The sequence below is a fragment of the Candidatus Poriferisocius sp. genome (assembly GCF_965204145.1).
GTDB lineage: Bacteria > Actinomycetota > Acidimicrobiia > Acidimicrobiales > Bin134 > Poriferisocius.
Window position 1 is genome coordinate 633147 of sequence record NZ_OZ241977.1, and the last position, 229639, is coordinate 862785.

Here is a 229639-nt window from a genome sequence, read left to right on the forward strand (position 1 = left end):
AGCTCCGGTCGTCGCAGATCGCGGGCGGCCCCGGCATTGCCGGGATCGTGGTGTCGCTCGGCGGCCAGACGCCGCTCAAGCTGGCCGGTATGCTGCCCGACGGACTGGTGGTGGGCACGAGCCCCGAGAGCATCGATCTGGCCGAGGACCGGGAGCGGTGGAATGCCCTGTGTGCCCGCCTCGACATCCCCCAGCCGGCCGGGGGCATCGCGGCCACCACCGACGAGGCCCTGGCGGTGGCCGACCGCATCGGCTACCCCGTGCTGGTGCGGCCCTCCTATGTGCTGGGGGGCCGGGCCATGGTGATCGTCTACACCGACGACGATCTGCGAGACGCCATGGCCGAGATGGCCGCCTCCGGCTCGTTGGGCCGGGAGGGAGGGCTGTCGGCTGAGCGGCCGGTGCTGATCGACCGCTTCTTGGAGGACGCCACCGAGGTGGACGTGGACGCCATCCGAGACATGTACGGAGAGGTGCTCATCGGCGGGGTGATGGAGCACGTGGAGGAGGCCGGCGTCCACTCGGGCGATAGCGCCTGCATGCTGCCGCCGGTCCACCTCTCCGAGGCCACCGTGGCCCTGCTGGAGCGCCACGTGAAGGACATCGCCCGCGCGTTGGACGTGGTCGGGCTCATCAACGTGCAGTTCGCGGTCAAGCAATACGGCATCGGCGCGGCCGACCAGGTGTTCGTGCTGGAGGCCAACCCCCGGGCGTCTCGTACCGTGCCGTTTGTGGCCAAGGCCACCGGGGTTCCCTTGGTGAAGGTGGCCACCCGGGTCATGATGGGCGCCAGCCTGGCCGACCTGCGCCAAGAGGGGCTGCTGAGGCGTCGGGCCAGCGGCGACCACATCTCGGTGAAGGAGGCGGTCCTGCCGTTCAGCCGATTCCCCGAGGCCGACGCCATCTTGGGGCCGGAGATGAAGTCCACCGGCGAGGTCATGGGCATCGACCTGCGCCCCGGCCTGGCCTTCGCCAAAAGCCAGATCGCCGCGGGGGCCCCGCTGCCCAGCTATGGCACGGTGCTGATGTCGATGGCCGACCGGGACAAACCGGCCGGGGTGGAGATGGCCCAGGTGTTCACCAGCCTGGGCCTGACCGTGGCGGCCACGTCGGGCACTGCGGCGGCGCTGTCCGACGCCGGCGTTCCGGTGTCGGAGGTGGTGGCCAAAGTGGGCGAGGCAGGCACCGACGTGGTGGAGCTGATCGACAGCGGTCGGGTGAGCCTGGTGGTCAACACCCCGAGGGGCCGGGGATCGCGGGCCGATGGCGACCACATCCGCCGGGCGGCCAGCCGCAACCGGGTGCCGCTTTTGACCACCGCCTCAGCCGGTTTGGCCGCTGCCGACGGCATGGCCGACTGGGCCCGCCACCAGCTGCGAGTCCGGACCCTTCAGGAGTACCACCGCGGGGTGACCAGCGATCAGCTGGCTCTCGATCTGTGAGCTCAACTCGATGAGACGGGGCGAACCGAAGCCGGCGTTAGAAACTGCTATCGGCTCGGTTCGGTTGTCCAACCCGGTGATGACCGCCTCGGGCACGGTGGGCCACGGAACCGAGTTGGCCCGCTATCTGGATCTCTCCGAACTGGGCGCGGTGGTGGTCAAGTCTCTCGCCCCCTATGAGTGGCCCGGCAACCCCCCGCCTCGGGTCCACCCGATTCCCGCGGGGATGATCAACAGCGTGGGCCTGCAAGGCCCCGGCCTGCCCCGATGGCTGGCCGAGGAGCTGCCGGTGCTGGCCGAAGCCGGCGCCCGGGTAGTGGCATCGATCTGGGGGCGCACCCTGGACGACTACGCGGCCGCCGCCGACCTGCTGGCGACCGCCGGCAGCCCGGCGATGGAGGCGGTGGTGGCAGTGGAGGTCAACGTCTCCTGTCCCAACCTGGAGGATCGAGGGCGCATGTTCTCGCACTCCGCGGCCATGACCCGGGCCGCGCTGACGGCTACCGAAGCCTGTGGCCTTCCCCGGTGGGCCAAGCTCAGCGCCACCGGCGACCTGGTGGAGATTGCCGGCGCTGCGGTGGACGGCGGTGCCTCGGCCCTCACCCTGATCAACACCCTGCTGGGCATGGTGATCGACACCGAGGCCCGCAAACCCCTGCTCGGAGCCGGCGGGGGAGGAGTGTCGGGCCGGGCTATGGGCCCGGTGGCGGTGAGATCGGTCTTCGATGTGTACGCCGCCCTGCCCGACGTGCCCATCATCGGAGTGGGGGGCATCGCCTCGGGCGCCGATGCGGTGGAGATGATTATGGCCGGCGCCTGTGCGGTGCAGGTGGGCACCGCCACGTTCGCCGACCCCCGGGCCCCGGCCAAGGTCCTGAGGGAACTGGCCCGCTGGTGCACTGCCCACGGCATCAGTCGATTGGACGATCTGATTGGAGCAGCCCATGAGTAAGACAACGCGCGATCCCCGCTTGGCCATCGTGTTAGACGTGGACGATCTGAATTTCGCCTGTTTGATGGCCGATGCCGTTCACCCCTGGATGGGAGTGGCCAAAGTTGGGCTCGAGCTGTTCGCCGCTGCCGGACCAGACGTGGTTCGGGCGATGAGCGATCGGGGCTACGAGGTATTCGCCGACCTCAAGTTCCATGACATTCCCACCACAGTGGGCCGGGCCGCGGCGAAGGTGGGCCGAACCGGAGCCCGCTGGCTCACCGTCCACACCGTCGGCGGGGCCGACATGCTGCGGGCCGGGGTGGAGGGTCTGGCCGAAGGCAGCGACGGTGCCGCCCAAGTTTTGGGAGTGACCATTCTGACCAGCGACGCCGACCGGTCCCGGGGTGTGCTTGAAGAGCGGGTGGCGCTAGCCCAAGATGCCGGTTGCGGTGGCGTCATCTGCTCAGCCGCCGATATCGGAGTGGTCAATGAAGTCGCGCCTGAGCTGAAGCGCGTGGTGCCCGGCATCCGGCTCCCCGACTCGAGTCACGACGATCAGGCCAGTGTGGCTACGCCTGCGGCGGCCATCGCCGCGGGGGCCTCGATCCTGGTTGTCGGCCGGACAGTGACCGCCGACGTTCAAGGATTGACCATTCACTCAGATCATCTGGCCAAGGCGCTGGCCGAAATGGCCGACAGAGCCCGGCTGGTCGCGACCGGCATCAGCCATCTGTAGCCACAACTTCCCCAATATCCCCAACAAGACTTGCAGGTCAAACTACAATGGTGTAATGGCAGGACCCCCACAACTGACAGCAGAACAGCGCCAAGCGGCGTTGGCCAAGGCTGGCGAGGTGCGCCGCAAGCGGGCCGAAGTCAAAGCCATGCTCAAGATGAGGTCAATTTCGCTTTCCGACCTGCTCGAACAGGCGGAAACCGATGAGGTGGTCGCCGGAACCAAAGTGCTCGCCGTCCTGGAATCCCTTCCAGGCATGGGCAAGGTTCGGGCCCGCAGGATGATGGACGAGATCGGCATTGCCGACAGCCGTCGCATTCGCGGGCTGGGCGACCAGCAACGGGCCTCGTTGCTGGCGCGCTGCGGCGACTAGATCAACCTCTGATAATCGTGCTGTCCGGCCCCGGTGGGGTCGGTAAAGGGACAATCGCGGCTGCTCTTGTGGCCGCAGATCCCAAATTATGGCTGAGTCGCTCGTGGACCACGCGTGCCCGTCGTCCCGGCGAGCCGGAAACGGCCTATGTGTTTGCCGACGAGGCTGAGTTTCGGGCCAAGGCCGCCGAGGGGGGCTTTGTAGAATGGGCGGAGATCGCCGGCAACCTCTACGGAACCCCTCAGCCTGATGCCCCGGCCGGTTGCGACGTGTTGTTGGAGATCGATGTCCAAGGCGCGGCCCAGGTGCGGGAGAACCGTCCCGAAGCCCTGTGCATTTTCGTCGAGGCGCCTTCGGCCGCCGAGCAGGAATCCCGTCTGCGGGGCCGGGGCGATCCCGAGAGCCACATCGCCAAGCGGCTGGCCCTGGCCGACTCCGAGCGAATCCTGGCGTATGAGCTCAATGCGGTTCACGTCGTCAACGACAGCCTCGCTGAGGCGGTGGCCGCAATCGGCGCTCTTATCGAAGAAGCCCGCCAAGAGCGGTGTGACAATGACGATTAAGTCAGCCCGTCCTGATATCATTTACCCGCTCTCCCCAGACTCTTGGGAAGAAGGCTGCACGCAATAGATGGCTCGCCAGAAAAGGGCTGCACAGATGTCTGAACAGCACGACACCATGATGTATCCGACCATCGAGGAGCTCTTGGGCCGTACCGACTCCAAGTTCCGCCTGGTGACTCTGGGAGCACTGCGGGCCTGTCAGATCAACTCCTATTTCGGCCAGCTTGGCGAGGGATTGGGCGCCATGGTCCCACCCCAGGTGCTGACCATGTCGCGCAAGCCCCTGTCCATCGCCTTCGAGGAGATCGCGTCCGACAAGATCATCGCCACCGATCCTCCAGAGGTCACCGAAGAGGAGGCTTTGGCCGACTCTATGATCCCCACCGGCGAAGCCAATCTCGAGCAGGCCGATCTGGACGACGCTGGTGCAGACGGGGCCGATCTGGACTCAGCGTCCTGACAAACCCATGAATTCGCTCGCCGGCAAGCGAATCGTGCTGGGCGTGAGCGGGGGGATCGCGGCGTACAAGGCAGTAGAGGTCTGCCGTCGGCTGATGGACGCCGGTGCTCACGTGGCTCCGGTGCTCACCAAGGGTGCCACCCGGTTCGTGGGCCGGGCCACCTTCGACGCGCTGGCCTCCGAGCGCACCCAGATGAGCCTGTTCGACGAGGACGACCCCATTCCCCACACCACTTTGGGCCAGACGGCCGACTGCGTGGTCGTCGCCCCGGCCACCGCCCGGGTGATCGGCGCCTATGCCGCGGGCATAAGCTCCGACCTGCTGACCGCCACCCTCATCGCCACCCGGGCCCCCGTGGTTATCTGCCCGGCCATGCACACCGAGATGTGGGAGCACCCGGCCGTGGCCGACAACATCGCCACCCTGGTCGAGCGGGGTGTCCACATAGTGGGGCCGGAATCGGGTCGCCTGGCGGGAGGCGACGAGGGCGCTGGAAGGCTCAGCTCGCCGGAAGACATTGTGGCCGGCGTGACCCAAGTGCTAGGTGCCGGCCGCGGACTTCAAGACATGGCTGGCCTGTCGGTGGTGGTCACCGCGGGAGGCACTAGGGAGCCCATCGACCCGGTGCGCTTTATCGGCAACCGTTCCTCGGGCAAGCAGGGGTATGCCTTTGCCGACGAGGCCGCCGGCCGAGGGGCCGAGGTGACCATCGTCTCCACCGTGGACCGCCCTGGACCATCGGGCGCGACCGTGGTGAGAGTTGACACCGCAGAGGAGATGGCCGTGGCTACCACGAAGGCGGCGGCAAACGCCGATGTGGTGATCATGGCGGCGGCGGTGGCCGATTTCCGCCCGGTCGACCCGGCCGGAGTGAAGCTCAAAAAGCGCGACGGGGTTCCGGCTATCGAACTGGAGCCCACCGCCGACATCTTGGCCGCGCTGGGGGCGTCCAAGCCCAGGGGCCAGATACTGGTGGGATTCGCCGCTGAAACCTGCGATGTGGCCGACAACGCCGCGGCAAAGCTCAATGGCAAGGCCGCCGACTACATCGTGGCCAATGACGTGACGGCCGACAACGCCGGCTTCGCCCATGACACCAACGAGGTGCTGGTGCTAGCTTCAGACGGCCGAATTCACCCGGTCGGCCTGCGCTCCAAGCGCCAGGTGGCCCAAGCAGTGCTCGACCTCGTGGTGGCCGATCGAGACGCCCGAGCAGGCAAGCAGGAGAACCAATGAGCCAATGGTCAAACACCCGTTACCGGTTCACGTCTGAGTCGGTCACCGGTGGCCACCCCGACAAGATCGCCGATCAGATTTCCGACGGGGTGCTGGATGCCCTGCTCAAGGTGGACACCGGCTGCCGGGTGGCGTGTGAGACCCTGGTGACCACCGGTCTGGTGGTGGTGGCCGGGGAGATATCCACCGAGGGCTACATCGACATCCCCCGCGTGGTGCGCGACACCATCACCGGGATCGGTTACGACCGGGAGGACTACGGGTTCGACGGCAACACCTGCGGCGTGATGGTGTCCATCGACGACCAGTCGCCCGACATTGCCCAGGGAGTGGACCGGCTCGACCCGCTGGAGCAGGGCGCCGGCGACCAGGGGATGATGTTCGGCTTCGCCTGCGATGAGACCCCCGAGCTGATGCCCCTGCCCATCCACATCGCCCACCGGATGGTGGAGCGCCTGACCGAGGTTCGCCGCTCGGGGTGTGTGCCCTACCTGCGGCCCGACGGCAAGAGCCAGGTGACCTTCGAGTACGAGGGCACCAGGGCAGTGGGCCTGACCACCGTGCTGATGTCGGCCCACCACCGCGACGGGACCGATCTGGCGGAGATGAAAGACGATCTCAAAGAGCAGGTCATCGACCCGGCGGTTCCCGAGCAGTTCCGCGACGACGACTACGAGGTGCTGGTCAACCCCACCGGCAAGTTCGTGAGGGGCGGTCCGGTGGCCGACGCCGGGCTGACCGGGCGCAAGATCATCGTGGACACCTACGGGGGCATGGCCCGCCACGGCGGGGGTGCCTTCTCCGGCAAGGATCCCAGCAAGGTGGACCGCTCCGCGGCCTACGCCGCCCGCTGGGTGGCCAAGAACGTGGTGGCCGCCGGCGCGGCCTCCCGCTGCGAGGTGCAGGTGTCCTACGCCATCGGCATCGCCCGCCCGGTGTCGGTGATGGTGGAGACCTTCGGCACCGAGACGGTGGACCCGGCCAAAATCAGCCACGAGGTGAACGAGATCTTCGATTTGCGGCCCGCAGCCATCACCCGAGACTTGGAGCTGCTCCGGCCCATCTACGCCCAGACCGCAGCCTATGGCCATTTCGGGCGCAGCCCCGACAGCACGTTCACCTGGGAGCGCACCGACCGGGTAGACGACCTCCGCTCCGCCCTGGGCCTCTAGCAGCCTTGGCCTTTTGAACGTTCGGGTTCTGACCGACGTTGTTGCCGTAGACCGCGAGTTCACGTATTCGGTTCCCGAGGGCTGGGCCGACGACCCCCGGTTCGGGGTGGGGGCCATGGTTCGAGTGGTGCTGCACGGTCGCCGGGTGGGGGGCTGGATCACCGAGGTGGGCGTGGAGTCCCCCGAAGGGGTGAAGCTCACCCCGCTGGCCAAACTCAGCAGTTTGGGACCCGACCGCAGTCTCATCGACTTGAGCGAATGGGCGGCCTGGCGCTGGTCTGGTCGGCGGGCCCACTTCTTGCGGACCGCTTCGCCTCCCCGAGTGGTGGCTGAGCTTCCCCGGCCGTCGCGCTCCCGCATGGTGTCTTCGGGCGATCATGCCGATCTGTTCGAGGGGGAGGGTGCCACCCTGCGCCAAGGGCCCGCAGACGACCCGCTGCCCATCGCACTGGCCGCCGCGTCCCGAGGCCAGGCGCTGATCTTGATGCCCGACCACAACCGGGCTGATGAGCTGACCAGGCAGTTGACCAGGGAAGGGGCATGGGCGGTTAGATACCCGGATGGCTGGGCCGCGGCCGCCGCGGGGGCCACTGTCATCGGCACAGTGTCGGCCGCGTGGGCGCCGGCGCCGGATTTGGCCGCGGTGTTGGTGATCGATGAGCACGACGAGTCGTACCGCTCGGAGTCGGCCCCCACATGGAGCGGTCGGGATGTTGCCATCGAGCGGGCCCGACGAGCGGGCGTGCCCTGCGTGCTGATGTCGGCGGTGCCCAGCCTGGAGGCGCTGCGGTCCCGGCCGGTGATGCGCCCATCGCGGGATGTCGAGCGGGCCAGTTGGCCGCTGGTAGAGGTGGTGGACCGCCGCGGTGAGGACCCGGGGCGGGCCGGCCTCTATTCCCCGAAGCTGGTTCAGGCACTGCGCGACGGCAACCAGGCGGCCTGCGTGTTGAACCGTCGGGGCCGGGCCCTGCTGCTGGCCTGTCACCTGTGCGGCGAGTTGGCCGTCTGCACCGAATGCGGTTCGTCGATGCGCCAGACCGACGACAAGCAGTTGGTGTGCCGTGCTGCCGGCCATGTCCGCCCCATCGTGTGCCCGGAGTGCGGCAGCACCAAGATGCGCAACCTGCGAGTCGGGGTCAAGCGGGTCCGCGAGGAGGTGGAGGCGCTGGTTCGCACGCCGGTGGCCGAGGTCACCAGCAGCGGGTATCTCGGCCCGCCCACCGCCCGAGTGGTGGTCGGCACCGAGGCGGTGCTGCACCTAGGCCGCCCGTTCGACGTGGTCTCCTTCTTGGAATTCGACCAAGAGCTGCTGGCCCCCCGATTCCGAGCTCGGGAGCAGGCCCTGGCCCTCATCGCCCGAGCTGCCCGAATCGCCGGCCCCCGCGACGATGGGGGAAAGATCGTGCTGCAAACCCGTCTGCCCGACGACCCCGTCGTGCAGGCTGCGCTCCGGGCCGATCCGGCGCTGTTGGCCCGCGCCGAGCGAGATCGCCGCCATGAGCTGAGCCTGCCTCCCTACGGGGCCATTGCCGTGGTCTCCGGCCCGATGGCCGGGGAGTTCATGGAGCGCTTCGGCACCCCGCTGGGCGTCCAGATCGCCCCTGACCTCGGTGGGCAATTCTTCCTGCGGGCCCCCGACTACGACACCCTCTGCAACGCTCTCGCCTCAGTGGAGCGCCCCTCTGGCCGCCTCCGCATCGACGTCGACCCCATCAGAGCGATCTAGTCGCGGTTGCGACCCTCCAAGGTCGAAATCCGCTCCCCATCGTCCTTTAGCCTGTCATTGGTGCGCTCGGTGGAGCGATTCAATCTGGCCTCAAGGCTGTCGAGGCGATGCTCGATGCGTCGCAGATAGAAGCCGAGGATGCTGACAATGCTCGCCCCATAAACGCTCAGCATGACAGTTGTGGTGACATCCATATTCGTTTGTCTTTCCTGCTGGATGCGCCTCGGGGGAAGCCTTCTCACTGTAGCCCAGGGACACGAAAATTTGTCTCAGGTTTGCGGCCGAATCTCCAGGATTCGGTAGCCCCGGCGGGAGCTGAGCCGGGTGGTGGGCCAGCCCTTTTGGTTGAGCCACCGGGCCAGCGAGTCGGAGCCCAGGTTCTTGTTCACCACGAGGTAGGCCCGCCCGTCCTCAGTCAGCCGGCCCAGCCAGGTCCCCAATACCTTGTGGAGAGCGGCCTTGCCGATGCGGATGGGCGGGTTGGAGTAGATGGCGGTAAGGCGCACGCCGGAGGCCACGTCGTCGGGAAGGCACACCGTGGCATCGGATCGGCCGCAGCGGTCGAGATTGGCCCGGCACAGCTCCAGCGCCCGGGGGTTCACATCGATGGCCCACAGCGGTGCTTGCGGCGCCCATTGGCCCAGCGCCACCGCAATCGGTCCGTATCCGCAGCCCAGGTCCAGCAGCGGGCCCTGTTGGGGGGGTCGGGGCGCCTCGGCTAAGAGATATCGGGTGCCGAAGTCCACCTCGTCAGCCGCGAACACCCCCCGGTCGGTGGCCAGCTCCACATCCAGGTCTCCCACCCGCAAACGGGCACTTCCCGGCCGGCGCTTTCCGCCCGGCGAGGCGCTGTAGTAGTGCGAGTCGCCCACGGTTTGACGGTAACCTGCTTTCATGGCCCCACTGCGGATACGGGTGTATGGCGACCCGGTTTTGCGGCGCGTGGCCGAGGAAGTGACCGACATCGACGGGGCCATGGCCGACTTGTGCCAGGAGATGCTCACCGCTATGTACGAGGCGCCCGGCATCGGTTTGGCCGCTCCGCAGGTGGGGGTGTCGCAGCGGTTCTTCGTGTACGACTTCGGCGACGGTCCCGGCGTTTTGGTCAACCCCGAGGTCACCGAGAGCGACGGTGAGTGGACCTACAACGAGGGCTGCCTGTCGGTGCCTGAGCTGTCGTGGGAGATCGTCCGCCCCCGCAGCATCCACCTGAAGGCCTATGACCTGGACGGCAACGAGGTCACCCTCGAGGCCGAGGATCTCGAGGCCCGCCTGTTCCAGCACGAACTGGACCACCTGGAGGGCAAGATCCTGCTCGACTACCTGGACGAGGAGCAGCGCCGGGAGGCCAAGGGCATCCTGCGCCAGCGGGCGATGGGCGGGACGAACCCTTCCCCCGGCACCGGCGACGGGCTGTCGCTGCCGTGATCGGTATCTTGCTGCTGACGGGCCGGGATTGCCGTGATCGACCCGCCGGCTGACATTCGCCGGCTCGTCTACCTCGGCACTCCTCACGAGTCGGTGCCCTTTCTGGAAGCACTGGCTACGGCAGGATTCGATGTGGCCTTGGCCGTGACCCGGCCCGACAAGCGCCGGGGGCGGCGGGCGGAACCCACCCCCAGCCCGGTGAAGGCCGCTGCCCAGGAGCTGGGCATCCCGGTCTTCTCCGATGTGGACGATGTGCTGGACGCCGATGCCGATCTGGGCGTGGTGGTGGCCTTCGGGCAGATCATCAAGCCCCACGTGCTGAACCGGCTGGCCATGGTCAACGTCCATTTCTCGCTGCTGCCCCGCTGGCGGGGAGCGGCCCCGGTGGAGCGGGCCATCCTGGCCGGGGACCAGACCACCGGGGTGTGCCTGATGGAGGTGGCCGAGGGCCTGGATACCGGCCGGGTCTACCGCCGAGTCGAGATGCCCATCGCGCCCGACATCACGGCGGCGGCGCTGCGAGCTGAATTGGTGGACATCGCGGTTCCCATGCTCGTGGATGCCCTGAACGAGGGCCTTGGCGTGCCGGAGCCCCAACAGGGCGAGCCGGCCTATGCCGCCAAGATCACCCGAGACGAGCTCCGCCTCGACTGGGGGCAGTCTGCGGAGTCCTTGCATCGACAAGTCCGGGTGGGCGGGGCGTGGACGACGTGGAGGGGCAAGACCCTCAAGGTCTGGGCGGCTCACCCCGTGGAGGGATCGCAGCCGCCCGGCGAGCTCGACGGTGTCTTGGCGGGCACCGGCCAGGGACTGCTCAAGTTGGTGGAAGTGCAGGCCGAGGGCAAGTCCCGGCAAGCCGCCGAGGACTGGCTCCGGGGGGCCCGTCCCACTCTTGGCGACCGCCTCGGATCGTGAGCCGCTCCCAATCGGGGTCAGCGTCGAAGAACGCCCGGGCCGTTGCCGCCCACCTCCTCGACCGGATTGAGAGGGACAGCGCCTACGCCAACCTGGTGCTGGCCTCGGCCGACTTGCCCGACCGCGATGCCGGGCTGATCACCGAGCTGGTCTACGGGGTCACCCGCATGCGCCGGGCACTGGACCACCTCGTCGACGGGTTCGTGTCCGACCCGCCCGACCTCGCCACCCGCAACCTGCTGCGGATCGGGGCCTACCAGCTTCACATGATGGACACCCCAGCCTATGCCGCGGTGAGCGAGACCGTTGAAGCCGCGTCCCGCCGCCAACGGGGGTTCGTCAACGCGGTGCTGCGCCGGGTGGCTGATGTGGAGCCGTCCTGGCCCACAGACGCGGTTCGGTTGAGCTATCCGGATTGGATGGTGGAGCGACTGGAGGCCGATCTCGGCGGGTCAGAGGCCCATGCTGCACTGGAGCGAATGAACCAGCCCGCGCCGGTCACGGCCCGCGCCGACGGCTATGTGCAGGACCTCGCCTCCCAGTGGGTGGCTGAGCTGGTCGACCCCCAGCCGGGGGAGCGGGTGTTGGACATGTGCGCCGGCCCCGGGGGCAAGGCCACCGCGCTGGCCGGCAGATCGGCTGCGGTGGTGGCGGCTGATCATCGCCTGCATCGGGCCTCGTTGGTGGTGGCCAATGCCGCCAAGACAGGTGCGTTCCTGGCCGGAGTGGTGGCCGCTGACGGATGCCATCCGCCGTTTCGGCCCCACTCCTTCGACCGGGTGTTGGTGGACGCCCCGTGCTCCGGCTTGGGCGTGCTGGGGCGGCGGGCCGACGCCCGCTGGCGGGTGGGCCCCGATGACGTGGAGGAGCTGGCTCGCCTCCAAGCAGAGCTGGTCCGATCCGCCTTCGATCTGGCCCGCCCGGGGGGAGTGGTGGTCTACAGCGTTTGCACGATGACCGAGGCCGAGACTGCGGGAATCGACCACTTGGTGAGCCAAGAGCACCCCGATGCCGTCGCGGCCCCTATTTCTGACCGCGATCCTCGCTGGCGCTCCCATTCCCGCGGCGGCCTCATCCTTCCCCAAGACCACAACACCGACGGAATGTTCGCTGTCAAGTACCAAACCCCGGACAGATAGTCTCCCGACGATGGCCGACCAAGAAACCGCCGGGCTGGCCGACCAGCCCACCGAGCATTGACAGTCCCTCAAGGCGACCAGGCAATCCGCAGCGGTCGCATGATGGATCTGGCCTTGGAGGCGGCCCGTTCCTGTCGGCTGGTTGCCTCGCCCAATCCGTGGGTGGGCTGCGTGATCGACGCCGGTGAGGATCAGTACTTGGGGGCCACGTCGCCGCCGGGCGGAAACCACGCCGAAATCAACGCGCTGGAGGCTGCTGGCCCGCGTGCCGAAGGGGCCGACCTCTACACGACGTTGGAGCCGTGCGACCACCAGGGCCGCACCGGGCCGTGTACCGACTCCATCATCGCCGCGGGGATCGCTCGGGTCTTCGTAGCGGTGGAGGATCCCGACCCAGCGGTGTCGGGCAGGGGCATCGCGGCGCTCCAACAGGCTGGGATAGTCGTGGAAGCGGGCGTGCGGGCCGCTGAGGCTGCTGAGCTGCTCGCTCCCTATCTCAAACATCGCCGCACTGGGCGCCCCTGGGTGGTGCTGAAGCTGGCCGCAACCCTGGACGGCCGCCTGGCCGCCCCCGATGCCACCAGCCGCTGGATCACTGGGCCGGAGGCCCGATCCGACGTCCACCGGCTCCGGGCCGAGAGCGACGCAGTGCTTGTGGGGGTGGGCACTGTTCGGGCTGATGATCCTGCGCTGACAGTGCGCGACTGGCAGCCACCCACCGGAGTGACCCCTCGCCCCAGCCAGCCACAGCGAGTGGTCTTGGGCACCGCGCCGCCTGACGCCCGGGTCCACCCTGCGCTGGAGATGGAAGGACCGCTGGAGCAAGTGCTGTGCGAGCTGGGGGAGCGGGGCGTGGTCCAGCTCCTAATCGAGGGGGGCGCGGCTACCGCGGCGGCCTTCCATCAGGCCGGCTTGGTGGACCACTACGCCGTGTATCTGGCCCCAGCGTTTTTTGGCGGCGACGACGGCCATCCGATGTTCGCTGGTCCCGGGGCGCCCACCATCTCTGATTTGTGGCGAGGCGAGATCACCGGGGTTGTTCGGCTCGGTCCGGACCTGCGCATCGATCTGCGGCCCGAACTTCAGCCGGAATAGCCGGTATTGATCGCAGACCGGCAGCCGGCGGCCGGTAGCGTTGTTGCCATGCTCTCGTTGGTTCTGCCCAAGGGATCGCTGGAAAAGGCCACGTTGGAGCTCTTCGACGCGGCCGACATCCCCGTGAACCGCAGCTCGGATGTTGCCTACAGGGCCACGATCAACGACCCGCGTGTCAATGAGGTCCGCATCCTGCGGCCCCAGGAGATTCCCCGGTATGTGGCCGACGGGCTGTTCGATATGGGCATCACTGGGCGCGACTGGGTGGCCGAGACCGACAGCGAGGTGGTGTCGCTGGGTGAGCTCCACTACTCCAAGAACACCACGCGGCCGATCCGGATGGTGCTGGCGGTGCCTGATGACTCGCCCTGGAACGCGGCGGAGGACCTTCCTCAGGGCGTGAAGATCTCCAGCGAGTATCCCGCCCTTACCCAGCGGTTCTTCGACGATCTGGGCATCGAGGCCGACATCGCCCTGTCGTATGGGGCCACCGAGGCCAAGGCCCCCGACATCGTGGACGCGGTAGTGGAGATCACCGAGACCGGGCGGGCGCTGCGGGCGGCCGGTCTCAAGATCATCCACACCATCCTCACGTCCTACACCGAGCTGATCGCCAACCCGGCCAGCTACGCCGACCCCGAGCGCCGTCATGCCATGGAGCAGATCCACACCCTGCTGGGCGGGGTGCTGGAGGCCCGGGGCAAGGTGCTGGTCAAGATGAACGTGCCGTCGGCCAGCCTGGACAAGGTGATCGACCTGCTGCCGTCCATGAAGGCGCCCACGGTCAACGAGCTGTTCGGGGGCCACGGCTATGCGGTGGAGACGGTGGTGCCCAAGGCCGACATCAACGTGTTGATTCCCGATCTGCGCGACGCCGGGGCCAGCGACATCATCGAGCTCCCGTTGGCCAAGATCGTCCATTGAGCTTGGTCGGTCGCGGCGTCGCTAACCCTCGGCGGCCTCTTCTTCTGAGCCTTCCGCGTCTTCGGCGCCACCCTCCATCGCCCGGGACACCTGCACGAACGCCATGCGGATCTGGTGGAGGGCTTCTTTGAGGGTGGCCTCGTGCTCGCCGAGGCGGTCCTCCAGCCCCTCGACCAGCGTCCCAAGGGCGTCGATGGCCAAACGGGCCTCTTCCAGGTTGGGCGGCTGCTGGCTGAGGTGGATGGCCCCCAGCTCATACAGGCCCATGGCGTGGTTCCCCACCACCACTGCCGCCGGGGTGTTGGCGATCTGCTCTCGGGCTTCGGCCAGCTGCTGGGCCAGCTCCTCGGCCTGAGCCCGCTCCTCGTCGCTCAGCCCGGCCAGCGGGTCGTCGGCCTGATCTGGTGTGCCCTGCGGTGGAGGGCTTGCCGACTGCCCCCGGCCGTCGTCAACCGGCACCTCTCCACCTGGGGTCCATAGAGTGCTCATTGTCTTTCTTCGGCTCCTTTTCGCCTCGTCTGGCGTGATTGTCCCTCAACGCTGATACTGTTACCCCGCAACTTCGGCACGCAAGCGGGGTGCAATGAATCCCAGCGTGTCGGTCCCAATAGTCGAGAGAGAGGAACATGCGCATTGCAGAGCGGTGATCGGCCATAGCTTCGGCAGATGCTGAGCCCCGGATCAACGACCGGATCAGAGCAAGAGAGGTGCGGCTCGTTGGTGAGGATGGCCAGCAGATAGGCATTCGCCTTTTGCCTGAGGCATTGGACATGGCCCGTGACGCCGGCTTGGACCTGGTGGAGGTCGCTGAGAAAGCGAACCCCCCGGTGTGCCGGATCATGGACTACGGCAAGTACAAGTACGAGGCCGCCCAGCGGGCCAAGGAGTCTCGACGCAACAGCACCAACATCATCGTCAAGGAGATGAAGTACCGGCCCAAGATCGGGCCTGGCGACTTTGAAACCAAGACACGCAAGGTGCGGGGTTTTTTGGAAGAAGGCTCCAAAGTCAAGGTCACGATCATGTTCCGCGGCCGCGAGGTGCAGCATCCCGAGTTGGGGAGGCGCATTCTCGATGACATTGCCGACGAGGTAGAAGACGTGGCCAAGGTCGAGGTGTATCCAAGGCTGGACGGTCGCAACATGGTCATGGTGCTGGGGCCGGCGAAGAGAAAGTCCCGCAAACAGGCCGCCCGGTCGGCTGGCCAACCGGCCGAACAGACGGCGGCAACCGACACTGCTCAATAGATCAAATCAATCGATTGAAATGATCTCCAGCCCCCTACAGCGCAGATAACAGCTATGCCCAAGATGAAGACCCACCGAGGCGCGGCCAAGCGGTTCAAGACCACCGGCACCGGCAAGCTTCGCCGCCGCAGCGCCTACAAGAACCACATCCTCGAGAAGAAGGCCCCCAAGCGCAAGCGCCAGCTGCGCGGCCCGGCCGAGGTGTCGTCCGCCGACGCCCCGGCCGTGAAGCGCCAATTGGGCTTGTAGGGCCTGAAGCGACCAGCACGAGTCCAAGGAGAAACACACGATGGCCAGAGTCAAGCGCGCCGTCACCGCCCGCAAGCGCCGCCGGGCGGTGGTGAAGCGGGCCAAGGGGTATTACGGCAACAAGAGCCGCACCTTCCGGGGCGCCAACGAGCAGTTGATGCACAGCGGCCAGTACGCCTACCGGGATCGCCGGGCCCGCAAGGGCGAGTTCCGCCGCCTGTGGATCCAGCGCATCAACGCCGCCTGCCGCCAGAACGGCACCACCTACAGCCGGTTCATCAACGGATTGAAGCTGGCCGACGTCGAGGTCGACCGCAAGATCCTGGCCGAGCTGGCTGTGAATGATCCGGCGGCGTTCGCCGCGTTGGTGGAGGTTGCCAAGGCTGCGGCAGAGGCGGAGCAAGACACCGCCTCGGTGGGGTAGCGCTGCCCGTCAGCAAACCGCTCAGCGCCCGCAACCCTCGGGTGGCGGAACTGCGCCGCTTGGTCAATCGACGCCGAGAACGCGCCTCGGCCGGCAAGTTCGTCATCGACGGGCCGCAACTGCTGGTCGAGGCGGTTGCGGCCGATTTGGAGATCGTCGACGTGTTCACAGAGTCGGTGATCGACCTGTGGGCCGACCTGGGAGTCTCCATCGACGCTCCCACCTGGACAGTCGGCGACGGCGTGCTGGCCAGAGTCGGCTCGGTGGTCACCCCCCAAGGGGTCATGGCCACCGCCAGAATTCCCGAGATCGCCCCCATGGCCGACGGCGATTTCGCCGTCGAGCTGGCCGGAGTCGCCGACCCCGGCAACGCCGGGACCATTGTGCGCACCGCGGTGGCCGCCGGTGCCCAGGCCGTGGTGTTCAGCCCAGAATCAGTTGACCCCTGGAACCCCAAAACCGTGCGGGCCTCGGCCGGCGCGCTGTTCCGAGTGCCCCTGGCCGAAATGGGACCGAAGGGGGAGCGAGTGGGCGCCGACCCCCACCGAGGCGACCCCTACGACCAAGCCGACCTCACCGGCCCCCTCACCCTGGTGGTGGGCAACGAGGCCCACGGCCTGGACCAACTCGACCAAACCGCGTCCATAGACCGCTGGGTGTCCATCCCCATGGCCGAGTCAGTCGAATCCCTCAACGTCGCCTCCGCCACCGCCATCCTCTGCTTCGAGATCGCCCGCCAACGCCGCTGCATAGAGTAATGATCTAATACGTTAATCAACTAACGTACTAGTACACTAATATACTAGTTGACTAACGTATTAGACCACTATAGGATCGCCGCATGGCACCCGCCGCCCTGATTGACCGCGAAGCGGAGTCGGCCAAGTTGCGAGCTCTGGCTGACGGCGAGCGGCCCGCGCTGGCCCTGGTTCACGGACGCAGGCGGGTGGGCAAGACCTTTTTGCTCTCGAACCTCTGGCCCGCTGAGCGGGTGCTGTACTACTCGGCATCGGCGACGACCCCGGCCATCAATCGGCAGACCCTGTTGGATGAGGCGGCTCGTTGGTCGGGGGAGGAACTCCGGATCGAAGACCACCCCACCTGGCGCACCGTCTTCCGCACCCTGTTCGGGCTTCGTTCCGACCATCCGATCGTCATCGTCTTGGACGAGTTCCAATACCTGGCCGATGGAGAACGGGGGATGCGCGAGGTTGCTTCAGAGCTGAACGCGGTGTGGGAATCAGGGCTGTCGCGTGCCGCAGGCCTGCTGGTGGTGCTGTCGGGGTCGGCGGTGCACACGCTGGAGGCACTGGCTGCCGGTGGATCGCCGCTTTATGGGCGACTCGACGCCGTGCTTCCCCTCAGACCGTTCGACTACTACGACGCGGGCCAGATGGTCTCTCGCTACGCGCTCCGCGACCGGGTCCGGGCCTACGCCGCTTTCGGCGGGCTTCCGGCCAACCTAGCGGTGGTGGACGATGGCCGCCCGCTGAAGGAGAACATCGCCGAGTTGCTGCTGTCGCCCCACGGGGTGGTCCGGGTTCGAGTGCAAACCGAGCTTGATCAAGAGGAGGGTCTTCGCAGCACGGCGCGCTACCGAGCGGTGCTGGCCAGCATCGGGCTCGGGGCCCGTACTGCTGGCGAGATCGCGTCGGCCATGGGCCAGCAGTCCGACACGGCGCTGAAGCGGATGATCGAGCAGCTTGAGGATCTGTCGTATCTGGTGCGGGAAGTGAACTTCGGCGCCTCCCCTCAGCGGGGGGTGCGGTATCGATTGGCCGACCCGGCGACCCGGTTCCACCACGGGATCGGGCTGTGGGCAGAGTCGGCGGTGGCCGCGCTGGGACCAGAGGCGGCCTGGCGGGTGCGGATCGAGCCCGAGGCGTTTCCCAGCTATGTCGGCCGACATGTATTCGAAGACGTGGCCCGACAGGCCTGTCGGCGCTGGGGTCCCAGCCGGGGACTGCCGGCAGTGGCCGAGTGGGGCAGGTGGGCCGGTCATGACCGTTCGCGCCGAGAAGTGGAGGTGGATCTGGCTGGCCGCACTCTCGACGACACGATGGTCACCGGCTCAATCAAGTTCCGCACCCGCCCCGCCGGAGTCCGCACCTACCTGGACCATGTAGTCGCCCTGGAGCGCCTAGCCGACAGCGGCCACGGCTGGGCTCAAGAAGCCCTAGACCCGAACTCCCCCTTCTGGTTCATCTCCGCCGCCGGCTTCGCCCCCTCATTCCAAGAAACCGCCGACCCCGCCCGCGAGGTCATCTGCTGGACCATTGACGACTTGTACCCTTGAACCGAGTATTCCGATCAGCCGACGACGGGGCCGATGGCGGGTGGCTGGGCTCTGAGGGCTTGTATTTCGGCTACCGCCTCGTCGGAGAGCTCGCTGATGCCGATGAACTCCTCGAGGTTGTAGTGGAGGTTGATGATTCGCATCTCCTCGCGGCTCAACACGATGTGGTCGAGGCCGGGTTGGTGCAGGCCTCGTTGGGCTCGCTGGAGGTTGGAGAGGTCTTGGTCGAACACCAGGTTCATGGAGGCCTCCTCGGCGGGGATCACGGCTTGCACGGGCTGGGTGCGCTCGGTGCCGGGCGGTCGGCGGTCGAGGTGCAGCAGGTCCATGTAGGCGTCGTCGGGGGTGTCGCCGGGACGGGACCTGAGCACAGTGATGCTGTCGCACATCACGATCACCGTGATGTTGGGGAACAGGTTGAACTGGAACAAATCCAGCATCTGCGACTGGTCGAAGCTGTCGAGATCGAGGCCCTTTTGCCTGGTCTGAGCCCGCACTAGATCCTCCAGCACGTCGCGCACGCTGCCGCCTTCGGGAACCGGCGGACACGTTCCCGGGTTCTCGGAGTCCTGGCCGTAGCGGGCGCCCTGGGTGACGATGATGGAGTCCCAGATCTCCTGGTTCGTGGCCCCGTCGCGCAGCCGGGGGCTGGGCACCCCGTAGGGCTGGTGCAGCGAGCCGTGGCGGCCGTAGAGCCGGTTCACGGAGTTGACGTCGTCGCAGCTGGGCAGCATCTCCCGGTGGATGCCCTGCACGTGGTAGGTCTCGCTGAACGCCTCGATGAGCGTCTTCCAGTTGCACGGCAGCGGCACGGTGAGGTCGTAGGCGCAGGCGTACTCCTCCATGCGGGCCCACTCCAATAGGCCGGGGATGGCCTCCAGATAGTCGTCCAGCGGCTCGGCATCCATGTCCAGGTTCACGAACACCAGCGGCCCCCATGTGCCCACCTGCACCGGGAACAGCGGGTAGTCGTCGTTGCGCAGCGCCCCGAACCCCCGGCGCGACGGCACCTCCCGCAGCTTGCCGTCCAGCGTCCAGCTCCAGCGGTGGTAAATACAGCGCAACTCGGTCAGCCCCGACCCCGAGCCGGTGCACAGCACGTTGCCCCGGTGGCGGCACACGTTCTGGAATCCCCGCAGCACCCCGTCGTCGCCCCGCACGATGAGCACCGACAGGTTGCCCACCGAGTACTCGAACCAGTCGCCCACCGACGGCACATGATCGACCGTGCAGGCCAGCTGCCAGGCCCGGGGCCACACATGGGCCATCTCCAATTCGGCCCACTCCGGGGAGATATACCGATGGGTGGGCACCTCCACCGGTGAGCGCCGGGGCGGGACCGCCCCGATGGCCGTTCCCACCGGGGCGTCGTTGGTGAGCTCAGGGCCGATCTGGATTTTCGCCATAGCTGAACAGTAGTCAGGCCGGGCAGTCGGCCTGGCGGGCTGGTGTGGTAGTTGAGCTAGCCAGCCACGGCAGTCCCGTAGTCTTTATCCCGTATGAGTCCGGTCGAAGCCATTGTGTTCACGATCGGGGCGCTGGTCGCATTGGGCACGCTCCTCGCGGCCATCCAGACCGTGGTGGTGCCCCGAGCCGAGCGCAGCTTGTTGATCCGCTTCGTCTACGTGGGCATGGGGATCCTGTTCTCGGTGCTCGCCCGCCGCCGAAAGACCTATGAGGCCAAGGATGCGCTTCTGGCCCGCTACGCCCCGACCACGCTCATGTTCCTGCCGGTGGTTTGGGCCACCGGGGTGATCTACGGGTTCTCGCTGATGTTCTGGGCGCTGGATGTGCGCCCCTATCGCGAGGCCCTGACACTGAGCGGATGGTCGCTCACCACCCTGGGCTATCGGGTGACCACCGACTTCTTCACCTTGACGCTGGCCGGGTTCGAAGCGCTCATCGGCTTGGGCATCGTGGCGTTTTTGATCAGCTTTCTGCCCACCATGTACAGCGCGTTCAGCTCCCGGGAGGCGGCCGTGGCCCGCCTGGAGATCAGAGCCGGAACCCCGCCCACGCCCGAGGCCATGATCATCCTGGCCCACGAGACCGGCGGCCTCGAAGATATGGGGGACACCTGGACCGAGTGGGAGCACTGGTTCATCCAAATAGAAGAAACCCACCAGACCTATCCCGCATTGGCCTACTTCCGGTCGGTGCGTCCCGACCGGTCGTGGGTGACCGCGGCCGGCTGCATCCTGGACAGCGCCGCCATCATGTTGTCGACGGTGGCGGTGCCCCACGCGCCCGCTGCCCCGTTCATGATCCGGGCCGGGTACGTGGCGCTGCGCAACATCGCCGAGTTCTTCGCCATCGAATACGACCCCGACCCGCTGCCCACGGCCCCCATCACGGTGCTCCGCCACGAGTTCCACGAGACCTACGAGACCCTCCAGCGAGCCGGAGTGCCCGTGGTGGAGGACCGCGACCAGGCGTGGCGCGACTACGCCGGGTGGCGGGTGAACTACGACGACTGCCTGGTGGGGCTGGCTTCCATCACCTCGGCCCCGCCGGGCAAGTGGAGCACGGATCGGCCCTCTACCTATCACCGGCTGCCGCTGTTCTATCGCCCGCTGCGTCGTCCGCTGCCGCCCCTGTTGCGCGAGATCAGGCGCCGGGGTTTCGGCCCGGGGCGGCGGCGGTGATTTCTCTGCCGACGCCGCTGGCAGTGAGGCTGGCACCATGAAGACCCGCATCACCGAGCTTCTGAACATCGACATCCCCGTGGTGCAGGCCCCGATGGGCTACATCGCCCGGGCCCAGCTGGCCTCGGCGGTGTCCAACGCCGGAGCCATGGGCATCATCGAGACCTCCTCGGGCCAGCTCGACGACATCAAGGTGGAGATCGCCAAGATGCGCGACCTCACCGACCGCCCCTGGGGGGTGAACATCGCCCAGCTTCTGGTGCCCGACGCCACGGTCATTGATTTTGTCATTGAGCACGAAGTGGGGTTCGTGACCACCTCGGCGGGCGACCCCAATCGGTTCACCGCGATGCTGAAAGACGCTGGCATCACTGTCTTCCACGTCGTGCCCACCCTGCGAGGCGCCCTCAAGGCGGTGGACGCCGGAGTGGACGGTCTCATCGTGGAGGGGGTGGAGGGCGGCGGCTTCAAGAACCCCCACGGCTCGTCCACCATGGTGCTCACGCCGCTGGTGCGGGCCGAAGTGGACGTGCCGGTCATCGCTGCGGGGGGCATCTGCGACGGGGTGTCCATGGCGGCGGCGCTGGCCTTGGGGGCCGACGGGGTGCAGATGGGCACCAGGATGCTGTCGTCGGCCGAGTCGCCGGTTCACGACAACTGGAAGCAGGCGGTGGTGGCCGCGGCCGAGACCGACACGGTGCTGTTGAACCGGTTCGGCCGGCCCGGCATGCGGGCGCTGCGCACCGAGCTCACCGCCGAGATGGAGCACCACGACCAGGTGCAGATGCCCGGCCTCGACCGGCTTATGGACCAGTATTTCGGCGGGCAGATGGACGTGGCCGTCCCCTTCGGCGGCCAGGTGATGGGCCGCATAAACGAGGTGCGCCCGGTGGCCGACATCCTGTCGGAGGCCTGGGACCACTGCCAGGCCCGTTTGCGCCAACTCGGCCAGGCTGCTGCGGGGTAGCCGGGCGGGAGGTCGTCCTCATGCGCTCCCGCACAGTGCTCACGCTCCTGCGGCGGTCGGGCAGCCGGCTGCAACTGGTCCGCCTGCTGGGACCCGACCCCCGCGGCGTGCGCCAGTCGCTGGGGGCGCTGTGCATCCTGGCGGTGACCAGCGTGATCGCCGGGTTGGTGCTGGGACGCAGCCACGAGCGGCTGGCCGAGCTGCCCGGCCTGCTGCTCTTGGTGCCGGCGGCCATCGCGCTTCCGGGGAAGATCTTCGGAGCGCTGGGCAGTCGGCTGGGCACCGCCATCCACACCGGCACGTTCCGGCTGTCGCTGCGGTCGTCCAGCGTGGTGGGCCAAAACGTGTGGGCCTCGCTGGTCTTGACGCTCCTCATGACGCTGGTGCTGGCCCTTTTGGCCTCGGCAATGGCGTCGAACCTCGGGGTGGAGAACGCCATCGGCGTGGCCGACTACGTGGTCATCTCGGTGGTGGGCGGGATGCTGGCCTCGGTGTTCGTGCTGCTGGTGACGCTAGGCATGGCCACCGGATCGGTGCGCTGGGGCCTCGACCCCGACAACGTGACCGCCCCCATGGTGACCGCAGCCGGCGACGTGCTGGCACTGCCCGCACTCATCTTGGCCTCCTACCTGGTGCGGATCGACACCGTCACCCCGGTGATCGCCGGGCTGTTGGCGGTTGTCGCGGTTGTGTCGTCGGCCGCCGCGCTCCGCTCCAAGGCCCCCGAGCTGCGGACCGTTCTGCGGGAGTCGATCCCGGTGCTGGTGCTGGCCGGGTTCTTGTCGCTGATGGCGGGGGTGACGGTGGAGAATCGGTTCGAGGTGTTCTCCGAGCGCCCCGTGCTGCTGGTTCTGATTCCCGGCTTTCTGGCCACCGCCGGCGCCCTGGGCGGCATCTTGACCAATCGGCTGTCCAGCAAGCTTCACCTCGGCTTGATCGGCCCCTCGGTCGTGCCCCATCGGGGGGCCCGCACCGATGTGGGGGTGACCATCGGTCTGGCATTGCCGGTATTCGTGATCGTGGCCCTGGTGTCTCAGGGAGCGGGTTCGCTGGTGCATCTGGCCGGGCCGGGGGTGGAGCGGCTGGTGGGGGTGGCGCTGATCGGCGGAATCCTGGCCGTAGTCGTGGTGGTGGCCGTGGCCTACTACGGGACCATTGCCGCCGTCCGCTTCGGAATCGACCCCGACAGCGTGGGCATCCCGACGGTCACAGCGGTGCTCGACTTGGTGGGCGCCCTCACCCTGGTGTTCGCCATCGAGGCCGTTGGGGCGGGGTGAAAGGCAAATGACTGATTCCAGTGCTGATGGCTATCTTGGAGAGACCTGACAATGGACGATAAACCCCGCAACCTTCGGGCCATGCTCGCCGAGGCCAAAGACCTCTCCGAGCTGATGGTCGATTTGGCCTACGCCGCCCTGTACTTCGGCGACCCGGACATGGCCACCGAGGTGGACGAGCTCGAGGTGCAGATGACCGAGCTGGTCAAAGACATGCGGGCGGTGTGCATCATGGCGGTTCGCCATCCCCGCGAGGCCGACGGCATGTCGTCGGTGCTCCAGGTGATCAGCGCCATCGAGCGGATCGCCAACGATGCGGTGGACATCTCCCGCATCGTGACCCGCCGCCTGGGCATTCCCGCCGAGCTGGTGGCCGACTTGTCCAGCGCCGAGGAGATATCCCACCGGCTGGTGGTACACGAGGGATCCCACATGGTGCGCCGCCCCCTGGGCGATTTGGAGCTGCCCGTGGTGGCCGGAATGCGGGTCATGGCCATCCGGCGAGAACGCAGCTGGATCACCGACGTGCGCGGCGACCAGCTCTTGATGCCCGGCGACGTGCTGTTTTTGCGGGGCTCGCCCGATGGCATCATGCGCCTGCACCAGCTGGCCGCCGCGCCCATGTGGGAGGAGCCGGTGGCCCCCGAAGATCCCTGGATCTCGGATCTGGATCGGGCGGTGGACGTGCTGGTGGAGATGAAGGACCTGTCGGAGGCCGCGGTGGGGCTGGCCTATTCGGCGCTGGTCCTCAAGGATCGGGGCTTGGCCGCTCAGGTGCGGCTTCTGGAGGGACGCCTTGACGAGATGAACCACCAGTTGGAGCTGTGGGTGCTGCGGGCCGCGTCCAACAACATCGACCCCTCGCCGCTGCGGGGCCTGCTGCATCTCGGCCAAGCCGCCGAGGACATAGGTGATCAGGCCCGCCAGATGATCTCGCTGGTGGAACTCGGCGAAGAGGTCCACCCCATCTTGGAGATCGCCCTCGGCGACTCCGACGAGGTGGTGGTCGAGCTGCCCGTGGCCCGCCTCAGCGGCGCCGACGGGACCTCGCTCAAGGAGCTGGCCCTCAACATCGAGCCCGGCTTCACCGTGCTGGCCATCCGCCGAGCCGGCCGCTACATCTACCGCCCCCGAGGCAGCGCCGCCCTCTATGCCGGCGACGAGATCATCGCCAGCGGCCCCGACGAAGGCCGCGAAGCCCTAGCCGAACGCTTCGGCTGGAACCTGGTGCGAGAAGAAGAAGGCGTAGAAGACGAACTCCAGCCCATGGGTTCGTAAACCGCCCCGCGGCCCATCACTGGTCCCGCCAGCCCAATAGCGATTGCCGATACTGCAACAGCGAGGATTCCAACTTCTCGGCCGACAAGCCCTCCTCGTCGGCCAGCCGCTTCAGCTCCACCATCTTCCCCACGGTCTTCCGCCAAACCCGCTCATTGTGCTCACTGCGCAGCTGCCAACGGCCGGCATACCACCGCTCATCCTGCTGCACCATCACCCAGCCCCGCCCACCGCGTCCGCATACATACCGTTCCCCACATTCCCGCAGGTCACAGCCCTAGGTTCCATACCACAACCCTACCGACGCCTATGACAGCTTCTTGCCAGCATCCCGCACTGGTAGGTTGCGAAACTGATATTGTCTGAAAATTCATAAAAGACTCTTGACCGAACCGGTCTTGATGTGGGCATACTTGCTGGGTGATGACACCGGTTTTGGTGCGGTTCAGCAAGAAGCAAGTCGAGGCGATTGACCTCTTGGTGGCCGAAGGAGTGGGGGAGTCCCGCCCCGAAGTGATCCGCCTGGCGGTGGAGAGCCTGGACGAGGCCATTTGCCGGACGCGGACCAATCTGGAGATCGAACACCAGCGCTCCGAGCGTGGGCCCGAGGAGATCGCGGCCATGGCTGTGGAAATCGCCCTAGCCGGACGCGAGCGATGGGTGTGGGCTGAGGATGGTCGGTGCATCCCTGAGCAGGCAGCCGAAGAGCAGGGAATCCCCATTGGCCAATGCCCTCCCCGCCCCAGCCTGGTTCAAGACAAGGCCACCGACAGAATCCGGCTGAAGTTCAGCAAAGGGCAGCATGAGGCGATCGACCGCCTGGCAGCCGAGGAGGTCGGAGTCACTCGCCCCGAAGCAATCCGCCGAGCAGTAGAGCGCTTGGCCCATATCGTCCACCGATCCCGCTGCATCGACGAGGAGATAGCCGAGTTTGAACGCCAGCCGCCCGAGACAGAAGCCGAGATTGCAGCAGGATTCGCCGCCACAAGGGCCGTCATCCAAGCTGAGCCGTGGGTGTGGACTGAGGACAACGAGCTAGTCCCGAAGGATGTGGCCATTGAACAGGGAATTCCCATCGGCACAGGCCCTCCCCGCCCTCGACCAGATTGGGGAGACCACTGGCCAGGGGAATGATGCAGCAAGGTCAGATATGGCTCATGGAGCAGCCCGACCAGGAAGGTCGGCCAGCAATATTGGTTTCTCGAGATTGGGCCATTTTCAACCTGAACAAGGTGATGGTGGCTCCGGTGACCAGGACGCCTCACACAGCTCCAACGTGCATGCCGGTCGGGCCCAGCGCAGGCCTCAGATACGACAGCGTGGCCACGTTTGACAACCTCACCTCAGTGTCAAGATCGGTCTTGACACAACAACTCGGGGAACTTGACTTCGAGGGCCGAAGACAGATGTGCGACGCCCTCCGCGCCATAGCTGAATGCTGAACCTGCACAGGTCTACATCCGCAGGGGTGTAGGGACTACCGCCGAAGGCTTGGGAGGCTCTTGCCAAGGGGGCCGCAAGTAATTTCGCTCGGTGTCGGGGTGTTTTTCGACTTTCCAGTTTCGGTGGTGGACTTTTTGGTGGCAGTCGTGGCAGACCAGTACGAGGTTGTCGGGTTGGGTGGGGCCTCCGTGTTGCCATTCCACGATGTGGTGGGCCACGCACCATTCGGGTTCTTTGCGGCAGCCGATGCAGCCTTGGTCTCGGGCTTCGAGGGCGGCTCGCAGGGCGAAGTTGGGGTGGCGGCTGGTCGAGCCCATCCAGATGGGCTCGGTGTTCGCTTCTTTGAACAGGCCGCACAAGATGTCGGCGTCGCAGGCCAGGCGGTGGAACTCGCTTGGCGGAAGCGGGGTTCCGTCAGCCAGCCGGGGGCGGCCCAGCTTGTCGTCCACCAGGTCGTAGTCGGCCATCAACAACAGCGTGGTGCCCTGGGGCTGCTCGCTGCCGTCGGCGGAGATCGTGCGGGTGATGAGCCGTTCCAGAGCATCGGCCCGACGGTGCCGATCGGCGGTGTGCTCGCGGCGGTTGTCGGTACGCCAGTCGTCGGTCGCCTTGTTCAGCGACTTGCGGATCCGCGCCGCCGCGACCGGGTCGAACAGGGCGAAAAGCTGCCACATCCCGTCATCGCGCTCTGAGAACCTGGCCGTGCGAGCCTTGCGCTGGCGCTCAAAACGCTTGGCCCCGTCATCGCCGGCCATTTCGTTTTGATGGTCGCGCACCGTCTTGCGCAACTGCTCCGGCGTCTGCGTCTCAGCCGCAGCCAGCATCTTGGCCTCATCCAGCGGCCCATTCTGAGCCGCGGTCCCCAAGATCCGGGCGTGCTCTGTGTTGATCCGGCTGTCGACCAAGGCGTCTCGGGTGGCTGCCAGCTTGTCCAACTGCTCGGCATCGCGCATCGTGCGGTCAGCCTGATGCCTCGACTGGCGCAACTCCGCCTTCAAAGAGTTCGCAGCGTCAAAGGAACTGCTGCGCCGAGTCTTCTCAGCCACCACCTCGGCCAAGAACCCCTCCAACCGATTACGGGCCTGCCCAATCCGCCGCAGCCGCAAATCCAAAGCAGCATCGTCCAACCCGGACACGTCCACCGCATCAACATGCACGCCATTCCCGGCATTCCCGCAGGTCACAGCCCCAAAATCCATGCAACAATCCTACCGACGCCTGTGACAGCTTCTCTTTGCGAAGTGTCTCATTCCTCCCGCTTGGGCCAGCATCTAGCACGCGAAGTAGAAGGCCTAGACCACGACCTCAACCCCCTTGGCTCGGGAATTGTAAAAATAACTGAAAATATCTGAAAGTTCCTTGACCTAACTGGTTCCTGTATGGGCATACTGGCCAGGTGCAATCTCCGTATCGGTGTAGGCTGGCTTGGTGCCCCGTAAGGAAAAGACGGTGAAAGAACTAGCGGCCACGCCTGTTCAGCGCCCTGAAGATGTGCTTTCTCAAGATGCGCTCGATGAGGTAGACCGCAAGTTCGCACAGGCAGAAGCCGATGCCGAGGAGCGCCTGGCCGATGAGTCGGCTTGGGAGAACGCCCTGACGGTTGACGAGGTGCGCGAATTGGCTCGCCGAGCCGGGCGAGGCGAGAAGGTCAGTTTCGAAAAGCCTCAATAATGTCATGGCGGGTGATGGACCCACACGGGTGTGTGGATATGTGGGCCATCGGCAAAAGCGACCAGGAGCGTCTCCGTTTGCTAAATGGCATTGCCGATTTGGCTGATCGGCCATTGTCCCAGCTTCCCGGCCTGCGGGCTATAGGCCAGTCACCGATGAGCAGGTGGACAATCATTAGTTCGACGGTGGTGTTTATTCGCGTATATGAGAACGCTGGGGTGTTCGACCTGATGGACCTGCAAGATTTCTAGTCTCCAGCAAGCAATGTGCGACGCCCTCCGCGCCATGGCTGAATGCTGAATCTGGCCAGCGCTTTCTGACTGACATCCAGCGCCGCTGAGCCGACAGCAACCCTCTCGGCAGAATGGGCTCAATTTGCTGAGGCCCGTTATCTTCTCCCGCCTTAGACTTGCCCCGGCAAAACGATTCCCGCCCATCCCCTCACCGATCTGCACCCGGGAGATGACATGACCAACCCGATCATGGAAGTCACCGTCACCGGCGTACTCCTCCGCAAGACTGGAGGGAGAGAGCTCCCGCTGAGTCAAGACGAATACCAGGCGATCTTCGACAAGGTGTCCGACAGCTTGCACGCCCAAGTCTCTGATGCCGGCGTGTCCGGTCAGGCCGAGACCGGCGAGTTGAGCATCTGGTTTCTCATTACAGATGCCGACGCGTTCGACGCCGCCCTAAAGAAGATGACAACGACCATCAGCAAGGTATTCCGCGCCGCCGACATCGTGGCCGAGCCAGTTCGCAAGCGGACGCCGCTGAGCCTGCCCCGAAGCCGCGATATTTACGAGTTTTTCGAAGGGTTCGAACTTGTTTCCTCCCGAGATTTCTCGGAGAAAGCCCTGTAGGCGATCTCTGCTCTTCTTATCATCCTTGAAGGGAAAGGAGAGTGTCTCTCCAGGATAGAAAAAGAACCTTGCAAGTCCTTGTGGAAGGAGTCTTTCGATCACATCTTTTGCCTGCTGATTTTCAAAGGTCTCGGAATGTGAATCGGGATGGTCAAAGGCAGTACTGATGTCATCGGCGATTGTATAACCACTGTAAGGCGATACTCTGTCCAAGGTAACGCCGTCTGGTTCTTCGTAGCGGGTACCGTTACGTTCGTATGCTCTATGGTTGCGTCGAATTCGATAAAGCCACGTGTCGCCTTCTCTTGTTTGTGAGGCATACAGTGTAACGGTGGCCTTCACTGGGTTGGACTTCGTAGCGTTGCCTAATTGGACGGCGTGATCGTTAACGTAATGCTGTTTGCCTTTACCTTCTTCAAGGTCCATTTTGCCATATAGACACCAGTAGATGGCGCTGAGTAGGGATGTCTTTCCTCCCCCGTTCTTGCCAAATATTAAAGTGATCGGCTGGTTATCAGAGGCAGCGATATCCATAAAGGACTCCCCTCTAAAGGGTCGCCAATTGTCTACCTCAAGACGTAGGAACTTCACGAGGATCCTCCTTCGCCGGCATTGGCATCATCGAGAGTCGTAATCCTCCCATCGATGTCACTGGTCCACTCCTCTCGTAACGGCTCTGCTCTCGCTAAAGCTGCTGCCGTGACAATGCTGGCCTCCAGATCGCTGGCTTGTTTAAATTCATCTTGGAGCAATCGGATCACCAGTCTTATGACCTCGGGACGCCTGTGTGACATTACGGGTTCATAGAATTCTGCGACAGTTACTTCTGACTCTGACACCATTATCATTCTCCTAGTGTGTCCCATAGGTTGTAGCGGTCCAGCAGAGGGCGGAGCATGGCGACGGCCTGATTTTTGTTGTCGGCTGCCTCGGCCATCTCCTTGGCCCGCAGGATCTCCTGGGCCACCAGCTTGCGTTCCATATTGAAGTTCTCGGCAAACTCTGGATAGGCGATGTAGTCGAAAGCGCTGGCGACCTTAGTGGAACCATCTTGTGGCTGTCGAAGAATCCGCCCGCGACGCTGGATGTACTGGCGGGGGTTCTTGGTGGAGGCGAGGAAGTGGGCGGTGCGAGCTGTCGGGACATCGATGCCTTGGTCGAGACACTTCATCGCTACTAGGCCGTCTATGGCTCCCGACCCCAGTTCTGTCAGCAGGTGTGAGCGAACGCCCAAGGGCGTGTCACCCATAAAGTTGTGGAAGCGTAGTCCGAGGCTGGATGCAGCCTCGTGGACCAAGGGTCCTTGGCGTTCTCCCGTGAGCGGCGACTCTCCTTCCGCCGTGTACACGAGGGAATAGTTTCGCTGGGTTTCGGGTAGCGATTCCACTGCTTCGCGAAACGCGCCTACTTTGCCTTCAGCGTGCCAGAGAAGACGGGCCCTCTCGAGCATGAACATCTTTGCGGAGTCATCGAAATCCTGGATGCTCAACCCGCTAGACATTCGGATTCGTTTGCCGATCTCGTGGCTTAGCCGGGCGTACTCGTCCATCTCCTCACTGCCAAGAGGGACGAGCACCGGAGTATAGACGTAATGACACAGCGCCCCGAGACGGACCGCTTCGCCGATACCGATGTCCAGCAGCACTTCACCGAAGTAGTCCTTGATGATGTCTGTCCCGTCTGGGTCAAGGTGCCGGTCGATAGTGGCCGAGAGCCCGAGTCTGTAGTGAAACTGCTCAGTCAACAGCTGTTGATTGCCGGCTGAGCCGAGGGCATGGCATTCGTCTGCAACCAAGAGCCGAGGGCTCGGGTAATCGTTAAGCGTCGACTGGAATCTCTTGTTGGCAGCAGACTGAGCTGTCCAAACCGCAACCGACGTACCGCCCTTCACTCGCTGAGTTCTCAAGGCGTTCCCAAGTCGGGTGAGGGCACCGGGATGAGTCGAGCAAACAGGGGCCATGGCCCACTTCCGCAGTTCACCTTCCCACATCTCCACCAGGCTGTTATCGGGCACCAAGACCAGGACCGACAGCCCAGGGGGCTCTTGGTAGATGCGCGCGAGGCGCTCAATCATGCCGAGGGCGGTGATGGTCTTTCCCGTCCCGGTCGCCATGGCCAGCAGGCCGCGACCCTCGGCATTGAACCAGGCCCTGATGGCAGTGCTCTGGTACGGGCGGAACTCGATTTCGTCGGGCACCTCGGGGAGGTTCAACACGTCAGCATCATCCGTCCTTTGCGTGCGGTTTGCCATCTTTTGAGGCCTCTTTGAAGCACGGGTGCGGGGCCGTCGCGGCGAGTACGTGTTCACCAGCCCCTCCTCCAGCGCCTTGGGGAAGGGCTCGACCCTCAATGTGCGTAGTCCCGCGGGATTGAACAGATCATCGACGGCTGCTTTGGCATCGGCAGCGTGCGGAGCCTCGGCCGCCACCCAGGAACGGTGTACCGGGAATGACTCAATATTCCCTCCGAGTCCAGAAAAGGTCTCATTCGGAGATCCTTCAAAGGTCAGATAATTGCCTTCCTCATCCTCGATCACTCCGATTTTCTCGTGGTAAAGGCACTCGGTCCCGTCGGCGTAGCCCGAGATAAGCCAAAACTCCATCAGCTCATGTTCGATCATCCAGGTTATTGCTCTCAGCGCATCGTCGAATTCGGGCCGGTGGTGGGTGCATTCCTGTTCAATGGAGCGTCTTTGGTATCCGAGGTCCATGTGTCGCAGGTCAATCTCCGGCAGGTTGGGGGAGGCGACGACTCGGATCGGGGCACTGGACTCATCGGCCCTGGCCAAGAATGCCTCCAATGCGGGGGCAAGCCGAGCAAGGGCTCCAGCTGTGAAATAGCCGACGGCGCGGTCGTACCTGACAGCCCGGCTTAGTGCGGGGACAAAGAAGTCATGAATTAAGTCATCGGCATCGCTGCTGTACCGGCGCTTGAAACTGGAGTAATCGGTCAGCCTGGCCGGTGGGACCAGGGGCTTGAGCTGGATTGCAGTCACAGATCTTCCATCATTGCTGCTATGTCAGGATCAATCGGGGGGGCTACGGGACGGGCGGCTTGTATTTCCTCTTCGCCGACGTGGACAGCCACTCCGGTGGGGGTTGGGCAAAGAAGAAGGCATACCCCAGGACCAATTTGGCGCTCTTCCAGCCACGGGCGAAGACGTCCGACGTCGACTTTTCCATTGAGATTAGTGATTCTCCAGATAACGCTGGCTTCATGCAGTGAGGAATCATTCACGCTGACGACTAGACTGTCTGATGGCCGCAATCCGTTCGCCCAGGCAACATGCGGGTTGATGCCGAAGGAATAGCCTCGCATGTGGTCTTCAGTAACTGTGTGCCGCTCCCCCCAACCCTCTCTTGTTTGAATAACCCCTGCCACTGTCGATGGAGGTATCGGGTCAAAGCTGAATGAGTCTGCGAACCTAACCGAGTCACCAACGACATTGAATATCGGGAGACCAAGATTCATGTTGATAGATGTGACACTGTTGCCAAAATCATTCGTAAATTCTTCGATTATTGCTGCTTTGCTGGCAACACCTCTTCCGCGTTCAATTCTCTGGGTTATCTCCGTAATGATGCCCTCATATTCCTCAAGTTCCCAGTCCCGTGGCGCAAGCCGAAACGCCATGTCTACACGCATCAGGTTTGAGCCCTGTCTGTTCTTGAGTGAACCGGCAGAACCATGGCCGATGGCCTCAATGAGTTCTACTGGTGTCATGGGCCTACAAGTTAGCCTGAGGACGCGCTCGGCCTTGTCGTGAATTGTGCCACCCCACTTGACCAACCATCCATCACCAATATTGCGCCAACCGCCGGAATCCACCAAAGTGTTCTGCGCTACATCGGAGAGAATAGGGATTCCAAGATCGCTAAGCACATCTTCAATATTGACCAACCATCCGTCCCCTATGGTGTCAGCTATTAGCGCCAATAGTTCCGACCGCGCATTGACACCCTTCTGGAGTAGGTGGTCTTTGTAAACATATCCAGCAATCCATCGTAAAATTTCAAATCGATAATCACCCAACCTGGTCTTCCATTGTTTGACGGCGTGATGGTCAGCGGGAATGACTAGACCAAATTCAGCGCTCAATCGCTCAGCCCCCCATTGAACAGTCTGGAATCGCTCGCTCGCAGATGCTTCTCGAATATAACCGGCATCTTTAGCAACAATTTGTCTGATTCGTTCACGGGTCAGGCCACGACTATCTCCAAGCTCTTCTAAGGTTGGCCTTTGTCGCGAGCATTCTCTGGCGAGAAATAGCTCAGGTTCGTGTACCTCGGCAATCAGTTCATCAATCTGGTCTCCCAGCAGGGGAACTTGGTGCCCCGTAAGTTGTGATATTGGGGTAGCATGTATGACTGCTATTGCTTTAGCGACCTCTGGGGGAATGTCAATCCCATTTTCGTGCGCCTTGAGAAGGCCACCTAAAGTGTCATCATCCGTGAATGCTCTTGCCCATTCAATTGCAACATATGTATTTGGATCAGGGAGAGTTGTTTTGGTTTCGCTGTCTCGTTGCAGAGCAATATTGTCTGCCCATATGTCTCTCGAGATGGTGGGCTTGTGGCTTTCGAGCGCCTTGTTGATCCGCTCAACTGTAAGAGTTCCAATATTCTGCATTCGGTACAATGCTTCGTCGGTCAAAGTTCCCAAATGTCCCCAAGTCAAGTAGTCATTGCGTTTAAACACGTTTTGGGCTCTAACGTCGAAAATTTCGTACTCAATCGGTTCATTGGCAACGTAAGCCATCCAGGTAAACTTGTCGCGAAATTGCGTTTCAGAATTGCTTGAGTGAGAAACTGACTTCAGTTGTCCGGACCCTACAACTGGATGTCGGTTGTTGTCGGAGGGTCCAAAGGCAGGAGAACTCTTATCAGGCGGCTGTTGCATCTGTTCTTTTGTTCCTCGCGTCTTGTTGGTGAAGCCGCTTCTTGGGTGCGTATGGGCACCCAGTTGCATCCCTCCGGTACGACCTAATGTCCCAACGGCCTATCGCTTAGGCAAAAAATGCTATGCACGGCTCCTGACGGTGTGCAACTCTGCGTACCCTCGTTCGTCATGCGCGGCTGCCATTCACCGAGACTTTGTAGCCAGCGTTGTCAGGTGAGATATGCGATGGGCTGCTGATTGGCTTGCCAGCTACTGACACGGCTGGGTCTCCCAGGGCTGGCATCTCCGGTTTCTTGATTGGCTTGATGAATTGGGGTAGCCACCCAGCAACGGCCTGCCCGCTATGGCCAGGGATGTATGTGTGGGGCTTTGTGGCCGAGGTGGGAGGTGAGGGCGGAGAAGTCGGGGGTGTCGGCGGTGATGATGCTGTCGTCGAGGCGGAGGGCGAGGGCCACGATATGGGCGTCGACGACGTCTGAGGTTTGGGATCGGCGGAGCAGGCCTCCCACCACTGGGGCATCGGCAAGGGTGAAATCGGGAATCTCTACTGATTCGAGGAACTTGGCGAGCTTGGCCTGTCGGCTTCCGTCGCGCCACACCTGGGCGACAACCGGAGCGGTCGTGCGCAGCGCGGCGCCCTCCTGCAATGCGGCGGTTAGGAAGGAGTGAGCGGTGGACTCGCCGCGGTCGATCGCTGCAAGGAGTCCTGCGTCGGGGATCACTGAGTGAAGTAGCGGCGGCGCATTGCGGCGACCTCATTGGGGTCGGGCAGGCCTGTTTCTTCGGACCATTCGTGCAACAACTCGCGCAAGGCGTCGTGGCCGTGGTTCTGTTCGGCCAGCAAATGAGCGCCTTGCCGGACCTCGCGGACAGCCTGATTGGCGCGGGACTGGGGTCCGATGGTCATACAAGGACTACCTATCACAACTTATGACAAGTTGTGATAAGTCTTCTCGCAGGTTGCGAAGACTTGTTAACGGTGTGACAAGTGCGGCAAGACGTGGGCCGAAGCAGCAGCCTGCTTTCCGCTGAGGCTCAGTTGAGCTTGCTGCTGGCAGCTAGACACCTGCATTGTATGTTTTTGAAGTTAGCACCCCATCTGGGTATTCTGGTTTGGTGACGGGAGCACAGTCGGAGCTGGTAGGAGAGCTGTTTGACGACCTCGGGGCTGAGCTGCTCATCGCCGGTTTGCGTTGGCCGGACGGTCCGGAATGTTCACTCTGCGGTTCGAGGGATGTCGCGGTGCGGTCGGCGGTTTCGCCTCTTAGGTGGCGGTGTCGTAGATGCCGCGGCGACTTCACCGTCACCACCGGTACGGCCATGCACGGATCGAGGATTGGGGTTGGTGGGTGGGTCACGGCGGCAATGCGTTGGCAGGGCCGTCGCTCTGAGTTGGCTCGCATGCTCGGGGTGTCATCGGCGACGGCTGGCCGGGTGTTGGCCGCTTTGGAGGCGACGGGGAAACCGCCTGGCGAGGAACGACTCCGGGCGCTGCTCGGTCAGCACCCCGATCCCGCCGAGGCGAAGCGGTCACGGCTGCCCGGCTACCTCGCCGCAGAACACGATCCGACCGCCGACATGACTGCGTCTGAGCGGGCGTGTTTGGCGGTGCTCCGTGACAGGCCTCGGGGCGTTCGGGCAGAAGAGGTGGCTATTGCGGCGCACATCTCCAAGAGGCATGCCCAGAGGTGCTTGGGGCGTCTCGCCGAGAACAAATTCGCCCGCAAGGAGGCCGCCAGCATTCCCTGGGGGTACAGGTCCCTCGACGTCGACTTGTGGTACTTGGACTTGACGGAGGAATGCGTGGCGGCATTGGCCCATCTGCCACGGCTGTCGAGAAGCGAGGACGGGGAGTGCCCCAAGCGGGTTCCGCCTGAGTTCTGGTGGGTGTTCTGGTCTGGAACCGAAGCGGCTGAGCTCAAGCTCCCCGAACATGCGGACTACGTCGCCAGCGTGGTACTCGACAGCCCCGACAGAGCGGCAAGAGAATGGGCGCTTAAGTCGCTGCCGGTGAGCGCCCTGTCCAAGTGCAGACAAATGCGCGGGTACGACACTGGCCGTCTCGCCGCCTACATAGACGCCGCCATCGACAGGAGGAGCGGCCGTGCCTGAGATTGGCGACTACAACGATGTGCTCCCCGCCGAGATGATCGGAGTGTGGCCGGTGCTGGCACAGGCAGTCCGTGGAATCGACGGGTCGCTGATGGGGGGAACGGCGCTGACGATTCATCTGAAGCACAGGACTTCGTTCGACTTGGACTTCATGACTGACGGGTCTTTCTCCGGTGAGGCCCTCGTCGGCGAACTCGTCCAGCTCGCGCCGGAAAGGCGGGTCGAAACACTCAGCGCGGGCACAGATGCACTTGATACCCGGATTGACGGTGTTGCCGTGCAAGTGTTCCGGCCGCAACCCCGACCAGAGGTGGGGCACCTGACGGTGTTGAGTGCCCCGATTCAAGTCAGTGGAATGCGAGTGGGATCGCTGCCCGACCTGCTGGCAGCCAAGTTGGATGTCATTCTGCTGCGACCGAAACTGCGCGACTACATCGACATCAAGGCCATTGATGAGCTGTCGCCCTACTCGCTCGAGGACGGCATCTTGTTCCATATGCGGCGATACGGAACAACCACTGCCAGCCGCGACCTCTCCAGGATCGTGGACCTGCTAGAGGATCCCGGTCCGCTCCAGCCCGATCGGGTATTCGACGATGATGACGACACGCTCGACTACCTCAGCGCTAGGGCACAAGACCTGCGCAAGTATCTCCACCACGAGATTATCGCCAGTCCGACAGTCCCCGCTCCTGACCTTCCCGATAGACCCAAACCCGCCGGAGGAGCGGCTAGCTGAGATTGGGCTAGTCGCTCCTGAACGGGGGGTTGGGTTGGGGCCTGGGGATTAGACGGTGAGGCGCTTGCGGCGGTGGGTGGCGGTGGTGAGGTGGGAGGCGGCGGCCAGTAGGAGGCCGGCGATGATTAGGGCGGCGGCGATTAGGAAGAGCAGGCGGCTTTCTGTGCCGGTGGCGGGGAGTTCTTCGCCGGTCATGTCATCCATGCCGTCGTTCATGTCGTCCATCTCGGCAGCCACGGTGGTGATGCGGCCCTCGCCGCTTTCGGGGTATTGGGCGGCGGGGATGGTGCCGTTTAGGCCGTCGCTGATGTAGGAGGCCAGGGACTGCTGGTCGGTGAGGCCCAGGTGGGTTCGGGTGCCGTCGCCGAAGAGGTATTGGTCGCCGCCGTTGGCCAGGAAGTTGAGGGTGACCAGGGCGATTGAGGGGGCACCGTCCACCACGGCGCCGTCGCTCACCAGCGCGGTGCCATCGTCGAGGGTGATCGACTGCACTCGGGTGCCCTCGGTGGTGACGGTGTTGTCGTCGCCGATCTCCTGGGGGGTGCCGGCCGGGTCGTAGACGAAGCTCAGTCCGGCCACCTGGGCGAAGCGTCCGCTGGAGCTCTCCACTCGGGATACGGCGTTCTCCAGCAGCACCTTTACCTGAGCGGGCGACACGTCTTCGATCACGGTCACGAGGTTGCCGAACGGGGAGATGTTGAAGGTCTCCAGCAGGCTGATCGGCCCGACTGGGATCACCGAGTCGTTGCGGATCCCGCCGCCGTTCTGGAGGGCCACGGCCGGTTCGGGCACACCGAAGTCGGCGGCCAGCCGTTGGCTGTTCCACAGCAGGGCGTCGGCCAGCAGGTTGCCCTGGTTGGTCTCGTGGGTGCGGATGCCTGGAGAGCGGCGCCCGTCCAGGGGCACCTCGGTGGTGCCCACTGGGGTGGCGGCCAGCTCGGCCAACGCTGCGGCCACGGGTTCAGTCACCTGGGCCTGCACGTCGGGGTGGGGTTCCACTGCATCGGATTCCTCGCCGCCGATCACTCGGCGCAAGCCGCTGGTCTCGTCGATGGCGGTCACGTTCCCGTCGGCGTCGATGGTCAGAACTAGTCGACCCACGTAGGTGTAGTCGCCTGGCGTGGTCACGATGGGAACGCTGGTCCCGTCGGATAGTGGGACAGAGTACGGGTAGGGGCCGTAGCGGTGGGGATCGGGGTCGTCGGGCAGCAGCAGAACGCCGTAGTCGGCCAACAGGACATCACTGCCGCCGGCCACGATGGCATCTACGCCAGTCAGGTGGGAGGCCAGGTCGACCTCGCTGCTCAGGGCCTGCAAGTGGGTGGACAGCACGATTATGTCCACCCCGTCGCCGGTCAGCCGGTCGATCTCGGCCTGCACGACCTCGGCCACGTTGGACATCACCTGCACGTTGCGGGGGCTGGAGATGTAGGTCAGCTCAGGGGTGGTGGCACCGATGATGCCGATGCTCCGGCCCTGCTTCTCCACCACTGTCGACTTGGCGATCCGGCCCTGCTCCACCAGCGCGGCCAGAGCGGGCTCGCCGGAGAAGTCCAGGTTGGCGCTGATGAACGGGGCGGTCGTGGTCTCGGAGATGAACCGAGCCAGAAGATCGGGCCCAAGGTCGAACTCATGGTTGCCGATGGTCAAGGCGTCGTAGCCGATCAAGTTGAGAGCCAGCGCGTCATAGAACGGGCTGTCGTCGCCGAGGCTCACCGACAGTTCGGGGCCGCTCAAGAAGTTGTCGCCCGAGCTGATGGTGATCACGGCAGCGCCATCGTCGGCGGCCTGGGACCGCAGTTGGTGTACTAGCGAGGCGAAGCGGGCCACGCCGCCATGATCAGGGGCGGACGACGACGCCTGCACCAACTGCGATTCGCCGTCGTTGTGGTGCAGGATCACCAGTTGGAGGTCGCCACTGCTCTCGCTGGTGGTCTCGACTTCTTGGGCGCCAGCGGTGACCGAGCCCAGCAGGGCGGCGGCCAGCCCCAAGGCGATCAGTGCCCACGCGATACGGCGGATCTTCATCAGTCGGCTCCCTTGTGTTGATGAACTCTCAGTGAGGGGCGTATCACCTCGGGAGCCCAGTTCGACTCGAAACCGATGCCCGACAGCCAGGTCTCCACCAGCTTGCCGTTCTCGGCCCGAAAGGCCTGCACCCAGTCCCATTGGTTGCCGTCCACCTTCCAGGTGCCGATGGCCACCACGTGGTCGTCCTCGGCGATGAGCCGGTAGCGCAGGTCGGTGAACTCGGCCTGGCTGCACAGCGCGGCCACCTGCTGCTGGTACTCCTCGGCGGTCACCGAGCGGGTGCCGCCCATCTCGTGGCGCACATAGACCGGCCCGGCCAACTCCGGCACCAAGTCCGGATTCTGCGCCCCCCACATCTCGTCATACCACCGGCGCAGCACGGCCTTGGTCTCCTCCGCTGTTCCTCGATCACCCATGGCCTGAAACTACGACAGCCGGTCGCCAAGTGCCGCGTCGAATGCCGATGGCCGGTACCGTCGCAGTGTGAGCGATGTGAGCCCTGGTTCCACCACCGGGATGTTCGCGTCGCTGTCCAACCGGGCTTATGCCCTGTTGTGGTGGTCGGGGCTGGTGGCGTTTCTGGCCGTGGGCATGCAGATATTGGCTCGGGGCTGGCTGGCCATCGAGCTCACCGACAGCAACTCCAGCTTTGCTTTAGTGCTGGGTGCCTTCGGCATCGGCATGGTTACCGTCACCCCGTTCGGGGGCGTGGCCGCCGACCGCTTCCCCCGTCGGGCGCTGATCCTCGGCTCCCATGTCTCTCTCACCTTGAGCGCCTTGTGGCTGGGAATCATGGTGGTGCTGGGCCTGGAGGAGTTCTGGATGCTGCTGGTGGCGTCGGTGATCCAGGGGTCGTCGTTCGCGTTCATGGGACCGGCCCGGATCGCCATGACCGGCGAGGTGGTGGAGCGCGAGCTGCTGTCCAACGCCATATCGCTCACCCAGCTCACCGTGGCCAGCACCCAGTCGGTGGGGCCGTTCGTCGCCGGGGTTCTGGCCGATACGCCCAATTTCGGCTTGGCCGGGGTTTACCTGCTGAGCGCCGGTCTCACCACGGTGGGGGCCATTCCGGTGCTCATGCTGCCGTCGTCGCGGCCCCAGCAGCGCGAAGCCCACAGCCCCCTGGAGGAGATTGCCGAGGGGGTGGGCTATGTCGCTCGGAATCCCTATCTGCGGGTGGTGGTGATCTCCACTGCGCTCATGCTGCTGGTTGCCATGCCCTATCAGGCGTTTCTGCCCAAATACACCGAGAGCGTGTTCGGGGTGGGAGTGCTGTGGCTGGGCGTTCTCCAGGGGGCCAACGCGCTGGGCGGCACCGTCACCGCGCTGCAAGTGGCCCGGATGCGCGACAACACACAGCTCTGGCGACTGCGGGTGATCAGCTTGACCGTGGTGGCCGCCGGGGTGGCCGTGTTGGCCATCACTCCCAACCAGTGGGCCGCGCTGCCGGTGCTGTTCGTGCTGGGCGGCGCGGCCACCACATTCCAGACCGCCAACATGTCGATGTCGCTGCTTCTGGCCGAGCCGGTGTACCACGGGCGGGTGCAGAGCCTGGTGATGATCGCGTTCAGCGCCCAGAGCCTGGTGGCGTTCCCGATGGGGGCTTTGGCCGACCAGATCGGGCTGCGGGAGATGCACGGCTACATGGCCGCGGCCACCGTGCTGGTGGTGGTGTGGTCGGTGCTCGCCGGACGCCAGGCCCGCCGCCAAACGCAGGCGAGTGCCGGCCAGAGGGTTGCTCGTTGACATCTGAAAATCGGATGTCTAAATTGGGTCGATGGACAGGACTCCCGGGCGGGGATGCGCTTTGTTGAACATCGGCGATTTCAAGCGTGACTCCCACGCCGCTAAGTACGTCGTCGAGCTCGATGCCCGACCCCAGGCTTCTGATCGGCTCTTCTGGCTGCTCAACGACCCGGCCAATGAGCAGCGGTTGGTTGATGCCGAGTTGAACGGGATGCCCGCGCTGGCCGGAGTGGCCCGGATACTGGAAGACGACCCTGAAATCGGCGATGTGCTCGAATCCGACCCCATCTCGCTCCGCTTCCGACAGGCCGTCGGAGTGGCCATCAAGCTGAAGATGGCCAAGCTCGGCTGGGAGTCAACCGGCAAGAAGGGCGCGGTCAAAGGCGCCCGCCACTTCACCAAGGCTGAGCGTTACGAAGAACAGCCGTGGGACGCCGAGGCATACAAGAAACGCGCCCTGGCTGCTTTGGATCGGGTGGCCCAGATGGGTGACGCCGCTGAGCATGAGGAGACCGGTCGCTTCCTCATGGAGGCCCTAGCGGAGACCCGCCGCGCGGAGGGCCGCCCGTTTTGAGATGCTGCTGATCCTGGACAGCGGCCCGTTGGGCATGCTGTGCAATTCCAAGGCCACCGAATCATTCCAACAGGTCTACCGGTGGGCCCGGAAACATCTAGGAGGCGGTAATGAGCTTGCCGTTCCCGAGATTGCCGACTACGAAGTCCGACGCGAGCTGTTGCGCGGTGGCAGACAAGCCAGTGTGGCCCGGCTCGATGAGCTCCGGGTGGGCCACACGTACCTGCCGCTGACCACCGAGGTGATGCATGACGCGGCATTGCTTTGGGCCGATGCCCGCAACGCCGGCCGGCCCACCGCCCACCAGGCCGCCCTCGACGGGGATGTCATCCTGGCCGCGCAGGCCAGAAGCGCTCAGGCTGCCCATGGCCGCGGCGCCGTCGTGGTGGCCACCACCAACGTCGACCATCTCGCCCGCTATACCCGCGCCCAACAGTGGTTTGAAATCTGACGTCGACCGCCGCGGCCAATAGAGCTGCGAGCGCTAGGCCCGGGCGCTGACCAGCCAGGCGGCGGCGCCCATGGTGATGCCGTCGGCGGTGCGCCGGCGGTCGACCATGGCCCCGAGGGCGGCCTTGACCCGGTCGATCACATGCTCGTCGGCGTTCTCGGGGATGGCCGCGCCGGGCAGCAGGTCCACGTAGTAGCGCACCAGCTCATCGGTGGTGCCGCCGCCGATGTTCACCGGCAGGTCGTGGGGGGTGATGTCGATGTCTACCAGCCCGGCTCCGGTGAGGACCGAGCTGATCCGATCGGCCGAGGCCAGCGAGAACGGGCCGGGCGCGTCGGGATCCATCGGATCGGGCGGGCCCAGCACCTCGGCCACGGCCTGTCCGGGCTCGGTGACCCAGGAGTTCTCCGCGGGGGAGCGCCAGCACACAAAGGTAAGTCGGCCCCCGGGCCGCAGCGCCCGCCGGAGGTTGGTGAATCCGGCCACCGGCTCGGCGAAGAACATGATCCCCATTCGCGAGAAGGCAGCGTCGAAGTGCCGGGGCTCGAACTGGTGGGCGCCGGCATCGGCCACCACAAACTCGGTGTTGCCCAAACCGGCGTCGACGGCCCGTCGGCGGGCCTCGTCCAGCATGGGTGCCGACACGTCCACCCCGGTCACATGCCCTGCCTCGCCCACCAGGCGGGCCAGCTCCAGGCTGGTGGTGCCGGTGCCGCAGCCGATGTCCAGCACATGCTCGCCGGGGTCGGGGTGCAGCCGGGCGATGGCAGCCTCTCCCAGGGGGGCGAGCATGGCGTCCAGCCTCTCCCGATACTCCACCCACACCGGTCCCCGGTCGTTCCAATAGGTGCGGAGCGCCTCGGCTACGTCGGCCATCGCCCAAGTCTGCCAGAACGCTCGGGCATGGGGGCAGGCCAAGCGCTGGTGCGACGCGCCCGCTACGAGGGAAGCCAAGCCGCTGTGGCCGGTTGGCCTGCACCCATGCGGCCCAGTCGGGCTACAGTCCCCGGCGGTGAAACCTGCTCCTTTTGAATACCACGCTCCCGAGACGGTGGCCGACGTGGTGGGCCTGCTGGCCGAGCACGGAGACGACGCCAAGCCCCTGGCCGGCGGCCAGAGTTTGGTGCCCCTGCTGGCCATGCGCCTTACTCGCTTCGAGCACATCGTGGACTTGAACCGGGTGGACGAGCTGTTCGGCGTGACCGCCGACAACGGCAGCGTCCGCATCGCGGCCATGACCCGCCAGGCGGCCGTCGAGACCGACGCCACGGTGGCCGAAAGCGTGCCGCTGCTGCACCTGGCCACCCCCCACATCGGCCATTTCCAGATCCGCAACCGGGGCACCATCGGCGGCTCGGTGGCCCACGCCGACCCGGCGTCGGAATACCCCGCGGTGATGCTGGCCCTCGACGGCACCGCCGAGATCGCCTCGGCATCGGGCACCCGAGAGGTGCCGGCCGCCGAGTTCTTCGAGTCCACGTTCATGACCGCAGTGGCCCCCGATGAGCTGCTCACCGCCCTGCGGTTCTCGGCCTGGGACCAGCCCGCCGCGTTCGCCTTCGATGAGATCGCCCGGCGCAGCGGCGACTTCGCGCTGGCCGGCGCTGCTGTGGGCATCGGCACCGACGCTGCCGGGCGCATCAACCGGGCCGCGGTGGGCATGCTGGGCGTGGGCCCCATTCCCCTGCGGGCCTCGTCGGTGGAGGCGGCGCTGATGGGGCTGGCCGCAGCCGACGCCGACCCCGCCGAGATCGGGCGTCTGGCGGCCGACGACATGGACCCGATCGGCGATGTCCACGCCAGCGCCGACTACCGCCGCCGGGCCGGCTCCACCCTGGTGGGGCGGGTGCTGGCCGACGCCCTAGCCCAGGTGACCGAGGAGGCTGGCAATGGCTGATCAGATCCCCCTTTCGATGACGGTCAACGGCCGGGCCAGGCGAGGAGCGGCTGAGCCTCGGCTGACCCTGGCCGACTTCCTTCGGGAACAGGCCCTGTGTACCGGCGTCCACTTGGGCTGCGAGCACGGGGTATGCGGCTCGTGCACCGTGCTGATGGACGGCGAGGCTGTGCGCTCCTGCCTTCTGTTCGCGGTGCAGGCCGACGGCGCACACATCACCACTGTGGAGGGGCTCGCCCCCGACGATGAGACGCTCCACCCCGTGCAGGAGGCGTTCCGCGACTGCCACGGGCTTCAGTGCGGGTTCTGCACCCCCGGCTTCGTGGTGTCGGTGGCCGCCTTCCTTGAAGCCAACCCCGATCCGTCCGACGACGAGATCCGCCACGGCATCGCCGGCAACCTCTGCCGCTGCACCGGATACCAGGGCATCGTGGCCGCCACCCGCCAAGCCGCCGCCGCTCTACGAGGAGGCAATGATGAGTAACACGGCTGCCGCCGCCCGCTACGTCGGCCAGTCGGTCAAGCGGCTGGAAGACCCCCGCCTGGTCACCGGGCACGGGCGCTACGTGGACGACATCGTTCTGCCCGGCATGCTCCACGCCGCCTTCGGGCGCAGCGACCTGGCCCGGGCCACCATCACCCGTCTCGACACCTCGGCAGCCGAGGCCCTCGAAGGGGTTCACGCCGTTTTCACCGGCGCCGACCTCAACTCCCACAACGATTCGCTGCGGGCGTCGCTTCATCCGCCCGAGTCGCCCGCGCCCCCCGCCAACATGCTGGCCAACGGAGACGTGCGCTTCGTGGGCGACCCCTACGTGATGGTGGTGGCCGAGAGCCGCTACATCGCCGAGGACGCCCTCGAGTTGGTCGACGTCGAGTTCGAGCCGCTCGACCCGGTGGTCAACTACGAGACCGCGGCCGAATCCGACGATCTCGTCCATCCCGAGCTGGGCAGCAATCTGGCCCACGACCTGCCCGTGCCCAACCCGGCCCAGCAGGAGGCCTTCGAGACCGCGGCCCACATCATCACCGAAACCTGGCACCAGCACCGCCAGACCAACGTGCCCATGGAGACCCGGGGCATCGTGGCCTCCTGGCAGCCCCACGCCGGGGTGATGGAGGTGTGGGCCTCCACCCAGAGCCCCCACGAGATGCAGCTCGTCGGCGCCCGGGTGCTGGGCATCGGCGAGCACAAGATCGTGGTCCACTTCGGCGATGTGGGCGGCGGATTCGGCCAGAAGATGTTCTTGGGCCGCGAGGACATGGCGGTGCTGGTGGCCGCCAAGCTCCTGGCCAGCCCGGTGAAGTGGATCGAGGACCGCCGCGAGAACCTGCTGGCCTCCAACCACGCCCGCATCGAGCAGATGACCGTCACCATGGCGGTGGACGAAAACGGCAACTTCTTGGCCGCCGACCTCGACCAGCTGGAAGACGACGGCGCCTACCCGCTGGGCGGCCCGGCCACGCCCGGCGCCATGGCCACCATGCTCTATCCCGGCCCCTACCGGATGGGGCCGGTGAGCTGGCGGGCCCGCACCGTCTATACCAACACCTGCGGCCGGGGGGCCTATCGAGGCCCGTGGCAGATGGAAAGTGTGGCCCGAGAGCAGATGATCGACCGGGTGGCCCGGGAGATCGGCATGGACCCCCTTGAGCTGCGCCGCCAAAACGTGCTGAACCCCGACGACCTTCCCTATCAGGTGTCCACCGGCCTGTTCTTCGAGACCACCATCTCCCCGGAGCAGACCCTGGAGCAGGCCGCCGAGATGATCGGCTACGACGACTTCCGGGCCGAGCAGGCCAAGGCCCGCGAAGAGGGGCGCTACCTGGGCCTGGGCATGGCCCTCTACATAGAGCCCACGTCGATGGGCATGGGGCCGCTGGGCACCGAGTCGGCCATGCTCCGGGTGGAGGTAGACGGCCACGTAAACGTGTTCATGGGCACCGGCTCGCACGGCCAAAGCCTGGAGACCACCATCGCCCAGCTGGTGGCCGACGAGCTCGGGGTTCGCCCCGAAGACGTCACCCTGCACCAGGGCCACGGCTCCGGCTACGGGTTCGGCACCGGCGGCAGCCGCTCGGCGGTCATCGCCGGCAGCGCGGCCCGGGCCGCGGCCTCTGGCGTGCGAGACAAGGTGGTGGCCATCGCCGCCCACCTGATGGAAGCCTCCGCCGACGACCTGGAGGTGGCCGACGGGGTTGTCTCGGTCAAGGGCACGCCGGCGGCGTCGATGACGATGGCCCAGGTGGCGGCCACCGCCTACCAGAACTCCGATGCGCTGCCCCCCGGCACCGAGGCCGGCCTGGAGCACACCGCCCGCTACAAGGCCCCGCCCTCCACCCACTCCAACGCCTGCCACATCTGCACCTGCGAGCTCGATCCGGGCACCGGCAAGGTCACGCTCTTGCGCTATGTGGTGAGCGAGGACTGCGGGGTGCTGATCAACCCCATGGTGGTCGACGGCCAGATCGCCGGGGGAGTGGTGCAGGGCATCGGCGGGGTGCTCTATGAGCACTGCGTGTACGACGAGAGCGGCAATCCTCTGGCGTCCACCTTCCTCGACTATCTGGTTCCCACCGCGGCCGAGGTGCCCGATCTGGAGACCGGCCACGTGGTGGTGCCCTCCGACACCCCCGGCGGGCACAAGGGAACCGGCGAGGGCGGGGCCATCGGAGCGCCCCCCGCGGTGTTCAACGCGGTGGCCGACGCCCTGGCCCCCTTCGGGGTGTATCCCAACCGCCAGCCCCTCGACCCCAACGCGGTGCTCGGCCTGATCGCCTCGGCTTTCGACTCCTAGGAGTGTCCAACCAATGAGGTTCGCCCTGTTCTACGAGATCCCCGTGCCCCGCCCCTGGGACGAGGACAGCGAGCGCCGCGCCTACGCCGAGGTGCTGGAACAGGCCATCTTGGCCGACAAGCTGGGCTTCGACAGCGTGTGGACGGTGGAGCACCACTTCTTGGAGGAGTACTCCCACTGCTCCAACCCCGAGGTGCTCTACGGCGCCATCGCGGCCCGCACCGAGAACATACGCATCGGCTACGGGGTGCGGCTCGCTCCCAAGCCCTACAACCATCCGGTGCGCTCGGCCGAGTCGGCCGCCACCTTGGATGTGATCAGCGGGGGCCGGGTGGAGTTCGGCACCGGCCGATCCAACAGCCGGGCCGAGTTGGAGGGCTTCGGCATCGACCCCAACGAGACCCGGGCCATGTGGACCGAGGCCGTGGAGCACATCGCCGGCTGCTGGATGAACGACGAGCACAGCTTCGAGGGCGAGTACTGGTCGATGCCCCGGCGCCGGGTGATCCCCAAGCCCCTCCAGAAGCCGTGCCCGCCCATGTGGGCTGCGGCGGGCAGCGACGAAACCCACCACATCGTGGGCTCCATGGGCATGGGGCTGCTGTCGTTCAGCGTGTTCGTGCCCATGCCCGACCTGAAGAACAAGATCGACATCTACCGCAGTGCCATCGCCGACTGCGCCAACCCGGTGGGCGGGCGCATCAACAACCGGGTGGCCAGCTTCACCATGGTGCACTGCGCGCCCACCACCGAGGAGGCCTACGAGGTGGGGCGGCAATCGTTCGAGTGGTACCCCATCGCCGGGTTGCAGCTCTCGGCCTCGATGCCCGCCTGGCAGGCCGACCGCAACCTCGAGTTCAACGACTTCCAGTACCTCGGCGCGATCACCGAGTTGCTCGACAGCGGCATGGCCGAGCAGGCCATGAACCTGGAGGGGCTGGTGGAGATGGGCACCGCGCTGATCGGCGATCCCGACCAGGTGATCCGCCTGGCCAAGGGCTATGAGGAGATCGGCACCGACCTGCTGTTCTGCGCGGTGCAGCCCTACAACATCCCCCACGACAAGGTCATGGCGTCCATCGAGCTCCTCGGCCGCCACGTGTTGCCGGCGTTCGACCATTAGCTCTTCGCCACCCGCCTCGGGACCGGGAACCGCCGGTGCCCCTACGTCCAAGTCCGGCATGGGCTTGGGGATGTGGGCCGCGGCCACCGGCGTCTTCTTATTCAGCTGGGGTCCGGTCTTCGTTCGCGACAACGAGTTCGGGGCCCTGCCGTTCGCGTTCTGGCGGCTGATCGGGGCCGCGGCCTGGGCGGTGGCTGCGCTGCACTTGCGGGGCGGCCGGCTAGACCGCCGGGTGCTGCGCCACTCGTTGGCCGGCGGGGTGGTGTTCACCGTCAACGGGGCCACGTTCTTCACCGCCATCAAGACCACGTCGGTGGCCAACGCCATGGTCATCGGCGCCACCGCCCCCATCTTCTTGCTGTGGGCCGCCAGCCGGATCTTCAAGGAGCAGATCAGCTACCGGGTGATCGTGGCCACCCCGGTGGCCATCGCCGGGATGGTGATGATGCTGCTGGGCCGCTCAGGGAGCAGCGGGGGCGGATCGCTCACCGGCGATGTGCTGGCGGTGGTGGCCGTGATGTCCTTCTCCGGCTACCTGGTGGCTTCCCGCATCGCCCGCAATCACCTGACCGCGCTGGAGTATCAGGCGGGCTGGTCCACCATCGCCGCCGCCCTCATGCTGCCCATCGCGCTGTTGTCGTTCGACCCCCTGTTCATAAGCGACACCTGGAGCTGGGGGGTGGCCGCCGCCATGGCGGTGACCGCCGGAGTGGCCCACCTAACGTTCAACTACAGCCACCGGTACGTGTCTTTGCGCACCATCTCGCTTTTGAACATGACCGCCCCGGGCCTGGCCGTGATGTGGGCCTGGTTCTTGTTCGACGAGCAGCTCGGCGGATTGCAGTGGCTAGGTGTCCCCTTGGTGGCGATTTCGGTGCTCGCCGTCATATTGGATGAGTGAGCCAGCCGGTGGGCAGGGTAAAATCACAGGCTGATCCGGGGTAGCTCAACCGGCAGAGCAAGCGGCTGTTAACCGCTAGGTTGTGAGTTCGAGTCTCACCCCCGGAGCCAAACCAGCACCAGATGGGGAAGCCCGCCCAATAGGCTGGCGGCGGGCCCGTAGCTCAGTGGTCAGAGCAGGCGACTCATAATCGCTCGGTCGCGGGTTCGATCCCCGCCGGGCCCACCTCTTCTTCCTCGCTCGGCTCCTGCCAGCGGCGGGTGAGCCAGCCCAGGCGGTGGGCGACGTACAGGCCGATCATGGCCAGCGCAATGCCAACGAAGCCGTCGATCACCCAGTGGTTGCCGGTGAGCACCACGGCGACCGACATCAGCAGCGGGGAGGCCACCGCGAAGATCCGGACCGGGATCGACCGGACAGTGCGGAACAAGATCACCCCGGCCAGCACGTTCCATCCCACGTGAAAGCTGGGCAAAGCGGCGTACTTGTTCACCACCGACGGGGGCTGGAGGTACTTGTAGGAGGTGGACAGCTCGGTGACCGTGTCGGTGAACCCGTCGAAGAACCGGGGCGGGGCCACCGGGAAGAAGGCGAAGAACACCAGGCCCAGCGCGCCGGAGACGATCATGGCGTTGCGCATCAGGGTGTAGCGGCTCCGGTTGTAGTGGTAGAGCAGCAGGAGGGCTCCGATGATCACCGGCCAGTGCAGCCAGATGTACACCCAGTTGAAAAAGGTGACCAGCCAGTGGTAGTCGAGCACAGCCGACTGAGACCAGGCCTCGAAGTCCAGCCCCAGCGTGGACTCGAAGGTCAGCAGGTCGTAGGCGTTCTTGAACGCGGCGACTTCCGCCCCTTTGGTGATCATCCGCACACCGAAGTAAATGAGCGCGGCCACCGTCACAATCAGGACTTGACCTGGGAAATTGCGCCAGCTCCGCGCGCCGCCGGCGATTTCCGGCGCGACGATGATCTTAAGCTGGCGAACCATGGGACCTTAATGTTACCGATTCGTTACCGGGGGTTTCCACCACATCTACCGGCGGTCATTGCCGGCGGCAGCGGGGATCCGGATGCGCTCAGATATCGCCCAGCCAGGCGGGCGCCCGGTCGAGCAGGAACTCGCTGATCTCAGCCACTTTGGGCATCACGCCGCCGAGGCACTCCTGGCCGGTGAACATGCCGCTGATCGACACCTCCACCCGGGCCGTGATGGAGATGCTCCGCTCGGGAGCATCGGTGACCGCGGCGTAGGCGTCGATGGCCGACACGTCCAGGGGCAATTCCATGCCGCCGATACCGGCCAGGTCGGTGGCCAATAGCAGCAGGTCGGGGCCGTCGGGCAGCGGCGGCAGGCTCCACGACACCACCATGGGCAGCTTGAAGTCCTCGGTGGGCTCCACTCCCTCGGGCAGCTCCATCACATGGTCCTCGAAGCTCAGCATCACCCGGGGGTCAACCTCCAGCGCGATGTGTACGTCGAGCGGACCGCCGCAGGCAGCCGCGGGGTGCAGGTCAACCTCCCAGGCCTGGCGCATGGAGTAGGTCTCCACGAAATGGCGATCATCGTGGACATGGAAGCCGTGATCAACGGCATGGTCCTTGAGATCGGCGATGAAGGTGGCGATATCGACGACAGCCAAGAACCCCACACTGCCACGAAATTGACCGTGCTGGCTATCCAATAGCGGTTAGTTTCACCCCGGTGGACGGCGACCGGATTCTGGCAGTCTTCGACCGGGCCGCGGCCCGGGTGGCCGAGGCAGTAGCCCGGATCGACGGTGGCCAGCTCACCGGCAACCGGGAAGGCCAGTACAGCTTCGACGTGGCCGCCGATGAAGCGGCCCGAGAGGTGCTGGCCGAGGCCGGCTTCGGGGTGTACAGCGAGGAATCGGGACTGCACGACGCCGACCGGGAGCTCGTGGTGGTGCTCGACCCGGTGGATGGCTCCACCAATGCGGCCCGTGGCCTGCCGTGGTACTCCACCAGCTTTTGCGCGGTCGACTCCGATGGGCTGCGGGCCGCACTGGTGCTCAACCTGGCGAACGGCAAGGCCTATCGCGCCGTGCGGGGCCGAGGGGCCACCGTCGACGGCCGCCCGCTGGCCCCGCCGCTCGACGATGACCCCCATCGGGGATCAGGGCCGTCGGGACAGGAGTCTCTGGGGGCGGCGACGGTGGGGCTGACCTACATTCCCCCCCGGCATCTGGGCTGGAGGCAATACCGGGTGCTGGGGTCGATTGCCCTGGATATGACCGCGGTGGCCGAGGGGGTTCTCGACGCCTACATCGATTGCACCAACGAAGGGCACTCCACCTGGGACTACCTGGGTGCCGCATTGGTGTGCGCCGAGGCCGGAGTGGCCATGGGCGAGGCCTGGGGGCGAGAGTTGCTTCCCATCGATCTGGCCGAGCGGCGCTACCCGGTGGCGGCTGCCACCCTGCCGCTGCTGGACGAAGTGCTGGCCCAACGGCGCACATTCGGCGCCGACGACCCTGCCGCTATTGGTGCGGGAGAGGCCGCAGAACACCACTAGCCTGGCCGTTGCACCGGGCGCGTAGCTCAGATGGCAAGAGCGCTTCCCTTACAAGGAAGAGGCCGGGGGTTCAAGTCCCTCCGCGCCCACTCACGGTCTCGGAATCGAATTTCTGAGCATTTGGGAGAAGGTGGCGGGATGGGTAACAATGGCACCCGGTCATATCACCGGCCGCGGTATGGGAGCGCGCCGGTCCTTTGAAGGGGGAAACGTGAAGCACTTCCGCTGGCTCATTTGTCTGTTGGCTGTATTCGCCCTTGTCGCCGCGTCGTGCGGTGGCAACGACGACGATGATTCGGGTGCTCCCGCGCCCACCGAGGCGCCAGACGACATGGGTGATGACTCCATGGACGACGACATGGGTGACGATTCCATGGACGACGACATGGGTGACGATTCCATGGACGACGACATGGGTGACGATTCCATGGACGACGACATGGGTGATGACTCCATGGACGATGACATGGGTGATGACTCCATGGACGATGACATGGGTGATGACTCCATGGACGACTCCGATGCTGAGCCGGTTGCGACTGAGGAACCCGAAGTCGACCCGTGTGAGGCCGTGGACCTCGAAGCCACCGATATCGGTATCACTGAAGACACCATCACCGTGCTGGTCATGGCCGATGTCGGCTCCCCGCTGGCGCCCGGCCTGTTCCAGGGCTCCATCGACGGTGTCAAAGCATGGGCCAACCATGTGAACGCCGAGGGCGGCTTGGCCTGCCGCCAGGTCGAGGTGATCGAGCACGACTCAGCTATCAACCCCACCGAGACCACCAACGGCTTCCTGGTGGCCTGCGAAGACGCGTTCGCACTGGTGGGTACCACCGCTCTGTTCGCCCTTGACACCACCGATCTCCAGTCCTGCCCCGATGCCCAGGGCAACGAAATCGGTGTGCCCGACTTCGCCTACATCACCACGGAGCCGCCCCACCAGTGCTCGGTGGTGACGTTTGCCACCAGCCGGCCCAACAGCGAGTGCCCCTACGCCGGCACCGGCGACCGGGCCGTGCAGAGCCAGGTGGGCCACGTGCAGTGGCTTCTGGAGAACATTGAGCCCAATATCAACGGGGTGTACCTGATCCCCTCCGACCTGCCCTCCACCATCGCCACGTCGATGCCCCAGGTGCGGGCCTTCCAGGAGATCGGCGTTGTCATCGACGGCGAGCCTGGCGTGAGCGGGTTCACCACCCAGTCGGAGTACGGCGCCTACATCCAGATCATGCGGGACAACGACTCCAATTTCGCCTACTCCGGCTCCGACGATCAGTCCATGATCAAGTGGCGCAGCGAGGCCGAAGCTCAGGGCTTGGATACCGACAGTGTGATTTGGATGTGCCAGTTGGCCTGCTATACCCCCAGCTTCCTGGAAGCCGGTGATGTGGTGGAAAACACCTACATGTGGATCTGGTTCCTGCCGTTCGATGAGACCGACACCAACCAAGAGCTGGCCGACTTCATGGAGGCCATTGATGACCCGTTCCCGCCGGCATGGGCCGCGGGCTCATGGGCCGATGGCGTGCTGTTCGAGCAGGTCGTAAACGGCATCGTGGCTGAGAGTGGTCCCAACGGCCTCACCCGCCAGGCGGTGCTTGACGGTGCTCGCAATCTGACGTCGTTCGACGCGAACGGTTGGTGGAGCCCGGCGGACTACTCCACCACCGAGAACATCATGCCCTGCTTCATGCTGATGCAGGTGCAGAACAACGAATTCGTCCGGGTACACCCGCAAGAGCGGGGCGAACTGGACTGCAACCCCGACAACGTGGTCGGCCTGACCCGAGACTGGGGAGCTGAGTTCGGCGGCTAGCCAGGACAGAAGTGAGGAGGCCAGGAAGGTCTGAGTTCTTGTGATCTTCGGGGTGCGTCGATCGGTTGCGGTTGCCGCCTCACTGGGGACGTTGGCGGCGGTGATCATCGCTGTCTTCACCTGGAAAGGTGCCCCGGTCACCAGCGAGACCTTCCTGGTCACCACCTACATCGGGCTCTTCCTCGGTGCCCTGTGGGCCATGTACGCCACCGGTTTGGTGGTGGTGTACACCACCACCGGGGTCTTCAACTTCGCCCAGGGTGCCATCGGCGTGTTCGCGGCATTCTTTTATTGGGAACTCCACGTAAATCGGGGCTGGCACTCCATCCTCGCCCTGTTCGTGGTGGTGGGCCTGTTCGCACCTGCGCTGGGCGTGGTGCTGGACATAGTGATCATGAGGCGCCTGCGCACCGCGTCGCTGGTAGTGCAGCTCATGGTCACCGTGGCAATCATGGTGCTGCTGCTGTCGGTGGTGGGCGACATCTGGGAGGCCGATACTGCCCGCCGGGTGCCGTATTTGTTCGGCATCAACAACGGCATTGACTTGGGACCGTCTCAGCTTCCCTGGCACCGGCTCATCGTGTTTGTGGTGGCTATCGCCATTGCCGTGGCCATGCGATATTTGCTTCGCCGCACCCGCATCGGCACGGCCATGCGTGCGGTGGTGGACAACAGGGAGCTGGCTGCTCTCAACGGGGCTCGTCCCAACGTGGTGTCGTCTACCTCCTGGGCACTGGGCTCCATGCTGGGTGCGCTGGGGGGCATCCTCATCGCTCCGGAGCTCGGCCTCGATCCGGCAACTCTTAACAGCGTGGTCATCATCGCTTTTGCCGCGGCGGCCTTTGGAGCACTGAGGAACCTGCCCTTGGCGGTGATCGGCGCCATGTTGATCGGACTGCTGCGAGCCCACACAGTGGCCTGGCTGGACTTCGGATCCGATTTCCGCTTCGCCCACCTCGCTGTTGCCCCGCTGTTGCTGCTGTTCGTGGTCATAGCCTTGCCCCAGGCCCGCCTGGAAGTAGGACGGCTGGCTCATCATCTCCGTCGCCACGAGCGCTTCACCAAGTGGTGGGAGGGACTCATCGGCTGCGGGGTGATCATTCTGCTGGCGGTGGCGTTCTCCGGCGGCTGGTTGAACTTCGGAATCTGGGATCCTGGTGCCTGGGACAGCCGAGGGCTGAACTCGGCCAATGAAGCCATGGCCCTGGCTCTCATCGGCTTATCGCTGGTTCCCTTGATCGGCTGGGCCGGTCAGATCAACTTCGCGCCGTTGGCCTTTGCCGGATTCGGCGCCTTTGTGTACCTGAAGGTGATAGGTGGAGGGTGGGTCACGTTCCTGGGGTTGGATCGACTGGGCTTGGATCCCCAGGACATCAGAGATATCGACAACGGCTACTGGATCCTCCTGGTAGGGCTACTATGCGCGCCCTTGGGTGCCTTGGTAGCCCTTCCCGCCGCCCGTCTCAGGGGGCTGTATCTGGCTCTCATGACTATGGCCTTCGCCCAGGCGATGTCGCTTATCTTCTTCCCCAACCCGTGGGTTATGCCCATCATCGGGACCGGTCGGCAGTTTCCCCACATTGAGCTGTTCGGCGTTACCTTCGACGACCGCCGGGGCTTCTTCCTGTTGCTGATGTGCGTATTCGCTGTCGTTGTCTACGCGCTGGTACTGCTGCGACGGTCTCGGTATGGGCGAAGATGGATGGCCATCAATGACTCGCAGGCCGCGGCAGCCACCCTCGGGGTACCAGTGGTGTGGACCAAGGTTGTGGTGTATGCCCTTTCAGCGGTCATAGCCGGCATTGCAGGGGTGTTCTGGGCCACTGTTTCGGGCAACGTCGACAGCGTGCAGGGATTTGACTTGCTAATCGGGTTCAATATCGTGCTGTTGGTGGCGGCCGCCGGAGTGTCCATACCGGTGGCTGGCATCTTCTTGATCTTCATTCCGCTGTTCACCGGGCTGGGACACCGGCTGGAAGATTCTGGGAATGTGGATTTTCTGGTCACGCTGCTCGACATCATGACTACTTATGGACCGGGGTTGCTGGTGCTCGGCATGGTGTTCAATCCTCGGGGGGCAATTTTCGAGATGGGCCGGGGGTTTTCGCCCATCCTGCCGTGGCGCAGCGACGCCCGGGCCGAGATCGCGGCCGAGAATGCCCAAAAGCGCGAGCCGGAGATCGGCGAACTGGGCATAGAGCGGCCTTTCACCCCCGAAGAGGTGATCGCCATCGACCGACGGCTGGGGATCCTGGACGAAGTGGTACCGAAGGAGGGTTATGGCACTTCTCGAAGCTGAGCAAGTGGTCATGCGCTTCGGCGGCGTGGTGGCCCTCGACAATGCCTCGGTGGACGTCGACCCCGGTCTGGTCACCGGCCTCATCGGCCCCAATGGCGCGGGCAAGACCACCCTGTTCAACGTGGTCACCGGCCTTTTGCCCCCCACCAGCGGCACGGTGAAGTTCGACGGCGTCGACATCACCCGAGCCGGGGTGGCCAAGCGCTCGCAGATGGGCATCGCCCGCACGTTCCAGAAGCTGGAGGCGTTCAACACGCTGAGCGCGTTCGACAACGTGAGGGTCGCGGTGGAGAAGAACCACCGCACCAAGTGGAAGCACCGGCGGGTCAACGATGTGGCCCACGAGATGCTGGGCAAAGTGGGCCTCGACGACGTAGCCGACGTGACCGTGGGCACGCTTCCCACTGGCAGCGCCCGCCTGGTCGAGCTGGCCCGGGCTTTGGCCTGTCGCCCCCGTGCGCTGTTGTTGGACGAGCCGTCGTCTGGGCTGAACGAAGAGGAGACCTCCTCCATCGGCCAACTCCTGCTTGAGCTGGTGGCCGACAAAGACAACGATCTCGCGGTGCTGCTGGTGGAGCACGACATGAGCTTCGTGATGGGGGTGTGCGCCCGCATCCACGTGCTGGACTTCGGCAAGATCATCGCGGTGGGCACCCCCATGGAGGTACAGGCTGACTCTGCTGTTCGGGCCGCATATCTGGGCGGCGACGAATTTCGAGGGGCTTACGCGGAGCTCGACGGATGAGCGACGAGACGGCAACCCCGCTGTTGGAGCTGGTCGGCATCCGGGCCGGCTATGGCACCATCGACGTGCTGCACGGGGTGGACCTCCGGGTTATGCCCGGCACGGTATACGCCCTGTTGGGGCCCAATGGGGCGGGCAAGACCACCACCCTGGCCGTGGCCAGCGGCCAGATCCAGCCCCATGCCGGCTCGGTGCTGCTCGACGGCCACGAGGTGAACGGGGTCTCCCCCGACAGCTTGGCCCGGGCCGGGGTGTGCTTGATCCCCGAGGGCCGGGGCATCTTCCCCAACCTGACCGTGGCCGAAAACCTGCGGATGTGTACCTATGCCGGTGTTTCCTACAAAGACGTACAGGAGCGGGCCTTCGCCCAGTTCCCCCGTTTGCAGGAGCGCCGCAGCCAGATGGCGGGCACGCTGTCGGGCGGCGAGCAGCAGATGCTGGCCATGTCCCGGGCGCTGTCCACCGACCCGGCCCTGCTGATGCTCGACGAGCTTTCCATGGGGCTGGCGCCCATCATCGTGGAGGAGCTGTACGAGCAGGTGGCCACCCTGGCTGAAGCCGGACTGTCCATCCTGATTGTGGAGCAGTTCGCCCAAGCGGTTCTGGGTGTGGCCAATGAGGCCGCCATCATGCTTCACGGCCGAATCCAGCGCACCGGGCCGCCCGAAGAGATCGCTGAAGAATTGACCGCCGCCTATCTAGGCATGTCCTGAGGAGACACCATGAGTGACACAACCGACGCCACTGGCGACAGCAGCCGGCTCGACGAGTTCCACGACGAGGTATCCAAGCTCCGCGCTTCCGGCGGCCGGGCCAACCCCGACCGGTGGGTGTTCCGCATCGGCTTGATCCTTACCTTGGCCGGCCTGGCCTTCACGGTGGTCTCCTTCGTCTTGACGGGCAAGGCCTACGACACCGAGGGCACCACCCTCCATCAGTCCAACCACCTTGACTTGATTGTCTCGGCCATATTTGGCCTTAGCCTGACGCTTATCGGCCTGGTGATGATCACGATCAGCTCATTCAAGCGCTTTATGCGCTATTGGCTGGTCCGGCTCGTGTACGAATACCGCGAGCAGACCGACCGGGTGGTGGGCAGCTAGCGCAAAGGGCGCCGGGCTCAGAGCTCGTCGAGCAGGGCCCGCAGACAGTCGCTGGAGGGGTTCTCCAGCCAGAACGGGTTGTCGGCGGGCATATCGCCCCGCAGCACGGTGCGGTTCATCACCCGCACCACGATGGCGGTGTAGCGGGCCGCGGCGAACACCTCATACCAAGTGGTGTCGCCCGGATCACTCCCGGCGTGAGCGGCGTACAGATCCCGCTGCTCGGCCCGAGAGGGCTCGCCTTCCAGGCGGGGCTGGTCGCCCATGTGCTCGTGCGACCACCGGTCGAACATGAGCCACCATCCCAAGTCCACCAGCGGTGAGGCGATGCAGGCGGCCTCGAAGTCGGTGACGCAGGCGGGCTCGAAATCCTGCCAGATGATGTTGCCGGGCCGCCCGTCGCCCCAGTTCAGACACAGTCCGTCGTCGGCGGGCATGTTCTCGTAGAGGTACTCGAACCCGGCCTCGAGGATCGGGTGGTCTCGGCCGTCGAGCTCCCGGTCGGAGTAGTCCCGCCAGATCCGCACCTGGGTGGCGGTGCCCGGCCGGTCGCCGGTGGCCACCAGCCAGTCGAGACCGGCGGCCTGCCAGTCGATGGCGTGGATCTGGGCCATGGTTCGCAACCCACGGTCCACCAGTTGGCGGCGCTGGTCGGGCTGGGCGTCGAAGAAGAAGCCGGCGCTGGTGTAGATGGGATCCTCTCGGGGGATGTCGCCGCCCACATACCCCATGGCAAAAAACGGCCCGCCAAGGACGGACTCATCGGCCTCATAACCCATCAGCGGGGCGATGGGGGCATCGCTGTGGGCGGCCACTGCCGACATGACCCGGTACTGGATGTCCACCTCGACGTCGAGCTCGCCCGGCGCCTGCTGGGGGTACACCGGTGGCTCGGGCAGCTCCCGGCGCAGCACATAGCGCTCGGTCCCCGGGCCGCTGCCCCGGTCCACGGTGGCGTCGAACAGCAGGGTCTCCGCCGAGTAGCCCCCCGACGGCACCTCGAACGGGCCGATGTCCACGCTCCGAGCGCCGAGCCGCTCGGCCAGCCACCCAGCCAGTGGTTCCCTCAGCTCGGATCGGTCGCTTCTCGCCCCCAGGATGTCGGGTCCCTGGTCGCTCATGGAACCGTTAATTGTATTCCTCGGCCCTGGGCACCTCATACAGCGGATCGGGCGTCATCTCCAGCGGACCGCCGTGCTCGATCCGCTGGCGGGTGCTGCGATGCAGCGGGTCTTTGTCCAGCTTGGGGATCACGTGGGTGCCGAACAGCCGGATGGTCTCCAGGCAGACCTCGTGGTCGAGCTGGATGGGGAGGCCGAACGACACCTGGTCGCAGCCGATCTCGTCGTAGCGCTTCACCTGCTCCAGCACCTCGTCGGGGTCGCCGCACAGCAGGAACCCCGCCGCGATGCGCTCCTCCACGTCCTGGATGGTGGGCTCGGGCACCAGCTCGGGGTACACCGGCAGGCCCTCGGGCTTGGGGAAGGTGTCGTGGTACTTGAACACCAGCGACTGGAGATAGCTGAGCTGCATCTGCTCGCACACCACCCGGCGGGCCTCCTGGCCGTCTTCCAAGCACACCAGGCCGTTGGCGATCATCACGTTGTCGTTCACGTACTCGCCAGCGGGCTCGGCATGGGGGATGGCGTTCTTGTAGGCCTCCACGTGGGGGGCCATGTCGTAGATGGCCGACACGTTGAACCCCAGCACGCCCAACCCGTGGCGGGCGGCCTTCTCATAGGTGGGGGTGTTGCCCGCGGCCACCCACATGGGCGGATGCGAGTGGCAATAGGGCTTGGGCAGCACGTTGAACGTGCCCCAGGTGCCGGTCTCGGGGGTCTGGAAGGCGGTGCCGTCGGGATGGGAGTAGGCGGTGCTGCCCCAGATCTTCTTGAACTCCCAGATCACCTCGTCCCAGTTGGCCTTGGTATCCGACGGGTCGAGGCCGAAGCCGCCGATCTCGTGGCTGCCCGCCCCCCGGCCGGTGCCGAACTCGAACCGGCCCTTGCTCATGTGGTCGAGCATGGCCACCCGCTCAGCCAGCTTGAGGGGGTGGTTCACGATGGGGTTCAGGTTGAAGATGCCCGATCCCATGTGGATCTGGGAGGTCTGGGCGAAGGAGTAGGCCATGAACACCTCGCTGGCCGAGGTGTGGGAGTAGTCCTCCAAGAAGTGGTGCTCGCTCACCCAGATGTACTTCCAGTTGTGCTGGTCGGCCACCCGAACCATCTCCAGCTCGTTCTCAAAGGCCTGATGCTCCCAATAGGGGCTGCGGGCCCCGCCCCGGCGAGGCGACCCCTGCAAGAAAATGGCGAACTCCACGATGCTCCTCCCTCTGTCGTTGCGCCCGCAGACTACTCGCCGGTTTCTTGGCAGGCTCAGCCCGACGAGAGGTCCAAAACCACCCGGCCGATCACCTCACGGGATTCCAAAGCGTTCATCGCCTCGGGAAGTTCTTCAAACGGGTAATTGGCGGTGACCACCGAGGCGATGCTGCCCGCGTCCCACAGCGCGCTGAGCTCGCGGTGGTCGGCCAGCCGCTCCTCCCGGCTGTAGCGGGAGGGGATGGCCCCCACCACCGAGTAGTTGCGCTGCACCATGTGGCGGACGTTCACCGGCGCCCACTCGCCGCTGGCGAACCCGATGATCACCAGCCGGGCGTCGCGGGCCGCGCACCGCGACGCGGCGGTGTAGGCGTCGCCCCCCACCGGGTCGTACACCACGTCCACCCCGCGTCCATCGGTCAACTCCATGACCGCAGCGGCGATGTCGCCCTCCCGGTGGTCCACGGTCTGGTGGGCCCCGAAGCCTGCCGCGGTCTCGCAGCGCTCCGGTCCGCCGGCCACCCCGATCACCCGGGCTCCCAGCGCGGCGCCCAGCGAGCAGGCCGCCGCCCCGGTGCCGCCGGCGGCGCCCAGCACCAGCAGGGTTTCGGCCGCCTTCAGCCCGCCCCGGCGCACCAGGCCGATCCAGGCGGTGTGATAGGGGATCAAGAATCCGGCCGCGGCGGCGTCGTCCATGGAGTCGGGCACGGTGAACGCCGAGCTCCCCAGCCCCAGGCACAGCTCGGCGAATCCGCCGTCGCCGGTCTGAAACGAGGTAACGGCCATCACCCGCTGGCCGGGGGCCAAGTCCACGCCCTCGCCGGCCTCTACCACCGTCCCGCACACCTCCTGGCCGGGGGTGAACGACCCCTCCGACGGCCCCAGCGGATACACCCCCCGGCACATGAACACGTCGGGCAGGCCGACGCCCACCGCGCCCACCTTCATCTGGAACGTTCCCTCCCGGGGATCGGGCGCGGCCCTGTCAGCCAACCGCAGCACCTCACCCGGCGCCCCCGACCCTTCGACCACCCAAGCTCGCATCCGCCTAGCTTCGCCCACCTGGACCACCAAGTGCGAAGCTAGCGCCATGGCTGACCGGTACGGATTGGAAACCATCGCCACCGAGCTCGATTCCTCCGGAGTGCTCACCGCCACGCTGAACCGGCCCGACCGGGGCAACGGCCTCAACAAGCAGATGCACCTCGACCTGCGGGACCTGTACCGCCGCATCGCTGAAGACGCCGAGGTGCGGGCGGTGGTGCTCACCGGCGCGGGACGCTCGTTCTGCGTGGGGGCCGACTTCGCGGTGATGGAGGAGAACCTGGAAACCGGGTATCCCGAGGGGCGTCCCGACCTGCTCGACGACGGGATCGACATCGCCCGGGGGGCGTTGCGGGTCCGCCAGCCGATGGTGGCCGCGGTCAACGGCCATGCCATCGGGCTGGGGGCGTCGCTGGCCCTGTTCTGCGACATCGTCTATCTGAGCGACGCCGCCCGCATCGGCGACCCTCACGTGAACGCCGGGCTGGTGGCCGGCGACGGGGGAGCGGTGCTGTGGCCGCTGTTGGTGGGGCTCAACCGGGCCAAGGAGCTGCTGATGACCGGCGACCTCCTCGACGCCGCCCAAGCCGAGCGCTTCGGCCTGGTGAACCACGTGGTGCCCGCGGAGGAGGTGCTGGCCTCCGCCACCGCCATGGCCCAGCGGCTGGCCTCTGGTCCCCGCCACGCCGTCGAGTTCAACAAGCGGCTGTGCAACAAGGAGCTGGAAGACCGGGTCAACCGCCTCTACGACCTGGCCTTCGCCCTGGAGGCCATCACCTTCGACACCGACGATCATCGGGAGGCGGTGGACGCCTTCTTGAACAAGCGCACGCCGAACTTCGACCGCGGTGACAAGGATTGATCGTGGCCAACCACAAGCTCTACATCCACGAGTTCATCGACATCATCGGCCACAACCGGGCCAACTACATGCACCACATGACGGCCAACTGGTCGCCCATCGCCCAAGACGAGCGCGACCAGCTCTGCTACGGGGTGTGGGCCATCGTGGGAACCACCAGGGGCTGGCCCCAGGTGCTGAACCTGTGGGAGGAGGACGGCTGGGACGGCATGGCCACCTCATTCCGCCTCGAGTGCCAGGGTGCCGGTGCCCAAGACCCCAAGCTGGCCAAGTGGTGGGCCCAGGCGGCCAACTACCGCCAAGGCGGCACCGACAGGCTGCTGGTGCCCGCCCCCTGGACCCGGACCATCGAGGAGCTGTGCGCCGACGGCGTCACCGGCGAGTGCTACGCCCACGAGCAGGTGAGCCTCAAGCGGGGAACGTCAGCCGAGTTCTTGGAGCGGGTGCGTACCGACGCCATGCCCGCCTATGAACCCTACGGCTGGGAGCTGGCCGGCGCGTGGCAAACGGCCATGGTGGCCGACGACGAGGCCTTCCTGCTGTGGGCCATCCCCACCTGGGAGGCATGGGCCGACTTCGAGAAGGCCCAGCGCACCGACCCAGGCCTGGCCCGATGGCAGGCCGCTGTCCACGACCTAGTGGAAGGCTGGCACCGATTCCTGCTGGTAGACGCCCCGCTGTGCCCGTTCAAAACGGGCCGCCAACCGGCGCGCAGCGACCGGATCGACTACGAGGATCTCTAGGCGAGCTGCCCGCCGCTAGACCGCGATCTTGTAGAGGGCGGCGGCGTTGTCTTGGAGCACTTTGCGGGCCACGTCGTCGTCTACATCACCTAGGGCGTTGGAGGCTTCTTCGAGGCCGAAGGGATACAGACAGGTGGGATGGGGGAAGTCGGTCTCGAACAGCACGTTTTCGGGTCCGACTTGGTTGATGAGTTTGTCGGGGGACAGGTCCTCGAACCAGTAGCAGCCGTACATCTGTCGGCGGAAGTACTCGGTTGGGCTCAGGCTGAACTGGGACTGGACCTCGATAGTGAGCTGGTCCATCTGATAGTCCAGCGACTCCAGCACGAACGGGATCCAGCCGACTCCCGACTCCACCGACACGATCTTGAGCGTCGGATGGCGTTCCAGCACACCGGAGAAGATCAGGTTGGCCAGCACCCGGGCGTTGGTCAGGTACATCATGGCCGAGCCGATGGCCAGCTTTTCGTCGTCGCCCTGCGACGGCCACGGCGAGGTGCCGAACCAGCCCATCGAGCTCTCGCTGGCCCCGATGTGGAAGTTCACCGGCAGCTCGTGGTCGCAGCAGAACTCCCACAGCGGCCGCCAGTCCTCCTCGCCCAGATCGGGCAGCCCCCGCAGTTGGGGATCGCTGCACATCACAATGCCCCGCAGGCCCAGACCCACGATGCGCTCGGCCTCGGCCAGCGAGCCCTCGATGTCCCACCACGGGATCAGCCCCATGGGGAACAGTCGCTCGCTGGAGTTCTCCTGAATCTCGGCCATGGCGTCGTTGTACACCGACACGCACAGCCGCTTGAGCTCCACGTCTTCGATCTGGCCGAACTTCTGGCTGCCGAAGCCGGCCAGGTTGGGGTAGAGGATCTGGGCGTGGACGCCGATCTGGTCCATGACCTCCACTCGGGCGTCCATGTCGTAGGCCCCGGGATGGACGTCGTCGATGGTCCAGCCGAAGAACTCGGTGCCCAGGGCCTTGGAGCCGTCGGGGCGCACCACGCCGCTGGCGGTGGCGAAGCCCAGGGGCTCCCCGTCGAGGACCCAGTGAGGCCGTCCGTCCACATCGGCCACCTTCGGGAGCCGGTCGACATAGTCCGCCGGCGCCCGGCTGCTCCACAGGTCGTGGGGCTCGGTCAAATGCGTATCGACGTCGATGACTCGGATCTGATCTCGCGTTGCGGTCATACCCAAGTTTGGCACGTTTTCCGTGGCTGCTTCTTTGTCGGACTCAGGTAGGCGCCCCGTCGGAGAGGTAGGCGCGGGCAACCGTCAGAACCGCGTCGGCGAGAGGGCCGTGGGTGACGAGGTCGGAGTCGGCGGCAGCCATGCGACGGGTGGCGACCCGGCACCAGTGGGATGCGGTGCCGGTGATGCTCTGGGGGGCGCCATCCTCCCCGTAGGTCCAGGCCTGGCCTGACGGTGAGACCAGCTCCAGTCGTAGTTCTGACAGCGGGGCTGGCTGCTCCACTTCTTGGCTCCGGAAGGCGTAGGGGAGGGCCCGGTAGCCGATGTGGGCCACGTGGCGGATGCGGTCGGTGTCCACCGGTTCGACCCCGGCGGTGGTGAAGCAGTCCAGCCCGTGGGCCCAGGTTTCCATCAGCCGGGCGGTGGCAAACGAGCGGCAAGTCATGGGGCCGTCGCCCCAGATCACCGGGTCTTTGGCGTCCAGGGCGAACATGGCCTCCAGGCTGGCGGCCCGAGACGCCCGCCAGTTCTCCAGCACTTCGGCCGGGTCGGCGGGCAGGGGAGGGCCGGGCCAGTACCCGGAAGAAAATATCTGATCGCTGCGACCGGTCAGGGCCAACAGCGCCGCGCCCTCGCTCACGTCGAGATGGTGGATCTGGTGGGCCAGCGTCCACCCCGGCGACGGCGACGGCGTGGCCCACACCTCCGCAGACAGTGGGGCTACCAGATCGTCCAACACCTGGTGTTCGGCGGCGAGGTCGCCCAATAGCACGTCGTCCATGCAACAAATGTACTGATCGGGGCGGGCCACTAGAGTGGCGCAGGTCGAATAGTCCAGGGGGAAATAATCGGGTGGGCGAGTTCATCCAATTGCTCGTGAGCGGGGCCATCGCCGGCTCCATCTACTCGCTGATCGCTGCCGGGCTCACGCTGAGCTACACCTCCACCGGCATCTTCAACCTGGCCTACGGGGGGATCGCCTACACCTCGGCGATGCTCTACTTCCAGCTCATCAACGCCCTGGGCATCGAAAGCCTGGGCATGAGGCTGCTGTCGTTCTTCCTGGTGGTGCTGGTGTTCTGCCCGCTGCTCGGCCAGCTCCTGAACGTGGCGGTGTTCCGCCCCCTGGCCCGGGCCAACGACGCGGCCAAAGTCATGGCCACCATCGGAATTTTGGTGGCGTTGCCTGCGCTCACCGATTTGCTGGTCGACTTGGGCACCAAGACGTGGGATTGGGGCCTCAAGTCCACCGACCGCGCGCACCTCACCCCCGGGGTGTGGAAGGTGCCCAGTAAAACTTGGCCCTACGACCTGGATGTTATCGGCCTTGATGACATCAGACTGCGCATTAGCAGCAACCAGTGGACGGTGCTGGTGGTAGCGGCAGTCGTCGCCGTTGCCCTGTGGGCGCTGATGCGCCATACCCGTCTAGGGCTCCAGATGCGGGCGGTGGTGGACCGCCCCGACTTGGCCGGTTTGCGAGGGGTCAACGAGTCGTTCACATCTTCGGCCGCCTGGATCATCGGCACCATGCTGGCCGGGCTGGCCGGAGTGGTCGGCGCACCGGTGTTCAACTCCCTCGAGTCCAATCAGTACAACGTGTTCATGTTCATCGCTACCGCCGCCGCGGTGGTGGGCGGTTTGCGCTCCATCCCGCTGGCCTTCGCTGGGGGGGTGGCCCTGGGCGTGGTCACCAGCTTGGTGGGCCGGTACGCCACGTTCGCCCAGGACATCCGGGGATTCCACAACTCGGTGCCGTTTGTCGTGCTGCTAGTGGGGCTGCTGTTCATGGCCCGGGAGCGAACTCGTCGCAGCGGCGTGGTGGCCGACGCTCCTCCGGCCACCGAGTACACAGACGATTTGCGGGACTGGCGCATATCCCTGTCTCGGCTGGGAAGATTGCGCTTGCCTTGGATTCAAGGAGACGCGCTCGTTCTGCCCCAACCGCGAAAACACCTGCCCTGGTTGCTGGGAGCGGCGTTTATCGTGCTTCAGGTCACTATATTCGCCGACAAGTTCTGGTTGGGACTGTGGATTACGGGCTTGGCATTCGCCCTGGTGTTCATGTCCTGGGTGCTGCTCACCGGCCTCGGGGGCATGGTGAGCTTGGCCCAAGCCGCGTTCGTGACCATGGCAGCTATGACCGCGGGGTTGATACTGGACAAGACGGGGCTGCCGTTTATTCCTGCGCTGATTGTGGGCACGGTCATCGCCGGGGTGCTCGGAGTTATTGTGGCCTTGCCCGCATTGCGGCTGGGCGGTTTGCCGTTGGCCCTGGCCACCCTGGCGCTGGCCTTCATGAGCGAGCGGGTGCTGTTCGAGTGGAGCTGGTTCAAAAACGGCCAAGGCACCAAGGGGTGGGACATCCCCCGCCCCCAACTGGGGCCGTTCGACTTCCAAGACGCGAAGTCCCTGGCGGTGCTGTTGGTGATTCTGGTGTTGGCTGCGGGCTGGTTGGTGCGCAACCTCCAGCGCTCCGTTACCGGCCGGGCCATCATCGCGGTACGCAACTCCGAACCCGCCGCGGCCACTTCAGGACATTCAATCGTGCGCACCAAGCTGGCGGTGTTCGCCCTGTCGGCGCTGTTGGCCGGGTTCGGCGGGGTGTTCTTTGCCACGTTCGTTGGCAACGTGACCCCGTTCACCGCCACCACCCAAAACGGGCTGTTCTGGCTGGCGGTAGTGATCTTGGTCGGCATCCGCCGACCTGGCGCCGCGGTGATGGCCGGCATCATGGTGGCGGCCAGCGGCCACACATTCGGAACTGGCTGGCACTGGGATTGGATGGAGTCGTGGCACGTGGTGCTGGTGGCCTCGGTGTTCGGGGCGGTGGCGCTGGCCACCGCCGTCCGCGACCGTCAGGTGGGACTGCCGTTCTCGCCGCCCATTCTCGGCGTGCTGGCGGTTTTGGCTTTCATCTGCCTGGCCCGGGTGTACTCCTGGTATCCCATCGATTGGGACGGGTTCGACCAATACGACAAGGCCGGCAACATCACCGCCTTCATGTTCGGCCTCGGCGCCATGCAACTCGCCCGCGAGCCCGATGGGATCCTTGCGTTCACCGCCGCTCAGAACCGAGCCCGCCGCGACGCCTGGCGCCGGCGGCTCGCTGCCTGGCGGGGAGAGGCTGAAGCTGTTGAGCCGAGTCCGGCCACTGAATCGATCCCGGCTCCGGTCATGACTGCTCCGCTTCCATCCGAAGGGCCGGAACCAGCCGAGGAGATGGGCGATCAGTACGTCGGCGATCACCCGCCGGCGCTGGAGCTGGTCAACGTGCGGGCCAGTTATGGGTTGGTGGAGGCCCTTCACGGCATCGACCTGTCGGTGCCCCGGGGCGAGATCACCGCGCTGCTGGGACCCAACGGCGCGGGCAAGTCCACCACCTGCGCGGTGGCTTCCGGCCTTCTGCCCGCCACCCACGGCACCGTCCGGCTCGACGGGGAGGACATCACGGCGCTGCGCAGCCACCGCCGGGCCCGCCGGGGCGTGGTGCTGGCCCCCGAGGCTCGGGGAATCTTCAGCGGCCTCACCGTCCGAGAGAACATGCAGCTCTGGCTGCCCAGCCCTGAGGACCGCGATCTGTGCTGTGAGCGGTTCCCCATTTTGGGGGAGCGCCAGAACCAGCTGGCTGGCAACCTCTCCGGGGGCGAGCAGCAGATCCTCACCCTGGCGCCGCTGCTGGCCCATCCTCCCGAAGTGCTGATCGCCGACGAGCCGTCGCTGGGTTTGGCGCCCCTCATCGTGAACCAGATTCTGGAGCTGTTCAGCGAGTTCAAAGAGCGGGGCGTGGCCCTGCTGTTGGTGGAGGAGAAAGCCCGCGACGTACTGGAGATCGCCGACTCGGTAGCGTTCATCAGCCTGGGCCACATCACCTGGCACGGCCCCCGCTCTGAGGTGGACCACGACCAGCTCGACGCCGCCTACCTCGGAGAAGCCACCTCCACATAAGGCCGACTATCTCGAGGATGACAGTGCGCGGTCGCTGCCCTACTATGTCGGCAGCCCAAATCTCGGAGGGGGACATGAAGAAATCACTGCTGTACAAGCTTCTCGCGCTCTTGGCCGCGTTGACGCTGGTGGCTGGCGCCTGCGGTAACGATGACGATGACGACGGAGGGGCCGCGCCTGCGCCTGAGGCCACCGAGGCTCCCATGGACGAAGACGACGCCGAGCCCATGGATGACGCCGAGCCTATGGACGACGAGGAGCCGATGGATGACGCCGAGCCTATGGACGACGAGGAGCCCATGGACGATGCCGAGCCTATGGACGACGAGGAGATGGCCACCTCCCGCACGTGGGGAGCGTTCACCTACGAGATTGATTTCGAGCCTTCCACCCGGGGCGTGAGCGACGACACCGTGCGCCTCGGCGCCATGACCCAGGATGCGCTGTACGGCGGATTCACCGACGGCATCAACGCCCGCCTCGGGCGGGCCAACCGCGACGGCGAGCTGCCCGGCGGACGCTCTGTGGAGCTGGTCCAGTATGTGGACGATGGCAGCGATCCGCAGGCCAACTTCGAGGGTGCCCGGAGCATGGTGGAGAACGACGAGGTCTTCGGCATCATGGTCACCTCGGCGGTCTCGCTTCCCCAGACCACCGACTACCTGGCCGAGAACCAGGTGCCGTTCACCGGCTGGGGATTCATGCCCGGCTTCTGCGCTCCCAACGACTGGGGCTTCGGGTTCAACGGCTGCCTCAGCGGCTTTGCCTTCGGAGTCGAAGGCGCTGATCCCCTCGTGTCGGTCCAGAACATCTGGTACGACTTCTTCGGCACAGAGGACATCGTGGTCGGCATCTTCAACAGCGATGACGACGCCGGTCGCGCCGGCCATGCGCTGTACGAGAATCTGTGGGCTGGCAAGCTGGCGTTCAACGACTTCGTGCCCACCCAAACCGCAGGGGGTATCACCGATCCCACCCGGTTCGTGAACACGGTGCTGGAGCACGAGCCCGACCTGGTGATCCTGTCCACCGACTTTGCCGGTGCCATCACCCTCAAGGCCTCCATCGCTGCTTCGGGATATGAGGGCCCGGTGGCCGACTACCTGACCTACGTGCCCGGCCTTCCCGGGTCCAGCCCCGACTTGGGCCAGGCCCTGGAAGGCGGCTACGCCGTGACCCAGGTACCTCCGCTGGACGACTCTGAGCCGGCCATCCAGCAGCTTCTGGAGGACTACGCGGCAGTCGACGCCTTCCCCGGCTTCGGCAGCCTGGTGGGCTATTGGTCGGCTGATCTGCTGATCCAGCTCATCGCCGCCGCCGGTGAGGATCTGAACACCGCCAGCTTCTACCAGGCGGTCAACATCGACGGCTTCACCACTACCCAGCAGTCCGGCGCTCTCGGCCCGGTGAAGTGGCCAGCCGACCACGTCATCGCCCCCGACTGCACCGGCATGGTGCAGGTGGTGGACGCCGACTACGTGGTGGCCCACCCGTTCGTCTGCTACGGCGATCCCAACCGGTAAGCCAACTGAATCAATAGTTACTGTGCCGTGCCCGATCGGCTGCCGTGTCGGCGGCGGGTCGGGCACGGCCGCGTTCTCTGCCGCTGATCGGCAATGACCAAGGGGCCGCTAGACGGCATCCGGGTGGTGGACCTCACCCGGATCTTCTCCGGACCGATCTGCGGGCGGGTGCTGGCCGACTTGGGGGCCGATGTGGTCAAGGTCGAGCCTCCGGCCGGCGATCTCACCCGGCCGGTTCCTCCCTTGGACGACGACGGCATCGGCCCAACGTTCAGCCACATGAACGCGGGCAAGCGCAACATCTGCGTCGACCTCAAAGCCGACGGCGGCCCTGGGGTAGTGGCCGCGTTGGCTGACCGGGCCGACGTGCTGCTGGAGAACTACCGTCCCGGCGTGATGGCCCGCTACGGGCTCTCGTATGAGGAGCTGTCGGCGCGCAACCCCCGGCTCGTCTTCTGCTCGATCACCGGGTTCGGCCAGACCGGTCCATGGTCGGATCGCAAGGCCCATGCCCCGCTGATGCACGCCGAGGCCGGCACCATCGAACTGGCGGCCCGCCTCCGGGGTGGCGAGCCCCTCCAGGAGATCCATCAACACGGCGATCTCTATGCCGGGTTCTTGTCGGTTTCGGCCGTGCTCGCCGCCCTCTACCAGCGCGAGCACACCGGCACCGGCCAGCAGCTCGACATCGCCATGGCTGAGACCCTCATCTACGCCAACGACCAAGCCGGCAACGACTTGTCGGGCTACGACGGTCCTCGCGAGTTCGACACTTGGAACTACGCCGTGGTTCACGCCGCTGACGGTCAGGCGGTGTCGCTGGTGGGCAACCCCCAGCGCCTGTTGCCCCGGTGGGTGGCCGCCCTCGGCGGCGACCCGGCAGCATGTCCCGAGAACCCCACCCAAGAGGAGGCTGTCGCCATCCTGCGGGAGCTGGCCGCTGGTTTTGCCACCCACGCCGACTTGGCCACAGCAGTCGAAGGCCTGCGGCTGCCCGCGGTCCGCATCGGCTCGGTGGCCGAGCTGGCCGCCACCGACTGGGCTCAAGATCGGGGCTTGATCGCCGAGATCCGCCCCGGCGTGCCCGTGCCGGCCAAGCCGTTCGCCATGGGCGGCGCCTCCATCGGCGTCACCCCCCGATCCGCCCGCCTCGGCGAGGACACCCGCTCTATCCTGTCCGACGACCTCGGGCTCAGCACCTACGAGATCGCCGAGCTCATCCAACACGGCGCCGTCCAAACCGCCGACTAGTCGGCCAACTCCGTTGCGTCGAAAGCCGTGAATTAGGGTTCGCAGCCATGGCCGAGCCTCCGTGGAGCACTATCTGCGAGTTGGTTGACGACGCGGCCCGCCGGTATCCCGATCTAGAGGCCCTGGTGGACGGCGACGTGCGCTGGACCTTCCCCGAGCTGCGCGACCGCGTCCGGGGCTCGGCCCGGGCGCTGATGGCCTCGGGCATTGAGCCCGGCGACCGGGTGGCGGTGTGGGCCCCCAACATCTGGGAGTGGGTGGTGGCCGGTCTGGGAGTCCATCTGGCCGGGGGCGTGCTAGTGCCGGTGAACACCCGGTTCAAGGGCCGCGAGGCCGACTTCATCCTCCAGAAGTCGGGAGCCCGCATCCTGTTCACCGTCACCGACTTCTTGGACACCGACTACGTGGGGCTGCTGCGCGATGCCGATGGCGGCCACGGCCTCGACGAGATCGTGGTGCTGCGGGGGGCCGTCCCCGAGGGCACCACCGGCTTTGGCGAGTTCCTCGATCGGGCCGACCAAATCGCCGAGGCCGACGGCGACGCCCGGGCCGCCTCAGTGAAGGGCGACGACCTCTGCCACATCATGTTCACCTCGGGTACCACCGGCCTGCCCAAGGGGGCCATGCTCATCCACTCCGCCATCTGCCGGGGCTTCCAGTCGTGGTGCGAGGTGATCGGCCTGCAAGCCGGCGACCGCTACCTGATCGTCAATCCCTATTTCCATGCCTTCGGCCTCAACTCGGGCATCTTGGCCTGCCTCATGACCGGAGCGACCAATATCCCCCACGCGGTGTTCGACGTCCCCTCGGTGATGGCCCGAGTGCCCGAAGAGCGCATCACCATGCTCCCCGGCCCACCGGCCATCTACCAGACCATCCTCAACCACCCCGACCTGGACAGCTTCGACATGTCCACCCTCCGGCTGGCAGTCACCGGGGCAGCCGCCATCCCCGTGGAGATGATCCTCCAGATGCGGGCCCGACTGGGGTTCGAGACCATCGTCACCGGCTACGGCCTGACCGAGGGGTCGGGCATCGCCACCATGTGCCGCCACGACGACGACCCCGAGACCATCGCCAACACCTCGGGCCGGGCCATCCCCGACGTGGAGGTGCGAATTGTGGACGACGGCGGCAACGAGATGCCCCGGGGCGAGCCCGGCGAGATCGTGGTCCGGGGCTACAACGTGATGCTGGGCTACCTGGACGACCCCGAGCAGACCGCCGAGACCATCGACGCCGACGGCTGGCTCCACACCGGCGACATCGGGGTGATGGACGAACAGGGCAACATCGACATCACCGACCGCAAAAAGGACATGTTCATCGTCGGCGGGTTCAACGCCTATCCGGCCGAGATCGAGAACATCATGCTGGCCCACCCCCAGGTCGGGCAGGTGGCGGTGATCGGGATGCCCGACGACCGATTGGGCGAGGTGGCGGTGGCCACCGTGGTGCCCGCCCCCGGGGCCGACCTCACCGAGGCCGACGTCATCGCCTGGTGCCGGGGCGAGATGGCCAACTACAAGGTGCCCCGCCGGGTGCGGTTCACCGACGCCCTCCCGCTCAACGCCTCGGGCAAGGTGCTGAAGTACGTGCTCCGCGAGCAGGCCGCCTCCGAGTGACCAGCGCGAAGTGGGGGCCTGTCGGGGTCGGGGTGGCCACCGGCTTCTTGTCCGGGCTGTTCGGAGTGGGCGGCGGAATCCTCATGGTGCCGTGCCTGGTTCTGCTGTTGGGCATGGAGCAGCGTCGGGCCCACGGGACATCGCTGGGGGCCATGGTGCTGATCTCTGCGTCCGCGCTGGGCGGATTCCTGCTCGAGGGCTCGGTGGCCTGGCTGCCCGGCCTGCTGATCTTCGCCGGTTCCTCGGTGGGGGTCACCGTCGGCACGTCGTTGCTCGACCAGGTTCCCATCCGGTCGCTCCGGGTTGGATTCGCCCTGCTGCTTCTGGCCACCGCAGCGCGCTTTTTGGCGTTCGCCCCCGACACCGACGGCCATAGCGACATCACGGTAGCCCTGGCCTTTGCCTACGTGGCCTGCGGCCTGGCCACCGGGCTGCTGTCGGGCACCATGGGCGTGGGCGGGGGCGTGATCATGATTCCGGCGCTGATCCTGCTGTTCGGCTTCGTCGACCCCACCGCCAAGGGCACCTCGCTGCTGGTGATCCTTCCCACTGCCATCATCGGCACCCTGCGGAATCGCCGCTCCGGCAACATCGACCCCAAATCGGCGCTGGCCGTGGGCGCGTCCGGGGTGGCCTCGGCGTTCGTCGGCGCTCTGGGAGCCAGCGCCCTCAGCCCCCGTCTGTCGGGCATCCTGTTCGCCATCTTGCTCATCGTGAGCGCGGTGCAAATGCTACGCCACGCCAACGACCCCCCGCCTCCGAGCGAAGCGGTTTGAGAGTCCCTGAAAGTCAATATTCACCGCTGTTGGAGACGAGCAAAGAGTTTGCCAAGTTTTTAGGGTGCGAAGGCAGGGGAACGGAGTAGAGTGTGGGGAGATGAGCGACGCCCAGATTGAATGGCTGAACACCGAGACTGCAGCAAAGCGGCTGGGTATCACCACACGCACGCTGTACCGGTTCATCAATGAGGGGGGACTGCCCGCCTATCGGATGGGCCGGGTGATCCGGGTCAAACAGGCTGATGTGGATGACTTCATCGAGCGCAGCAAGATCGAGCCCGGCACGCTCGGTCATTTGTACCCCGATCCCGTCCCCGTCCGAGTCGACGATGAAGGCGACGACGGGGGCGATGGCAGCGACGCAGATTCCGACTCCTGAATGACCACCGCAGCGCCGGTCACCATAGACATTCCGCGCAACGGGCTCATGGCCGCCCTCTTGGGTGAGCGCGACCAGCACCTCCGCCAGATCGAGCAGTCGTTCCCCGATGCCGACATCTTCGTGCGGGGCAACCGGATCACGGTGTCAGGCCAAAGCGCTGGCCGGGTCGCCGGCCTGTTCGACGAGATGATCCTGCTGGTGCAGGGCGGACACCTGCTGGATTCCCGCACGCTGGGCCGGGCGATCCAAATGGTGGAGGCAGACGAGAGCCCCTCGGGAGTGATGGACACCGACGTGCTGCGGTCGGGAAGAGGCCGGGTAATCCGCCCCCAATCGGCTGGCCAGCGCCGCTATGTCGACGCCATGCGGAGCAACATCATCACGTTCAGCATCGGACCGGCCGGCACCGGCAAGAGCTGGCTGGCGGTGGCCACCGCAGTCCGTGAGCTGAAGGCCCACAGCGTGGAGCGGATCATTCTGACCCGGCCCGCGGTGGAGGCGGGAGAGCGCCTGGGATTCCTGCCCGGCGACATGATCGCCAAGGTCGACCCCTACCTGCGTCCGCTCTACGACGCCCTCTACGACATGCTCGACGCCGAAGAGGTGCAGTCGTTGATCGACCGGGGGGTCATCGAGATCGCCCCGCTGGCCTACATGCGGGGACGCACTCTCAACGACAGCTTCATCATCTTGGACGAGGCCCAGAACACAACCCCCGAGCAGATGAAGATGTTCTTGACCCGCATCGGGTTCGGCTCCAAAGCGGTGGTGAACGGCGACGTGACCCAGGTGGATGTCGAAGGCGGTCGCAGCGGGCTGGTCTCCCTGGAGAAGATCCTGGCGGGCATCGACGGTCTGTCGTTTATCCATCTGAGTTCTCGCGACGTGGTTCGCCACCCCATCGTGGCCGACATTGTGAACGCCTACGAGCGGGCCCAGCAGTGATGGGCGACAGCGACGGGGGCCCTAGTCCCGCCGAATCCGACTCTGCCGGAGAGGTGGTCGTGGTGTCCGACCGCCAACGCGACCTGCTGGTGGCCCAAGAGCGCTGGGCCGGGCTGCTCCATCGGGTGTTGGCCGAAGAACAGGTGGCCGCCCCCTGGGAGGCGGGGCTGTCGTTCGTGGCTGCCGATGAGATGGCCTCGCTGAACGCCGAGCACCGGGGCATCGACAAGCCCACCGACGTGCTCGCTTTCGGCGCGGACGACGGCAGCGCCCCCCGAGCAGCCGACGAGCCCCGGCTGGTGGGCGACGTGGTGATCTGCCCCTCTGTGGCCGCGTCCAATGCTGCGGCCCACGGCAAGGCGGTCGATGATGAGCTGGCCCTGCTGGTGGTACACGGCACCCTGCACCTGCTGGGCTACGACCATGTCGACGACAATGACGCCCGGTTGATGGAGGGGCGAGAGCAGGAGCTGCTGACGCTGGCATCGGCTGGAGACGCGCTGGCCGGGTCACGGGCGGGGGCGCCATGAGCGTTCTGGGCCGATTCAATCTGCTGCGGCGGCTGGTGCAGGCCAGTTGGCGCCGGGAGGCGCCGCAAGTCTCGGAGGAGGAGCTTCTGGCCATGGCCGAAGCGGCCGAGGCGTCTGATGCCATCGAGCCCGAGGAGCGGGAGCTGATCGGCCATATCATCGAGTTCGGAGACACGGTGGTCCGAGAGGTGATGGTGCCCCGCACCGACACGGTGGCGGTGAGCGACCGGCACACGGTGGGGGAGGCCATCGGCACCGTCATCGCCCACGGCTACAGCCGGGTGCCGGTGTTTGGCGACGGCATCGACGACGTGGTGGGCGTGGTCCACGCCAAAGACCTGATGCGGGCCGAGCGGGAGCAGGGCACCGACTCCCCGGCGGTGGCGGTGGCTCGCACTCCCCGCTTCGTCCCCGAGACCAAGCGCATCTCCCTTCTGCTGCGGGAGATGCAGGCCGAGAAATTCCACATCGCCATCGTGGTGGACGAGTACGGCGGAACCGCCGGCGTGGTCACGCTGGAAGATCTCATCGAGGAGCTGGTGGGCGAGATCGTCGACGAGTTCGACGTGGAGGAGCCCATGATCGAGCGGGTCGCGCCGGGCACGGTGCGGGTCAACGGGCGGGTTCCCATCGACGAGCTGAGCGAGGTGCTCCACGCGCCGCTGCCCAACGGCGACTGGGACACCGTGGGCGGCCTGATCTTCAACACGCTGGGCCATGTGCCCGAAGAGGGGGAGACGCTGGTGGTGGACGGTTGGGAGCTGTTGGTGGAGCGGGTGACCGGGCGGCGCATTGCCCGGGTGATCGTGAAGCCGGTTCCCGACCCTGCTCAGACCTGACCTGCCCGAAGCATCGCGGGAGCGGGTAGTGGCCACAGTGAGCTTGACCGAGGCCAGCCATGCCCTGAGCCAGACCTCAGAGGTGATCGCCGGGCTCATGCAGCGGTTCGGCCCAGCCCGATTCGGCCCCAAGCCCCCAGTGGGGGAGCGGTTCGAAGTGCTGAGCCGCGAGATCGCCTACCAGCAGCTGGCCGGCAAGGCGGCCAGCGCAATCTGGGGGCGAGTGCGGGAGCAGACGCCGGAGTGGGCGCCGGGTGCGGTGCTGTCGCTGGGGGAGGAGCCGCTGCGGGGCGCCGGGCTGTCGGGGGCCAAAACCCGGGCGATGCTCGATTTGGCTGCCCACTGCGAGCAGGGCTCGCTGGATCTGGCCAAGCTGGGGCGGCTGTCCGACCATGAGGTGATCGACCAGCTCAGCCAGGTGTGGGGCATCGGCACTTGGACCGCGCAGATGTTCTTGATCTTCTCGCTCCGGCGCCTCGATGTGTGGCCGGTGGGCGACTTCGGGGTGCGCAAGGGCTACGGCTTGGCCCACGGCTGGACCGAGCCCCCCACCGCCGACGAGCTGGAGCCCCTCGGCGACCCCTTCCGCCCCTACCGAAGCGTCGCCGCCTGGTACTGCTGGCGAGCCACCGAGGTCTGATCGAGGCGCCCCGTACTTGGGTGAGTATGAGTTGGTGCGAACCTGCCCTATTCCACGGTGATCTGGGAAGTGGTCCAGTCGCTATTGCCCCACTCATTTCGGGCGCGCACACTTACCTGGTATGTCTCGCCGCGTTCTAGGTTGCGGTAGACGGCTTTGAATTTGTTGGCGCCGGTCCGCTTGGTTTTCTTCACCTTCTGCCCGTCGCTGTCTTGCAGCTTCACCTGGTAGCCGGAGGGCGCGCCGCCGCTGGCCGGAGCATTCCACGTCGCGATGATGCGATTGTCCTTGACCGTGAGCTCGAGGTCCTGCACCGGACCTGGCGGCGTTTCGGAGTCATCGCTCTCAGAGGCGTAAAAGGACGGAGTCTCCTCCTCTTGGGGGCATCGGAGGGTATCGGTATATTGGGAGCAGTACACCTCCAGCCTGGTGCCGCGCAGCACGTCCAAGAAGTAGAGGTGAACCCCTCCGTCGACATGGACACCGAGCCAGATCTCAGTCCTCTGGGCAAGGCTCGCGAGGGGGATGGCCGTGCTGGTCTGACCGGACGCATCGACCCTGGTGGTGGCCAGTCTGTTGTGGCGGGTCGGATGTTCGAAGTCGGTGGCTGCCCGTACCTCTATCCAATAGTCCGAGCCTGCATCCCAAGTGGGCGTGACCGTCACTGTTTCCACATCGGACGGCACCCATAGCCAATATGTGGAGATCCAGGAGTAGAAGTCGGGTACCCGATGGAGGGCGAAGTGGGGCACGTGGCTTGCGGACGGCACCATCGGCACCTGGTTGCCGTTGCCGTCGGTCACCGTCAGGCCGGTCAGGTCGCCGCGCAGCAACGGGTATGGCGTCTGTGTCACCGTCACCGTATAGGTCTTGGTGGTCACCGCGTCCTGCGCGGTCACCACGACGGCGATGACGTTCTCGCCGGCAGACAGGCTCACCGGTTCGGTGGGATCGCCGCCGTTCACGGTCACAGTGGCGTTGGAGTCGCTGAGGGCGGGGGTCACGAGCACCTGGCGGACGTGATCTCGCACACTCACCGTGTATGCGGTGGTCTCAGAGGAGAAGGCCTCGTTAAGCGACACCGCCAGCGGAGGCTGCACCGCCTTTTGGCGCATCAGCCTGTCGGTGGCGTCATCGCTCAGCAGGCTGTGCAGGGTAGAGGGCCTGACCAGAGTCAGCCCGGCGAGGTCGGCGTCGTCGGACGTGCCCTGCGCGGCGGCGGAGGGAATGGCCGCCCCAACTGCCAGTAGGGCGGCGGCCAACAGCAGGGCCAGCCAAGAGCGGGCTCCCTTCACTGGAGAGGGGAGCCCGTGCTTGGATGAGGTCGAAGCCATGTATCGCATGGAGGGCATTCTATATATGAGAAATGGCTAATCGGCATAGCATTGATGTGATTAATAGATGGGTAGTAAGCTGCGCCATGTTAAAAGGCGGATAGCTGGCTAGCGGGATCCGGGCGGGGTCTGGGCAGCGGTGGTTCCGGAACAAGCCGGGCCATCCTGGCCCCGCCGCATTGGATGAAACAGTTGAACCCCTCTCGCAAGTTCTCCTTGTTTGCAGTTGCCGCGATCGTGTCCACTCTGCTGGTGACGACCCAACTGCCTCTCGCAGCTCAAAATCCTGTGCTGGATCCGAGCATGACCAGGCTGTCGGTAAACTTGATGCACCGAATACACAACGGGTTTCAGGTGTACTGGTACGCGCCGCGGTACAACAGCGATGACGTGACCGACTACGACCTCCAGTATCGGGAATACAACACCACTACTTCAATGTGGGGTACCTGGATGGACAAAGCCCATACCGGCACAAGCCGCATGACGCTGATCACCGGCTTGACGGCGGGAAAAAAGTACCAAACGCGAATTCGCTGGTGGATTGGAAACCGATACAGCCGCTGGTCAATCCCCCAAGACGACCCATCCGACACAAGAGAAGCGAGAAATCTTCAATCTGCTCGCCAGCCTGACCCACCGACTCTGCCGACAGTTGCCGTGAGTGCTGGAAAGTTCACAGTGACTTGGACCAATCCGGGCACCAGCAACAACTCAGTGGCCACCACCGGCTACCAAGTGAGGTGGCGGAGGTCGGGCTCATCAGAACAGGGGCCACTGCTGGCTTCAACCGTCACCTCATATGATGTGACCGGACTCGTCGACGGCGGGGAATACGAAGTGTGGGTGAGAGCTTACGCCGGCAGCAAATACACCGGCTCTCCCATCGCGGGCACATTCACATTCCAGGCCGTTCCCCCGGACCCGTCCACGCTGACCCTGACCGCTAACCCTGACCAGGTCACCGAGAGCGCCAGCGCTACCACCGTCACCGTCACCGCCACACTCGACAATCCCGCCAAGACCGGTGGCGTGCCCGTCACCCTCACCGCCGCCACTGGCACCACCGCCACCGCCCGTGACGACTACACCCTGCCCGCCGTGTTCACCATCTCAGAGGGGAGTTCCTCGGCCTCTGCCAGAGTCACCATCGTCAACGACAACCTCGTCGAGGACCAGGAAACCCTCAAGCTCAGCGCGACCACTACCACCTCCGGTATCACCGTCACCGGCACCACGGTCACCATCAACGACGACGATGCCGCCGCCAGCAACGCCAAGATCGCGTTTGGCAACAACGCCGCGTCCACGTCCGAGTACACCGCATCGGTCAACGAAAACGCGGGCACGGTCAACGTGCCGGTCACCATCAGCCGTCTGCCCGCCGCCTCCACCACCTTCGCCATAGAGGTGCGCAACTCCAGCACCGCCGGCAGCGGCGACTACTCCATATCGATGAAGTCGGTCACGTTCGCCTCCAACTCGTCTACAACCCAGTACCTGCAGATCAGCATCACCGACGACTCGATCGATGACGACTCAGAGACCATCAAGCTCAAAATCGCCGCCGCCGACGCCGTGGCCAACGACCTGGGCGACCACTACACCCGCCACTCCGCCGGCGCCACAGCCACCGTCACCATCGCCGACGACGACGCGCCGGGGATCACGCTGTCGAGGACGTCGGTGGGCTTGACCGAGGCCGCGGGGACGAACAATTCAGCCACCTACACGGTGAAGCTCAACACCCGGCCCTCTCACAGTGTGACCATTTCTGCGTCGAGCGAGGACGACGGCGCCGCCGCGGTGTCTCCGTCATCGCGCACCTTCACCCCTGACAATTGGAGCACCGCTCAGACCTTCACCGTCACCGCCCAAAGCGATACCGACGCTGACGACGAGACCGACTTCTTCATCACCCACTCCGCGGCCAGCACCGACACCAGCTACGCCGTCAACGAATACACCGACAACACCGACAAAGTCGCCGTCACCGTCACCGACGACGACGCGCCGGGGATCACGCTGTCGAAGACGCGGGTGGAGTTGACCGAGGCCGCGGGGACGGGCAATTCAGACACTTACACGGTCAGGCTCAACACCCGGCCCTCTCACAGTGTGACCATTTCTGCGTCGAGCGAGGACGACGGCGCCGCTGCGGTGTCTCCGTCATCGCGCACCTTCACCCCTGACAATTGGAGCACCGCTCAGACCTTCACCGTCACCGCCCAAAGCGATACCGACGCTGACGACGAGACCGACTTCTTCATCACCCACTCCGCGGCCAGCACCGACACCAGCTACGCCGTCAACGAATACACCGACAACACCGACAAAGTCGCCGTCACCGTCACCGACGATGACACGACCGACGACGACAACAACAACAACGACAACAACAACAACAACGACAACAACGACGACGACGACGACAACGATCCGCCCGGCGGCGACGACTTTACCTGGCAGCCCTCACTGCGGGAATTAGAGATCTCCAGCGGTGGCCTCCACTTCGACCCTGACACTTTCTCCTACCAAGTGGACGTCCCCCGCAGCACCTCGGTCGTGACGGTCACCGCCACCCCCAGGAGCTTGCAGGCCTCAATCACCGTCAACGGCCGATCTACCCCCCGAAGCCGGCCCAGCCACGAAATTGTCCTGAGTGACGACCCGACCCTCATCTCCGTCATCATTCGCGCCAAAAGCGGCACTACCAGGGCCTACACAATCACCGTCCACCGGGTCGATTCCTGATATCGCGCCCCACTGGGGCGAGTTTGATCAGTGTTTTTGTATGTGTGTGTACTGCATTTATGTGGTTTGTGAATGTTGATCTGTCTTGAAATATGAAATACCGAAAAATCGGGGGGGGGGGGGGGGTAAAATCACATCCCTGTGGTTTTTGCTCGGCGGCGCTTCCCACTTCTCGCGGCTACCGTGGTGGTGGGAGTTGCTGGGCTGGGTCTGATCGTCGGCCCCAACGAGCGGGCGGCTACGCAACCGCCACCTGCTGCTGCGCATTGCTCTGAGCAGCTCAACATAATGGCCGAGCCGGTGGATGTGGCCAAGACGGCTGATGGGGCTGTGGTGCTGGCCCAGGTTCGGTGGGGCTATCGGGCCGAGATCAACTTGTGCTATCTGGTTTTGGATGACGCGGCGGTGGAGGTGTTGAGGGCGAACCCGCCGCAGACAGGTCCCATGTGGTCGGGCGACGAGGTGGATGACGCCGCGGCCCAGCGGTGCTCGCGCCATCATGGTTTCGGCGCTGAGCCGGTGGATGTGGCCAAGACGGCTGATGGGGCTGTGGTGCTGGCTCAGGTGCGGTGGGGCTACCGGGCCGACATCAACTTGTGCTATCTGGTCCTCAACGACATGGCCCTGGAAGCCCTCCGGGCGGCTGCGCAGCCGCGTACTGCGGCCCAGCGGTGCTCGCGCCATCATGGTTTCGGTGCTGAGCCGGTGGATGTGGCCAAGACGGCTGATGGGGCTGTGGTGCTGGCTCAGGTTCGGTGGGGCTATCGGGCTGAGATCAACTTGTGCTATCTGGTTTTGGACGACGCGGCGGTGGAGGTGTTGAGGGCGAACCCGCCGCAGACAGCTTTCATGTGGTCGGGCGACGAGGTGAACGACGCGGCGGCCCAGCGGTGCTCGCGCCATCATGGTTTCGGTGCTGAGCCGGTGGATGTGGCCAAGACGGCTGATGGGGCTGTGGTGCTGGCCCAGGTGCGGTGGGGCTATCGGGCCGATATCAACCTGTGCTACCTCGTCCTCAACGACATGGCCCTGGAAGCCCTCCGGATGCCCCAGCGCCCTCCCCGGTTCATGATCCTTCGTGAGAATTATGGGTGCGGGATGCGGGTCGACGCCACCATTGCCTGCTGGGGCGACAACCGCGCCGGGCAAGCCAGCGCCCCCCAAGGCCGCTTCTCACGCCTCTACTCCGGCGGCGATTCTTCGGCGGAGCCGGGCTATTGGTGCGGGCTGCGAGCCGATCGTGCCGCGGTGTGCTGGGGCGACAACCGCGCCGGGCGGGCTTCGCCGCCCGAGGGGCAGTTCTCCCAGCTCTACCTGCGCGACAGCTTCGCCTGCGGGTTGAGAACCAACGGTGCTATCTCTTGCTGGGGCGACAACCGGGGCGAGGCTTGGCAGCCTGCCCAAGGCCAGTTCACCCATGTCAGCATCGCCGACTCCCGCGGGTGCGGGCTGAGAACCGACCAGTCCGTCGCCTGCTGGGGCGATATCGCTTCGCCGCCGGAGGGGCAGTTCTCCCAGCTCTACTTGCGGGACAGCTTCGCCTGCGGGCTGAGAACCGACCAGGCCGTCGCCTGCTGGGGCGATATCGCTTCGCCGCCGGAGGGGCAGTTCTCCCAGCTCTACTTGCGGGACAGCTTCGCCTGCGGGCTGAGAACCGATCAGACGGTCGTCTGCTGGGGCGACAACAGCCTCGGGCAGACCGACGCTCCCGCAGGCCGGTTCAACAGCGTTATCCTGGCCGACGACTACGGCTGCGGGCTGAGAATCGACCGCGTTGTCCTCTGCTGGGGCGACAACAGCCACGGCCAGACCAACGTTTTCCGAAACCAGCAGTTCATCCGCATCTTCCTCAAAGACGACTTCGTCTGCGGCCTGCGGGTGGCTGGGATCATCGCCTGCTGGGGCGACATCGCATCGACGCCCGGCGGTTTCTTCACCCGCATGTACCTGGCCGACGACTACGGCTGCGGGCTGCGGAGGAGTCAGTCAATCGCCTGCTGGGGCCAAGTTACAGCATCCCCACCGGGGCAGTTCACCCGCATTTATCTCGACCCTTGGGAGGAGAAGTACAGGTGCGGGCTGCGAACCGACCAGACCATTGCCTGCTGGGGCGACAACACCCACGGCCAAACCAACACCCCCAACGGGCAATTCACCGACCTCTTCCTCACCGCCAAGTACGGGTGCGGGCTGCGAACCGACCAGACCATTGCCTGCTGGGGCGACAACACCCACGGCCAAACCAACACCCCCACAGGACAATTCGTCTAACGCGTCCGCTCCCTCACGTCCATAGATCCCCCCCACTCCCACAAACCAAGACCAAAAAAGAAGGACACATCACCTGGGCCAAACCAAGGGGGTCACGCCAAGGCCAGGGTCTGTCAGGAATTTTGTGTATCGGGCGTGGTCTGAGGGTCCGCGGCAGGGTGCTGTGGGCCGGGGAGGATCATGTCTGTGACTGATCAGGGTATGCCGGCTGTGCCGGCGGAAGAGGCTGCCGGTGAGGCGGCGATGCAGGACTGGGCGGAGCTCTTGGTCGAGCGTGCCCGGGCCGAGGGGGTGGAGCTGACCGGCGAGGGCGGCTTGTTGACCGGGTTGGTGCGCCAGGTCCTCCAGACGGGCTTGGAGGTCGAGATGACCGACCACCTGGGCTATGAGCGCCACGCCCCGGAGGGCCGCGGGTCGGGGAACTCTCGTAACGGCTCGTCGCCGAAGCGGGTCACCACCGAGATCGGCGAGATCGACCTGGCGGTGCCCCGCGACCGGGCGGGGACCTTCGAGCCCGTCACGGTGCCCAAGCACCGGCGCCGCTTAGACGGGCTGTCGGGCAATGTGATCAGCCTCTATGCGAAGGGGCTCACGACCGGAGAGATCCAGGCGCATTTGGCCGAGATCTATGACACGTCGGTGAGCCGGGAGACGATCTCGAAGATCACCGACGAGATCGTCGCCGACATGGCCGTGTGGCAGAACCGGCCCTTAGAGGCGGTCTATGCGGTGGTGTTGATCGACGCGATCGTCGTCAAGGCCCACCGATGCCCAGGTCGCCAACCGGCCCGTCTATGTCGCTATCGGCGTCGACCTGGCCGGCGAGCGCGACGTTTTGGGACTGTGGCTGGGCCCAACGGGCGGCGAGGGCGCCAAGCAGTGGGCGGCGATGCTGGGCGAGCTCCGCAACCGGGGCCTGGCCGACGCTTTGATCGTGTGCTGCGACGGGCTGAGGGGCCTGCCGGAGTCGATCCGCGCCACCTGGCCCGACGCGGTGGTGCAGACCTGCGTGGTGCACATGGTCCGCAACAGCCTCAGATACGCCTCCAAGAAGCACTGGGGGCAGATAACCAAGGCCATGCGCGAGATCTACACATCTCCCACCACAGGCGCCGCTGAGGCCCTCTTCGAAGCCTTTGCCGAGAACTGGGAGGGCACCTACCCGGCGATGATCCGCTCATGGCGACAGTCCTGGGACGAGTTCACACCGTTTCTGGAGTTCCCCGCCGAGTTGCGCCGGGTCGTCTACACCACCAACGCCGTCGAGAGCCTCAACGCCCGGTTCCGACGAGCCGTGCGACACCGAGGGCACTTCCCCAACGAGCAGGCCGCCATGAAAGTCCTCTACCTTGTCGCCACCACCAAGCGAAAAGGCCGCGAGAACCTCACCGGCAAAACCAACGGCTGGAAGGCCATCTTGAACACACTGACCGTCCACTACGGCGACCGCATCGCCGACCACATCAAATGAAAACCATCACGGCCCGATACACAGAAAAACTGACAGTCCCCAAGGCCACTACGGCTCTCCAGGTTTTTGGCACGCGATCGTGGAATTGACTCCCGAGATCAGCGACGACGCCGTTGCGGATTTGGCCACCTACTCCCTGCCGGTGTCTGAGGTCATCCGCATTCCCACACCTGCTTGAGCGCTGCTCGGGTCGAATCTGGATTGTTGGGAGCGGGTTTGGAGTAGGGCGGAAAGTGCCGCTTGGGCTCGGCTGGCCGGCTTGTGGTCAGTTGGGTGGGGCGGGTGCGGGGGTGGCGGTGGCGGAGGGGGACCACGGGCTTGGTCCGGCGGCGTTTAGGGCTCTGATTTGTATTTCGTGTGCGATGTTGTTGGCCAGCCCGGCGATGTTTGCGGTCATGCCGGTGGCGGTGATGGGGATGGACCATTTGCCTGCTGCGGGGCGATAGCGGATCTCGTACCCGGTGGTGGGGGTGGGGCTGTTGTTGATGTGGCCGGCGGTGGGAGCGGCCCAGGTGGCGGTGAGGGAGGCGTCGCCGGGGGTGAGGCTGGGGGCGGCGGGCGCGGCGGGGGCGCTGTCGTTGTCGGCGATGGTGATGGTGAGCGCGGCGGCCTGGCTGAGGGTGAGGCTGGTGCTGGTGGCTTTGACGGTGATGGTCTCGTCGTCGTCGTCGGTGGTGTCGTCGGTGATGGCGATGGTGGCGGTGGCGGTGCGCTTGCCGGCGGGGATGGTGATGGTTGTGGGCGACAGCGTGTAGTCGTCGGTGGCGGCGGTGCCGGCTGTGGTTAGGAGGAGTTCGATGTCGTGGGGGGCGTCGCCGTCGAGGGCGGCGGTGATGGTTGTGGAGGTGCCTTCGGCGGGGTTGGTGTCGGCGGCGCTGAGGGCCACTGTCATGGGAGGGGGCGCGGCGCGGGTGATGGTGATGGTGTAGGTGCGGGCGTTGGGCGATCCAGAGGCGACGGTGACGTCGATGGTGTTGGTGCCTGTGTCGAGGCTGATGGGGCTGGTCGGGGTGCCGGGGGTGACCGTGGCTGGGGAGTCGCCGCGTTTGGCGGCGGTGACCGTGGGCGGGCTCGACGCGTCGGCGGCGGTGGCGGTGATGGCCACCGCGGCGGTCGAGTAGGCCACGTCGGCGGTGTAGGAGGTGCCGGCGGGCGCGAAGGCGGGGCTGAGTTCGACAGTCGCCCCGTCGGCGGTGAGGGCGAGGCCGAAGAGCGCGCTCTCGTCGTCGGTGACCTGTACTCGGGTCGAGCCGACGGTCAGGGCCGCGTAGGCGGTGTCGCCGGTGGCCGCGTGGGAGATGACGGCCGCGGCGTCGCCGTCGTCGCTGTCTTGGACGGCCGACACGGTGAGGGTCTGGGGGATCCCCCAGTCGGTGAACCTCAGCGATTCCGGCGACACCTCTACCGCAGGGCTGCTGCTGGTGGCGGTGATCGTCACCGCGGCGCGCGGCCGGGTGGCGAGCACGATCACGTACTCGGCGCTTCGGCCCTCCAGCAAGCCGACACTGGTCTTCGACACGGCCACCGCCGGGTCCAGGCCCAGCGTCCTCAATCTGGGGAACCTGGTCTTGAGGGCGATGATGTCGTCTGCGCTGGGCGTGAACCCGAACAGCCTCAGGATCGCGTCGGGCGCATTCAGCGAGGCGGGCAGGCTGTCGACGAATCCCGCGGGCAGGTCGGCGGGCTGGCGGCGGCGCAGCACGAGCTGCACCAGCGCCGTGTTGGCGCTGAGGTCGGGCAGCGACTCCAGCTCGTTGTCATAGGCGTGCAGCGACTCCAACCGGGTGAGCCCGCTCATTGCCGGCAGGCGCCGCAATCGGTTGTTGTGCACGCTGAGGTCGGTCAGCGAGCCCAGGCTGGCGAGGCTCGGCAGCTCGGTGAGCTGGTTGTTGAATGCGTACAAGCGCTGGAGCGATCCCAGCCCGGTCAGTGACGGCAGCCCGGTCAGGCTGTTGTTCGACGCATCCAGTGAGGTCAGCGATCCCAGCCTGTCCAGTGACGGGAGTTCTGCCAGGCTGTTGTTCGACGCATCCAGTGAGGTCAGCGATCCCAGCGAGCTCAGCGACGGCAGCCCGGTCAGGCTGTTGTTCTCCACATCGAGCGTGGTCAGCGATCCCAGCCCGTCGAGCGACGGGAGTTCTGCCAGGCTGTTGTTTGCCACATCGAGCGTGGTAAGCGATCCCAGCCCGTCCAGCGAGGGCAGCCCGGTCAGGCTGTTGTTGGACAGATTGAGAGTTTGCAGCTTTGTGAGGCCGTCGAAGTCGCCTTCTTTGAGAGCGGTGAGGCCCCGACCGCTGAGGTTCAAAAAGCCGGTCAGCCCAGCCAGGTGGGCGTCGGTGACCGAGGCGCAGTCACTGGCTTCGGGCACCGCCGCCACGATCGCGTTGCGCACCGCCGCGGTGCGCGAGCACACCCCGGGCACCTCGGCGACGCTGACCGCCACCTGGGGAACCGTCGTCGCCGCGTACTCGGCGTCGCCTGCCGCGCGATGGGTGATCACTGCCCGGGTGTTGCCGCTGCGGTCGGCCGCCCTCACCGTGATGGTCTGCGCGACACCCCAATCGGCGAACGTCAACGACCCCGGCGACACGGTGACGGCCGGGTCGCTGCTTTGCACGGTGATGGTCACCGCCGAATCCGGCCGGGTCGCCAACACCAGCCGGTACTCGGCGCTGCCCCCCTCGTCCACCTCCAGCGCGGCGCTGCTGACCGCCACCGCCGGTGCCGTGTCCAACCCAGCCAGCGAGCTGAACCTGGCCTTGGCCGACACGATCTCGTCCACAGTCAGCTCGAAGCCCCCCAAGCCCAGCGATTCCAGCGACGCCGCCACACCATCGAGGTAGCCCTGCGGCAGCGCCGTCACGCTGTTGTCACCCACATCGAGGGCATGCAACCCGCTCAAAGCCGACACGTCGGGCAGCGCCGAGAGCCGGTTGCTGCTCACATCCAACGACACAAGCGCGCTGAGCCGGGCCAGGCTCGGCAGCTTCTTGAGCTTATTGTCGCTCACATCCAGGTCGGTCAACGACCGCAGCCGGGACAAGTCGGGCAGCTTCTTGAGTTGATTGCCGCTTACATCCAACACCGCCAAAGCCCGCAGCCTCCGCAAGCCCGGCAGCACAGCAAGCCGGTTGTCGCTCGCATCCAGCGAGGTGAGCGCGCTGAGCCCATTGAGGCTCGGTAGTTTCTTGAGCCGGTTGTCGCTCGCATCCAGCGAGGTGAGCGCGCTGAGCCCGTCGAGGTCCGGCAGCGCGGTCAGCCGGTTCCCGCTCGCATCCAAAGACGCCAGCGCGCTGAGCCCGTCGAGGTCCGGCAGGGCCGCGAGATGGTTGTCGCTCACATCCAGCGACGCCAGCGCGGTGAGCTTGCCCAGGTTGGGAAGGCTCGTGAGCCGGTTGTCGCTCGCATCCAGCGAGGTGAGCGCGGTGAGCTTGCCCAGGGCGGGGAGACGGGTCAGCCGGTTGCCGCTCACATCCAACGACGTGAGCCCGGTGAGCCGCTTCAAGCCCGGCAGCGACGTCAGCCGGTTGCCGCTCGCGTCCAGCGACACCAAGCCCGACAAGTCGCCCAAACCCGGCAGCGACGTCAGCCGGTTGCCGCTGACGTCGATCCCGCCCACACCGGCCAGGCCGTCGAAGTCGCCGGCCCTCAGGGCGGTCAGGCCCCTGTCGCTGATGTCGAGCGTGCCGGTCGCCGCGGCCAACTGCGCCTCGGTGACCGCCCCGCAGCCCGAGGCGCCCGCCAGCGCGACAATCGCATCGCGCACCGCCGGCGAGCGACCGCACACCCCGCCCGAGCCGCCCGCAGCCCGGGTCACGGTCACCTGGTATTCGCTGGTGGTGTCTCGTTGGGCGCTGAGCTGCACGATGATGGTGTTCTCACCCACCTCCAAGTCGATGGCGCCGCTGGCGCCGCCGCTGGACACTGTTTCCAGCGTCTCGCCTTGTTTGCCCGCTTTCAGCGTTGCGGAGCCCGATGCCGCGGTCGCAGTCACCGTCACGCTGTCGGTGCTGTGGCCCACGGTGGCTGTGTATGAGGTCCGGCCCGCCTCGAATCCCGGCTCCAATGCCACCGCGGCACCGTCGCCATCTGTCAGCACCAAAGCGCTCAGGGTGCCCGCCTCGTCGTCTTCGACGGTCACCTGCACCGGCGCCGCGCTCAGCGCCTCATAGGTCGTGTCGCCGGTCACCGCGTGGGTGACCGTCGCCGACGCGTCGTCGCCGTCGGCGTCCTGCGACCCGGATGCTGTCACCGTCTGCGGCACCCCCCAGTCGGTGAACGTCAACGACCCCGGCGACACCGATACATCGCTGCCGCTGGCCGTCGGCGTCACCGTCACCGCCGAACCCGGCACGGTCGCCAACACCACCCGATACTCCCCAGATGTGCCCTCCTGCACTGTCAGCGAAGCGTCGCTCACCGCCATCGCCGGATCCAACTCCAACTCTGAGAGTCCCGTCAGCTGCGTCTTGATCCCCACAATGTCGTCAAAGCCCAGGTCGAACCCCCGCAGCCTTAACGTCTGAAGCGATACCGGAAGGCCATCCACAAACCCTTCCCCCAACATCGACGTACCACCGCTATCGGCACCCAGGCTCGAATCCAGGTAACGACGCCCAATTGTAATGCTGCTCCCCAACTCAATTATGTCCGATTGGACCGAAGGACCACCACCATAGGTGCTACGGCTCAAGTCCAGATATATCAGCCGAGGATTCCCGCTCAAATCCGGCAAAACAACCAAATCATTATTGCCTGCATAGAGGGTTTGGAGGTAGTTGAGTTCCGACAGGTCTGGCAACGCAGTCAACCTATTGCCATCTGCGTAGAGGTGCTCGAGGGAGGTGAATTCCGACAAGTCCGGCAACGCAGACAACTCGTTATAGCGTACACCGAGAAATGTGAGGGAGGTGAGTTCTGACAGGTCCGGCAACGCAGTCAACCTATTATAACCTGCCCATAGGCGTTCAAGAGAGGTGAGTTCCGACAGGTCCGGCAGCGTAGACAATTCATTATTGCGTGCATTGAGGAATGTGAGTGAGGTGAGGTTGGAGAGGTCCGGCAACGCAGTTAACTGATTAGATTTCACCTCGAGGGATTCAAGGGAAGTGAGTTCTGACAGGTCCGGCAACGCAGTCAACCTATTGTCATTTGCATTGAGGCCCGTGAGGGAACTGAGACCGTCGAAGTCGCCTTCTTTGAGAGCTGTCAGGCCTTTGTTATAAAGGTTGAGTGATCCAGTTATCGCGGATAGGTGGTCAGGGGTTACGTTTGCGCAGTCGGTAATGCCGGGGATTTCATCGAGGATCGCGGTTTGCACTTCGGAGGTTCGGCCGCAGATTCCCCTCACAGCCGCCCGAGTCACGGTGATCTGGTATTCGCTTGTGATGCCCCGCTGGGCGCTGAGCTGCACGACGATGGTGTTCTCACCCACTGCCAGGTCGATGGTGTCGCTGGCGTCGCCGCTGGCCACTGTTTGTAGCGTCTCGCCTTGTTTGCCCGCTTTCAGCGTTGCGGAGCTCGATGCCGCGGTCGCGGTGACGGTCACGTCGTCGGTGCTGTGGCCCACGGTGGCTGTGTACGAGGTCCGCCCCGCCTCGAAGCCCGGGTCCAGCGCCAAAGCGCTGCCATCGCCGCCTGCCAGCGCCAGAGTGCTCAAGGCGGCCGCCTCGTCGTCTTCGACCGTTACCTGAACCGTCGCCGCGCTCAGCGCCGCGTAGGTCGTGTCGCCGGTCACCGTGTGCGAGATCGTCGCGGATGCGTCGTCGCCGTCGGCGTCCCGCGACCCGGCTGCTGTCACCGTCTGCGGCACCCCCCAGTCGGTGAACGTCAGCGACCCCGGCGACACCGACACACCGCCGCCCGCCGACGGCGTCACCGTGACCGCCGAGCCCGGCGCGGTCGCCAGCACCACCCGATACTCCCCGGAGGCGCCCTCGGGCACCGCAAGCTCGACGTCGCTCACCGCCACCTGAGCGTCCAGCGCTACCTCAGTAAGGCCCGTCAGCCGCGACTTGATCCCCACAATGTCGTCCACACCCAACTCGAAGCCCCCCAGCCTCAACGTTTGAAGCGACACCGGAAGGCCGCCCACGAACCCCTCCCCCAACACCGACACGCCACCACTGTCGGCGTTGCGGCTCAAATCCAGATACACCAGCTGAGAATTCCCACTCAAATCCGGCAACACAGAGAGCTTATTACCGCCTACTTCGAGACTTTTGAGTGAGGTGAGGTTGGAGAGGTCCGGCAGCGAAGAGAGCTCATTATCGTGTGCCCGGAGGTGTTCGAGTGAGGTGAGGTTGGAGAGGTCCGGCAACACAGAGAGCTGATTATCGTGCGCCCAGAGACTTTTGAGTGAGGTGAGGTTGGAGAGGTCCGGCAGCGAAGAGAGCTCATTATCGTGTGCCCGGAGGTGTTCGAGTGAGGTGAGGTTGGAGAGGTCCGGCAACACAGAGAGCTGATTATCGTGCGCCCAGAGACTTTTGAGTGAGGTGAGGTTGGAGAGGTCCGGCAGCGAAGAAAGCTCATTACCGCCTACTTCGAGCCGTGTGAGTGAGGTGAGGTTGGAGAGGTCCGGCAGCGAAGAAAGCTCATTGCTGTCCACATTGAGCCATGTGAGTGAGGTGAGGTTGGAGAGGTCCGGCAGCGAAGAAAGCTCATTACGGCCTACCCAGAGGAGTGTGAGTGAGGTGAGGTTGGAGAGGTCCGGCAGCGAAGAAAGCTCATTGTCGAGTGCGTTGAGATGTTCGAGTGAGGTGAGGTTGGAGAGGTCCGGCAGCGAAGAAAGCTCATTACGGCCCACATTGAGCCATGTGAGTGAGGTGAGGTTGGAGAGGTCCGGCAGCGAAGAAAGCTCATTACGGCCCACATTGAGCCATGTGAGTGAGGTGAGGTTGGAGAGGTCCGGCAGCGAAGAAAGCTCATTGTTGTCTACGTCGAGCCGTGTGAGTGAGGTGAGGTTGGAGAGGTCCGGCAGCGAAGAAAGCTCAATACCGCCCACAGAGAGCCATGTGAGTGAGGTGAGGTTGGAGATGTCCGGCAGCGAAGAAAGCTTATTACCGCCTACTCTGAGCCATGTGAGTGAGGTGAGGTTGGAGATGTCCGGCAGCGAAGAAAGCTCATTACCGCTTACCCAGAGTTCTCTGAGTGAGGTGAGGTTGGAGATGTCCGGCAGCGAAGAAAGCTCATTGCTGTATGCAGAGAGTTCTCTGAGTGAGGTGAGGTTGGAGATGTCCGGCAGCGAAGAAAGCTCATTACCGCTTACCCAGAGGGTTTTGAGTGAGGTGAGGTTGGAGATGTCCGGCAGCGAAGAAAGCTCATTACGGCCTACTTCGAGCCGTGTGAGTGAGGTGAGGTTGGAGAGGTCCGGCAGCGAAGAAAGCTCATTACCGCCTACTCTGAGCCATGTGAGTGAGGTGAGGTTGGAGAGGTCCGGCAGCGAAGAAAGCTCATTACCGTGTGCCCAGAGGGTTTTGAGTGAGGTGAGGTTGGAGAGGTCCGGCAGCGAAGAAAGCTCATTGTCATGCACAGAGAGCTCTGTGAGTGAGGTGAGGCCGTTGAAGTCGCCTGCTTTGAGGGTGGTCAGGCCTTTGTTTTGGAGGTCGAGGGTTCCTGTTATTGCGGATAGGTGGATGGGGGTTACGTTTGCGCAGTCGGTTATGCCGGAGATTTTGTTGAGGATCGCGGTTTGGACTGCGGGGGTTCGGCCGCAGATGCCGGCGCGGGTTTGGGGGTTGGATTGCTGGGCGGCGGCGGGCGCGACAGCCAGCAGCGACGCGGCCAGCAGCGCGGCGAGGGCGGCGGCGAGCCTACGGGTGAGCGGGGTGCGCCGAAGACTGGTTAGTTGGGAGCCGGCCCTAGGTGGACGGGGGGGGGGGGGGGGGGGGGGGGGGCGTACTCAGCCGTCCCCGACGGGAGGCCTCGCTCGTTGCTTGCAGTCCCGGTTTCGAACACAGCCCCTCCAAAAACACTCAAATCGGCTACGCCAGCCGGGAACTATACGAATCACATCGAGACAAAGTCAATTGCTCATATATGACAGCTAGAGATATCGCATGAACAAACATGTGATCGCGCTCTTGGCCAGTCACGAGGCGCTGGGTTCTGCGGTTGACTGCTCCCGGTCGGGGCTGGGGAGACCGATCTGCGGGTTTTCGGCGGGCGAAGCGCGGGCACCGATGCTTAGCTGTCGATGGCTAGTAGGAAGAGTCAGTCCGGAGGTGGCGTTCCATCCAGACCGGGGAGGGGGGCTCGCTCCGGCAGGCAGCCCAGCGCCCTTTGGCGGGCGTAGAATGCTGGTATGGGAACTCGGGTGAGGCCTTAGGGTCGGATGCCGGTGTCGATTCCTGACGATACGGAGGATCGGGGACTTGCGAAGGCGTCGGGGGTGGTGAGGCTGCTGGCGCATATCGCGTGAAGTCCGCCCTTTGCCCGACCGGGGGATTCGACATTGAGTACGGGCAGGGCCGGAATGTGTGGTGGGTTTGGGCGGGGCGGTTAGTGGTTGGCTGCCACGGCGCCCAATCCGCCCAACAGCCCGCCCCCTTCGAGGGCACCCCACCCCCGAGGAAATGGAACGGCGCGGCCAGCTCATCGCCGCATTCCGCCGCCGAAGCACTGCCGCGCCCGACGACTGAACCAAACGCCCCATACTTGACTGAGCACGGCTTGGTGCGGGCTGCGAACCGACGGGACTATTGCCTGCTGGGGCGACAACACCCACGGCCAAACCAACACCCCCAACGGGCAATTCGTCTAGCGGCGGTAGGCCTCCCGGCGATGGGCGACTCGAACAACGAGGATCACACTGAGTATGCGGCCATCGACTATGGCTTGTGCGCCATTTCTCGTTCTCGGGTCGCGCGGCGTTCAATCTGAGTTGAGCAACTCGTGTCTGACCTGGTCCCAATCGAGCACCAGGTCGGCTGGGTCTCGCAGGCGCTCAAGGGCCACCTCGAGATCGTCGTAGTCCTCCAAATAGCGCTCCAAGGCCTGGCGAATGATGTCGGCCCGGCTGCGCTTCAATTCCTCAGCGGCCACATCCAGCGCCTCGACAAGCTCATCGGGAACCCGGGCGGTGATTTGGCTCATGCGGACTCCTTGGTCAGCTGGAAGTCAATCGAGTTGTTTGCCATCAATCTAATGTCAAGTGATCTCAATGGCAGCCGGCGAGCAGGTTGCCGATCACTGCTCGGGCAGTGTGATGGTGGCGTGGACGCGCTCTCCCTTGCCAGCCTCGTTGCGGGCCCGCACCCACACTCGGTAGGTCTCGCCGGGAGTGAGCCCGCTGTAGGTCACCACCGTCTTCTTCGCTTTCGGCGTCTTGGTCTTGCCCTTGCCACCGTGCTGGGGGCGCAGATGCACGATGTAGCGGTCCGGGTCACCTCCCGTCGTGGGGGGCTGCCAGCTCACCGTCACCTCGCCCGAGGCGCTCGACGACAGGGTCATCTCCGTCGGCGGGCCCGGCAGCTCGATCGCGCTGCGCTGCATTGGCGGCGTGGTGGTGTCGGTTACTTCAACCCGCACCGTGCTCACCGGCACGTTTTCGTATTCCGCGCCGGCGCGGGTGATGGAGTGCGAGACGGCGACACTCTCGTTCTGGGTGTCGTCGTCGGATGCGCCGGTCACGGTGAACCTCGCCGCCATGTTCCAGTTGTCGGTGGTGAAGATGTGCGATGCCGGCGACACCGATACTGCCTCGGTGTCGCTGCTGGTGGCGGTGATGGTCACGCTCTCGGTTGGCTGGGTGTCCAGCACCACGGTGTAGGTCGCGGAACTGCCTTCGTCGACGCTGACCGGATTGTCGGCGGTCACGGTCACGCCGGGAATGTCGTCGTCGGTGATGGTGACGGTGGCGGTGTCCTTGCCGTCGCCGGAGGGCACCCAGCACGAGGTGCCGGACGCGGCGGTCACCGTGAAGGTCTCGTCGCCCTCGGTGAGGGCGTCGGCGGCGGTGGGCACCGTCACCGACGCGGCCGTATCGCCCGACGACACGGTCACCGGCGAGGCGATGGTGCCCACGTCGTCTGCGGTGGCAGAAGAGTCGCCGCCGTAGCCGGCGGTCACCGCGAACTGCACCCCGCCGGAGGGCGCGGCCTTGCTCAAGGTGATGGTCAGGGTTGCGGCATTGCCCTCGACCGCTGACGCCTGCGCGCTGATGGAGTAGGTGGCGATGACCGGGGCCGGTTGGCCGGTGGCGGGGCGGGTGCCCGCAGACTTGAGCCACGCATACTGGTTGCACGCTCCGAAGTCCCAAGGGTTGTCTGCGTTGCCGTCTGCGTCGAGGTCGACGTTCCAGTTGGCGTAGATGCCGGTGTAGCCGGTGGGCGCCTGGAGTTGCACGGTGGACTTGGCCGCGCCCCCGGCGCTGAGCGACGTGCCCGAGGCCGAAGCATCCCAATAGCTGTCGGCCACCCGAGCCGGCCAGATGGCCAGCCCCACCAGGCCGCTCCGCTCAAAGCCCCCCGACGCCGCGCCGGTGGCATAGCTCGCGGCGATCGACCCGCTGTTCTCGCCGACCAGCCCGCCGACGAAGTGGCCCGGCAGCCGCGCCGCGGGGTCGCCGTTGGAGGCGACCGCGCCGGTGGCATAGGCGGCCGCGATGGTGCCGCGGTTGATCCCGGCCAGCCCGCCCACCCGGCTGCCGACCGCGCTGGCCGTCGCGTGATGGGCCGACACGCTGGCCGCCGAGGAGCTGCTGTTGATAACGCTAGACCTGAGTGCATATCCGACCAGCCCCCCGGCAACGGCCCGCTCCGCATTCCGGGAATTGGCGCCGTCGGTGATGGTGTTCGACACGGTCCCGGTCACGTGGCTGCCGCTGACCATGCCGGCGCTCTTGCCGACCAGCCCGCCCACGAAGCCGTCCGCGCAGCGGTACTTCTGGTAGCTGCGGCAGGAGAAGTCGCGGGCCACGCTGACGGCCTCGAGGGACACGTTGCGGATAGCGCCGCCGCTGGCGAGCTCCTCGAACAGCCCGAGGTGCAGCGACGGAACCTGGTTCTCGGCGGCCACCACTTCTGCCCTGGCGTAGCCGGTGGCCTGGGACTGCGTGTCGTTGTTCGAGTTGATGTACAGGTTGGCGATGACATGCCCGTTGCCCTCGAAGATCCCGCTGAAGTGCTCGGCGTCGGCCCCGATCGGCACCCAGCCGTGGCCGCCGTTCCAGTAGTCGTCGCCCGCGTCGGCGTCGCCGCTGGCGTTCGTGTCGAAGTCGAGGTCGGCGGTCAGCTCGTAGCCCGTGCAGCCCGCCGCCGGACAGCCCATTGCGGCCATCGCGTCCGGGAAGCCCTCGTGCAGCGGCCCGCCGTGGTCGCTGTAGCCGTCGCCGTTGGCGTCCCAGCGCACCGCGTCGAGCTGGGCGAGAGTGGACACCTCGATCAAGCCGTCGTCGTCGGTGTCGTAGTCGACCGTTGCCGCCAGCGCCGGTTCGTCGGGCGCCGCCAGCGGCGTGTCCGGCGACTGCCATACCAGCTCGAGGGTGTATGTCTTGCGGGCGATCTTGTCGCTGGAGGTCAGCCAGTCCCAGCCCGCGGCCTCGGACAGCGACGCGCCGTACCTCTTGAACCAATGGTTCGGCTGGAGCTCGACCGTTGTCACCCCCGCGCTCAGCCTGACATGGGCAGCAGAGCGGTCTCCGCCGTTGTTGCCCGCGATGGCGCGGGCCGCGTGTGGGTAGCTCGGCATGTACGCGGCGTCGCTGTCCACGGCCAGAAACGACCAGCCCGGACGCTGTATCACGTCGGAGTGCTCCATCTCCGACCGGGGGTTGTAGAGCCCTTTGAACACCACCTCTGAGACGTCGTCGGCCACATGTACCACGTAGCTGTGCCGGTCGGGGCTGAACCTCGGATAGAACGTGATGTCAGCGGCCGTGGTGGCAACCCCGATGGTCAGGTTGTCGTCGCACATGACGAGCTTGACCGTTCCCGCCTCCGCGGCGGCCGCGCCCCGCGCCCCAAGCTCACAAGGCGGCATCAGCAACTCCCTGCCATCGGGCGCCGGCTCCACCACCGGGGGACTCTGGGCCGATCCCGTTCCCACAGGCCACAGCAGCATCGCCACCATCGACAGCGCGCCCGCGATGAGCAGCGACGAGCGAGTCTTCGCCGCCACGCCGCACAGCACGCGAGCCCGGCGCCTTCGTCCCGATGGAGGCCCCTTCAACAAAAGGCGTGCCTTGCTGCTGTTGCTTGAGGTGCTGCCCATGCCCGTGTCGCCTCCTTGGTCGATGGCTGCTACGCCACTTCCGGTAGACAATACATATGTCAACTCATATGAGATTGACGCGAATGATGTCGTCATCATAGAAGTTTTCGGCCAGCGCTCCCGCGTGTGTTCCAACTGCGAGCTTCTGGAAGATGCCGAGTGCGTGATCTGGTCCGATGACGGCCGTTTGCCAGCTAGTTACCGGGGATACACCCCCGATGTCAGTCTTGCAGTGTAAATTGGGGATTTATTTGTATAAATACATCTATGGCTATCTATGATTCGAGATAGCGGGGTCGTTCCGCTGAGCAGGGGTGCCCAGGCCAGGAGGCAAGCAATGACTGGCGTTGAACAGCGGGATGGGGAGTTGGAGGCGCTTCAGGAGCGGCTCACCCGGCTGAGCGAGGCCAGCCTTCGCATCAATGAAACCCTGGACTTCAATGCAGTGCTTCAGGGGGCCCTCGACTCCGCCCGACACCTCACGGCCGCCCGCTACGGGGTGATGACTCTGCTTGACGAGGGCGGGCAGGTGCGGGACTTCTTGTCGTCGGGAATAACCGCTGAGGAGGACGAAAGGCTGTGGCTCACCCCGGACCCCTATCAGATATTCGAGTCGCTGACCGAGATCGCCGAGCCCCTGAGGGTGGCCGATGTGAAGGAGCACGTCAGGTCGCTGGGCTTCCCCGAGTTCGAGGTCCCCGTGCCGGTGGAGGTATTCAGCCTCTTGGCGGTGCCCATGTTCTACCAGGGCAACCGGGTGGGCCACGTCTTCGTGGGCGACAAGGACGGCGGTGCCGAGTTCACCCGCGCCGACGAGGAGACCCTGGTGATGTTCGCCTCCCAGGCGGCGATGGTCATCGCCAATGCCCGCCGGTACCGCGACGAGCAACGGGCTCGGGCCGATCTAGAGGCGCTGGTGAACACCTCGCCGGTGGGCGTCGTCGTCATCGATGCGGTGACCGGGGCGCTGGTGTCGGTCAATCGGGAGGCCCTGCGCATTGTGGAGGGCCTGCGCGAGGATGATCAGCCGCTGGAGGACTTAGTGGAGGCGTTGACCTGCGTGCGGTCGGATGGCCAGGAGATGACCCTCAGGGAGTTGCCGCTGTCGGAGAAGGTCAGGGCCGAGGAGGTCGTGCTGCGGGATTCTGCCGGGCAAAGCGTCACCGCCCTGCTCAATGCCACCCCGGTCCACTCCGTCAAGGGTGTGCTCGCGTCCTACGTTGTGACCCTCCAGGACATGGCGCCGCTGGAGGAGCAGGAGCGGCTGCGGGCCGAGTTCTTGGCCATGGTGAGCCATGAGCTCCGCACGCCCCTCGCCGCGGTTTTGGGGTCGGTGGGCACGCTGCTGGACACCGCCGGGGGGCTGGACCCCGCCGAGACCACGCAGTTCCTCCGCATCATCCGCGACCAGTCGGACCAGATGCGCCACCTGATCGGCGACCTGCTCGACGTCGCCCGCATCAACACCGGCACCCTGCCCGTGGTCCCCGAGCCCGCCGATGTACACCTGTTGGTGGACGACGCCAGGAGCAGGTTCCTCACCGCAGGTGCCGCCAACCCCTTGAACGTGGAGCTGGCCCCAGACCTGCCGCTGGTGATGGCCGACCGGCGCCGCATCGTGCAGGTGCTGAGCAACCTTCTCTTCAACGCCGCCGGGTGCTCGCCCGAAGGGTCGCCGGTCCTGGTGGCCGCAGCGCGCGACGGCCTTCAGGTGGCGGTCTCGGTGGCTGACCAGGGCCGGGGCATACCGTCTGAGCAGATGCCGGATCTGTTCCGAAAGTTCTCCCGGGCGCACGGCCCGGACCACGGATCGGGCCTTGCCGGGTCGGGCCTCGGGCTGGCCATCTGCAAGGGGATCGTGGAGGCCCACGGAGGCCGCATCTGGGCCGAGAGCGAAGGGCCCGGGCTGGGGGCGCGGTTCACCTTCACCCTGCCCGCGGCAGAGGCCCGGACTGCTGCTCCCGCTCTGGACTCCCCCAGATCGCAGCCCGCCGCCCACCGCCAGGTCCGCGTGCTGGCCGTGGACGACGACCCCCAGGCGCTGCGCTACATCACCGACGTCCTCGCCCGGGCGGGATATGCGCCCATCGCGACCAGCGACCCCGCCGACATTGGTCGCATCATGGCCGAGGACAAGCCCCACCTCGTGTTGCTGGATTTGGTGCTGCCCGACCGCGACGGCATCGAGGTGATGAGCGACATCCGGGCCACCGCCGACGTGCCCATCATCTTCCTGTCGGCATACGGCCACGACGAGACCGTGGCCCGGGCCTTCGACATGGGCGCGGCCGATTATGTGGTCAAGCCCTTCTCGCCCACCGAGCTGTCCGCCAGGATCAGGGCGGCGCTGCGCCGGCGGGTGGAGCTCTTGGAGGGCGAGCTGACGGCGCCCTATGAGGTTGCGGGGCTGAGCATCGACTACGCCCAGCGCCGCGCCGCGGTCAACGGGGAGCAGGTGGAGTTGACGGCCACCGAGTACGCCGTGCTCCACGAGATGGCCGCCAACGCCCCCCGGGTGCTCACCCACAGCGCCCTGCTGCACCGGGTGTGGGGGCCCGAGAGAGTGGGCGAGCCCTGGCTGGTGCGCGATGTGGTCAAACGACTCCGCCGCAAACTGGGCGATGACGCCGGCAGCCCCAAATACATCTTCACCGAGCCCCGCGTCGGCTACCGCATGCCCGCGGGCCAAACAGAGGCCTGACCGCGCCGCCGCCAAAGCCTGCGGCGCGGCTATGCGCTGGTCATGATCGAGGACTTGACATCGGTGTGGCTGGGCGCGGTGGGCGAAGCGTGAGCACCAGTGCTCAGCTGTCAATGTGGGGTCGCCGCTCAAGCGCGGGCCAGCACACCAGTGTTGGAACAAGCGGCTTGGAAGGAGAGGATGTCCAGGCCCTCCCAGCCATTCAGCGCATCGACGGCATCCCGGACTGCATCATCAAGTGAATCCGCGGATTGAGCAAAGTGGATGTAGTGACGCTCGTCTCGGCTGACGTGGCCGGCAGCTCCGGAGTGGGCGGCGACCCACTCGGCAAAGTCATCGTCCTGGCCACTTGGCCCGACAACCTCCAGAGTGAACTGGAATTCGATCATCACAGGCATTTTAGCCTTCTCCTTCCTCGGCTCGACCGTGAGGACAGCTGGCCAAATCAGCACGAATGGCAGCAGCGTGATCGTCAGAATTTCGGGGGGTCGAAAAGACACTGATGCGGCAGCCGCTGCGATCAGCCTGCTGACAGAGCAAGAATCCCCACACATGGCCTCGTGGCCCGCCCTTTTTGAAGCGCCAGCCTTGGCGTAGAGCGCTCGCCACCGCCTCGGCTACCTGCTTCTTGGGGTGGCGAGGTGGGAGATCACGGGACTGGGGGTCAGAAGCCACGCAGGGAGCCTACGGAGGTACGGTGACAACTTCGGATCTGGCGGGCCATCCAGTCGGCAGGCGATCCGCCTCCGGACATAACTTGGCCTTCACCGTGACCGCCGATCCCAAGCAAGTCATCGCCGACATCATCCCCGCGAACGAGAAATCGCTGGGAGTCTTGGGGTGCGCTCCGGAATGGCTGCGGGGCTGAGCATCGACTACGCCCAGCGCCGCGCCACGGTCAACGGGGAGCAGGTGGAGTTGACGGCCACCGAGTACGCCGTGCTCCACGAGATGGCCGCCAACGCCCCCCGGGTGCTCACCCACAGCGCCCTGCTGCACCGGGTGTGGGGGCCCGAGAGAGTGGGCGAGCCCTGGCTGGTGCGCGATGTGGTCAAACGGCTCCGCCGCAAACTGGGCGATGACGCTGGCAGCCCCGAATACATCTTCACCGAGCCCCGCGTCGGCTACCGCATGCCCGCGGGCCAAACAGAGGCCTGACCGCGGGGAGGCCCCCCTGTTGCCTGCCTGGTGCGGCGGATGGCCACCGGGGAGACAGAGTGCCATATATAGATTCATGCAAAATCACTAAGAATAATGCATGGACCATTGAAGCACTTTTGCTTCATCTCCTGATCGGCTAGCGTCAGACGCGACGGAGGATTGTTTCGTTTTCCTACCCTACGGCCCGTGCGAGCTGTCCCCACCAGAGATAGGAGAAACCATGAAAGCACTTGCCGCAATCCTTGCAGCCACACTCCTGGCCCTCGGCCTCTCCGGGGCCGTCGCTTCCGGCGCGGGCGACACAGGGACCGAGACCCCGTCGGTGTCCGCAGCACAGGTGGTGGAGACGGTGGCCACAGAGGTCACCGAGGAGCAGATGGCCGAGTCCGCCCTGTCCGCGCGTAATCAGGAACTGGAAGTGGCGTTGCAGTCAAAGGACCATCTCCTCTCCCAAAAAGACCTCCTCATCGCCGAGCAGCAGGACTTGATCGACCTCCAGGAAGAACTGATCCGCACCCAGCGAGCCCTGATCGCCGCCAAGGACGAGTTGCTGGAGGTCTGCCGGACGTCGTCGACCGGGGGATAGTCCCGCCTCATGTACGACGAAGGTGTTTGTCGAGCCGGAGGAAAGCCATCCCTTGCCTTAGCGTGATCTAGGTGCGCCAGAGTTGCAGGAGTTGGTCGGCGGCGTACCAGTGTCGGGCTCGGCCGACCCCGCGGGAGCTGAAGTCGATTTCGGAGAGCACGTTGTGTTTGGCGAGCGTGTTGAGGGCGGTTCTGCCGGTGCGTTCGGTGACGCCGAGCAGGTCGGCGACGTCGGCTGAGTTGATGACAGGGTAGACGGGCAGGTGCTCAAGGAGCGCTCGGGCGGCGCTGTCGGGCCGGAGCGAACTGGTCGCCGCCCGCCATTGCCCGATGGTCTTCTGCGACTCGTCCACGATGCTGTCGCTGAACTCGGCGGCGCGCTCCACGACTCCGGCGAACCATTGCACCCACTGGCCGGCGTGGCCGGTTTCGAACAGCCGCAGCCCCGACAGGTATCCGCCGGGGTCCCGGGCCACTGCCATGCTGATCGGCGCCACCGAGCGCTGTGTCGCGCCGCCTCGTCGCAGGATGCGGCTGACCAGCACCCGCCCGAGCCGGCCGTTCCCGTCGCCGTAGGGGTGGACCGCCACGAACTGGGCGTGGGCGATCGCCGCTCGTGACACTGCGTCGAGGTCGTCGGCGGCGTCTGCGAATCGCACCAGGTCGTCCATGAGGCGGGGGATTTCAGCCGCAGGCGGAGGTATGTAGGCCGCGTCCAGCGGTGAGGTGCCGCCGACCCATCCCTGCGTGGGCCGGAACTCGCCGACCATCTCCGCGGGCAGGTCGCTGTTGCGCATCAACCGGGTGTGCCAATCGTTCATCATCTCCACGCTGAGCGGCTCGCGTGCGGTGTGGAGAGCGGCCCCGATCACCGCGAGGTTGTCCGCCACCCACCCGGCAGCACCGCCGAGGCCGGTGCGCTCGGCCACCAGCACCGAGGCGATCGGCTCTCGCAGGCCCTCAATCCCCGACGAAGCGATCCCCTCGTGGCGCAACAGCAGCCTGGCCAACGCTTCGAACGTGGCGGGGAGCCGCTGGTCGGCCAAGCGCAGTGCGGCCACAGCCCGTTCAGCGGCGCGGACCGCCGAGGTCGACAGCGCCAAGTCGCGGCGATGGAGTTCTGCGGGAACCCATGCCGACACGGTGCGCCCGCGCCACTCCACCGAACAGGCCTGCCCCGCCGATCCTTCCGAAACCCCAGCCATTACGGAAGAATACTAGGAGAACACTCCGCAAAAGAGGTGATTGCGGAACGAACGCACAACCCCCTCAGAGTCAGCAGCGTGGTGGAGCTGGGGGGAATCGAACCCCCGTCCGCTGGGCGGTGTCTGACTGTGATACGACCATTCCCGGTGTGCGGCGTCGATGGCAGCCGCGTCGCCGGGTCGGGTGGCCCCGCTAGAAGGCCCGCCACCGGGTCTGTTCCCCGGAGCCAGCGGTCTTTCCCGCCGTCAGTGGTCTGTCCCTACTGTCTCCACCGCTTCTGTTGCCGGGCTGCGGTGGACCGGCCCCGCGTGCCGTTGCCGGTCGCGATGACTCTCTACACCTGATGGATCAGGCTGCGAGAGGGACACGGTCAGTGTCGGTTATTTGGTTGCCCCGTTTTGCGAGTCTGAGCAACTCGGGTCGCACAGCGCAGCCCCCGGTCCCAACGTCGAAACCGATCAGCCCCGTGTGCACAGTTGTCAAGGTGCCCCGCCATGATACCGGCTCACCCTGACAGCGATCCCCCCGATTTGGCGGTGCGGCCCATTTCGTTGCGGGCTTCGCGGCGGGCGTCTTGTTCGGCGATGGCTTGGCGCTTGTCGGCTCGGCGGCGGCCTCGGGCCAAACCGAGCAGCACTTTGGCCCGACCCTGCTTGAAGTAGAGGGATAACGGCACGACCGTGAGGCGGTCCTGCTCGAGGCGGGCCTTGATGCGGTTGAGCTCGCCGCGGTGCAGGAGCAGCTTTTTGGGCCGGTCGGGGTCGTGGCCTGACGCCCCTCCGGCGTGGGAGTAAGGGGCGATGTGCAGCGATTGGAGCCACAGCTCGCCGTCGGCCATGCGGGCGTACGACTCGGCGAGCGTCACGTTGGACTCCCGCAGCGACTTCACCTCCGAGCCCACCAGCACCAGGCCGGCCTCGTACTCGTCGAGGATCTCGTAGTCCCGCCGGGCGCGGCGATTGGTGGCCACCACTTTGGTGGATCCCTGTTCGTTGCTCGATCCCGGTTTCGACCCGGCCATTGGCTCAAGGTACCCCGCCGATGGGGGATGGGCGGCGGCAATTGACGGGTAGTGTGGGCGCAATGGCCGAGCAGGGGGACACGCCGACAGACGATGCAGTCGGCGGCTCCGGCGGCCAGAATCCGTGGGAGGGCTTCCGGTCGGGGTTCGTAACGCTCTTGGGCCGGCCCAACTCGGGCAAGTCCACCCTGATCAACGCCATCGTGGGCACCAAGGTGGCCATCGTGTCCGACAAGGCCCAGACCACCCGGCACGCGGTGCGAGGAGTTCTGCACCGCGACGGTGTGCAGGTTGTGTTCGTAGACACTCCCGGTATCCACAAGCCCAAAACGGCATTGGGGGAGCGGCTGAACGCCACCGCGGCCGACGCGGCCGACGATGTGGACGTGGTGTGTTTGTGCATCGACGCCACCCGGCCGCTGGGGCGGGGCGACCGGTTCATCGCCGAGCGGCTCAGCGGTGACTCCATCGTGGTGGTGACCAAGATCGACGCCGCCCCCCGATCCAAAGTGGTGGCCCAGCTAGCCGCGGCCGGCGAGCTGGGCTTCGCCGAATACTTCCCCACCTCGGCCCGCACCGGCAAGGGGGTGGACGCCCTGGTCGACCGGCTGTGCGAGCTGATGCCCCCCGGCCCGCCGCTATATCCGCCCGACATGGTGCGCGACATGCCCGAAGCCCGCTGGGTGGCCGAGCTGGTGCGCGAGCAGCTCCTGGCCGTGACCCGCGAAGAGCTGCCCCACTCGATCACCGCGGCGGTGACCGAATGGGAGTGGCCCCGCATCAAGGTGGAGATATTGGTGGAGCGGGAGTCGCAGAAGCCCATGGTGATCGGCAAGAAGGGCTCGGTGCTCAAGCAGGTGGGCACCGCGGCCCGGGCCCAGCTTCCCGAGGGCGTGTTTTTGGAGCTGCACGTGGGGGTGGCGAAGAACTGGCAGCGCCGCCCCGAGATGCTCGATCGGTTCGGCTACGGGCCGGGCTCTATGGCCAGCCCCGATCTATAGGCCCCGATCTATAGGCTCCGATCTATAGATCAGACCCCGTCGCGGATCGACCGCAGCAGGGTCTCGGCCCGGTCGCGCTCGGCGGTGCGAGGGAACGGAGGGAGGGCGTCGACGAGCGTCCAGCGGTAACCGGCCCGGGCCATCCGGGAGTCGAGCACTGCCACCACGCCCCGGTCGTCGCCCCGTCGGATGAGCCGCCCGGCGCCCTGGGCCAGCCGGGTGGCGGCCCGGGGCAGGTCCACAAGGCGGAAGGCCTCATTGCCGTAGCGCTCCCGTCGGGCCTCTAGCAGGGGGTCGTCGGGGCGGGGGAACGGCAGGCGGTCGATCACCACCAGCGACAGCGACTCGCCGGGCACGTCCACCCCCTGCCAAAAGCTCATGGTGGCGAACAGACATCTCTCCACCTCGGCGGCGAATCGCCGCAGCAGCTCGGGTTTGGGCAGGTCGCGCTGGGTGTAGATCTCGAAGTCGAGCTGCTTTCGCAGCACCTCGGCGGCCCGGTCCATGGCCCGGTAGCTGGTGAACAGGGCCAGGGTACGGCCCCCGGCGGCCTCAATCAGCGCGGCCAGCTCCTCGTGGGCAGCCGGCTCGTAATCGGGGTTGCGGGGGTCGGGGAGGTGCTTGGCGCAATAGAGCAGCCCGTTGGCCTCGTAGTCGAACGGGCTGCCCACGTCGATGGCGTCGTGCTCATCGGGGTGCAGCCCGAGCACCTCGCCCAGGTTCATGGGGATGGTGGCGCTGGTCAGCACGGCGGTGGTGTCCTCCCACAAGTGCTCGGTCAGCAGCTCCCCCAGTTGGATGGGGGCGATCCGCCACGCGGGCGCGGTCTCGGTGCCCGACACCCAGGCCACCTCAGCAGAGGTGGCCTCCACCGCCCGGGCCAAGTCCTCGGCCAGGGCACTGGCCGACAGTATGGCCCGCAGTTTGCGGGGGGCGACGTCGCCGGGAGCGTCGTCGGGCACTCCCCGCAGTTCGACGAGGGCCTGCTCCACCCGGCCCCGGGCCACCACGGCCGTGCGCTGGAGCTCGTCGGGCAACGGAACCGGCAGCGGCTTGTCCCGGTAGGGCGACAGGGCCTCTCGCAGCAGAGCGCCGGCATCCTCGAGGTCGCCCGCTGCGGCCGATTCGGCCACCACCGCCCGGACGCGGCGGGCCAGCTCGTCGAAGCGCCCCCCGGTCAAAGACAGCCCCGCGGTGTCGGACACGATGTCCTCCAGGCCGTGGGCCTCGTCGATGACCACCATGTCGTGCTCGGGCAACAGCGGGGCTCCGCTGAACAAGTGCAGGCAGTAGAGGTGGGTGTTCACTACCACGACGTCGGCGGCATCGGCCCGGTGGCGGGCTTTCTCGGCGAAGCACACCTCACCCGATGGGCAGCGCTGCGCCCCCGGACACTCCCGGCCCGACACGCTGAGCGCGTCCCAAGCTGCGGGGGAGGGCTCGAAGTCCAACTCGGCCCGGTCGCCGGTATCGGTATTCCCAGACCACGTTGCCAGCCGCTTGATCTCCGCCTTGGGGCCGTCGGCGATGTCCAGGCTTATCTGATCGTCGGCGAGGTGCTCCTCCAACCGCTGGAGGCACAGGTAATTGGACCGGCCCTTGAGCACGGCGAAGCGCACCGGCTGTCCCAGCGCCTCGGCCAGCTGGGGAAGGTCTTTGTCGACCAGCTGGTCTTGGAGGGTCTTGGTGGCGGTTGCCACTATCGAGGGACCCTCACCCAGTACCAGCGGCACTAGATAAGCCAGCGACTTGCCGGTGCCGGTGCCGGCGGCCACCACGAGGTGCCGCCCTGAATCCATTGCTGAGGCGACCGCCTCGCACATGGCCCGCTGACCCGGGCGACGCTCGCCCCCGCCGTCCAATGCCGAGACGGCCGCCTCCAGAGTCTCCTGAACCGCGGCGATTTCCGGCATCACCCCGACGCTAGTGGTGGCTGGTGGAAGAATCGGGGAGAAACCCGATTGGGAGGCTTCTCCCGCACACAATCGGGGCTCGCGGGGGAGTACCGTGCAGGTGTGGACTTGTCGGGTCATGGCCTGGATCTGAATCGAATTCCCCGCCATGTCGGATGCGTGATGGACGGCAACGGGCGCTGGGCCGAGCAGCGGGGCATGGCCCGCACCGAGGGCCACGAGCAGGGCGAGCATGCCCTGTTCGACGTGATCGAGGGGGCGCTGGAGCTGGGCATCGAGTGGCTCACGGTGTACGCCTTCTCCACCGAGAACTGGAACCGGCCTGACGACGAAGTGCGCTTTCTGCTGAACTTCAACCGCACCATCTTGCGGCGGCGCTGCAATGAGCTGAACGAGATGGGGGTGCGGATCCGCTTCATCGGCCGTCGCGACTGGCGGGTGCCCAAGGGCCTGATCAAGGAGATGGACGAGGCCATCGAGCTCACCCAGCACAACACGAGGATGACGCTGGCGGTGGCCTTCAACTACGGCGGTCGGGCCGAGATCGTGGACGCGGTGAAGCGCATCGCCGCGCAGCGGGTTCCGTCTCGCATGATCAACGAGCGGACCATCGCCCGCCACCTCTACGACCAGGAGATGCCCGAGCCCGACCTCATCATCCGCACCTCGGGGGAATATCGCATCTCCAACTTCCTGCTGTGGGAGCTGGCCTATTCCGAGCTGGTGTTCAGCGATGTGCTGTGGCCCGACTTCACCCGCCACGACCTGTTTGCCGCCATTGCCGAGTACCAGCACCGCCACCGCCGCTTCGGCCGGGTCAGATAACGGGCGCACCATGAGCCACTCCCGGTTCGAGGAGTGAGAGGCTTGGTCCGGTGAGCCTCTACCGGGATCAGGGCATCGTGCTTCGCACCTACAAGCTGGGCGAGGCCGACCGCATCGTGGTGTTCTGCACCCGGGGGCACGGCAAGGTGCGGGCCGTGGCCAAGGGAGTCCGCAAGACCCGCAGCAAGTTCGGCGGGCGCCTCGAGCCGACCAGCCATGTGCAGATCCAGCTCCACCGGGGGCGAAGCGAACTCGACGTTGTAACCCAGACCGAGACCGTGAATCAGTTCCGGGAAGTGCGGGAGGATCTAGGTCGCCTCGGCAAGGCCATGGCCATGCTGGAGGCGGTCGACCGAGTGGGGGTCGACCGGGAGTCAGACGGCGCGCTCTACCGGATGCTGCTGGGCGGGCTCCGGGCGCTGGACGCGGGCGACTCGGCCCTGGTGGTGCCCGCCTTCTATCTCAAACTCCTGGTCCACGACGGAGTGGGCCCCGAAGTGGGGGCATGCGCATCCTGCGGAGCCGCCGACGACCTCGCCGCCTTCGACTACGGCAGCGGCGGGGCGCTGTGCCGCAACTGCCGCCGGGGAACCCCGCTGTCGCCCGACGCCCTAGACCTGATGCGCATGGTGCTCGGCGGCAACCTAAGCACCGCGCTCGCGCTGCCCCCCTCACCTGCCACCAACGAAGTCGAGCACCTAGCCACCACCGCCATAGAACACCACCTAGAACGCCGCCTCCGCACCGCCGGCGCCTACAGCTGAAGGGCTCTGACCGCGACTGGTTTTCGGTGTCAGGCCTGTCACTGGGGGCCGGTAGCCTGCGGGCCATGAGTGGTGGCGATGTTGTCCACGATGGGGGCGACGAGGTGATGGACAAGGTGGTGAACCTCTGCAAGCGGCGGGGGTTCGTTTACCAGTCGGCGGAGATCTACGGCGGGTTCCGCAGCGCCTACGACTACGGCCCCTTGGGCGTGCTGCTGCTGCGCAACGTGAAGGACGCTTGGTGGCGGACCATGGTGCAGCTTCGCACCGACGTGGTCGGCCTCGACGCCTCCATCCTGTCGCCCCCCCAGGTGTGGGAGGCGTCGGGGCACTTGACCAACTTCACCGATCCTCTGGTGGACTGTCGCAACTGCGGCGCGCGCCACCGCGAGGACCAGCTGGAAGACCCCGAGGTGTGCCCGAGCTGCGGGGCGCGAGGCCAGTTCACCGAGGCCCGGGAGTTCAACCTGATGTTCCGCACCCAGGCCGGCCCGGTGGCCGGGGCCGGGGCCGACGTGTACCTGCGGCCTGAGACGGCCCAGGGCATGTTCATCAACTTCGCCAATGTGCTGAACACCGTGCGCACCAAGCCGCCTTTTGGCATCGCCCAGATCGGCAAGTCGTTTCGCAACGAGATAACCCCCGGCAACTTCATCTTCCGCACCCGGGAGTTCGAGCAGATGGAGATGGAGTTCTTCGTGCCCCCCGACGAGGCCGCCATGTGGTTCGAATACTGGTGCAGCGCCCGGATGGACTGGTATACCGAACTGGGCATCCCCGCCGACAAGCTACGGCTGCGGCCCCACGACGCCGACGAGCTGAGCCACTACTCGGCCGGCACCGCCGATGTGGAATACCTGTTTCCATGGGGCTGGGGTGAGCTGGAGGGCATCGCCAATCGCACCGACTACGACCTCACCCAGCACGCCCAGCACTCCGGCGTCGACTTGGACTACTACGACCAGCAGGCCGACGAGCGCTACCGCCCCCACGTGATCGAGCCGGCCGCCGGGGCCACCCGCACGATGATGGCGTTTCTGCTGGCCGCCTACGACACCGAGGAGGTGCGGGGCGAGACCCGGACGGTGCTGCGACTCCACCCCCGGCTGGCCCCCTACAAGGCAGCGGTGCTGCCCCTGTCGAAGAAGCCCGAGCTCCAGGCGGTGTCCGAGGAGGTGCTGGGCCTGCTCCAGCCCCGCTGGATGACCGACTACGACGTGACCCAGTCGATCGGCCGCCGCTATCGCCGCCAAGACGAGATCGGCACTCCCTACTGCGTGACCGTGGACTTCGACTCCCTGGAAGATCGGGCGGTTACGGTGCGGGATCGGGACACCATGGATCAGGACCGGGTGCCCATCGACGGGCTCGTTGAGCATCTGGACGCCAAGCTCGATTTGTGAGGCTGCTTCGGTGACCAGCCCGATCGAGTCGTGAAGGAGCTTCGGTGACCAGCCCGATCGTCGCCGCCGTGCAGGCTGCCACGCGGGGTGAGCTGGACCGGGCCGACGCGGTGCTGGCGGTGGCGCCCGGCGATGTGGAAGACCTGCTCCACGCCAAGATGACCTACGGCCCGTCGGCGCCGATAGCCGCTCATGGGGTGGCTGCTTCGCCCGGAGCGGCGTCGGGCCGGGTGTGCCTGACGGTGGACGCGGTGCTGGATGCCGACGACGAGGGCATACCCGCGGTGTTTGTGCGGCCGTTCACCACGCCGGCCGACGAGGTGGCCATGTCGGCCGCCGCGGCCATCATCACCGCCAAGGGGGGAATGGCCAGCCACGCGGCGGTCATCGCCCGAGGCTGGGGTATCCCCGCAGTGGTGGGGGTGGAGACCCTGGCGGTGGACGTCGCGGCCGGGGCAGCCCGGCTGGGCGAAGTGGAGCTGCGCGACGGCGACCCCATCACCGTGGACGGCTCGGCGGGCACGATCATGCTGGGCGCCGCTGAGGTGGGCGAAGTGGAGATTCCCGACGAGCTGTTCACGCTGCTGGTTTGGGCCGACGAGCTGCGGGGCGGGCGGTTGGCGGTGCGGGCCAACGCCGACGATGCCTTCTCGGCCCGGCTGGCCCGGGAGTTCGGAGCAACCGGGGTGGGGCTGTGCCGCACCGAGCACATGTTCTTGGGGGAGCGGCTGCCGCTCATCCAGCGGGCCATCACCGACGGCGGGCCGGCCGCGCTGGACGCGCTGGCCGATGCCCAGGTGGAGGATCTGGTGGATCTCTTGGAGGTCATGGATGGTCTGCCCGTGACCGTTCGGCTGCTTGATCCGCCCCTGCACGAGTTCTTGCCCGACCATCCCGAACTGGTCGAGGAGAACCCCATGCTCGGCGTGCGGGGCGCCCGGCTGGGGGTGCTGCGTCCCGAGCTGTATCGAGCCCAGGCCAAAGCGGCGGCCGAGGCGGCCGCTCGTCGGGTGGCGGCCGGAGGCGATCCACAGGTGCAGATCATGGTGCCGCTGGTGGTGGGCGGCCCGGAGCTGTCCCATGTGCGGGCTGCGGTAGCCGAAGAACTGGTTGGATTCGAGAGCCGCTTGGGGGGCCGAGCCATCCCGGTGGGGGCCATGATCGAAACCCCCCGCTCGGCGCTGGCCGCGGCCGAAATCGCCGCTTGCGCCGACTTCTTGTCGGTGGGCACCAACGACTTGACCCAGATGACCTTCGGCTTCTGCCGCGATGACATCGAAGCCCGGATCATGCGTCCCTACATCGAACACGGTCTGTTGGCAGCCAACCCGTTCGAGACCCTGGACGAGACCGGGGTGGGACGGCTGGTGGCCGACGCAGTTACCGGGGCCCACGCCGCCCGCCCCGGCATTGAGATCGGGGTGTGCGGCGAGCACGGCGGCGATCCCGCGTCGATCGCGTTCTGGGCTGCTGCGGGGGCGGACTATGTTTCCTGCTCCCCGCATCGGGTACCGGTGGCCCGTCTAGCGTCCGCCCAAGCGGTTGTGGCCTCGGGGTCCGGCTAGCGACTGCCCAAGCTGTCATCGGTTCGGCCTAATCTCCCACTGTGGGCATCCACGACGAAGACGTGGCCCGGGTGAGAGAAGCGACGGACATCGTCGCGGTCATCAGCGAGTACGTGCAGTTGAAGCGGGTCGGGCGCCGCTGGCAGGGACTATGCCCGTTCCACGCGGAGAAGACCCCGTCGTTCTCGGTCAACGCCGAGATGGGCGTGTACCACTGCTTCGGCTGCAAGGCCAGCGGAGACGCCATCACCTTTGTCCGGGAGGTGGAGCACGCCGATTTCGTCGAGGCGGTGGAGCGCTTGGCCGCGCGGTCGGGGATCGTGCTGCGCTACACCTCGCCCGGCGAGGGCGCCGACCGCCAGAAACGGGGCAAGCTCACTGAAGCGCTCGAGCGGGCGGTGGAGTGGTACCACCAGCGCTTGTTGACCTCCCCCGACGCCGGCCCGGCCCGGGGCTACCTCCGCGAAAGGGGCTACAGCGGCGACGTGGTGCGTCAGTACAAGCTGGGATGGGCTCCCGACGAGTGGGGCGCGCTGGCCGGAGCCTTGAGGGTAGGTGCCAAGAACGGATTGTCACCTGAGGTCTTCTCTGAATCCGGGTTGGGACGTGGCAATGAGAGTGGGCGAACTTGGGACAGCTTTCGGGGGCGGCTGCTGTTTCCCATATTCGACCCCAGCGGCAAGCCGGTGGGGTTTGGGGGGCGCATCTTGCCCGGCGGGGAGGGGCCCAAGTACAAGAACTCGGTGGACAACGCCGTCTATCGAAAGTCCCGAGTTCTCTACGGCCTGAATTGGGCGAAGCAGGACATCGTGAATGCTGGGCAGGTGGTTATTTGTGAGGGCTACACCGACGTGATCGGCTTTGCCCAGGCTGGCATATCCTGGGCGGTAGCCACATGCGGAACAGCGGCTACCGAAGATCACATTCAGCTCTTGCAACGCTACGCCAAGCGTATTGTGCTGGCATTTGACCCGGATACCGCCGGAGGCGATGCAGCCGAGCGCTTCTTGCAGTGGGAAGGGGAAATCGAAGTCAAAGTAGCCGTCTTTCCTGCTGGTACTGATCCTGGAGAGTTGGCGAAGACCGACCCGGAGGGGTTGGTAGTTGCTGTCGAAGAAGCAATGGCTTTTCCGCGGTTCCGTTATGAACGGGTCTTGTCCCAAGCTGACTTGGACTCCATCAGGGGTCGTTCTGTAGCGGCTAGGCGAGCTACCGAGGCTGTGGCTTCAATCAAGGATCCTTTGGTACGAGACCCGTACCTGTTGGAAATCGCTACTCGATGTCGTCAGGACGATCCGAACGCCGAAGAGCGCCTTCGCCGCATAGCCCAGGACTACCGTCCTCCTCCCTCTCGCAATGCTCGATCTTCAAGATCGAATTCAGAAGAAGAAGCCCCTCACCCGACAGATACGGGCAATGTGTCTGGCAGTAGCGATGAGGATCATCACAACGAAATGGGCAGCCCCCCACCTAACAACGTGGAGCGCCAAGTGCTGTGGTTGGCGGCCAACGAACCTGGAGCGGTGTGGCCGGAAGTCGTGCCTGGGATGCTTCACTATCCGTTGTACAGAGACGCTTTCGAGGCCATGTTGGAGTACCCGGACATGGAAGCGCTGCTGGCCGAGGCAGACCCGCCGCTGGTGGGCCTCATGAGGGAGCTGCTGGTGGCCGAGGACGAGGACCTGCGGGCCAGTACTCACCGCCAAGAGGTGGTCATGGCCATTCTGCTCTACGAGTCGGCCCAGCGGGAGCTGACCTACCTTGAGCGCCAGGCCCGCACCGGAGTCGTCGATGACGACCTGCTGCGCCGGGTGGCCAGCCTGAAGACGGCGATGGACAAGCTCCGGGAGTCGGAGTGGGAGGCCGAGCAGGCCCGCGCCCTGCTGGAGCTGCTGAGGCCAGGGGACGAGTCATAGGCTATTAGTGCTATTTCAATAATTGTCCATCATAGTCAGCGTATAAAACGAAATATGGCCGAACCAAAAGTGGTTCGGCCATATTCCATTACAAGAGCTAGGCTCCTGCGGTGGGCCTGCTCATGGCGAGGCGACCCGGTGTTGACAGCCCATCGCGAGGGTTCGATTCCCTCCAGGTCCACACGAATCCTACCTGTGCGGTCTCGGAGACCGCAACGATCATCTGCTAGAAGTCTTCGTCGAAGGCCACGTCGCCCTCGACACCTACTTGGTAGGAGGCCACGGTGCGCTCGAAGAAGTTGGTCAGCTCCTGCACGTCTTGGAGCTCCATGAACGAGAACGGGTTCTTCGAGCCGAACTGCTTGGGCAGCCCGAGCTGGGTGAGGCGCTGGTCGGCCACGAACTCCAGGTAGCGGCGGGTGTCGGCCACCGACATTCCGGGCACCCCCTGGCCCAGAAGATCCTCGGCGAACTGGTACTCGCAGTCAACCGCCTCGCGGATCATGGTGGTGACCTGCTGGCTGAGCTCGGCGTCGAACAGCTCAGGCTCCTCGGCCCGAACCGTGTTCACCACCTCGAGGGCGAAGTTCATGTGGCAGCTTTCGTCGCGGAACACCCAGTTGGTGCCGGCGGCCAATCCGTTCAACAGTCCCTTGGACCGCAGGAAGTACACGTAGGCGAACGCCGCGAAGAAGAACAGCCCCTCGATGCAGGTGGCGAAGCAGATCAGGTTCAACAGGAACTGGCGGCGCTGCTGAGGGGTGTCGCACTGGTTGATGTCGTCCATCGAGTTCATCCACCGGAAGCAGAACTCGGCCTTCTGGCGAATGGAGGGAATGTTGTCGATGGCCGCGAATGCGGCCTCCCGCTCGGCGAGGTCGGGGATGTAGTTGTCGAGCAGAGTCAGATAGAACTGGACGTGCAACGCCTCCTCATAGAGCTGCCGAGACAGATACATCCGGGCCTCGGGGGCGTTGACGTGTTGGTAGAGGTTCAGTACCAAGTTGTTGGCCACAATGGAGTCGCCGGTGGCGAAGAACGCCACCAGTCGGTTAACCAGGTGCTTCTCGGCGGGAAGAAGGGTGCGCTCCAAATCGACCAGGTCGTCGGAGAAGTCGATCTCGTCCACCGTCCAGGTGTTTTTGATGGCGTCGCGGTACATGTCGAAGAACTGCGGATAGCGCATGGGGCGCAGCGTCAGATTGAAGCCGGGATCGAGGATGCGTCCCTGGGCTGGTACGACCGCAGGTGCCGCCTCAGGCGCCGGGCTGAGGCCCAGGTCTTTTTCGAGGAAAGGGGTTTCTGCCAGTGCCATCAGTCGCATGCCTCACACATCTCGGGGTTTTCCAAGGAGCAGGCCACCGCTTCGGCGTCGGTAACCGGGGCGGCGGTCGCGCCATCGGGACCGCCGGTGGTGGTTTGGTTGATTCGGGTGGCGGGCCGGGATCTCAGGTAGTAGGTGGTTTTCAGTCCGGCCTTCCAGGCGTGCAGATACATGGAGCTGAGCTTGCCGATGGTGGGCGACTCCATGAACAGGTTCAGCGACTGCGACTGGTCGATGAACGCCCCCCGGTCGGCGGCCATGTCGATGAGGGAGCGCTGGGGAAGCTCCCAGGCGGTGCGGTACACCGCCTTGAGACTGTCGGGGATGCGCTCGATGTCGGCCACCGAACCCTCGGAGCGCTTCACGTCGGCGATCATCTGGTCGTCCCACAAGCCCAATTCCTGGAGGTCGCTCACCAGGTAGCGGTTGATCTGCAAGAACTCCCCGGAGAGGGTCTCCCGCTTGAACAGGTTGGACACTTGGGGCTCGATGCACTCGTAGCACCCGGCGATGGAGGCGATAGTGGCGGTGGGGGCGATGGCGATGAGCAGGGAATTGCGCAGGCCGTGCTCGGCGATGCGGTCCCGCAGCGCCTGCCACCGGGCCGGGTCGGAAGACTCCTTGTCCCACAAGTCGAACTGGAGCTGGCCGCTGGCCGCCCGGGTCTCGGCGAACGCCGGGTGGGGACCGTGCTTCTCAGCCAGCTCGGTGGAGGCCCACAGGGCATTGAAGTAGATCTCCTCGGAGATGCGGGCCGACAGTCGGCGAGCCTCGTCGCTGTCGAACGGCATGGCCAGATGGAAGAACACGTCTTGAAGGCCCATCAGGCCCAGGCCCACCGGGCGCCACTTGGCGTTGGAATTGGCCGCCTCAGAAGTGGGGTAGAAGTTGATGTCGATCACCCGGTCCAAGAAGGGCACCACGCTGCGGACAACCTCGCCCAGCCGCTCGAAGTCCATCTCGCCCTGCTCGGTGTCGACGAAGGCCCCGAGGTTGACCGACCCCAGATTGCACACCGCGGTCTCATCGGCGCTGGTCACCTCGATGATCTCGGTACACAGGTTGGAGAGGTGTACGGTGCGGCCGTTTTGGCCGGTCTGGTTGCAGCGCAGGTTGGAGGCGTCTTTGAACGTCATCCAGCCGTTGCCGGTCTGGGCCAGGCACCGCATCATGCGGCTGTAGAGCTGGCGGGCGGGGAGCTGGACCTCGTACAGCTTCTCGCGCTCAGCCTCCTCGTAGGCTTCGCGGAAGTCATCGCCGTACAGGTCGGTGAAGTGGGGGACCTTCTTGGGGTCGAACAGCGACCACTGCCAGTCCTTCTCCACCCGCTCCATGAACAGGTCGGGAACCCAGTTGGCCAGATTCAGGTTGTGGGCCCGGCGGTTGTGGTCGCCGGTGTTCTCCTTGAGCTCCAAGAAGTCCTCGATGTCGGCGTGCCAGGTCTCCAGGTAGACGCAGGCCGCGCCCTTGCGCTTGCCGCCCTGGTTGACGGCGGCCACCGAGCTGTCCAGGGTCTTCAGCCACGGCACGATGCCGTTGGACAGGCCGTTGGTGCCCCGGATTAGCGAGCCCTTGGAGCGGATGCGGTGCCAGGCCACACCGATGCCGCCGGCGAACTTGGAGAGGCGGGCGATGTCGGTGTACCGCTGGTAGATGCCCTCGAGGCTGTCGGTGGGGGAGTCGAGCAGGTAGCACGACGACATCTGCGGGTGGGCGGTGCCCGAGTTGAACAGCGTGGGACTCGACGGCAGGTAGGCCAGCGAGCTCATCAGGTCGTAGAAGGCGATGGCCTCATCGGCGTCGGCGGAGAGACCGCAGGCCACCCGCAAGAAGAAGTACTGGGGGGTCTCGATCACCTGGCGGGTGTCGGGGTGGCGCAGCAGGTAGCGGTCGTACACCGTGCGCAGGCCGAAGAACTCGAAGTTCCGGTCGCGCAGCGAGCTGATGGAGGCGTTCAGCGCCGGGGCGTATTTCTCGGCGAAGTCGGCCGTCTCATCGCTGATCAAACCCAGGCTGTGGCCGGCTTTGATCGACTCGGTGAACCAGGGGATGTTCTGGTTGCGGACCTCTTTGTCGATGCAGGTGGACAGGAGCCGGGCGGCCAGCCTGGAGTAATTGGGCTCGGTGACGATGAGCCCGGCCGCGGTGCGGATGGACAGCTCGTCGAGCTCCCGGGTGGTGGCCCCGTCGGCCAGGGCGGAGATGGTCCGGGTGGCCACCCGCATGGGGTCGACGCCCACCAGTCCCTCGGCGCAGCGGGCCACGGCGTTGACGATCTTGTTGACGTCCACCGGCTCCAGCTCGCCGTTGCGCTTGCGGACCCGCATCCCGGTATCGCTGGCTCCATTTTGGTCGGCATCGGCCCCATTGGTGACCACTGCGGCCAGTGGCTCCTGTAAGAGTGTCATCAGTCCCCCCTGCGGATGAGGCTTGCCAGCGCGAAGTTCTCAAAGTGTAATTACAAAGGGGGAGTTTCATCAATGAACTTCTTCAGCGCGACGCTATGACCAGGGCTTTTACTCCCAAGGATTTTCTCTGAGTGCTCCACAAGGCTCTTCGGCGCGCGCGTCCGCGCGCGCGAACTAGGCCTCTCGGACGGTCAATTCCGTGGCTTTGAGGGCGGCCCAGCACCGGGAGCCGGCGCTCAGTTGCAACTCGCCCACCGCCTGGGGTGTGACCCACGCCTGGCAGGGCACTGGAGCACCCAGAAGCACCCGCACCCGGTCGCTCTCGGGCTGGATGCGGGCCACTTCGGCCTCCCAGGTGTTGCGGGCGCTGGTGTGGGGCTCGACCGTTGAAAGGGTGACGGCCGCCGGGGAGAAGGTGACCAGCACCGGCCCGGTCATAGGGGTGGAGGTGGTGAGGGCGAGCCCCCCGTGCAGAGCCACTTCGGTGCCCGCGGCAGTGCCGGTGAGAAGGTTGATGTCGAGCAGCCCGGCGGTCCACGGTGTGCGGGGGTCGGCGGCCACCTCCTCGGGGGTGCCGGCCTGCACGATCTGTCCTTCCTCCATCACCAGGAGCTGGTCGGCCAGCACCCTGGTCTCCACCGGGTCGTGGGTGATCAGCACCCGGGTGGCCTCGATGTCGGCCAGCAAGTGGCGCACGTCGGTGCGCGTCTCGGCGTCGAGGGAGGCGAGGGACTCGTCAAGCAGCAGCACGGCGGGCTCGCAGGCGGCCGCCCGGGCCAGGCCCACCCGCTGGGCTTGCCCGCCAGAGAGCTGCGCAGGGCGCAGTTCGGCCAGATCGGCCAGGCCAACCCTGCTGAGCCACTCCTCGGCCCGTCGGCGGGCCGGGCGAGCAGCCAGGCCCGCGCACCGGGGGCCGAACGCCACGTTGTCCACCACGCTGAGGTGGGGGAACAGCAGGTTGTGCTGGCTGTGCAGGGCGATGGGGCGGCGGTCGGGGGGCACATGGACGCCCTGGGCGGGATCGTCGACCACCTGACCGGCCAGCACGACCCTGCCCTGCTGAAGGGGGATCAGCCCGGCCAGCACGTGGACCAGCGTCGTCTTGCCCGCCCCATTGGGGCCGACGATGGCGGTGCAGCTCCCGGTGGGCGAATCGAACGCGGCGTGAATGGAGAAGCCTCCGGTGGCGGCATGGACCTCAGCCTGGATGCTCATGAGGGGGACGACTCCGGCGAGCTCTGCTGTTGGGGGGCGCGGGGGGCGATCCAGCGGTGGCGCAGGCCGATGAGGATGAGCAGCGACACCCCGATGAGCAGCACCGACATGGCGATGGCCGCCTCGGGCTGGCCGGCCTCGTTGGCCTGGGCGATGGCCAGGGGCAGCGTGCGGGTGCGGCCCGGGTGGTTGCCGGCGAAGGTGATGGTGGCCCCGAACTCGCCGAGGGCCCGGGCCCACGACAGGGTGGCCCCTGCGGCCAGCGACGGGGCCAAAAGCGGCAGCGTGATCCGGCGCAGCACCGTCCAGCGCCCGGCGCCCAGGGTGGACGCGGCCGACTCCAAGCGGGGGTCGAGCTGGCGCAGTCCGGCCTCCGCGGTGATCACGAAGAAGGGCATCGACACGAACGCGGCGGCGATCACCGCGCCCGGGGTGGTGCCGATGAGGGTGTCGACGCCGAACCAGTTGTGCAGCGCCCGGCCGACCAGCCCCTTTCGGCCGAGGGCGAAGAACAGGGCGATGCCGCCCACCACCGGGGGCAGCACCATGGGAAGCAGCACGACGGCCCGCACCAGCGCCCTTCCCCGGAAAGACAGCCGGGCCAGCACCCAGGCCAGGGGAAGGCCCAGCACCACCGACACCGCTGCGGCCAGAAGCGACACCACCACCGACACTCGGAGGGCTTCCAGGGTGGCGGTCTCGCCCAGCGTGGTGCCCAGCGATGACCACGGCGTCCGCTGCAACAGGCCCACCAGGGGCAGCGCCAAGACGGCCACCGCGATGACGGCCATTGCCACGATCGCGATAGGCGGCCGGCGGTTGGGCTCCTTGGAGGTGGGGCGGTCGGTCATGGGGAATCGAATCCGTGGCTCCAGAGGATGCGCTGGCCGTCAGGGCCGAGGACAAAATCCACAAAATCGGCGGCCACGGCCCGGTCGCTGACCGCGGCCACGGGGTAGTCGTTGAACCTGATCTGGGGGCCGAGTGGCACTGCGGTCACTTTGTTGCCGCCGGCCGCCACGTCGGTGGCATACACCAGCCCGGCGTCGGCCTCTCCCAGCGTCACCTTGGTGAGCACGGCCCTCACGCTGGTTTCCTCAGTGTCGGGATTGGCGTCGACCCCGGCGTCGGCCAGCACGGCCTGGGCGAGGGCGCCGCAGGGCACCTCGGGGGCGCACACTGCCAGTACCAGGCTGTCATCTGCCAGGTCTTCCAGTTCAGTGACGTTGCCGGGGTTGTCTATCGGCACCACCAAGGCCAGTCGGTTGCGGGCGAACAACGCGGGGGGTGCGGCGGTGCGTCCTTCGGCCACCACCCGGCTCATCGTGGCACCGTTGGCCGAGGCGAACACGTCAGCCCGGGCGCCGGCGCTGATTTGGGCGGCCAGCCGGGCGCTGCCCGCGAAGTTGAGCTTCACGTCGACATCGGGGTTGGCGGCCTCGTATTCGGCGGCCAAGTCTTCGAACGCCTCCGAAAGCGACGCTGCCGCGTACACCGTCACCGCGGTCTTGCCTTCACCCCCGCATCCTGTCACCAACCAGGCAAGAACCCCGGCTAAAACACCGAGGCCCAATCTGTTCATCTCAGACCACTAGGCCGCGGATTCGGTTTCCAGCTCCGCGGTCACCGACAGCTCCGGGCCCTCCGCGGTGAGCAGCTCCTGGCACCGCCCGGCGTCGGCCACGTCGTCGGCCACCTGCTCCAAGATGGCCAGCCGCTCGGCGGTGTCGGTGACGGTGGCGGTGGTTACGGCAGTGGCCAGGCGCACTTTGGCGTCGCTCTTGATGCGGCGGATCTCCCGCAGGGCGTCGGCGGCCACCGCGGCGGCCTCGGGGTTCACGTCGCCCGCCGCGGCCCGCAGCTCGGCCCCGACAGGCCAAGGCGAGCGGTGGACTGAGCCCTGTTGCCACCACGACCACACCTCTTCGGTCACATAGGGCAGGAACGGGGCGAACAGCTTGAGGTAGGCAATAAGCGCCATCTCCAGGGTGGAGCGGGCCGACTCGCCGGCTGGCCCGCCCCGCCCGCCGTAGGCCCGATTCTTCACCAGCTCCAGGTAGTCGTCGGTGAACGACCAGAACGACGTCTCGGTGCTCTCCAGGGCTCGGGCGTAGTCGCCCCTGTCGAAGGCGGCAGTGGCGTCGTCGATCAGGTCGGCCAGGTGGGCGAGCAGGGCCCGGTCGAGGGTCTCGGTGGGCTGGGCGTCGGCGGCGGGCTCTTGGCCGAGCACGAACCGGCTGGCGTTGAGGATCTTCACTGCTAGGCGCCGGCCCACCTTCATCTGGCCTTCCTCGAAGGCGGTGTCGGTGCCGGGCCGCCCCGACGAGGCCCAGTAGCGCAGCGCGTCGGCGCCGAATTGCTCAAGGGTGCCCATGGGGGTGACCACGTTGCCCTTCGACTTGGACATCTTCTTGCGGTCGGGGTCGAGCACCCAGCCGGAGATGGCCGCGGTGGACCACGGCAGCCCGCCGTGCTCGAAGTGGGCCCGGGTCACGGTGGCGAACAGCCAGGTACGGATGATCTCGTGGGCCTGGGGTCGCAGGTCCATGGGGAAGGTGCGCGCGAACAGGTCGGGGTCGTCCTCCCAATAGCAGGCGATCTGGGGGCTCAGCGACGAGGTGGCCCAGGTGTCCATCACGTCCGGATCGGCGGCGAACCCGCCGGGCCTGTCTCGCTGGTCTTCGGCGTAGCCGGGGGGCGTGTCGGAGGAGGGATCGATCGGGAGGCTGGCCTCGTCGGCGGCGATGGGGTGGTCGTAATCGGGCTGGCCGTCGTCGTCCAGCGGGTACCAGATGGGGAAGGGCACGCCGAAGAAGCGCTGGCGGCTGATGAGCCAGTCGCCGTTCAGCCCGCCGACCCAGTTCTCGTAGCGGACCCGCATGTGCTCGGGCACCCAGTTGAGCTCCCGGCCCCTGTCGATGAGGGCGTCGCGCAGGTCCTGGTCGCGCCCGCCGTTGCGGATGTACCACTGGCGGGAGGTGACGATCTCGAGGGGGCGCTGGCCCTTCTCGAAGAACTTCACCGGGTGGGTGATTGGGCGGGGCTCCCCGATCAGCTCGCCCGACTCGGTGAGGAGCTCAACCGTTCGCTGCTGAGCGCCATGGATAGTGCGCCCGGCGATCTCGGCGTAGGGGGCGGGGTCGATGCCGGTGGGGGCGTCGGCCACGATGCGCCCGCCCCGGTCGACGATGGCCCGCACCGGCAGGTTCAGCTCCCGCCACCAGGTCACGTCGGTGGTGTCGCCGAAGGTGCAGATCATGGCCGCCCCGGTGCCCTTCTCGGGGTCGGCGAGGGTGTGGGCCACCATGGGCACCGCGGCTTTGAACAGCGGGGTGGTGATGGTCTGGCCGAACAGGGGCTGGTAGCGCTGGTCGTCGGGGTGGGCCACCACGGCCACGCAGGCGGCCAGCAGCTCGGGGCGGGTGGTGTCGATGGGCAGGTCGCCGCCGTCGGGCAGGTGGAAGGCCAGGCGGTGGTAGGCGCCCGGGCGTTCCCGGTCTTCCAGCTCGGCTTGGGCCACTGCGGTGCGGAAGGTGATGTCCCACAGGCTGGGGGCTTCGCTCTGGTAGGCCTCGCCCCGGGCCAGGTTGCGGAGGAAGGCCCGCTGAGAGGCCCGGCGGCTGCGCTCGTCGATGGTGGCGTAGGTGAGCGACCAGTCGATGCTCAGACCCAGGCGGCGCCACAGCTCCTCGAAGGCTTGCTCGTCGGTGGCGGTGAGCTGTACGCACAGCTCGACGAAGTTGCGCCGGGAGATGGGGAGCTGGTCTTTGCCGGGCTCGTCGGGGGGCTGGTAGGTGGGGTCGTAGGGGAGGGAGGGGTCGCAGCGAACGCCGAAGTAGTTCTGCACCCGGCGCTCGGTGGGCAGGCCGTTGTCGTCCCAGCCCATGGGGTAGTACACCTCTTTGCCCTGCATGCGCTGATAACGGGCGAGGGTGTCGCAGTGGGTGTAACTGAACATGTGGCCCACGTGGAGGCTGCCGCTGACCGTCGGCGGTGGAGTGTCAATGGAGTAGACCTGGTCGCGGGTAGCAGTGCGGTCGAAGCGGTACGTTCCGTCGGCTTCCCAGATTTCGTCCCACTTGGCTTCGAGGCCCTCGAGCGCGGGCTTCTCGGGGACGTTGCGGGGGGCCGTCATCGCTTGGTCATCGTACTGTTGTATTTGCAGCGGGTTGCAGTCGTTACGCGTGGGGGCTGTTGGCACCACCCTCTTTGTCTTGGGACTCACATGGCTATGTGAGGTGCTGGGCGATCAGCGCTGCGACCTTCGCGTTGTTGAGCACCAGCTCTTTGTTCGCTTCTAGGCTCTCGCCGTCGGTTGCATCGACGAGCCATTGCAGTAGGAATGGGGTGAGTTCTTTGCCGCTGATGCCCTCAGCATCGGCGTGAACGCACGCTTGGGCTATTGCCGCCTCTATGCGGTCGGTAGGGATTGCTGCGTGTTGTGGGATGGGGTTCGCGATCACGGCACCGCGGGCTGGGTCAAGGTTCCAGTGGGTGTGAAGGTAGTCGCCGATGGCTTCGGGACTATCCAACTGGAGGTTGACCTCATGGGGACTGTCGATGCTGTAGAAGGACGGGAGAATCGCCGTCTGGTAGCCGACGATCGGGACTCCAAGTGTTTCTAGGTATTCGGTGGTCTTGGCGATGTCGAGGATCGACTTGAAGCCTGCGGACACAACGGCCACGGGGGTGCGGGCGAGCTCTTCGAGGTCGCCGCTGATGTCGAAGCTGTACTGCGCGCCGCGGTGAACGCCGCCGATCCCGCCCGTGGCGAAGATCCTGATTCCGGCGAGAGCGGCGAGTTTCATCGTTACCGCGACGGTGGTACCGCCAGTTTGACCAAGGTAGAACGACGCGGCGAGATTCTGGTTGCCGATCTTGACGAGCTCCGGGTCGGGCTGGCCGAGCCGGTCAAGCTCCTCGTCAGTGAGTCCGATGCGGGCGACGCCGTCGACGACCGCGATCGTGGCTGGGGTTGCGCCGTTGGCGCGAACGGCTGCTTCCAGGTGACGGGCGGTCTCGACGTTGTCAGGTGCGGGCATTCCGTGGGTGATGATGGTGGACTCGAGAGCAACGATCGCTTCCTGGTTGGCTGCGGCGGCGGCGACCTCGTCGCTGAACACGATGTGGGGCGTGTGCTGTGAGTTCAACTCATCTCCTGGGGATTGCCGGCCTACTGGGCGCCGGGGGTGAGTTCGGTAGTGATGGCTGCGGCTTGCTCGGTGGCGAGCTCGATGAGTTCGTCGGGGCCGGTGAGGTTGCAGAATCCCCTAACGAGTGCTGCGGTGAACGCGTCACCAGCGCCGGTCGTGCTGAGCGCGTGAATCTGTGGTGCCGAGAGGAATCCGCCGCCGCCTTCCTGGTCGGCCCAGACGACACCGTCGGGTCCGAGCGTTAGGTAGACGGTGGCGACACCAGCGTCAAGGAGCCGCTGCGCAGCTATGCGAGCTGTCGCGGTGTTGTGAATGTCGATCCCGGTGAGCGCGGTCGCCTCGGCGCGGTTTGGCTTCAGCGTGTGGATGCGATCCAGATAGGGCCGAATCCGGGGTGCCTTGGCGACCGAGGTTGTGTCGACGAACACAGTAGGGGAGAGGCTGGTGATCTCATCGAGGGCCTCGTCGTTGAGGTTGCAGTCCACAACCACAACCCGGGCGTGGCGCAAGAGCTCCGCGCGCGCCGCGATGGCCTTGCGGTCCACGACTGCGGTGATGGCCATATCGTTGACGGCCATGAGGAGTTCGCCGTTCGCGTCAATGATGGACAGGTAGGTGGCCGTCGGGTGCTGGGAGGTCCACAGCACCGACGACAGATCAACGCCGCTTATTGATGTGCGGTTGTAGATGAGCTGGCCGTGGTCGTCCTCTCCGAGGGCGGTTACCAGGTGTGTTTGGAGTCCGGTCGCGGCGAGATTCGCGGCAATGTTGCGGCCGACGCCACCAGCCGAGATGGCGACGGCACCAGGGTTCGATTCGTGTGACAGTGGTGGTGTGGAGCATCGGCCCTCGATGTCGACGTTCGCTCCGCCAATGACGACAACATAGGGCTCGTCGGCCACGACATAGCCTCGCCCCCTTGCCTTGCCTTGAGCCGTGAGGTTGCTGATGTGGGTCGCGACCGATGAGCGGGTGATGCCGACACTGTAATGCGGGGCATAATTGGCCAGAGGCTGGGGGAGGATGTGGCGATGAGCATTCCGGTCGTAGACCTGAGTGGCCCACGCGAAGCGGTCGTACGCCAGATCGATGGCGCTCTACTCGTCACCGCGTGGCTCTCCCTGTTACCGAGCGGGCACGGCGCGAACACCGCTATGCGATTGCGTTCTTCCATCAGCCGAACTGGCACGCCGAGGTGACGCCATTCGAAACCTGCGTCAGTGCAACCAACCTGGCCAGGTATGGCACCGTGGAAGCCGGTCCGTGGCTTCAGGCAAAGTTCGATTCTGCGTACGGGGGTGGGCCCCTAGCTTGATGTTGCGGGGTTATGGGCGTACTGGTTGGGGTCTTGGCCTCTAATGAGGCGGATGTCTAGGCGGGGGTTGAAATCGCCGATGGTCTTGGTTTCCCCGCGCCAAATGTCCTCGCAGTGGGAGCTGGCGTAGTGGACGGCAATGGCCCGACGAAGGTCCTCGGTGCGGTTGTAGCCGGAGCCGTGGACCAGGAGGGGGTGGAAGAACAAGGTATCGCCGGGATCCATCTCCAAATGGACTCGCTGGTCGACGTCGATACCTTTGGCCCCGAAGAACAGGAAGTTCTTGTGCTCCCAGTCGGGGTATTCGTGCTCGAGGAGCTCGCCGGTGTGGGTGCCGGGCAACACCACCAAGCAACCGTTTTCCCGGGTGATGGTGTCGAGCGCCGTCCACACCCCGACGATGCGGTCGGCGGGGCGGAGGGGAAAGTAGAGCAGATCCTGGTGCATGGGGTGGCGGCCGTCGACATCGGTGGGCTTGTTCAGGTACATGCTGTTCAGGGCGATCAGGTCGTCGCCGATGAGCTCGGTCACCTGGTTGATGATGGGCTCGCAGTGCGCAAAGCGGGACAACACCGGGTCGCCGTTGACGAAGTTCACTTTGGCGATGCCGTGGGCGGGGGTGCGAGGGGTGACCAGACCTTTGGCAACCTCTACATTGCGGGCTACCTGCATGTTGGGAGCCTGGGCGACGGTGCCGTCGGCGATTTCGGCGAACCGCTGGTTGAGGGTGTCGATCATCTCTCCGGGCACCAGCTTGCGCCGAATGAGGTAGCCGTCCTGCCAGTAGTCGGCGTCCATTACCGGCCATGCTCCCACAATCCTGATTGAGGGACGACGAGGCGGGCCGCTGTAAGTTCAGTTTGTGGGCATGATCCGGACGCTGCGGTCGGTGGCGCGGTTTCGGCGTTTCGAGCCCAACCGGGCCAAGCGGCGGCTGAGCCGGGCCGCGTCTGTGGCCGACCTGCGGGAGCTGGCCCGGCGGCGGCTTCCTGCGGGGGTGTTCGACTACATCGACGGCGCGGCCGAGGACGAGCTGACCATGCAGCGCAACGCCGCCGCGTTCGACCAGTGGGAGTTCGTCCCTCGGGTGCTGCGCGACGTGTCGGCGCTGGATACCTCAGTGGAGTTGCTGGGCCGGCGCCATCCGGCGCCATTCGCCCTTGCCCCCACCGGGTTCACCCGCATCGTCTGCCCCGACGGAGAACTGGCCGTGGCTCGGGCCGCGGCCCGCAAGGGAATCGCCTATTCGCTGTCCACGCTGAGCACCCGCTCCATCGAAGAGATCAGAGAAGTGAGCGACGGCCCGCTGTGGTTTCAGCTCTATTTCTGGCGGGACCGGGGTCTGGTGGCCGAGTGGCTCCAGCGGGCCGCCGAGTGCGACTACGAGGCCTTGCTGGTGGCGGTAGACACACCGGTGTTCGGCCGCCGGGAGCGGGACGTGCGCCGGGGCTTCACCCTGCCGCCTACCCTGGGCCCCGACACCGTACTGGACGGCTTGCGCCGACCGGGCTGGACGTGGTCGCTACTGCGATCTGATCCCATCACCTTCGCCAACCTGACCGGGGTGCAAGGCTACGACGGCGGCTCAGCGCTGGGCCTGGCTGAGTTCGCCCACAACCAGTTCAACCAGGCACTGTCATGGGACGACCTCGATTGGCTCCGAGAGCGCTGGACCGGAAAGCTCGTGTTGAAGGGCGTTCAATCAGTGCCCGATGCCCAGCTAGCCGCCGAGCAGGGTGTGGACGGAATCATCCTCTCCAACCACGGCGGCCGCCAGCTCGACGGCGCACCCCCCATTCTGGAGCTAGTCCCACAGGTGGCCGACGCCGTAGGCGGCGATCTCGACATCATCTGCGACGGCGGCGTCCGCCGGGGCAGCCACATCGCCATGGCCCTCGCCCTAGGTGCCGATGCCGTGATGTTCGGCCGCCCCTACCTCTACGCCCTAGCCGCCGCCGGCGAACCCGGCGTCGACCACCTAATCGACCAATTCACCGAAGACCTCCACCGCACCCTCGCCCTAATCGGCGTCCCCAAAGCCACCGACCTAACCCCCGCCTCCGTCCGCCCGCGGCAGTGAGAGTTGGCACCGGGTCCGCCGTGCTTCAGGGCGCATGGGGTTGGTCAGGCGGTGGGGCCTTCGGTCCATAGGCGCCAGGCCAGGATGGCGGCGGTGCCGGCCACCAGGCCGGGGGCCCATCGCACTCGGGCGGTGCGGCCTTCGCGGACTAGCGCGGCCGCCGCGATGGGCCACTCGGCCAGTGCCCCGGCGCACAGGGCCCACCAGGCCCAGGGGATGCCCCACCACCCGGCCAGCAGGCTGTTGACGATGATGAGCCGCACGTCGCCGTAGCCGATCTTCTCGGGCCATTTGCGGTAGGCCAATTCGAGCAGCAGGGCCACCGACGCGGCGGCGGCTGCGGCCAGCCCCAGCCGGAGGGGGTCGCCAGTGGCCGCGGCGGCACCGGCCAGCAGTGCGGCGATGGCGCCGCCAGCGGTCCAGCAGGCCCGGCGGGGGATGATGGCCTCGCGCAGGTCGGTGACCGAGACGTAGACCCCCATCACGGCCCACACCCCCACCGCGGCCCACACCAGACCTCCTTCAAGCACCGCGCATCCTGACAGAGCCTGGGGATCCAGGCTCAAGGGTTGGGCTAGGTGTCGTCATTTAGGATCGTGCCCGTTACCTGGGTCTTCCAGTAGTCCGGTTTGAGTTCCCTGGTGATGGGATCGATGGGCATCCCGTAAGTCGAAATATCGCTGGGATCGTCGCACTGAATTTCGATATCGGCACTTGGCTCTTTCGGGTTGGCCAGCGCGGGGGGATTGGGGGCATTGGGAGCGCACAGGTCGGGGGGAGCCAGCAGCTCCAACTCGATTTCAAGAGTCTCATCGAGCTCGACCGCATCGTCGCCTGTGATGAGGATTGAGATGGTCCCGGAGTGCTCACCTTCGGGAATCGTCACTGAGCCTGAGGCAGATTCGTGGTCGTCGTCCTCTGCTGTTCCGTCTGTTGTTTTTTCGTAGTTGATATCCACATTTTGGGTACTGGGAGCGCTGAACTTGATTTCGAACTCGAGTTCGTTGGTATCGCCGGGATCGCCTTCCGGTACTGGTGGCGCGTCGTTGATGGAGATCAGGAGGCGGGGGGGAATCGCCACTACCTCGGCGGCTTGGCCGTAGAAGCTCACCGTGGGGAACAAGCCGCGCAAGGGCGCCACCGCCCCATCGGTCTCGCACTTGAGTCTCACCCCGATCACCCCTACCCCTGAGGCCCTGCCGGGGATTTCGGGTTTGAAGCGCTCTAGCCATTCCTCGTCCACGAATTTACCATCGCTGTCCAGCGCAGCTGGGCGGACGCCGCCGATGCACAAGAAATCGAGGTTGGGTCGGGCCGACAGCACTTGGCTGACCACCTCCTCCCGTTTGCGTTCGGAGGCGTCCGATGGGCCATCCTCACAGCACACCGCTGCGGCCACCGCGGCTTCACCCGCCGCCAGGTCGGCCACCAGAACGGCCCGCCCGCCTCGCCCGGCCCACAGAACGAACACAACCAGCAACATGAGAAGGGGTGCCAGAATCACCAACTCCAGCGGCGCGGCTGCGCCCCTCTCGTTGGCCTCGGGGCGACTGCTGCCGTCCTTCTCGCCCCTCGGCTGCTGCTGACCGCGTTCGCGGTGCCTGTCTGTCGGCATCTCAATCAGAGAAGACGGTTCGCGGGGAATCGGAAGGAGGAGGGGGTGAGAGATCTTCGGATTCGCAGTGGTCTGGGGTCCAGGGGAGCCGCTTTTGGTTCAGCCTCGCTACTGTTTCGGTTCCCAGGCGCACCCCGTTGGGCCAGGCTTGGGCTGCGGCCCAGCCCCCGTTCTCCCAGTCGGCGGCCAGTGCCACGTACACGGCGTTCCTCGTCTCCAAATCGTCGGAGATGAGGCAAGAATCAAGGCGATCAACCAGCGAGTCGCCATAGTGCCTGTGCTCGTCGGGCAGGGGAGAGCTACTACGCGGAACCAGCGAGTCGCTGTAGAAGCCCTCCCAAGAGTTGGTGTCGATGCCCAGGTACCCGAGGTCGCGGTGCAAGTACCCCTCAGAATCGGCATCGTTGCCCAAGAGCAGTTTGCAGACCTCTTGCAGCTTTGTGTCTTGGGGACCATCAAATCGACAGTCGGGGAGAAACCCCTCGATCTTCCCCTCTGGGATGTTTCTCCCGTCTCGAAGCGTGACGGCCAAAGTGGCCAGATCATCGGCCGCCTCTTCCAGCGACGACTCCGCGGCCATGCGCTGCGGTCCGGCCATGGCGACGACCGCGGCGAAGGCCGCCACCGGTACCATCAGCACGACCCAGAGGCTTATCGCGCCGCCGGATTGGTCGAGGCGGCGAGGGGCCGGTGTCTTGGCGCCTCTCGCCCTGAGTACGCGTGTGATAGTCGGAACGCTTTTCAATAGCATTCGGGTCGGAGCTTTTATGAGCATGTCGGTTCACCCTTTTGCCGGCGCTCTTGTGCCGGTGGGACGAGGGTGATTTGGAGATGAGCGGGTTTGCCCCCAGCCGCCGAGACGACAGCGGCGAGACGCTGGCGTTCTTGGTGTTGTGGCCGGTGCTGTTGGTGGCCATTCTGGTGCTGCTGGTACACACGTTCATCGTGGTCAACGCCCAGGCCGAGGCGGAGGTGGCGGCGTCGGCGGGGTTGCGGGCCGCGTGGCGTTCTGCGGCCGCCTCCGATCTTCGCGCCCAACCGGAGGATGTGGCGGCGATGGCGGACGAGGCCAAAGACGCCGCGGCGAGCGTGGCTGGCCGGGGAGAGGGATGGAGGTGGTGGACACCGGGTGCGACCGAGGTGAAGAGCGATTGGTGCCATGCGCCGTTGTCGGAGGGGCTGCCGCAGGAGGGCGAGGCGGGATGGGTGCAGGTCAAAGTCGAGGGAGAGGTGTTCGGGCCGATGGCCGCTTTGTGGCCCGGCCGGCTCGATCGGGTGTACGCGGTGGCCTCCGGTCCGGCGGTGTTGGACCAGCAGATCGAAGCGGACAGCGGCTATGTACTGCCGGCTCAAAACCAATTGGCGGTGTGCTGACCGAGCCTCAAACTTCGGCCTTGGCCTCCGGGTTAGCGTCGGGTCAACTTGCATGTCGGGTCAACTTGCATATTGCGGGTTCCACCGTCGGTCCAGGTTCTGGCGGGGTCCACTTAGGCGTGCCCTCGATGACACTGCTATTGCGGGTCGTGGCGATGTTCGCGCAGCGATCGGAGAATGCGCTGTCGAGAGCCGGGTATCCCGACGGGTTGTCCCGCATGGCCTGAGTTGCTTCAGCGGCCAGCTTGGCGGCGGTGATCTCGGCGTCGACGATGAGGGTGTCGGGATCGGCGGGGAGGTCGGTGGCGGTGTCGAGCACCTGCTGTACCGTCAGAACTGAGACTGCGGCCAGGCCCGCGATGGCGGACACGATCAGCATCCACTCCAAAGTCACCAGACCGCGTTCGCCGCGGGCGGACACCGGCATCGGATGGCTCCGGCCTGCTTGTCTAGAGCCCGGTGACACCGCTGCCGGTCAGGGTGGTGAACGGGGGGTACACCAGGATGCCGGCGAGGGCGAGGGCGACTCCGGTGGCGGGCAAAACGATGATCTGGGCGCGGCGGCTGGCAGCCTCGCGCTGCTGCGAGATGGTGTCGTCCCAGAGCGACTGGGCGGCGTCGACCACCGCCTCAGAAAGGCGCGTGCCGCGATCAGCGGCCAGGCCCAGAGACGAGACGATCGGCGCCAGGTTGTGGAGGCCGTAGCGCTGCACGATGTCGTCGAGTCCCTGCCAGACGGGGCGGCGATCGTGCTGGGCGGCCAGCAAGAAGCGGTGCAGCAGCCCCCAGCGGGGGTGCCGGCTCACCTGGGCGCTGGCCAGCATCGCGGCTGACGGGTTGGCCCCGGCCGATACCTGCTGGGCGACGAGCACGATCCACACCCGGATCACCTGGTCGAGTTCTGCTCGGGCCCTCTTGGCGGTGTCGCGGGCGCCGAACAGGGGAAGGTACCAGCCGACCGCCGCGACCAAAAGCGTGACCACCGCGGTGCCGACCGGGCCGCGTCCCAGCAGCAGGCTGAGGATCAGCCCCACTGGCGCGCCGACCACCAGTCCGGCGAAGCGCTGCACCGCGTAGGCTTCTGGCGTGATGCCCGCGAGGCGCAGGTTTTGCTGATCGCTCTCTTTGACGGCGGGCAGCAGGCCGATGAGGGATTCGGCGAAGTCGGATCGCCGCTCGGTGCGGGGCCGGGGGCGTCGGAAAGCCGCGGCCAGCAACCCCAATCCGAGGGCGAACGCCACTCCGGCGGCCGCGGCGACGGTCATATCGGCTCGTTTGCCCGGCTGCGCCGCTTGGGTGGGACCAGGATGGAGGGGTTTTCGCGCACCGTCGAGTGGTACACCAAAAATGCGGTCGATCCCAGAAGCACCAGCGATATCAGCACGAACACCATCTGGCCGGTCCCGGTGCTGTACGGATCGAAATAGCCGGGGTTGTTGGCGTACATGAGCGACACGATGCCGGTGGCCAGGGCCAGCAGGGCGATGGTCTGGGCCCATAGCTGAACCACGCCCTCATTCTTGGCCCGATGCAATTCGACGGTGTCGTTGATGCGCTCGCACAGGTCGAAGAGCGGGTCGGCGGTCGCGCCGCCAACGGTGGAGGCCATACGCAGCCCGGCGGCAATCTCCGGTTCCCAGACATCGCCAGAAGCGGCCAACTCGTCCATGGCGGCGTCAAAGCCGTGAAGCTGGGCGGTGGTCGCCACTTTCTCGACGACAGGGGCCAGCTCGCGGGGAGCGTGCTCTACGCTGCCGGCCAGCGAGTCGACGAGGGTGGCGCCGGAGCGGGCCAGCTCGGCGATCTGGCGCGACCACAGCGCCCAGGCCAAGGCGACCCTCATCTGGCGCCGCCGTCGGCGGGGTGCGGCCATGAACGCCGGCAGCAGTGCGCCCATCCCGCCGATGAGTAAGGCCATGCCCAGCAGTTCCGTCGCCCACCAGCCCACCAGCGCGCCCGCCACGGCGCAAGAAGCCTGGGTGATCTCGACTGCGCCCAAGCGCCGCCTCGCCTCGGCCCCCTCGGCCTCGACGCGCTCGGCCTTGCCCCGCTTGTGTTTGGACTTCTCGGCCTCTTTGGCCCATTTGCGGCTCAAGGGGCCGGAGAAGCCGATGCCCAGCAGGCCGATGGCGACAAGAGCCCCCGCGGCCGCCGCCGAGAGCGGGGGAAGCGAGATGCCCAGGAGAGGCTCAGTCGCCATGGGGCCAGTCCGACAGGTCGAGCCCGGCTTCTTCGACCCGGTCGATGACATCGGAATTCCGGGGTCGGCCCAGAAGCGACATCGGTTCGCCGCGGTGGCGGTGGCCGAAGATGTCGTGCATCTCGAAGCGGTTGCCGTCGGTGCCGATGATCTCAGAGATGGTGTTCACCCCTCGAAAACCCGTGCGGGGATCGCCCCGCAGATGGACCACGAGATGGATCACCTCGGCGGCCTCCTGGATGAGCGACGACTGCATCTCGCCGGCCCCGGCGGATATGCAGTAGCGAACGAGGCGGCTGAGCGCCTGAGAGGGCGTGGAGGCGTGGATGGTGGCCATCGAGCCGTCGGAGCCCGTGCCGCACGCCGACAGGAAGGTGGCCGCCTCCGGTCCCCGCAATTCGCCCACGATCACCCGGTCGGCGCCGGACCGCAGCGAGCGCCTGGCCAATTCCTCCATGGCGATCTCGCCGGCGCCCTCGTTGTTGGCCTCACGGGTCTCGGCCGCGAACGTGAGCGGGTGCGACTGCTCCAAGAACAGCTCGAAGGTCTGCTCGAGCGTGCAGACCACCTCTGAGGGGCCTATCTCGGCCAAAAGGGCCCGCAGCAGCGTGGTTTTGCCCGAGCCCAGCGCGCCGCACACCAAGATGTTCGACGGGGAGGGGGGCCTGACCGCGGCCCGCAGGAAATCGGCCGCCTGCGGCGAGATCGATCCCGACGCCACCATGTCCTCCAGCCGGATGGATATCTGGCGGTGGCATCGGATGGTCAGATAGGGCGTGCCGCACACCTCCATGGCGGCGAACACGCGCTCGCCGGTGCGAAGGCGCAGGTCGAGCAGGGGCGCCGACTGGTCGAAGCGCCGCCCGGTCTGGCCGTGGGTGGTGGCCAGATGGGCGATGTAGCGGATCATCTCCTCTTCGTCTTTGAACACCGGCTCCAAGACATGCTCTTGTTTCCCGCCCACCAATCCGAGCACCGCTCGGTGGGGGCCGAACACGTAGATGTCCTCCACGTCGTCGCGGCGCAAGAAGCGCTCCATCGGGCCAACCCCCAACAGCGCGGCCACCTGATCCCACAGCCACTCCAGGTCGGCATCGGTGAGGCGGCGACCGGTGGTGTTCAGCTCGCGGGCCTCGTGGGCGCTCACCAGGTTCTTGGCCATCTCTTGGCACAGCGCCGACGCGTCTTGGTTCTCCGCGACGGCAGCCAGCCTCGAGTTCTGCACCTGCGGCTTGATGGCATCCCAGATCTCTTCCCGCAACAGCACCGCTACGCCCCCATGGTCAGGCAGAGCTCGAAGACCTGGTCGAACTCCCGCGTCGATGCCCGGTCTCGGCGGCGTCTCGACATTTGCAGCAGCTTCTTGTCGTCGATCTCCGGCAGGTGCCCGGCCACTGGCAGCTTCGCGATGCCCTCGATCTCATCGTCTTCGAGCACGGTCGGTCCCACGATGACCACGAAGGCCCGCTGCGGCGCGGTTCCGCTGTGGGAGTCGTCGAGCAGTCCGCGGCGCTCGCACCACAGTTGCAGCGCCTCGGCATCCTCGCGGGTACGCGCCGGGGCGAGGAGCACGAGTCGGGGCATCACTTTCAGCAGCGGCAGCAGATCGTCTTCGTCGTCGGGCAGCGAGCACGAAATGACGATGGAGCGCTCCCGGTCGATCGCCATGAGCTCGCTGGCCCGTTGCGAGAGCCAGCGAACGGCGTATTTGGCGCCGTCAGGATGGTCGGGAGCGAACAGCACCCACCGCAAACCCGCTGCGCCGTCGAGGCTGTAGCAATGGTCGGCCATCAATTTGAGGGTGAGGGGTTCGCGGGCGGCGATGAGTGAGGGAAGGCCGCGCTCTGCGGGGAGGTACTCCGATTGCATCGCCGAGCCCAGACGCCGGGCCAATGCCCCGCCGGCGGTGCCGGCATCGATCAAGATCGTCTGCCTGCCCGTAGCGCCCCACCGCCGGGCCATCAAGAGCCCGACCAAACCGGCATCGAGGCCGGCGCCTGGGGCGGACACGATCCCTAGCATCAGACTACTCCGCCCCTTCCGAGGCGGATAGCTCGCCGACTGCGCTCCGCCACTGGTCATGCCATCTCCCGTTGAGGCGCTCAATCTCGGCGTCGACGTCAGCGCCCTCTGGTATGGGCAGGACTATGGGCGCAGCGCCCAGCTCGTCGGGGAGTCGCACCCAATAAAACCACTCAAGCCATTCATCCAGAGGCACGAGCAGCCGCGTGGCCGCGCCGTCGAAGTTCTCCAGTTCGATTGTTTGCAGCACTCTGCGGGGCCGCCCCACATCGTCGCCTTCGGGCGGCTGGCCGGGGTCGACCATCAGCACGGTGTCGCCTTCAGAGACCTCTGTGGCGGTCAGGCTGGTGTCGAGCGGGACAGTCACCTCCAGTTCGGCGGACAGGGCCAGTTCACCGGATCCGGGCTCCGGTTCCGTCGAAAGCAAGGCAGCCGCGGCACGAGCCACCCTTGCCTCCCACTCCGACCGCCAAACGCCGTTGAGGAGTTGGGCGAATTCCTCGGGGTCGCTTCCGCTGGGAACGAGCATGATCTGCGGGGCGGCGCCGATGACCTCGGGCAGCTGCCTCCACGCGGACATTTCCTCCAATTCTTCTTTCTGGGGTTTGAAGAACATGGTCATGGTCCCGGCCTCGTAGTTGCTCAGCTCCATGTGGGTTATCGCCTTCTGGGGCCGCTGGCCGGGGCCGCTAGCCGCGGACTCGAGGCCCAGGATGGGCGCTGTCCCGCCGGCTGTGGACCCACCCGGGTCAACCACGAGCACGGTGTCGCCGTTGTCAGCCGGAGAGGTGAGCAGGCTGGTATCGAATTGCACGGTCAACTCCAGCTCGCCTCTGGCGGCCGCTGATTCACGCGGAGACTCGAGGGCGCCGGAGTCGGAATCCGCGGCCACTTCTTCGGCGGGCTCGGGTTGCGATTGCGCCGCGAGGAGGGCGGCGGCCGCGGCTCGCGTCTCCCACTCCGATTGCCAGGCCGCGTTGATGAGCTGGGCGAACTCCTCGGGGTCGGCCCCGAGGGGCACGAGCATGATCTGGGGGGCTGCGCCGATGGCCTCGGGCAGCAGCTTCCACGCCGACCGCTCTCCCAGTTCTTCGGGTGAGAAGAACATGGTTATGGATCCGTCGTGGTAGTTGCTCAGCACCAGTGTGTCGATCGCCTCGTGGGGCCGTCCGGGGTCTTCGGCTGTGGACTCGACGCCCGGGGCGACGATGAGCACGGTGTCGCCGTTGAAGGCCGGGGAGGTGAGGAGGCTGGTGTCGAACAGCACGGTCAGCTCCAGGTCGCCGGGGCCCGGCAGCGTCGGCGGGATGAACATGTCGCCCAAGATGACGGTGCCCGCCGGGATGGACTGTGAGGCGGTGAATCCGTCGAACGCCAACTGCGCATCCGGGGTGTAGGGAATGTGGGGGATCGATCCCATGACCGCAAGGTCTGATGTGAGCAGGTCGGCGCTGATGGGATCGCCCTTTTGGATGTCGACGGCGGCCACCAGCACCGGCGTGCGCTTGTCGAAGGCATCGGACACGAAGTAAAAGCCGGCAACGCTCGCGGCCAGAACGAACACACCCAGGATGATCAGGAGTATCCGCCGGGTCGACACCGGCATTTGCGGTCGTGCCTTCTTCCCGGTTGCCGCCTCAGGCTGGGCCTCTGCGGCCGCATCCTCCGGCAAATGGAAAGGATCGCTATTCGTCAAATTCCCGCCTGGTCACAGCAGACTGGTGGACGCCTAGACAACCGGAACGTACAGCCCGGTGAAAATGCCTCTCCAGTCCACGCCTTGGGGCAGTTTGGTGGTCCAGTGCCAGCACCGCACGGAACGGTCGTCTCCGATGGCGCACGAATGCCTCGCCCCGGCGGCGACGGCGGTGTATTCGCCGGGGGGTACGTCTATCTGGCCATCCCAGTTCAGGCCCCAGCAGGCGGCGGTGCCGTCGACTCTGATGGCACACGAATGCCAGAGGCCGGCGGCGATAGCGGTGTATTCGCCGTCGGGCGGGGTGGCCGGGCCGTCGTTGTTACGGCCCCAGCAGGCGATGGCGCCGTCGGCTCTGAGGGCGCACGAATGCCTCGCCCCGGCGGCGACGGCGGTGTACTGGCCGGGGGGCGGGGTCGCCTGACTGTGGTCGTTGCGGCCCCAGCAGGCGATAGTGCCGTCGACTCTGATGGCGCACGAATGCCCATCGCCGACGCCGATGGCGGTGTATTCGCCGGGGGGCGGGGTCGCCTGGCCGTAGTCGTTGCGGCCCCAGCAGGCGATAGTGCGGTCAGTTCTGAGAGCGCACAACTGCCCCCCGTACTCCCCGCCAGAGGCGATGGCGGTGTATTGGCCGTCGGGCGGGTCTAACTGACCTTCGAAGCCGCGGCCCCAGCAGGCGATGGCGCCGTCAGCTCTGATGGCGCACGAATGCCGGAAACCGGCAGCGATGGCGGTGTGCGGGCCATCGGGCGCATCTCCCTGGCCGTCGCCGTTGTGGCCCCAGCAGGCGATGGCGCCGTCAGCTCCTATGGCGCACGAATGCCGAGTTCCGGCGGCGATGGCGGTTTGCGGGCCATGAGGAGCGTCCGCCTGTCGCCAGTCGTGGAAGCCCCAGCAGGCCATGGTGCCGTCAGCTCTGATGGCGCACGAATGCCCCCCGGCGGCGGCGATGGCGGTGTGCGGGCCGTCGGGCGCCTGAGTCTGGCCGTTCTCGCCGCGGCCCCAGCAGGCGACGGTGCCGTCGACTCCGAGGGCGCACAAATGCCCCGTGGAGGAGGTGATGGCGGTGTACCGGCCGGCGGGCGCATTCAGCTGCCCGCGGGTGTTGCGGCCCCAGCAGGCGATGGTGCCGTCGGCCCTGATGGCGCACGAATGCTCCCTGCCCAGAGCGATGGCGGTGTAGCGGCCGCCGGGAGCGTCCCTCACGCCATCGCTCTCGCTGCCCCAGCAGGCGATGGTGCCGTCGGCCCTGATGGCGCACGAATGCACCCCACCGCCAGCGACCACGGTGTACCGGCCGGCGGGCGGTTCTGCCTGGCCGTCACTGTTGGGGCCCCAGCAGGCGATGGTGCTGTCAACCCTGATGGCGCACGTATGCTCCCCGCCGGAGGCGACGGCGGTGTACTGGCCGTCGGGCACCTCCAACTGGCCTTGGCGGTTGTCGCCCCAGCAGGCGATTGACTTGTCGTCAGCTCTTATGGCGCACACATGCCGGGTGCCGGCCGCGACAGCGGTGTACTGGCCAGCGGGCGCATCTATCTGGCCCCGGTCGTTGCGGCCCCAGCAGACCACGGTGTCACCAATTCCGATAGCGCATGTGTGCAACAGCCCGGCGGCGACGGCGGTGTATTGGCCGGGACAGCCCCCGGGAACGACGTGGGTGTCGATGACGAACCGGCAGCGGTAGGTGTTGAGGAGGGCTTCCTGGTCGGCGATGAGCCGGTCGCGCTGCTTGAGCTCTTGGGAGGTGGGAGCGCCCTCGAAGTCGCCGGGCGGCGAGGCCGTGGGGCCCGGCTCATCGCCGTCGCAGCCGCCGGGAACAACGCCGGTGTCGATGCCGAACCGGCAGCGGTACACGTTCAACAGCGATTCCTGGGCGTAAATCAACCCGTCACGTTCAATGATGTGCTCACTGGTAACCCCGCTCTCAGCCGCCGGCTGCGCCCCAACCGCCGCCACCCCCAACACCGGAACCACCAAACACCCCACCACCAAAACAACCGCCAAACGACGAACACTCCACACAAACGCAGACGAAAAACAACTAGCCCAAGCCATTGTCAACTTCCAACTGTGCACGTTGGGGCACGTCCGGTGTTTTTGTCAAGGAATTTCGCTTTCCTTGAGGCTGCTTTTTTGGCTTCAGTGTCACCCGACCCTGTTGAATTTAATCCATCTTTCCATGCAAAACTGATACCTGGAACGTTGTTGTAGGTAATACCAAGGCGATTGCAGAGCCGTTCGTACTTGAGATTCACTTGACTGAGGGCGTTGGCCATTGCTTCGTCAGTATCAGCTGTAAGAGCTTCTGCTGCGGTATAGGCTTGTTGTTCGACGTCGGCGGCGGCGACCCTGGCGGCGGTTTCGCGGGCGCTGGAACTGCTGATCTGTTCGGCGGTGCTGTCTACAACGTTTTGGACTAAGACGACGGCCAAGGCGGCGAGGCCAGCGACGGCGGCGACTATGAGCAGCCACTCCAAAGTGGTAAGGCCGCTCTCATCGTCACGCCGGAACATGCGGCAGTGGGGGGGGGGGGGGGGCTTGCATTGAGTAATTTATATTGGCACCTGTCGCCTTATTGCAAATGCAAATGTGGGGAAGCCTGCTATTCGCCGCGGCCAGCAACAGCCGCCGAACGCCTCAACAACAACATTAGGGGGGATTATCTAAATAATAACTTGCACAAGGACGATGTTCTTATTTCTATAATCTTATTAGCTCAATTTTTACATTAAAAATCATACATCTAACTAGGCAAACTACAGGCTCGTGATAAGGCGTTCAGCAACCGCTCAACCTCCCGCTCCGGTCTGCTTTTGGCGGCTGTGGGCGAAGGGGTCAGGCTGCCTCGGCGGTGGCGTCGTCGGGTGGCGGGGTCGGCCGAATCTCCAGGTGCCCCTCGATACGGGCCAGGCGCTCTCGGACCTCCCCGATGCTGGCAGCCGTCTCCAAGTGGTACTTCTCGATCAAATCCCGATTCCTGTCAATCAACTCCCGGTTCTCGTCGCTCTTCTTCTCGATCAAGTCCCGGTTCTCCTTGCTCGTCTTGTCGATGAGGTCGCGGGTCTTCGTGTTGTCGACGTGCTGCTGGCGCATCAGCCCAGCCACGACCACCAGCAAAGTGGCGAAAATTGGGATCAAATCGACCAACATGATCACCTCAACCTCCTTGCGACCACCTTACACCCCGCCCTCCGGCCATACAACTAAAATATATTTCAATATACTTCCGTCCTAAGTCGACCCCGAATTGAGACGTGGTTTGTCGGTCTGCCTGGAAGCTGGGGCTGGCCGCGGCTGGACGGCTGCTGCCAGAGCCGATGTTGCCGTTTATATCGGATGGTGGCGAAGCCGTCGGCCTTTGAGCAGAGCGTCGACCACCTCATCGACCAATTCACAGAGGACTTAACGCGCACCCTCGCCCTCATCGGCGTCCCCAAAACCACCGACCTAACCCCCGCCTCCGTCCGCCCGCGAGGGCGACTCTCGTCGATCAGGGGGTAGCAGCAGGAGGCATGAATGTGAACATGACGTCGATGTTTGCCTTCCAGTTTCGTCCCTCCCGCAGGATCAGTCCTGCGCTGGCCAGTCGGTTGAGATCCCGACTCAGAGTTCGGGGGCCGGCTTTGGCATAGAGAGCTGCTAGCGCCGGTGTGAGGACTGCCAGATCCTCTCGGGATATGGCCTCGTCGTACGGCATGGCCAAGACCAGGGCACGTTGACGATTGCTGGCTTGGCTGGTGGGGAATCGGTCCATTGCCTCATTCACGTAATTGGTCCAAGAGACGTTCAGTTGCTGTGCCCGTACGAAGCCGATTTGCTCCCTTAGCCCGTCTACGAGTCCCTGAGCAGCGTACGCGAGGAAGCCGTGCGTTGAGCTTGTCTTGCTGGCGGCTTCCAGTTCCCGGTAGTACTGGTCGCGGGTGAGGTTGTAGTGGTTGGACAGTAGGTGTGCGGCCAGCAGAGGCAGTTGTCCTGACCGGGCCAACAGCATGAATTCCAGCAACCGGGCGGTGCGCCCATTGCCGTCTCCAAACGGATGTATCCAGGCGATGTAGAGGTGGGCGTAGATCGCTTGGATGACGGTGAGTGCGAAGGCGGTGTCAGGATCATCGGAGCGGAACATGTCACTCTCCAACCACTCGGCCAATCGGCGGGTTAGGTATGGACAATCCTGGGCTGGTGCCCCGCGGTAGTGGCCCGCCATAACTGAGTGGTCCCGAAATTCACCTGGTACAGCGTCAGGCGCGTACTCGGTGGTATTGAGAACCTGGAAGTTGTAGTCGCAGATGAGCTCGGCGGTAACAGGTGCGAGTGATCCGCTCGTTGCCTGCGTATCGATCTTGGTGAGGGCATCTAGCACGCTGCGCACTTCTCGTTCTTGGTATTCCCGCGATGGGGGTGCGGTGTACTCACCGCGGTAGATGCCAGCGACCTGCTCCTCGTTGAGAGTGTTGCCCTCGATCGCTGTAGTGGCTAGGGCACCCTTGATCAGCGCGACCTCATTGAGGTGCTCGACAACACCGGGCTTTAGCGGAGTGCTGGTGATCTGCTCGCAAATCGCCCTAGCCTCACCCAGGAGCATCCATGTTCGTGGTGGCAGATCATTGACGTCTGAGGCGCTGAACGTGATCCATGGATGGGACTCGGTGTAGGCCTCCATCATCTGAACCGTACTAACGGACCCCTATTTTGTCCATATAATTGTCCAGAACTTTGTCCATGCCCCCGTCCGCTAGCGAGCCGATTCCTCGGCCACCCGAACCTATTCCTAGCGTCGGTATAGTCACTTCATGGTTCAAGGTGATCCCATGCCGCCTCAGAGGCAACTGTTACGCAGGTCGTCCGCCGCTTGGGCGCAGGTCATTCGGCTGGTGGACGAGACGTTGAGTGCTGCTCAGGATACGGATGAGGCCGAGCACGCTCAATTGGTGGCGGCGGCTAGTCTGGTGACGGCGCTGCTGAACTGCGACGACAGGGATTCTGTCGGGCGCGCGCTGATCCATGTGATCGAGGACGCGTTGGCGACGGTGGCCAACCCGACGTTTGACGAGAAGTTGGAAACGGCGCTTGGCTTTTGGGGGATCGTCAACAAGGAAGTCTCAGAATGGTGATGATCTGCTGACCGAGCGGTAGTCGCATCTCAGGTTCGTGCTGCGCCGTTCCGAGAAAACGGTGGCCGGGTACCGGCGGCCGTCAGCAGCGCCGGTCCGCTCGGCCCTTAAGCGAGATCCCCTTGCCAGAGTCGGTGGGCGAATTCGGTGGTCGGCAAGATGTCGATGCCGTCGTCGGTGCGGCGGGGGCGGGGTTCGAGGCATACGACGGTTTTGCGGGCGTCGGGGTGCTCCTCGGCCAGGGTGCGGAGGCCTTTGAGGTGTTTGCTGGTGATTCTGGCGGTCGCCTTTGCCTCGATGGCCAGCCGCATGTCTCCGATTATGAAGTCGACTTCGATTTTGCTGGGGAGCCGCCAGTAGGCCAGTCGCTCGTCGAGGTCGCGATAGGAGACGAAGGCGGACAGCTCGTGGAAGACCCAGTTCTCGAATGCCTTGCCGTAGCTGTCGGAGCCGCGTTCGAGCTCGCCCCGGCGCGCTAGGCGGTTCACCACGCCCACGTCGCCGAAGTAGAGCTTTGGCGCTCCGGCGAGGCGGCGCTTCGCCCGCCGCTGCCAGCGCGGCAGCCTGTGGGCGAGCAGCGTGTCGGTGAGGATGTCGAAATATGACTTGACGGTGGGGCCAGATACGCCGCACTCGCGGGCGATGTTCGAGTAGTTGACGGGGTCGCCGTCGCTCAGCGCAGCCGCGTCTAAGAAGTCGGAGAAGGCGGGCAGGTTCCGCACCAGGCCCTCGGCGGCCACCTCCTCTCTCAAGTAGTCGGCGATGTAGGCATCGAGGAGTTGCCGGGGCCGGGCCGACTCGTAGATTCGGGGCAGGTAGCCGTGGTTGAGGGCGCGGTCGAGGTCGAACCCGTCGCCGATCTCCCCGGCGGTCAGGCCCCGCATCTCATAGCGGATGGCGCGTCCGCCGAGAAGGTTCGCCGCGCCCCGGCGAACCTTCCTTGCGCTCGACCCGCAGAGAGCGAAGCGCAGCCCGCGGTTCTCGATCAACCAATGCACCTCATCGAGCAGGGCGGGCACCTTCTGGACCTCGTCGATGACGACTTGTCGGGAGGGGTCCGGTCCCGATGCCTCGAGCTCCTGGCGCAGCAGTTCGGGACGCGTCGCATAGCGGCGGAACTCGTCCGCCTTCAGCAGATCAACCCACACGCCATCGGGATAGAGCTGTTTGAGCAGGGTGCTCTTCCCCGCCTGCCGCGGCCCCCACAAGAAGAAGGTCTCCGTCCCAGGCGCCGGCAGCACTAACAACCGATCAAACATAAACTTTAGAATATCATGATATCCTAAAGCCTGACTTCCTCCTTCACCCTGATTCCGTTCTTCGGATTCGCCATATTCGTCATCGTACAGCTGGGTGCCGGCCAAAAATAGTCTGGTCTAGTCTGACCAACTTGGGGTAGGGTGGGTTTATGGTGATAAACGTTTACGAGGCCAAGACCCATCTGTCGAAGCTGCTTGAACGGGTTGCTGAAGGGGAAGAACTCGTGTTGGGCAAGGCTGGCAAGCCAATGGCTCGGCTGGTGCCCTACCGGGAGCGGAGGAAGCAACTCGTTCCTGGCCGTTTGGCAGGCAAAATCTGGATTGCCCCTGATTTTGACGAAACACCAGAGGACATCATCGCTGCCTTCGAGGGTGATCTTGACGATGAGAACTGGGAGTGAACCTCCTGCTCGACACCCACGTTCTGCTGTGGTGGGTTCATGGAGAGAGGATTCAGCGGGAAGCTGCCGCGGCAATCGCTGACATCGACAATGTCAAGTTCGTCAGCGCGGCCAGCATATGGGAGATCAGCATCAAGACGGCCCGGGGCAAGTTGAGCGTCGACGAGGCCTTCGACTCGGTAGTCGAGGACGATTTCGAGCCACTCCCCATCACCTATGCCGACGCCCGACTGGCCGGCTCTTTGCCTGATCACCATCGTGACCCGTTCGACCGGATGCTCGTCGCCCAAGCGCTGAATTACGATCTTCTGCTCGTCACCCGAGATCCTCAGATAGGGCTCTACGGAGCCAACATCCTCCCCGCTTGACTCCGAATCCGACAGGGGAGGCGCGAAATCACTTCTGGCGAAGCCCGTAGCTGTTGCCGAGGTCGTCTTGGAAGGCGGCGAACTTCCCCCAGGGCATGTCTCTGAGCTCAAGTTCGATGCTCACACCCCGCTCGACGAGCGTCGCATAGGTGGCCTCGATGTCATCGCACTCGAAAACGATGCTGGCCCGCTGGGATTCCCAGCCCTTCATCATCTTGCGGGGATACAGCACCAAGGCTGTAGCCGCGCCCGGCGGACCAACCTCCACCCACCGCTCCGCCCCCATCGCCCGATCCACCCGCACCTCAAATCCCACCTTGTCCACCCAGAACCCCAAAGACGCATCCGTGTCTTCCACATAAACAGCAACCGTCGCAGCCGCAGTGATCATGGGGCCTCCTTTGTATCCCTGCCGGTAGTCAGTTCCGACAGACTAGAAGCGAGTGATCCGAGAAGGATTCGTGTCGAGGACCTCATACACACGGCTGTGGTGATCGGTCCACTTAGCAGCTTCAGGGGACAACATGTCCAGGATCCACAGGATCTTCTTATAGTCAGTGGCGAGGTCTCGCTGGAAGATGGGCTCATGGTGCGCGATTCGATTCCGCAGCGTGCGCAACCTGTTGAGTTGGTTATGCAGTTCCTTACGGTTCTGCTTTGGAGCAAAGAGAAGGTGTAGTTCTGTACGCCATAGCCGCTCTTCGTATCTCCTGGCGAAAAGGGCTACCCAGAATCCGAAGTTGAGTTCGGCCACGACCTGGCCTGCCGTCCATGGCATCTCCAACTTTTCTGTTGCCCTCACGACGCTTCGCACTTCGTTTTCCTCTAGCAGACTGGCATCTTCGAACCACCGGTCATTGAAGCGAGCAGCCAGGGTGTCATGCACGGCGTTTCGCAAGACGACTTCGAGAGTTTGCAATGGCCCATGAAAGGCACCACCAAGCGCGACGTTTCGAGCGTATAGGCGCATTGCACGTCTGCGGTCGCCCGAGGCGTGCCGAAGATAGGTGCCAAATCTCTCGACCGAAATGACAGAACTGAGCGATTCTAGAGATTGGCTGCTGTATCGGTACTGGGTCGGAGTGCTACTTGTCATGCTGTCTGCTAAAATCCTCTATGTACGCTCCATGTGGGCCTCTCACCTTTGGTGATGCTCCTGGTAGCAGACATTTGAGGGCTGGGTGGCACCGATTGGTGCCACCCAGCCCGGCTCGTTTTAGTGGGTTGGCTCTGTGTTGGCTGCATGTGAGGTGGGTTCTGGAGGCTTGGCCGACGTGGACGTTGTTTGGGTCGCCCTCTCTTCTTTGTCGCCATAGACCAAATCCAGAGCAAGGCGCATTAGATCCAGCCATTGCGAACGTTCTGATGGCGAAAAGGGCTTGGCGTCAGGCAGTTTTGACCAGAGCCCGGTAAGCAGCGGATCAGACGGTCCAAGCTGTTCCTGCTCCTGCCCCTGATCCTGGGAACCGGCACTAGGAGCAGGGGGTATTTCTTCAGACTCGTCAGCCACATCGGATCCAGAGCCATGGTCTGATGCAGATGGACGGACTAGCCGATCCTTGCCTGCTGCGAAAAATCCTGCCGAACTGGCCGACCGCTGGAATGCTTGTCGAGCCTTCGCTACAGACTTATCCGAAACCCCCAACGAGCACATCTCTGCCTCGAGGCCCTCATCAGGTGGAAGTAGCTGCCCGGCGAACTTGTCGTGCAGTGTTCGGTAGAGAGGGACTTCAAGGAACGCCTCCACCTTTGCTGAATCCCGTTGCCGCGGGTCCACGATAGCCGTGCCGAGCTCGGTCAGTGACGCCAGTTTGTTTCGAGATTCAATCAGGCCGAACATCTTCGCCGCCGACACCTGTCCTCGGAACTTGCTACTTGACCTGGTAGTTCCGAGCCAAGCGGCAAGCTGCGTAAGCTCGCAGGAAGTTCCACCCTTGCTGCGGATCGTTTCAGCTAGGCGAATTGCCTCATCAAGGTTCTCGTAGGGGAAGCCGATTCTGGCCCGTGCTGTGTCGGAGTCTTGGGCCAGAGGCGGACCGTGAGTCATTGTCTGTCCTTCACCTGAAGCTGTCATTGCATCCTCCATCACGCCGTTGGTCACCACAGGTTAGCCGACCGCCGGCGCTTCGCAACAGTATATTGAGAAAATGCCGCACTTTGTCTACCTCACAAATCGTTCCATGCGGCATATCGTGGACATGGGGGTCCCGTATGCTGCACAGGGCAGCACTTTGCTGGGCATGCTGCGCCTTCTAGCATCAGGGGGACAACAGGGCGCTTTAGTGCTTCTTCGGCATGGCTTGGATGCAAGACGCCATGTTGTCGGCGAGATCTTCCTCTACATGAACTGTCACTGCCTTGGGGTAGCTTGCAGACGTGAGCGATAGGGGCGGCGGGGAGCTGTTCATTGTTGACAACAGTGTGTCGGGGTGGACGGGGCTTGAGTACCTCCAACAGTGGACTGACTTAGCCGACTCGTTCGATGTCGCCACGGGGTTCTTCGAGATTGGGGCGCTGCTGGCTCTTGATGGCAAGTGGCAGCAGCTTGACAAGATCCGCATTCTCATGGGTGACGAGGTTTCGCTAAAGACCCGCAAGGCATTTGTCGACGCCCTAAGTCACCGAGTTGGACGGCTGGACGGGAGTCTGGAGTCCGAGAAGGACGACAACCCCTTCCTGGAAGGCGTTGAGGCAGTGGTCGAGGCCCTGAAGGAGGGCAAGATCGAGTGCCGGGTGTACAAGCAGGACAAGTTCCACGCCAAGGCCTACATCACCCACGCCAAGCTCGACGTGGTTGGGGCCAAGGCGCTCGTCGGCTCCAGCAACTTCACCGGGGCCGGGCTGACCAAGAACGTTGAGCTCAACATCCAAATCCAGAGCGGCCGGGAGGTGGCCGAGCTCCAGGACTGGTTCGACATTCACTGGGATCAGGCTGAAGAGGTCACCGAGGACATGCTGAGGACCATCACTCGCCACACGGCGGAGTTCACTCCTTTCGATGTCTACGCCAAGGCCCTCCACGAGTTCTTCCGGGGCCGAGAACTCACTGCCGGCGAGTGGGACGAGGCCCACTCACGGATGTTCCCCCACCTCGACCAGTACCAGCGCGAGGCCTACTGGTCGTTGATGAAGATCGCCCGCCAGTACGGAGGGGCATTCCTCTGCGACGGCGTGGGTCTGGGCAAGACCTTCGTCGGGCTGATGCTGGTGGAGAGGCTGGTGCTCCATGAGAACAAGCGGGTCGTGATATTTGCCCCTAAAGCGGCCAGGGAGGGCGTGTGGGAACCTCACCTGCGCCGCTGGCTACCACACATCGGCGGTTTCGATGGCGGTGCCGATTTTTCGAACCTCTTATTGTTCAACCACACCGACCTGAACCGCCCCAGCGAATTGGAGCGGTTCGAACGCATTTCCGAACTGGCTGATGCCGTGGTCATCGACGAGGCCCACCACTTCCGCAATCCCGGACGCCGAGGCCGCCGCCCCGAATCTCCCAATGAACCCGATATTCGATCTCGCTACTGGCATCTCTTCGACTTTCTGGATGCCAAGACACGTCCCAAGCAGGTGTTCATGCTCACCGCCACGCCGGTCAACAACCGTTTGGCCGATTTCCGCCACATGGTTGAGCTATTCACTCACCGCGACGACGCCTACTTCTCCCAGACCCTGGGCGTCCACAGCCTCACCGGGCGCTTCAACGTGATGGAACGCCAGCTGAAGGCGCTGTTGGGCGGACAGGAGGGCACGCTCTTTGAGGGGTTCACATCTGAGGCCAGGGAGGCTCTGTCAGGCAACGAGATTTTCGGCGCGTTGGTAGTCCAGCGCAGCCGGGCATACGCCAAAGCCAGCCAAGTTCAGGAGCGAGGGGAGTCGTCAGCGTTTCCCGAACGCCGTCCTCCCAAGGTGGCCGAGTACTCCCTTCGTTCTTCCTACGGAGAAGTGCTTGACCGTTTAGAGAAGGCCTTTGAGAAGAAGGACCCCCTCTTCTCGTTGGCCATTTACTACCCGCTGGCCTATTACATCGGCCCCGACGACAGCATCGATGCCTTCGAGGAGAACCGCCAGAAGCAGGTTGTCGGCCTCATTCGCACATTGTTCCTCAAGCGATTCGAAAGCTCGGTCTACGCCTTCGAAAAGTCGCTCGATCTACTGCTGCGGAAGCTCCTGGCCTTTGTCGAGGTACACAGCGAGACCGAGTCGGAGAAGAAGCGCTACGACCGCTGGAAGCGCCTGCACGCTTCGGCCATCGGCTACCACCCCGATAGCCAGCTCGGTATTCCGTTTGCTGATGAAGACGAGGAAGCAGATGCCGATGAGGACGTCATACCCCCGGAGTTGCTTGATGCTGCCGCCGACAACCAACTGTCCCGCGACGAATATGACGTACCGGAGATTCTGAGCGAGGTATTTCTCGACCTCGACCAGATCACCCAGTTCCTAGAGCTCACCAGCCGGTTCACGCCGGCACAGGATGACAAGCTCAAGAAACTCACGCGGTTGCTTCGCAGCAAAGACCTGGTCGACCGGAAAGTCTTGGTGTTCACCGAATTTGCCGACACTGCTCGCTATGTCGCTCTTCACTTAAAGGAGGCAGGCATCGACGGTGTGGAGCAGATCGACGGAGGATCGACGGTGAATCGGGCCGACATCATCCGCCGGTTCGCCCCCTACTACAACGCCAGCAGCTCAGAAGAGCTGGCTGCCAACGGTGGCAAGGAGATCAGGGTGCTGGTGTCGACTGACGTGTTGTCGGAAGGTCTCAATCTCCAAGACGCCAGCCGGCTCGTCAACTACGACATCCACTGGAACCCCGTGCGGCTCATGCAGCGCATCGGTCGTGTAGACCGGCGCATGAATCCCGAGGTCGAGTCTCGCATGGTTGCGGACCATCCAGAGCTAGCTGGTGAGCGGGAGCAAGTGCTGTTCTGGAACTTCCTGCCGCCCGACGACCTCAAGAAGATGCTCACCCTGTACGAGCGGGTCACCCACAAGACACTCCTAATCTCGAAAACGATGGGCATAGAGGGGCGCAAGCTCCTCACCCCTGAAGACGACTATGAGGCGCTGAAGGAGTTCAATGCCTCCTACGAGGGTGCCCGCACCGCGGTTGAGGACATGCATCTGGAGTACCAGACCCTAATGAAGGAGCACCCGGAGTTGGCCGAGCGGCTCGACGAATTTCCCGGCTCAGTTTTCTCAGGCCGCAAGAAGCTCAGTAGAGGGGCCCGAGGGGTATTCTTCTGCTACGGGCTGCCTGCGCTCGACACAGAGCAGCAGATGTACACCCTGGAAGCAGGTCCCACTAGGTGGTACCTGTGGGACCTCGACCAAGAGAGAGTCTTGGAATCGCCGGGGGAGATCATCGAGTGCATCCGCTCCAAGCCCAACACCCCTCGCCGCTGCATCGCCGATAGGCCAACCCTGACTGATGCTCGCAAACTGGTGGTCAGCCATGTCCGAGACACCTACCTCAAGCAAGTAAACGTTCCCCTAGACGCCCCTAAACCCAAGTTGATGTGCTGGATGGAGCTGAACTGATGCCCACTGCGCTCCAAGACCGTATTGAAGCGTTGCGGGGCATCCGCACCTTTGCCCAAGTCTCTGTCTACTTGCGAGATGAGCTGGGTTGGCCTCTAGAAGGCGCAGACCTAGAAGACGACAATCTGGAAGACAGCACCTACAACTGGGACCCTGCCGAACTTGGCATCGCAGAAGACAAGCTCCCGGACCTCACTCGTCTTCAGCAGATGCGCCCGCTTACCGCTGGTCAGCCTTGGGGGATCTTCCTTGTGGAATTTGGCGGTCCGCGGTTGCCGATTACCCAGCTCCGGAGACTTCTCCAAGCGCTTGTCACTCGAAAGCGGCAGATGAGCAGAGGGAATCGCCCGTCTTGGAGCCTCGACGATCTGCTGTTCATCGTGTTCACCGGCAACGGTCCGACGGTTGAGATGCACTTCATCGCGTTCTTTGACGAAGGAGAGCGTCTCCCGAGAATCAGGTCGCTTGCTTGGCGACCGATTCATTCGCCCCATCCGTATCTGACTCGGCTTGCTGAAGAGCTCCTGCCGGCACTGGAGTGGCCTGAAGACCCCAGTGAGCCAAGTCTCTGGAAGACGCAGTGGAGAGAGGCCTTCAAACTCCGTCCCGGTCAGGAGATCGGGGATGCTTCTCGACTGGCCGACCGCATGGCTCGTACGGCGAGTGACCTGAGGGACCAGATTGCAGAAGCGCTGAGGCAAGAGAAGGGTGCTGGGCCGTTCTCCACGCTGATGGATGAGGTTCGAACTCAGCTCGTATCCGATGTCAATGCCACTCGATTTGCTGACATGTGCGCTCAGACCTTGGTCTACGGAACGCTCACGAGTCGGATCACCGACCCGGAGGGCTTTGGCTCTTCTCCGATCTTCTCAGCAGTTCCTCTAGCCAATCCGTTTCTAGCTGCCTTCTTTGAGCAGGTCCATGACGAAGCAGCTTCGCTCGATATGGCAGGCAGCGGAATCGAGCAATTCGTGGCCGACTTGAGGGCAACAAACGTCGAGTCAATTCTCGACCGGTTCGGTTCCACCGCCAAAGGTGGTGACCCTGTCATCCACTTCTATGAGGAATTCCTAAAGAAGTACGACGCCGAATTGAGGGCCAATGCTGGGGCGTTCTACACCCCCCAGCCCGTGGTCGATTTCATTGTGAGAGCTACCGACGAGGTCTTGAGGACTCGGTTTGGCCTGCCACTGGGAGTTGCCGACCCATCGACGTGGGGCGAAGTCGCCGAGCGGAACGGCTTTGATGTGCCCGAAGGAATTGATGGCGAAAGGCCGTTCATCTCCGTGCTCGATCCAGCTACTGGAACAGGGACCTTTCTGGTTGCCTGGCTGCGGATGGCCAAGGAGTCATTTGTGGCGCAAACCGGCTCAACGGATGGTTGGCCAGGTCACTTGCGCGAACATGTCCTGCCTCAAATGCACGCCTTCGAGCTGATGCTTGGTCCTTACGCCATTGCCCACCTCAAGGTGGCGTTGGAACTGCACGGTGAAGGCGTTGCCGATAGCGGTGCCCGGGTGCTTCTTACGGACACTCTTGATCACGCCCCTCGCCAAGGTCAGCTCGAAATTGAATGCGACCCGGTCGCCGAAGAAGGTAAACGCGCTGCAGAGTTGAAGGAGTCAGAGCGCTTCTCAGTCGTAATTGGTAACCCGCCCTACGACCGCGAGGAACACGCAGAAGGTCATTCTGGCAGCAGAAAAGGGGGAGTCGTCCGATACGGCGCCCCTGGCGTTACGCCCTGGTTTGATGCTGAAACGGCAAAGTGGAGGACTGGGCGTGCCAAGAAGAACGGCAATGCGCCTTTGCTCGACACCGTTACCGACCCAATGAGGGCGGCTGGTCAAGGTGTCCACATCAAGAACGTCTATAACGACTACATCTACTTCTGGGTGTGGGCCGTATGGCAGGCCACTCAGCTTCCTTCCGGTCCCGGTGTTGTTGCGTTCATCACCGCTTCGTCGTATCTCGACGGGAAGATCAGCGGAGTCCGCAATCTACTGCGCCACGCGTTCGATGAGCTGTGGATTGTCGACCTCGGCGGCGAGGGACGTGGCGCCCAGAAAGAAGAAAACGTATTCGACATCCAGATACAAGTGGCCATAACCGTAGGTGTTCGGACTAGTGCCGCTCGCTCCGATGCCTGCTCCGTCCGCTATCACCGCGTCATAGGCACAAGGGAAGAGAAACTGTCTGAGCTAAGGAAGCTCTCGTTGGGAGACATCTGTGAGCAGGTGGCTGGTGACCGTTTGGACCGCCTGACCCCTCAGAGTGACGCTCAGTACTACGACTGGCCCCAGCTCTCCGACCTCTTCCCATGGGTCCACTCAGGTTGTCAGCTAAAGCGCACTTGGCCAATCGGTGAGACAAGAGCATTGCTGGAAAGGCGATGGCGGGAAGTAGTGGCAGCCGTCCCGCGTCATCGAGGAGAAATGCTCAGAGAAACCGGGTTTCGAAACCTCGAGAGCACGCCAATGCCTCTGCTTGATGGTCGCACACCGCTACGGCCACTTGGCCTACTTGACCGAGGTGATGAACCAGAAGGCATAGTGGAGTACGGCTTCAGGAGCTTTGATCGGCAATGGATTATCGCTGACCATCGACTGGCTGACAGAGCAAGGCCTGATTTGTGGAGTGCATTAGGGCCGGACCAGCTTTTCCTTGCCACGCTGACTACCACCAAGCTTGGTCATGGTCCTGTGATCACAGTCAGCCCCTACGTTCCCGATCTTCACTATTTCAGCGGTCGTGGAGCGAAGGACGTGATTCCGCTGTATCGCGACAGTAGGGGAAGTGACGCCAACATCACGGAAGGGCTTCTCGAATCCCTGGGCCAACAGCTCAACATTGAAGCCACAGCGGAGGATCTTCTGGCCTACATCTACGCTCTGGGGGCAACTACCACGTTCAGTGAACGTTTCGCCGATGAGCTAGCCGAGGGAGCAAGTCCCGTACATATACCGATCACCACCAATGCGGATCTCTTCTATCAAGCTGTGGAATTGGGCCGCGATCTGGTGTGGTGGCACACCTGGGGGGAGCGATTCGCCCCATTCGGTCAACCACACCTCCCCGCAGCACCCACCCAGGAAATCACCACCGTGGAGGGAATGCCCGAAAAATTCGCCTACGATCCTGAAGCCCGAACCCTGACCATCGGTACTGGCACCTTCGCCCCAGTAGCACCCGAAGTCTGGGAGTTCGAAGTCTCTGGTCTCAAAGTCCTCCCCTCATGGCTCGGCTACCGCATACAAGCCCGCAAAGGCAAGAAGTCCAGCCCCCTCGACGACATCCGCCCCACCCAGTGGACCCAAACCGAAGAACTCCTCCGTCTCCTCGCCATCCTCGATCACACCATCCAAGTCACCCCCACGGCCGCCAAACTCCTAGACGACATTCTCACCTCCCCCCTCATCCTCGCCACCGACCTCCCCACCCCAACCCCCGCCCAAGGCAAGCCCTCTAAATGAACCGCTTGCAAGGTGAGCTACTCACATGTTATTTATCCAGCCAGATATTAGTGTTGTGGAGTTCAAAAGGAACGCCTAGAAAGTAATTTTTGGAGTGGCACTGCAATGAGCAGACCATATTTTGGACTCAGAAAACATCGCCGTCACCAAGCCGAGCTTGAAGAATCTGGCACGCAACTTTGGACTGACAGGTTGACTCCTCCGGTCCGTGTCCAGTTCACCCACATAATCAAGAGCTTTGAAGAACAATACTACCTAAAGCGTCGGATGCCAGATGTTGTTCGAGACGTGAGCTTCCAATTTGGTTTTATCGATCTATCTCATGCCTTTGCTTTTCGTGCCTTATCATCATATGAGCAGGTGCTCAATGCGATCTTGCTTGAAGACTGTGGAGAAGATGTAGTCTTTTCTTTATTGGAAGCAGTCTGGGATATAGTACCCGAATACGAGGGAACTTATGCGGCTAATCCACGTGATATGTATTCCAGTGAATTGCGTGAGGTATTGGAGGATGGCAGGATTTCCTATGACTTTGTTGAGGGAAATATTATTACACGCGGTGAGCAAGAGATGCATGTTGAGGTTGTCGTTCCTGCGATAACACTGCTATCGGGCCGTTCTGGCTTCGAAGACGCGGAGCGAAATTACATGGATGCTCTAACCTCGATACGAGAAAGTCGTTTTGATGACGCTGTCACCGATGCTGCTTCTGCCGTTGAAGTGACCCTGCGAATTATGGGATGTGGTGAAGCAACAACAACGTTTGAGAAACGTGGTTCTATAGCCATAGAAAGAGATCTGCTTGCTTCCTACGATAAGCGATTGCTTGGCTGGATCACAGCAACCAGAGGTGCAGAGGGAGACGCCCATGGACGAGGCGCCCAGACAGCACGCGCCGACGCTTGGCTAGTGGTTCATGTTGCCGGCGCACTGATACTACGTCTTGTCGACGGCCCGAACCGCGGCCTTCAGCAAGTGGTATAGCATGTCAGGCAATTGGGGAGCCGAGGCAGAGCAGGAAGCTCGTTCTTGGATTGGGGAGTATGGATTACCTGACTTTGTGTACAAACCGAGAAGATCAGGTGGTCGTGAGATCAGCGATGGCATTGTTGCGGTTGCTGACAGGGGGCTGATTCTAGAAACAAAGGCACGTGAACCCCAGCGAGTAGATTCGCCAGAAGTCGCTAGAAGATGGTTGGACAACAGAATTAGTAAAGCAATTCAGCAAATCCAAATATCTCGCGAGTTGCTATCACAAGAAAACGACATAGTATTCCGATCCTACAGAAGTGATCCTGAAAGTTCCCATTCTCAAGGTAGCTATTACAAGAGACAGTTTCCTTCGCATATGCACTGGCAAGGCGTAGTCTTGATTGAGCATGATAATTTACCTGATGGATATACCCCTGCCTTGCAGGAATATATCGCAATTATGACCGTAAGTGATTGGCAAGCTCTGTGCTATAGACTTAGATCAGCATTTCATGTAATTGAGTATGTCCGACGAGTAATAGAATCTAGCTTGTCATGTGCGCTCGGAGATGAGCATTCTCGCTATGGTAATTTTGTTTTGGCGGACAGTGATTCAGCAGAGCAACTTGGAGGCAGCCCTATGCTTCCTAATGCAAATGTTGGTAGGGATGATATCGCATATCTGGAGATGGTACTGGAATGGGTTCACGAAGATTTCACTCATCGTGAAGAGAATGCCCCACTATCCTGGCAATCATCAGACGAATACAGGCTTCTTGCAGAACAAGTTGACAAACTTCCTGTTCATACAAAAGTCAAATTTGGAAAGGGCATGTGTCGAATTATCGAGAAGGCCTCAGAGCAGGGTCACACTGCCGTGACTAAGCTTATTCCATCTGGTGACCAAGCTAGGTTTATCTTCTTTGCTGATAGCATGTTTAACTGGCCTGATGCCGATTCATTGACTGCTCATCTGTTCGCCCTGACTGCAGTCCGGCATGAAGAGCTAAAGCAAGCTATTCCCGACAACCCGCAGCCGACTCTTCTGTTGGCACGATTGGCTGGTGGCCATGAGGGAGAGGTTCGTAGGACATATTGTTTCATTGACGGCAGGGATGACTTGGGAGTGCCGGAAGAAGTTCGGGATGCAATAACCAGGCGGTACGGCGAACTCAATCTACCAATGCAACCGGGTTAGTTGGTTTCCAGGATTATCTCAACAGTTTGCTCCCGGCAGCATGCAGAGCGATCAGGATGCGAGTTGCAATATCTGGGCGAGGCCTTCGTCGACTTGGCGCATAGTTGCACCACTCAGGGTTGTGCCGGTCCAGTCAGTCAGACGAGACTTGTCGAGCGTGATGAGCTGGGAGAGGTTGATGATCGAGTCTCGTTCCAAACCGGAGTCGCTGGCGGGCAACTCAACGATGCCGGGTGTGCCCAAGAGGTGAACGTTGGACGAGATAGCAGCGGCGATAGCAGTGCTGATTCTGCCCTGGTTGAAGTCGTCAGCAGAAACAACCAGTACTGGCCGTCGATAGCCGGGTTCGGAACCGGCAGGTGTGGGCAGGTCTACCCAGTAGACGTCGCCTCGCTGGATCACCAATCCTCGCGGACAGCTTCGGACTGCAAAAGTGCCAAGCCAGGGTCGAGGGTGGAGTCGTGCTCGCTGTAGACCTCGTTGAGCACTTGGGTGACCTTCTCGCTGGGCCAGTCCAGCCATTCGGGGCGGCTGGGGCCGCTAGACGGCTGATCGGGGGCATCTTGAGCGTGGACGAGCATCTTCAGGGCTTGGGCGTAGAGGTCTGAGCGGGATTGGTCTTGGCGGCAGGCGAGTGATTCCACCTGCTCGTAGAGATCATCAGGAATGGTGACGTTCACGTTCACGGCCCCAGCATACCGAGGACAAGGGTCAGGCTGGCAGGAACCGGGAGTGAGTCAGCGGCGCAGATCATCGCGGAGGGTCTTCACGAGGTCAACGAGGTCGTTGATGGTTCCGTCTCGGGCAGCGCGACGGACGGTGTAGCCAAGTTGGCTGTCGTTGGAGATGTGTTCTTTGGCGTGCCTTACCGCGGCGTCAAAGTCAAGGCCGCGATCCAACGGCAACTCGCTTGGCGGGCAGGATGTCTGCTTGTCGGCCCTGACTGGCTTGCGGGAGCGGGCGGTAGATGAAGGTGCAGGAGGCGGTTCCGAGGTATTGCACATACTTTGGAGTCGGACTTCGGGGCGGCGCTTGATGAGGAGTGTTTGGCCGAAGTCGGCCTGAACCCATTGCCATGCGAAGTCCTTGCGGGATGACCACGACATTTCGATATCGAGTGCCTTCACCGGGCCGAGACCTTCGACAGCGAGTTGGCCGTTGTCTGCCACTAGTGCATCAGCCTGGGCCTGCGGTGCCGCCCAGGTGAGGATGTCGGGGTATTGGTAGCTGTCGGTCTGTTGACCTTGGGAAAAGGCCGTCAGGCGGTCGGCCTCGGCTAACAAGTAGGCACTGTCGAGAGGATCCTCGGGGGGCTGGGAGGTGACATTGCAGGCCCCTAGCAGCGCGCCGGCCATTGTGGCGATGGTGTCGGTGTCCGTTCCTAGTTCGGTAGCAGCGATCAACATGCCCTCGTGGGGGTTGGGGGCGGTCGCTGCCAGGGCCGCGGCGACGACAGGGGTGAGAATGCCGCTTCCTTTCTGGTGTTCGGCCTGGAGTTCGAGCTGGTTGCATACTGCTGGGTAGGCATCGGCGAAATGTTCGGCGCCATCGGTGGCGGCAGCCGCTTGGTGGATGGCATTGCAGAGTTCGTGGACGGTGGTCTGCCACTGGCTCCGAAACGACTTCTCGGCCGCACGTTCCCATAGGCCGACCCACATGGTGCTGAGACTCTGATGGCTCTCCATCAGAGAGTGGACATCACCTAGTCCGACCGCGATCTCCGCACACTCATCCAGGGTCGGGGGAGTGCCGCTCCGCAGGCAGTGGGCCAGTGTCGAAGCGTGGAAGCAGGCGCCGAGGATCGCCCGAGGGTGACTATGAGTACAGATGCTGTCTGCAATCACATCCAGCAGGTAGCCATCTTGGAGATCAGGGGATGCCCATACATGGGGCTGGATTCGCATGGCGGCACCGTTCCCTCCGGCGTCGTGCCAACCAGAAAAGGTGTTGGCATACCACGGGGTATTATGCGCTGCGAGGTTCTTGGCAGCGGCCTTGGAGGCCCGTCCGCCGCCGAGGGCGTAGGACGGCCAAACCGGCAGCTCGATACGGGCAAATGTCTCCACGTCGAAGCCGTGGTTGCCTATCGACCGGCTCACGGCCATCCGAAGTTGGGTGTCGTCAGACCAGCACCCGGCGGGCAACTCCACATTCACGCCTCCACGGCCACCGACCCGCCGCGTCCAGGCCATCAGCCGGTTGAGTGGAGCCCCGCGGGTCCTGCGTCTGAGACCTTTTTCGTCCGTCAACTCGCTGATAAACCCCAGCGCATCGCCATAGGCCGCCCACAGCATGGAGCTCCGAGTCCGAGCAGCCCGATCGTCGGCGGAATTGCTGGAGGGGTAGATGAGTTCCGTCTGCGCTTGGGAAGGTTCGATCTTCGTCGTCATCGGAAGGCCTCCGGTGCTAGGACAATATCGGGCTTGCAGGGGAGCTTGGGGCCGAAAACGCCCAATGAGCCCGCCACCGCATCAAGGGTGGTTTCATCGTTCACAGTGATGGTGTGGAGGTGATCCAAGGTGAGGGCGAATGGATAAAGAGCCTCTGCCTGGGGATCTGTGGTCTGGTTCGGTTGCCTCCCACTGCCCGATAAGGGCGGAACTCTCCCCGCACACGCGGGGGTAAGGTGATCCCATGCTGCCTGAGAGGCAACTGTTACGCAGGTCGTCCGCCGCTTGGGCGCAGGTCATCCGGCTGGTGGACGAGACGTTGAGCGCTGCCCAGGACGCGGATGAGGCCGAGCACGCTCAATTGGTGGCGGTGGCTAGTCTGGTGACGGCACTGCTGAACTGTGAAGACAGGGATTCTGTCGGGCACGCGCTGATCCATGTGATTGAGGACGCGTTGGTGGCGGTGGCCAACCCGAAGTTTGACGAGAAGTTGGAAACGGCGCTTGGCTTTTGGGGCATCGTCAATGAGGAGGTCTCAGAATGGTGATGATCTGCTGGCCGAGCGGTAGTCGCATCTCAGGTTCGTGCTGCGCCGGTCTGAGAAAACGGTGGCCGAGTACCGGCGGGCGTTGACGGCGTCGGCTACGGGATTTAGAGCCGAGTTCCCGATCGGAGGGTGACGGGCTCACCCTTGGCGGCTCGGTCCGCGAGCTCGCGCAGCCCCTCGGCATCCAGCGAGCCCTTCAAGGCCTTCTCAGCGAAGTGCGGCTCCGCGGCCCGAATCTCGGCTTCCTCTAGCCGCTTGTACGCTTCCGACAGCCTCTCCTCGCTAAGAAGGTCGTCGAGTCCCATCCACGGTTTCAGCAGCCAGCTCTCGGAGGTGTTCCAGCGCATCGCCGGGTGCTCCCAGTCGACAAAATTCAAGTCAACATTGGCGGCCATGACGAGTACCCAGAACACTTCCGTCTGCACGGCAGGCGAATTGAACCTGTTCACCACCGTGGCGATGTCAGGCATCAACGCGAGCAGTTGCTTCATCTGCTTGTCGGCCACAGCTCCCTCCACCCGATCAAAGGTGCCCATCTATCTTACCCAGACCTCGGCCTCTGCTGTCCGGCCTTGAGCAGGGTCAAAATTGGGCTACACCCAGTTAGGTAAGTTTGGGCGGTGGTTGAGGCGGTGTTGTTTGACATGGGTGGGGTGATCATGTCGGGGCCTTGGGAGGGGTTTGCGGCTTATGAGCGGGAGAATGGGCTGCCGGAGGGGTTGATCCGGCGGATCAACTCGACTGATCCGGATAGCAATGCTTGGGCGCGGATGGAGCGGGGGGAGATTGGGCTGGAGGAATTTGCCGAGGCGTTTGAGGCGGAGGCGGCAGCGTTGGGGTATCGGGTGGATGGGATGGCGGTGCTCAATGGGCTGGGTGGGGAGATTCGGCCGGAGGTGGCTGAGGCGGTGCGGCGGTGCTCGGAGCGGCTGAAGACGGGGCTTTTGACCAATAACTATTCGCCGATGGCGTCGTCGGAGCGGTCGGCGGAGATGGCCGAGCTGATGGGGTGGTTCGACGTGGTGATCGAATCGTCGGTGGTGGGGGTGCGCAAGCCTGATCCGGCGTTCTACACGATGGCTTGTGAGGCGCTGGACGTGGTGCCGTCGGCGTGTGTGTTCCTCGACGACTTGGGGGTGAACCTCAAGCCGGCTCGGGCCATGGGGATGACCACCATCAAAGTGGTCGATCCCGATGAGGCATTAGCCGAATTGGAGGCTGTGGTGGGGTTTTCGCTCAGGGGTTGAGGCGGAGGGCGGAGTTGATCTCGGCTCGGAGTTCGGGGATGCCCTGGCCTTTGGTTGCGCTGGTCCAGATGACATCGCCGGGGGCGACGCCGAGTCCCTTGGCCAACTCAGCTTTTCGGGCGCCCCGTTGGGACGATTTCACTTTGTCGGCTTTGGTGGCCACCGGTTGCAGGGGTACGTCGTGGTGCGCCAGCCATTCCACGGTTTGGAGGTCGAGGGGGGTGGGGCCGATGAGGCCGTCCACCAGCAGCAGCACCTCCACCAGGGTGGGGCGGTCGATCAGATAGCCGTCCATCATCTTCTGCCATCCGACCCGCTGCGCCTTGGGGGCCTTGGCGAAGCCGTAGCCCGGCAGGTCTACCAGCCAGCGGCCGGGCTCACCTTCCAGCTCGAAAATGTTGAGCAGCCGGGTGGCTCCCGGGGCCTTGGACGTGCGGGCCAGGCCCTTGCGGTTGGCCACCGCATTTAGGAGCGACGACTTGCCCACATTGGAGCGCCCTACCAACGCCACCTCGCAGCGGGACTCGGGCAACTGGCTGGCATCGCTGGCCGACCGCAGAAAATGCAGGGCCAGCGGCTTGGACATTCTCAAAGGCTACCGGCCCCTTCGTCGGGCCTAGTTGAGGTTTGCCAGCGGCTAGCTGTTCAAAACCTCGATGTCGAGGAGGTCGCCGAAGCGCTCGAGGGCGGCGGCTCGGCGGGTGGGGATGTGCTCGGTGGGGGGGCCGTCCACCGCGGCGTACTCCTTGAGGGTGCGGCGGGCGATGGACACCTTGTGCACCTCATCGGCACCGTCCACCAGCCGGGAGGCTCGGGCGTTGCGGTACATCTCCTCGAGGGGCATGTCGGCGGAGTAGCCCAGAGCGCCGTGGACCTGGATGGACCGGTCGATGGCGTTGTACAGCATCTTGGTGCCGTACACCTTGATCATGGCGATCTCGGTGCGCGACGCCGATGAGCCGTGCTTGTCCATGTGCCAGGCGGCGTGCAGGCACAGCAGCCGGGCCGAGGCGATGTCGATGCGGGTCTCGGCGATGAAGTCCTGCACCATCTGCTTCTCGGCCAGAAGGCTCCCGTGGGCGTACCGGGACAGGGCCCGCTCGCACATCATGTCCAGCGCCCGCTGCGACTGGCCGATCCAGCGCATGGCGTGGTGGATGCGGCCGGGCCCGAGGCGCTTTTGGGCCAGCACGAACCCGTCGCCGGGATTGCCGATCAGGTTCTCGGCGGGCACCCGCACGTCTCGGTAGACCACCTCGGAGTGGCCCATGGGGTGGCGGGCGAACTGGCCCGGGTAGGGGTGGTGCATGTTGGGCACGTCCCGCACGATCTCCAGGCCGGGGGTGTCGGTGGGCACCACGATCATGGACGACCCCTGGTAGGGGTGGACGTCGGGGTTGGTCACCACCATGGCGATCAGGAAATCGGCCCCCGACCCGCCGGAGGTGAACCACTTGTGGCCGTTGATCACCCAGGTGTCGCCGTCGCGCACCGCTTTGGTCTCCAACAAGGTGGGGTCGGAGCCGGCGGTGTCGGGCTCGGTCATGGAGAACCCCGAGCGCAGCTCGCCGGCCAAAAGCGGCTCCATCCAGCGCTTCTTCTGCTCCTCGTTGCCGCCGATGGCCAACAGCTCGGCGTTGCCCGAGTCGGGGGCGTTGTTGCCGAAGATGGCCGGCGCGATCGACGACCGGCCCAGAATCTCGTGCATCAACCCCAGCTTCACTTGGCCGAAGCCCTGGCCTCCCAGCTCGGGGTCGAGATGGCAGGCCCACAGCCCCCGGTCCTTCACCTGCTGCTTCAGGGGCGCGGTCAGGGCATTCCACTGGTCGTCGGTCACCTCCAGATCGATGGTCTCCAGCGGCAGGATGTGCTCGTCCAGGAATGCCCGGGTCCAATCCAGTTGCTCCTGGAACTCGGGCTCGGTCTCAAAATCCCAGGCCATGGTGCTGTTTCTTTCGGTTGGAGATGAGGGCTCGCCGGTCGGCTAAACGGCCAGCTGCGACAGGCCGGCGCCGTTGTCGCACATGATGCGGCGGATGTCGTCGTCGCTGAACCCGTCGAGGTCGTCCACGAACGACACCGGGTCGGCCAGGCCCTCGGCGTGGGGGAAGTCGGAGCCGAACAGCATGTGGTCGGTGCCGATCAGCCCGGCCAGCTCGTGCAGGTCGTCCTCGTAGTAGGGCGACACCCACACCTGGTTGCGGAACGTCTCCACCGGGTCCTCGTCGAAGGCATAGCGGTGCTGGCCGTAGGTCTTGGCCAGCTTCTGGATGAGGGGCCGCACCCAATAGGAGCCGGTCTCGATGGTGGCCACCCGCAGGTTGGGGAACCGCACCAGCACCCCGTCGGCCAGAAGCGAGGCCATGGTGTCGCTGATGGGGGAGTGCGACAGCAGGCTCTGGAGGGGGTTGTAGCGGAAGGCCTCGGTCTCGGTGCCGAGCCCCCAGCGGTGGTTCATGAACGAGTAGCCCGAGTCGCCGGAGTGGAAGGCCACGCACACGCCGTGGTCGTTGAGGTACTGCCACACCGGGTCGTGGTCGGGATGGCCCAGCGAGCGGTAGTTGCCGTGGCCGTCGGGCACCGAGGTGGCCCTGAAGTTCACCAGCCGCAGACCCCGGCCGATGGCCCACTCCAGCTCGCCCAGCGCCCAGTCCACGTCAACCAGGCTCAGGTACAGGGCGGTGAAAAGGCGCTCCTGGTAGGAGAAGCCCCAGTCTTCGTCGAGCCAGCGGTTGAACGCCCCGAACGCCGCGGTGATGGCCCCGAGGTCGTCTTCCAGGCAGGCCTCCATGCCCACGCCCAGGGTGGGGAACATGAAGCAGCCGCCCAGGCCCTGGGAGTCCATGAGAGCCAGGCGGGCGTCGCGGTTGCGGTAGGCGGGGCTGATGGGGTCGAGCTCGCCGAAGGCCTCCCGCATGTCGCTGGCCGAGGTCTTGGCCCGGAAGTACTCGTCGAGGATGCCGGGCTTGGCCACCGGGTCGAAGGTGGGGTTGGGGATGAACCGGTTGATCCGACCGGCCACGATCAGCCGCTGCTTGCCCCCGATGTCGGCCCATTGCATGCAGCGCTTGGCCATCTTGGGGTCGATGTGACGGGTGAAGGCGTCGGTGGCCTCGTAGTAGTGGTTGTCGGCGTCGAAGGCGAGATATCCGAGCTCAGTCATGGCTCTATTCTGGCTTGTTTGCTCGGCAATCGACCACCGGCGGAACCGTGTCGGGCCGTTTTTCAGCAGACCACCACGATGCGACCGGTGGTGAGGCGGTCTTCCATCTGCTCAAGGGCGGCGGGCAGCTCCTCGAAGGGCACGGTGCCGCCCACCAGCGGGGCGATCCGCCCCTCGGACAGCCGCTCGCAGAGCTCTTCGTGGATCCGGTCGCCCAGTGATCGGGGGTTGATGTTGAACCCGGCCATGCCGCCGTAGAGCGCCGGGTTGCTGCTGTAGGCCAAGAGAACCCCTCCGATCGAAACTTGGGAGAAGCACAACAGCCTCGGGGGAAGGCCGACGGCGTCCTCGGCCTCGATCTTGCTGGCGAAGCCGATGATCATCAGCCGCCCGCCCCGAGTCATGCACCGTATAGAGGCTTCGGTAACTTCGCCCCCCACGCCGTCGAACACCAGATCGACGCCAGCTCCACCGGTGATGTCCCGTACCTCAGTGGCGAAGTCTCCGTCCCGGTAGTTCACCGCGGCTTCGGCCCCTAGGGAGCGCACAAACTCGCACTTGTCCTCGCTGCCCGCGGTGCCGATCACCCGGGCCCCGGCGTCCACGGCCAGCTGCACCGCGGCCGAGCCCACCCCGCCAGCGGCGGCGTGGATCAGCACCCACTCTCCCGGCTGGACCTGGCCCCGCTCGTGCAAGCCCAGCCATGACAGGTGGAAGGGGAAGAAGAATGCGGCCGCCTCGGTGTCGTCCAGCGACTCGGGAGCGTCGAACACCATGTCGGGCTGGCAGATCACCTTGTCGGCGTAGCCCCCGAAGGCGCTCTCGGCGGTGGCATGAACCCGGCGCCCGAGCCACTCCTCGGCCCCATCTCCCACGGCGTCAACCGTGCCCAGCACCTCCATCCCCAGGGTGTAGGGGAGGTCGGGGTTCACGGTGCGGTAGCGCCCGTGGCAGCCGTCGATCTCGTTGAAGTTCAGCACCGTCCGAGTGGGCGCCACCCGGATCTTTCCCGTCTCCGGCACCGGCTCGTCAATGTCGTCCAGCCGCAGCGCCTCCGACGGCCTCCCATATTGATGTACACGCCAAGCTCGCACGGCAGCGCAGCTTACCGACGTGGAGGCGAAGGTCTACTTTCTGGATGGGGCCCAGCTGAAGGTTCGCATCGCGATGGCAATGGCACCGATACCCCAGATAGCCAGCACCAACGAGGCTCCGAGGGGTATGCCGTCAGCTATCGGGTCGTAGGCCGCAACCAAGAACTCGACGAGGGCTTGGACGGGGAAGAGGGACACAAGAGTCTCCAGCCAACCGGGGATGTTGATGCTTGGGTCGAAGACGCCGGAGACCAGCGCAAGGGGGAGATAGGTGGCGTGAGTGATGGGTCCAGCGGCGTCGGCATGGGAGATGGCCGAACTGAGTGCGAGGCCGAGAGCGGCGAAACAAATGATGCCGAGAACGAGGCCGAGCGCGAGTGCCAATGATCCTTCTGCTCGGGGCGATACACCAAAGGCGATGAGTCCCAGGAGGAGGGTTGCGGCACTGGCCAACAGTGTGGTGACCAAAGTGCTGAGGAGTTGCGCCATTAGATACGCCCGCGGATCGAGTGGCGTGGTCCGAATTCTCTTCAAGACTCCGTCTGCTCTAAGAACGGCTAGACGGGAGGCCAGATTGGCATAGGCAGAGACGATCACCGCGAAAGCGAGCACTCCGGGCACCACCAGATCGATGGCGTTGATATCCGTTCGATCACCGATCTCGTCGCCCGAGTTGACGGCGCCGAGCAACGCCAGCAGCAAGAGCGGGAGCATAAATGTGAAGAAGGCATAGTCGGGATTCCGCCAGAAAGCGCGCTGTTCCAGCTTCGCTTGGCGGCCCAATCGGGCGAGGAGCGTCGTCATCGTGATGCCGGCCTCGTCGGGTCCGGTTGCCTTTCGACCAGCGCGAGGTAGGCCTGCTCAAGGCTGGGCGGCTGAACTCGAAGGGTGGCGTAGATGCGCTGCGACGCGTGCTCGTCGAGCGTCTCTAGTCGACGAACAAGGGTGCGGACATCGTCGATCTGTCCTTCCACGACCTCCTCGATTGCAGCAAGCCCAGGGAATTCGCGAGCAAGCCGCTCGGCTTCTTTGGCTGGCGCCTGAAATGAGACCGTGACCCCCAGACTGGCCAGTTGGGCCAGTTCCTGAGTGCTGCCGATCGCACCGGTAGCGCCGTCTAGGAGCACCGCGATCCGGTCAGCAAGGCGCTCGGCCTCGTCCAGATAGTGGGTGGTGAGCAAGATGGTCTTGCCCAGGTCGCGCAGATCCGCGATCGCCTGCCAACATCGCGCCCGTGCCTCAGGGTCGAAGCCAGTGGTCGGCTCGTCGAGGAAGATGACTTCCGGATCCCCGCAAACGGCCAATGCGAAGTCAAGTCGGCGGCGCTGTCCGCCGGAGAGCTTGCGAACCAACTTCGTCTCGTCGCTGCGGAGGCCGACGAGATCGAGAATGTCGCCGTAGGGCAGCGGTTCGTCATAGTAAGACCGCCAGGTGTCGATCATCTCGCCCACGCGAAAGAACTTGGGGAATCCACTTTCCTGAAGCACAACCCCGACGCGTCGGCGGAGAGTGTCGCCAGAAGTGAGCGGGTCGTGCTCGAGGACCCGGACAGTTCCAGCGTCGGGTGTGAGGAACCCCTCAAGAATCTCCAGAGTGGTGGTCTTCCCAGCGCCATTCGGGCCAAGCAGGCAGAAGATCTCCCCCTGCTCGATTGAGAATGAGAGCTCTCGCAAAACCGACTGGGTACCAAATGACTTTGAGACGCGGTCAACCTCGACCACCGTCGTCACAAACACGCTCCTAGCGCGGCCTCGATCATTTGCCGGCCGTCATTTGAATGCGTCATTGCCAATTGCGCTATCTCCCAATTTGTATGGTCATACAGGCTCGTAGCGCCTGACGTCGATCTCGCTGGCCCGGGCTCGCATGAGGGCGGCGTCATACCAGGCCTGCATCCGCAGAAGCATCTCCATGCTTACATCAAAGGCTTTCTCAATCCGTAATGCCATTTCTGGCGAAAGGGCGGCGTGGCCGTTTAGCAGGTCGGAGAGCGTTGCTCGGCGAACCCCCAATACTTCGGCCGCCTGCGTAACGCTCAAACTGAGTTCCTCGATGATCTCAGTGCGAACGAAGTCGCCTGGATGCGAAGGGGTCATGTTGATCTCGATCTCATTCGGTGCCATTAGTGGTAGTCCTCCAAATCCAATCGGTCGATAAAACCGTCCTCTTCTTCAAATGTGATGCGCCAGTTGCTTGATACTGAGATGCTCCATTGTTTCTGTCGATCTCCTGAAAGCCTGTGTACCCGCCATCCCCGAGGGGCATTGGCCGCGAAGTCGTCCATGCTGCCAGCCAAGATCAGCGCGGTGAGGATTTTGCGCACTCGATCGATTAGATCTTGTGGCAGGAAACGGGGGTTGTCGTAGCTGAGCAGCTGGCGCAACCCGCGGTGGCGGACGGAACGAACTTTCACCCATTGAGTGTACGGTATCACCGTTCGGTTTCCTGTCGGGGCAAAGTTGGCCGATATCAAGGGCGGTAGGGTCGCTGGGTGGCTGATCGACCGGGGTTTCGGGCTTCGACTCGGGCCCTGCGGTTGCGCAACTTCCGGTTGTTCTGGTTCGGGGCTCTGGTGTCCAACACCGGGACGTGGATGCAGATCCTGGTGCTGGCCTATGTGATCGAGAAGATCACCGAGCGAGGGGTGTGGGTCGGGCTGGTGACGATCACCCAGATGCTGTTGACCGTGTTCACCAACCTGTGGGCCGGGCCGCTGGCCGACCGGGTGCCCCGCCGCAGCATCATCCTGGTGACCCAGAGCCTGCTGTGCGTGGGGGCCTTCGGGTTTGCCGCCCTGTGGGGGGTGGGGGTGCGCTCGCCGGTGATCTACATGCTGTTGGCCTGGGGTTACGGCATTCTCAACGGCTTCATGCTGCCCGCTTGGCAGGCGTTCATCTCTGAGCTGGTGCCCAAAGAGCTGTTGTTGAACGCGGTCACCCTCAACTCCACTCAATTCCAGGCCACCCGGGCGGTGGGGCCGGCTCTGGGCGGAGTGCTGCTGGGATTCTTCGGGCCGGGCTGGGTGTTCTTCGCCAACGGGGTCTCTTTCTTTGCGGTGCTGTTTACCGTGGTGCTCATCCAGGTGCCCCGGCTGCTGCCCGATGATCCGCCCCCCATCAGGGTGTTCGCCGATCTGCGGGAGGTGCTGGCCTACTGGAGAACCCAGCCGGGAATCCAGCGGGCATTCAAGACGGTGCTCATCACCGCCGTTTGCGCCCAGCCCCTCATCTTTCTGATCGTGGTGTTCGCCGAAGAGGAGTTCAACACCACCGGGTGGCAACTGGGCCTGTTGGCCGCCGGCACCGGTATCGGATCGGTGATCTTCTTCCCGCTGGTGGCCGGGAGGGGGCAGTTCACCGCCCGGTCCCGGCTGCTGGCCATCGGGCTGAGCGCCTACGGCCTGGCGCTGGCCGGGTTCGGCCTCGCCCCGTGGTACGCCATGGCCATCGTGTTCCTGCTCTTCCTCGGCGGCTGCCACCTCGCCACTGCCTCCACGCTCAACACCGTCATCCAACTCCAAGTAGAGGAATCCATGCGGGGACGGATCATCGCCCTGTACCTGATGGCGATCAACCTGGCCATCGGTGCCGGCACCATGGTCCAAGGGGCGCTGTTCGACTGGATCGGCCCCCGAATCACGGTGTCGATCAGCGCGGCAACCATCGTGGTGCTGGCCGCCTGGCTGGTGAGCACCCGTCGATTCGCCTCCATGGATGTGGGCACCGCGGCCACCTGACCCGCAGGCGCTCGCGGCGGGGGAGTACCGTCGTTTGCGTGCGAGTGCTGGTGGTGTCTCACTCCAAGACCGGGGGCACCAAGGCCATGACTGACGCGGTGGTGACAGGGGCCAGCCATCCTGATGTCGACGGGATGGAGGTGGTTCAGGTGGCCGCGCTGGAAGCCTCCGCCAACGATGTGATGGCCGCCGACGGCTACCTGCTGGGCACCCCGGAGAACTTCGGCTACATGAGCGGCGCGCTCAAGCACTTCTTCGACACCGTCTATTACGACTGCTTGGACCACACCCGGGGGCGGCCCTACGGGCTGTTCGTGCGGGCCGGCAACGACGGCACCGGCGCGGTGCGGGCAGTGGACCCCCTGGTGACCGGGCTGGGGTGGAAGGCGGTGGCCCCGCCGGTGGTGGCCACCGGCGAGCTGACTGACGCCCATCTGGAGGCCTGCCGGGAGCTGGGCATGACCCTGGCCGCCGGCTTGGAACTGGGCATCTACTGAGCGCTCCGGTCCAATGGGCCCGAGCGCGTTCAGCCCGCATGGGGTCGGCCGGCGAGCGGTTCGTAAGATCGGGCCATGAGCAGCTTGTTCGACCTGACAGGGAAGGTGGCGCTGGTTACCGGGGGCACCAAGGGCATCGGCCGGTCCATTGCCAAGGGCTATGCCATGGCCGGCGCCGACGTGGTGATTACCGGGCGGCGCCAGGAGGGCTGCGACGAAGCCGCCGCTGAGCTGAATGATGAGTTGGGCGGCCAATCGGTGCGGGGCATCGCCTGCCACATGGGAGAGTGGGACCAGATCGACGCGCTGGTCGAGCGGGTATACGGCGAGTTGGGCCAGATCGACGTGCTGGTCAACAACGCTGGCATCAACCCCGCGCCGGTCACAGTGTCCGACTGCACCGAGGCCTACTTCGACAAGGTGTACGCGGTAAATGTGAAGGGGCCGATCCGCCTGGCCGGTTTGGTGGCCCCCCGCATGGGTGAGGCCGGCGGAGGATCGATCATCAACGTGACCACGATGGGGGCTTACGGCGGCGGGCCGGGAGTGGGGATCTACACCTCCAGCAAAGCGGCGCTGCACAACCTCACCCGGGCCATGGCTGGCGAGTGGGCCGGGCTCAACGTGCGGGTCAACTCCCTGGTGCCGGGGCCGTTCATGTCGGAGATGATGAAGGGATCGATGCGGTTCGACCCCGAATTTCCTGAGAGATCAGGGAAGGCCACCATGATGAAGCGAGTAGCCGACTGCGACGAGATCATCGGCCTGGCCCTGTACCTCGCGTCCGACGCCTCGTCGTACGCCACCGGCCACGACTACAAGATCGCCGGTGGGATGTGAGGCGCAGCCCCTCAAAACCCGGCGGCTAGACGGGTGATCTGAGCCTCCTGCGAATGGGACTGGGGTCCTGCTGCCGGTCGAGCGGCTCGCACCGCGGCAACTGCTTGATCAAGGTCCATTCCCCGGGAGGTCAGCACTGAGATGCACACGATCCCGGCCCTGCCGTAGCCAGCGCCGCAGTGGACCAACACTCCGGTTCCCTGGTCGAGGTGCTCGTTAATGTCGTCCACCAACTCCCGAATGATTTCGTCCCCGGTGACGCCTTGATCGACCATCGGCACGTGTATGGCCTGGTAGGGGGCGGGGTCGGCCAACCAAGCGGGATAGTCGGGATAGCGCATGGCAATCTCCGCGTCGGTGAGCAGACACACCATCACCTCGGCCCCCACATCCTCCAGCGCCGCCGCTGGATCAGGCCCGGTCACGGCAAAGGCTGTCGCATGGAGATTCCCATCAGCGCCCGGCACTGGAACCCGGTGAATCCCTCCCGCCATCTGATACCGCGCCGCCCCCACCTGCACCCCGCCACCCTACTGTTCGACTTTCGGAGGGCTTGTGGTGGAAGCCAGCCGAGCGGGTGGGGGATGCTGGGGGGATGGACGACTTCTCCGGGAAGGTGGCGCTGGTGATGGGGGCGGCGTGTCCACCGGAGATCGGGCGGGCCGTGGCGGTGCGGCTGGCTCAAGCTGGGGCCGACGTGGCCTGCGCTGACCGAGTGGAGATCGGTCAGCCAGATACCGCTTGTGCATCTCCGGAGGCTCTGGACGCCACAGTGGAGGCGGTGAGGACTGAGGGGCAGGCGGCACTGCGGTTGGAAGCCGATGTGTCCGACGCCTCCCAAGTGAACGAAACGGTCGGGCGCTGTGTCAGCGAGTTGGGGAGGCTCGATCTGGTGGTCAACGTGGCCGGAGGACTCGGGCCTGAGATGGGATGGGCGCCTCTGTTGGAGCTGAGCGAGGCGTCGTGGCGGCGGTCCACTGATGTAAACCTGACCGGGGCGTTCCTGGTGGCCCAGGCCGCGGCCCGCCAGATGGTTGAGCAGGGTGACGGAGGATCGATAGTGCTGCTGTCGTCGTATGCCACTGTGGCCGCGGCCACCGGCACTTCGGCGTTTGCCGCGGCCAAGGCCGGGGTAGACCGGCTGGTCGCTGCGCTGGCCATGGAGTTGGCTCCCCACCAGATCAGAGTCAATGGCGTGCGACCGCTAGGAGTCGATCCCGACGCAACTGCGAGCGGCCATCCCTATCTGGAGCAAACCGTGGCGCAGTCTGGCGGCGACCGCAGCAAGTGGGTGCGCTCCAAGATCGCCCTCGAACGCTTGCAACACCCCGACGAGACCGCCGCGGTCATCGCCTTCCTGCTCTCCGACGAGGCCTCATTCATCACCGGCGAGTGCATCACCGTCGCCGGCGGCTCTCGCTGGTAGTCAATTGTCGAGCAGTTCGGCGGTCTCTAGGAGGGGGGCGTCGGCAAGGGCGACTTGAACGTCCACCTGGACGGCGCAGGCGGGGCAGTACAGGCGGCGGATCTCGAAGCGGCCGGCGCCGGGGCGGGCTGAGGGCCAGGGGGTGCGTTCGTCCACTGAAGAGCGGGACACAGTCAGCAGGCTGACCAACGGCTCGGTGGTGGGGCCGTGGTCGTGGCCGCAGCGACGGCATAGGTAGTGGCCGTCGGCCAAGACCACTGTGGAACTGAGCCGTCGGCCGGCGGGTGGAGATTCCAGAGGCGGGGCGGGTTCTCGTCCGATGCGCTCCTGCCGGCGGGATGCTCGCAATTCTTCGGTGGCCGCCTCGTCACCGATCACCACGCCGAAGTCACGCGCAGCACCGGCTTCGGTAACCAGGCCTTCGGCCATGTCGTGCTCTACTGCAATGGGGTCGCGATCCAGGGGGTCGCCCACCCCGCCTCCGCCGCCGCACAAGTTGGCGTACACGTCGCCTAGGGCCAGCTCGCCCACTTGCTTGGGGGGAGGCACCTCCATTGCGCCGTCGGACCGCTCGTACACCCCGGTGTGCTGCATGCCGGGCTCTCCGCCGACCACTCCAGCGGCGGTGGGGGGCTGCTGGCCATGAGCGAACACCGTGGAGGTCACCGTCCCGGCGGCTCGGTGGAGTTGGTAGGCGTGCTCAACACCCACCCCGCCTCGCCACTGGCCGGGGCCGCCCGAGTCGGGCCGCTCCCGGCGGTAGCGGTAGAGCACCGGGTAGTGCTGCTCGTTGGTCTCGATATTGGTACACAGCCCGGCTGGGGAGGTCAGATAGCCGCCGGTGTCGGAGCCGTCGCCGCCCCAGCGGGCGCCAGATCCGCCGGGAAGGCCGTCGAGGAGCATGGCGGAGAAGTCCCGCCCGTCGTCGAAGGCTCCCGAGATGGTCTGGGTGAACGACCCCGAAACGCACGACGCCAAGATTTGGCTGTGAACATCGGGGTCGTCAGAGGCGTCGAACATCCGGCTGAGGCAGACGTTTACCGCGGTGCGTACCTCCTGGCCGGCAGCGGTCACCCCCATTGACATGCCTGCGGGCCAAAGGCAGTCGACGACGGTGCCTGGCGTGGTGTCAACCTCCATGACCCGCCAGAACCCGGCTGGCGTCCACGGAAGGCCGTAGCCCAGCACGGTCATCACCGCGGCCATGGCGTAGCTGGAGGTGATGGCCCGACTGGTGTTGATCAGCGCCGGGGCCTGGGGGCTGGCGTCGGTGAAGTCCAGATGCAGGGAGTCGCCCCGCTTGGTCATGGTCAGGCCGATCTCATACACCAGGTCGTCGATGCCGTCGTGCTCCACGAGGCCCCGGTGGCGCCATCGCCCATCGGGCAGCGACGCCAGCCGCGCTCGCACCGCGGCCTCGGTGCGGTCGATAAGCCCTTCGAGCACCCCGGTCACCGTTTCGGTCCCGTAGCGGTCGCACAGCCCGTTGAGTCGGCGGGCCACCACCCGGTTGGCCTCGATCTGGCCCAGTAGGTCGAGCCGGTTCAGCTCCGGGGTGCGGGACCGGCCCAGGTACTCCTGCTCCACGTCGGCCAGCAGTTCCCCGCCCTCCACGATCCGGGTAGGGGCCATGGGCACCGCCTCCTCATAGATGGACGTCGCCCCCACGGTGATCGACCCGGGCACAGGGCCGCCGACATCGTTCTGGTGGACGCACGACCCGCACCAGGCGATCAGCCGATCCTCCCGGAACACGGGGGCCACCACCATCACATCGGGCTGATGGGGAGCGCCCACATAGGTGTCGTTGGTGATGAACATGTCGCCGGAGCCGATGCCGGGATCGTCGCCGAATTGCTCGATGACGTAGCGCACCACCTGACCCAGTGCCGCAGCGTGAACCAGCACATACGGTCCGGCCAGCGCCACCTCGCCGCCTGCGGTCAAGATGCCGGAGTTGAAGTCGTTGCCCTCGGTGGCGATGGGCGACCCCGATACGGCCACGATGGCGTCCACCGCCTCGTCATTGATGGCCCACAGCCGATTGCGCAGCACTTCAAACAGCGCCGCGTCGAGCGGGGGTGTGGTTCCGGGGGCATGCCGGTCCGAACTCATGATGGCGGACCGGGAAACAGGTGGGTGTGGCTCTCGGCGTCGACCTCGGCCCGGTCGCCGGGGCGCAGCACGATGGTGGTGGACGGGTGGTCGATGAACGCCGGACCCTCCAGGAGGGTGCCTGGCACCAGCCGTGGACCGTCGTATACCCGACAGGATGCGAATTGACGGTCGAACCAGGCGTCCCGACGTCCAATGGCTGGCGGTTCCGATGTCGAATCATCCAGCACAGCCGGCTCAGGCGCCGGCCGTTTGCCGCGGGCCGCGCCCAATGCGGAGAACACTGAAGCGGCTGAGGGAACCACCACCTCGGCTACTCCTACCTCGGCGGCGTATCGGGTGGCGTACTGGGGGGCGGCCCCGCCGTAGGCCAGCATGGTGAACCCGGCAGGATCGTGGCCCCGCTGGACAGTCACACGGCGAATCAGGTCGGCCATTTGAGAGCAGGCCACTCCCACCACTGCGTCGGCGGCTTCGGGCTCCGACAGTCCCAGTGGAGCGGCCACGGCATCCTCCAAGGCGCGCTCCGCCGCCCCGTGGTCCAGCTCCAGCACCTGGCCCAGTCCACCGAGATAGCCTAGGGTCACGGCGGCATCGGTCAGGGTAGGGGCGGTACCTCCCCGGCGGTAGCACGCCGGGCCGGGCTGGGCGCCGGCTGAATGGGGCCCCACCCGCAAGCTGCCCAGCACCGGGTCGATCCAGGCCAGCGACCCGCCGCCGGTGCCGATCGACACCACCTCCACCATCGGATGGGCCAGGGCCCAGCGCCCGATCATGGGGCGTGTCGCCATGGTGGCTTCACCGCCGGTGATCAGGCCGACGTCGAAGCTGGTGCCACCCACATCGGTGGCAATGGCCTCGCTTCGGCCCAATTGTTGGACCAGTTCGGCTGAAGCCAACAGCCCGGCAACCGGCCCCGATCCCAGGGTCTCCACCGCCCGGAGGCCACCGTCGGCATCACAGGTGCTGCCACTGGACTGCATGACGTGCAGGTGTCCGGCGAATCCCCGTTCGGCCAAGGCATGGGCCAGGGTGCGAATCTCTTCAGCCACGAGCGGGGCCGTGCTGGCGTCGAGCACTGTGGTCATTGTCCGCTCGTACTCGCCGATCCGGGGCACTGCCGACGACAGCGACACGTGAGCGCCGGGGTGGATCTGGGCGATCAGCTCGGCGATGCGGACCTCATGGCGGGGGTCGGCCACCGACCACAGCAGGCTGACGGCGTAGCTGGTCACCCCGTCGTCCCGCAGCGCCTTGATGACGGCAACCGCGGCGGCCTCATCCAGCGGGCGAACCACCTCGCCGTGGCCGTCGATCCGCTCGGGAACCCCCACGATTCGCTGGCGGCTCAACAGCAGCGGGGGCTTGGCCCAGCAGACGGCCTCGGTGGCCTCAGCGGGGGACAAGCCGGCCACCTTGGCTGCCCGGGCCACCGGCAAAGTGGCTTCGAATCCCTCGGTGGTGATCAGGCCGATGGGTGCTCCCGTGCCGGTCAAAAGGGCGTTGAGACCAACGGTGGTGGCATAGCCGATGGATTCGGCCCGTCCGAGCAAGTTGGCCAGCGGCTGGTCCGTCTCGGCTGCGGCCGCCTCGACTGCGGCCAGGGCGCCTGCGGTCAGATCGCCGGAGGTGGAGAGCGCCTTGCCTACGCCCACCCTGGCAGCTCCATCGGGGTCAGGGGCCACCACCACGGCGTCGGTGAACGTTCCCCCGGTGTCGATGCCGATGCGCACAGCCCCGAGAGGCAGAGGAGTCAGGCTGAGCGCAACCTCAGCGGTTGACGCCCTGGTTCCGGGTGGTGAACCTGGCCAGGTCGCGGTCTTTGCCCTGGTGGCGGCCCTTGTCCAACGATTGAACCGAGATGTCGTGGTCGGCGGCGGAGGCCCGCAGCGCCCCCACCGTGCAGTCGGCCCGGTCCCGGTGGGCGAACGGGTCGTACTGGTACCACTCCATCGCGTTGAGGTGGGTGATCTTGTCCACCTCGTCGTCGGGCACACCGGTCAGCGTCTCGTCCAACATCTCGGGGGCGTTGGGCCAGGTGGAGTCGCTGTGGGGATAGTCCATCTCCCAGCAGATGTTGTCGATACCGATCTCGTGGCGCAGCGCCACCCCCACCGGATCGTTGATGAAGCAGGTCAGGAAGTTCCGCCGGAACACCTCGCTGGGCAGCAGGTTGTCGAAATCCTGGCCGGTCCACAGGTGGTGCATGTCGTAGGTGCGGTCGGCCCGGTCCATGAAGTAGGGGATCCACCCAGTGCCGCCCTCCGACAGGGCGATCTTCAGGTCGGGGAAGCGGCGGGGGATGGGCGACCACAGGAGGTCGGCGGCCGCCTGGCTGATGTTCATGGGCTGGAGCTGGATCATCACGTCCATGGGGGCGTCGGGGGCGGTGATCACCATCTCTCCCGAAGAGCCCAAGTGGATGGAGCACACACTGCCGGTGTCGCTGAACGCCTGCCACAGCGGGTCCCAGTAGTCGCTGTGGAAGCTGGGCTCGCCCAGCTTGGCCGGGTTCTCGGTGAAGGTCATGGAGTGGCAGCCCAGTTCAGCCACCCGGCGTACCTCGGCGGCGCATTCCTCGGCGCTCCAGATCATGGGCAGCGCCATGGGGATGAACCGGCCCGGGTAGGCCCCGGCCCACTCGTGGATGTGCCAGTCGTTGTAGGCCCGGATCAGGTCGGCGGCGAACTCCTTGTCGGGGTGGTTGGCGAACAGCCGGCCGGCGAAGCCGGGAAACGACGGGAAGCACATCGAGCCCAGTACCCCGGCGGCGTCCATGTCCTTGACTCGGTCGTGGACGTTGTAGCAGCCGGGGCGCATCTCATCGAAGGCAGTGGGCTCGATGCCGTACTCCTCCTTGGGCCGCCCGGCCACCGCGTTCAGGCCCACATTGGGGATGATGGCGCCGTTGAACGACCACACGTCATCGCCCGACTCGGTGTGGATCACCCGAGGGGCTTCATCCCGCCATCTCTCCGGGAGATGGTTGTCGAACATGTCGGGCGGCTCGCACAGGTGATCGTCCACGCTCACCATGATCATGTCGTTCAAGTTCACAGCGCCCTCCGTCAGATTTCGTCGCTCGCCGGTGTGACCCCAACGATACTTGGCGCAGTAATATTCGCCAGCCGAGCTATCCCCCAGAAGCCCCAGGAGGCCCCAAATGTCGAACCCCATGAGCTACGAAGGCCGCAACGTCGTGGTCACTGGCGCCTATTCCGGCGTGGGTGCCGCGCTGGTCGAACTACTGGACGATCTCGGAGCAGCGTCGATCACCGCGCTGGACATCAAGGAACCAGAAGGCCCTATCACCTGCTACATCCCCACCAACATGGGCGACCCGGTGGCGGTGGACGAAGCCGCCGCGGCCATCGACGCCCCAGTACACGTGCTGTTCAACAACGCCGGAATCGCGGCCACCTTCTCCCCCGAAGACGTGATGAAGGTCAACACCCTGGGGCTCATGCGCCTGACCGACGCCTTGCTGCCCAAGATTCCCGCGGGGGGAGCGGTGGTCAACACCGCCTCCATAGCGGGGATGAACTGGCCGGCCCACCAGGCCGAGATCACCGAGCTGTTGTCAATCGACGACTGGGACAAGGCAGTGGCCTGGGTGGAGGAGCACCCCGAGGTGGTGTCCGACGGCTACATGTTCTCCAAGGAGTGCGTGCAGATCTTCACCATGCAGGCCGCCAAGGGGATGCTGTCCAACGGCGTGCGCATCGCCAGCGCCTGCCCGGCCCCCATCGACACCCCGCTCCTGCCCGACTTCAAGAAGACCATGGGCGAGGAGATGATCGACTGGACGGCAGCCCAATCCGGAGGCCGCTACGTGACCGCGGCTGAGGTGGCCAACCTGCTGGCCTATCTGGGGTCGGACGCGGCGTCGTTCGTGTCGGGAGTTAACGTGAACATCGACAACGCCTTCCAAGGCTCGATGATCACCGGCCAGGTGGACTTCGGCGAGTTGGCCGGATAGCCGGCTAGATCGCGGCCCCTAGACAGCAGCGGCCAGCCGGGCTTGGAGTTCGGCGGCGTAGGCCGCAACCTGATCGGCCACGTCGCCGAGCACATTGGCTTCGAGGCCCTCGGCCAGTTCGGGTGCCCCGGCCTGGACCAGCATGGGTGCGATCTCGCCCGTGCGGATCTTGCCCACCGCCCAATCGGCAATGGGGCCGTGGGCGGTCTCGTCGAAGGGGATGATGTGGTTCCGCCCGCCGCCCAGGTGGTTGTAGTGGTAGTGGGGGGCGTCCTCGAACAGGTCGAAGCGCAGATACTCCCACTGGCCGTCGGCGTCGAACACGTGCAGAGACACCCCGCGGTCTTCAATGCCCAGCGGCGCCGTGCGCCGAAGTTCCTCGATGTAGGCCTCGTCTCCTCCGTAGTACTCCATCAGGGCCTCGGGGTTGAGGTCGCGGTACTCCACCCCGATCTTGATCACCCCGGCGGGGAAATAGGTGGTATGGGCGTCGTCGGGCCGCATGGGGGGCATCTCGTAGACGTGGCCGATCTCCATGGCGGCCAGCCTAGTGCCGGGTCGGTTCTGCCTCTAGGTGCAAGGTGCTCGCTCACTACCATCAATTTTCCATGGCCCAGCGTCGAGTCGACTTGGAGGAGTTCTTCCACCCTGATGGGGTGGCGGTGATTGGCGGGGTCGACCGCACCCAAACCGAGGATGCGCTGCGAGCCGCGATGGATGTCCGGTGGGGGCAGGGAAACTGGAATCTGGTCAATCCCAAAGGCGGATCGATTGGATCGGTGCCGATTTACGAGACTGTGGCCGAGGTGCCCCAGCCGGTTGCGCTTGCCGTGATCTCCACGCCGCCGGCGGTGTGCGCATCAATAGTTGATCAGTGCGGCGCGGCCGGGATCCGCTACGCCCTGGTGTTCTCGTCGGGATTCAGCGAGGTCGGCCCCGAGGGGGCCAAGCTGGAGGCCGAACTGGGGGAGGCGGGCCGTCGCAACGGTATCCGCATCTTCGGCCCCAATACCAATACCAACGCCTTCGAGCCCGTGCCCGAGATCCCCGGGTTGCGGGGGGGCAAGATCGGGGTGGTCACCCAGTCGGGCCACAACGGGCGGCCCATCATTCAGGGGGTGCACTTCGGCATTGGATTCAGTCGCCAGGTGCCGTGCGGCAACGAGGTGGACCTCGAAGTGAGCGACTTCATCGAGTACTTCGCCTACGACGACGACACCGCGGTGATTGCCGGATACATCGAGGGCTTCCGCTCGGCCGAAAAGCTGCGCACCGCACTGGAGGCGGCCAACGCACAGCACAAGCCGATGGTGATCTTGAAGATCGGCTCCACCGACGCCGGGTCGCGCATGGCGTCGTCGCACACCGGCCACCTCACCGGATCAGACGAGGTGATCGACGGACTGTTCGAGCAGTACGGGGTGGTGCGTGTGCGCGACCTGGACGAGTTGCTGGAAACGGCTGCCCTTTTCGCCAAGCTGGGCCCAGGAGTGGCCGAAGGGGCTGGGCTGTACTCCATTTCTGGGGGCTCGAGCACACTGATGGCCGAAGCCGCCGAGTTGGCCGGGGTGGTGGCGCCCCCGCTGGCCCAGGAGACTCAGGAGAGGCTGCACCGGCATATCCCCCGATATTTGGCGGTGTCCAACCCGGTGGACAACGGGGGCACGTTCATAACCACCCAGCCAGCTGAGATCCGTTGCCAGGTGATCCGGGACATTTGCGACGATCCAGCAGTCGGCTACACGGTGGTCGGTATCACCGGGGCGGTGGCGCCCATGACCGACCCGTTGGGAGACGACATCTTGGCCCTGGTAGACGAGGTGGACAAGCCGATCATCGCCACCTGGAACTCGTTCAAGGTGGACGAATTGGGATTCGACCGGCTGGTGGAGTCCGGTGTGCCGCTATTCCGCTCCTTTCGGGGCTGTTTCGCCGCATTGGCCGCCTACCACCGCTACCAGCGTCACCAAGAGGGCTTCCGGGTTCGCCCACAGCTCCCTGACGACCTGCCCGATGCTGCGGAGGCTGCTCTTGGGATGCCATCACCCGACATCGGGGCGGTGTTGCAGGCCTTCGGCCTGCCAATGGCGGCCAGCGAGGTGGTGTCTTCACCCAGCGACGCCCGCAGGGCGGCCGAGGAGATCGGCCTGCCGGTGGTGGTCAAGATCGCCTCCGCCGATTTTCCCCACAAGTCGGATGCTGGGCTGGTGGTTCTGGGGCTGGACTCTCTTGAAGGGGTGGAGCAAGCCGCTCAGGAAGTCTTAAAGCGGGCGAGAAGCGCTGCTCCCGACGCGGCCATCGACGGGGTGGAGGTCCAGCAGATGGTGACCGGCGGCACCGAGATGATCGTGGGAGTGACCCGCGATCCCACCCTCGGCCCCGCGGTCATGGTGGGCACCGGCGGCGTGTTCACCGAGGTGCTTGCCGACACCGCCGTTCGCCCGCTGCCCCTTGACGAGACCGACGCCTACGAGATGGTTCGATCGCTGAAGGGCTTTTCCTTGCTCGACGGGGCCCGGGGTCGCCCACCTGCCGATGTGGACGCCCTGGTCCAAGTGGTCATGGCCACCGCAATCCTGGCCACTGCCCTGGGCGACCGCCTGGCCGAACTCGATCTGAACCCCGTGGTCGTGCTCGACCGCGGCAAGGGCGCGGTAGTCGTGGACCACCTCATGATCCTGGCTGGCTAACGGCCACGGCCGCCCTTAGCCGGGCTGGCCGTCCCACAGCTCGTCGCGGAGTTTGGTGCGGAGGACTTTGCCGGTGGGGTCGCGGTCGACGGCAGGGCGGATGATGTAGAGGCGGGGGCGCTTGTAGCCCGCGAGGTGCTCATTGCAGGCGGCGTCGATGGCTGCGGTCACGTCGTCGGGGGCAAAGCCGTCGGCCACGGCCAGATACACCACCACCTGTTCTCCCCGATCAGGGTCGGGTCCGCCCACCGCACAGGCATCGGCCACCCCGTCGATTGCGAAGATCACGTCTTCGATCTCAGCGGGGTAGATGTTCACTCCGGCGGCCACGATCACCTCCGAGCTGCGGCCCGACAGGTACAGATAGCCGTCCTCGTCCAGGTAGCCGATGTCACCCACTGAGAAGAACCCGGCGTCGTTGTAGGCGTCGTCGGTCTTGTCGTCGGCGTTGATGTAGCGGAAATAGCGACCCTCGGGGCGGCGGAAGTACACCGTGCCGGGCTCGCCGGGACCTAGCACCTCGCCGTTCTCGCCCACGATCTGGATGACCAGTTCCCCGATGGGGGTGCCCACTGTCCCGGGACGGGCCAGCCAATCGGGAGAGCTGCACATGGTCATGCCGCCCTCGGTGAACCCGTAGTACTCGGTGAAGATCGGGCCCCACCACTCGATCATGCGCTGCTTCAGGGGCACGGGGCAGGGTTCGCCGCCGTGGAGGACAGTGGCCAGACGGGAGTGGTCCAGCTCGGCTTTGCGCTTGTCGGGCAGGGCCAAGAGCTGGCGGAACATGGTGGGGACCATGATCGTGGCGGTAACACCGTCGTTGATCACGTCCACGGCTCGCCCCGCGTCCCACCGTCCCATGATCCGCATGGGCGCGCCGTTGGCCAGCGCCCCCAGGGCAAAGGCCAGGGGAGCGCCGTGGAAGAGCTGGGCCACCATGAGGTGCTTGCCGTCTCGGGGCAGACCCAGCCCCTGGGCCCCCATTGACGAGAACTCCCACCACTGCTCAAAGGTGGACTCCGAGTCCAGAGTGCGCTCCACCCCTTTGGGCCGCCCTGTGGTGCCCGAGGTGTAGGGGATGCGATAGCCAGTGCCCCCCGCCGGGAGCGGCGTCGGATCTTGGGCATCCACCCAGGCGTCGAAACCATCGCCAATCCACACCACGGGCCGGGCGCCAGCGGCATCTCGGGCCGCGGGGGTGTCGGTGGCCACTAGGGCAGAGCTGGCGTCATCCAGCACGTAGGCGACCTCGGAAGCCGTCCAGTTGGTCTTGATCGGGGTCATCTTCAGCCCGGCCCGGAAGCAGGCCAGCATGACCTCCACGAACTCGGTGCGGTTGGAACACACCAGCCCGACATGATCCCCCGGCGAGGCTCCGGCGGCCAGCAGCCCCCGTCCGATGGCGTGGGTGCGGCGGTCTAGTTCGGCCCAGCTCACCCGATGGGTGTCGTCCTCCAACGCCAGGTCATCCGATTCCCGCCCGGCCAACGCTGCCAGCACCGAGGGTTCGCTCACCGTTTCGACGCTACAGCTCCCGGCTGCAGCCATGCATCCCAACGCAACTCAGAAGGGCAGATGGCCACCAAACACTCCGACCGCTCGCCTGCTTTGGTCACCCCGGAGTATTGTCTGGTGAAATAGGAGCAAGACACGCTTGTGACCTGCCGGTACTTGCACATGCCGCTGTTGTCGGAGAAAATACCGACAACAGGAGCAATTGGGATAGTAGGATGGACGGTGGTGTCCAACCCACCCGTCAACAAGAAAGTGATCAATGACCACAGAGCCAAAACCAGAGGTCCAGCCAGTTGGCCGCAAGGAAGGCAGCGCCAATGAGGCTAGCGGTCTCCCTAGCGCTCGTACGCCAACCCGTAACGCGAGTTTTCCAACTCGTTCGCTGGCTCTGGTACCGCCAGTCCTCAGAGAGGCCGGAAAGTATGGTTTCGCGCACTCGGATTCGGCAATTGCCAGCTACATGGGTCTCAGCACGACAAACAGCGGTACATTTAGAGAGCGAGTCGCTGCCTTCCGAGATTTTGGTTTGCTCGCTGGGAGGGGCGGGACGCTCACGATGACTGAGGTGGCCCAGCGGATTGCCCGACCCCTTAGTGACGAGGATGAGTGCAATGCCCTGCAGGAGGCCTTCCTGAATTGTGAGATTTTTGCTCGCCTCTATGAGGATTCCGCAAAGGGCGTTCCACTGAAGCTACAACACTTGGAAGCACGTGCGGTCAGAGATTTCCAGGTTTCCCCCAAGAATGGGAAGAGGTTTATGAGGTCCTTTGTGGACAGCCTGGTAGTAGCAGAACTTGGGGAGGTCAGTGGGGGTGAATCAGTCACCCTGAAAGAAAAGGGTGACTTTAGTATTGGTTCTGAGGATGCGAACGCGGGACTTGAAGGCTCGGCTGACTTAGTGCCTAGTGAATCTGCAAACCCAAACCCTGAACCATCGGCTACCCCTACTCCAGTCAACCCAACTGATCGGTCTATTCGCATTTCCACCCAATCAGAGCCAGCCATTCACCAGGTCTGGGAGACCCAAGATGGACACATTGTGTTTCAGGTTCGGGTGGATGGACCGCTGCCGTCTGACGCGTACACCAGTATCGCGGCAGTGATTACCAGCATCGAGGAACTAGTGAATGTGCTTGGCCCGGATCAGCCAATCGGGCAGGTCGATGAGCCGGAGGACGGGACTGATGGTCCGGAGGAGTGATGACGAGTAAGGAGGCCGAGGAAAACGCACCTTGGCGCGTCCACTTCTTTCGCCGGGAAAGGGGTGGCGATCTATCGGAAGCAGTTCCAGCAATGGGGTTCTTGAAGTCCGTTCCTAGCGGTGTGGCCGCGAAGATCCAGGCGGTCTTGGAGGCTGTCGCCGAAGCGCCCCCACCATCGTTCTCTGGTGGAGGAATGTGGAAGGCGATGCGTGGCGATATGGCAGGTTTCTACGAGGTGTGTGTTCAAGGGTCGGATGCAAACTATCGGTTGCTTTGCCTTCTCGACCGCCACGCTGATGACCTGGGTGGATCATCGATTATCTGCGTCTATGGGTTTTCAAAGCCAAAGCGACAGAGTGCAAGCAGCAGAGATTACAGGCAGGCCAGAAAAAACCGGGAAGAATTCGAACGAACCAGGAATGTGCTTAACTGATTTTGGCGGCACCTAGCCCGGCACCAGTCCCGTGACCGGCTCCCAGTTCAAGCCCAACAGCACAGGCAAGATCAACCACAGTGCCGAATGAGGGGTCGGGTGTTTCGAGCGAGTAGATCTGCCGGATGTCCTCGGGATTGATATTGGCCTGGCAGGCTAGCTCCTCGTAGCTCCAGCCCAACTCATTTCGGCGCTGGTCAATGAGCCGAATGATGGAATCGAACTGGTCATCTCTGTGACGGGCCTGTTCGACTGTGCAGCGATACTCCGGGTCGTCCATGCGCTCTGCGAAATACCGTTCGGCACCGGTGCGTTCCCTGGACATATGGCCACTATAGCGACCCGTCAACCGCGGTAGACAGGCCATTCAACTTTAGAACCGTCAGGAGGGATTGCGGCCGACGCCGATCTGGCGGGCGATGATGTTGCGCTGGATCTCGCTGGAGCCGGCGCCGATGGTGCCGAGGCGGGCATTGCGCCAGTGGAGCTGCATGTTGGAGTCGAGGGTGTAGCCGTAGCCGCCCATCACCTGCATGCCGGTGTAGCTAGCCCGCATCATGGCCTCGCTGATCCAGAGCTTGGCCATTGACACCTCGAGGGCACATTGCTCTCCTGCGGCGATGCGCCGGGCCAAGTCCCAGGTGAGGGTGCGGGCGATGTTCACGTCGACGGCGACATCGGCCAGCATGTGCTGGATGGCCTGGAAGCGCCCGATGGCCTGGCCGAACTGCTCCCGGGTATTGGCGTATTCGATGGCCTCCTCCAAGATGGCCTCCATCGGCCCCAGGTTGATGGGCAGCGAGGAGAACCGCTCCCGCTCAAGGTTGGCCTGAAGATTGCGATGGCCCTGGCCCTCGGTGCCCAAAATGTTGGCGGCCGGTACCCGCACATCGGTGTAGGCGACCATGTTGGTTCCGCTGGCCCGCTCGCCAATGGTCTCGACGGGGGTGATCTCGATGCCGGGGCTCGACAGGTCCACCACGAAGAACGTGATGCCGTCCTGTTTCTTGGGCTCATCGGAGGTTCGGGTGGCCAGCAGCACGTAGTCGGCGTGGCGGGCGAAGGAGTTCCACATCTTGGTGCCGTTCACCACGTACTGGTCGCCGTCGCGCACGGCCCGGCACTTCAGGTTGAAGGCGTCTGATCCGGCGTCGGGCTCGCTGAGCGAGAAGCAGAACTTGTATTGGCCGGAGGCGATTCCGGGGAGGAATCGCTCCCGCTGTTCCTCGGTGCCGTAGATCTGCAAGCCCCCGGAGGCGTGGATGGCCGACCGGTAGACCATGATGGCGAACGACATCATGGCCCGGCTCAGCTCGTGCAGGACGATGGCCACCTCCACGATGCCGCCGCCCTGGCCGCCGTACTGCTCGGGGATGCCCACTCCCATGAACCCGGCGTCGGCGAACCGCTGGTAGGTCTCCAGCGGGGGCTCGCCCTTGATGTCCCACTCCCGGGCGAACCCGTCGGGCATCTCTTTGGCCGCGAACGCCCGCACCGATTCCCGCAGCATCTCCTGTTCGGGAGTGAACTCCATGGGCGCCTCTTTGTGCCGAAGTTGCTCAGCGGCCGCCGATGAGCACGTCGACGGCGGTGACCCCAGAAGTATGCACGATGAGCGGGTTGAATTCGGCCTCGGTGTGGTGGCGGGCGGCGATGTTCCCCAGCCGCACCAGCACCTCGGCGGCGGCGTCCCGGTCGCTAGGGGGGTGGCCCCGGTAGCCGTCCAGCAGCGTTCCGGCCCTGGTGGCGTCCAACAGGGCGTGGGCCTCGGCGGTCCGCAGCGGGGCGGGGGCGATGGCCACGTCGTCGACAAGCTCGGCCAGCACTCCTCCGAGGCCGACCACAACGCAGGGGCCGGCCTCCGGGTCCAGCCTGGTGCCGACGATCAACTCGATGCCGGGGTCGGCCATGGGCTGGGCCACCACCACGGCGTCAGACAGACCCAGTTCCCCGCGGCGGGCTTCCAGCCGCTCAGCCACTGACGCGATGTCGCTGGGCTTCACGTTGAGTTCCACCAGCCCGAGATCAGATTTGTGGTCCAGGCCATCGCCCACCAGCTTGACTGCGGCCGGGCGGTCTTCGGCGTATTCGGCGGGGGCACAGGCCGGGGCGGCGATGTCGGCCAGCAGGTCGTCCAGCGTCTCTTCTGGCCAAGTCCGCGGCTCCTCGCCCGGTGGTCGTGAGTCCGCCCGGTTTTCCCACGCCGCCAGGCAGCGGAACAGCCGATCAGGGGAGCTGAACACCGGGATGCCGGCGTCGGCCAGCTTGGGGTAGTCCACCGGATGCCATCCCGGTGCGCTGAAGACCGCCACTGACGCTCCCCGTTGGGCCTGAGCCACGAGGGCGTCCATTTGCTTGTCGATGATGGCTTCGGGGCCGATCAGCATCCCGTGCACCAGGGCGTCCAAACCGGGGTCGGCACCCATGGCATCGAGGGCAGCGGGCAGCAGATCATGGTCCACCACCGACTGGCCGGTGAGGTCCAGGGGATTGCGGGGCTCGCCCAGCGTCATGCGCTCGGCCAAGGCCGAGTGGACCGCCGGTCCCAAGGGGGGAACATCGAAGCCGTTTTCGCGGGCGGAGTCGGCCAGGATTCCGGCCATGGCCCCCGATGACGACAGCACGCCGATCCGTTGTCCCCAGCGGCCCCGGGCCAGGGGGAGCGCGGCCAGCTCGGCCAAGTCGTGGGCCATGAGAATGCCGTGTCGACGGCAGCGGGCCGCGAACGCGTCGTAGTCGCCCACCAGGGCCCCGATGTGGGTGCGGGCCGCGTCGGCGCCCTCAGGGGAGCGGCCGGCTTTCATCACGTGCACGGGCTTGCCCGCGGCTCGGGCCTCATCGGCCGCGGCGAAGAACCGGTCGGCATCGTGCAGCCCCTCGGCATACACCACGATCTGCTCGGTGCGATCGTCGGTGGCCAAGAACCGGACGTAGTCGCCCACTGTGAGATCGATGCCGTTGCCCACTGCGAACCCCACGGTGAGGCCGAGGCCGTTGGCCAGCAGATGCTGGACCAGCGACGACACCAGAGCGCCGCTCTGCGACACCACACCGAGACTCCCTGCGGGCAGCACGTCGGCCATGGCGTAAGGGGGAAACCCTGCGGGGATCCGGTCGATGCAGTTGATGATGCCGTTGGTGTTGGGTCCGCACACCGCCATGGGTGTATCGCTCAGAAACGCCTTCAGCTCCAGGTCGAGCGGCGATCCGGCCCGGTCTCCCTCGCCGAACCCGCTGCTGAACAAGATGGCAGCCCGGCTGCCGCGGGTCTCGGCTTGGCGGAGCACGTCGATGGCGGCGGCCGCGGGAACCAGCACCAGCACCAGATCGGGGGTGGCCGGGAGGGACTCCAAATTGGGATAGCAGGGCCGCCCTTCCAGCGTGTCGTAGCGGGGGTTGACTAGGTAGAGATCGGCGGGAACATCGTGCTTGAGCAGGTTGCCGAGCGCCCACGATGCCAGCTTGTTGCTCTCCAGCGGGGTTGCCCCCACCAAGGCGATGGACCGGGGCCGCACCAGCGGGGTGAGGTCTTTGGCTGGTGCGCTCATTCAGCCGGAAATGGTCAGGCCGGCTTGACCGGTGCGGACCACCATGAACTCCATGCCCTCGGATCCCGCGGTGAAGCCGTACTCCACGTTGGCGGCCAACAGCAGCGTGTCAGGCGGCTCCACCACAACGCCGCTGTCAAGGGTGGCGCTGCCAGCCAGCACCACCATCAACTCGTCCCGGTCGTGGCTGTGTGGAGGGATCACATAGCCGGGGGCAAGCCGGATGGCGTGGGCGAAGAACGAACCCCGATGCAGCCATGCTTTGTGCAAGCCGGTGTCGTCGGGGTCGGGGTTCTCTCCGGGCTGAAACCACTCCACGTCGCGATATCGGGTGAGGGCCATAGAGAATTCCTAGCATGGCACCGATGCATGTGGTTGTGGCCGGCGCGGGGGGAATCGGCGGCGCCCTCGCGGGCGAAGTGGCCCTTAGCGGTGGCGAGGTCAGCGTGATCGATGCTTGGGCCGAACACGTGGAGGCCATCCGGGCCGATGGTTTGCGCCTGGTGGGCCCAGGTTCGACTGGCGAGCGAACAGCTCGGCTGCCCGCGTGGCACATCGAGGACTGGTCGCGTCTGGCCCCTATCGATGTGTTGGTCATCGCGGTCAAGGCGTTTGACAACCAGTGGCTCGTCCCGCGGTTGGCCCCTCGGCTGGCCGACGGCGCCACCGTGGTCTCGGCCCAGAACGGGGTCAACGAACCCCTGCTGGCCGAGCTGCTGGGTCCAGAGCGGGTGATTGGTGCCGTCGTGCTGTTTCCCGCCGCGGTTGTCGAACCGGGCCAAGTGAGGCTCGACTGGCATCCCGTGCTTCAGATTGGCGAGCTCGATGGAACCCGCACCGACCGGCTGGAGCGGGTGTCGTCGGCGTTGGGGGAGGGGATCGAAACCCCGATGAGCGACAACATCTGGGGGGCTATCTGGTCGAAGCTGGTGATGAATTGCATGAGCAACCCGGTCAATGCGGTACTAGGGGGCCGGGCCCGGGACTGCCGGGAGCAGCCCGCTCCCCGCAGGGTGAGCTTGGCCTGTGGCTCGGAGGCAGTGGCGGTTGGTCAGGCTTCAGGCCACACCATCGAGCCGGTGAGCGGTATAGAAGCCCAGCGCATCCTGACTGGGGGCGCGGGCGGACCAGGGGCCGCCGAGTTGGCCGCCGATTGGGCAGCGACCGCTGCCGAACTGGGTGAGGTCAGGGGTTCGATGCCCACCGACATCGAACAGGGCCGCAAAACCGAGATCGACTCGTTCAGCGGGTTTGTCAGCCAGGAGGGAGTGCGATTGGGCATCCCCACTCCGGCCAATGATGCGGTGCTCAAGATGGTGCAAGAGATCGAGTCCGGACGGAGAGCTTCCGGCCTTCAGAATCTGGATGAGCTGCTGAGGGTGCTGGGCTAGCGGCCCTGCCAGCGGGGAGGGCGCTTCTCAGCGAAGGCCCGGGGGCCCTCTTGGGCGTCGTCGCTGGAGTACACCGGCGCATAGATCTCATCGGCCACGGCCGCCGCTTCAGCGGGTGACAGGCCGGCCGTGGCTCGGATCATCGCCTTGCCGGCGCGGACGGTGAGCGGGGCATTGGCGGCGATTGTTTTGGCGAGCTCGGCCGCGGCCGACTTCAGATCGGCCGCGGGCACAACCTTGTTGACCAGGCCGAGCTCGTAGGCCCGTTGGGCGCTGATGGGTTCGGCGGTGCACAACAGCTCCATGGCCGTCCGGGGTGGGATCAGCCAGCCCAGCTGAGCGGCCCACGGCGAGCCCCGGCCCACCTTGGCCTCGAGGATGCCGAATCGCGCGTGGTCGGCGGCCACGCACAGGTCGCACTGCATGACCAGGTTGAAGCCGAAGGCATAGGCCAAGCCGTTGACCGCGGCGATGACCGGCTTGGTCACCCCGCCTTCGGCCAGGCGGCTCCCGGCGAGGTGGGAGGGCAGGCCCCGCTCGGCCCGGGCGGCCATCTCCTTGAGGTCGGCGCCGGCCGAGAAAGCCGCTTCGCCGGCACCGGTCAGCACGGCCACCGCGATGTCGTCGTCGGACTCCACCCGGTCCCACGCCGCGGCCAGCCCTTCGGTGACTGCCTGGTTGACGGCGTTGCGGGCTTCGGGACGGTTGATCGTCACCCATGCCACCCCGTCGGACACCTCGAACAAAACCGCGTCGGCTCCCGGTTGATCAGCCATTGCGCACCCCCAGGGCCAGATAGTGGTCGTCGGCGTCGTCCAAGTGCTCCAGGGTCCAGCCCCCCTCAGCCAGCAGCGGTCCGATGCGATGGGGGTCGATGTTCATGTCGTGGGCGTGAGCTCCTCGACTTTGATGGCGGGCGGCCAAAGCGAGGCGGCCGATGGGGTGGAAGACGCCCAGCCGGGCACCGGGCCGAGCCACCCGGGACATCTCTCGCAGCGCGCCGACTGGATCGGGCAGGTGGGGAAGCAACCCCGCAGCCAGGATCCCGGCGACGCAGTTGTCCCGCACCGGGAGTCGACCAACGTCGCCCACTGCGCAAACCGATATCGACTGGCGCCCCAGGCGGGCTGCTTCGAGAAGCATGGCCGGGGTGGCATCGATGCCCAGGACTGCGCCTTGGGGTCCCACTGCGGCCCGCAAGGGCACCAGCGCCCGCCCCGATCCGCAACCGGCGTCGATAGCGGCATCGCCGGGGGACAGCCGTAGCTGCTCCACTGCCCAGCTGAACAGAACATCGTCATCGGGATGGCGGTCTTCCCAGCCTTCCGCCCGAGAGGTGAAGAACTCCCGGGTCTGCGCCAAATCCCGCGACAAGTTCACGGGATCAGACCGTATCGGGCAGTTGGCGAACCGATGCGATGAGAGCCGAGAGCTCCGCGGCGGTGGTGGGGCCGGCCATGGAGGCGCACACTGCGCCGGTGTGATCGGCCAGCACGGCCAGGGGGACGGCGTCCACCGCGTAGCGGCGGTGCAGCTCCCCGTGGCGGCGGAACTCCACCTCCTGCACCGCCAGCGAGTCGTCGGCCAGGCTTTCGGCAGCTTTCGCCACCGCGGCACAGGTGGAGCAGGTCTTGGAGGTGAACACGGCCAGCAGCCACTCGGTGCTGGGCTGGGCAAAATCCCAGCGCTCCAGCCTGGTGGGCACCGAATAGGTGGGCGCGGTCGGGGCAGTGGTGCGAAAGCGCCGAACGAGCCAGGTCACCGCCAGCGCCCCGGCTATGACCCCCAGGGCGATCAGGGTGCGGGCCACGTCTCCGAGGCGTCAGATTCCTCTGCTTCGGTTGCCGGCGCGGTGCTTGACATCGCAGCATCGGGCGTGCTCTCCGCGCTGCGGGCCCCCAGTGCGACGCCCACGAGGTCTCGGGGGTCGCCGACGGGGCCTTCTGCCCCCAGCTCCACCAGCCGGCCCACCTCCGCGCCGGAGATGGTCTCGTGCTCCAGCAGCGCCCGGGCCACCAGGTCCAAGCCGTTGCGGTGCTGCGAGAGCACCTCTCGGCAGCGGCTTTCCTGGGCCCGCAAGATCTCCGCGACCTCTTCGTCGATCACCCGAGCGGTCTCGTCGCTGTACTCCCTGTTCGTCATCAGGTCGTCGCCCAAGAACACCTGGCCGGCACTGCGCCAGGCCATCGGACCGATTCGGTTGCTCATGCCCCATTCCCGCACCATGCGGCGGGCGAACTCGGTGGCGCCGGCCAAGTCGTCGGCTGCGCCGCTGGACGACACGCCGAACACCAGTTCCTCGGCGATGCGCCCTCCCATGCGCATGACCAGCATGTCCTCCAGGTAGTCGCGTCGCAGGGTGTGGCGATCTTCCTCGGGAAGGGTCATGGTCACGCCCAGGGCCATGCCCCGGGGGATGATGGTCACCTTGTGCAGCGGGTCGGCCTTGGGCAGAACCGCCGCGCACACGGCGTGGCCGGCCTCGTGGTAGGCGGTGATCTGCCGCTCTTCCTCCGAAAGGGCCATGGACTCCCGCCGCTGTCCCATCAGCACCCGGTCGCGGGCGTTCTCGAAGTGGATCATGCGGATCTGCTCGGAGTCGCCCCGAACCGCGAACAGCGCGGCCTCGTTCACCAGGTTGGCCAAATCCGCGCCGCTCATCCCCGGCGTCCCCCGGGCGATCATCGGGAGGTCCACATCGGCGGCGATCTTCTTGGACCGGACGTGGACGTTGAGAATCTGAAGGCGGTCGTCGGCCTCGGGCAGCGGGACCACCACCTGGCGGTCGAACCGTCCGGGCCGCAGCAGCGCGGGATCCAGGATGTCGGGCCGGTTGGTGGCGGCCATCATCACGATCCCCTCGGTGGCCTCGAACCCGTCCATCTCGGCCAGCATCTGGTTGAGGGTCTGCTCCCGCTCGTCGTGGCCCCCGCCCAAGCCGGCGCCCCGCTTGCGGCCGATGGAGTCGATCTCGTCGATGAAGATGATGGCCCGCCCCATCTTGCGGGCCGACTGGAACAGGTCCCTCACCCGGCTGGCGCCCACGCCGACGAACATCTCCATGAAGTCCGACCCCGTGACCGACAGGAACGGCACTCCGGCCTCGCCGGCCACCGCCCGGGCGATGAGCGTCTTGCCGGTGCCCGGCGGGCCCACCAGCAGCACGCCTTTGGGGATGCGGGCGCCGATCTGGGCGAACTTGTCGGGGTGCTTGAGGAAGTCGACAACTTCGACGATCTCCTTTTTGACCCCTCCGTAGCCGGCCACGTCTTCGAAGGTGGTTCCGGGCCGCTCGGTGGTGTAGGTCTTGGCCTTGGAGCGGCCGATGGACATGATCCCGCTCATCTGCCCCTGGGCCCGGCGCTGGATCCACCAGAAGAACAAGATGAGCAACCCCACCGGGATCAGCAAGGGCAAGAGGCTGACCCAGAAGCTGTCGCGGGGGGTATGGAACTTGAAGGTGGGGATGGAGGTCCGCAAGCTCTGTTCGACCTGCTCGCCCAGCGGGTTCGGCCCAGTGGTATGGAATTTCGAGCCGTCGGCCAACGTTCCCTTGATGTCGCCGGTGTTGTTGTTGTACTCCGCTTCCTCGATTTGGTTGTCCTGGGCAGTTGCGACGAAGGCCGCGAACGAGATCTCCTCGCCCTTGTCCTCGCTGCGGAACACGTTGGAGAACAACAGGGCGGCCAGCATTCCCAGCACCACGAACCACACCCAGCGGGGCATGCGGCCCTGCGTGGTCGGCTGCTGACCCGGCCCGCTCTCGGGGTCTCGCCGCTCAGGCGGCGGGGGAGGCGGCGGCGGGGGCGAGGCCATTGGACAATTCTACGAGTGGTCGGCGACAAAGTCACCATTACGCTGCGGTCCAGTGGCAGCAGCTGAGCGGACAAGAGCACGAGAGATCCGGTGGGGTCTGCCCGATGTGTTCATCGGGGTGGTGGTTTCCTGGGTGGCCGCGGTGGTGGTTTTTTTCGTTGTGCTGGCCGCAGTCGGGCTGGATGCCGGGGGTGAGACCGGCACCGGGTCGTATGTGGGGCGCTACGGGCTGAGCGATGCCATGAGCCAGGAGCGCAGCGATCCGGGGCTTCCCCTTTGGACTCTGCCAGTGGGCCAGATCGGGCTGTGGGGCGGGTTCGCCCTGACCGCGTTGGTGGCCGGCACCCTGCGGGGAACCGGTGTGCGGCGCGACTTCGGCTTGTCTTTCAGGGCATCGGATGCGCCCATCGGGCTGTTGGTCGGCGTGTTCGCCCAGATCGCAGTGGTCTGGCTCATCTACGCGCCGTTCCAGCAGTTCTTCGACTTCGATGTGAGCGAGGCTGCCCGCGAGATAACCGACCGGGCCGCCACCGGCGGCGACATCGCGCTGGTGATGCTGGGTGTGGTGGTGGGGGCGCCCATATTCGAGGAGCTCTTCTTCCGCGGTCTGGTCTTGCGGGCTTTCGAGCGGAAATGGGGAGCGGTGGTGGGGGTGCTGGCCTCCTCGGCACTGTTCGGCGCAGTACACCTCCAACTCCTCCAATTTCCCGCGCTGATGGCCTTCGGCATCATCGCGGCGGTGCTGGTGAGGCGCTACAAGCGACTGGGACCGGCCATCTGGGCCCATGTCGGCTTCAACCTGGTCGCGGTGATCAACCTGATCTGGCTGGCTTGAGCGGGAATTGGCCTAACTTGAAGTTGTGAGCGCACCGGGTGTTCTGTCGGGGGCGATCCAGCCCTACGCATGGGGGTCGCGGGAGGTGCTGTCCCGGATCATGGGCGTGCCGCCCACCGGCGAGCCCCAGGCCGAGCTATGGCTGGGGGCTCATCCCCAGGCGCCATCGGTTCTGCTGCGAAGCGGGATAGACCGTCCGCTCAATCAGGTAATCGCCGACGACCCGATTGGCGAGCTGGGAGCCGATGTCGTCCAGACCTTCGGCGGGGAGCTGCCGTTTCTGCTGAAGATACTGGCCGTGGACCAGCCGCTCTCGCTCCAGACCCACCCAACCCGCAGCCAGGCCCAAGCAGGGTTCGATTCGGAAAATGAGCAGGGCATCGCCTTGGACTCCGAGCGTCGGCTGTATCGCGACCGAAACCACAAGCCGGAGCTGATCTGCGCGCTGGAGCCGTTCACCGCCCTGTGCGGGCTTCGGCCGCCGGACTCCGCCGCGGCTCTGTTCGAATCGCTGGAAGTCGCCGCTTTGGACCCGGCCATCAGCCTCTTGCGGGCAGGCGAGATTGCTCCAGCGCTTCGATGGCTGCTGGACCACACGCCCGAGTCGGGTTCGATCATCGCCCAGCAGGTGGTTTCGGCCTGCTCGAAGCCGGGTCCGTATTCCGAGGAGCGGCGGTGGGCGGTGTACATCGGAGAACAGCATCCTGGAGACATCGGAGTGGCGATCGCCCTGATGCTGAACCTGGTCAGCCTCAAGCCGGGACAAGCCCTCTTCTTGGGGGCCGGCAACCTGCACGTGTACCTGCACGGGGCGGCCGTGGAGATCATGGCCAACAGCGACAACGTGTTGAGGGGCGGCCTCACCGTCAAGCACGTGGATGCTCCCGCCCTGTTGGACGTGGTGGACTGCCGACCTCATGAGGTGCCGGTCCAGACCCCCACCGGCCCGTGTTTCACCTTTCAGGCACCGGTTCCCGATTTCAGGCTCACCCGACTGGAGTTGGCCGGCTCGCGGCGGTTCGCTCCCGGGGGTCCGGAGATCGTGCTGTGCGCATCGGGGCGCGTGAGGGTGGCGGGCCACGAGATCACCGGCGGCCAAGCAGTCTGGGCGCCGGCGGAAGCAGGGGAATTCGAGATGTCGGGAACCGGCCTGGTGTTCCGCGCCGCCACCGGTGCTTAGAAGCTGATGGGGAAAGTGCTAGGGATCGCGGCGTTGAGTGAGTAAAACTGTGGCTATGGCGCTGGATCCCCGACTGCTTGAGATTCTGGCCTGCCCCGACGATAAGGGGCCGCTGCTGTATTTCCCCGACGAGGACTCGCTTTACAACCCGCGTCTGCACCGCCGGTACGCGGTGGAGGACGACATCCCCAACATGCTCATCGACGAGGCCGAGACCGTGGACGACGCGGAACACGAGCGATTGACGGCCAAAGCCGAGTCGGAGTCCATTCCCTTCACGTTTGCCCCGTGAGGGACCGGGCGGGTTTTCAGAAGCGGTCAAGCTCATGAGCGAGCGGGTGGACACGCTGGGCATGTGGCCGGCGGTCAATCGACTGCCCGAGCAGATGCTCGATGCGCTGGACCGCTCCAAGGACCTGAAAGGGCTGCCCGACCGGTCGGAGATCGCCAACGTGCTGGTGTTGGGCATGGGCCCGGGCGGATTCGCCGGCGACTTGCTGGCGGTGGCCGCGGGGCCGTTCATGCCCCTGCCCATTGTGGTGGTCAAGAGCTACCAGCCCCCCTCGTACGTGGACGAGCAGACCCTGGTGTTCGCTCTCTCCGCCAGCGGCGACACCCCTGAGATCGTCCAGGCGGCGGCCCAGGCAGCCGAGGCCGGCGGGCGGGTCGTGGCGGTGACCGGCGGCGGCCAACTGGCCCAGATGGCCACCGCCTGGGGGGCACCGCTGGTGGAAGTGGACCGCATGCTGTATCTGCCCCGGGCCGGGCTAGGCGTTCTCACCGTTGCCCCGATGATCATCCTCGAGCAGATAGGGCTGTTTCCAGGAGCCGCGCAGTGGGTGCGATATGCGGTGGACCAGATCCGCAGCCGGCGCGACACGGCTCGGGAGCCGGCTGCCGACCTGTCCCGAAGCCTCGCGGGCACCGTGCCGCTGATCTACGGCGGGGGAGGGCTCGGGTCGGTGGCCGCAAGGCACTGGAAGAACATGATCAACACCAGCGCCAAGGCCCCGGCGTTCAGCGCCGGCGTGCCCGACCTGCTGCACAACGAAATCGCCGGGTGGGGCCAGCACGGCGACCTGACCCGGCAGGTGTTCAGCATGGTGCTGCTGCGCCACGACCACGAGCACCCCGAAGTGATGCGGGGCTTCGAAATCCTGATCGACTTGATGGACGAGGTCGTAGGCTCGATCCATACCGTGGAGGCGGCCGGAGAGGGTCCGGTGGCCCAGATTTTCGATCTGATGTACCAGGGATCGATGACCTCGTTGGAGATGGCGGCTGCGGTGGGCCTCGATCCCGGACCGGTGCCGGCCATCATGGCTGCCCGACAGGTGCTGGCGGGCCGCCGCCGATAACAATTTGGTCGGGAACCCCCAATACAGAAAGCGATGGTTGCAGTGACCGTTGAGCACGATTTCAAAGTGGCCGATCTGGCTCTGGCGGAAGCCGGGCGCAAAGAGGTCCGCCTCGCCGAGCACGAGATGCCCGGACTCATGGCACTGCGGGCTCAGCACTTTGACGCCCAGCCCCTGGCCGGGGCCCGCATCACCGGCTCCCTCCACATGACCGTGCAGACCGCAGTGCTCATCGAGACCCTCACCGCGCTGGGCGCCGAAGTGCGCTGGGCGTCGTGCAACATCTTCTCCACCCAAGATCCCGCCGCGGCCGCGGTGGCCGTCGGCCCCGCTGGCACGCCGGATGACCCCCAAGGGGTCCCGGTGTACGCCTGGAAGGGCGAGACCCTGGAGGAGTACTGGTGGTGTACCGACCAGGTGCTGCGCTGGCCCGACGGCGGGGGGCCGAACCTCATTCTGGACGACGGCGGCGACGCCACCCTTTTGGTGCACATGGGCGCCGATGCCGAGGCGGCGGGCAGCGCCGGAGACCCCGATGAGGCCGACTCTGAGGACCTGGCCGAGATCCGCCGCCTGCTGGGAAGCTCGCTGGCCGACGACCCCGGCCGGTGGACCGCCATCGCCAAGGGGGTCCGCGGGGTGTCGGAGGAGACCACCACCGGCGTCCACCGGCTCTACCGGATGAAGGCCGACGGCACGCTGCGGTTCCCGGCCATCGACGTCAACAATTCGGTGACCAAGTCGAAGTTCGACAATCTCTACGGCTGCCGGCACTCGCTGATCGACGGCATCAACAGGGGCACCGACATGATGATCGGCGGCAAGACGGCCGTGGTATGCGGCTACGGCGACGTGGGAAAGGGCTGCGCCCAGTCACTGCGGGGCCAGGGCGCCCGGGTGGTGGTTACCGAAGTGGATCCCATCTGCGCGCTGCAAGCGGCCATGGAGGGCTTCGAAGTCCAACGGCTGGAGGACGTTCTGGAGACCGCGGACTTGTTCATCACCGCCACCGGCTGCAAGGACGTGATCAGCGCCGAGCACCTGGGGCGGATGAAGCATCAGGCGGTGGTGGGCAACATCGGCCACTTCGACAACGAGATCGACATGGCCGGGCTCAACGCCCTGTCCGATGTGCAGCGCATCAACATCAAGCCCCAGGTGGACGAATACGTCTTTCCCGACGGCCATTCGGTGATCATCTTGTCGGAGGGGCGCCTGCTGAACCTGGGCAACGCCACCGGCCACCCCAGCTTCGTGATGTCGTGCAGCTTCACCAACCAGGTGCTGGCCCAGATGGAGTTGCACGCCAACGCCGAGGCCTACGGGACCGACGTGACCACGCTGCCCAAGGAACTGGACGAGATGGTGGCCCGCCTGCACCTCGACGCCCTCAGGGTGCGCCTCACCGCGTTGACCCCGGCCCAGGCCGACTATATGGGGGTGTCGGCCGACGGGCCGTTCAAGGCCGACCACTACCGGTACTGATCCGTTTGGATTGAACGATGGCATCGCCGCTGCTAGAGGGTTCCCCCATTCCGCCCACCATCGAGTGGATGGGCGAACACATCCGGCTCATCGACCAGCGCAAGCTGCCCGATGAACTCGTGCTGGTCGACGTGTACAGCGTCGAGCAGCTGTGCGAACTGATCGTCGAGCTGGCCATCAGGGGCGCGCCCGCGTTGGGCGCGGCCGGGGCGATGGGCATCGCGCTGGCCTCGGTGCAAGGCCGAGACACGGCAGAAGCAGGCTTGCTGCTCAAGGCCACCCGGCCCACCGCGGTGAATCTGGCCTGGGGGGTGGACCGGGCGCTGGCCGCGGCCGACCCCGTGGCCGAGGCGGTGCGGATCGCCGCCGACGACGTGGCCGTCAACCAGGCCATCGGGGCCCACGGCACCGCGGTGGTGCCCGACGGCGCCCGGGTGCTGACCCACTGCAACACCGGATCGCTGGCCTGCGTGGGGTGGGGGACCGCCCTGGGGGTTATCCGGTCGGCGCACGACGCCGGCAGGCAGCCGTCGGTGTGGGTGGACGAGACCCGCCCCGTGCTTCAGGGCGCCCGGCTCACCGCCTGGGAGCTTCAGCAGCTCGGCATCCCCGCCACACTGGTGGTGGACTCCATGGCCGGCTCGCTGATGGCCGCCGGCGAGGTGGACCTGGCCATCGTGGGCGCCGACCGCATCGCGGCCAACGGCGACGTGGCCAACAAGATCGGCACCTACTCGCTGGCGGTGCTGGCCCAGTACCACGACGTCCCCTTCTATGTGGCCGCGCCCACCTCCACCATCGACCCGGCCACCCCGTCGGGGTCGGACATCGTGGTGGAGCAGCGCCCCGGCGCCGAAGTGGCCGAGGTGGGCGGAGTGCGGCTCGCCCCCGAGGGCATGGCCGCTCAGAACTGGGCCTTCGACGTCACCCCCGCCGAACTGGTCACCGGCTACATCACCGAAGAGGGCATCAGCGACCGGATCGAGTGACCGCCGACAATGGGCAATGGTATGGGGTTTCCTTGCCCTGAATGCGTCCCAAAGGTATATTGAAAAAGCAATTACAGTTCTAAATCTGTATTACTTTTGGCGTATAGAAAGGATAGGACGTATGTCTGACGATATGAAGAAGGATGAGGTCGCTGAGTCCGGTAAGCCGCTGACGGAGGAAGAACTCCAAGCTGTGGTTGGCGGTACCGATTTCATCAACCTCGACCCCAACGATCCGAGCGACGACAACCCGACTCCGCCGGCCCCTGATCCCCCTCCATTTCCTAACGACATCACGTCCTAGCGTCTCTCTTTATCTGAGTTGGCGCTGGACCAGTCGGCGGAACGTGCCCTCAGCGGCGTACAGCTCGTCGAAAGTGCCCTGCTGGACTACGCGTCCGGCGTCCAAGACGTAGATTCGCTCTGCCTTGCGGATGGTGGACAGGCGGTGGGCGATGACGATCCGGGTGGCAGCCAGGCTCTCGATACCGCGCATCACTTGGGCTTGGCTGCGGGCGTCTAGCCAGCTTGTGGCCTCGTCAAGCAGCACGACCCGCGGGTTGCGCACGAGTGCGGCCGCGATGCGGATTCTCTGAATCTGTCCACCGGAGAACAACGATGAGCTGTCGCCGACAACGGTGAGCATCTCCATCGGCATCTCCGCGATGTCGCGATCAACGTCGGCCAGCCGCGCCGCGTTCCAAGCGTCGTCGATGGTGAGTTCCTCGCTCACACCGATGATGTTGTCGAGCAGGGTGCCGGGCTGAAGCATGCCGTCCTGCATGACAACTCCGATCTGACGGCGAACAGAGCGGCGGTCGAGCTTGGCGAGGTCGTGCCCGTCGTAGTACACGCCGCCGACGGAGGGCTCCTCAAGGCCGAGGGCGAGTCGCATGAGCGTGCTCTTGCCGGCGCCCGACTCGCCGACGATGGCAACGAACTCACCAGGACGGGCATGGATAGAGACGTTGTCGATGATCGGGGGGCCGTCCTCGAGGTAGCGGAAGCCGACGTGGTCGAAGTGGACCTCGCCCCCGAGCACGATGGGCTCAACCCCTTCCTGGCGGCTCTCGGGGAGTGCCTCGAGGATCGGTTTCACCTGCTCGTAGCCGGGGAGGACGGCGGCAATGGCCCCGATGCTGCGCCCGAGCCCGATGACCGCGGCGAAAAAGACCATGGAGACGGCGTACACGACGAGGAAGTCGCTCAAGGCGAAATGCTCGGGACCCCGGGCGAGCACCACTCCGAAGAGGGCCGCGCCGAGCAGGGCGGGGAGAGCAGCGCTGAACGAGACGAGGTGCTCGTTCAGGCGCGAGATCTGGATGCCGGCAACGTGCTGGGCACGGTAGCCGCGGGCCCACGAGGCGAAGGCGGAGGCCTCCGCGCCGGCGACGCGGAGCTTGCTCATACCGATGATGAACTGGAGGAGTTCGCCAGAGAGGCGGCGGGCAGCCTCGTAGCGACGCCGCTGGGGTTCAATCTGGCGGATGCCGAGGGCGGTGGTCACGGCCAGAGCGAAAAGTGCCACGGCCAGGCTCACCAGCGCGAGGTACACGTCATAAATGAAGAGAATCGCCAGGGTGGGAAGGAGAAAGGCGAAGGCGAGCAGCGCGCCAGCCACAACTCCAGAGAGCTGGTCGCGCAGAGCTTGGAAGATCGACATGCGCGCCGCCAGGTCGCCGGCGGTGAAGTTGCGGAAAAATCCGGCTGGCAGGGTGAGAAGACGGTCCCAGGTCGCCGCGCTGAGGCGCGATCCGGAGCGGCCCTCGAAGCGCATCAGGGCGGTGCCCTGGAGCATCCGGAGCAGCACGCCGACAGCCGCGAAGGCGCCGAGCGCGATGACGACTTGTGCGAGCATGCCGCTCGCGGCAAACGGAAGCACCTGGTCGGCCAGCAGCCCTATCGCGATGGCGGGTGCCTGGGTGAGCAGGCCGGCCAGGAGTCCGGCGATGATGATTCGGCTGAAGTCTGAGGCCGCGCCTCTGCGGGCCAGACGGAATACGTCGCGGGCTCCCACGGGCCTTGCCGGAGGCAAGACCGGGTAGAACACCCAGGCGTCGGGGGCCAGGTCGCGGGCTCGCGCCGCGTTCAGCCGTACCCTGCGGCCCGAGACGGCTTCGACGGCGCGGTAGCGGCCGCCGAGTCCGGGAACGAGGGCCACCGGGTGCCCATCGTGTGAGTTGAAGCCGAGCATGGCGCCGCTGTCGCCGAGCCACCAGCGGTCTTCATGAGACAGATGCACTTTGCGGGCCCGGATCCCCGAGAAGTCGAGTATCTCGCGGAAAGTGGGCTCTGCATAGCGCTGGCCGCCGCCGGGAGGATGGCGGAAGTCGATGCCCTCGTGCTGGCCGACGACTCGGAGTGCCGCAACCAGTTCAGAGCCGCCGGTTTCGGTGCTGGGGAGCGTCCGTTCGAGGACGTTGAACAAGTCCTCGCGGGCGCGTTGGTGGTCACGCCGCCGATGCTCGGAGCGCTCGACCTGTTCATTGACCTCGTCGGCCAGCAAGAGCATGCGGTTGAGATGCTCGGCGCTGAGGGCGAGGGTGTGGAAATCGTCGAGGGCATCGAAGAGAGCTCCCCTCTCAAGCAGATCCATCGAGGACAGCCCGTCCACGCGTCCCGCCGAACCGAGGGTGAGCCAGGTGTCGGAGGTGAGGGGCATGAGCCCGGTGCCACCCTCCACAGGCTCCTCGGTGCCGAGGAATGCGGGCCTGCCGTCGGTGGCGGACACCCAGACCACTCTGCCGCCGCGGGCCGAGAGCACATCTGCCGTCTCGACTTCGAGCGCTTCGCCCGCGTCGGCAGCGCCGAGGAGCATGTCGGACTGGGGGCGGGGCTTGATCTGGGCCGCCACCGTGGAGGCGAACGCGGTGAGCCACTCGTCGACCTGCGCGGCGAGTTCATCGCCGTCGGCGTGCTCGGTCAGCGCGCTGACCGCGACACGGTAAAGACTCGTGTCCGGCAGTCCCTTGGCCACCGTGGCCAGGGGGGGGGGTTTGTCGCCGACGCCGAAGATGAGGCGTCCCTCACCGGCCCGCAGCAGGTGCTTGGAGCTGGAGACCGCCTCGCCGTCTACGTGCTCCACGAGGAACACATCGACGGTGCCGCTCTCGACATACCAAGCGACCTCTGGGTCGTCGAGGCGGATGGGACGGTTGCCGGCGACGGCGACAGGCTCGCCGAGGTCGGATGCCACGAGGGCAAGCCCCTGGGCAGAAGCGAGATCTTGGTCGGGCGCGTCCATGGCTCAGTGCGCGGCCAGGAGCTGGCTGTAGAGCCCGTCGGCATCGTCGATCAATTCGGTGTGGGTGCCGCGCTGAACTTCGCGTCCGCGATCGAGGACGATGATCTGGTCGCAATCGCGGATGGTGCTGAGGCGGTGGGCGACGATGAGGCAGGTGCAGCCGCGGCGGCGCAGGGCGTCGTCGATGCGCTCCTCGGTCACTGCGTCGAGGGTGCTGCTGGCTTCGTCGAGGAACAGCACGGAGGGATTGTTGACCAGAGCGCGTGCGATCTCGAGGCGCTGGCGCTGGCCGCCGCTGAAGTTGCGGCCACCCTCCTCCACGGGGGAGTCGTAGCCCAGGGTGCGGTTCATGATCTCGTCGTGGATGAGAGCGTCCTTGGCCGCGTCGACGATCTGCTGGTCGCCGACGGTGGGATTCCACATGGTGAGGTTGTCGCGCACCGACGCGGCGAAGAGGAATATCTGCTGGTCGACCGCGGCGACCGAGCCGGTCAAGACGTTCCGGGGTATCTCGCGGGCCGGGACGCCGTCGAAGAGGATCTCACCGGATTGGGGCGTGTACTCGCCGCTGATGAGGCGCAGCAGCGTGGACTTGCCCGAGCCAGTGGGACCGATGACGGCGATGCGCTGGCCGGGCTGGACGGTGAGGCTGAAGCCCTCGATGAGCGGCTGGCGGTTTCGCTGGTAGCCGAACGTGATGTCGCGCAGTTCGATGCGCCCGGCAAGGCGCAGCCGCCCGTCGAGAGTGGTGACCCTGGTCGGCCCTGAGCCGTTGTCGGCTTTGAGGGCGGGGTCCTCGGGGGCATCGAGCACGTCGTCGATTCGCTGGAGGTCGGCCTCGAGTATCTGGAAGACGTCGGCGAACTGAACGAAGCGGCCGATGGGGATCAAGAAGTGGCTGGCGAGGATGTAGAACCCCATGAAGGTCCCGATGGTCATGTCGCCCGACATCACGCGCCAGCCGCCGAAGCCGAGCACAGCCATGCCGCCGAGAAGGAGGAACAATCCGGGGAGGGCGCCGATCACATAGCCGAGTTCGGAGAACTTCTGGCGGGCGGTGAGCTCTCGTGCCTGATATCCGCTCCATCGCACGAAGAAGTCGTCTTCGGTTGCGGTGGCCCGCAAAGAGTCGATGTTGCGCAGGCCGGCGGCGCCGATCCCCGCCAACTGGGCCTGCTCGCGCCGGAGCTGTCGGTTCTCGTCGGTGCGTAGGGCGCTGAGGAGGCGCATTGCCCCGACGTTGGCCAGGCCGATGGCGGCCACGATGAGCGCAAGGGTCGCGTCGAAGAAAAGCATGAGCCCGAGCAACAGCGCGCTCATCACCAGTTCGATGATGATGGCCACGAAGTACTGGGACGAGTTGTAGGCGACGCTGTCGACGAGCTGGACACGGGTAGTGAGGTCGCCAGCGAAGCGATGGGCAAAGTACTGGGAGGGCAGCCGGAAGAGCCGCCACAGCATGCGCTCGGCGTTGACCACCGAGAGCTGGACGGTCAGCTTGCGCAGGGTGAACCACTTGAGCCAGTTCAACAGGTATGCGAACACGCCTGCCGCAGCGGTGCCCGCGACCAACAGGGAACCCCAGGAGCGCTCGGTGCCGGAGAGGATGTTGTCGATGAATATGCTGAGCAGCACGGGCAGGGTCAATGTCGGAACGGCGAGCAGCAGCCCGGCCAGCACCACGTAGGCCAGCGAGCCTCGGGCCCCTCGAAGCCAGGGCCAGAGCTTGCGGAGGATGCCCGGGGGCTCGCCGCCGGTGCGGAACTCCGGGGTGGGTTCGGCGCGCAGCACAATGCCGGTGAAAGCCGCGTCGAAGTCGTCCTCGCCGACGAAGCGGCGGCCGTTGGCCGGGTCGTTGAGGTAGAACCCCCCTTTGCGTTGTTTGCCATAGCCCTCGAGAACCAGAAAGTGGTTGAACTCCCAGAACAAGATGGCGGGGAGTTCTTCGTCTCGCAGCTCGGCGACTTCTTTGCGCCAGCCGGTGACCCGCAGACCGTACTGATCGCCCGCGGCCACGATGTCGGCGGCGCTGGAGCCGTCGCGGCCGACGCAACAGGCTGTTCGCAATTCCTCGATGGGCACCCAGCGCCCGAGATGGGCGAGCACGGCGCCAAGACTGGCCGCGCCGCATTCGGCCGCTTCCATTTGGGGAAAGAGCGGTGTGCGGATGCGTCTTCGCGCCAACAGCTTCAAAAGACCTCCCGCGTCGCTCTTGCCTGCTCCACTCGTCTGTCTCAGTGGTCCCTGAGAGAGGCGAGAAGCTGCACCGGGCGTTCCCGGTCCAGCACAATGCGGACCCGGCAGGCATCGCCGTCGGCGAGCCCGGGCGGTGGCGTCTCGGTGAGGGCGAGGCGAACAAGGCGGCCGCTTGCCGGTATGGGGATTCCGACCGAGGCAAGCCAGCGGGGGAGGTCAGCGCCACGCGGCGCGATCTGTTGAATCTGGGCGTCGAGGGTGTGATCGACCGCGCTGTCGCCCGATTCTGCCGAGATCCTCGCCGACATGGTGTGGTCAAGGCGCTGAGCGTCACCCGGTTCGAGCACCGCGAGCACTTCGAGCTGGCTGCCGCCGCTTGTGCGGATCACCGCGACGTCGATGCCCGCTTCGACGGGGTTGCCGGGGACGAGCGCATGCGACACCAACTCGCCGGTGTAGGGACTCAGGACGGGTTCGCCCGAGGCGTGGAGGGCCTCGAGGCCCCGCAGCTCCGCGTGGGCGGCGGCGAGATCGTCTCGGTCGGGGTTCTCGGTGGCCTCCAGGGTGGCCAGCCGGGTGCGGGCGAGGGCGGCATGGTGGGCCAGATCGGGGGTGCGGACATGGGCGATGGTCTGGCCCTCGGCGACGGGGTCGCCTGCGGCCACCAATACGTCGACAACAGTGCCCGCAGCCTCGGCGACCACCGGGAAGCGTTCGCCTGGCGTTGCCAAGATGCAATTGGCCGAGAGGCTGCGCTCTATTCGACCGAAGACGCCCCAGGCGATGACGCCGATGACGACTAGGCCGAGGATGCCCAGGATTGCCCATTCGTGGGGTGCGGTCACTCGTAGCAGGCCGTCGATCGGCTCGGCCTGCCCCCGGCGTTTGAATGCCTCTTGCCGGAAGAGACTTTTACGCGGTGACATAGCCCCTGCTTCGGTGCCCCATGCCAAGCAGCATTTCATTCATGGTACACACGTCCTGTCGAGGTGCAGTATCCCGGCTAATACGTCTTCTGTGGATAGAACACCTCGCCGGTCTCTCGAACGCCCAGAGATCAATTGTCGCTGGGATCAATTGTCACTGGTCGTCCTTAGTGTGGGGCGATGTTGTTTGTGCGGGTTTGCGCTGGTTGCGGAGGACCGGGGCCGTCGCCGTGTGGGCGGTGTACGGCTGATATGCGGGCGGTGGGAGAGATGCCCCCGCCGGAGCCCCTGTCGGGGCTGTGGGCTGCGTTCGCCTACGCAGGTGCGGGCCGGGAGCTCTTGGCCCGGCTCAAGTACCGAAACCAGCGGTCAAGCGTGAGGTGGCTGGCGTCGGCCATGGCCGCGGCGCTGCCTCCGGAGCTGCCTGCTGCGGTGTTGACTTGGGCGCCAACGTCAGCGCAGCGTCGCCGTCGTCGGGGGTTCGATCAGGCCGAACTGTTGGCTCGAGCCCTTGGACGAGAGGTTGGCCTGCCCGCCGTCTCCCTGCTGAAGAGGGTTGACGCTGCGGGCCAGACCGGCCGGAGCCGCAGCCAGCGGTCGTGTGCGCCGGAGTTCTCATCCCGGCGCCCGCCTCCGGCCACAGTGTTGGTGGTGGACGATGTGATCACCACTGGGGCGACCCTTCAGGCCGCGGCCAAGTCTCTGATCAGGGCGGGTGCTGAGCGGGTGGACGGGGTGGTGGCCGGGGCCACGCCGTTGCCCAGCTCGCGGTCTTCCGCCCAGCAGCTTTCCAGTGTGGCTACCATGAGAACCCACAACTCAACCCCAGCCGAAAGGGAGCCGCCATGGATGTGACCATCAGCAGCAGCGGGATTCAGGTGTCGCAGAGACTGGGGGAGACCACCCGAACAAAGGTGGGCAAGCTGGACCGCTATCTGTCGGGCATCGATCACGCCACAGTTCGGTTCAGCGAGGAGAAGAACCCCCGAATCGCCGAGCCCGACATCTGCGAGGTCACCCTGGAAGGCCACGGCTATCACATCCGCAGCCGGGTCAACGGCCCCACGCCGTTTGCGGCTTTGGACCGGGCCATCACCAAACTGGAGCGCCAGCTCCGCCGCACCAAGACCCGGCGGATGGACCGCCAGCACCACTCCCGGGAACGCCGGGCAAGCTAGCCCACAATCCACCCTCCGTCACGACGGTTGCCGACGATCGGCGGCGCATGCTGCGCTGTCTCCGCTGACTTGATGGCGGGAGCGCAGCGGTAGAGTGGGGCTGGCATGAGCGTGTTCAACAAGATCCTGAACACCGGTGAGGGCAAGAAGCTAAAGGCACTGGAGAGCCTGGTGCCCGACATCAACGCGCTCGAACCCGAGACCAAAGCGCTGTCCGACGACGCCCTGCGGGCCCGCACCGGGGAGTTCCGCCAGCGCCTGGAGAACGGCGAGGATCTTCACGACCTGCTCATAGAGGCCTTTGCCGTGGTGCGGGAGGCGGCTTGGCGGGTTATCGGCCAGCGCCACTACGACGTACAGCTGATGGGGGGCGCGGCCCTTCATTTCGGCTGGGCTGCCGAGATGCGAACCGGCGAGGGCAAGACCCTGGTGTCCACGCTGCCGGTGTATCTGAACGGCCTGGCCGGCAAGGGCGTGCACGTGGTGACGGTGAACGACTACCTGGCTGCCCGAGACGCCGACTGGATGGGGGCTATCCACCGGTGGTTGGGCCTGTCGGTCGGGCTGGTGGTGCCCGGCGAGCGGGGCTCGGAGTTCAAGCGCGAGCAGTACGGCTGCGACATCACGTATGGCACCAACAACGAGATGGGCTTCGACTATCTGCGGGACAACATGGCCATGTCGGCCGAACGCCGGGTCCAGCGGGGCCACAACTACTGCATCGTGGACGAGATCGACTCCATCCTCATTGACGAGGCCCGAACCCCTCTCATCATCAGCGGACGCCTGGCGGATGCGGCCAAGACGTACTACCAGTTCGCCAGCGTGGTGCGGGGACTGCGGCGCGACGTCCACTACGACGTGGATGAGGAGAAGCGCATCGTGGCTCCCACCGAGGAGGGGGTGCATGCGGTGGAGCGGGCGCTGGGGGTGGAGAACCTCTACGACTCGGTCAGCGCCAATCTGGTCCACCAGCTCCAGGCCGCGCTGCGGGCCAAGGAGCTGTACCACCGGGACAAGGACTACATCATCCAGCGGGGCGAGGTGAAGATCGTCGACGAGTTCACCGGGCGGATCCTGGACGGCCGCCGCTGGTCGGAGGGGCTGCACCAGGCGGTTGAGGCCAAAGAGGGGGTGAAGATCAAAGAGGAGAATCAGACGCTGGCCACCATCACCCTCCAGAACTACTTCCGGCTGTACGACAAGCTGGCCGGCATGACCGGCACCGCGGTGAGCGAGGCCAACGAGCTGTTCGGCACCTATGGCCTGCATGTGGTGCCCATCCCCACCAACCTGCCGGTGGTCCGGGCCGACGAGGGCGACCTCATCTACAAGAGCGAGGACGGCAAGTTCAACGCCCTGGTCGAAGACCTGGTGGAGCGCTATGAGCGGGGCCAGCCCGTGCTGGTGGGCACGGTCTCGGTGGAGAACTCCGAGAAGCTGGCCGACGTTTTGAACAAGCGGGGCATCCCCCATGAGGTGCTCAACGCCAAACAGCACTTCCGGGAGGCCGAGATTGTGGCCCAGGCCGGTCGGCTGCACGCCATCACCGTGGCCACCAACATGGCCGGACGAGGTGTGGACATCGTGCTGGGGGGCAACCCCGAGGCCATGGCCCGCCGCGACGTGGCCGCCGAGGGGCTCGACCCCGCCAGCGACCAGGGCCAGGCCCGGGCCGCCGAGCTGCTGGAGAAGTACGAGGCCGAGTGCGGGGCCGAAGGGGAGAAGGTGCGCGAGCTGGGCGGCCTCTACGTGCTGGGCACCGAGCGCCACGACAGCCGCCGCATCGACAACCAGCTCCGGGGCCGCTCCGGCCGCCAGGGCGACCCCGGCGAGAGCCGGTTTTATCTCTCGCTCGAAGACGACCTCATGCGGATCTTCGCCACCGGGGCCATGAACTGGGTGATGGACAAGGCCCTGCCCGAGGACGTGCCGATCGAGGCCAAGATGGTGACCAAGGCCATCGAGCGGGCCCAGGGCACGGTGGAGCAGAAGAACGCCGAGGCCCGCAAGAACGTGCTCAAGTACGACGAGGTGCTCAACGAGCAGCGCAAGGTGATCTACAAGCGCCGGGCCCAGATTCTGTCGGGCAGCGATCTGCGGGCGGAGGCCCTGGAGCACTTGGGCGAAGCGGTCGACGCGGTGATCACCGGGCACTGCACGTCGGAGGATCCCGCCGACTGGGAGCTGGAGCAGCTCGAGACCGAGATCCGGGTGCTGTGGCCATCCCAGCTGGGGGCCGAGCGGATGGGGGCCGCGGCCTCCACCGATGAGCTCTACGACCTGCTGGTGGGCGAGGCGGTGGCCCACTACGAGCAGCGGGAGGAGCAGGTCGGCACCGAGGCCATGCGGGAGGTGGAGCGCCAGATCATGCTGCGCATCATCGACCAGCGCTGGCGCGAGCACCTCTATGAGATGGACTATCTCAAAGAGGGCATCAACCTGCGGGCTCTCGGCCAGAAGGACCCCCTGACCGAGTGGCAGCGGGAGGGGTTCGAGATGTTCGGCCAGATGATGGCCGGCGTGGCTCGGGACTTCGTCACCTACATCATGCACGTGGAGATCAACGTGGAGTCACCGGCCGGTGCCGACGAACCCGGCACCAGCAACGTCACCGAGTCGGGCCCGGCCGACCCGTCCACCCAGCCGTCGCTGGCCCGGGCCGGCGCCCAGGCGGCCCTGGCCAGCACATCGGCCGCTCCCGCGGTGGTGGAGGAGTCGGCCCCCCGGTCGAAGGCGCCGGTGGTCAAGTCGGAATTCGAGAAAACCCCGCGCAACGCCCCCTGTCCGTGCGGGTCGGGCCGCAAGTTCAAGCAGTGCTGCGGGCGCTGACTGCCTACTCCCAATAATCCCTGTGCCCGACTTCACCGGCGACCTCGCCCTGCTCCGATCCAAACTGGACGAAGCCCGGCGCTACCTGCACATCGACGACCTGATCGCCCGCCGCCCCAAGCTGGAGGAGGCTGCGGCGGCCCCCGGCCTGTGGGACGACCCCGATCAGGCCCGCAAGGTGACCAGGGAGCTGTCCGAGCTGGTTGAGGACTTGGAGCTGTTCGCCGGACTGGAGGCCGCGCTGGACGACGCCGACACGCTGCACCAGCTGGCAGTGGAGGAAGACGACGAATCGCAAACTCCCGAGATAGCCCAGATGCTGGAGTCCCTGGCGGCCAAGGTGGACGACCTGGAGCTGCGGTCGCTGCTGGGCGGCGAGCACGACAGCTCCGACGCGGTATGCGAGCTCCACAGCGGCGCCGGGGGCACCGACGCCCAGGACTGGGCCGAGATGCTGCTGGCGATGTACCAGGGGTGGGCCGAGCGCCGCGGCTTCGACTTCAAGGTGGACTCGGTGTCAGAGGGACAGGGCGCGGGCATCTCCTCGGCCGACTTCACCATCTCGGGGCGCAACGCCTACGGCCTGTTGCAGTCCGAGCGAGGGGTGCACCGGCTGGTGCGCATCTCCCCGTTCGACTCCGACGCCCGCCGCCACACCGCCTTCGCCCAGTTCAAAGTGGTGCCGTTCTTCGACGAGGTGTCCGACGAGGTGGACATCGAGGACAAAGACCTGCGGATCGACACCTTCCGGTCGTCGGGCGCGGGCGGGCAGCACGTGAACGTGACCGACTCGGCGGTGCGGATCACCCATCTGCCCACCGGTGTCGTGGTGTCGTGCCAGAACGAGCGCAGCCAGCACCAGAACAAGGACCGCGCCATGCAGATCCTGGCCGCCCGCCTGGCCGACCTCAAACGGGCCGAGCGGGAAGCCGAGATCGCCGGCCTGGCCGGCGACTACCAGAAGGCGGAGTGGGGCAGCCAGATCCGCTCTTATGTGCTGCACCCGTACCAGCAGGTCAAGGACGACCGCACCGCTGTGACCATCGGCAACGTCGAAGCAGTGCTGGCCGGTGACCTAGACGAGCTCATCGAGGCCTACTTGCGGTGGAGGCGCATGTCTTGAGCACCGCCGTCTTCCGGCCGGAGGGTGCGCAATCGGTGCCCGGTGCCAGTGGTAGCGTGGGTCGAGCTTTCCGGCTCGCCAACGCGGGTTTTCCTCCGAGGCCGCAGTTCGGAGTCCACATCGCATGATCAGAATGGAGAACGTCACCAAGGTGTACAAGGGCGAGGTGCTCGCCCTTCAAAATGCCTCCTGCGAGGTGCAGCGGGGGGAATTCGTCTTCTTGGTGGGGCCGTCGGGATCGGGCAAGTCGACGTTCATGCGTCTGCTCAACAAAGAGGAGAAGCCCGACCGAGGCCGGATCTATGTGGCCGGCAAGGACATCGGGGCGCTTCCCGGCTGGAAGGTGCCCTTCCTGCGGCGCAATATCGGCTGCGTCTTTCAGGACTTCAAGCTTCTGCCCAACAAGACCGTGGTCCAGAACGTGGCCTTTGCGCTAGAGGTGATCGGCCGTCCTCGGGGCGTGATCAAAGAGAAGGTGCCGGCCATCTTGGAGCTGGTGGGCCTGTCCAAGAAGATGCACAACTATCCCGATGAGCTTTCGGGCGGGGAGCAGCAGCGGGTGTCCATCGCCCGGGCGTTTGTGAACCGGCCGCTGATCTTGCTGGCCGATGAGCCCACCGGGAACCTCGACCCGAACACCTCGATGGGCATTATGACGCTGCTCGACCGCATCAACCGCACCGGCACCACCGTGGTTATGGCGACCCACGACCGCAGCATTGTCGACAAGATGCGCCGCCGGGTTGTGGAGCTGGACCGGGGCCAGATCGTCCGGGACCAGTCCCGAGGCGTCTACGAATAGCCCATGGTCTTGAGAGGTCTCGGCGACAGGGGCCGGCGGGCGGGCGGTGGCCGATGAGCCTCAAGCTGGACTATGTCCTGCGGGAGACGGCCAGCAACTTCCGCCGCAACATCACCCTCACGCTGGCCACTGTCATCACCGTCACCATCTCGCTGACGCTTCTCGGAGCGGCACTGCTGTTCGGCAATGCGGTGGACAACGCCACCGCCCGCTGGAAGGACGGTGTGGAGTTCATCGTGTTCGTGGACCCCGATATCAGCCCTGAGTTGGAAGCCGACATCCGCCGCCAATTGGACGAGTCCCCCGAAATCCGCGGATACATCTACTTCGACAAAGACGAAGCCTACGCTGAGTTTCAGGGCATATTTCGCGATTCTCCAGAGTTCGTGGAGGTGATTACCCCTGAGCGGCTGCCGGCATCGTTTCGGGTCAAGCCTGTTGACACCCTGCCTGAACAGGTTGATGAGTTGGCCGCGGCATTTCGCGCCCAGCCGGGTGTGCGCGCCGTCGTCACGGCCAGCGAGACCATCCGCCAGATCGAAGATCTGTCCAATGGGTTGAGCCAGCGGGTGATCATCATCGCAATCATCCTGTTGGTGGCTGCCGCGGTGTTGATTTTGAACACCATCCGCATGGCGCTGTTCTCCCGCCGTCGGGACATCGAGGTGATGAAGCTGGTGGGGGCGACCAACTGGTTCATCCGGGTGCCGTTCATGTTCGAGGGTCTCATCCAGGGACTCATTGGCGGGGCAATCGCCATACCGCTGATTTGGGTGACCAACGACTTCTTCAGTGTCATCAATAGCGAGTCGTTACCTCTGCTCAGAGATTTTGTTGTCGATTCTTCCCGAGTGTGGACGGTGGGCTTCCAGATGATGGGTTTGGGCGCGATTGTGGGCACGGTGGGCTCCGGCATCGCGGTGAGCCGCTTCCTGGACACGTAGTGGCAGGCCGCCATAACGGCGGCTATTTCGCAGGGCGTAGTAGGTTCGCGGCAGATGGTCGCGGCCGCGGTGGCCGATGGCCGGGCGAAGGGAGCAGCAGATGGCCCAGCAGGTTCGAGCCGTAGTCGCCAAGGCCAAGGGCGAGCCGGTCAGCATCGAGACCATCGAGGTGCCCGATCCCGGGCCGGGCGAAGCCGTGGTGGCTGTGCAGGCCTGCGGTGTCTGCCACACCGATCTGCATTACCGGGAGGGGGCCATCAACGACGAGTTCCCCTTCCTATTGGGCCATGAGGCCGCCGGAGTGGTGGAGTCGGTGGGCAACGGCGTGACCAACGTGGCCCCCGGCGACTTCGTGGTCCTCAACTGGCGAGCGGTGTGCGGCAGTTGCCGCTCATGTTTGCGGGGTCGCCCGTGGTACTGCTTTGCCACCCACAACGCCACCCAGAAGATGACGTTGAACGGCCAGGAGCTTTCGCCGGCGCTGGGCATCGGGGCCTTCGCTGAGAAGACGCTGGTGGCGGCGGGCCAGGCCACCAAGGTCAATCCCGAGGCCCGCCCCGAGGTGGCTGGGCTGATCGGCTGTGGAGTCATGGCCGGGCTGGGCGCAGCCATGAACACCGGCGGGGTCGGCCGGGGCGACTCGGTAGCCGTCTTCGGCTGCGGCGGGGTCGGTGATGCGGCTATCGAGGGATCGCGTCTGGCCGGCGCCCACACGATCATCGGAGTGGACATCGACGACACCAAGCTGGAATGGGCTCGAGAGTTCGGCGCCACCCACACCATCAACTCCACCCGTGAGGATCCGGTGGAGCGGATCCGGGAGTTGACCGGCGGGAACGGGGTAGACGTGGCCATTGAGGCCATCGGCCTGCCCCAAACCTACGAGCAGGCTTTCTACGCCCGGGATCTGGCCGGGACGGTGGTGCTCGTGGGAGTGCCCAACCCCGAGATGAAGATCGAGCTGCCCATGATCGAGGTGTTCGGGCGGGGGGGTGTCCTCAAGTCGTCGTGGTACGGCGATTGCCTGCCGTCTCGGGACTTCCCCATGCTGATCGACCTGCACCTCCAGGGTCGGCTGAACCTGGAGCGGTTCGTGTCCGAGACCATATCGCTGGAAGACGTTGAGGAGGCGTTTCACGCCATGGAGCGGGGAGATGTGCTCCGGTCGGTGGTCGTGATCTGAGGCCCTCGGGCTTGATGGCGCAAAATTTCTTTTGACCCTGCCGGGGGGCGGTCGCTACCCTTTTCTGTTGCGGGTGGGGCTAATGGGGCCTATGTGACTTGAGTCGACTATCGAGTCTGCTCTCGACGGAGGCACCCGACATGCCTGGACTAAACCTGACCACGATTGTGACTTCGATCATCGTGCTGTTGCTTTTGGCATTGCCGTTTGTCGCCGCCCGGCTGCCGCACTCCCGCCGGCCCGGGCCCCGGTACACAGAGAAATCGGGACCCGGACCAGGCTTTACCTATGCCCTCGTTCCCCCTGGAGGCCATCCCGAAGACGGCGATGGCCAAGAAAGGGGCTCCTGGCAGTGGTGTCTGGCCTTCATCCCTGATGAGGCCGGGGACGGCGGCTCTGAGATGCCCCCGTGGTGGGCTCCGGTGCCGCCGTGGGACACCGCCGCCGAGCATGAGCGAGGCTTCACCAGCGACGCCGACTCCCTCCAGGCGCTGTTCGACGAGACGAGCGCCTTTCCGGCGGCAAGGTAGGGCCAAGAGCATTTTCCGCCCCTGAAGAGGGGCGGTTGAAGCATCATTGGGCATGGCCGAAGACCGGCACCGAGATCGACGGCTGGCTATGGTGCGCCGCCAGATCGAGGGGCGGGGGGTTTGCGACCCGCGGGTTCTGGTCGCCATGAGATCGGTTCCCCGCCACCGGTTCGTGTCCCGGACGCTGGCCAAAGACGCCTACAAAGACCATCCGCTGCCCATTTCGGCGGGCCAGACCATCTCCCAGCCCTACATCGTGGCCCTCATGGCCGAGGCCGCGGCCATCGAACCGGACCATCGGGTGCTGGAAGTGGGAACCGGTTCGGGCTACGGCGCCGCAGTGCTGGCCGAGCTGGGCGCCTCGGTGGTTTCCGTAGAGCGCCACCGAAAGCTGGCCGATGCCGCGACCAAGGTTCTGGGCGATCTGGGGTATGCCAACGCCACCGTGGTGTGCGGCGACGGATCGCAGGGCCACCCGCCGGGCGCCCCCTACGACGCAGTGGTGGTGACCGCAGCAGCCCCCAGCATCCCTTCGGCGCTCATCGACCAGCTCGCCGACGGCGGGCGACTGGTTATCCCCGTCGGACCGCCCTCCTTCTCCCAAAACCTCACTTTGGTCCGACGGTCCGGCGAAGAGACCACCTCCGAGCGATTCTGCCCCGTGAGGTTCGTCCCCCTCGTCGAGGATTCTTGAGCGGGGTCCTGTTCAGCCTGCTTCTTCCAGCGGCCAATTGCCCAGCTTGGTGTAGCGGGTGCCGTCGGAGTGGAGCCGGCTAGACACCAGCCAACCCCTCCACCTCCGGCCGCCCTGATTCCAGAGACAAACTGAGCCGCCCCAGGGGCGGGTAGGGTGGGCGGGTGCTGCGGTTGAGTGGGGGGGTTTATTCGGAGGTCATCGCCCATGCGCTGGCGGGGCTGCCGAATGAGGCTTGTGGGCTGCTGGCTGCTCCGGCGGGGGGAGAGGTGGTCGATCGGTTCTTTCCGGTGCGCAATGCGGCGGAGTCGAGCCAGATCTACCGACTGGATGACGCCGAATACCTCCAAGTGGAGCGGACTGCGGATGACGAGGGCCTAACGCTGGTGGCGGTGATGCACTCTCACACCCACACCACGGCCTATCCGTCGCCGACTGATGTGCGTGACGCCTCGGCCTTCGACCCCTTCGGGGCGCTGCTCTATGTGATCGTGTCGTTGAAGGACCCCGAGCCTGCGCTGCGGTGCTACCGCATTCTCGACGGAGAGATAACCGAAGAACCGGTGGCCGTCGGGGGGTAGGCATCCGGGTAATCTGAGGCCCGTGGCCGCACACAAATCGGTGATCGATCTGATCGGGAACACCCCGATGGTCGACGTCAGCGCGCTGTCGCCGAACCCGTCGGTGGCCATCCACGTCAAGCTCGAAGGGGTAAACCCGGCGGGGTCGGTCAAAGACCGGGTAGCCCGCGAGATGATCCTCGAAGCCGAGGCCGACGGGACCCTGGAACCGGGTCGCACAATCATCGAGCCGTCGTCGGGCAACACCGGGATCGCCTTGGCCATGATCGCCCGGCTCCGGGGCTATCCCATCAAGATCGTCATGCCCGAGAACGTCTCGGCCGAGCGCCGTCAGTTGCTGGAAGTGTTCGGGGCCGAGATCATCTGGTCGCCGGGCGCCGAGGGGTCCAACGGGGCTGTACGCATGGCCCAGCGGCTGGCCGACGAAAACCCGGATTGGGCGTTTCTCTACCAGTACGGCAACGAGGCCAACCCCCGGGCCCACTACAACACCACCGGCCCGGAGATCTACGCCGACTGCCCTGAGATCACCCACTTCGTGTCGGGACTGGGCACCAGCGGCACCTTGATGGGGGTGGGCGCCTATCTCAAGGAGCGCAAACCCTCAGTGCAGGTGCTGGCGGTGGAGCCCCCCGCAGGGGAGATGGTGGACGGCCTGCGCAGCTTGGACGACGGGTTCATCCCCCCGGTGTATGAGAAATGGGGCGGCGACCAGCTCTTGGACGGCAAGCGCATCGTGCGGCCTCGCGAGTCGATCGAGTGGACCCGGCGGCTGGCCGAGGAGGCCGGCATCTTCGCCGGGATCTCCACCGGCGCAGCACTGGCCGGGACAGCGCGAGTGGCCGAGCGGACTGACGAGGGCGCGATTGTCGTGGTGTCGGCCGACGGCGGCTGGAAGTACCTGTCCACTGGGGCATGGACCGACCCGATCGACCAAGTAACAGCTCGAGCCGAGTCGATCATCTATTTCTGAACTCCAGGTGAAAAAATCCCCACTTGGACGGGTTTTGTGGTCCTTGATGTGCTATAAGCACCCCGCGCTGCTAGGATTCCCATACCCAAACCACACCACCACGCTGGAGCACAGCTCCAGCCGAACGGCCTCGACTCATCCCGCCAGAGTCGAGGCCGTTCCTCTTACAGGACCAGAGGTACGAGGTATGAGAGCAGATCAACGATGAGAAGCGACGGACGGGCGGCGGACGAACTGCGGCCGATCAGTTTTGAGCGAGACTTCACCGAGATGGCCGACGGCTCGGTGCTGGTCTCATTCGGGCGCACCCAGGTTCTGTGTACTGCGTCGGTGGATCCGGATGTTCCCCGCTGGATGAGGGGGCGGGGAACGGGCTGGGTCACCGCCGAGTACTCCATGCTCCCGGGATCGTCGCCGGAGCGGGTCAACCGGGAAGCAGCCCGGGGCCGCCAGTCGGGCCGCACCCAGGAGATCCAGCGCTTGATCGGCCGCTCCCTGCGAGCGGTGACCGATGCCGCCAAGCTCGGCGAGCGCCAGGTGATCTGCGACTGCGACGTGCTGCAAGCCGACGGCGGCACCCGTACTGCCGCCATCAGCGGTGCCTATGTCGCCCTGCACGATGCCCTCACCCGACTGGTGATCGCAGGCCAGATCGAACAGCACCCGATGATCGAGGCGTGCGCCGCGGTGTCCGTCGGAGTCATCGACGGAACGCCATCGCTCGATCTGCCCTACAAGGAGGACGTGTCCGCCGAAGTGGACATGAACGTTGTGATGACCGAATCGGGCCGCTTTGTGGAGGTGCAGGGCACCGCCGAGGGCCAGCCGTTCGGTCGGGATCAGCTTGATGCGCTGTTGGACTTGGCCACTTCTGGGATCGAGCAGATCATCAAGCGGCAAAACGAGTTGCTGGCCGACCCGCCCCCGCCCCGTTGAGCTTCGCCTCAGGTGAGCGACCGCGATTGGTGGCGGCCACTGCCAACCCCCACAAGCTGAAAGAGATCGCCGCCATCTTGGGATCGGCGGTTGAGTTGCTTTCCCGTCCCGTCGATCTGGGCGAAGTGGTTGAGGACGGCGACACCCTGGAGGCCAACGCCCGGCTGAAAGCTGACGCGGTGTGCGGGCACGCCGGACAGCCCGCGGTCGCCGACGACACCGGCCTGGAGGTGGCCGCTCTGGGAGGAGCGCCGGGAGTGCGGTCGGCCCGCTATGCCGGCGAGCACGCCAATGACGCCGACAACCGAGCCCGGCTGCTGGACGAGCTTGAGGGGGCAGCCGACCGGTCAGCCCGATTCCGCACGGTGGCAGTGGTGGTCTTCCCCGACGGCCGCGAGCTGCTGGCCGAGGGCATGATGTCGGGAGTCATCGCCGCCGCGCCTCGTGGAGACGGGGGCTTCGGCTACGACCCGGTGTTCGTCCCCGACGGGGGAGACGGGCGGACATTCGCTGAGATGTCGCCCGACGAGAAGAACGCAATCTCCCACCGGGGCCGGGCTTTTCGGTCTTTGGCCGCCCAATTGGGCCTGTAGCCTGACCCCATCGAGCTACGCGCCAGTGGCGGAATTTGGCAGACGCGCAGGGTTTAGGTCCCTGTGGGCGCAAGCCCGTGTGGGTTCAAATCCCACCTGGCGCACATATTTCTGAACTTGGCCCGCCTTCCCATCGAGATCTGTACGGATGATCGGGTGGCCGAGACGCCGTAGCGAGCCGGTACGATTGTGGCCATGACCGACCCCGTTTTGTTCGAGCCGGGCAGCCCCGAGCGCGGCGCTTTCGAGATCTACAACCGGCTTCTGAAGAACCGAATCGTGTTTCTCGGAACCGACGTGAACGACGACATCGCCAACTACATCACCGCCCAGCTCCTCTATCTGGAGGGCGAGGATTCCGAGAAGGACATCTGGCTCTACATCAACTCGCCGGGCGGGTCGGTCACCTCGGGCATGGCCATCTACGACACAATGCAGTTCATCACCCCCGACGTGGGGACCATCTGCATGGGATTGGGTGCCTCGATGGGCCAGTTCCTGCTGTGCGCCGGTGCTCCGGGCAAGCGTTATGCGCTACCCCATGCTCGGATCATGATGCACCAGCCCTCGGGCGGCGTTCGGGGCCAGGCAGCCGACATCGCCATCCAGGCCGAGCAGCACGCCTACGTGAAGTCGCTGCTGGCCGAGCGCATTGCCACCCACACCGGCCAATCAGTGGAGCAGGTGGAGGCCGACTCCGACCGCGACCGCTGGTTCACCGCCGAAGAGGCCAAGCAGTACGGCATCATCGACCACGTGATCGTCAAGCGCGGCGAGATGCTCTAGGACCATATCTGTCTCTCTCTGTGCCCTCGGTCAGCCCGGGACGTTCAAGTTCACTTCGCCGGGAATCCTGTCGGCCCTATCGGGGTCGATGAAGACGACGGGACTGTCCCAGTCCAGTTCGAGTCCGCACTGTTCGATCGAATAGCGGTTCAGCTCGGCCGCGGCCTTCCCGCTTGCCGCAAGCTGCTCTGCGTCTAGCCCGGCGGTCTCGGTGCCGCTGAACGCTCCGATGATGAGGCTGGAGGTGTTGATGATGACGGCCAGCGACGGCTCGATCTCTAGGGGTGCCACCCGTTGAATCGACTCCAGTTCGCTTATGACCGCCTCCGCGCCGCTTGGATCGTCGGAATAGTCCGCGGCCAGCGCGCCCTCGGGCCCGAAAGCGATCTCCAGCCTCTCGCAGAAGACGCGCAGGTCGGGCTGATCGTCGCCGCCACAGGCGCTGACACCAAGAGCCCCCAGCATTGAGGCACCAATGAGCAGCGCCAGTGCAGCCGCAGTCGGCTGTCGCATAGTCAGGAGTGGGCGGCTGCTTCTCGCAACTCGGTGATGGCGTGATCGAACCCCAACTCGTGGGAGAACACCGCGCTGCCGGCCACGAACACCCCAGCCCCGGCTTGGGCGGCGGCCCTGATGGTGGACCGGCCGATGCCGCCGTCGACCTCCAGCTCCACGTCGTGTCCGCCCTCATCGATCATCGCCCGCACCTCGGCCACCTTGGACTCCATCGACGCGATGTACGACTGGCCGCCCCAACCGGGGTTGACGGTCATCACCAGCACCAGTCGGCACAGGTTCAGCACGTGGGCCACGGCGGTGGCCGGGGTGGCCGGATTGAGGGCCACGCCGGCGTCCATCCCCAGCTCTCGGATGGCCCCCAGCGTGCGGTGCAGATGAGGGCAGGCCTCGACGTGGACGGTGAGCAACTCGCAACCGGCTTCGGCGTAGCGGGGCGCCAGCTCATGGGGCTCCTCCACCATGAGGTGGGCTTCGAAGGGCAGCGACACCAGAGGACGGATCGAAGCGATCACATCGGGTCCGAAGGTGAGGTTGGGCACGAACCGGCCGTCCATCACATCCCAGTGGATCCGGTCGGCCCCGGCCTTCTCCAAGCCGATGCACTCCTCGCCCAAACGGGCGAAATCAGCGGGCAGCACTGAAGGCGCGATCAAGACCTCAGAGGCCATAGCCCGACCCTACCCGGTGCCGGCGCGGGAGATGCGCACCTTTTGGATGGGCAATTGAATGGGCTGCTCAGCGCAGCATTCCGCCGTCGACAAACACGGGGCGACCGCTCATGAACGCGGAGGCGTCGCTGGCCAAGAACACAGCGGCGCCCACCAGATCGTCGGGGATGCCAAGGCGGCCGAAAATGGTCTCGGCAGCCACCTCTTCCTCGAAGCGGGCTCGGGCGTCGGGATCACGGGGCAGGATCATGTCGGTGGCCACCGGGCCGGGAACCAGAAGATTCACCCGTACTCCCACGCTGGCCCACTCCCGGGCCATGGTGGTGGTCCAGTTGGCCATGGCCGCCTTGACCGCGCAGTAGGCGCCGATGCCCTCCATGGGCTGGAAGGCGCCCAACGCGCCGATGTTGATGATCGACCCGCCCCCGTCGGCGGCCAGGTAGTCGCGTGCGGCCTGCGACAAGAACAGCGGTCCTTTCAGATTGACGGCCAAGATGTCGTCCAGCTCCTCGGGGGTGACCCGGGTGGTGAGGTGGGGGCGCAGCACCCCGGCGTTGTTCACCAGCACATCGAGGCGGCTGAAGCGGCCCATGACGGCCTCGAGCAGCGGCTGATGCTGGTCGAGTTGGGCGACGTCCAGCTCGGCGGCCATTGCCTCGCCGCCTGCGGCGGTGATCTGGTCGGCCAGGGCCTGGCAGGCGTCCAGCGTGCGGCTGGCGGCCACGACTTTGGCCCCGGCCTCGGCCAGCCCCAGGGCCAGGGCGTGGCCGATCCCCCGAGAGGCCCCGGTGACAATGGCCACCTTTCCGGTCAAGTCGAACCTATCCATCGCTCTCGCCAACTCCCTGAGAAGAAGCTTCCTGATCAGCCGATTCTTGGGCAGCCAGCCAATTCTCCAGGCTGGCGTCCTCCCAGTCGTCGGGGCCGTACACCGTGCGGGGCAGCGGAGTCATCAAGTGGGTGTCGCCGCCGGTGACATACTCGGCGGAGCGCTGCTCCCAGGCGATGATGCGGTGATCAGCGGTGCCCTCGTCGCACAGGCCCCGGGTGGTGTCGCGGTTCTGGCGGTAGGTGACGTGGGACGCGATGTCGGCCGCCCACACCATCACCACCTCGTGCTGGTTGTTGAGCACCTCGTACAGGCCGGTGGGGCGGTGGCCGTAGTCGGCCATGAGGGGTACCCGCTCCTCGACCACCGCGGCCAGGAACTCCAGCGGCGTGCCCGGCCGCACGGTGAGGATCTCGTTCACGAACAGCGTGCCTTTGATGCCCGTTTCGGCGATCTCGGCGGTGCTGGGGCTTCCCGGCACGCCTCCGCACAACCGGTCGAAGCCGCCGGAGCGCCACTGGGCGGCCTCGTCCCACCAGTCGCCGTAGAACGCCTTGCGCCGCTTCAGGTTGAGCCGGTCGAGGTTCTTGGCCAGGCCCTTCCAGCCCTCCGATCCGATGTCCCAGATGTTGATGACCTGGGGCCAGCGCCCCCCGCCCGCGCCCAGGATGTAGAACGCGCCCTGGAGCCCGAACATCTCCGGCATGCGCAGTACCGGGTCTTGCCAGAGGTGCTCCATGTAGTCGTACTGGCCCTGCCCGATGATGTCGACCACCTCATACAAGTACAGATCGCGGTTCACGGGGAGCCTCCGAGGTGCCTCGTGCTCATGAGCCAGGGCTTCATCATCCGCCGACGTTACCGGCGTAGGCTCTGCCTGTGCGGCGCGCGACCCAGGTGGAGCTGATCCGGGAGCTGTTGGCCCACCATGCTGCGGGCACCACGCAGCTGGCCGACGACGTGCTGGTGCTGCCCGCTGATGTCTACGTGAGCGAGCCCCATTGGCAGGCCGAGCGGGAGGCGCTGTTCCGCCGTCGCCCGGTGGTGGCCTGCCTGTCGGGGGCGGTGGCCTCGCCAGGTGACTATGTGTCTCTCACCGTGGGCGGAGTGCCGGTGGCAGTGGTGCGGGACGACGACGGGGTGCTGCGGGGATTCCGCAACGTGTGCCGCCACCGGGCCTCGTCGGTGGTGAGCGGGTGCGGATCGGGAGCAGCGTCGCTGCGGTGTCCGTTTCACGCGTGGACCTATCGGCTGGACGGAACGCTGTTGGCCCGCCCCCAGGCGGGGGAGGGGTTCGACGGGACCGACGAGTCGGACCTCGGCCTGGTGCCAGTGCCGGTGGGAGAGGCCCACGGCCTGGTGTTCGTTCGACCCGAAGGCGACGAACCGGCAGACGCCGACAGCCTCATCGGCGAGGCCGCGTTCGACCTCGATGATTTCAATGTGGGCGGCTACCTCCCGTTCGACCGGTGGGAGTCGAGTTGGCCTTGCAACTGGAAGCTGCTGGTGGACACGTTCTTGGAGTCGTACCACGTGTTCTCGCTGCACCGCACCACAGTGGGCAAGTACTACTTGTCCCAGCCCATGACCTACCGGGGCTACGGCCCCAACCTGCGGTTCCAAACCTGCCAGAAGTCGATCCTGGAGCTGGCCGAGGCCCCCGAGGACGACTGGGACCTGCTCAGCCGGGCCACCGTGGAATATCTCATCGCCCCCAACGTCATCTTGAGCCACAGCGTGGACCACTTCGCGGTGTACCAGTTCCTGCCCACCGCCGTCGACCAAACCAACGTCACCATGACCCTCTACACCCCCGAGCCCGTCACAGAACAAACCCGCCCCCACTACGAGCGCACCCTGGAGCTGCACCAGCGAGTCGGCGCCGGCGAAGACTTCCCCCAAGCCGTCAAGATCCAGCAGTCCTTAGCCTCAGGCCTGGTCAACGAAACCCTCGTAGGCCGCCACGAAGTAGCCCTAATCCACTTCCATAAGGCGCTAGACGAGCTGCTCGAGAGCGGGAACTGACAAGCCAGAGTGGGGCAAAAGCCCTGATGAGGGGAAGAAGGGGCTTGTGTCTCCTAGTGTCATACTCTAAGCTCTAAGTGTATGACGATGCTTAGCTTCCGGGTGCCTCCAGAAGAGGCGGCAAGAGCCAAAGAATGTGCAGATTACATCGGCGTTGCCCTCTCCGAGCTGTACCGCGAGGCGCTGCGCCGCCACATCAACGCCATCCTGGCCGAGCGGGATGCCGAGATCTACGAGAAGATGCCACTCACCGAAGAGGAACTCTCGGCATTCGATGACGTCCAGTATTGGCTCCCGGCCGAAGACTGGTCTGACTGGATTGAGTGGCTCGATGCAAAGGGGTGAGATCTGGTTCGCCGAGACCCCAAACGGCGACCGCCCGGTGCTCGTTCTCACACGCGATCCGGTCGCAGCTCGCATCGGAGGTGTGGTTGCTGCTGAGCTCACCCGCACGATCCGGGGCATTGCCTCTGAGTTCCCCCTGTCTGTTGACGACGGTGTCCCCGTCGAGAGCGTCGTCAGCTTTGACAACATTCACACCGTTCGGCGCCACGCCTTCCGACGCCGGGTCACCAAGCTCACCCCCGCCCGCATGAACGAGGCCTGCCAAGCCCTCAAAGCCGCCACTGGTTGCTAGCGGAGGCATTGCCCGTCGCCGCTAGCCGAATTGTTCGGCTTGCCAGGCTCGGGCGGCTTTGAAGCCCTCGGTTCTTATGATTTGGCCGAATTCTTGGGCGGCGGGGGACTGGTGGGCGATCACGTTGTGCTCGCGGGCTGCTTCTTGGGCGGCGGTGTAGCCCATCAGCTCGAGGACCTTGTTGCAGATGGCCTTGTTGGCGGCGGAGATGTCGTTGGGCACTGTTGCCACTCGGCGGGCTAGGGCGTGGGTGTGGTTGGCCAATTTGTCGACGGGCACGGCCTCTAGCACGAAACCGGCTTTGGCTGCGGTGATGCCGTCGATCATGTCGCCGGTGAGCAGGAGGCGCTTGGCCCATTGGGGGCCGGCCAGGTAGGTCCACATGTGGGTGGAAGGCGAGGCCATCGACCGCACGATGGGGTAGCCGAACTGGGCGTCCTCGGCACAGACGGTCATGTCGGCGTGGAAGGCGATGTCGGTGCCCACCGCCAGGCAATAGCCGTGGACTGAGGCGATAATCGGGGTTCGCAGCCGCCACATCTCCTCGAACCGCCGGAACGGCTCCACCAGGGCCAGCTCCTGCTCGAAGGACCGGGAGTCGTAGTCCAGGTCGATCTCGTCGGGGTCGAGGTCAATCCCGGAGCAGAACGCGTCTCCGGCGCCCTGGATCACGATGGCGCCGATGTCAGAGGCGGCGTCGGCCTCAGCCAGCTTGTCGAAGAGTTGGCCGAGCTGGGCCATGGTCAGGGCGTTGCGCCGCTCAGGGCGGTTGAGAGTGATGTAGCGGACCCGCTCCCGGTCCTCGGCGAGGATGGCGGGCTCGGTCTCTGGGGCTTCTGGCACGGGGCCGACGGTAGCGCGCCTGCTGGCAGGCGGGGACCCGGCGTCCAAGAAGGCACCGCCAACCACCCGGCAGTAGCCTGGTTTCGTGGACGATCTCGGCTACATCCCCTTCGACTGCGACAACCACTACTACGAGGCGGTGGACGCCTTCACCCGCCATGTGGACCCAGCCATGCACCCCCGCTGCGTGCAGTGGGCCGAGGTGAACGGCCGCCGCTACCACCTGGTGGGCGGCAAGATCAGCCATGCGGTGGTGAACCCCACTTGGGATCCCATCGCCCTGCCCGGCGCCATGCACGACTACTTCCGGGGCAACCCCGAGGGCCGCAACCCCACCGAGATGCTGAGCAAGCGGGAGAAGCTTCCCCGCTACTACGTGGACGACCGGGATGCCCGGGTCGACAAGGTGTACCAGCAGGGGCTCCAGTCGGTGTGGCTGTTCCCCACGCTGGGGGTGCTGTACGAGGAGCTCGTCAAAGAGGACATCGAAGCGGTGTGCGCCCTGTTCGGCGGGTTCAACCGCTGGCTCGACGAGCAGTGGGGGTTCGCCTACCGCGACACCATCTACGCCGCCCCCTACATCGCCCTGGGTGACGTGGACTGGGCTTGCCAGGAGTTGGAGTGGGCCCTCGACAAGGGTGCCCGCACCATCGTGATGCGCCCCGCGGCAGTGTGGACCACCGAGGGGTTCATGTCGCCGGCCGACGAGCACTTCGACCCGTTCTGGGCCCGGGTGAACGAGTCGGGCATCTGCGCGGTGGTCCACGCCGGCGACAGCGGCTACACCACCCACGGCTACGACGTGGACGGATTCGCCTCGGCGGGAGTGGGCAAGGAGCGCAAGTACAAGCCCAGCATCAAGGCCTACAACATCGAGCGGGCCGCCTACGACTACCTGATCACGCTGGCGCTGGAGAAGCTGTTCGAGCGGTTCACCAACCTGCGGATCGCCTCGGTGGAGAACGGATCGCAGTTCCTGGGCGACATGTTCCGCAAGCTGGGCCAGGCCACCCACAAGAGCATCGGCTGGTTCAAGGAGGATCCCTCCGAGCTGTTCCGCCAGCACGTGTGGATCAACCCCTTCTGGGAGGACGACGTGGCCGAGGTGGTCCACTACATGGGTCCCGACCGGGTGATCTTCGGCAGCGACTGGCCCCACATCGAGGGCATGCCCCAGCCGCTCGACTACCTGGTGGAGCTCAAGGACAAGGGCTTCGACGACGCCACCAAGAAGAAGATCCTCCTCGACAACGTCACCGAGCTGAACCAGCTCCAGCCGGCCTGACGCCAACCCGCGCCCATGGGCTCCCGCTAGCCGGTGGGGTCGAAGTGGGGGTTGAGAAGGTCGTAGCGGGTGATGGCGTCTTTGGCCACCGAAGGGTCGAGGCTGCCCTCAGCGGCCAGGGCGCTCAAAACAGTGGAGACCACGCTGTGGGCGTCGGTCTCGAAGAAGCGGCGCAGCGACTCGCGGGTGTCGGAGCGGCCGAAGCCGTCGGTGCCCAGGGGGATGAACCGGCGGGGCACCCAGCGGGCGATTTGATCGGGCACCAGGGTCATGTAGTCGGTGACCGCCACCACCGGCCCCTGGCCCTCCGCGAGCCGCTGGGTCACCATGGGCACCCGGGGCTCCTCGTCGGGGTGAAGGCGGTTCCAGCGCTCTACCTCCAGGGCCTCCTCCCGGGCCGCCTTGAAGGAGGGGGCGCTGAGCAGGTCCACTCCGATCCCGTAGTGCTCGGCCAATTCGGCCTGGGCGTCCCGGGCGGCCTGGTGGGCGGTTCCCGAGAAGATGATCGTGGCCTGTTGCTCGGTGCCCTCCAGCGCGTGGTTCCACTGGTACAGCCCCGACAGGATGTGCTCGTCGCTGATGAAGTCGGCCCGGCGGGGCTGGCGGTAGTTCTCGTTGTAGATGGTGATGTAGTAGAAGACGTCTTCGCCGCCGCCGTTGCCGTACATCCGGTGCAGCCCCGATCGCACGATGGCCCCTAGCTCGTAGGCGAACGCCGGGTCGTAGGCGCAGCAGGCCGGCACGGTGGAGGCCAAAAGGTGGCTGTGCCCGTCTTGGTGCTGCAAGCCCTCTCCCAACAAGGTGGTGCGCCCCGCGGTGGCCCCCATCAGAAAACCTCGGGCCCGGGAGTCGGCCGCCGACCAGATCAGATCGCCCACCCGCTGGAACCCGAACATGGAATAAAAGGAGTAGAACGGTACCATCGGCACGCCCATGGTGGCGTAGCTGGTGGCCGCCGCCGTCCATGAGGCCAGCGATCCCGCCTCGGTGATGCCCTCCTCCAGGAGCTGGCCGTCCTGGCCCTCGGCGTACGACAACAGCAGATCGTGGTCGACCGGCTCATAGAGCTGTCCCTCGGAGGCGTAGATCTTGAACTCCCGGAACAAGGAGTCCATGCCGAAGGTGCGGGCCTCGTCGGGGACGATGGGCACGACCCGGGCCCCGAATTCCTCATCTCGCATCATGTTGCGCAGCATCTGGGTGAACACCATGGTGGTGGACACCTCGCGCCCGTCGGAGCCCTCGTCGTAGTCGGCGAACAGCTTGTCGTCGGGCAGCTTGATGGGCCGGCGGATGTTCACCACCCGGGTGGGGAGCGGACCGTCGAGCTCCTTGCGGCGGGCCATCAGGTATTGGTGCTCGGGGGAGTCGGGCGGCGGCTTGTAGTACGGGGGGTTGGCATCGTCTTCGAGCGCCTCGGCTGGGATTTCCTCTTCCAGGTGGAGCCGGGAGCGCAGGTCCATGAGCTGGGCGGTGGTCATCTTCTTCACCTGGTGGGTGGCGTTGCGGGCCTCGAGCCCCTCGCCCAGCGTCCAGCCCTTGATGGTCTTGGCCAAGATCACCGTGGGGCGGTCGGTGGCCTCCACCGCGGCCTTGTAGGCGGCATACAGCTTCAAGTAGTCATGACCGCCCCGGGGCAGGTCCTCGAGCTGGCGGTCGCTCAAGTGGTCCACCATCTTGCGCAGCCGGGGATCGGGGCCGAAGAAGTTCTCCCGGATATAGGCGCCGGTCTCGGTGGCGTAGCGCTGATATTCCCCGTCCACCGTGGTCATCATCTTCTCCAGCAGCACGCCGTCGACATCGGCGGCCAGCAGCTCGTCCCAGCGGGAGCCCCAGATCACCTTGATCACGTTCCAGCCCGAGCCCCGGAAGTTGCCCTCCAGCTCCTGGATGATCTTCCCGTTGCCCCGCACCGGTCCGTCGAGGCGCTGGAGGTTGCAGTTCACCACCCAGATGAGGTTGCCCAGCTTGGCCCGCCCGGCCAGCGAGATCGACCCCAGCGTTTCAGGCTCGTCGCACTCTCCGTCGCCCACGAAGCACCACACCTTCGATTCGCTGGTGTCCTCGATGCGTCGGTCGTGGAGGTAGCGGTAGAACCGGGCGTGGTAGATGGAGTTGATCGGCCCCAGCCCCATCGACACCGAGGGGTATTCCCAGAAGTCGGGCATCAGCCGGGGATGGGGATAGCTCGACAGCCCGCTACCGCCGATCTCCATCCGGAAGTTGTCCAGCTGGTCCTCGGTCAGCCGGCCCTCGAGGTAGGCCCGGGCGTAGATCCCGGGGGCGGCGTGGCCTTGGATGTAGATGGCGTCGCCGGGCAGCCCGTCTTCTTTGCCCCGGAAAAAGTGATTGAACCCCACCTCGTACAGCGCGGCCGAAGAGGCGAAGGTGGACAGGTGGCCGCCGATGCCGTCGGCCCTCTTGTTGGCTTTCACCACCATCACGGCGGCGTTCCACCGTATGAAAGCCCGGATCCGGCGCTCGATGTTCTCATCACCCGGGAAAAACGGCTGGTCAGCGGTGGGGATGGTGTTCACATACGGGGTCTGCACCGTGCCGGAAAGGCCCGTGCCCAGCTCGTCGGCTCGGTCGAGGAGCTGCCGCAGCAGGTACCGGCTGCGCTGTCCGCCCGAGGCGCTGAACACGGCGTCGAGGCTGTCGAGCCACTCTCGGGTTTCTTCTGGATCAGTGTCCGGCAGTTGGTGTGAGAAATTCACGGCCACGCCACCATGCTTTCAATTCTGGGTTGGTCATGCCAGCATGAGCAGATGTCTGGTTCTGCCAAGCCCACCACTGTGTATACCGACGGTGCCTGCCGGGGGAATCCCGGCCCCGGCGGATGGGGTTGGGTGGTGCCCGATGGGCCTTCGGGATCGGGCGGTGCGCCGCAGACAACCAACAACCGCATGGAGCTCATGGGGGTGCTGGAGGCACTGCGATCGCTGGACGGGCCGCTGGAGGTGTACTGCGACTCCACCTACGTGGTCAATTGCTTCAAAGACCGGTGGTGGGAGGGGTGGATCCGCCGAGGCTGGCGTACCGCCGACAAGAAGCCGGTGTCGAACCAGGATCTTTGGAAGCAGATCATCGAGCAGGTTCAGGCCCGTTCCGTTGCCTTCCACTGGGTGAAGGGCCATTCCGGCAACCGCTGGAACGACGAGGCCGACCGCCTGGCCACCGAGGCGGCCGACACTCAGGACGTGGTCGAGGAGCAGTCGCTGTTCTGACCTGATTTCGATCAGCGCAGAATCTCTTCCAGCGCTCCTCGCAGGTCGGGGTGGCGGAACTCGAAGCCCGCATCGGCCAACGCGGCGGGATGGGCTCTAGTGCTGGAGAACAGAAGTCCGTCGGCCAACTCGCGGCCGAGCAGAAGCCGGGGGCCGAAGCGGGGAACAGCCAGGGCAGCGGGGCGGCGCAGCACCGAGGCCAAGGTGCGGGTGAACTCCCGGTTGGTGGCCGGGTTGGGAGCGCAAAGGTTCACCGGGCCGGAGACGTCGGATTCCAGCAAGAAGACCAGGGCTCTCACCTCGTCCTCGAGAGAGATCCACGGCCACCACTGCTGACCGGGGCCCAACGGCCCGCCCAGGCCCAGCTTGAACAGGGGCAGCATGCGGGTCAGGAACGGGGCGTTGTCGGCAGCCACCAACCCGGTGCGGGCCAGAGCCACTCGGATGCCCGCGCTCTCCGCTCCAGCCGCCGCCGCCTCCCAGTCGGCAGAAAGGGCGGCCAGGAATCCGGTGCCCGGCCCGGACTGCTCGTCGAGCACCTCGTCTCCCCGGTCTCCGTAGTAGCCCACCGCCGAGCCCGCCACCAGCACCGCAGGGGGAGTCGGGGCCGCGCCCATGGCCTCCACCAACAACTCTGTGGCGTCCACCCGGCTGAGCCGCAGCTCGCGTTTGCGGCGCTCGCTCCAGCGGCGGTCCCCGATGCCGGCACCGGCCAGATTCACCACCCCGTCGACGCCGGCGAAGGCATCGTCATCGATGTCGCCGGTGGCCGGGTTCCAGTAACGGGTGCTGTCGGCGCGCGCTTTGAGGTCGCGCACCAGCCGAACGACTTCGTGCCCTGAAGATCGCAGCTGGCGGACCAATGCCGATCCGATCAGTCCTGATGCTCCGGCCACTGCAACTTTCATGACTCCAGTGTATGGATTGGCCGACATGAACGGGCCTCCTCGAATGGTCGGTCGCGGGTAGCGTGGGGCTATGTCCGAGTCCGAGTCGAGTCCCCCCTACGATCACCAGGGCGCGGAGGGCGCCGAACCGAAATCCCGGTCGTTCACGGATTTGCTCCGGCAGATCAACGTCCGGATGGTGCTGGGTGCGCTGGCCGCCGTGGCGCTGATCGTGTTCATTGCCCAGAACACCGATGATGTCCGGGTCAACTTCCTGGGATGGGACTGGGACCTGCCGCTGTTCCTGCTGCTGTTGATCACCATTGCGCTGAGCGTGGTCTGCGCGGAGATCGCCGGCTGGTACATGGGCCGCCGGCGTCGCAGCCGCCGCTGAGCTCTCCATGAGCACTCGCCGGTTGATCCTCCTGGCGCTGCTGTGCGGAGTGGCGATCGTGGTGGCATTCGCCGTTCAGGCTGTGCTCATCCTGCGTTGACCAGGTTCCCCATAGGTCCCCTATAGGCTGAATGCCATGAGCAGCAGCCATGACGTGGTGGTGGTCGGCGGTGGGCCCGGCGGATATGCCGCCGCGCTCTACGGCACGGCTGCCGGCCTCGACGTCGCGGTAGTGGAGAAGCAGAAACTGGGCGGGACCTGCCTGCATGTGGGCTGCATCCCGGCAAAAGAACTGCTGGAGACGGCGTCGGTGTACCGCACCGTGGCCCACGCCGATCAGTTCGGCATCACGTCGGGATCGCCCTCGGTGGACATGGGGGCGGCCCAAGCCCGCAAGCAGAAGATCGTGGATCAGCTCCACAAGGGCGTGGGAAAGCTGCTGGAGGGCCGCAAAGTAACGGTGCTGGACGGGTGGGGCTCGCTTGGGCCCGACCGGTCGGTGACGGTGTCGGGTGGGGAGTCGGGCGATGCGACGCTGACCGCCGAACACGTGATCCTGGCCACCGGATCGGCGCCCCGCACGCTGCCCGGTTTCGAAGTCGACGGCAAGCAGGTGCTGACCAGCGACGAGCTGTTGTCGATCACCGAACTGCCTGCCCGGGCGGCGATTATCGGGGGCGGGGCCATCGGCCTGGAGTTCGCCTCGCTGTTGGCCGATCTGGGGTCGGAAGTGACCGTGCTGGAGGCGCTGCCCAGAATTCTGCTGGGTGCCGACGACGACGTGGTCAAGATGCTGACCCGGGCGTTCAAGAAGCGGAAGATCGAAATCCGCACCGGGGTGTCGGTGAGCGGCTGCCGCAGCACCGCCGATGGGGTTGAGTTGGATATCGAAGGGGACGAGCCCCTGGCGGTGGATGCAGTAGTGGTGTGCGTGGGCCGTCGTCCGTACACCGATGGCTTGGGTTTGGACGCCGCCGGTGTGGAGACGGACGACGAGGGCTATGTGGTAGTCGACGAGTATTGCCAGACCACCACCCCGGGGGTGTACGCCGTGGGCGATGTGGTCCGCACCCCGCAGCTGGCCCACGTGGCGTTCGCCGAGGCCATCATGGTGGTCAAGCACCTGCTGGGGGAGTCGCCCGCGCCGATTGACTACGGCAATGTCCCATGGGCCATCTACTGCCACCCTGAGGTGGCCTTTGTGGGCCATACCGAGGCGTCGGCCCAAGAGGCCGGCTTCGAGGTGGCCACCTCGGTACACCGTTTCATGGGCAATGGGCGGGCCATGATCGTGGGGGAGACTGACGGGTTGGTCAAGGTCATCGCGGAGAGCGATGGCGATGGGACCGGCGGGCGTATTCTCGGGGTCCACATGGTGGGCCCGTGGGTGACCGAGCAGCTCGGTCAGGGCTATCTGGCGGTCAACTGGGAAGCCACCGTGCCAGAAGTGGCCGAGTTCATCCAGCCCCACCCCACGATGAGCGAGCTGTTCGGTGAGTCGGTGCTGTCACTCACCGGCCGGGCCCTGCACTGAGTGGACTGGGGAGAATCGATGTCAGAGGTAAGGATGCCGCAACTGGGTGAGACGGTGATGGAGGGCACCATTATCCAGTGGTACAAGCAGGTGGGCGACGAGGTGGCTGAGGACGAGCCGCTCTTCGAGGTGTCCACCGACAAGGTGGATTCTGAGGTGCCCTCGCCGATGTCCGGAGTGCTCGTGGAGATTGTGGCCGCCGAGGGGGACACGGTGGAAGTGGGCGCAGTGATCGCCGTTTTGAGCGAGGATGGAGCGGCCGCGGCGGCTCCGCCTGCGCCAGCGTCGGCCCCGGTGGAAGCGCCGCTTCCAGCAGCTGAGCCGACAGCGGAAGTGGCTCCGCCACCCCCGCCACCAGCCTCAGAACCGGCGCCAGCTTCCGCGGCGGTGCCGAGCGTTCCCGCCTCCGGCGGCGGCCGGTTCGTGTTGTCGCCGGTTGTGCGCCGGCTGATCGCCGAGCACGGGCTGGACCCTTCTCAGATCACCGGCACTGGTGTTGGCGGGCGAGTCACCCGCTCCGACGTGGAGTCGTACATCGCCCAAAACCGCACCGCTCCCAGCCGGCCCGCGGCCGCCGCATCGACCACCGCCCCGCCGGCTCCACCTGCCCAGTCGCGAACTGCCGGACGTGACACGGTCGTCCCGCTCAGCAATATCCGCCGCATCACCGGCGAGCACATGGTGCGCTCGAAGCAGGTGTCCCCTCACGTGCTGACCGCGGTGGAGGTGGACTTCGAAGGGGTGGAGCAGGTGCGCCGGGCCCACCGGGAGGAGTTCAAGGCCGAGCACGGCTTCAGCCTCACCTACCTGCCCTTCATCGCCCGGGCGGTGTGCGACGCCATCCACGAGTATCCCCACATCAACGCCTCGGTGGGAGACAGCGAGCTGGTGGTACACAACTACGTGAACCTGGCCGTCGCCGTCGACCTCGACTTCCAAGGGCTGCTGGCCCCGGTGGTAGTGGACGCCGACCGCAAGCGTCTGACGGCGATCGCCGAAGAGGTGGCTGACCTGTCGAGGCGAGCGCGGGCCAAGAAGCTGAACGCCGATGAGATCTCCGGGGGCACGTTCACCATCACCAATCCCGGCCAGTGGGGAACCATGATGCAGTTCCCCATCATCAACCAGCCCCAGGTGGCCATCTTGTCCACCGACGGGATACGCCGCCGCCCAGTGGTGGTCACCGCCGAGGACGGGAGCGAGGCCATCGCCATCCACTCGGTGGGTGTGCTGGCCCTGGCCTGGGACCATCGGGCCTTTGACGGCGCCTATGTGGCCGCTTTCCTGGACCACATGCGGTCGATCATCGAAACCCGAGACTGGCACGCCGAGATGCCATGAGCCTTCGATGAGCCCGCTCCGCGTTCGATGGCTGGGGCGGGTGTCCTACCGGGACGCCCACGCCTGCCAGCAGGCCATGTTCGAGCGGAGTGGCGACTACCTGCTGCTGCTAGAGCATCCCCACGTGTTCACCCTGGGACTGCGGGGCGACGAGGCCAACATCTTGGTGGACCCCGCCGAGGTGGGGGCCGAGGTGGCATACAGCGACCGAGGCGGCGACGTCACCTACCACGGCCCCGGTCAGCTCGTCGGCTATCCGGTGATGACCGTGGCCGGCAAACGGGGCGGGGGCATGGCCGACACGGTGGCCTATGTGCGCTCGGTGGAACAACTGGTGATCGACGCGCTGGGCGATGTGGGGCTGGCCGACTGCGGCCGCCTTGACGACTATCCCGGCGTGTGGGTGGATCCTGACAGCGACAACCCCCGCAAGATCGCGGCCATCGGCGTGCGCCTCAGCCGCACCCGCTCCATGCACGGCTTTGCCCTGAACGTGGACTGCGACTTGGACTGGTTCGATCGCATCGTGCCCTGCGGCATCCCCGACAAGGCGGTCACCTCGCTGGCCGCGGAGGGGCGAAGGGTCGAAATGCGGGAGGTGGTGGACGCGGTGGCCGCCCGAGCCGCCGACCGCTGGGGAGCGGAGGGAGTGGAGGGAGTGGACCGGGCCGATGTGGCGGGGGAGCGGGGGCTGGAGACGGGAGTCAGCGTGGACCTCAGGGCCCGCAAGCCGGAGTGGATGCGGGTGCTCCTGCGAACCGGTCCCGAGTTCCGGCGGCTGCGGTCGGTACTGCACCGCCGGGATCTGGTGACGGTGTGCGAAGAGGCCGGCTGCCCCAACATCTACGAGTGCTGGAACGAGGGCACGGCCACGTTCATGATCAACGGCGAGCGCTGCACTCGGGCCTGCGGCTTCTGCCTGGTGGACACCCGCCGACCCGAGCCCCCCGACCCGGCTGAGCCTGAGAAGGTGGCCGACGCGGTGGCGGCCATGGGCTTGGACTACGCGGTGATCACTGCGGTGGCCCGCGACGACCTGCCCGACGGGGGGGCCGCTGGCTTTGCTGCTGTTGTGGAGGCGGTTCGCACGCGCACCCCTAAGGTGCGGGTGGAAGTGCTCATCCCCGATTGCAAGGGCGACCCCGATGCGCTGGCCGTGGTCTTCGATGCCCGGCCCGACGTGCTGAACCACAACATCGAGACGGTGGCCCGACTCCAGCGGGCAGTGCGCCCTTCAGCCGGCTACGCCCGCAGCCTGGCCGTTCTGGCCCGGGCCAAGGCGGCTGGGCTGACCACCAAGTCGTCGATCATCGTCGGCCTGGGAGAGACCGACGATGAGGTGGTCCAAACCATGGCCGACCTGTCCGCAGTGGGCACCGACATTGTGACGGTCGGTCAGTATCTGCGGCCCTCCGCCGACCATTTGCCCGTGGCCCGGTGGATCCCGCCCGACCAATTCGAGCAGTTCCGGGCCGTCGGCCGATCGCTGGGCATCGCCCATGTGGAGGCCAGCCCCCTGACCCGCAGCTCCCACCACGCCCAACACGCTCACGCCCAGGCTTTGGCTTCTCCGGTCAGGGCCGCAGGTGTAGGTTGACCCTGATGTTCAGCCAGCGAATGGAACGATTGCGGGCCAAGATGGCCGAGCAGCAGGTGGATGTGCTGCTGCTGTCGGTAGGCGCCGACCTGTCCTACTTCTGCGGATACGAGGCAATGCCCCTGGAGCGACTGACCATGCTGGTGGCGCCCTGCGACGGCGACGCCCGGTTGATCGTTCCTCGGCTGGAGGCCCCTCGGGTAGTGGAGCGACCCGAGGTGTTCGAGATCGCGGCGTGGGATGAGACCGACGACCCGATCGAACTGGCCCGCTCGCTCATTGGCTCTGCCTCGGTGGCGGCCATCGGCGACCACACGTGGGCCGGGTTTCTGGTGGATCTGATGAAGGTGCTGCCGGCGGTGGAGTTCCGCCGGGCGTCGGAGGTGACCAGCCCGCTGCGCTCGGTGAAGGACGCCGCTGAGGTGGAGTCGCTGCGGGCCGCGGCGGCCGCCGCCGACCGGGTGGCCGTCGATCTGCGATCGGGCAACATCGAGCTGGTGGGGCGTACCGAGGCCGAGGTGTCGGCCGAGTTGGGCCGTCGACTGCTGGCCGAGGGCCACCAGCGAGTGAACTTCGCCATCGTGGCTGCCGGTGAGAACGCGGCCAGTCCCCACCATGAGGCCGGGGAGCGGGTGATCAAACCGGGCGAGGTGGTGCTGTGCGACATCGGGGGGACCATGATGGATGCCGACGGGGTGGGCTACTGCTCCGACATCACCCGGTGTGTGCATTTGGGCGAGCCGCCCGATGACCTGGTCGAGGCCTACGACGTGCTTTTCGAGGCCCAAGCGGCCCAAGTGGCCGCCGCGGTGGTGGGAAACAGCTGCGAGTCGGTCGACCGAGTGGGGAGGGGCATGATCGCCGAGGCCGGATTCGGCGACAACTTCATCCACCGCACCGGCCACGGCATCGGCACCGAGGCCCACGAAGACCCCTACATCGTGGAGGGCAACACCCAGGAATTGCGCCCCGGCCACGCCTTCTCCATCGAGCCCGGCATCTACCTGCCCGGCAGGTGGGGGCTGCGGTTGGAGGACATCGTGGTGGCCGCCATCGACGGACCCGACAACCTCACCACCACCGATCACCGCCTGGCCGTTCTCGACGTCTGACGGAGCTTTCATCCGGTGATCGAG

At 65.4% G+C, this 229639-nt stretch carries 209 protein-coding genes, 4 tRNA genes, 1 other RNA gene and 3 pseudogenes (2 of these 217 only partly in view); 125 read left to right on the forward strand and 92 right to left on the reverse strand.

The genetic code is table 11. The annotated features are described in order from the left end of the window. From carB to ACOGI7_RS02780, 9 genes are all read left to right on the forward strand, one after another. Positions 1-1442: the end of a carbamoyl-phosphate synthase large subunit gene (gene carB, locus ACOGI7_RS02740; protein WP_419850399.1), read on the forward strand. 1897 nt of this gene lie to the left of the window's left edge; only the last 1442 of its 3339 coding nucleotides appear in the window; its start codon lies off the left edge, out of view; its stop codon occupies positions 1440-1442. Positions 1443-1452: 10 nt separating this feature from the next. After that, on the forward strand, positions 1453-2394 hold the full coding sequence (locus ACOGI7_RS02745; protein ID WP_419850400.1) for a dihydroorotate dehydrogenase: 942 nt from the start codon (positions 1453-1455) through the stop codon (positions 2392-2394). After that, positions 2387-3112, forward strand: a complete 726-nt coding sequence (gene pyrF / locus ACOGI7_RS02750; protein WP_419850401.1) for an orotidine-5'-phosphate decarboxylase — start codon at positions 2387-2389, stop codon at positions 3110-3112. Before ACOGI7_RS02745 ends, pyrF begins: the two co-directional genes overlap by 8 nt. Before the next feature lie 55 nt (positions 3113-3167). Beyond that, positions 3168-3485, forward strand: coding sequence for an integration host factor, actinobacterial type (gene mihF, locus ACOGI7_RS02755; protein WP_419850402.1), 318 nt, complete (start codon positions 3168-3170; stop codon positions 3483-3485). Positions 3486-3502: 17 nt separating this feature from the next. Further along, positions 3503-4048: a guanylate kinase gene (locus ACOGI7_RS02760; RefSeq protein ID WP_419850403.1), complete on the forward strand. Its 546-nt coding sequence runs from the start codon at positions 3503-3505 to the stop codon at positions 4046-4048. A gap of 94 nt (positions 4049-4142) precedes the next feature. Further along, a complete protein-coding gene (gene rpoZ, locus ACOGI7_RS02765) occupies positions 4143-4508 on the forward strand; it encodes a DNA-directed RNA polymerase subunit omega (RefSeq protein WP_419850404.1) in 366 nt (121 codons plus the stop codon). 7 nt (positions 4509-4515) lie between these two features. After that, on the forward strand, positions 4516-5745 hold the full coding sequence (gene coaBC, locus ACOGI7_RS02770; protein ID WP_419850405.1) for a bifunctional phosphopantothenoylcysteine decarboxylase/phosphopantothenate--cysteine ligase CoaBC: 1230 nt from the start codon (positions 4516-4518) through the stop codon (positions 5743-5745). Beyond that, the gene (gene metK, locus ACOGI7_RS02775; RefSeq protein WP_419850406.1) at positions 5742-6917 is read left to right on the forward strand and encodes a methionine adenosyltransferase; all 1176 of its coding nucleotides are present in this window, start codon (positions 5742-5744) and stop codon (positions 6915-6917) included. Before coaBC ends, metK begins: the two co-directional genes overlap by 4 nt. A 13-nt stretch (positions 6918-6930) precedes the next feature. Next, complete coding sequence (locus ACOGI7_RS02780) at positions 6931-8643, forward strand: hypothetical protein (protein ID WP_419850407.1); 1713 nt, start codon at positions 6931-6933, stop codon at positions 8641-8643. Here ACOGI7_RS02780 and ACOGI7_RS02785 read toward each other — a convergent pair. After that, positions 8640-8837, reverse strand: a complete 198-nt coding sequence (locus ACOGI7_RS02785) for a hypothetical protein (protein ID WP_419850408.1) — start codon at positions 8835-8837, stop codon at positions 8640-8642. The two genes, ACOGI7_RS02780 and ACOGI7_RS02785, sit on opposite strands and share 4 nt — an antisense overlap. A 75-nt stretch (positions 8838-8912) precedes the next feature. Then, complete coding sequence (locus ACOGI7_RS02790; protein WP_419850409.1) at positions 8913-9515, reverse strand: class I SAM-dependent methyltransferase; 603 nt, start codon at positions 9513-9515, stop codon at positions 8913-8915. 22 nt (positions 9516-9537) lie between these two features. Here ACOGI7_RS02790 and def point away from each other — a divergent pair, with 22 nt between their 5' ends. The 5 genes from def to hisG are packed head-to-tail and all read left to right on the forward strand — an operon-like array spanning position 9538 to position 14144. Continuing rightward, positions 9538-10071: a peptide deformylase gene (def, locus tag ACOGI7_RS02795; protein WP_419850410.1), complete on the forward strand. Its 534-nt coding sequence runs from the start codon at positions 9538-9540 to the stop codon at positions 10069-10071. 33 nt (positions 10072-10104) lie between these two features. After that, positions 10105-10986 (forward strand): methionyl-tRNA formyltransferase, encoded by an 882-nt coding sequence (locus tag ACOGI7_RS02800; protein WP_419850411.1) that lies wholly within the window; start codon positions 10105-10107, stop codon positions 10984-10986. After that, positions 10983-12125 carry a transcription antitermination factor NusB gene (locus ACOGI7_RS02805; RefSeq protein ID WP_419850412.1) on the forward strand — a complete coding sequence of 381 codons (1143 nt, stop codon included), beginning with the start codon at positions 10983-10985 and terminating at the stop codon, positions 12123-12125. The genes ACOGI7_RS02800 and ACOGI7_RS02805 overlap by 4 nt, the downstream gene beginning before the upstream one ends. A gap of 57 nt (positions 12126-12182) precedes the next feature. Next, the gene (gene ribD, locus ACOGI7_RS02810) at positions 12183-13220 is read left to right on the forward strand and encodes a bifunctional diaminohydroxyphosphoribosylaminopyrimidine deaminase/5-amino-6-(5-phosphoribosylamino)uracil reductase RibD (protein ID WP_419850413.1); all 1038 of its coding nucleotides are present in this window, start codon (positions 12183-12185) and stop codon (positions 13218-13220) included. Positions 13221-13268: 48 nt separating this feature from the next. Further along, positions 13269-14144 (forward strand): ATP phosphoribosyltransferase, encoded by an 876-nt coding sequence (gene hisG / locus ACOGI7_RS02815; RefSeq protein ID WP_419850414.1) that lies wholly within the window; start codon positions 13269-13271, stop codon positions 14142-14144. A gap of 21 nt (positions 14145-14165) precedes the next feature. On the opposite strand, the gene ACOGI7_RS02820 is transcribed toward hisG, so the two are convergent. Next, positions 14166-14633 carry a DUF1844 domain-containing protein gene (locus ACOGI7_RS02820; protein WP_419850415.1) on the reverse strand — a complete coding sequence of 156 codons (468 nt, stop codon included), beginning with the start codon at positions 14631-14633 and terminating at the stop codon, positions 14166-14168. Between the two features lie 191 nt (positions 14634-14824). On the opposite strand from ACOGI7_RS02820, the gene infC reads away from it, so the two are divergent. The 5 genes from infC (at position 14825) to ACOGI7_RS02845 (ending at position 18360) form a co-directional block, all read left to right on the forward strand. Next, complete coding sequence (gene infC / locus ACOGI7_RS02825; RefSeq protein WP_419851444.1) at positions 14825-15391, forward strand: translation initiation factor IF-3; 567 nt, start codon at positions 14825-14827, stop codon at positions 15389-15391. Between the two features lie 54 nt (positions 15392-15445). Further along, the gene (gene rpmI / locus ACOGI7_RS02830; RefSeq protein WP_419850416.1) at positions 15446-15640 is read left to right on the forward strand and encodes a 50S ribosomal protein L35; all 195 of its coding nucleotides are present in this window, start codon (positions 15446-15448) and stop codon (positions 15638-15640) included. Positions 15641-15680: 40 nt separating this feature from the next. Continuing rightward, the gene (gene rplT / locus ACOGI7_RS02835; RefSeq protein ID WP_419850417.1) at positions 15681-16064 is read left to right on the forward strand and encodes a 50S ribosomal protein L20; all 384 of its coding nucleotides are present in this window, start codon (positions 15681-15683) and stop codon (positions 16062-16064) included. Between the two features lie 41 nt (positions 16065-16105). Further along, positions 16106-16822 carry a TrmH family RNA methyltransferase gene (locus ACOGI7_RS02840; protein WP_419850418.1) on the forward strand — a complete coding sequence of 239 codons (717 nt, stop codon included), beginning with the start codon at positions 16106-16108 and terminating at the stop codon, positions 16820-16822. A gap of 83 nt (positions 16823-16905) precedes the next feature. Further along, positions 16906-18360, forward strand: a complete 1455-nt coding sequence (locus tag ACOGI7_RS02845) for an AAA family ATPase (RefSeq protein ID WP_419850419.1) — start codon at positions 16906-16908, stop codon at positions 18358-18360. A gap of 14 nt (positions 18361-18374) precedes the next feature. Here ACOGI7_RS02845 and ACOGI7_RS02850 read toward each other — a convergent pair whose 3' ends face one another. Continuing rightward, complete coding sequence (locus ACOGI7_RS02850; RefSeq protein ID WP_419850420.1) at positions 18375-19766, reverse strand: aromatic ring-hydroxylating oxygenase subunit alpha; 1392 nt, start codon at positions 19764-19766, stop codon at positions 18375-18377. A gap of 93 nt (positions 19767-19859) precedes the next feature. Between ACOGI7_RS02850 and ACOGI7_RS02855 the strand changes: the two genes are divergently transcribed. The 4 genes from ACOGI7_RS02855 to ACOGI7_RS02870 are packed head-to-tail and all read left to right on the forward strand — an operon-like array spanning position 19860 to position 24527. Next, positions 19860-21005, forward strand: coding sequence for a hypothetical protein (locus ACOGI7_RS02855; RefSeq protein ID WP_419850421.1), 1146 nt, complete (start codon positions 19860-19862; stop codon positions 21003-21005). Positions 21006-21042: 37 nt separating this feature from the next. Further along, positions 21043-21972, forward strand: a complete 930-nt coding sequence (locus tag ACOGI7_RS02860) for an NAD(P)H-dependent flavin oxidoreductase (RefSeq protein ID WP_419850422.1) — start codon at positions 21043-21045, stop codon at positions 21970-21972. A gap of 20 nt (positions 21973-21992) precedes the next feature. Further along, on the forward strand, positions 21993-23249 hold the full coding sequence (locus ACOGI7_RS02865; RefSeq protein WP_419850423.1) for a magnesium transporter: 1257 nt from the start codon (positions 21993-21995) through the stop codon (positions 23247-23249). 51 nt (positions 23250-23300) lie between these two features. Then, positions 23301-24527: a potassium channel family protein gene (locus tag ACOGI7_RS02870; protein ID WP_419850424.1), complete on the forward strand. Its 1227-nt coding sequence runs from the start codon at positions 23301-23303 to the stop codon at positions 24525-24527. Positions 24528-24543: 16 nt separating this feature from the next. Here the strand turns inward: ACOGI7_RS02870 and ACOGI7_RS02875 are convergent, their stop codons facing one another. After that, the gene (locus ACOGI7_RS02875) at positions 24544-24744 is read right to left on the reverse strand and encodes a hypothetical protein (protein WP_419850425.1); all 201 of its coding nucleotides are present in this window, start codon (positions 24742-24744) and stop codon (positions 24544-24546) included. Positions 24745-24950: 206 nt separating this feature from the next. On the opposite strand from ACOGI7_RS02875, the gene ACOGI7_RS02880 reads away from it, so the two are divergent. Both ACOGI7_RS02880 and ACOGI7_RS02885 read left to right on the forward strand, forming a co-directional pair. Further along, a complete protein-coding gene (locus ACOGI7_RS02880; protein WP_419850426.1) occupies positions 24951-25661 on the forward strand; it encodes a hypothetical protein in 711 nt (236 codons plus the stop codon). Next, positions 25661-25969 (forward strand): type II toxin-antitoxin system PemK/MazF family toxin, encoded by a 309-nt coding sequence (locus ACOGI7_RS02885; protein WP_419851445.1) that lies wholly within the window; start codon positions 25661-25663, stop codon positions 25967-25969. Before ACOGI7_RS02880 ends, ACOGI7_RS02885 begins: the two co-directional genes overlap by 1 nt. 12 nt (positions 25970-25981) lie before the next feature. Here the strand turns inward: ACOGI7_RS02885 and ACOGI7_RS02890 are convergent, their stop codons facing one another. Beyond that, on the reverse strand, positions 25982-27169 hold the full coding sequence (locus ACOGI7_RS02890; protein ID WP_419850427.1) for a DUF222 domain-containing protein: 1188 nt from the start codon (positions 27167-27169) through the stop codon (positions 25982-25984). A gap of 229 nt (positions 27170-27398) precedes the next feature. Here ACOGI7_RS02890 and ACOGI7_RS02895 point away from each other — a divergent pair, with 229 nt between their 5' ends. Both ACOGI7_RS02895 and ACOGI7_RS02900 read left to right on the forward strand, forming a co-directional pair. Then, a complete protein-coding gene (locus tag ACOGI7_RS02895) occupies positions 27399-27641 on the forward strand; it encodes a hypothetical protein (protein ID WP_419850428.1) in 243 nt (80 codons plus the stop codon). A gap of 467 nt (positions 27642-28108) precedes the next feature. Further along, positions 28109-28501 carry a hypothetical protein gene (locus tag ACOGI7_RS02900; protein WP_419851539.1) on the forward strand — a complete coding sequence of 131 codons (393 nt, stop codon included), beginning with the start codon at positions 28109-28111 and terminating at the stop codon, positions 28499-28501. Positions 28502-28663: 162 nt separating this feature from the next. Here ACOGI7_RS02900 and ACOGI7_RS02905 read toward each other — a convergent pair. The 5 genes and pseudogenes from ACOGI7_RS02905 to ACOGI7_RS02925 form a co-directional block, all read right to left on the reverse strand. Next, positions 28664-29092, reverse strand: a pseudogene (locus tag ACOGI7_RS02905) (AAA family ATPase); the annotation flags it as partial. A 253-nt stretch (positions 29093-29345) separates the two neighbouring features. Then, the gene (locus tag ACOGI7_RS02910) at positions 29346-31496 is read right to left on the reverse strand and encodes a DEAD/DEAH box helicase family protein (protein ID WP_419850429.1); all 2151 of its coding nucleotides are present in this window, start codon (positions 31494-31496) and stop codon (positions 29346-29348) included. Continuing rightward, entirely contained in the window at positions 31493-33259 is a 1767-nt protein-coding gene (locus ACOGI7_RS02915; RefSeq protein WP_419850430.1) for a hypothetical protein, read from the reverse strand. Before ACOGI7_RS02915 ends, ACOGI7_RS02910 begins: the two co-directional genes overlap by 4 nt. Positions 33260-33741: 482 nt before the next feature. Next, positions 33742-34122 (reverse strand): hypothetical protein, encoded by a 381-nt coding sequence (locus ACOGI7_RS02920; protein ID WP_419850431.1) that lies wholly within the window; start codon positions 34120-34122, stop codon positions 33742-33744. Next, positions 34119-34307, reverse strand: a complete 189-nt coding sequence (locus ACOGI7_RS02925) for a hypothetical protein (RefSeq protein WP_419850432.1) — start codon at positions 34305-34307, stop codon at positions 34119-34121. Before ACOGI7_RS02925 ends, ACOGI7_RS02920 begins: the two co-directional genes overlap by 4 nt. Positions 34308-34516: 209 nt before the next feature. On the opposite strand from ACOGI7_RS02925, the pseudogene ACOGI7_RS02930 reads away from it, so the two are divergent. The 3 genes and pseudogenes from ACOGI7_RS02930 to ACOGI7_RS02940 form a co-directional block, all read left to right on the forward strand. Further along, a pseudogene (locus ACOGI7_RS02930) lies at positions 34517-34678 on the forward strand (transposase); the annotation flags it as partial. Positions 34679-34810: 132 nt separating this feature from the next. Further along, entirely contained in the window at positions 34811-35512 is a 702-nt protein-coding gene (locus tag ACOGI7_RS02935) for a hypothetical protein (protein WP_419851540.1), read from the forward strand. After that, a complete protein-coding gene (locus ACOGI7_RS02940) occupies positions 35505-36251 on the forward strand; it encodes a nucleotidyl transferase AbiEii/AbiGii toxin family protein (RefSeq protein WP_419850433.1) in 747 nt (248 codons plus the stop codon). The genes ACOGI7_RS02935 and ACOGI7_RS02940 overlap by 8 nt, the downstream gene beginning before the upstream one ends. A 48-nt stretch (positions 36252-36299) precedes the next feature. Here ACOGI7_RS02940 and ACOGI7_RS02945 read toward each other — a convergent pair whose 3' ends face one another. Together ACOGI7_RS02945 and ACOGI7_RS02950 are read right to left on the reverse strand one after the other, a co-directional pair. Beyond that, positions 36300-38279, reverse strand: coding sequence for a 5'-nucleotidase C-terminal domain-containing protein (locus ACOGI7_RS02945; protein ID WP_419850434.1), 1980 nt, complete (start codon positions 38277-38279; stop codon positions 36300-36302). Next, positions 38279-38698, reverse strand: coding sequence for a nuclear transport factor 2 family protein (locus ACOGI7_RS02950; protein WP_419850435.1), 420 nt, complete (start codon positions 38696-38698; stop codon positions 38279-38281). Before ACOGI7_RS02950 ends, ACOGI7_RS02945 begins: the two co-directional genes overlap by 1 nt. A 67-nt stretch (positions 38699-38765) precedes the next feature. Here ACOGI7_RS02950 and ACOGI7_RS02955 point away from each other — a divergent pair, with 67 nt between their 5' ends. The 3 genes from ACOGI7_RS02955 to ACOGI7_RS02965 are packed head-to-tail and all read left to right on the forward strand — an operon-like array spanning position 38766 to position 41053. Beyond that, positions 38766-40028, forward strand: a complete 1263-nt coding sequence (locus ACOGI7_RS02955; protein WP_419850436.1) for an MFS transporter — start codon at positions 38766-38768, stop codon at positions 40026-40028. 31 nt (positions 40029-40059) lie between these two features. Next, entirely contained in the window at positions 40060-40602 is a 543-nt protein-coding gene (locus ACOGI7_RS02960) for a hypothetical protein (protein ID WP_419850437.1), read from the forward strand. Position 40603: 1 nt separating this feature from the next. Further along, entirely contained in the window at positions 40604-41053 is a 450-nt protein-coding gene (locus tag ACOGI7_RS02965) for a nucleic acid-binding protein (RefSeq protein WP_419850438.1), read from the forward strand. A gap of 33 nt (positions 41054-41086) precedes the next feature. On the opposite strand, the gene ACOGI7_RS02970 is transcribed toward ACOGI7_RS02965, so the two are convergent. Continuing rightward, entirely contained in the window at positions 41087-41929 is an 843-nt protein-coding gene (locus tag ACOGI7_RS02970) for a class I SAM-dependent methyltransferase (protein ID WP_419850439.1), read from the reverse strand. 136 nt (positions 41930-42065) lie between these two features. On the opposite strand from ACOGI7_RS02970, the gene ACOGI7_RS02975 reads away from it, so the two are divergent. The 7 genes from ACOGI7_RS02975 to ACOGI7_RS03005 all read left to right on the forward strand — a co-directional run bounded on the left by ACOGI7_RS02975 (position 42066) and on the right by ACOGI7_RS03005 (position 47997). Continuing rightward, complete coding sequence (locus tag ACOGI7_RS02975) at positions 42066-42950, forward strand: FAD binding domain-containing protein (protein WP_419850440.1); 885 nt, start codon at positions 42066-42068, stop codon at positions 42948-42950. After that, positions 42943-43434 (forward strand): (2Fe-2S)-binding protein, encoded by a 492-nt coding sequence (locus ACOGI7_RS02980; protein WP_419850441.1) that lies wholly within the window; start codon positions 42943-42945, stop codon positions 43432-43434. Before ACOGI7_RS02975 ends, ACOGI7_RS02980 begins: the two co-directional genes overlap by 8 nt. After that, positions 43427-45748 (forward strand): xanthine dehydrogenase family protein molybdopterin-binding subunit, encoded by a 2322-nt coding sequence (locus ACOGI7_RS02985; protein WP_419850442.1) that lies wholly within the window; start codon positions 43427-43429, stop codon positions 45746-45748. Before ACOGI7_RS02980 ends, ACOGI7_RS02985 begins: the two co-directional genes overlap by 8 nt. Positions 45749-45761: 13 nt before the next feature. Then, positions 45762-46871 (forward strand): LLM class flavin-dependent oxidoreductase, encoded by a 1110-nt coding sequence (locus ACOGI7_RS02990; protein WP_419850443.1) that lies wholly within the window; start codon positions 45762-45764, stop codon positions 46869-46871. A gap of 58 nt (positions 46872-46929) precedes the next feature. Further along, complete coding sequence (locus ACOGI7_RS02995) at positions 46930-47772, forward strand: DMT family transporter (RefSeq protein WP_419850444.1); 843 nt, start codon at positions 46930-46932, stop codon at positions 47770-47772. A gap of 34 nt (positions 47773-47806) precedes the next feature. Then, positions 47807-47882 (forward strand) — tRNA-Asn (locus ACOGI7_RS03000). Between the two features lie 42 nt (positions 47883-47924). After that, positions 47925-47997, forward strand: a tRNA-Ile gene (locus ACOGI7_RS03005). Here the strand turns inward: ACOGI7_RS03005 and ACOGI7_RS03010 are convergent. Both ACOGI7_RS03010 and ACOGI7_RS03015 read right to left on the reverse strand, forming a co-directional pair. Next, complete coding sequence (locus ACOGI7_RS03010; protein WP_419851446.1) at positions 47957-48760, reverse strand: phosphatase PAP2 family protein; 804 nt, start codon at positions 48758-48760, stop codon at positions 47957-47959. The genes ACOGI7_RS03005 and ACOGI7_RS03010 overlap by 41 nt on opposite strands. Before the next feature lie 88 nt (positions 48761-48848). Beyond that, positions 48849-49412: a hypothetical protein gene (locus tag ACOGI7_RS03015; protein WP_419850445.1), complete on the reverse strand. Its 564-nt coding sequence runs from the start codon at positions 49410-49412 to the stop codon at positions 48849-48851. A gap of 62 nt (positions 49413-49474) precedes the next feature. On the opposite strand from ACOGI7_RS03015, the gene ACOGI7_RS03020 reads away from it, so the two are divergent. From ACOGI7_RS03020 to ACOGI7_RS03050, 7 genes are all read left to right on the forward strand, one after another. Beyond that, positions 49475-50305, forward strand: coding sequence for an inositol monophosphatase family protein (locus ACOGI7_RS03020; protein WP_419850446.1), 831 nt, complete (start codon positions 49475-49477; stop codon positions 50303-50305). A 15-nt stretch (positions 50306-50320) separates the two neighbouring features. Then, positions 50321-50394: transfer RNA gene (locus ACOGI7_RS03025), tRNA-Val, on the forward strand. An 89-nt stretch (positions 50395-50483) separates the two neighbouring features. After that, complete coding sequence (locus tag ACOGI7_RS03030) at positions 50484-52124, forward strand: ABC transporter substrate-binding protein (RefSeq protein ID WP_419850447.1); 1641 nt, start codon at positions 50484-50486, stop codon at positions 52122-52124. 52 nt (positions 52125-52176) lie between these two features. After that, a complete protein-coding gene (locus ACOGI7_RS03035; RefSeq protein WP_419850448.1) occupies positions 52177-54423 on the forward strand; it encodes an ABC transporter permease in 2247 nt (748 codons plus the stop codon). After that, on the forward strand, positions 54404-55168 hold the full coding sequence (locus ACOGI7_RS03040; RefSeq protein WP_419850449.1) for an ABC transporter ATP-binding protein: 765 nt from the start codon (positions 54404-54406) through the stop codon (positions 55166-55168). The genes ACOGI7_RS03035 and ACOGI7_RS03040 overlap by 20 nt, the downstream gene beginning before the upstream one ends. Then, positions 55165-55881 carry an ABC transporter ATP-binding protein gene (locus ACOGI7_RS03045; RefSeq protein WP_419850450.1) on the forward strand — a complete coding sequence of 239 codons (717 nt, stop codon included), beginning with the start codon at positions 55165-55167 and terminating at the stop codon, positions 55879-55881. Before ACOGI7_RS03040 ends, ACOGI7_RS03045 begins: the two co-directional genes overlap by 4 nt. A 9-nt stretch (positions 55882-55890) precedes the next feature. After that, positions 55891-56271, forward strand: a complete 381-nt coding sequence (locus ACOGI7_RS03050; protein WP_419850451.1) for a hypothetical protein — start codon at positions 55891-55893, stop codon at positions 56269-56271. Positions 56272-56288: 17 nt separating this feature from the next. Here the strand turns inward: ACOGI7_RS03050 and ACOGI7_RS03055 are convergent, their stop codons facing one another. Genes ACOGI7_RS03055 through ACOGI7_RS03065 form a run of 3 tightly spaced genes read right to left on the reverse strand, consistent with a single transcriptional unit; the run spans position 56289 to position 59639 of the window. Further along, positions 56289-57392 (reverse strand): phosphotransferase family protein, encoded by a 1104-nt coding sequence (locus tag ACOGI7_RS03055; protein ID WP_419850452.1) that lies wholly within the window; start codon positions 57390-57392, stop codon positions 56289-56291. A gap of 7 nt (positions 57393-57399) precedes the next feature. Next, complete coding sequence (locus ACOGI7_RS03060) at positions 57400-58593, reverse strand: LLM class flavin-dependent oxidoreductase (protein WP_419850453.1); 1194 nt, start codon at positions 58591-58593, stop codon at positions 57400-57402. A 56-nt stretch (positions 58594-58649) separates the two neighbouring features. Beyond that, complete coding sequence (locus ACOGI7_RS03065; protein ID WP_419850454.1) at positions 58650-59639, reverse strand: NADPH:quinone oxidoreductase family protein; 990 nt, start codon at positions 59637-59639, stop codon at positions 58650-58652. 46 nt (positions 59640-59685) lie between these two features. Here ACOGI7_RS03065 and ACOGI7_RS03070 point away from each other — a divergent pair, with 46 nt between their 5' ends. Together ACOGI7_RS03070 and ACOGI7_RS03075 are read left to right on the forward strand one after the other, a co-directional pair. Then, positions 59686-60501 (forward strand): enoyl-CoA hydratase/isomerase family protein, encoded by an 816-nt coding sequence (locus ACOGI7_RS03070; protein ID WP_419850455.1) that lies wholly within the window; start codon positions 59686-59688, stop codon positions 60499-60501. A 2-nt stretch (positions 60502-60503) separates the two neighbouring features. Beyond that, positions 60504-61244, forward strand: coding sequence for an NIPSNAP family containing protein (locus ACOGI7_RS03075; RefSeq protein ID WP_419850456.1), 741 nt, complete (start codon positions 60504-60506; stop codon positions 61242-61244). A 15-nt stretch (positions 61245-61259) separates the two neighbouring features. Here the strand turns inward: ACOGI7_RS03075 and ACOGI7_RS03080 are convergent, their stop codons facing one another. Together ACOGI7_RS03080 and ACOGI7_RS03085 are read right to left on the reverse strand one after the other, a co-directional pair. Continuing rightward, the gene (locus tag ACOGI7_RS03080) at positions 61260-62426 is read right to left on the reverse strand and encodes an amidohydrolase family protein (RefSeq protein ID WP_419850457.1); all 1167 of its coding nucleotides are present in this window, start codon (positions 62424-62426) and stop codon (positions 61260-61262) included. Between the two features lie 43 nt (positions 62427-62469). Continuing rightward, entirely contained in the window at positions 62470-63207 is a 738-nt protein-coding gene (locus ACOGI7_RS03085) for a maleylpyruvate isomerase family mycothiol-dependent enzyme (protein WP_419850458.1), read from the reverse strand. A 71-nt stretch (positions 63208-63278) separates the two neighbouring features. On the opposite strand from ACOGI7_RS03085, the gene ACOGI7_RS03090 reads away from it, so the two are divergent. The 10 genes from ACOGI7_RS03090 (at position 63279) to ACOGI7_RS03135 (ending at position 74888) form a co-directional block, all read left to right on the forward strand. Then, entirely contained in the window at positions 63279-66374 is a 3096-nt protein-coding gene (locus ACOGI7_RS03090; RefSeq protein WP_419850459.1) for an ABC transporter permease subunit, read from the forward strand. Between the two features lie 74 nt (positions 66375-66448). Further along, positions 66449-67897: an ABC transporter substrate-binding protein gene (locus ACOGI7_RS03095; RefSeq protein WP_419850460.1), complete on the forward strand. Its 1449-nt coding sequence runs from the start codon at positions 66449-66451 to the stop codon at positions 67895-67897. A 93-nt stretch (positions 67898-67990) separates the two neighbouring features. After that, entirely contained in the window at positions 67991-69148 is a 1158-nt protein-coding gene (locus ACOGI7_RS03100) for a CaiB/BaiF CoA transferase family protein (protein WP_419850461.1), read from the forward strand. A gap of 47 nt (positions 69149-69195) precedes the next feature. Continuing rightward, a complete protein-coding gene (locus ACOGI7_RS03105; protein ID WP_419850462.1) occupies positions 69196-70773 on the forward strand; it encodes a FadD3 family acyl-CoA ligase in 1578 nt (525 codons plus the stop codon). Beyond that, entirely contained in the window at positions 70770-71549 is a 780-nt protein-coding gene (locus ACOGI7_RS03110) for a sulfite exporter TauE/SafE family protein (protein WP_419850463.1), read from the forward strand. The genes ACOGI7_RS03105 and ACOGI7_RS03110 overlap by 4 nt, the downstream gene beginning before the upstream one ends. A 100-nt stretch (positions 71550-71649) precedes the next feature. Then, positions 71650-71931 carry a helix-turn-helix domain-containing protein gene (locus ACOGI7_RS03115; protein WP_419850464.1) on the forward strand — a complete coding sequence of 94 codons (282 nt, stop codon included), beginning with the start codon at positions 71650-71652 and terminating at the stop codon, positions 71929-71931. Beyond that, positions 71932-72879 (forward strand): PhoH family protein, encoded by a 948-nt coding sequence (locus ACOGI7_RS03120; protein ID WP_419850465.1) that lies wholly within the window; start codon positions 71932-71934, stop codon positions 72877-72879. Beyond that, positions 72879-73409 (forward strand): rRNA maturation RNase YbeY, encoded by a 531-nt coding sequence (gene ybeY / locus ACOGI7_RS03125; protein ID WP_419850466.1) that lies wholly within the window; start codon positions 72879-72881, stop codon positions 73407-73409. The genes ACOGI7_RS03120 and ybeY overlap by 1 nt, the downstream gene beginning before the upstream one ends. After that, positions 73406-74248: a hemolysin family protein gene (locus tag ACOGI7_RS03130; protein ID WP_419850467.1), complete on the forward strand. Its 843-nt coding sequence runs from the start codon at positions 73406-73408 to the stop codon at positions 74246-74248. The genes ybeY and ACOGI7_RS03130 overlap by 4 nt, the downstream gene beginning before the upstream one ends. A gap of 37 nt (positions 74249-74285) precedes the next feature. After that, on the forward strand, positions 74286-74888 hold the full coding sequence (locus ACOGI7_RS03135) for a DNA-3-methyladenine glycosylase family protein (RefSeq protein ID WP_419850468.1): 603 nt from the start codon (positions 74286-74288) through the stop codon (positions 74886-74888). A 47-nt stretch (positions 74889-74935) separates the two neighbouring features. On the opposite strand, the gene ACOGI7_RS03140 is transcribed toward ACOGI7_RS03135, so the two are convergent. Then, positions 74936-76231 (reverse strand): cadherin-like beta sandwich domain-containing protein, encoded by a 1296-nt coding sequence (locus tag ACOGI7_RS03140; protein ID WP_419850469.1) that lies wholly within the window; start codon positions 76229-76231, stop codon positions 74936-74938. 294 nt (positions 76232-76525) lie between these two features. Here ACOGI7_RS03140 and ACOGI7_RS03145 point away from each other — a divergent pair, with 294 nt between their 5' ends. The 3 genes and pseudogenes from ACOGI7_RS03145 to ACOGI7_RS03155 all read left to right on the forward strand — a co-directional run bounded on the left by ACOGI7_RS03145 (position 76526) and on the right by ACOGI7_RS03155 (position 82718). Beyond that, positions 76526-78976 carry a fibronectin type III domain-containing protein gene (locus ACOGI7_RS03145; protein WP_419850470.1) on the forward strand — a complete coding sequence of 817 codons (2451 nt, stop codon included), beginning with the start codon at positions 76526-76528 and terminating at the stop codon, positions 78974-78976. Between the two features lie 288 nt (positions 78977-79264). After that, positions 79265-81247, forward strand: coding sequence for a hypothetical protein (locus ACOGI7_RS03150; protein ID WP_419850471.1), 1983 nt, complete (start codon positions 79265-79267; stop codon positions 81245-81247). Positions 81248-81427: 180 nt separating this feature from the next. Beyond that, positions 81428-82718 (forward strand): annotated as a pseudogene (locus ACOGI7_RS03155) (IS256 family transposase). 265 nt (positions 82719-82983) lie between these two features. Here ACOGI7_RS03155 and ACOGI7_RS03160 read toward each other — a convergent pair. Further along, on the reverse strand, positions 82984-90249 hold the full coding sequence (locus tag ACOGI7_RS03160) for a leucine-rich repeat domain-containing protein (RefSeq protein WP_419850472.1): 7266 nt from the start codon (positions 90247-90249) through the stop codon (positions 82984-82986). A gap of 1128 nt (positions 90250-91377) precedes the next feature. On the opposite strand from ACOGI7_RS03160, the gene ACOGI7_RS03165 reads away from it, so the two are divergent. After that, the gene (locus tag ACOGI7_RS03165) at positions 91378-91479 is read left to right on the forward strand and encodes a hypothetical protein (RefSeq protein WP_419851447.1); all 102 of its coding nucleotides are present in this window, start codon (positions 91378-91380) and stop codon (positions 91477-91479) included. Positions 91480-91589: 110 nt separating this feature from the next. Here the strand turns inward: ACOGI7_RS03165 and ACOGI7_RS03170 are convergent, their stop codons facing one another. Both ACOGI7_RS03170 and ACOGI7_RS03175 read right to left on the reverse strand, forming a co-directional pair. Next, a complete protein-coding gene (locus ACOGI7_RS03170; RefSeq protein ID WP_419850473.1) occupies positions 91590-91811 on the reverse strand; it encodes a YlcI/YnfO family protein in 222 nt (73 codons plus the stop codon). Between the two features lie 93 nt (positions 91812-91904). Continuing rightward, positions 91905-94835, reverse strand: a complete 2931-nt coding sequence (locus ACOGI7_RS03175; protein ID WP_419850474.1) for a fibronectin type III domain-containing protein — start codon at positions 94833-94835, stop codon at positions 91905-91907. A 430-nt stretch (positions 94836-95265) separates the two neighbouring features. On the opposite strand from ACOGI7_RS03175, the gene ACOGI7_RS03180 reads away from it, so the two are divergent. Next, the gene (locus ACOGI7_RS03180) at positions 95266-97629 is read left to right on the forward strand and encodes an ATP-binding protein (RefSeq protein WP_419850475.1); all 2364 of its coding nucleotides are present in this window, start codon (positions 95266-95268) and stop codon (positions 97627-97629) included. A 128-nt stretch (positions 97630-97757) separates the two neighbouring features. Here the strand turns inward: ACOGI7_RS03180 and ACOGI7_RS03185 are convergent, their stop codons facing one another. Further along, on the reverse strand, positions 97758-98129 hold the full coding sequence (locus ACOGI7_RS03185) for a hypothetical protein (RefSeq protein WP_419850476.1): 372 nt from the start codon (positions 98127-98129) through the stop codon (positions 97758-97760). 352 nt (positions 98130-98481) lie between these two features. Here ACOGI7_RS03185 and ACOGI7_RS03190 point away from each other — a divergent pair, with 352 nt between their 5' ends. Continuing rightward, positions 98482-98787 carry a winged helix-turn-helix domain-containing protein gene (locus ACOGI7_RS03190; protein WP_419850477.1) on the forward strand — a complete coding sequence of 102 codons (306 nt, stop codon included), beginning with the start codon at positions 98482-98484 and terminating at the stop codon, positions 98785-98787. A gap of 223 nt (positions 98788-99010) precedes the next feature. Next, complete coding sequence (locus ACOGI7_RS03195; RefSeq protein ID WP_419850478.1) at positions 99011-99376, forward strand: hypothetical protein; 366 nt, start codon at positions 99011-99013, stop codon at positions 99374-99376. A gap of 67 nt (positions 99377-99443) precedes the next feature. On the opposite strand, the gene ACOGI7_RS03200 is transcribed toward ACOGI7_RS03195, so the two are convergent. From ACOGI7_RS03200 to smpB, 3 genes are all read right to left on the reverse strand, one after another. Further along, positions 99444-100580 carry a Fic family protein gene (locus ACOGI7_RS03200; protein ID WP_419850479.1) on the reverse strand — a complete coding sequence of 379 codons (1137 nt, stop codon included), beginning with the start codon at positions 100578-100580 and terminating at the stop codon, positions 99444-99446. A gap of 79 nt (positions 100581-100659) precedes the next feature. Next, positions 100660-101047: a transfer-messenger RNA gene (ssrA, locus tag ACOGI7_RS03205) on the reverse strand. Between the two features lie 39 nt (positions 101048-101086). After that, complete coding sequence (gene smpB / locus ACOGI7_RS03210) at positions 101087-101602, reverse strand: SsrA-binding protein SmpB (protein ID WP_419850480.1); 516 nt, start codon at positions 101600-101602, stop codon at positions 101087-101089. A 62-nt stretch (positions 101603-101664) separates the two neighbouring features. On the opposite strand from smpB, the gene era reads away from it, so the two are divergent. Continuing rightward, positions 101665-102603 (forward strand): GTPase Era, encoded by a 939-nt coding sequence (gene era / locus ACOGI7_RS03215; RefSeq protein WP_419850481.1) that lies wholly within the window; start codon positions 101665-101667, stop codon positions 102601-102603. A 29-nt stretch (positions 102604-102632) separates the two neighbouring features. Here the strand turns inward: era and ACOGI7_RS03220 are convergent, their stop codons facing one another. Next, entirely contained in the window at positions 102633-104516 is a 1884-nt protein-coding gene (locus ACOGI7_RS03220; RefSeq protein WP_419850482.1) for an ATP-dependent DNA helicase, read from the reverse strand. Positions 104517-104618: 102 nt separating this feature from the next. Here ACOGI7_RS03220 and uppS point away from each other — a divergent pair, with 102 nt between their 5' ends. The 5 genes from uppS to dnaG all read left to right on the forward strand — a co-directional run bounded on the left by uppS (position 104619) and on the right by dnaG (position 110989). Next, complete coding sequence (gene uppS, locus ACOGI7_RS03225) at positions 104619-105341, forward strand: polyprenyl diphosphate synthase (protein WP_419850483.1); 723 nt, start codon at positions 104619-104621, stop codon at positions 105339-105341. 50 nt (positions 105342-105391) lie between these two features. Beyond that, positions 105392-106105 carry a DNA repair protein RecO gene (gene recO, locus ACOGI7_RS03230; protein ID WP_419850484.1) on the forward strand — a complete coding sequence of 238 codons (714 nt, stop codon included), beginning with the start codon at positions 105392-105394 and terminating at the stop codon, positions 106103-106105. Positions 106106-106170: 65 nt separating this feature from the next. Then, positions 106171-107508: a glycine--tRNA ligase gene (locus ACOGI7_RS03235; RefSeq protein WP_419850485.1), complete on the forward strand. Its 1338-nt coding sequence runs from the start codon at positions 106171-106173 to the stop codon at positions 107506-107508. Between the two features lie 44 nt (positions 107509-107552). Then, complete coding sequence (locus ACOGI7_RS03240; protein WP_419850486.1) at positions 107553-109073, forward strand: putative PEP-binding protein; 1521 nt, start codon at positions 107553-107555, stop codon at positions 109071-109073. A 41-nt stretch (positions 109074-109114) separates the two neighbouring features. Further along, on the forward strand, positions 109115-110989 hold the full coding sequence (gene dnaG, locus ACOGI7_RS03245; RefSeq protein ID WP_419850487.1) for a DNA primase: 1875 nt from the start codon (positions 109115-109117) through the stop codon (positions 110987-110989). Positions 110990-111215: 226 nt separating this feature from the next. Here dnaG and ACOGI7_RS03250 read toward each other — a convergent pair whose 3' ends face one another. From ACOGI7_RS03250 to ACOGI7_RS03290, 9 genes are all read right to left on the reverse strand, one after another. Then, positions 111216-112175, reverse strand: coding sequence for a ribonucleotide-diphosphate reductase subunit beta (locus tag ACOGI7_RS03250; RefSeq protein WP_419851448.1), 960 nt, complete (start codon positions 112173-112175; stop codon positions 111216-111218). 128 nt (positions 112176-112303) lie between these two features. Next, positions 112304-114721 carry a ribonucleoside-diphosphate reductase subunit alpha gene (locus ACOGI7_RS03255; RefSeq protein ID WP_419850488.1) on the reverse strand — a complete coding sequence of 806 codons (2418 nt, stop codon included), beginning with the start codon at positions 114719-114721 and terminating at the stop codon, positions 112304-112306. Positions 114722-114895: 174 nt separating this feature from the next. Next, positions 114896-115936 carry a sulfate/molybdate ABC transporter ATP-binding protein gene (locus ACOGI7_RS03260; protein ID WP_419850489.1) on the reverse strand — a complete coding sequence of 347 codons (1041 nt, stop codon included), beginning with the start codon at positions 115934-115936 and terminating at the stop codon, positions 114896-114898. Continuing rightward, entirely contained in the window at positions 115933-116787 is an 855-nt protein-coding gene (gene modB, locus ACOGI7_RS03265) for a molybdate ABC transporter permease subunit (RefSeq protein WP_419850490.1), read from the reverse strand. The genes ACOGI7_RS03260 and modB overlap by 4 nt, the downstream gene beginning before the upstream one ends. Continuing rightward, positions 116784-117518, reverse strand: coding sequence for a molybdate ABC transporter substrate-binding protein (gene modA / locus ACOGI7_RS03270; RefSeq protein WP_419850491.1), 735 nt, complete (start codon positions 117516-117518; stop codon positions 116784-116786). Before modA ends, modB begins: the two co-directional genes overlap by 4 nt. Before the next feature lie 9 nt (positions 117519-117527). Beyond that, complete coding sequence (gene valS, locus ACOGI7_RS03275) at positions 117528-120071, reverse strand: valine--tRNA ligase (protein WP_419850492.1); 2544 nt, start codon at positions 120069-120071, stop codon at positions 117528-117530. Positions 120072-120165: 94 nt separating this feature from the next. Beyond that, positions 120166-121059 carry a pseudouridine-5'-phosphate glycosidase gene (locus ACOGI7_RS03280; RefSeq protein WP_419850493.1) on the reverse strand — a complete coding sequence of 298 codons (894 nt, stop codon included), beginning with the start codon at positions 121057-121059 and terminating at the stop codon, positions 120166-120168. Positions 121060-121109: 50 nt separating this feature from the next. Beyond that, complete coding sequence (locus ACOGI7_RS03285; RefSeq protein WP_419850494.1) at positions 121110-121991, reverse strand: carbohydrate kinase family protein; 882 nt, start codon at positions 121989-121991, stop codon at positions 121110-121112. A gap of 404 nt (positions 121992-122395) precedes the next feature. After that, entirely contained in the window at positions 122396-123202 is an 807-nt protein-coding gene (locus ACOGI7_RS03290) for a phytanoyl-CoA dioxygenase family protein (RefSeq protein ID WP_419850495.1), read from the reverse strand. A 70-nt stretch (positions 123203-123272) separates the two neighbouring features. Between ACOGI7_RS03290 and ACOGI7_RS03295 the strand changes: the two genes are divergently transcribed. Further along, the gene (locus tag ACOGI7_RS03295) at positions 123273-124484 is read left to right on the forward strand and encodes an alpha-hydroxy acid oxidase (RefSeq protein ID WP_419851449.1); all 1212 of its coding nucleotides are present in this window, start codon (positions 123273-123275) and stop codon (positions 124482-124484) included. A 44-nt stretch (positions 124485-124528) separates the two neighbouring features. Here the strand turns inward: ACOGI7_RS03295 and ACOGI7_RS03300 are convergent, their stop codons facing one another. From ACOGI7_RS03300 to ACOGI7_RS03310, 3 genes are read right to left on the reverse strand one after another with little or no spacing between them, the layout of a single operon-like run. Beyond that, on the reverse strand, positions 124529-125014 hold the full coding sequence (locus ACOGI7_RS03300; RefSeq protein WP_419850496.1) for a prepilin peptidase: 486 nt from the start codon (positions 125012-125014) through the stop codon (positions 124529-124531). A 44-nt stretch (positions 125015-125058) separates the two neighbouring features. Continuing rightward, on the reverse strand, positions 125059-126099 hold the full coding sequence (locus tag ACOGI7_RS03305) for a hypothetical protein (RefSeq protein WP_419850497.1): 1041 nt from the start codon (positions 126097-126099) through the stop codon (positions 125059-125061). 1 nt (position 126100) lies between these two features. Further along, on the reverse strand, positions 126101-126739 hold the full coding sequence (locus tag ACOGI7_RS03310; protein ID WP_419850498.1) for a hypothetical protein: 639 nt from the start codon (positions 126737-126739) through the stop codon (positions 126101-126103). Between the two features lie 191 nt (positions 126740-126930). On the opposite strand from ACOGI7_RS03310, the gene ACOGI7_RS03315 reads away from it, so the two are divergent. Beyond that, on the forward strand, positions 126931-127473 hold the full coding sequence (locus tag ACOGI7_RS03315) for a hypothetical protein (RefSeq protein WP_419850499.1): 543 nt from the start codon (positions 126931-126933) through the stop codon (positions 127471-127473). 43 nt (positions 127474-127516) lie between these two features. On the opposite strand, the gene ACOGI7_RS03320 is transcribed toward ACOGI7_RS03315, so the two are convergent. The 10 genes from ACOGI7_RS03320 to ACOGI7_RS03365 form a co-directional block, all read right to left on the reverse strand. Next, positions 127517-127900: a hypothetical protein gene (locus ACOGI7_RS03320; protein WP_419850500.1), complete on the reverse strand. Its 384-nt coding sequence runs from the start codon at positions 127898-127900 to the stop codon at positions 127517-127519. A 22-nt stretch (positions 127901-127922) separates the two neighbouring features. After that, positions 127923-128738 carry a type II secretion system F family protein gene (locus tag ACOGI7_RS03325; RefSeq protein WP_419850501.1) on the reverse strand — a complete coding sequence of 272 codons (816 nt, stop codon included), beginning with the start codon at positions 128736-128738 and terminating at the stop codon, positions 127923-127925. Further along, positions 128735-129673, reverse strand: a complete 939-nt coding sequence (locus tag ACOGI7_RS03330) for a type II secretion system F family protein (protein ID WP_419850502.1) — start codon at positions 129671-129673, stop codon at positions 128735-128737. Before ACOGI7_RS03330 ends, ACOGI7_RS03325 begins: the two co-directional genes overlap by 4 nt. Continuing rightward, entirely contained in the window at positions 129663-130940 is a 1278-nt protein-coding gene (locus ACOGI7_RS03335; RefSeq protein WP_419850503.1) for a CpaF family protein, read from the reverse strand. Before ACOGI7_RS03335 ends, ACOGI7_RS03330 begins: the two co-directional genes overlap by 11 nt. Positions 130941-130942: 2 nt before the next feature. Next, positions 130943-131683: a hypothetical protein gene (locus tag ACOGI7_RS03340; RefSeq protein ID WP_419850504.1), complete on the reverse strand. Its 741-nt coding sequence runs from the start codon at positions 131681-131683 to the stop codon at positions 130943-130945. 16 nt (positions 131684-131699) lie between these two features. Next, entirely contained in the window at positions 131700-133301 is a 1602-nt protein-coding gene (locus tag ACOGI7_RS03345; RefSeq protein ID WP_419850505.1) for an SAF domain-containing protein, read from the reverse strand. Positions 133302-133424: 123 nt separating this feature from the next. Further along, positions 133425-135401 (reverse strand): RCC1 domain-containing protein, encoded by a 1977-nt coding sequence (locus ACOGI7_RS03350; RefSeq protein ID WP_419850506.1) that lies wholly within the window; start codon positions 135399-135401, stop codon positions 133425-133427. Between the two features lie 53 nt (positions 135402-135454). Beyond that, positions 135455-135910 carry a hypothetical protein gene (locus ACOGI7_RS03355; protein ID WP_419850507.1) on the reverse strand — a complete coding sequence of 152 codons (456 nt, stop codon included), beginning with the start codon at positions 135908-135910 and terminating at the stop codon, positions 135455-135457. 322 nt (positions 135911-136232) lie between these two features. Further along, positions 136233-136553, reverse strand: a complete 321-nt coding sequence (locus ACOGI7_RS03360) for a hypothetical protein (protein WP_419850508.1) — start codon at positions 136551-136553, stop codon at positions 136233-136235. Between the two features lie 334 nt (positions 136554-136887). Further along, the gene (locus tag ACOGI7_RS03365; RefSeq protein ID WP_419850509.1) at positions 136888-138060 is read right to left on the reverse strand and encodes a Fic family protein; all 1173 of its coding nucleotides are present in this window, start codon (positions 138058-138060) and stop codon (positions 136888-136890) included. 127 nt (positions 138061-138187) lie between these two features. Here ACOGI7_RS03365 and ACOGI7_RS03370 point away from each other — a divergent pair, with 127 nt between their 5' ends. Next, positions 138188-138508, forward strand: a complete 321-nt coding sequence (locus tag ACOGI7_RS03370; RefSeq protein WP_419850510.1) for a hypothetical protein — start codon at positions 138188-138190, stop codon at positions 138506-138508. A 107-nt stretch (positions 138509-138615) separates the two neighbouring features. Here the strand turns inward: ACOGI7_RS03370 and ACOGI7_RS03375 are convergent, their stop codons facing one another. Next, positions 138616-139767: an ATP-binding protein gene (locus tag ACOGI7_RS03375; RefSeq protein ID WP_419850511.1), complete on the reverse strand. Its 1152-nt coding sequence runs from the start codon at positions 139765-139767 to the stop codon at positions 138616-138618. A gap of 149 nt (positions 139768-139916) precedes the next feature. Between ACOGI7_RS03375 and ACOGI7_RS03380 the strand changes: the two genes are divergently transcribed. Both ACOGI7_RS03380 and ACOGI7_RS03385 read left to right on the forward strand, forming a co-directional pair. Continuing rightward, the gene (locus tag ACOGI7_RS03380; RefSeq protein ID WP_419850512.1) at positions 139917-140168 is read left to right on the forward strand and encodes a type II toxin-antitoxin system Phd/YefM family antitoxin; all 252 of its coding nucleotides are present in this window, start codon (positions 139917-139919) and stop codon (positions 140166-140168) included. Next, on the forward strand, positions 140165-140536 hold the full coding sequence (locus ACOGI7_RS03385) for a type II toxin-antitoxin system VapC family toxin (protein ID WP_419850513.1): 372 nt from the start codon (positions 140165-140167) through the stop codon (positions 140534-140536). The genes ACOGI7_RS03380 and ACOGI7_RS03385 overlap by 4 nt, the downstream gene beginning before the upstream one ends. Before the next feature lie 28 nt (positions 140537-140564). On the opposite strand, the gene ACOGI7_RS03390 is transcribed toward ACOGI7_RS03385, so the two are convergent. The 3 genes from ACOGI7_RS03390 to ACOGI7_RS03400 all read right to left on the reverse strand — a co-directional run bounded on the left by ACOGI7_RS03390 (position 140565) and on the right by ACOGI7_RS03400 (position 142637). Further along, positions 140565-140927, reverse strand: coding sequence for a VOC family protein (locus tag ACOGI7_RS03390; protein ID WP_419850514.1), 363 nt, complete (start codon positions 140925-140927; stop codon positions 140565-140567). Between the two features lie 42 nt (positions 140928-140969). Beyond that, complete coding sequence (locus ACOGI7_RS03395; protein ID WP_419850515.1) at positions 140970-141632, reverse strand: hypothetical protein; 663 nt, start codon at positions 141630-141632, stop codon at positions 140970-140972. Positions 141633-141752: 120 nt separating this feature from the next. Beyond that, positions 141753-142637 (reverse strand): hypothetical protein, encoded by an 885-nt coding sequence (locus ACOGI7_RS03400; RefSeq protein ID WP_419850516.1) that lies wholly within the window; start codon positions 142635-142637, stop codon positions 141753-141755. Positions 142638-142912: 275 nt separating this feature from the next. Here ACOGI7_RS03400 and ACOGI7_RS03405 point away from each other — a divergent pair, with 275 nt between their 5' ends. The 4 genes from ACOGI7_RS03405 to ACOGI7_RS03420 all read left to right on the forward strand — a co-directional run bounded on the left by ACOGI7_RS03405 (position 142913) and on the right by ACOGI7_RS03420 (position 151717). Continuing rightward, entirely contained in the window at positions 142913-146077 is a 3165-nt protein-coding gene (locus ACOGI7_RS03405; RefSeq protein ID WP_419850517.1) for a helicase-related protein, read from the forward strand. Continuing rightward, positions 146077-149547, forward strand: a complete 3471-nt coding sequence (locus tag ACOGI7_RS03410) for a type ISP restriction/modification enzyme (RefSeq protein ID WP_419850518.1) — start codon at positions 146077-146079, stop codon at positions 149545-149547. Before ACOGI7_RS03405 ends, ACOGI7_RS03410 begins: the two co-directional genes overlap by 1 nt. Before the next feature lie 105 nt (positions 149548-149652). Next, positions 149653-150531, forward strand: a complete 879-nt coding sequence (locus ACOGI7_RS03415) for a hypothetical protein (RefSeq protein WP_419850519.1) — start codon at positions 149653-149655, stop codon at positions 150529-150531. A gap of 1 nt (position 150532) precedes the next feature. Next, a complete protein-coding gene (locus tag ACOGI7_RS03420; RefSeq protein WP_419850520.1) occupies positions 150533-151717 on the forward strand; it encodes a hypothetical protein in 1185 nt (394 codons plus the stop codon). 51 nt (positions 151718-151768) lie between these two features. Here ACOGI7_RS03420 and ACOGI7_RS03425 read toward each other — a convergent pair whose 3' ends face one another. Genes ACOGI7_RS03425 through ACOGI7_RS03435 form a run of 3 tightly spaced genes read right to left on the reverse strand, consistent with a single transcriptional unit; the run spans position 151769 to position 154107 of the window. Next, positions 151769-152119 carry a type II toxin-antitoxin system PemK/MazF family toxin gene (locus ACOGI7_RS03425; protein WP_419850521.1) on the reverse strand — a complete coding sequence of 117 codons (351 nt, stop codon included), beginning with the start codon at positions 152117-152119 and terminating at the stop codon, positions 151769-151771. Beyond that, a complete protein-coding gene (locus ACOGI7_RS03430) occupies positions 152116-152403 on the reverse strand; it encodes a ribbon-helix-helix protein, CopG family (RefSeq protein ID WP_419850522.1) in 288 nt (95 codons plus the stop codon). Before ACOGI7_RS03430 ends, ACOGI7_RS03425 begins: the two co-directional genes overlap by 4 nt. 51 nt (positions 152404-152454) lie before the next feature. Then, the gene (locus ACOGI7_RS03435; RefSeq protein WP_419850523.1) at positions 152455-154107 is read right to left on the reverse strand and encodes an ADP-ribosylglycohydrolase family protein; all 1653 of its coding nucleotides are present in this window, start codon (positions 154105-154107) and stop codon (positions 152455-152457) included. A gap of 244 nt (positions 154108-154351) precedes the next feature. Between ACOGI7_RS03435 and ACOGI7_RS03440 the strand changes: the two genes are divergently transcribed. Further along, positions 154352-154654 carry a hypothetical protein gene (locus ACOGI7_RS03440; RefSeq protein WP_419850524.1) on the forward strand — a complete coding sequence of 101 codons (303 nt, stop codon included), beginning with the start codon at positions 154352-154354 and terminating at the stop codon, positions 154652-154654. Between the two features lie 104 nt (positions 154655-154758). Here ACOGI7_RS03440 and ACOGI7_RS03445 read toward each other — a convergent pair whose 3' ends face one another. Then, positions 154759-155160, reverse strand: coding sequence for a hypothetical protein (locus ACOGI7_RS03445; RefSeq protein ID WP_419850525.1), 402 nt, complete (start codon positions 155158-155160; stop codon positions 154759-154761). Between the two features lie 114 nt (positions 155161-155274). On the opposite strand from ACOGI7_RS03445, the gene ACOGI7_RS03450 reads away from it, so the two are divergent. Next, on the forward strand, positions 155275-155901 hold the full coding sequence (locus tag ACOGI7_RS03450) for an HAD-IA family hydrolase (protein WP_419850526.1): 627 nt from the start codon (positions 155275-155277) through the stop codon (positions 155899-155901). Here ACOGI7_RS03450 and yihA read toward each other — a convergent pair. The 8 genes from yihA to ACOGI7_RS03490 all read right to left on the reverse strand — a co-directional run bounded on the left by yihA (position 155891) and on the right by ACOGI7_RS03490 (position 162571). Beyond that, complete coding sequence (gene yihA, locus ACOGI7_RS03455; protein WP_419850527.1) at positions 155891-156487, reverse strand: ribosome biogenesis GTP-binding protein YihA/YsxC; 597 nt, start codon at positions 156485-156487, stop codon at positions 155891-155893. The genes ACOGI7_RS03450 and yihA overlap by 11 nt on opposite strands. Before the next feature lie 51 nt (positions 156488-156538). Further along, positions 156539-157843 carry an acyl-CoA dehydrogenase family protein gene (locus ACOGI7_RS03460; RefSeq protein WP_419850528.1) on the reverse strand — a complete coding sequence of 435 codons (1305 nt, stop codon included), beginning with the start codon at positions 157841-157843 and terminating at the stop codon, positions 156539-156541. A gap of 42 nt (positions 157844-157885) precedes the next feature. Beyond that, positions 157886-159064 (reverse strand): amidohydrolase family protein, encoded by a 1179-nt coding sequence (locus ACOGI7_RS03465; protein WP_419850529.1) that lies wholly within the window; start codon positions 159062-159064, stop codon positions 157886-157888. Between the two features lie 62 nt (positions 159065-159126). Then, positions 159127-160158, reverse strand: a complete 1032-nt coding sequence (locus tag ACOGI7_RS03470) for an NADPH:quinone oxidoreductase family protein (protein ID WP_419850530.1) — start codon at positions 160156-160158, stop codon at positions 159127-159129. A gap of 33 nt (positions 160159-160191) precedes the next feature. Continuing rightward, the gene (locus ACOGI7_RS03475) at positions 160192-160962 is read right to left on the reverse strand and encodes an ABC transporter permease (protein WP_419850531.1); all 771 of its coding nucleotides are present in this window, start codon (positions 160960-160962) and stop codon (positions 160192-160194) included. After that, complete coding sequence (locus ACOGI7_RS03480; RefSeq protein ID WP_419850532.1) at positions 160959-161888, reverse strand: ABC transporter ATP-binding protein; 930 nt, start codon at positions 161886-161888, stop codon at positions 160959-160961. The genes ACOGI7_RS03475 and ACOGI7_RS03480 overlap by 4 nt, the downstream gene beginning before the upstream one ends. Before the next feature lie 87 nt (positions 161889-161975). Then, positions 161976-162281, reverse strand: a complete 306-nt coding sequence (locus ACOGI7_RS03485) for a HigA family addiction module antitoxin (protein ID WP_419850533.1) — start codon at positions 162279-162281, stop codon at positions 161976-161978. Then, positions 162281-162571 carry a type II toxin-antitoxin system RelE/ParE family toxin gene (locus ACOGI7_RS03490; RefSeq protein ID WP_419850534.1) on the reverse strand — a complete coding sequence of 97 codons (291 nt, stop codon included), beginning with the start codon at positions 162569-162571 and terminating at the stop codon, positions 162281-162283. The genes ACOGI7_RS03485 and ACOGI7_RS03490 overlap by 1 nt, the downstream gene beginning before the upstream one ends. 78 nt (positions 162572-162649) lie before the next feature. Here ACOGI7_RS03490 and ACOGI7_RS03495 point away from each other — a divergent pair, with 78 nt between their 5' ends. From ACOGI7_RS03495 to ACOGI7_RS03505, 3 genes are all read left to right on the forward strand, one after another. Continuing rightward, positions 162650-163894: an MFS transporter gene (locus ACOGI7_RS03495; RefSeq protein ID WP_419850535.1), complete on the forward strand. Its 1245-nt coding sequence runs from the start codon at positions 162650-162652 to the stop codon at positions 163892-163894. Positions 163895-163980: 86 nt separating this feature from the next. Beyond that, positions 163981-164391 carry a flavodoxin family protein gene (locus ACOGI7_RS03500; RefSeq protein ID WP_419851450.1) on the forward strand — a complete coding sequence of 137 codons (411 nt, stop codon included), beginning with the start codon at positions 163981-163983 and terminating at the stop codon, positions 164389-164391. 75 nt (positions 164392-164466) lie between these two features. Beyond that, positions 164467-165231 carry an SDR family NAD(P)-dependent oxidoreductase gene (locus ACOGI7_RS03505; RefSeq protein WP_419850536.1) on the forward strand — a complete coding sequence of 255 codons (765 nt, stop codon included), beginning with the start codon at positions 164467-164469 and terminating at the stop codon, positions 165229-165231. Positions 165232-165242: 11 nt separating this feature from the next. On the opposite strand, the gene ACOGI7_RS03510 is transcribed toward ACOGI7_RS03505, so the two are convergent. Then, complete coding sequence (locus ACOGI7_RS03510) at positions 165243-165656, reverse strand: protein-tyrosine phosphatase family protein (RefSeq protein WP_419850537.1); 414 nt, start codon at positions 165654-165656, stop codon at positions 165243-165245. 170 nt (positions 165657-165826) lie between these two features. Here ACOGI7_RS03510 and ACOGI7_RS03515 point away from each other — a divergent pair, with 170 nt between their 5' ends. Then, positions 165827-166657, forward strand: coding sequence for an SDR family NAD(P)-dependent oxidoreductase (locus ACOGI7_RS03515; RefSeq protein ID WP_419850538.1), 831 nt, complete (start codon positions 165827-165829; stop codon positions 166655-166657). Here the strand turns inward: ACOGI7_RS03515 and ACOGI7_RS03520 are convergent, their stop codons facing one another. Genes ACOGI7_RS03520 through ACOGI7_RS03530 form a run of 3 tightly spaced genes read right to left on the reverse strand, consistent with a single transcriptional unit; the run spans position 166658 to position 171829 of the window. After that, entirely contained in the window at positions 166658-168772 is a 2115-nt protein-coding gene (locus tag ACOGI7_RS03520; RefSeq protein WP_419850539.1) for a hydantoinase B/oxoprolinase family protein, read from the reverse strand. It abuts the gene before it with no gap. Continuing rightward, positions 168769-170505, reverse strand: coding sequence for a hydantoinase/oxoprolinase family protein (locus tag ACOGI7_RS03525; RefSeq protein ID WP_419850540.1), 1737 nt, complete (start codon positions 170503-170505; stop codon positions 168769-168771). Before ACOGI7_RS03525 ends, ACOGI7_RS03520 begins: the two co-directional genes overlap by 4 nt. 37 nt (positions 170506-170542) lie before the next feature. Then, a complete protein-coding gene (locus tag ACOGI7_RS03530) occupies positions 170543-171829 on the reverse strand; it encodes an amidohydrolase family protein (protein ID WP_419850541.1) in 1287 nt (428 codons plus the stop codon). Between the two features lie 106 nt (positions 171830-171935). Here ACOGI7_RS03530 and ACOGI7_RS03535 point away from each other — a divergent pair, with 106 nt between their 5' ends. Further along, positions 171936-172751: a coniferyl-alcohol dehydrogenase gene (locus tag ACOGI7_RS03535; protein WP_419850542.1), complete on the forward strand. Its 816-nt coding sequence runs from the start codon at positions 171936-171938 to the stop codon at positions 172749-172751. An 18-nt stretch (positions 172752-172769) separates the two neighbouring features. Here ACOGI7_RS03535 and ACOGI7_RS03540 read toward each other — a convergent pair whose 3' ends face one another. Continuing rightward, a complete protein-coding gene (locus ACOGI7_RS03540; RefSeq protein WP_419850543.1) occupies positions 172770-173288 on the reverse strand; it encodes a DUF7700 domain-containing protein in 519 nt (172 codons plus the stop codon). Between the two features lie 71 nt (positions 173289-173359). Here ACOGI7_RS03540 and ACOGI7_RS03545 point away from each other — a divergent pair, with 71 nt between their 5' ends. After that, the gene (locus tag ACOGI7_RS03545; RefSeq protein WP_419850544.1) at positions 173360-175441 is read left to right on the forward strand and encodes an acetate--CoA ligase family protein; all 2082 of its coding nucleotides are present in this window, start codon (positions 173360-173362) and stop codon (positions 175439-175441) included. A 15-nt stretch (positions 175442-175456) separates the two neighbouring features. Here the strand turns inward: ACOGI7_RS03545 and ACOGI7_RS03550 are convergent, their stop codons facing one another. After that, positions 175457-176959, reverse strand: coding sequence for an AMP-binding protein (locus ACOGI7_RS03550; protein WP_419850545.1), 1503 nt, complete (start codon positions 176957-176959; stop codon positions 175457-175459). 556 nt (positions 176960-177515) lie between these two features. Between ACOGI7_RS03550 and ACOGI7_RS03555 the strand changes: the two genes are divergently transcribed. Together ACOGI7_RS03555 and ACOGI7_RS03560 are read left to right on the forward strand one after the other, a co-directional pair. Next, positions 177516-178160, forward strand: coding sequence for a hypothetical protein (locus ACOGI7_RS03555; protein ID WP_419850546.1), 645 nt, complete (start codon positions 177516-177518; stop codon positions 178158-178160). After that, positions 178160-178594, forward strand: a complete 435-nt coding sequence (locus ACOGI7_RS03560; RefSeq protein WP_419850547.1) for a hypothetical protein — start codon at positions 178160-178162, stop codon at positions 178592-178594. Before ACOGI7_RS03555 ends, ACOGI7_RS03560 begins: the two co-directional genes overlap by 1 nt. Here the strand turns inward: ACOGI7_RS03560 and ACOGI7_RS03565 are convergent. The 4 genes from ACOGI7_RS03565 to ACOGI7_RS03580 all read right to left on the reverse strand — a co-directional run bounded on the left by ACOGI7_RS03565 (position 178587) and on the right by ACOGI7_RS03580 (position 182484). Further along, complete coding sequence (locus tag ACOGI7_RS03565; protein ID WP_419850548.1) at positions 178587-178874, reverse strand: helix-turn-helix domain-containing protein; 288 nt, start codon at positions 178872-178874, stop codon at positions 178587-178589. The two genes, ACOGI7_RS03560 and ACOGI7_RS03565, sit on opposite strands and share 8 nt — an antisense overlap. 102 nt (positions 178875-178976) lie before the next feature. Next, a complete protein-coding gene (locus ACOGI7_RS03570; protein ID WP_419850549.1) occupies positions 178977-180128 on the reverse strand; it encodes an acyl-CoA dehydrogenase family protein in 1152 nt (383 codons plus the stop codon). 25 nt (positions 180129-180153) lie between these two features. Further along, positions 180154-182142, reverse strand: a complete 1989-nt coding sequence (locus tag ACOGI7_RS03575; RefSeq protein ID WP_419850550.1) for an acetate--CoA ligase family protein — start codon at positions 182140-182142, stop codon at positions 180154-180156. Continuing rightward, a complete protein-coding gene (locus ACOGI7_RS03580) occupies positions 182143-182484 on the reverse strand; it encodes a cupin domain-containing protein (RefSeq protein WP_419850551.1) in 342 nt (113 codons plus the stop codon). It abuts the gene before it with no gap. 14 nt (positions 182485-182498) lie between these two features. Between ACOGI7_RS03580 and ACOGI7_RS03585 the strand changes: the two genes are divergently transcribed. Then, positions 182499-183533: a ketopantoate reductase family protein gene (locus ACOGI7_RS03585; protein WP_419850552.1), complete on the forward strand. Its 1035-nt coding sequence runs from the start codon at positions 182499-182501 to the stop codon at positions 183531-183533. Here the strand turns inward: ACOGI7_RS03585 and ACOGI7_RS03590 are convergent. Genes ACOGI7_RS03590 through ftsH form a run of 4 tightly spaced genes read right to left on the reverse strand, consistent with a single transcriptional unit; the run spans position 183530 to position 187349 of the window. Continuing rightward, complete coding sequence (locus tag ACOGI7_RS03590) at positions 183530-184309, reverse strand: enoyl-CoA hydratase-related protein (RefSeq protein ID WP_419850553.1); 780 nt, start codon at positions 184307-184309, stop codon at positions 183530-183532. The two genes, ACOGI7_RS03585 and ACOGI7_RS03590, sit on opposite strands and share 4 nt — an antisense overlap. Further along, positions 184302-184913 carry a class I SAM-dependent methyltransferase gene (locus ACOGI7_RS03595; protein ID WP_419850554.1) on the reverse strand — a complete coding sequence of 204 codons (612 nt, stop codon included), beginning with the start codon at positions 184911-184913 and terminating at the stop codon, positions 184302-184304. Before ACOGI7_RS03595 ends, ACOGI7_RS03590 begins: the two co-directional genes overlap by 8 nt. Positions 184914-184917: 4 nt before the next feature. Then, positions 184918-185343 (reverse strand): hypothetical protein, encoded by a 426-nt coding sequence (locus ACOGI7_RS03600; RefSeq protein ID WP_419850555.1) that lies wholly within the window; start codon positions 185341-185343, stop codon positions 184918-184920. Then, the gene (ftsH, locus tag ACOGI7_RS03605) at positions 185328-187349 is read right to left on the reverse strand and encodes an ATP-dependent zinc metalloprotease FtsH (protein ID WP_419850556.1); all 2022 of its coding nucleotides are present in this window, start codon (positions 187347-187349) and stop codon (positions 185328-185330) included. The genes ACOGI7_RS03600 and ftsH overlap by 16 nt, the downstream gene beginning before the upstream one ends. 52 nt (positions 187350-187401) lie before the next feature. Here ftsH and ACOGI7_RS03610 point away from each other — a divergent pair, with 52 nt between their 5' ends. From ACOGI7_RS03610 to ACOGI7_RS03640, 7 genes are all read left to right on the forward strand, one after another. Continuing rightward, entirely contained in the window at positions 187402-188184 is a 783-nt protein-coding gene (locus tag ACOGI7_RS03610; protein ID WP_419850557.1) for a CPBP family intramembrane glutamic endopeptidase, read from the forward strand. A gap of 25 nt (positions 188185-188209) precedes the next feature. Next, the gene (gene manA / locus ACOGI7_RS03615; protein ID WP_419850558.1) at positions 188210-189364 is read left to right on the forward strand and encodes a mannose-6-phosphate isomerase, class I; all 1155 of its coding nucleotides are present in this window, start codon (positions 188210-188212) and stop codon (positions 189362-189364) included. 55 nt (positions 189365-189419) lie between these two features. Then, complete coding sequence (locus ACOGI7_RS03620) at positions 189420-189656, forward strand: Trm112 family protein (protein WP_419850559.1); 237 nt, start codon at positions 189420-189422, stop codon at positions 189654-189656. Positions 189657-189690: 34 nt separating this feature from the next. Then, complete coding sequence (locus ACOGI7_RS03625; RefSeq protein WP_419850560.1) at positions 189691-190722, forward strand: SIS domain-containing protein; 1032 nt, start codon at positions 189691-189693, stop codon at positions 190720-190722. A 33-nt stretch (positions 190723-190755) separates the two neighbouring features. Then, on the forward strand, positions 190756-192207 hold the full coding sequence (gene ahcY, locus ACOGI7_RS03630) for an adenosylhomocysteinase (RefSeq protein WP_419850561.1): 1452 nt from the start codon (positions 190756-190758) through the stop codon (positions 192205-192207). Positions 192208-192224: 17 nt separating this feature from the next. After that, entirely contained in the window at positions 192225-193196 is a 972-nt protein-coding gene (gene mtnA / locus ACOGI7_RS03635) for an S-methyl-5-thioribose-1-phosphate isomerase (RefSeq protein WP_419850562.1), read from the forward strand. A gap of 121 nt (positions 193197-193317) precedes the next feature. Continuing rightward, positions 193318-193500 (forward strand): bacteriocin, encoded by a 183-nt coding sequence (locus ACOGI7_RS03640; protein ID WP_419850563.1) that lies wholly within the window; start codon positions 193318-193320, stop codon positions 193498-193500. Positions 193501-193509: 9 nt separating this feature from the next. Here the strand turns inward: ACOGI7_RS03640 and ACOGI7_RS03645 are convergent, their stop codons facing one another. From ACOGI7_RS03645 to ACOGI7_RS03655, 3 genes are read right to left on the reverse strand one after another with little or no spacing between them, the layout of a single operon-like run. After that, positions 193510-196392 (reverse strand): NHLP bacteriocin export ABC transporter permease/ATPase subunit, encoded by a 2883-nt coding sequence (locus ACOGI7_RS03645; RefSeq protein ID WP_419850564.1) that lies wholly within the window; start codon positions 196390-196392, stop codon positions 193510-193512. Positions 196393-196443: 51 nt separating this feature from the next. Continuing rightward, positions 196444-198633, reverse strand: coding sequence for an NHLP family bacteriocin export ABC transporter peptidase/permease/ATPase subunit (locus tag ACOGI7_RS03650; RefSeq protein ID WP_419850565.1), 2190 nt, complete (start codon positions 198631-198633; stop codon positions 196444-196446). A 41-nt stretch (positions 198634-198674) separates the two neighbouring features. Then, positions 198675-199562: an HlyD family efflux transporter periplasmic adaptor subunit gene (locus ACOGI7_RS03655; protein WP_419850566.1), complete on the reverse strand. Its 888-nt coding sequence runs from the start codon at positions 199560-199562 to the stop codon at positions 198675-198677. Between the two features lie 180 nt (positions 199563-199742). Between ACOGI7_RS03655 and ACOGI7_RS03660 the strand changes: the two genes are divergently transcribed. From ACOGI7_RS03660 to ACOGI7_RS03730, 15 genes are all read left to right on the forward strand, one after another. After that, complete coding sequence (locus ACOGI7_RS03660) at positions 199743-200417, forward strand: ComF family protein (protein WP_419850567.1); 675 nt, start codon at positions 199743-199745, stop codon at positions 200415-200417. After that, positions 200408-200740, forward strand: coding sequence for a ribosome hibernation-promoting factor, HPF/YfiA family (gene hpf / locus ACOGI7_RS03665; RefSeq protein ID WP_419850568.1), 333 nt, complete (start codon positions 200408-200410; stop codon positions 200738-200740). The genes ACOGI7_RS03660 and hpf overlap by 10 nt, the downstream gene beginning before the upstream one ends. Positions 200741-200845: 105 nt before the next feature. Beyond that, entirely contained in the window at positions 200846-203572 is a 2727-nt protein-coding gene (gene secA, locus ACOGI7_RS03670) for a preprotein translocase subunit SecA (RefSeq protein WP_419850569.1), read from the forward strand. 22 nt (positions 203573-203594) lie between these two features. Continuing rightward, entirely contained in the window at positions 203595-204695 is a 1101-nt protein-coding gene (prfB, locus tag ACOGI7_RS03675; RefSeq protein WP_419850570.1) for a peptide chain release factor 2, read from the forward strand. 124 nt (positions 204696-204819) lie between these two features. Next, positions 204820-205497 (forward strand): cell division ATP-binding protein FtsE, encoded by a 678-nt coding sequence (ftsE, locus tag ACOGI7_RS03680; RefSeq protein ID WP_419850571.1) that lies wholly within the window; start codon positions 204820-204822, stop codon positions 205495-205497. 53 nt (positions 205498-205550) lie between these two features. After that, the gene (locus ACOGI7_RS03685; protein ID WP_419850572.1) at positions 205551-206441 is read left to right on the forward strand and encodes a cell division protein FtsX; all 891 of its coding nucleotides are present in this window, start codon (positions 205551-205553) and stop codon (positions 206439-206441) included. Positions 206442-206541: 100 nt separating this feature from the next. After that, positions 206542-207624, forward strand: a complete 1083-nt coding sequence (locus ACOGI7_RS03690) for an S-(hydroxymethyl)mycothiol dehydrogenase (RefSeq protein WP_419850573.1) — start codon at positions 206542-206544, stop codon at positions 207622-207624. 140 nt (positions 207625-207764) lie between these two features. After that, the gene (locus ACOGI7_RS03695; RefSeq protein WP_419850574.1) at positions 207765-208154 is read left to right on the forward strand and encodes a hypothetical protein; all 390 of its coding nucleotides are present in this window, start codon (positions 207765-207767) and stop codon (positions 208152-208154) included. Positions 208155-208206: 52 nt separating this feature from the next. Continuing rightward, positions 208207-208848, forward strand: coding sequence for a protein-L-isoaspartate(D-aspartate) O-methyltransferase (locus ACOGI7_RS03700; protein ID WP_419850575.1), 642 nt, complete (start codon positions 208207-208209; stop codon positions 208846-208848). A gap of 164 nt (positions 208849-209012) precedes the next feature. Beyond that, complete coding sequence (locus tag ACOGI7_RS03705; RefSeq protein ID WP_419850576.1) at positions 209013-209429, forward strand: Mov34/MPN/PAD-1 family protein; 417 nt, start codon at positions 209013-209015, stop codon at positions 209427-209429. Positions 209430-209451: 22 nt separating this feature from the next. Beyond that, positions 209452-210402, forward strand: a complete 951-nt coding sequence (locus ACOGI7_RS03710; RefSeq protein ID WP_419850577.1) for a PLP-dependent cysteine synthase family protein — start codon at positions 209452-209454, stop codon at positions 210400-210402. A 204-nt stretch (positions 210403-210606) separates the two neighbouring features. Beyond that, complete coding sequence (rph, locus tag ACOGI7_RS03715) at positions 210607-211338, forward strand: ribonuclease PH (protein WP_419850578.1); 732 nt, start codon at positions 210607-210609, stop codon at positions 211336-211338. Positions 211339-211367: 29 nt separating this feature from the next. Continuing rightward, positions 211368-211931 carry an RdgB/HAM1 family non-canonical purine NTP pyrophosphatase gene (rdgB, locus tag ACOGI7_RS03720; protein WP_419850579.1) on the forward strand — a complete coding sequence of 188 codons (564 nt, stop codon included), beginning with the start codon at positions 211368-211370 and terminating at the stop codon, positions 211929-211931. 19 nt (positions 211932-211950) lie between these two features. Beyond that, positions 211951-212035 (forward strand) — tRNA-Leu (locus ACOGI7_RS03725). Between the two features lie 91 nt (positions 212036-212126). Then, complete coding sequence (locus ACOGI7_RS03730) at positions 212127-212717, forward strand: ATP-dependent Clp protease proteolytic subunit (protein WP_419850580.1); 591 nt, start codon at positions 212127-212129, stop codon at positions 212715-212717. Positions 212718-212747: 30 nt separating this feature from the next. Here ACOGI7_RS03730 and ACOGI7_RS03735 read toward each other — a convergent pair whose 3' ends face one another. The 4 genes from ACOGI7_RS03735 to ACOGI7_RS03750 all read right to left on the reverse strand — a co-directional run bounded on the left by ACOGI7_RS03735 (position 212748) and on the right by ACOGI7_RS03750 (position 215535). Next, positions 212748-213230, reverse strand: a complete 483-nt coding sequence (locus ACOGI7_RS03735) for a hypothetical protein (RefSeq protein WP_419850581.1) — start codon at positions 213228-213230, stop codon at positions 212748-212750. Positions 213231-213232: 2 nt separating this feature from the next. Next, positions 213233-213904 carry a ribulose-phosphate 3-epimerase gene (gene rpe, locus ACOGI7_RS03740; protein WP_419850582.1) on the reverse strand — a complete coding sequence of 224 codons (672 nt, stop codon included), beginning with the start codon at positions 213902-213904 and terminating at the stop codon, positions 213233-213235. A gap of 67 nt (positions 213905-213971) precedes the next feature. Beyond that, entirely contained in the window at positions 213972-214733 is a 762-nt protein-coding gene (locus ACOGI7_RS03745) for an SDR family NAD(P)-dependent oxidoreductase (protein ID WP_419850583.1), read from the reverse strand. Beyond that, complete coding sequence (locus ACOGI7_RS03750) at positions 214726-215535, reverse strand: hypothetical protein (protein WP_419850584.1); 810 nt, start codon at positions 215533-215535, stop codon at positions 214726-214728. The genes ACOGI7_RS03745 and ACOGI7_RS03750 overlap by 8 nt, the downstream gene beginning before the upstream one ends. Positions 215536-215612: 77 nt before the next feature. Between ACOGI7_RS03750 and ACOGI7_RS03755 the strand changes: the two genes are divergently transcribed. From ACOGI7_RS03755 to ACOGI7_RS03765, 3 genes are all read left to right on the forward strand, one after another. After that, positions 215613-216758 (forward strand): aromatic ring-hydroxylating oxygenase subunit alpha, encoded by a 1146-nt coding sequence (locus tag ACOGI7_RS03755; RefSeq protein ID WP_419850585.1) that lies wholly within the window; start codon positions 215613-215615, stop codon positions 216756-216758. An 81-nt stretch (positions 216759-216839) separates the two neighbouring features. Then, positions 216840-217103: an antitoxin gene (locus ACOGI7_RS03760; RefSeq protein ID WP_419850586.1), complete on the forward strand. Its 264-nt coding sequence runs from the start codon at positions 216840-216842 to the stop codon at positions 217101-217103. Beyond that, the gene (locus ACOGI7_RS03765; protein ID WP_419850587.1) at positions 217090-217395 is read left to right on the forward strand and encodes a type II toxin-antitoxin system PemK/MazF family toxin; all 306 of its coding nucleotides are present in this window, start codon (positions 217090-217092) and stop codon (positions 217393-217395) included. The genes ACOGI7_RS03760 and ACOGI7_RS03765 overlap by 14 nt, the downstream gene beginning before the upstream one ends. A 21-nt stretch (positions 217396-217416) precedes the next feature. Here the strand turns inward: ACOGI7_RS03765 and ACOGI7_RS03770 are convergent, their stop codons facing one another. Beyond that, positions 217417-218238: an enoyl-CoA hydratase-related protein gene (locus ACOGI7_RS03770; protein WP_419850588.1), complete on the reverse strand. Its 822-nt coding sequence runs from the start codon at positions 218236-218238 to the stop codon at positions 217417-217419. Between the two features lie 85 nt (positions 218239-218323). Here ACOGI7_RS03770 and ACOGI7_RS03775 point away from each other — a divergent pair, with 85 nt between their 5' ends. After that, positions 218324-219523, forward strand: a complete 1200-nt coding sequence (locus tag ACOGI7_RS03775; protein ID WP_419850589.1) for an amidohydrolase family protein — start codon at positions 218324-218326, stop codon at positions 219521-219523. Positions 219524-219549: 26 nt separating this feature from the next. On the opposite strand, the gene aceE is transcribed toward ACOGI7_RS03775, so the two are convergent. Beyond that, a complete protein-coding gene (gene aceE, locus ACOGI7_RS03780; protein WP_419850590.1) occupies positions 219550-222246 on the reverse strand; it encodes a pyruvate dehydrogenase (acetyl-transferring), homodimeric type in 2697 nt (898 codons plus the stop codon). 45 nt (positions 222247-222291) lie between these two features. On the opposite strand from aceE, the gene rnhA reads away from it, so the two are divergent. Beyond that, the gene (gene rnhA, locus ACOGI7_RS03785) at positions 222292-222750 is read left to right on the forward strand and encodes a ribonuclease HI (protein WP_419850591.1); all 459 of its coding nucleotides are present in this window, start codon (positions 222292-222294) and stop codon (positions 222748-222750) included. Between the two features lie 11 nt (positions 222751-222761). Here the strand turns inward: rnhA and ACOGI7_RS03790 are convergent, their stop codons facing one another. Beyond that, on the reverse strand, positions 222762-223658 hold the full coding sequence (locus ACOGI7_RS03790; protein ID WP_419850592.1) for a TIGR01777 family oxidoreductase: 897 nt from the start codon (positions 223656-223658) through the stop codon (positions 222762-222764). Positions 223659-223728: 70 nt separating this feature from the next. Here ACOGI7_RS03790 and ACOGI7_RS03795 point away from each other — a divergent pair, with 70 nt between their 5' ends. The 6 genes from ACOGI7_RS03795 to ACOGI7_RS03820 form a co-directional block, all read left to right on the forward strand. Further along, positions 223729-224031, forward strand: coding sequence for a lipopolysaccharide assembly protein LapA domain-containing protein (locus ACOGI7_RS03795; RefSeq protein WP_419850593.1), 303 nt, complete (start codon positions 223729-223731; stop codon positions 224029-224031). A gap of 136 nt (positions 224032-224167) precedes the next feature. Next, positions 224168-225565, forward strand: coding sequence for a dihydrolipoyl dehydrogenase (gene lpdA, locus ACOGI7_RS03800; protein ID WP_419850594.1), 1398 nt, complete (start codon positions 224168-224170; stop codon positions 225563-225565). A gap of 33 nt (positions 225566-225598) precedes the next feature. Next, entirely contained in the window at positions 225599-226906 is a 1308-nt protein-coding gene (locus ACOGI7_RS03805) for a dihydrolipoamide acetyltransferase family protein (protein WP_419850595.1), read from the forward strand. A gap of 7 nt (positions 226907-226913) precedes the next feature. Then, positions 226914-228503, forward strand: a complete 1590-nt coding sequence (gene lipA, locus ACOGI7_RS03810; RefSeq protein WP_419850596.1) for a lipoyl synthase — start codon at positions 226914-226916, stop codon at positions 228501-228503. 5 nt (positions 228504-228508) lie between these two features. Next, positions 228509-229615 carry a M24 family metallopeptidase gene (locus ACOGI7_RS03815; RefSeq protein WP_419850597.1) on the forward strand — a complete coding sequence of 369 codons (1107 nt, stop codon included), beginning with the start codon at positions 228509-228511 and terminating at the stop codon, positions 229613-229615. Positions 229616-229630: 15 nt separating this feature from the next. Continuing rightward, positions 229631-229639, forward strand: the 5' portion of a protein-coding gene (locus tag ACOGI7_RS03820) for a hypothetical protein (RefSeq protein WP_419850598.1). 849 nt of this gene lie beyond the right edge of the window; 9 of the gene's 858 nt are visible here — the first part of the coding sequence; it begins with the start codon at positions 229631-229633; the stop codon falls past the right edge of the window.

Coding starts and splice junctions, on each gene's coding strand:
- ACOGI7_RS02845 (WP_419850419.1), top strand. CDS start 16,906: ATGGCACCCGCCGCCCTGATTGACCGCGAAGCGGAGTCGGCCAAGTTG.
- ACOGI7_RS03565 (WP_419850548.1), bottom strand. CDS start 178,874: ATGGACGACCCGGAGTATCGCTGCACAGTCGAACAGGCCCGTCACAGA.
- modA (WP_419850491.1), bottom strand. CDS start 117,518: ATGAACAGATTGGGCCTCGGTGTTTTAGCCGGGGTTCTTGCCTGGTTG.
- ACOGI7_RS02745 (WP_419850400.1), top strand. CDS start 1,453: ATGAGACGGGGCGAACCGAAGCCGGCGTTAGAAACTGCTATCGGCTCG.
- ACOGI7_RS03395 (WP_419850515.1), bottom strand. CDS start 141,632: ATGACAAGTAGCACTCCGACCCAGTACCGATACAGCAGCCAATCTCTA.
- ACOGI7_RS03690 (WP_419850573.1), top strand. CDS start 206,542: ATGGCCCAGCAGGTTCGAGCCGTAGTCGCCAAGGCCAAGGGCGAGCCG.
- ACOGI7_RS03105 (WP_419850462.1), top strand. CDS start 69,196: ATGGCCGAGCCTCCGTGGAGCACTATCTGCGAGTTGGTTGACGACGCG.
- ACOGI7_RS02850 (WP_419850420.1), bottom strand. CDS start 19,766: ATGGCGAAAATCCAGATCGGCCCTGAGCTCACCAACGACGCCCCGGTG.
- ACOGI7_RS03380 (WP_419850512.1), top strand. CDS start 139,917: ATGGTGATAAACGTTTACGAGGCCAAGACCCATCTGTCGAAGCTGCTT.
- ACOGI7_RS02855 (WP_419850421.1), top strand. CDS start 19,860: ATGAGTCCGGTCGAAGCCATTGTGTTCACGATCGGGGCGCTGGTCGCA.
- ACOGI7_RS02970 (WP_419850439.1), bottom strand. CDS start 41,929: ATGGCCGACGTAGCCGAGGCGCTCCGCACCTATTGGAACGACCGGGGA.
- ACOGI7_RS03815 (WP_419850597.1), top strand. CDS start 228,509: ATGTTCAGCCAGCGAATGGAACGATTGCGGGCCAAGATGGCCGAGCAG.
- ACOGI7_RS03195 (WP_419850478.1), top strand. CDS start 99,011: ATGAAAGCACTTGCCGCAATCCTTGCAGCCACACTCCTGGCCCTCGGC.
- ACOGI7_RS03010 (WP_419851446.1), bottom strand. CDS start 48,760: ATGGTTCGCCAGCTTAAGATCATCGTCGCGCCGGAAATCGCCGGCGGC.
- ACOGI7_RS03535 (WP_419850542.1), top strand. CDS start 171,936: ATGTCGAACCCCATGAGCTACGAAGGCCGCAACGTCGTGGTCACTGGC.
- ACOGI7_RS03055 (WP_419850452.1), bottom strand. CDS start 57,392: ATGAGCGACCAGGGACCCGACATCCTGGGGGCGAGAAGCGACCGATCC.
- ACOGI7_RS02960 (WP_419850437.1), top strand. CDS start 40,060: ATGGACAGGACTCCCGGGCGGGGATGCGCTTTGTTGAACATCGGCGAT.
- secA (WP_419850569.1), top strand. CDS start 200,846: ATGAGCGTGTTCAACAAGATCCTGAACACCGGTGAGGGCAAGAAGCTA.
- rplT (WP_419850417.1), top strand. CDS start 15,681: ATGGCCAGAGTCAAGCGCGCCGTCACCGCCCGCAAGCGCCGCCGGGCG.
- ACOGI7_RS03070 (WP_419850455.1), top strand. CDS start 59,686: ATGGCTGACCGGTACGGATTGGAAACCATCGCCACCGAGCTCGATTCC.
- hisG (WP_419850414.1), top strand. CDS start 13,269: ATGCTCTCGTTGGTTCTGCCCAAGGGATCGCTGGAAAAGGCCACGTTG.
- ACOGI7_RS03250 (WP_419851448.1), bottom strand. CDS start 112,175: ATGCGCTATCCGCAGTTCTTCGACATGTACCGCGACGCCATCAAAAAC.
- ACOGI7_RS03730 (WP_419850580.1), top strand. CDS start 212,127: ATGACCGACCCCGTTTTGTTCGAGCCGGGCAGCCCCGAGCGCGGCGCT.
- ACOGI7_RS03115 (WP_419850464.1), top strand. CDS start 71,650: ATGAGCGACGCCCAGATTGAATGGCTGAACACCGAGACTGCAGCAAAG.
- era (WP_419850481.1), top strand. CDS start 101,665: ATGGCCGAGCAGGGGGACACGCCGACAGACGATGCAGTCGGCGGCTCC.
- ACOGI7_RS03505 (WP_419850536.1), top strand. CDS start 164,467: ATGAGCAGCTTGTTCGACCTGACAGGGAAGGTGGCGCTGGTTACCGGG.
- ACOGI7_RS02990 (WP_419850443.1), top strand. CDS start 45,762: ATGAGGTTCGCCCTGTTCTACGAGATCCCCGTGCCCCGCCCCTGGGAC.
- ACOGI7_RS03120 (WP_419850465.1), top strand. CDS start 71,932: ATGACCACCGCAGCGCCGGTCACCATAGACATTCCGCGCAACGGGCTC.
- ACOGI7_RS03130 (WP_419850467.1), top strand. CDS start 73,406: ATGAGCGTTCTGGGCCGATTCAATCTGCTGCGGCGGCTGGTGCAGGCC.
- ACOGI7_RS03150 (WP_419850471.1), top strand. CDS start 79,265: ATGGCCGAGCCGGTGGATGTGGCCAAGACGGCTGATGGGGCTGTGGTG.
- ACOGI7_RS03375 (WP_419850511.1), bottom strand. CDS start 139,767: ATGTTTGATCGGTTGTTAGTGCTGCCGGCGCCTGGGACGGAGACCTTC.
- ACOGI7_RS02890 (WP_419850427.1), bottom strand. CDS start 27,169: ATGGATTTTGGGGCTGTGACCTGCGGGAATGCCGGGAATGGCGTGCAT.
- ACOGI7_RS03040 (WP_419850449.1), top strand. CDS start 54,404: ATGGCACTTCTCGAAGCTGAGCAAGTGGTCATGCGCTTCGGCGGCGTG.
- ACOGI7_RS03255 (WP_419850488.1), bottom strand. CDS start 114,721: ATGACACTCTTACAGGAGCCACTGGCCGCAGTGGTCACCAATGGGGCC.
- mihF (WP_419850402.1), top strand. CDS start 3,168: ATGGCAGGACCCCCACAACTGACAGCAGAACAGCGCCAAGCGGCGTTG.
- rnhA (WP_419850591.1), top strand. CDS start 222,292: ATGTCTGGTTCTGCCAAGCCCACCACTGTGTATACCGACGGTGCCTGC.
- ACOGI7_RS03235 (WP_419850485.1), top strand. CDS start 106,171: ATGAGTGGTGGCGATGTTGTCCACGATGGGGGCGACGAGGTGATGGAC.
- ACOGI7_RS03540 (WP_419850543.1), bottom strand. CDS start 173,288: ATGGAGATCGGCCACGTCTACGAGATGCCCCCCATGCGGCCCGACGAC.
- ahcY (WP_419850561.1), top strand. CDS start 190,756: ATGGTTGCAGTGACCGTTGAGCACGATTTCAAAGTGGCCGATCTGGCT.
- ACOGI7_RS03305 (WP_419850497.1), bottom strand. CDS start 126,099: ATGCCGACAGACAGGCACCGCGAACGCGGTCAGCAGCAGCCGAGGGGC.
- ACOGI7_RS03460 (WP_419850528.1), bottom strand. CDS start 157,843: ATGGCCTGGGATTTTGAGACCGAGCCCGAGTTCCAGGAGCAACTGGAT.
- ACOGI7_RS03545 (WP_419850544.1), top strand. CDS start 173,360: ATGGCCCAGCGTCGAGTCGACTTGGAGGAGTTCTTCCACCCTGATGGG.
- ACOGI7_RS03465 (WP_419850529.1), bottom strand. CDS start 159,064: ATGACTGAGCTCGGATATCTCGCCTTCGACGCCGACAACCACTACTAC.
- ACOGI7_RS03655 (WP_419850566.1), bottom strand. CDS start 199,562: ATGTCACCGCGTAAAAGTCTCTTCCGGCAAGAGGCATTCAAACGCCGG.
- ACOGI7_RS03080 (WP_419850457.1), bottom strand. CDS start 62,426: ATGACCGCAACGCGAGATCAGATCCGAGTCATCGACGTCGATACGCAT.
- ACOGI7_RS03100 (WP_419850461.1), top strand. CDS start 67,991: ATGACCAAGGGGCCGCTAGACGGCATCCGGGTGGTGGACCTCACCCGG.
- valS (WP_419850492.1), bottom strand. CDS start 120,071: ATGACGGCCCCCCGCAACGTCCCCGAGAAGCCCGCGCTCGAGGGCCTC.
- ACOGI7_RS03560 (WP_419850547.1), top strand. CDS start 178,160: ATGACGAGTAAGGAGGCCGAGGAAAACGCACCTTGGCGCGTCCACTTC.
- ACOGI7_RS02995 (WP_419850444.1), top strand. CDS start 46,930: ATGGGCTTGGGGATGTGGGCCGCGGCCACCGGCGTCTTCTTATTCAGC.
- ACOGI7_RS03200 (WP_419850479.1), bottom strand. CDS start 100,580: ATGGCTGGGGTTTCGGAAGGATCGGCGGGGCAGGCCTGTTCGGTGGAG.
- ACOGI7_RS03500 (WP_419851450.1), top strand. CDS start 163,981: ATGACTGACGCGGTGGTGACAGGGGCCAGCCATCCTGATGTCGACGGG.
- ACOGI7_RS02985 (WP_419850442.1), top strand. CDS start 43,427: ATGAGTAACACGGCTGCCGCCGCCCGCTACGTCGGCCAGTCGGTCAAG.
- ACOGI7_RS03555 (WP_419850546.1), top strand. CDS start 177,516: ATGACTGAGGTGGCCCAGCGGATTGCCCGACCCCTTAGTGACGAGGAT.
- modB (WP_419850490.1), bottom strand. CDS start 116,787: ATGACCGACCGCCCCACCTCCAAGGAGCCCAACCGCCGGCCGCCTATC.
- ACOGI7_RS03290 (WP_419850495.1), bottom strand. CDS start 123,202: ATGGACGCCGACTACTGGCAGGACGGCTACCTCATTCGGCGCAAGCTG.
- coaBC (WP_419850405.1), top strand. CDS start 4,516: ATGAATTCGCTCGCCGGCAAGCGAATCGTGCTGGGCGTGAGCGGGGGG.
- ACOGI7_RS03390 (WP_419850514.1), bottom strand. CDS start 140,927: ATGATCACTGCGGCTGCGACGGTTGCTGTTTATGTGGAAGACACGGAT.
- ACOGI7_RS03795 (WP_419850593.1), top strand. CDS start 223,729: ATGTCCGAGTCCGAGTCGAGTCCCCCCTACGATCACCAGGGCGCGGAG.
- ACOGI7_RS02900 (WP_419851539.1), top strand. CDS start 28,109: ATGACCAACCCGATCATGGAAGTCACCGTCACCGGCGTACTCCTCCGC.
- ACOGI7_RS03580 (WP_419850551.1), bottom strand. CDS start 182,484: ATGGCCCTCACCCGATATCGCGACGTGGAGTGGTTTCAGCCCGGAGAG.
- ACOGI7_RS03145 (WP_419850470.1), top strand. CDS start 76,526: ATGACCAGGCTGTCGGTAAACTTGATGCACCGAATACACAACGGGTTT.
- lipA (WP_419850596.1), top strand. CDS start 226,914: ATGAGCCCGCTCCGCGTTCGATGGCTGGGGCGGGTGTCCTACCGGGAC.
- ACOGI7_RS03735 (WP_419850581.1), bottom strand. CDS start 213,230: ATGCGACAGCCGACTGCGGCTGCACTGGCGCTGCTCATTGGTGCCTCA.
- ACOGI7_RS02915 (WP_419850430.1), bottom strand. CDS start 33,259: ATGGCTTACGTTGCCAATGAACCGATTGAGTACGAAATTTTCGACGTT.
- ACOGI7_RS03370 (WP_419850510.1), top strand. CDS start 138,188: ATGGTTCAAGGTGATCCCATGCCGCCTCAGAGGCAACTGTTACGCAGG.
- ACOGI7_RS03515 (WP_419850538.1), top strand. CDS start 165,827: ATGGACGACTTCTCCGGGAAGGTGGCGCTGGTGATGGGGGCGGCGTGT.
- ACOGI7_RS03520 (WP_419850539.1), bottom strand. CDS start 168,772: ATGAGTTCGGACCGGCATGCCCCCGGAACCACACCCCCGCTCGACGCG.
- ACOGI7_RS03170 (WP_419850473.1), bottom strand. CDS start 91,811: ATGAGCCAAATCACCGCCCGGGTTCCCGATGAGCTTGTCGAGGCGCTG.
- ACOGI7_RS03050 (WP_419850451.1), top strand. CDS start 55,891: ATGAGTGACACAACCGACGCCACTGGCGACAGCAGCCGGCTCGACGAG.
- ACOGI7_RS03700 (WP_419850575.1), top strand. CDS start 208,207: ATGGCCGAAGACCGGCACCGAGATCGACGGCTGGCTATGGTGCGCCGC.
- ACOGI7_RS03805 (WP_419850595.1), top strand. CDS start 225,599: ATGCCGCAACTGGGTGAGACGGTGATGGAGGGCACCATTATCCAGTGG.
- ACOGI7_RS03695 (WP_419850574.1), top strand. CDS start 207,765: ATGCCTGGACTAAACCTGACCACGATTGTGACTTCGATCATCGTGCTG.
- ACOGI7_RS02860 (WP_419850422.1), top strand. CDS start 21,043: ATGAAGACCCGCATCACCGAGCTTCTGAACATCGACATCCCCGTGGTG.
- def (WP_419850410.1), top strand. CDS start 9,538: ATGGCCCCACTGCGGATACGGGTGTATGGCGACCCGGTTTTGCGGCGC.
- rph (WP_419850578.1), top strand. CDS start 210,607: ATGAGAAGCGACGGACGGGCGGCGGACGAACTGCGGCCGATCAGTTTT.
- ACOGI7_RS03435 (WP_419850523.1), bottom strand. CDS start 154,107: ATGACGACGAAGATCGAACCTTCCCAAGCGCAGACGGAACTCATCTAC.
- ACOGI7_RS03325 (WP_419850501.1), bottom strand. CDS start 128,738: ATGACCGTCGCCGCGGCCGCCGGAGTGGCGTTCGCCCTCGGATTGGGG.
- ACOGI7_RS02925 (WP_419850432.1), bottom strand. CDS start 34,307: ATGACCATCGGACCCCAGTCCCGCGCCAATCAGGCTGTCCGCGAGGTC.
- ACOGI7_RS02945 (WP_419850434.1), bottom strand. CDS start 38,279: ATGAAGATCCGCCGTATCGCGTGGGCACTGATCGCCTTGGGGCTGGCC.
- ACOGI7_RS03585 (WP_419850552.1), top strand. CDS start 182,499: ATGGCACCGATGCATGTGGTTGTGGCCGGCGCGGGGGGAATCGGCGGC.
- ACOGI7_RS03765 (WP_419850587.1), top strand. CDS start 217,090: ATGCAAAGGGGTGAGATCTGGTTCGCCGAGACCCCAAACGGCGACCGC.
- rpmI (WP_419850416.1), top strand. CDS start 15,446: ATGCCCAAGATGAAGACCCACCGAGGCGCGGCCAAGCGGTTCAAGACC.
- ACOGI7_RS03085 (WP_419850458.1), bottom strand. CDS start 63,207: ATGGACGACGTGCTATTGGGCGACCTCGCCGCCGAACACCAGGTGTTG.
- ACOGI7_RS03760 (WP_419850586.1), top strand. CDS start 216,840: ATGACGATGCTTAGCTTCCGGGTGCCTCCAGAAGAGGCGGCAAGAGCC.
- ACOGI7_RS02880 (WP_419850426.1), top strand. CDS start 24,951: ATGACACCGGTTTTGGTGCGGTTCAGCAAGAAGCAAGTCGAGGCGATT.
- ftsH (WP_419850556.1), bottom strand. CDS start 187,349: ATGGCCTCGCCCCCGCCGCCGCCTCCCCCGCCGCCTGAGCGGCGAGAC.
- ACOGI7_RS03640 (WP_419850563.1), top strand. CDS start 193,318: ATGTCTGACGATATGAAGAAGGATGAGGTCGCTGAGTCCGGTAAGCCG.
- ACOGI7_RS03475 (WP_419850531.1), bottom strand. CDS start 160,962: ATGACGACGCTCCTCGCCCGATTGGGCCGCCAAGCGAAGCTGGAACAG.
- ACOGI7_RS03625 (WP_419850560.1), top strand. CDS start 189,691: ATGAGCGAGCGGGTGGACACGCTGGGCATGTGGCCGGCGGTCAATCGA.
- ACOGI7_RS03575 (WP_419850550.1), bottom strand. CDS start 182,142: ATGAGCGCACCAGCCAAAGACCTCACCCCGCTGGTGCGGCCCCGGTCC.
- mtnA (WP_419850562.1), top strand. CDS start 192,225: ATGGCATCGCCGCTGCTAGAGGGTTCCCCCATTCCGCCCACCATCGAG.
- hpf (WP_419850568.1), top strand. CDS start 200,408: ATGGATGTGACCATCAGCAGCAGCGGGATTCAGGTGTCGCAGAGACTG.
- ybeY (WP_419850466.1), top strand. CDS start 72,879: ATGGGCGACAGCGACGGGGGCCCTAGTCCCGCCGAATCCGACTCTGCC.
- rpoZ (WP_419850404.1), top strand. CDS start 4,143: ATGTCTGAACAGCACGACACCATGATGTATCCGACCATCGAGGAGCTC.
- ACOGI7_RS03660 (WP_419850567.1), top strand. CDS start 199,743: ATGTTGTTTGTGCGGGTTTGCGCTGGTTGCGGAGGACCGGGGCCGTCG.
- ACOGI7_RS02865 (WP_419850423.1), top strand. CDS start 21,993: ATGCGCTCCCGCACAGTGCTCACGCTCCTGCGGCGGTCGGGCAGCCGG.
- ACOGI7_RS03320 (WP_419850500.1), bottom strand. CDS start 127,900: ATGCCGGTGTCCGCCCGCGGCGAACGCGGTCTGGTGACTTTGGAGTGG.
- ACOGI7_RS03570 (WP_419850549.1), bottom strand. CDS start 180,128: ATGGAGTTCACTCCCGAACAGGAGATGCTGCGGGAATCGGTGCGGGCG.
- ACOGI7_RS03620 (WP_419850559.1), top strand. CDS start 189,420: ATGGCGCTGGATCCCCGACTGCTTGAGATTCTGGCCTGCCCCGACGAT.
- ACOGI7_RS03220 (WP_419850482.1), bottom strand. CDS start 104,516: ATGCCGGAAATCGCCGCGGTTCAGGAGACTCTGGAGGCGGCCGTCTCG.
- ACOGI7_RS03685 (WP_419850572.1), top strand. CDS start 205,551: ATGAGCCTCAAGCTGGACTATGTCCTGCGGGAGACGGCCAGCAACTTC.
- ACOGI7_RS03315 (WP_419850499.1), top strand. CDS start 126,931: ATGAGCGGGTTTGCCCCCAGCCGCCGAGACGACAGCGGCGAGACGCTG.
- smpB (WP_419850480.1), bottom strand. CDS start 101,602: ATGGCCGGGTCGAAACCGGGATCGAGCAACGAACAGGGATCCACCAAA.
- ACOGI7_RS02820 (WP_419850415.1), bottom strand. CDS start 14,633: ATGAGCACTCTATGGACCCCAGGTGGAGAGGTGCCGGTTGACGACGGC.
- ACOGI7_RS03190 (WP_419850477.1), top strand. CDS start 98,482: ATGGCTGCGGGGCTGAGCATCGACTACGCCCAGCGCCGCGCCACGGTC.
- lpdA (WP_419850594.1), top strand. CDS start 224,168: ATGAGCAGCAGCCATGACGTGGTGGTGGTCGGCGGTGGGCCCGGCGGA.
- ACOGI7_RS02870 (WP_419850424.1), top strand. CDS start 23,301: ATGGACGATAAACCCCGCAACCTTCGGGCCATGCTCGCCGAGGCCAAA.
- ACOGI7_RS03095 (WP_419850460.1), top strand. CDS start 66,449: ATGAAGAAATCACTGCTGTACAAGCTTCTCGCGCTCTTGGCCGCGTTG.
- yihA (WP_419850527.1), bottom strand. CDS start 156,487: ATGTCCAAGCCGCTGGCCCTGCATTTTCTGCGGTCGGCCAGCGATGCC.
- ACOGI7_RS03045 (WP_419850450.1), top strand. CDS start 55,165: ATGAGCGACGAGACGGCAACCCCGCTGTTGGAGCTGGTCGGCATCCGG.
- ACOGI7_RS03295 (WP_419851449.1), top strand. CDS start 123,273: ATGATCCGGACGCTGCGGTCGGTGGCGCGGTTTCGGCGTTTCGAGCCC.
- ACOGI7_RS03140 (WP_419850469.1), bottom strand. CDS start 76,231: ATGCGATACATGGCTTCGACCTCATCCAAGCACGGGCTCCCCTCTCCA.
- ACOGI7_RS02980 (WP_419850441.1), top strand. CDS start 42,943: ATGGCTGATCAGATCCCCCTTTCGATGACGGTCAACGGCCGGGCCAGG.
- pyrF (WP_419850401.1), top strand. CDS start 2,387: ATGAGTAAGACAACGCGCGATCCCCGCTTGGCCATCGTGTTAGACGTG.
- metK (WP_419850406.1), top strand. CDS start 5,742: ATGAGCCAATGGTCAAACACCCGTTACCGGTTCACGTCTGAGTCGGTC.
- rpe (WP_419850582.1), bottom strand. CDS start 213,904: ATGGCCTCTGAGGTCTTGATCGCGCCTTCAGTGCTGCCCGCTGATTTC.
- ACOGI7_RS02785 (WP_419850408.1), bottom strand. CDS start 8,837: ATGGATGTCACCACAACTGTCATGCTGAGCGTTTATGGGGCGAGCATT.
- ftsE (WP_419850571.1), top strand. CDS start 204,820: ATGATCAGAATGGAGAACGTCACCAAGGTGTACAAGGGCGAGGTGCTC.
- ACOGI7_RS03065 (WP_419850454.1), bottom strand. CDS start 59,639: ATGCGAGCTTGGGTGGTCGAAGGGTCGGGGGCGCCGGGTGAGGTGCTG.
- ACOGI7_RS02950 (WP_419850435.1), bottom strand. CDS start 38,698: ATGGGTGATCGAGGAACAGCGGAGGAGACCAAGGCCGTGCTGCGCCGG.
- ACOGI7_RS02965 (WP_419850438.1), top strand. CDS start 40,604: ATGCTGCTGATCCTGGACAGCGGCCCGTTGGGCATGCTGTGCAATTCC.
- ACOGI7_RS03355 (WP_419850507.1), bottom strand. CDS start 135,910: ATGTTCCGGCGTGACGATGAGAGCGGCCTTACCACTTTGGAGTGGCTG.
- ACOGI7_RS02885 (WP_419851445.1), top strand. CDS start 25,661: ATGCAGCAAGGTCAGATATGGCTCATGGAGCAGCCCGACCAGGAAGGT.
- ACOGI7_RS03330 (WP_419850502.1), bottom strand. CDS start 129,673: ATGGCGACTGAGCCTCTCCTGGGCATCTCGCTTCCCCCGCTCTCGGCG.
- ACOGI7_RS03415 (WP_419850519.1), top strand. CDS start 149,653: ATGAGCAGACCATATTTTGGACTCAGAAAACATCGCCGTCACCAAGCC.
- ACOGI7_RS03590 (WP_419850553.1), bottom strand. CDS start 184,309: ATGGCTGATCAACCGGGAGCCGACGCGGTTTTGTTCGAGGTGTCCGAC.
- ACOGI7_RS03030 (WP_419850447.1), top strand. CDS start 50,484: ATGGGAGCGCGCCGGTCCTTTGAAGGGGGAAACGTGAAGCACTTCCGC.
- ACOGI7_RS03260 (WP_419850489.1), bottom strand. CDS start 115,936: ATGAGCATCCAGGCTGAGGTCCATGCCGCCACCGGAGGCTTCTCCATT.
- ACOGI7_RS03790 (WP_419850592.1), bottom strand. CDS start 223,658: ATGAAAGTTGCAGTGGCCGGAGCATCAGGACTGATCGGATCGGCATTG.
- ACOGI7_RS03410 (WP_419850518.1), top strand. CDS start 146,077: ATGCCCACTGCGCTCCAAGACCGTATTGAAGCGTTGCGGGGCATCCGC.
- ACOGI7_RS03745 (WP_419850583.1), bottom strand. CDS start 214,733: ATGGATAGGTTCGACTTGACCGGAAAGGTGGCCATTGTCACCGGGGCC.
- ACOGI7_RS03420 (WP_419850520.1), top strand. CDS start 150,533: ATGTCAGGCAATTGGGGAGCCGAGGCAGAGCAGGAAGCTCGTTCTTGG.
- ACOGI7_RS03345 (WP_419850505.1), bottom strand. CDS start 133,301: ATGCCGGTGTCGACCCGGCGGATACTCCTGATCATCCTGGGTGTGTTC.
- ACOGI7_RS03440 (WP_419850524.1), top strand. CDS start 154,352: ATGCTGCCTGAGAGGCAACTGTTACGCAGGTCGTCCGCCGCTTGGGCG.
- ACOGI7_RS03365 (WP_419850509.1), bottom strand. CDS start 138,060: ATGATGGAGGCCTACACCGAGTCCCATCCATGGATCACGTTCAGCGCC.
- ACOGI7_RS03485 (WP_419850533.1), bottom strand. CDS start 162,281: ATGGCACCGAATGAGATCGAGATCAACATGACCCCTTCGCATCCAGGC.
- ACOGI7_RS03180 (WP_419850475.1), top strand. CDS start 95,266: ATGACTGGCGTTGAACAGCGGGATGGGGAGTTGGAGGCGCTTCAGGAG.